This is a genomic window from Paenibacillus tarimensis, assembly GCF_021532315.1.
Classification (GTDB): domain Bacteria; phylum Bacillota; class Bacilli; order Paenibacillales; family Paenibacillaceae; genus Paenibacillus_I; species Paenibacillus_I tarimensis.
Map to the genome: position 1 here is coordinate 173015 of NZ_JAKGAO010000011.1, position 230686 is coordinate 403700.

At 52.7% G+C, this 230686-nt stretch carries 212 protein-coding genes and 5 pseudogenes (2 of these 217 cut by a window edge); 74 read left to right on the forward strand and 143 right to left on the reverse strand.

From position 1 onward, the window contains the following. A protein-coding gene (locus L1N82_RS11405) for a glutamine--tRNA ligase/YqeY domain fusion protein (RefSeq protein WP_235287513.1) crosses the window boundary here: on the reverse strand, window positions 1–247 show its 5' end (the start). The gene continues 1421 nt to the left of window position 1, outside the view; 247 of the gene's 1668 nt are visible here — the first part of the coding sequence; it begins with the start codon at window positions 245–247; its stop codon lies off the left edge, out of view. Between the two features lie 269 nt (window positions 248–516). Here L1N82_RS11405 and L1N82_RS11410 point away from each other — a divergent pair, with 269 nt between their 5' ends. Continuing rightward, window positions 517–849: a LapA family protein gene (locus L1N82_RS11410; protein ID WP_235287514.1), complete on the forward strand. Its 333-nt coding sequence runs from the start codon at window positions 517–519 to the stop codon at window positions 847–849. Between the two features lie 75 nt (window positions 850–924). Here L1N82_RS11410 and L1N82_RS11415 read toward each other — a convergent pair whose 3' ends face one another. Then, window positions 925–1989, reverse strand: coding sequence for an asparaginase (locus tag L1N82_RS11415; protein WP_235287515.1), 1065 nt, complete (start codon window positions 1987–1989; stop codon window positions 925–927). Between the two features lie 656 nt (window positions 1990–2645). On the opposite strand from L1N82_RS11415, the gene L1N82_RS11420 reads away from it, so the two are divergent. Next, the gene (locus L1N82_RS11420; protein WP_235287516.1) at window positions 2646–3092 is read left to right on the forward strand and encodes a hypothetical protein; all 447 of its coding nucleotides are present in this window, start codon (window positions 2646–2648) and stop codon (window positions 3090–3092) included. Window positions 3093–3339: 247 nt separating this feature from the next. Then, window positions 3340–3708 (forward strand): helix-turn-helix domain-containing protein, encoded by a 369-nt coding sequence (locus tag L1N82_RS11425; protein WP_235287517.1) that lies wholly within the window; start codon window positions 3340–3342, stop codon window positions 3706–3708. Window positions 3709–3987: 279 nt separating this feature from the next. Here L1N82_RS11425 and rfbB read toward each other — a convergent pair whose 3' ends face one another. From rfbB to L1N82_RS11530, 21 genes are all read right to left on the reverse strand, one after another. Then, window positions 3988–4998: a dTDP-glucose 4,6-dehydratase gene (rfbB, locus tag L1N82_RS11430; RefSeq protein WP_328284475.1), complete on the reverse strand. Its 1011-nt coding sequence runs from the start codon at window positions 4996–4998 to the stop codon at window positions 3988–3990. A 77-nt stretch (window positions 4999–5075) separates the two neighbouring features. After that, window positions 5076–7526, reverse strand: a complete 2451-nt coding sequence (locus L1N82_RS11435; protein WP_235287518.1) for an S-layer homology domain-containing protein — start codon at window positions 7524–7526, stop codon at window positions 5076–5078. A gap of 22 nt (window positions 7527–7548) precedes the next feature. Beyond that, the gene (locus L1N82_RS11440; RefSeq protein WP_235287519.1) at window positions 7549–8868 is read right to left on the reverse strand and encodes a UDP-glucose dehydrogenase family protein; all 1320 of its coding nucleotides are present in this window, start codon (window positions 8866–8868) and stop codon (window positions 7549–7551) included. A gap of 146 nt (window positions 8869–9014) precedes the next feature. Further along, window positions 9015–10769 carry a phosphohexomutase domain-containing protein gene (locus L1N82_RS11445; RefSeq protein WP_235287520.1) on the reverse strand — a complete coding sequence of 585 codons (1755 nt, stop codon included), beginning with the start codon at window positions 10767–10769 and terminating at the stop codon, window positions 9015–9017. Between the two features lie 14 nt (window positions 10770–10783). Further along, on the reverse strand, window positions 10784–12169 hold the full coding sequence (locus L1N82_RS11450) for a sugar phosphate nucleotidyltransferase (protein ID WP_235287521.1): 1386 nt from the start codon (window positions 12167–12169) through the stop codon (window positions 10784–10786). Then, window positions 12166–13422 carry a glycosyltransferase gene (locus L1N82_RS11455; RefSeq protein ID WP_235287522.1) on the reverse strand — a complete coding sequence of 419 codons (1257 nt, stop codon included), beginning with the start codon at window positions 13420–13422 and terminating at the stop codon, window positions 12166–12168. Before L1N82_RS11455 ends, L1N82_RS11450 begins: the two co-directional genes overlap by 4 nt. Before the next feature lie 15 nt (window positions 13423–13437). Beyond that, window positions 13438–14784, reverse strand: coding sequence for a flippase (locus L1N82_RS11460; RefSeq protein ID WP_235287523.1), 1347 nt, complete (start codon window positions 14782–14784; stop codon window positions 13438–13440). Between the two features lie 3 nt (window positions 14785–14787). Continuing rightward, window positions 14788–16119, reverse strand: coding sequence for a UDP-N-acetylglucosamine 1-carboxyvinyltransferase (locus L1N82_RS11465; RefSeq protein ID WP_235287524.1), 1332 nt, complete (start codon window positions 16117–16119; stop codon window positions 14788–14790). A gap of 41 nt (window positions 16120–16160) precedes the next feature. Then, a complete protein-coding gene (murB, locus tag L1N82_RS11470) occupies window positions 16161–17039 on the reverse strand; it encodes a UDP-N-acetylmuramate dehydrogenase (protein WP_235287525.1) in 879 nt (292 codons plus the stop codon). Window positions 17040–17121: 82 nt separating this feature from the next. Then, window positions 17122–17691: a DapH/DapD/GlmU-related protein gene (locus tag L1N82_RS11475; RefSeq protein WP_235287526.1), complete on the reverse strand. Its 570-nt coding sequence runs from the start codon at window positions 17689–17691 to the stop codon at window positions 17122–17124. 1 nt (window position 17692) lies between these two features. Beyond that, window positions 17693–18847, reverse strand: a complete 1155-nt coding sequence (locus L1N82_RS11480; RefSeq protein ID WP_235287527.1) for a glycosyltransferase family 4 protein — start codon at window positions 18845–18847, stop codon at window positions 17693–17695. A gap of 2 nt (window positions 18848–18849) precedes the next feature. After that, the gene (locus tag L1N82_RS11485) at window positions 18850–20028 is read right to left on the reverse strand and encodes a glycosyltransferase family 4 protein (protein WP_235287528.1); all 1179 of its coding nucleotides are present in this window, start codon (window positions 20026–20028) and stop codon (window positions 18850–18852) included. Next, on the reverse strand, window positions 20025–21401 hold the full coding sequence (locus L1N82_RS11490) for a hypothetical protein (protein ID WP_235287529.1): 1377 nt from the start codon (window positions 21399–21401) through the stop codon (window positions 20025–20027). The genes L1N82_RS11485 and L1N82_RS11490 overlap by 4 nt, the downstream gene beginning before the upstream one ends. After that, window positions 21391–22542 carry a glycosyltransferase gene (locus L1N82_RS11495; RefSeq protein WP_235287530.1) on the reverse strand — a complete coding sequence of 384 codons (1152 nt, stop codon included), beginning with the start codon at window positions 22540–22542 and terminating at the stop codon, window positions 21391–21393. The genes L1N82_RS11490 and L1N82_RS11495 overlap by 11 nt, the downstream gene beginning before the upstream one ends. A 35-nt stretch (window positions 22543–22577) precedes the next feature. Beyond that, window positions 22578–23273, reverse strand: a complete 696-nt coding sequence (locus L1N82_RS11500; protein WP_235287531.1) for a sugar transferase — start codon at window positions 23271–23273, stop codon at window positions 22578–22580. 2 nt (window positions 23274–23275) lie between these two features. Beyond that, window positions 23276–24178 (reverse strand): UTP--glucose-1-phosphate uridylyltransferase GalU, encoded by a 903-nt coding sequence (gene galU, locus L1N82_RS11505; protein ID WP_235287532.1) that lies wholly within the window; start codon window positions 24176–24178, stop codon window positions 23276–23278. A 273-nt stretch (window positions 24179–24451) separates the two neighbouring features. Then, window positions 24452–25126 carry a CpsD/CapB family tyrosine-protein kinase gene (locus tag L1N82_RS11510; protein ID WP_235287533.1) on the reverse strand — a complete coding sequence of 225 codons (675 nt, stop codon included), beginning with the start codon at window positions 25124–25126 and terminating at the stop codon, window positions 24452–24454. Then, the gene (locus tag L1N82_RS11515) at window positions 25107–25865 is read right to left on the reverse strand and encodes a YveK family protein (RefSeq protein ID WP_235287534.1); all 759 of its coding nucleotides are present in this window, start codon (window positions 25863–25865) and stop codon (window positions 25107–25109) included. Before L1N82_RS11515 ends, L1N82_RS11510 begins: the two co-directional genes overlap by 20 nt. Before the next feature lie 30 nt (window positions 25866–25895). Beyond that, window positions 25896–26666 carry a tyrosine-protein phosphatase gene (locus tag L1N82_RS11520; RefSeq protein WP_235287535.1) on the reverse strand — a complete coding sequence of 257 codons (771 nt, stop codon included), beginning with the start codon at window positions 26664–26666 and terminating at the stop codon, window positions 25896–25898. 340 nt (window positions 26667–27006) lie between these two features. Continuing rightward, window positions 27007–27438, reverse strand: a complete 432-nt coding sequence (locus L1N82_RS11525; protein ID WP_235287536.1) for a hypothetical protein — start codon at window positions 27436–27438, stop codon at window positions 27007–27009. A gap of 174 nt (window positions 27439–27612) precedes the next feature. Beyond that, window positions 27613–28377 carry a hypothetical protein gene (locus L1N82_RS11530; RefSeq protein WP_235287537.1) on the reverse strand — a complete coding sequence of 255 codons (765 nt, stop codon included), beginning with the start codon at window positions 28375–28377 and terminating at the stop codon, window positions 27613–27615. Between the two features lie 491 nt (window positions 28378–28868). On the opposite strand from L1N82_RS11530, the gene L1N82_RS11535 reads away from it, so the two are divergent. From L1N82_RS11535 to L1N82_RS11565, 7 genes are all read left to right on the forward strand, one after another. After that, window positions 28869–30797, forward strand: coding sequence for an asparagine synthase-related protein (locus L1N82_RS11535; RefSeq protein WP_235287538.1), 1929 nt, complete (start codon window positions 28869–28871; stop codon window positions 30795–30797). Window positions 30798–30823: 26 nt separating this feature from the next. Further along, the gene (locus tag L1N82_RS11540; RefSeq protein ID WP_235287539.1) at window positions 30824–31006 is read left to right on the forward strand and encodes a paeninodin family lasso peptide; all 183 of its coding nucleotides are present in this window, start codon (window positions 30824–30826) and stop codon (window positions 31004–31006) included. A 168-nt stretch (window positions 31007–31174) separates the two neighbouring features. Next, entirely contained in the window at window positions 31175–32119 is a 945-nt protein-coding gene (locus L1N82_RS11545; protein WP_235287540.1) for an aldolase, read from the forward strand. Further along, the gene (locus L1N82_RS11550; RefSeq protein ID WP_235287541.1) at window positions 32109–32414 is read left to right on the forward strand and encodes a lasso peptide biosynthesis PqqD family chaperone; all 306 of its coding nucleotides are present in this window, start codon (window positions 32109–32111) and stop codon (window positions 32412–32414) included. Before L1N82_RS11545 ends, L1N82_RS11550 begins: the two co-directional genes overlap by 11 nt. A gap of 28 nt (window positions 32415–32442) precedes the next feature. Beyond that, window positions 32443–32940 carry a lasso peptide biosynthesis B2 protein gene (locus L1N82_RS11555; RefSeq protein WP_235287542.1) on the forward strand — a complete coding sequence of 166 codons (498 nt, stop codon included), beginning with the start codon at window positions 32443–32445 and terminating at the stop codon, window positions 32938–32940. Further along, complete coding sequence (locus L1N82_RS11560) at window positions 32930–34135, forward strand: nucleotidyltransferase domain-containing protein (RefSeq protein ID WP_235287543.1); 1206 nt, start codon at window positions 32930–32932, stop codon at window positions 34133–34135. Before L1N82_RS11555 ends, L1N82_RS11560 begins: the two co-directional genes overlap by 11 nt. Window positions 34136–34148: 13 nt before the next feature. Next, complete coding sequence (locus L1N82_RS11565) at window positions 34149–35948, forward strand: ABC transporter ATP-binding protein (protein WP_235287544.1); 1800 nt, start codon at window positions 34149–34151, stop codon at window positions 35946–35948. Between the two features lie 57 nt (window positions 35949–36005). Here L1N82_RS11565 and L1N82_RS11570 read toward each other — a convergent pair whose 3' ends face one another. After that, entirely contained in the window at window positions 36006–36914 is a 909-nt protein-coding gene (locus L1N82_RS11570; RefSeq protein ID WP_328284476.1) for a diacylglycerol/lipid kinase family protein, read from the reverse strand. A gap of 151 nt (window positions 36915–37065) precedes the next feature. On the opposite strand from L1N82_RS11570, the gene L1N82_RS11575 reads away from it, so the two are divergent. After that, complete coding sequence (locus L1N82_RS11575; RefSeq protein ID WP_235287545.1) at window positions 37066–37635, forward strand: RNA polymerase sigma factor; 570 nt, start codon at window positions 37066–37068, stop codon at window positions 37633–37635. A 27-nt stretch (window positions 37636–37662) separates the two neighbouring features. Here L1N82_RS11575 and L1N82_RS11580 read toward each other — a convergent pair whose 3' ends face one another. Beyond that, on the reverse strand, window positions 37663–38163 hold the full coding sequence (locus tag L1N82_RS11580; RefSeq protein WP_235287546.1) for a GyrI-like domain-containing protein: 501 nt from the start codon (window positions 38161–38163) through the stop codon (window positions 37663–37665). A gap of 178 nt (window positions 38164–38341) precedes the next feature. Here L1N82_RS11580 and L1N82_RS11585 point away from each other — a divergent pair, with 178 nt between their 5' ends. Next, complete coding sequence (locus tag L1N82_RS11585; RefSeq protein ID WP_235287547.1) at window positions 38342–40732, forward strand: EAL domain-containing protein; 2391 nt, start codon at window positions 38342–38344, stop codon at window positions 40730–40732. 999 nt (window positions 40733–41731) lie between these two features. Here the strand turns inward: L1N82_RS11585 and L1N82_RS11590 are convergent. The 3 genes from L1N82_RS11590 to L1N82_RS11600 all read right to left on the reverse strand — a co-directional run bounded on the left by L1N82_RS11590 (window position 41732) and on the right by L1N82_RS11600 (window position 44907). Beyond that, complete coding sequence (locus L1N82_RS11590) at window positions 41732–41935, reverse strand: DUF2188 domain-containing protein (protein WP_235287548.1); 204 nt, start codon at window positions 41933–41935, stop codon at window positions 41732–41734. 57 nt (window positions 41936–41992) lie between these two features. Further along, the gene (locus L1N82_RS11595; RefSeq protein ID WP_235287549.1) at window positions 41993–42628 is read right to left on the reverse strand and encodes a general stress protein; all 636 of its coding nucleotides are present in this window, start codon (window positions 42626–42628) and stop codon (window positions 41993–41995) included. A 185-nt stretch (window positions 42629–42813) separates the two neighbouring features. Then, on the reverse strand, window positions 42814–44907 hold the full coding sequence (locus tag L1N82_RS11600) for an ATP-binding protein (protein ID WP_235287550.1): 2094 nt from the start codon (window positions 44905–44907) through the stop codon (window positions 42814–42816). A gap of 209 nt (window positions 44908–45116) precedes the next feature. Here L1N82_RS11600 and L1N82_RS11605 point away from each other — a divergent pair, with 209 nt between their 5' ends. Then, window positions 45117–45698, forward strand: coding sequence for a thioredoxin family protein (locus L1N82_RS11605; RefSeq protein ID WP_235287551.1), 582 nt, complete (start codon window positions 45117–45119; stop codon window positions 45696–45698). A 62-nt stretch (window positions 45699–45760) separates the two neighbouring features. Here the strand turns inward: L1N82_RS11605 and L1N82_RS11610 are convergent, their stop codons facing one another. Next, entirely contained in the window at window positions 45761–47287 is a 1527-nt protein-coding gene (locus L1N82_RS11610) for a phospholipase D family protein (RefSeq protein ID WP_235287552.1), read from the reverse strand. Between the two features lie 112 nt (window positions 47288–47399). Between L1N82_RS11610 and L1N82_RS23240 the strand changes: the two genes are divergently transcribed. Both L1N82_RS23240 and L1N82_RS11615 read left to right on the forward strand, forming a co-directional pair. Continuing rightward, window positions 47400–47522 carry a hypothetical protein gene (locus L1N82_RS23240; RefSeq protein WP_268821939.1) on the forward strand — a complete coding sequence of 41 codons (123 nt, stop codon included), beginning with the start codon at window positions 47400–47402 and terminating at the stop codon, window positions 47520–47522. A gap of 6 nt (window positions 47523–47528) precedes the next feature. Continuing rightward, window positions 47529–48776 (forward strand): MFS transporter, encoded by a 1248-nt coding sequence (locus L1N82_RS11615; protein ID WP_235287553.1) that lies wholly within the window; start codon window positions 47529–47531, stop codon window positions 48774–48776. A gap of 99 nt (window positions 48777–48875) precedes the next feature. Here the strand turns inward: L1N82_RS11615 and L1N82_RS11620 are convergent, their stop codons facing one another. Then, window positions 48876–49799 carry an NAD(P)/FAD-dependent oxidoreductase gene (locus L1N82_RS11620; protein WP_235287554.1) on the reverse strand — a complete coding sequence of 308 codons (924 nt, stop codon included), beginning with the start codon at window positions 49797–49799 and terminating at the stop codon, window positions 48876–48878. Between the two features lie 97 nt (window positions 49800–49896). Further along, window positions 49897–51459: a helix-turn-helix domain-containing protein gene (locus tag L1N82_RS11625; RefSeq protein ID WP_235287555.1), complete on the reverse strand. Its 1563-nt coding sequence runs from the start codon at window positions 51457–51459 to the stop codon at window positions 49897–49899. A gap of 219 nt (window positions 51460–51678) precedes the next feature. Between L1N82_RS11625 and L1N82_RS11630 the strand changes: the two genes are divergently transcribed. Further along, on the forward strand, window positions 51679–53499 hold the full coding sequence (locus tag L1N82_RS11630; RefSeq protein WP_235287556.1) for an ABC transporter ATP-binding protein: 1821 nt from the start codon (window positions 51679–51681) through the stop codon (window positions 53497–53499). 90 nt (window positions 53500–53589) lie between these two features. On the opposite strand, the gene L1N82_RS11635 is transcribed toward L1N82_RS11630, so the two are convergent. Further along, window positions 53590–54270 (reverse strand): queuosine precursor transporter, encoded by a 681-nt coding sequence (locus L1N82_RS11635; protein WP_235287557.1) that lies wholly within the window; start codon window positions 54268–54270, stop codon window positions 53590–53592. Between the two features lie 296 nt (window positions 54271–54566). Here L1N82_RS11635 and L1N82_RS11640 point away from each other — a divergent pair, with 296 nt between their 5' ends. Further along, the gene (locus L1N82_RS11640) at window positions 54567–56447 is read left to right on the forward strand and encodes an LTA synthase family protein (protein WP_235287558.1); all 1881 of its coding nucleotides are present in this window, start codon (window positions 54567–54569) and stop codon (window positions 56445–56447) included. Window positions 56448–56508: 61 nt separating this feature from the next. Here L1N82_RS11640 and L1N82_RS11645 read toward each other — a convergent pair whose 3' ends face one another. The 5 genes from L1N82_RS11645 to pdaA form a co-directional block, all read right to left on the reverse strand. Further along, complete coding sequence (locus tag L1N82_RS11645) at window positions 56509–57492, reverse strand: aldo/keto reductase (RefSeq protein WP_235287559.1); 984 nt, start codon at window positions 57490–57492, stop codon at window positions 56509–56511. Window positions 57493–57743: 251 nt separating this feature from the next. Further along, window positions 57744–57986 (reverse strand): HPr family phosphocarrier protein, encoded by a 243-nt coding sequence (locus L1N82_RS11650; RefSeq protein WP_235287560.1) that lies wholly within the window; start codon window positions 57984–57986, stop codon window positions 57744–57746. A 245-nt stretch (window positions 57987–58231) separates the two neighbouring features. Next, a complete protein-coding gene (locus L1N82_RS11655) occupies window positions 58232–59080 on the reverse strand; it encodes a hypothetical protein (RefSeq protein WP_235287561.1) in 849 nt (282 codons plus the stop codon). Window positions 59081–59346: 266 nt separating this feature from the next. Then, the gene (locus L1N82_RS11660) at window positions 59347–59802 is read right to left on the reverse strand and encodes a divergent PAP2 family protein (RefSeq protein WP_235287562.1); all 456 of its coding nucleotides are present in this window, start codon (window positions 59800–59802) and stop codon (window positions 59347–59349) included. Window positions 59803–59815: 13 nt separating this feature from the next. Next, window positions 59816–60565, reverse strand: coding sequence for a delta-lactam-biosynthetic de-N-acetylase (pdaA, locus tag L1N82_RS11665; RefSeq protein WP_235287835.1), 750 nt, complete (start codon window positions 60563–60565; stop codon window positions 59816–59818). Between the two features lie 227 nt (window positions 60566–60792). Here pdaA and L1N82_RS11670 point away from each other — a divergent pair, with 227 nt between their 5' ends. Beyond that, the gene (locus L1N82_RS11670) at window positions 60793–61632 is read left to right on the forward strand and encodes a manganese catalase family protein (protein ID WP_235287563.1); all 840 of its coding nucleotides are present in this window, start codon (window positions 60793–60795) and stop codon (window positions 61630–61632) included. Between the two features lie 87 nt (window positions 61633–61719). On the opposite strand, the gene L1N82_RS11675 is transcribed toward L1N82_RS11670, so the two are convergent. The 12 genes from L1N82_RS11675 to L1N82_RS11730 all read right to left on the reverse strand — a co-directional run bounded on the left by L1N82_RS11675 (window position 61720) and on the right by L1N82_RS11730 (window position 79769). Next, window positions 61720–64911, reverse strand: coding sequence for an MMPL family transporter (locus L1N82_RS11675; protein WP_235287564.1), 3192 nt, complete (start codon window positions 64909–64911; stop codon window positions 61720–61722). A 20-nt stretch (window positions 64912–64931) separates the two neighbouring features. After that, complete coding sequence (locus L1N82_RS11680; protein WP_235287565.1) at window positions 64932–65369, reverse strand: MarR family winged helix-turn-helix transcriptional regulator; 438 nt, start codon at window positions 65367–65369, stop codon at window positions 64932–64934. Window positions 65370–65558: 189 nt separating this feature from the next. Then, complete coding sequence (locus L1N82_RS11685) at window positions 65559–67757, reverse strand: PAS domain-containing protein (protein ID WP_235287566.1); 2199 nt, start codon at window positions 67755–67757, stop codon at window positions 65559–65561. Window positions 67758–67921: 164 nt separating this feature from the next. Further along, the gene (locus tag L1N82_RS11690; protein ID WP_235287567.1) at window positions 67922–69787 is read right to left on the reverse strand and encodes an ABC transporter ATP-binding protein; all 1866 of its coding nucleotides are present in this window, start codon (window positions 69785–69787) and stop codon (window positions 67922–67924) included. After that, on the reverse strand, window positions 69780–71504 hold the full coding sequence (locus L1N82_RS11695) for an ABC transporter ATP-binding protein (protein WP_235287568.1): 1725 nt from the start codon (window positions 71502–71504) through the stop codon (window positions 69780–69782). Before L1N82_RS11695 ends, L1N82_RS11690 begins: the two co-directional genes overlap by 8 nt. Window positions 71505–71659: 155 nt before the next feature. Next, on the reverse strand, window positions 71660–72349 hold the full coding sequence (locus tag L1N82_RS11700; protein ID WP_235287569.1) for a metal-dependent hydrolase: 690 nt from the start codon (window positions 72347–72349) through the stop codon (window positions 71660–71662). A gap of 198 nt (window positions 72350–72547) precedes the next feature. After that, entirely contained in the window at window positions 72548–73819 is a 1272-nt protein-coding gene (locus L1N82_RS11705; protein ID WP_235287570.1) for a methyl-accepting chemotaxis protein, read from the reverse strand. A 185-nt stretch (window positions 73820–74004) separates the two neighbouring features. Continuing rightward, a complete protein-coding gene (locus L1N82_RS11710; protein ID WP_235287571.1) occupies window positions 74005–74970 on the reverse strand; it encodes an ABC transporter permease in 966 nt (321 codons plus the stop codon). A gap of 3 nt (window positions 74971–74973) precedes the next feature. Further along, window positions 74974–76059: an ABC transporter permease gene (locus L1N82_RS11715; RefSeq protein WP_235287572.1), complete on the reverse strand. Its 1086-nt coding sequence runs from the start codon at window positions 76057–76059 to the stop codon at window positions 74974–74976. Window positions 76060–76061: 2 nt separating this feature from the next. Further along, on the reverse strand, window positions 76062–77597 hold the full coding sequence (locus L1N82_RS11720; RefSeq protein WP_235287573.1) for an ABC transporter ATP-binding protein: 1536 nt from the start codon (window positions 77595–77597) through the stop codon (window positions 76062–76064). 100 nt (window positions 77598–77697) lie between these two features. Next, a complete protein-coding gene (locus L1N82_RS11725) occupies window positions 77698–78762 on the reverse strand; it encodes a BMP family lipoprotein (RefSeq protein WP_235287574.1) in 1065 nt (354 codons plus the stop codon). Window positions 78763–78836: 74 nt separating this feature from the next. Next, window positions 78837–79769 (reverse strand): nucleoside hydrolase, encoded by a 933-nt coding sequence (locus tag L1N82_RS11730; RefSeq protein WP_235287575.1) that lies wholly within the window; start codon window positions 79767–79769, stop codon window positions 78837–78839. A 358-nt stretch (window positions 79770–80127) separates the two neighbouring features. Between L1N82_RS11730 and add the strand changes: the two genes are divergently transcribed. Further along, window positions 80128–81162: an adenosine deaminase gene (gene add, locus L1N82_RS11735; protein WP_235287576.1), complete on the forward strand. Its 1035-nt coding sequence runs from the start codon at window positions 80128–80130 to the stop codon at window positions 81160–81162. Window positions 81163–81333: 171 nt separating this feature from the next. On the opposite strand, the gene L1N82_RS11740 is transcribed toward add, so the two are convergent. The 8 genes from L1N82_RS11740 to L1N82_RS11775 form a co-directional block, all read right to left on the reverse strand. After that, window positions 81334–83454 carry an ABC transporter ATP-binding protein gene (locus L1N82_RS11740; RefSeq protein ID WP_235287836.1) on the reverse strand — a complete coding sequence of 707 codons (2121 nt, stop codon included), beginning with the start codon at window positions 83452–83454 and terminating at the stop codon, window positions 81334–81336. A 13-nt stretch (window positions 83455–83467) separates the two neighbouring features. Continuing rightward, a complete protein-coding gene (locus tag L1N82_RS11745; RefSeq protein ID WP_235287577.1) occupies window positions 83468–85225 on the reverse strand; it encodes an ABC transporter ATP-binding protein in 1758 nt (585 codons plus the stop codon). Between the two features lie 510 nt (window positions 85226–85735). Beyond that, window positions 85736–87397, reverse strand: coding sequence for a hypothetical protein (locus L1N82_RS11750; RefSeq protein ID WP_235287578.1), 1662 nt, complete (start codon window positions 87395–87397; stop codon window positions 85736–85738). A 1-nt stretch (window position 87398) separates the two neighbouring features. Further along, window positions 87399–88187, reverse strand: a complete 789-nt coding sequence (locus L1N82_RS11755; protein WP_235287579.1) for an ABC transporter ATP-binding protein — start codon at window positions 88185–88187, stop codon at window positions 87399–87401. 150 nt (window positions 88188–88337) lie between these two features. After that, complete coding sequence (locus L1N82_RS11760; protein ID WP_235287580.1) at window positions 88338–89591, reverse strand: MFS transporter; 1254 nt, start codon at window positions 89589–89591, stop codon at window positions 88338–88340. Window positions 89592–89648: 57 nt separating this feature from the next. Further along, on the reverse strand, window positions 89649–90323 hold the full coding sequence (locus tag L1N82_RS11765; RefSeq protein WP_235287581.1) for a ThuA domain-containing protein: 675 nt from the start codon (window positions 90321–90323) through the stop codon (window positions 89649–89651). A 17-nt stretch (window positions 90324–90340) separates the two neighbouring features. Continuing rightward, a complete protein-coding gene (locus L1N82_RS11770; RefSeq protein ID WP_235287582.1) occupies window positions 90341–91054 on the reverse strand; it encodes an SDR family oxidoreductase in 714 nt (237 codons plus the stop codon). 78 nt (window positions 91055–91132) lie between these two features. Beyond that, complete coding sequence (locus L1N82_RS11775) at window positions 91133–92113, reverse strand: helix-turn-helix transcriptional regulator (RefSeq protein WP_235287583.1); 981 nt, start codon at window positions 92111–92113, stop codon at window positions 91133–91135. 288 nt (window positions 92114–92401) lie between these two features. Between L1N82_RS11775 and L1N82_RS11780 the strand changes: the two genes are divergently transcribed. The 3 genes from L1N82_RS11780 to L1N82_RS11790 all read left to right on the forward strand — a co-directional run bounded on the left by L1N82_RS11780 (window position 92402) and on the right by L1N82_RS11790 (window position 94021). Beyond that, on the forward strand, window positions 92402–92557 hold the full coding sequence (locus tag L1N82_RS11780; RefSeq protein WP_235287584.1) for a DUF1540 domain-containing protein: 156 nt from the start codon (window positions 92402–92404) through the stop codon (window positions 92555–92557). 308 nt (window positions 92558–92865) lie between these two features. Further along, complete coding sequence (locus L1N82_RS11785; protein ID WP_235287585.1) at window positions 92866–93072, forward strand: YuzF family protein; 207 nt, start codon at window positions 92866–92868, stop codon at window positions 93070–93072. Window positions 93073–93130: 58 nt separating this feature from the next. Next, the gene (locus L1N82_RS11790; protein ID WP_235287586.1) at window positions 93131–94021 is read left to right on the forward strand and encodes a manganese catalase family protein; all 891 of its coding nucleotides are present in this window, start codon (window positions 93131–93133) and stop codon (window positions 94019–94021) included. On the opposite strand, the gene L1N82_RS11795 is transcribed toward L1N82_RS11790, so the two are convergent. Continuing rightward, window positions 94012–95028, reverse strand: a complete 1017-nt coding sequence (locus tag L1N82_RS11795) for a sodium-dependent bicarbonate transport family permease (RefSeq protein WP_235287587.1) — start codon at window positions 95026–95028, stop codon at window positions 94012–94014. The genes L1N82_RS11790 and L1N82_RS11795 overlap by 10 nt on opposite strands. Window positions 95029–95240: 212 nt before the next feature. Continuing rightward, complete coding sequence (locus L1N82_RS11800) at window positions 95241–95615, reverse strand: DUF2294 domain-containing protein (protein WP_235287588.1); 375 nt, start codon at window positions 95613–95615, stop codon at window positions 95241–95243. Window positions 95616–95732: 117 nt separating this feature from the next. Between L1N82_RS11800 and L1N82_RS11805 the strand changes: the two genes are divergently transcribed. Further along, window positions 95733–95957, forward strand: a complete 225-nt coding sequence (locus L1N82_RS11805) for a hypothetical protein (RefSeq protein ID WP_235287589.1) — start codon at window positions 95733–95735, stop codon at window positions 95955–95957. On the opposite strand, the gene L1N82_RS11810 is transcribed toward L1N82_RS11805, so the two are convergent. Beyond that, entirely contained in the window at window positions 95954–96802 is an 849-nt protein-coding gene (locus L1N82_RS11810) for a sugar phosphate isomerase/epimerase family protein (protein WP_235287590.1), read from the reverse strand. The two genes, L1N82_RS11805 and L1N82_RS11810, sit on opposite strands and share 4 nt — an antisense overlap. Continuing rightward, on the reverse strand, window positions 96799–97467 hold the full coding sequence (locus tag L1N82_RS11815) for a hypothetical protein (protein WP_235287591.1): 669 nt from the start codon (window positions 97465–97467) through the stop codon (window positions 96799–96801). Before L1N82_RS11815 ends, L1N82_RS11810 begins: the two co-directional genes overlap by 4 nt. A 236-nt stretch (window positions 97468–97703) precedes the next feature. On the opposite strand from L1N82_RS11815, the gene L1N82_RS11820 reads away from it, so the two are divergent. Beyond that, window positions 97704–98615 (forward strand): SDR family oxidoreductase, encoded by a 912-nt coding sequence (locus tag L1N82_RS11820; RefSeq protein ID WP_235287592.1) that lies wholly within the window; start codon window positions 97704–97706, stop codon window positions 98613–98615. A 138-nt stretch (window positions 98616–98753) separates the two neighbouring features. Next, window positions 98754–99473: a 3-ketoacyl-ACP reductase gene (locus tag L1N82_RS11825; protein WP_235287593.1), complete on the forward strand. Its 720-nt coding sequence runs from the start codon at window positions 98754–98756 to the stop codon at window positions 99471–99473. A gap of 60 nt (window positions 99474–99533) precedes the next feature. On the opposite strand, the gene L1N82_RS11830 is transcribed toward L1N82_RS11825, so the two are convergent. From L1N82_RS11830 to L1N82_RS11840, 3 genes are all read right to left on the reverse strand, one after another. Then, window positions 99534–100715 (reverse strand): S8 family peptidase, encoded by a 1182-nt coding sequence (locus L1N82_RS11830; protein WP_235287594.1) that lies wholly within the window; start codon window positions 100713–100715, stop codon window positions 99534–99536. 143 nt (window positions 100716–100858) lie between these two features. Beyond that, window positions 100859–101338 (reverse strand): MarR family winged helix-turn-helix transcriptional regulator, encoded by a 480-nt coding sequence (locus tag L1N82_RS11835; protein WP_235287595.1) that lies wholly within the window; start codon window positions 101336–101338, stop codon window positions 100859–100861. 208 nt (window positions 101339–101546) lie between these two features. Continuing rightward, window positions 101547–102560, reverse strand: coding sequence for a sensor histidine kinase (locus L1N82_RS11840; RefSeq protein ID WP_235287596.1), 1014 nt, complete (start codon window positions 102558–102560; stop codon window positions 101547–101549). A 515-nt stretch (window positions 102561–103075) separates the two neighbouring features. Here L1N82_RS11840 and L1N82_RS11845 point away from each other — a divergent pair. From L1N82_RS11845 to L1N82_RS11855, 3 genes are all read left to right on the forward strand, one after another. Then, a complete protein-coding gene (locus L1N82_RS11845; RefSeq protein WP_235287597.1) occupies window positions 103076–104119 on the forward strand; it encodes an ABC transporter substrate-binding protein in 1044 nt (347 codons plus the stop codon). Between the two features lie 69 nt (window positions 104120–104188). Continuing rightward, complete coding sequence (locus tag L1N82_RS11850) at window positions 104189–105118, forward strand: ABC transporter permease (RefSeq protein WP_235287598.1); 930 nt, start codon at window positions 104189–104191, stop codon at window positions 105116–105118. After that, window positions 105118–105912: an ABC transporter ATP-binding protein gene (locus L1N82_RS11855; protein ID WP_235287599.1), complete on the forward strand. Its 795-nt coding sequence runs from the start codon at window positions 105118–105120 to the stop codon at window positions 105910–105912. The genes L1N82_RS11850 and L1N82_RS11855 overlap by 1 nt, the downstream gene beginning before the upstream one ends. A 108-nt stretch (window positions 105913–106020) precedes the next feature. Here the strand turns inward: L1N82_RS11855 and L1N82_RS11860 are convergent, their stop codons facing one another. Further along, entirely contained in the window at window positions 106021–107463 is a 1443-nt protein-coding gene (locus L1N82_RS11860) for an alanine/glycine:cation symporter family protein (RefSeq protein ID WP_235287600.1), read from the reverse strand. Window positions 107464–107692: 229 nt separating this feature from the next. On the opposite strand from L1N82_RS11860, the gene L1N82_RS11865 reads away from it, so the two are divergent. Continuing rightward, a complete protein-coding gene (locus L1N82_RS11865; RefSeq protein WP_235287601.1) occupies window positions 107693–108655 on the forward strand; it encodes an L-lactate dehydrogenase in 963 nt (320 codons plus the stop codon). Between the two features lie 107 nt (window positions 108656–108762). Here the strand turns inward: L1N82_RS11865 and L1N82_RS11870 are convergent, their stop codons facing one another. From L1N82_RS11870 to L1N82_RS11900, 7 genes are all read right to left on the reverse strand, one after another. Further along, window positions 108763–109959 (reverse strand): response regulator transcription factor, encoded by a 1197-nt coding sequence (locus L1N82_RS11870; protein ID WP_235287602.1) that lies wholly within the window; start codon window positions 109957–109959, stop codon window positions 108763–108765. Further along, window positions 109937–111775 carry a cache domain-containing sensor histidine kinase gene (locus L1N82_RS11875; protein WP_235287603.1) on the reverse strand — a complete coding sequence of 613 codons (1839 nt, stop codon included), beginning with the start codon at window positions 111773–111775 and terminating at the stop codon, window positions 109937–109939. The genes L1N82_RS11870 and L1N82_RS11875 overlap by 23 nt, the downstream gene beginning before the upstream one ends. 77 nt (window positions 111776–111852) lie before the next feature. Further along, entirely contained in the window at window positions 111853–112740 is an 888-nt protein-coding gene (locus tag L1N82_RS11880; protein ID WP_235287604.1) for a carbohydrate ABC transporter permease, read from the reverse strand. 16 nt (window positions 112741–112756) lie between these two features. Then, a complete protein-coding gene (locus L1N82_RS11885) occupies window positions 112757–113647 on the reverse strand; it encodes a carbohydrate ABC transporter permease (protein ID WP_235287605.1) in 891 nt (296 codons plus the stop codon). Between the two features lie 128 nt (window positions 113648–113775). Further along, a complete protein-coding gene (locus L1N82_RS11890) occupies window positions 113776–115125 on the reverse strand; it encodes an extracellular solute-binding protein (RefSeq protein ID WP_235287606.1) in 1350 nt (449 codons plus the stop codon). 243 nt (window positions 115126–115368) lie between these two features. Continuing rightward, complete coding sequence (locus L1N82_RS11895; RefSeq protein WP_235287607.1) at window positions 115369–115650, reverse strand: small, acid-soluble spore protein, alpha/beta type; 282 nt, start codon at window positions 115648–115650, stop codon at window positions 115369–115371. Window positions 115651–115880: 230 nt separating this feature from the next. Next, window positions 115881–116336 (reverse strand): GNAT family N-acetyltransferase, encoded by a 456-nt coding sequence (locus tag L1N82_RS11900; RefSeq protein ID WP_235287837.1) that lies wholly within the window; start codon window positions 116334–116336, stop codon window positions 115881–115883. Between the two features lie 291 nt (window positions 116337–116627). Here L1N82_RS11900 and L1N82_RS11905 point away from each other — a divergent pair, with 291 nt between their 5' ends. The 10 genes from L1N82_RS11905 to L1N82_RS11950 all read left to right on the forward strand — a co-directional run bounded on the left by L1N82_RS11905 (window position 116628) and on the right by L1N82_RS11950 (window position 126909). Beyond that, a complete protein-coding gene (locus tag L1N82_RS11905) occupies window positions 116628–117095 on the forward strand; it encodes a hypothetical protein (RefSeq protein WP_235287608.1) in 468 nt (155 codons plus the stop codon). Then, window positions 117092–118120, forward strand: a complete 1029-nt coding sequence (locus tag L1N82_RS11910) for a CehA/McbA family metallohydrolase (protein ID WP_235287609.1) — start codon at window positions 117092–117094, stop codon at window positions 118118–118120. The genes L1N82_RS11905 and L1N82_RS11910 overlap by 4 nt, the downstream gene beginning before the upstream one ends. Continuing rightward, on the forward strand, window positions 118120–118821 hold the full coding sequence (locus tag L1N82_RS11915; RefSeq protein WP_235287610.1) for a glycerophosphodiester phosphodiesterase: 702 nt from the start codon (window positions 118120–118122) through the stop codon (window positions 118819–118821). The genes L1N82_RS11910 and L1N82_RS11915 overlap by 1 nt, the downstream gene beginning before the upstream one ends. Before the next feature lie 82 nt (window positions 118822–118903). Further along, entirely contained in the window at window positions 118904–119818 is a 915-nt protein-coding gene (locus L1N82_RS11920) for a carbohydrate ABC transporter permease (RefSeq protein WP_235287611.1), read from the forward strand. An 18-nt stretch (window positions 119819–119836) separates the two neighbouring features. Then, window positions 119837–120682, forward strand: coding sequence for a carbohydrate ABC transporter permease (locus L1N82_RS11925; RefSeq protein WP_235287612.1), 846 nt, complete (start codon window positions 119837–119839; stop codon window positions 120680–120682). Window positions 120683–120770: 88 nt separating this feature from the next. Further along, on the forward strand, window positions 120771–122204 hold the full coding sequence (locus L1N82_RS11930; RefSeq protein ID WP_235287613.1) for an extracellular solute-binding protein: 1434 nt from the start codon (window positions 120771–120773) through the stop codon (window positions 122202–122204). 233 nt (window positions 122205–122437) lie between these two features. Next, window positions 122438–123142: a response regulator transcription factor gene (locus L1N82_RS11935; protein WP_235287614.1), complete on the forward strand. Its 705-nt coding sequence runs from the start codon at window positions 122438–122440 to the stop codon at window positions 123140–123142. Further along, window positions 123139–124149, forward strand: a complete 1011-nt coding sequence (locus L1N82_RS11940) for a sensor histidine kinase (protein ID WP_235287615.1) — start codon at window positions 123139–123141, stop codon at window positions 124147–124149. Before L1N82_RS11935 ends, L1N82_RS11940 begins: the two co-directional genes overlap by 4 nt. A gap of 116 nt (window positions 124150–124265) precedes the next feature. Continuing rightward, the gene (locus L1N82_RS11945) at window positions 124266–125036 is read left to right on the forward strand and encodes an ABC transporter ATP-binding protein (RefSeq protein WP_235287616.1); all 771 of its coding nucleotides are present in this window, start codon (window positions 124266–124268) and stop codon (window positions 125034–125036) included. After that, entirely contained in the window at window positions 125011–126909 is a 1899-nt protein-coding gene (locus L1N82_RS11950) for an FtsX-like permease family protein (protein ID WP_235287617.1), read from the forward strand. Before L1N82_RS11945 ends, L1N82_RS11950 begins: the two co-directional genes overlap by 26 nt. A 116-nt stretch (window positions 126910–127025) precedes the next feature. Here the strand turns inward: L1N82_RS11950 and L1N82_RS11955 are convergent, their stop codons facing one another. After that, window positions 127026–127529: a hypothetical protein gene (locus L1N82_RS11955; protein ID WP_235287618.1), complete on the reverse strand. Its 504-nt coding sequence runs from the start codon at window positions 127527–127529 to the stop codon at window positions 127026–127028. A gap of 230 nt (window positions 127530–127759) precedes the next feature. Continuing rightward, on the reverse strand, window positions 127760–128737 hold the full coding sequence (locus L1N82_RS11960) for an ABC transporter substrate-binding protein (protein WP_235287619.1): 978 nt from the start codon (window positions 128735–128737) through the stop codon (window positions 127760–127762). A gap of 244 nt (window positions 128738–128981) precedes the next feature. Here L1N82_RS11960 and L1N82_RS11965 point away from each other — a divergent pair, with 244 nt between their 5' ends. Further along, window positions 128982–130700, forward strand: coding sequence for an alpha/beta fold hydrolase (locus L1N82_RS11965; RefSeq protein WP_235287620.1), 1719 nt, complete (start codon window positions 128982–128984; stop codon window positions 130698–130700). A gap of 150 nt (window positions 130701–130850) precedes the next feature. Here L1N82_RS11965 and L1N82_RS11970 read toward each other — a convergent pair whose 3' ends face one another. Beyond that, window positions 130851–131771 (reverse strand): LysR family transcriptional regulator, encoded by a 921-nt coding sequence (locus L1N82_RS11970; protein WP_235287621.1) that lies wholly within the window; start codon window positions 131769–131771, stop codon window positions 130851–130853. 181 nt (window positions 131772–131952) lie between these two features. On the opposite strand from L1N82_RS11970, the gene L1N82_RS11975 reads away from it, so the two are divergent. Beyond that, complete coding sequence (locus tag L1N82_RS11975; RefSeq protein ID WP_235287622.1) at window positions 131953–132150, forward strand: hypothetical protein; 198 nt, start codon at window positions 131953–131955, stop codon at window positions 132148–132150. A 203-nt stretch (window positions 132151–132353) separates the two neighbouring features. Next, the gene (locus L1N82_RS11980; RefSeq protein WP_268821943.1) at window positions 132354–132890 is read left to right on the forward strand and encodes a YfiT family bacillithiol transferase; all 537 of its coding nucleotides are present in this window, start codon (window positions 132354–132356) and stop codon (window positions 132888–132890) included. Window positions 132891–132946: 56 nt separating this feature from the next. Here the strand turns inward: L1N82_RS11980 and L1N82_RS11985 are convergent, their stop codons facing one another. From L1N82_RS11985 to L1N82_RS12000, 4 genes are all read right to left on the reverse strand, one after another. Further along, window positions 132947–133153, reverse strand: coding sequence for a helix-turn-helix transcriptional regulator (locus tag L1N82_RS11985; protein ID WP_235287623.1), 207 nt, complete (start codon window positions 133151–133153; stop codon window positions 132947–132949). Between the two features lie 247 nt (window positions 133154–133400). Then, the gene (locus tag L1N82_RS11990) at window positions 133401–134132 is read right to left on the reverse strand and encodes a DUF4956 domain-containing protein (protein ID WP_235287624.1); all 732 of its coding nucleotides are present in this window, start codon (window positions 134130–134132) and stop codon (window positions 133401–133403) included. A 1-nt stretch (window position 134133) separates the two neighbouring features. After that, on the reverse strand, window positions 134134–134847 hold the full coding sequence (locus L1N82_RS11995) for a polyphosphate polymerase domain-containing protein (RefSeq protein WP_235287625.1): 714 nt from the start codon (window positions 134845–134847) through the stop codon (window positions 134134–134136). Window positions 134848–135127: 280 nt separating this feature from the next. Next, window positions 135128–135763: a pentapeptide repeat-containing protein gene (locus L1N82_RS12000; protein WP_235287626.1), complete on the reverse strand. Its 636-nt coding sequence runs from the start codon at window positions 135761–135763 to the stop codon at window positions 135128–135130. A gap of 187 nt (window positions 135764–135950) precedes the next feature. Here L1N82_RS12000 and L1N82_RS12005 point away from each other — a divergent pair, with 187 nt between their 5' ends. The 8 genes and pseudogenes from L1N82_RS12005 (at window position 135951) to L1N82_RS12035 (ending at window position 141597) form a co-directional block, all read left to right on the forward strand. After that, window positions 135951–136391, forward strand: a complete 441-nt coding sequence (locus tag L1N82_RS12005; protein ID WP_235287627.1) for a ribonuclease domain-containing protein — start codon at window positions 135951–135953, stop codon at window positions 136389–136391. A gap of 24 nt (window positions 136392–136415) precedes the next feature. After that, the gene (locus tag L1N82_RS12010; protein WP_235287628.1) at window positions 136416–136694 is read left to right on the forward strand and encodes a barstar family protein; all 279 of its coding nucleotides are present in this window, start codon (window positions 136416–136418) and stop codon (window positions 136692–136694) included. Between the two features lie 507 nt (window positions 136695–137201). Further along, a complete protein-coding gene (locus L1N82_RS12015) occupies window positions 137202–137732 on the forward strand; it encodes a hypothetical protein (RefSeq protein ID WP_235287629.1) in 531 nt (176 codons plus the stop codon). Between the two features lie 183 nt (window positions 137733–137915). Continuing rightward, window positions 137916–138141: pseudogene (locus L1N82_RS23660) on the forward strand (transposase); the annotation flags it as partial. Window positions 138142–138420: 279 nt separating this feature from the next. Next, window positions 138421–138573, forward strand: a complete 153-nt coding sequence (locus tag L1N82_RS12020; RefSeq protein WP_235287630.1) for a hypothetical protein — start codon at window positions 138421–138423, stop codon at window positions 138571–138573. A 132-nt stretch (window positions 138574–138705) separates the two neighbouring features. Further along, a complete protein-coding gene (locus tag L1N82_RS12025) occupies window positions 138706–140349 on the forward strand; it encodes a sensor histidine kinase (protein WP_235287631.1) in 1644 nt (547 codons plus the stop codon). Continuing rightward, window positions 140349–141011, forward strand: a complete 663-nt coding sequence (locus tag L1N82_RS12030) for a response regulator (protein WP_235287632.1) — start codon at window positions 140349–140351, stop codon at window positions 141009–141011. The genes L1N82_RS12025 and L1N82_RS12030 overlap by 1 nt, the downstream gene beginning before the upstream one ends. Before the next feature lie 40 nt (window positions 141012–141051). Continuing rightward, window positions 141052–141597 carry an NADPH-dependent FMN reductase gene (locus L1N82_RS12035; protein ID WP_235287633.1) on the forward strand — a complete coding sequence of 182 codons (546 nt, stop codon included), beginning with the start codon at window positions 141052–141054 and terminating at the stop codon, window positions 141595–141597. Between the two features lie 133 nt (window positions 141598–141730). Here L1N82_RS12035 and ptsP read toward each other — a convergent pair whose 3' ends face one another. The 8 genes from ptsP to L1N82_RS12075 form a co-directional block, all read right to left on the reverse strand. After that, complete coding sequence (gene ptsP, locus L1N82_RS12040; RefSeq protein ID WP_235287634.1) at window positions 141731–143452, reverse strand: phosphoenolpyruvate--protein phosphotransferase; 1722 nt, start codon at window positions 143450–143452, stop codon at window positions 141731–141733. Then, window positions 143445–143720, reverse strand: a complete 276-nt coding sequence (locus tag L1N82_RS12045) for an HPr family phosphocarrier protein (RefSeq protein WP_111144965.1) — start codon at window positions 143718–143720, stop codon at window positions 143445–143447. The genes ptsP and L1N82_RS12045 overlap by 8 nt, the downstream gene beginning before the upstream one ends. A gap of 30 nt (window positions 143721–143750) precedes the next feature. Continuing rightward, window positions 143751–145793, reverse strand: coding sequence for a glucose-specific PTS transporter subunit IIBC (ptsG, locus tag L1N82_RS12050; RefSeq protein ID WP_235287635.1), 2043 nt, complete (start codon window positions 145791–145793; stop codon window positions 143751–143753). A 297-nt stretch (window positions 145794–146090) separates the two neighbouring features. Next, on the reverse strand, window positions 146091–146945 hold the full coding sequence (glcT, locus tag L1N82_RS12055) for a glucose PTS transporter transcription antiterminator GlcT (RefSeq protein WP_235287636.1): 855 nt from the start codon (window positions 146943–146945) through the stop codon (window positions 146091–146093). Window positions 146946–147087: 142 nt separating this feature from the next. Next, on the reverse strand, window positions 147088–149181 hold the full coding sequence (locus L1N82_RS12060; protein ID WP_235287637.1) for a glycoside hydrolase family 36 protein: 2094 nt from the start codon (window positions 149179–149181) through the stop codon (window positions 147088–147090). Between the two features lie 104 nt (window positions 149182–149285). Next, window positions 149286–150602, reverse strand: a complete 1317-nt coding sequence (locus L1N82_RS12065) for an ABC transporter substrate-binding protein (protein ID WP_235287638.1) — start codon at window positions 150600–150602, stop codon at window positions 149286–149288. A 129-nt stretch (window positions 150603–150731) separates the two neighbouring features. Next, window positions 150732–152366: a response regulator transcription factor gene (locus tag L1N82_RS12070; RefSeq protein ID WP_235287639.1), complete on the reverse strand. Its 1635-nt coding sequence runs from the start codon at window positions 152364–152366 to the stop codon at window positions 150732–150734. After that, window positions 152359–154194, reverse strand: coding sequence for a sensor histidine kinase (locus L1N82_RS12075; protein WP_235287640.1), 1836 nt, complete (start codon window positions 154192–154194; stop codon window positions 152359–152361). Before L1N82_RS12075 ends, L1N82_RS12070 begins: the two co-directional genes overlap by 8 nt. Window positions 154195–154355: 161 nt before the next feature. On the opposite strand from L1N82_RS12075, the gene L1N82_RS12080 reads away from it, so the two are divergent. Continuing rightward, complete coding sequence (locus L1N82_RS12080) at window positions 154356–155243, forward strand: carbohydrate ABC transporter permease (protein ID WP_235287641.1); 888 nt, start codon at window positions 154356–154358, stop codon at window positions 155241–155243. Next, entirely contained in the window at window positions 155243–156073 is an 831-nt protein-coding gene (locus L1N82_RS12085; protein WP_235287642.1) for a carbohydrate ABC transporter permease, read from the forward strand. Before L1N82_RS12080 ends, L1N82_RS12085 begins: the two co-directional genes overlap by 1 nt. Before the next feature lie 677 nt (window positions 156074–156750). Here L1N82_RS12085 and L1N82_RS12090 read toward each other — a convergent pair. Both L1N82_RS12090 and L1N82_RS12095 read right to left on the reverse strand, forming a co-directional pair. Continuing rightward, window positions 156751–157050 (reverse strand): hypothetical protein, encoded by a 300-nt coding sequence (locus tag L1N82_RS12090; protein WP_235287643.1) that lies wholly within the window; start codon window positions 157048–157050, stop codon window positions 156751–156753. Window positions 157051–157504: 454 nt separating this feature from the next. Beyond that, on the reverse strand, window positions 157505–157993 hold the full coding sequence (locus L1N82_RS12095; protein WP_235287644.1) for a hypothetical protein: 489 nt from the start codon (window positions 157991–157993) through the stop codon (window positions 157505–157507). 304 nt (window positions 157994–158297) lie between these two features. On the opposite strand from L1N82_RS12095, the gene L1N82_RS12100 reads away from it, so the two are divergent. Next, a complete protein-coding gene (locus L1N82_RS12100) occupies window positions 158298–158621 on the forward strand; it encodes a hypothetical protein (RefSeq protein WP_235287851.1) in 324 nt (107 codons plus the stop codon). A 694-nt stretch (window positions 158622–159315) separates the two neighbouring features. Here L1N82_RS12100 and L1N82_RS12105 read toward each other — a convergent pair. The 4 genes from L1N82_RS12105 to L1N82_RS12120 form a co-directional block, all read right to left on the reverse strand. Next, a complete protein-coding gene (locus L1N82_RS12105; RefSeq protein ID WP_235287645.1) occupies window positions 159316–160968 on the reverse strand; it encodes a methyl-accepting chemotaxis protein in 1653 nt (550 codons plus the stop codon). Between the two features lie 25 nt (window positions 160969–160993). Then, window positions 160994–161998 carry a BMP family lipoprotein gene (locus L1N82_RS12110; protein WP_235287646.1) on the reverse strand — a complete coding sequence of 335 codons (1005 nt, stop codon included), beginning with the start codon at window positions 161996–161998 and terminating at the stop codon, window positions 160994–160996. Window positions 161999–162355: 357 nt separating this feature from the next. Beyond that, entirely contained in the window at window positions 162356–162991 is a 636-nt protein-coding gene (locus tag L1N82_RS12115; RefSeq protein WP_235287647.1) for a TVP38/TMEM64 family protein, read from the reverse strand. Window positions 162992–163053: 62 nt separating this feature from the next. Continuing rightward, on the reverse strand, window positions 163054–163731 hold the full coding sequence (locus L1N82_RS12120; RefSeq protein WP_235287648.1) for a TIGR00266 family protein: 678 nt from the start codon (window positions 163729–163731) through the stop codon (window positions 163054–163056). Window positions 163732–163897: 166 nt separating this feature from the next. Here L1N82_RS12120 and L1N82_RS12125 point away from each other — a divergent pair, with 166 nt between their 5' ends. After that, the gene (locus L1N82_RS12125) at window positions 163898–164728 is read left to right on the forward strand and encodes an alpha/beta fold hydrolase (RefSeq protein WP_235287649.1); all 831 of its coding nucleotides are present in this window, start codon (window positions 163898–163900) and stop codon (window positions 164726–164728) included. Here the strand turns inward: L1N82_RS12125 and rlmN are convergent. Both rlmN and greA read right to left on the reverse strand, forming a co-directional pair. Continuing rightward, window positions 164725–165789, reverse strand: coding sequence for a 23S rRNA (adenine(2503)-C(2))-methyltransferase RlmN (gene rlmN / locus L1N82_RS12130; protein WP_235287650.1), 1065 nt, complete (start codon window positions 165787–165789; stop codon window positions 164725–164727). The genes L1N82_RS12125 and rlmN overlap by 4 nt on opposite strands. 54 nt (window positions 165790–165843) lie before the next feature. After that, entirely contained in the window at window positions 165844–166314 is a 471-nt protein-coding gene (gene greA, locus L1N82_RS12135) for a transcription elongation factor GreA (protein WP_235287651.1), read from the reverse strand. A 216-nt stretch (window positions 166315–166530) separates the two neighbouring features. On the opposite strand from greA, the gene L1N82_RS12140 reads away from it, so the two are divergent. Further along, window positions 166531–166914 carry a hypothetical protein gene (locus L1N82_RS12140; protein ID WP_235287652.1) on the forward strand — a complete coding sequence of 128 codons (384 nt, stop codon included), beginning with the start codon at window positions 166531–166533 and terminating at the stop codon, window positions 166912–166914. A gap of 63 nt (window positions 166915–166977) precedes the next feature. Here L1N82_RS12140 and L1N82_RS12145 read toward each other — a convergent pair whose 3' ends face one another. The 7 genes from L1N82_RS12145 to L1N82_RS12175 form a co-directional block, all read right to left on the reverse strand. Continuing rightward, window positions 166978–167337, reverse strand: a complete 360-nt coding sequence (locus tag L1N82_RS12145; protein ID WP_235287653.1) for a hypothetical protein — start codon at window positions 167335–167337, stop codon at window positions 166978–166980. After that, a complete protein-coding gene (locus L1N82_RS12150; RefSeq protein WP_235287654.1) occupies window positions 167315–167608 on the reverse strand; it encodes a hypothetical protein in 294 nt (97 codons plus the stop codon). The genes L1N82_RS12145 and L1N82_RS12150 overlap by 23 nt, the downstream gene beginning before the upstream one ends. Window positions 167609–167655: 47 nt before the next feature. Then, a complete protein-coding gene (locus tag L1N82_RS12155; protein WP_235287655.1) occupies window positions 167656–167904 on the reverse strand; it encodes a hypothetical protein in 249 nt (82 codons plus the stop codon). A 180-nt stretch (window positions 167905–168084) separates the two neighbouring features. Further along, window positions 168085–168846 carry a PHP domain-containing protein gene (locus tag L1N82_RS12160; RefSeq protein ID WP_235287656.1) on the reverse strand — a complete coding sequence of 254 codons (762 nt, stop codon included), beginning with the start codon at window positions 168844–168846 and terminating at the stop codon, window positions 168085–168087. Between the two features lie 73 nt (window positions 168847–168919). Then, window positions 168920–169729: an energy-coupling factor transporter transmembrane component T family protein gene (locus L1N82_RS12165; protein ID WP_235287657.1), complete on the reverse strand. Its 810-nt coding sequence runs from the start codon at window positions 169727–169729 to the stop codon at window positions 168920–168922. Beyond that, window positions 169701–171452 (reverse strand): ABC transporter ATP-binding protein, encoded by a 1752-nt coding sequence (locus tag L1N82_RS12170; RefSeq protein WP_235287658.1) that lies wholly within the window; start codon window positions 171450–171452, stop codon window positions 169701–169703. The genes L1N82_RS12165 and L1N82_RS12170 overlap by 29 nt, the downstream gene beginning before the upstream one ends. Then, a complete protein-coding gene (locus L1N82_RS12175) occupies window positions 171445–172320 on the reverse strand; it encodes a cell division protein FtsQ (protein WP_235287659.1) in 876 nt (291 codons plus the stop codon). Before L1N82_RS12175 ends, L1N82_RS12170 begins: the two co-directional genes overlap by 8 nt. Window positions 172321–172531: 211 nt before the next feature. Between L1N82_RS12175 and L1N82_RS12180 the strand changes: the two genes are divergently transcribed. Next, complete coding sequence (locus tag L1N82_RS12180) at window positions 172532–173362, forward strand: MurR/RpiR family transcriptional regulator (protein WP_235287660.1); 831 nt, start codon at window positions 172532–172534, stop codon at window positions 173360–173362. 99 nt (window positions 173363–173461) lie between these two features. On the opposite strand, the gene L1N82_RS12185 is transcribed toward L1N82_RS12180, so the two are convergent. Beyond that, window positions 173462–174271 (reverse strand): AAA family ATPase, encoded by an 810-nt coding sequence (locus tag L1N82_RS12185; RefSeq protein WP_235287661.1) that lies wholly within the window; start codon window positions 174269–174271, stop codon window positions 173462–173464. Window positions 174272–174284: 13 nt separating this feature from the next. Next, window positions 174285–174878: a TetR/AcrR family transcriptional regulator gene (locus tag L1N82_RS12190; protein WP_235287662.1), complete on the reverse strand. Its 594-nt coding sequence runs from the start codon at window positions 174876–174878 to the stop codon at window positions 174285–174287. Between the two features lie 147 nt (window positions 174879–175025). On the opposite strand from L1N82_RS12190, the gene L1N82_RS12195 reads away from it, so the two are divergent. Next, entirely contained in the window at window positions 175026–175913 is an 888-nt protein-coding gene (locus L1N82_RS12195) for an ABC transporter ATP-binding protein (RefSeq protein WP_235287663.1), read from the forward strand. Next, window positions 175910–176707, forward strand: coding sequence for an ABC transporter permease subunit (locus L1N82_RS12200; RefSeq protein WP_235287664.1), 798 nt, complete (start codon window positions 175910–175912; stop codon window positions 176705–176707). Before L1N82_RS12195 ends, L1N82_RS12200 begins: the two co-directional genes overlap by 4 nt. A 93-nt stretch (window positions 176708–176800) precedes the next feature. Here L1N82_RS12200 and L1N82_RS12205 read toward each other — a convergent pair whose 3' ends face one another. Then, window positions 176801–177382 (reverse strand): uracil-DNA glycosylase, encoded by a 582-nt coding sequence (locus L1N82_RS12205; RefSeq protein ID WP_235287665.1) that lies wholly within the window; start codon window positions 177380–177382, stop codon window positions 176801–176803. Window positions 177383–177585: 203 nt separating this feature from the next. Between L1N82_RS12205 and L1N82_RS12210 the strand changes: the two genes are divergently transcribed. Continuing rightward, entirely contained in the window at window positions 177586–178605 is a 1020-nt protein-coding gene (locus L1N82_RS12210) for a serine hydrolase domain-containing protein (RefSeq protein ID WP_235287666.1), read from the forward strand. Between the two features lie 24 nt (window positions 178606–178629). Here the strand turns inward: L1N82_RS12210 and L1N82_RS12215 are convergent, their stop codons facing one another. Continuing rightward, window positions 178630–179652, reverse strand: coding sequence for an AraC family transcriptional regulator (locus tag L1N82_RS12215; protein ID WP_235287667.1), 1023 nt, complete (start codon window positions 179650–179652; stop codon window positions 178630–178632). A gap of 129 nt (window positions 179653–179781) precedes the next feature. Here L1N82_RS12215 and L1N82_RS12220 point away from each other — a divergent pair, with 129 nt between their 5' ends. Next, window positions 179782–180375: an NAD(P)H-dependent oxidoreductase gene (locus tag L1N82_RS12220; protein WP_235287668.1), complete on the forward strand. Its 594-nt coding sequence runs from the start codon at window positions 179782–179784 to the stop codon at window positions 180373–180375. A 51-nt stretch (window positions 180376–180426) separates the two neighbouring features. Here L1N82_RS12220 and L1N82_RS12225 read toward each other — a convergent pair whose 3' ends face one another. From L1N82_RS12225 to L1N82_RS12235, 3 genes are all read right to left on the reverse strand, one after another. Beyond that, complete coding sequence (locus L1N82_RS12225) at window positions 180427–181992, reverse strand: BCCT family transporter (protein WP_235287669.1); 1566 nt, start codon at window positions 181990–181992, stop codon at window positions 180427–180429. 294 nt (window positions 181993–182286) lie between these two features. Next, entirely contained in the window at window positions 182287–183852 is a 1566-nt protein-coding gene (locus L1N82_RS12230) for a BCCT family transporter (protein WP_235287670.1), read from the reverse strand. Between the two features lie 268 nt (window positions 183853–184120). Beyond that, window positions 184121–184579, reverse strand: a complete 459-nt coding sequence (locus tag L1N82_RS12235) for a VOC family protein (protein WP_235287671.1) — start codon at window positions 184577–184579, stop codon at window positions 184121–184123. A gap of 271 nt (window positions 184580–184850) precedes the next feature. Between L1N82_RS12235 and L1N82_RS12240 the strand changes: the two genes are divergently transcribed. Beyond that, on the forward strand, window positions 184851–185702 hold the full coding sequence (locus L1N82_RS12240) for an AraC family transcriptional regulator (protein WP_235287672.1): 852 nt from the start codon (window positions 184851–184853) through the stop codon (window positions 185700–185702). On the opposite strand, the gene L1N82_RS23465 is transcribed toward L1N82_RS12240, so the two are convergent. Further along, a complete protein-coding gene (locus L1N82_RS23465; protein WP_328284477.1) occupies window positions 185689–185925 on the reverse strand; it encodes a MerR family transcriptional regulator in 237 nt (78 codons plus the stop codon). The two genes, L1N82_RS12240 and L1N82_RS23465, sit on opposite strands and share 14 nt — an antisense overlap. A gap of 159 nt (window positions 185926–186084) precedes the next feature. Between L1N82_RS23465 and L1N82_RS12250 the strand changes: the two genes are divergently transcribed. Next, window positions 186085–187329 (forward strand): GGDEF domain-containing protein, encoded by a 1245-nt coding sequence (locus tag L1N82_RS12250; protein WP_235287673.1) that lies wholly within the window; start codon window positions 186085–186087, stop codon window positions 187327–187329. Window positions 187330–187395: 66 nt separating this feature from the next. Here the strand turns inward: L1N82_RS12250 and L1N82_RS12255 are convergent, their stop codons facing one another. The 5 genes from L1N82_RS12255 to L1N82_RS12275 are packed head-to-tail and all read right to left on the reverse strand — an operon-like array spanning window position 187396 to window position 189716. Beyond that, on the reverse strand, window positions 187396–187695 hold the full coding sequence (locus L1N82_RS12255; RefSeq protein ID WP_235287674.1) for a spore coat protein: 300 nt from the start codon (window positions 187693–187695) through the stop codon (window positions 187396–187398). A 13-nt stretch (window positions 187696–187708) separates the two neighbouring features. Then, window positions 187709–187903 carry a hypothetical protein gene (locus L1N82_RS12260; protein ID WP_235287675.1) on the reverse strand — a complete coding sequence of 65 codons (195 nt, stop codon included), beginning with the start codon at window positions 187901–187903 and terminating at the stop codon, window positions 187709–187711. A 31-nt stretch (window positions 187904–187934) separates the two neighbouring features. Further along, window positions 187935–189071: a zinc-dependent alcohol dehydrogenase gene (locus tag L1N82_RS12265; RefSeq protein WP_235287676.1), complete on the reverse strand. Its 1137-nt coding sequence runs from the start codon at window positions 189069–189071 to the stop codon at window positions 187935–187937. Beyond that, window positions 189068–189454, reverse strand: a complete 387-nt coding sequence (locus L1N82_RS12270; protein WP_328284478.1) for a spore coat protein — start codon at window positions 189452–189454, stop codon at window positions 189068–189070. Before L1N82_RS12270 ends, L1N82_RS12265 begins: the two co-directional genes overlap by 4 nt. Then, window positions 189447–189716 carry a spore gernimation protein GerQ gene (locus tag L1N82_RS12275; RefSeq protein WP_235287678.1) on the reverse strand — a complete coding sequence of 90 codons (270 nt, stop codon included), beginning with the start codon at window positions 189714–189716 and terminating at the stop codon, window positions 189447–189449. Before L1N82_RS12275 ends, L1N82_RS12270 begins: the two co-directional genes overlap by 8 nt. A gap of 283 nt (window positions 189717–189999) precedes the next feature. Between L1N82_RS12275 and L1N82_RS12280 the strand changes: the two genes are divergently transcribed. Next, window positions 190000–190566, forward strand: coding sequence for a C40 family peptidase (locus L1N82_RS12280; protein WP_235287839.1), 567 nt, complete (start codon window positions 190000–190002; stop codon window positions 190564–190566). An 11-nt stretch (window positions 190567–190577) separates the two neighbouring features. Next, window positions 190578–191192: a YqaA family protein gene (locus L1N82_RS12285; protein WP_407946750.1), complete on the forward strand. Its 615-nt coding sequence runs from the start codon at window positions 190578–190580 to the stop codon at window positions 191190–191192. 75 nt (window positions 191193–191267) lie between these two features. On the opposite strand, the pseudogene L1N82_RS12290 reads toward L1N82_RS12285, so the two are convergent. Beyond that, a pseudogene (locus L1N82_RS12290) lies at window positions 191268–191881 on the reverse strand (neutral zinc metallopeptidase). 216 nt (window positions 191882–192097) lie between these two features. On the opposite strand from L1N82_RS12290, the gene L1N82_RS12295 reads away from it, so the two are divergent. After that, window positions 192098–194077 carry a methyl-accepting chemotaxis protein gene (locus tag L1N82_RS12295; RefSeq protein ID WP_235287680.1) on the forward strand — a complete coding sequence of 660 codons (1980 nt, stop codon included), beginning with the start codon at window positions 192098–192100 and terminating at the stop codon, window positions 194075–194077. 70 nt (window positions 194078–194147) lie between these two features. Here the strand turns inward: L1N82_RS12295 and L1N82_RS12300 are convergent, their stop codons facing one another. Next, on the reverse strand, window positions 194148–194876 hold the full coding sequence (locus L1N82_RS12300) for a hypothetical protein (protein WP_235287681.1): 729 nt from the start codon (window positions 194874–194876) through the stop codon (window positions 194148–194150). 143 nt (window positions 194877–195019) lie between these two features. On the opposite strand from L1N82_RS12300, the gene L1N82_RS12305 reads away from it, so the two are divergent. The 3 genes from L1N82_RS12305 (at window position 195020) to L1N82_RS12315 (ending at window position 196952) form a co-directional block, all read left to right on the forward strand. Continuing rightward, entirely contained in the window at window positions 195020–195313 is a 294-nt protein-coding gene (locus L1N82_RS12305) for a Dabb family protein (protein ID WP_235287682.1), read from the forward strand. Between the two features lie 152 nt (window positions 195314–195465). Beyond that, on the forward strand, window positions 195466–196398 hold the full coding sequence (locus tag L1N82_RS12310; RefSeq protein WP_235287683.1) for a sigma-70 family RNA polymerase sigma factor: 933 nt from the start codon (window positions 195466–195468) through the stop codon (window positions 196396–196398). An 89-nt stretch (window positions 196399–196487) separates the two neighbouring features. Beyond that, a complete protein-coding gene (locus L1N82_RS12315; protein ID WP_235287684.1) occupies window positions 196488–196952 on the forward strand; it encodes a VOC family protein in 465 nt (154 codons plus the stop codon). A gap of 83 nt (window positions 196953–197035) precedes the next feature. On the opposite strand, the gene gcvH is transcribed toward L1N82_RS12315, so the two are convergent. The 14 genes from gcvH to L1N82_RS12385 form a co-directional block, all read right to left on the reverse strand. Further along, complete coding sequence (gene gcvH, locus L1N82_RS12320; protein WP_235287685.1) at window positions 197036–197425, reverse strand: glycine cleavage system protein GcvH; 390 nt, start codon at window positions 197423–197425, stop codon at window positions 197036–197038. 44 nt (window positions 197426–197469) lie between these two features. Then, the gene (gcvPB, locus tag L1N82_RS12325; protein ID WP_328284479.1) at window positions 197470–198927 is read right to left on the reverse strand and encodes an aminomethyl-transferring glycine dehydrogenase subunit GcvPB; all 1458 of its coding nucleotides are present in this window, start codon (window positions 198925–198927) and stop codon (window positions 197470–197472) included. Continuing rightward, window positions 198927–200279, reverse strand: a complete 1353-nt coding sequence (gene gcvPA / locus L1N82_RS12330) for an aminomethyl-transferring glycine dehydrogenase subunit GcvPA (RefSeq protein ID WP_235287687.1) — start codon at window positions 200277–200279, stop codon at window positions 198927–198929. The genes gcvPB and gcvPA overlap by 1 nt, the downstream gene beginning before the upstream one ends. Next, a complete protein-coding gene (gcvT, locus tag L1N82_RS12335) occupies window positions 200279–201403 on the reverse strand; it encodes a glycine cleavage system aminomethyltransferase GcvT (protein ID WP_235287688.1) in 1125 nt (374 codons plus the stop codon). The genes gcvPA and gcvT overlap by 1 nt, the downstream gene beginning before the upstream one ends. Before the next feature lie 255 nt (window positions 201404–201658). Next, window positions 201659–202720: an LLM class flavin-dependent oxidoreductase gene (locus L1N82_RS12340; RefSeq protein WP_235287689.1), complete on the reverse strand. Its 1062-nt coding sequence runs from the start codon at window positions 202718–202720 to the stop codon at window positions 201659–201661. Window positions 202721–203121: 401 nt separating this feature from the next. Beyond that, the gene (locus L1N82_RS12345) at window positions 203122–204693 is read right to left on the reverse strand and encodes a histidine kinase N-terminal 7TM domain-containing diguanylate cyclase (RefSeq protein ID WP_235287690.1); all 1572 of its coding nucleotides are present in this window, start codon (window positions 204691–204693) and stop codon (window positions 203122–203124) included. A 237-nt stretch (window positions 204694–204930) separates the two neighbouring features. Continuing rightward, window positions 204931–205389, reverse strand: a complete 459-nt coding sequence (locus tag L1N82_RS12350; protein WP_235287691.1) for a carboxymuconolactone decarboxylase family protein — start codon at window positions 205387–205389, stop codon at window positions 204931–204933. Between the two features lie 6 nt (window positions 205390–205395). Then, a complete protein-coding gene (locus L1N82_RS12355) occupies window positions 205396–207039 on the reverse strand; it encodes a thiamine pyrophosphate-binding protein (protein WP_235287692.1) in 1644 nt (547 codons plus the stop codon). Window positions 207040–207062: 23 nt separating this feature from the next. Then, window positions 207063–209318, reverse strand: coding sequence for an EAL domain-containing protein (locus L1N82_RS12360; RefSeq protein ID WP_235287693.1), 2256 nt, complete (start codon window positions 209316–209318; stop codon window positions 207063–207065). A gap of 287 nt (window positions 209319–209605) precedes the next feature. Continuing rightward, entirely contained in the window at window positions 209606–210652 is a 1047-nt protein-coding gene (locus L1N82_RS12365) for a DUF3231 family protein (RefSeq protein WP_235287694.1), read from the reverse strand. Between the two features lie 197 nt (window positions 210653–210849). Further along, window positions 210850–211785: a sugar kinase gene (locus tag L1N82_RS12370; RefSeq protein ID WP_235287695.1), complete on the reverse strand. Its 936-nt coding sequence runs from the start codon at window positions 211783–211785 to the stop codon at window positions 210850–210852. 19 nt (window positions 211786–211804) lie between these two features. Then, window positions 211805–212809 carry a 2-keto-3-deoxygluconate transporter gene (gene kdgT, locus L1N82_RS12375; RefSeq protein ID WP_235287696.1) on the reverse strand — a complete coding sequence of 335 codons (1005 nt, stop codon included), beginning with the start codon at window positions 212807–212809 and terminating at the stop codon, window positions 211805–211807. Window positions 212810–212862: 53 nt separating this feature from the next. Continuing rightward, window positions 212863–213807 carry a tripartite tricarboxylate transporter substrate binding protein gene (locus tag L1N82_RS12380; RefSeq protein WP_235287840.1) on the reverse strand — a complete coding sequence of 315 codons (945 nt, stop codon included), beginning with the start codon at window positions 213805–213807 and terminating at the stop codon, window positions 212863–212865. 236 nt (window positions 213808–214043) lie between these two features. After that, window positions 214044–216371: a helix-turn-helix domain-containing protein gene (locus tag L1N82_RS12385; RefSeq protein ID WP_235287697.1), complete on the reverse strand. Its 2328-nt coding sequence runs from the start codon at window positions 216369–216371 to the stop codon at window positions 214044–214046. Window positions 216372–216796: 425 nt separating this feature from the next. Here L1N82_RS12385 and L1N82_RS12390 point away from each other — a divergent pair, with 425 nt between their 5' ends. The 4 genes and pseudogenes from L1N82_RS12390 to L1N82_RS12405 all read left to right on the forward strand — a co-directional run. Beyond that, window positions 216797–217516 carry a carbohydrate ABC transporter permease gene (locus L1N82_RS12390; RefSeq protein ID WP_235287698.1) on the forward strand — a complete coding sequence of 240 codons (720 nt, stop codon included), beginning with the start codon at window positions 216797–216799 and terminating at the stop codon, window positions 217514–217516. A 90-nt stretch (window positions 217517–217606) separates the two neighbouring features. Next, the gene (locus L1N82_RS12395; protein WP_235287699.1) at window positions 217607–217801 is read left to right on the forward strand and encodes a hypothetical protein; all 195 of its coding nucleotides are present in this window, start codon (window positions 217607–217609) and stop codon (window positions 217799–217801) included. A 448-nt stretch (window positions 217802–218249) separates the two neighbouring features. Next, window positions 218250–218774, forward strand: a pseudogene (locus L1N82_RS12400) (LamG domain-containing protein); the annotation flags it as partial. A gap of 99 nt (window positions 218775–218873) precedes the next feature. After that, a pseudogene (locus tag L1N82_RS12405) lies at window positions 218874–220043 on the forward strand (right-handed parallel beta-helix repeat-containing protein); the annotation flags it as partial. A gap of 155 nt (window positions 220044–220198) precedes the next feature. On the opposite strand, the gene L1N82_RS12410 reads toward L1N82_RS12405, so the two are convergent. The 4 genes from L1N82_RS12410 to L1N82_RS12425 form a co-directional block, all read right to left on the reverse strand. Further along, window positions 220199–222421: a histidine kinase dimerization/phospho-acceptor domain-containing protein gene (locus L1N82_RS12410; protein ID WP_235287700.1), complete on the reverse strand. Its 2223-nt coding sequence runs from the start codon at window positions 222419–222421 to the stop codon at window positions 220199–220201. Beyond that, window positions 222399–223091 carry a response regulator transcription factor gene (locus L1N82_RS12415; RefSeq protein ID WP_235287841.1) on the reverse strand — a complete coding sequence of 231 codons (693 nt, stop codon included), beginning with the start codon at window positions 223089–223091 and terminating at the stop codon, window positions 222399–222401. The genes L1N82_RS12410 and L1N82_RS12415 overlap by 23 nt, the downstream gene beginning before the upstream one ends. Window positions 223092–223600: 509 nt before the next feature. Next, window positions 223601–224161 carry a hypothetical protein gene (locus tag L1N82_RS12420; RefSeq protein WP_235287701.1) on the reverse strand — a complete coding sequence of 187 codons (561 nt, stop codon included), beginning with the start codon at window positions 224159–224161 and terminating at the stop codon, window positions 223601–223603. Between the two features lie 173 nt (window positions 224162–224334). Then, window positions 224335–224577 (reverse strand): hypothetical protein, encoded by a 243-nt coding sequence (locus tag L1N82_RS12425; RefSeq protein ID WP_235287702.1) that lies wholly within the window; start codon window positions 224575–224577, stop codon window positions 224335–224337. 158 nt (window positions 224578–224735) lie between these two features. On the opposite strand from L1N82_RS12425, the gene L1N82_RS12430 reads away from it, so the two are divergent. Beyond that, on the forward strand, window positions 224736–225158 hold the full coding sequence (locus L1N82_RS12430) for a MerR family transcriptional regulator (protein WP_235287703.1): 423 nt from the start codon (window positions 224736–224738) through the stop codon (window positions 225156–225158). Continuing rightward, complete coding sequence (locus L1N82_RS12435) at window positions 225151–225405, forward strand: hypothetical protein (protein ID WP_235287704.1); 255 nt, start codon at window positions 225151–225153, stop codon at window positions 225403–225405. The genes L1N82_RS12430 and L1N82_RS12435 overlap by 8 nt, the downstream gene beginning before the upstream one ends. An 81-nt stretch (window positions 225406–225486) precedes the next feature. Here L1N82_RS12435 and L1N82_RS23585 read toward each other — a convergent pair. From L1N82_RS23585 to L1N82_RS12470, 8 genes and pseudogenes are all read right to left on the reverse strand, one after another. Beyond that, window positions 225487–225594, reverse strand: a pseudogene (locus L1N82_RS23585) (thioredoxin reductase); the annotation flags it as partial. Between the two features lie 96 nt (window positions 225595–225690). Further along, on the reverse strand, window positions 225691–227190 hold the full coding sequence (locus L1N82_RS12445) for a malate:quinone oxidoreductase (RefSeq protein WP_235287705.1): 1500 nt from the start codon (window positions 227188–227190) through the stop codon (window positions 225691–225693). A gap of 432 nt (window positions 227191–227622) precedes the next feature. Next, window positions 227623–228021: a VOC family protein gene (locus L1N82_RS12450; RefSeq protein WP_235287706.1), complete on the reverse strand. Its 399-nt coding sequence runs from the start codon at window positions 228019–228021 to the stop codon at window positions 227623–227625. Window positions 228022–228091: 70 nt separating this feature from the next. Beyond that, window positions 228092–228814 carry a sigma-70 family RNA polymerase sigma factor gene (locus L1N82_RS12455; RefSeq protein WP_235287707.1) on the reverse strand — a complete coding sequence of 241 codons (723 nt, stop codon included), beginning with the start codon at window positions 228812–228814 and terminating at the stop codon, window positions 228092–228094. 17 nt (window positions 228815–228831) lie between these two features. Beyond that, a complete protein-coding gene (locus L1N82_RS12460; RefSeq protein WP_235287708.1) occupies window positions 228832–229548 on the reverse strand; it encodes an aspartate/glutamate racemase family protein in 717 nt (238 codons plus the stop codon). A gap of 94 nt (window positions 229549–229642) precedes the next feature. Beyond that, window positions 229643–230095, reverse strand: a complete 453-nt coding sequence (locus tag L1N82_RS23590; RefSeq protein WP_407946748.1) for a CBO0543 family protein — start codon at window positions 230093–230095, stop codon at window positions 229643–229645. A 26-nt stretch (window positions 230096–230121) separates the two neighbouring features. Continuing rightward, window positions 230122–230583 (reverse strand): hypothetical protein, encoded by a 462-nt coding sequence (locus L1N82_RS12465; RefSeq protein ID WP_235287709.1) that lies wholly within the window; start codon window positions 230581–230583, stop codon window positions 230122–230124. A 1-nt stretch (window position 230584) separates the two neighbouring features. Beyond that, window positions 230585–230686 carry the 3' portion of a hypothetical protein gene (locus L1N82_RS12470; RefSeq protein ID WP_235287842.1) on the reverse strand. It continues 681 nt past the right edge of the window, so 102 of the gene's 783 nt are visible here — the last part of the coding sequence; the start codon falls outside the window, past its right edge — the gene reads right to left on this strand; it ends in the stop codon at window positions 230585–230587.

Genomic DNA, 230686 nt, shown 5'->3' on the forward strand with positions numbered 1-230686 from the left:
ACTCCACATACTCCGTGTCTTCCTTCACCGGATTAGTATCATCGAAACGGAGATTGGTCTTTCCCTTGAACTCATCCGCCAGTTCAAAGTTCAGGCAGATCGATTTGGCATGTCCAATATGAAGATAACCATTCGGCTCTGGCGGGAACCGGGTAACAACCTCGTTAACCCTGCCTGTCTTGACGTCTTCTGCAACGATATGCTTGATAAAATTTGAGGACGATGTTTTGTTTTCCACAGTGACCAACCTTTCCCACGGTGAATTGCTATCCCTCTATCATACACCATTTCTCCCATGAATATAAGAAGCACGCGCTTGTTTTCAAAGACGAGCCCTGCCTGCGGTATACTTGCACTCTTCAAGCGATGGCATGCATCCACCGGCTCCGATTGGCACAAACTACTAACAGCCATTACCTCTATCAGGCAGCAAAACGGCCTTCGGCCACAAAATCATTGTTGCCGTACGAAAATTCGGGTAATATTCAGCACAAAGCTGTTAGAGGAGGATGAGTCATGAGAGTGCAATGGACCATTATAGCCGCCCTGCTGTTTGCCCTAATCACGGCTATTTTCGCGGTTATTAATATCGAACCCGTTGAAGTGAACTTCTGGTTTACCCGGACCAGCCTGCCGCTTATCCTGGTTATTCTTATTTCCACACTTCTTGGCGGATTGACCGTCGGACTATTCGGCATTATCCGGCAGTACCGCCTTCAGCGGCGAATCAGACAGCTCGAGCGTGAGCTGCAGAGCCGGGGCGAAGAGCTGCCCCCGCATTCCGGTTCTCCCGTGTCTGGACAGGAAGCCCACGGCCAGCACGATCCAACCGATATGGAGCCCAGATAACCACTGACCGCAAGAAGGAGCCTCCCCGCCGGACGTCTCCTTCTTACAGTCAGCTCTCAACATACCGCTGCAGCGTCACCAGCTTCCACCCTCATGATGCTCATAAAATATATTCCGTCCCAGAAATGCCGCACGTTCTTCAGCTGTATCATAGCCTCCGTAAGCCAGCATCAGCTTGACCAGGGCCGCTTCCATGCCGATCCTCGGAAGTCCTAGAATACCTGCCCTCATAAACTCATCCGCTGAACGGTACAAGGCAGACCCCTCTTTCTTGGCTGGCGCCACATACAGCGGTACCCCATGCTCCCGGCAGTACGACGCAAACCCGATTATCGAGCTGCTGTAACGTTCGGAAGCGAAGCTGCTCGCCGTAGCGGAATGATAGACGCCATGAAGAACGGCATCTGGTTTGACAGAACGGAAGTCATACAAGCTGTAATTCAAGCCTGGGAAAGGCCGAATATACAGAATGTTCGTCGAGAACCGGATACGCTGCAGATCTGCCGCCGGTGCTCTCGCTGCCCTTAGCCCAGCTACTTCAGGTTGGATCTCATGCTCATCGGGGACGAATATCCCGTCAACCATCTTGCCGAACGGCACGCCATAAGGGCTGTCAAATTGGTCGTTAAACGGCAGTGCCTCTGTCATTCTCGTGCCCAGATAGATAGCATGGTCGCCAAGCTCATTCTCAAACGATACAAATACGCCCGGAATATCGGCATCAGCAATAAAGTCTACAGCTGCCGCAAAATTCCGCAGTCCGTTGCTGCGGGGATGACCCAGCGGCTGATTGCTCGCCACCAGCACAATCGGCAACCCGTAGTGACTAGCCGTATAGCTAAGCATAGCCGCCGTATAGGGGACCGTATCAGACCCATGCGTAATGATAATACCTGCGTATGGCGCCCGGTCCATCTGCTCAAGAGCAGTCAGCAGCTCCAGCCAGTTATCCGGGGTCATATTCTCACTCAGCACCTGCAGCGGCTGCAGGGTATCCATCTCAAACGGCCTGCTGCCTTCAAGCTGGCTGTACTGCTTCAGGAGTTCATATGGGGTGTCCTGATGCACATCAATGACATTGCCGTTCACCCGGCTGCCGATTGTACCACCCGTAAAAATGACCATAATCCGGTCCTTCATGTCTGTTTCCTCCGTGTATGGGATTGTCATTCTTACTTTAGCCTTCGACAAATATGAAATCAACCTTCCCGTTCCGACGGCTTTCTACGGCAGGCTGTTATAAATCCCGAGAAGCCCATGTATAGATAAGCTGACATCGATGAGTGGGCAAATTTAAGGAAATGAAATATCCTTGCACGCTGTCAAATCAACATTCCGCTTCTGCAGACCTATCCAACAACTTTGGACGGGGGGTTCTTTAGTCGCCGGGAAGCGTGTCGAACCCCCAGTGAAAGACCTACCTCGAACAACCGGATACAAGGCTGAGCATATACTGGTAACAGCAATTATCCGCCGGCAAACCAGTAAAAACAAGAGGATCATGCAGAAGAAAACCGATATGTGTCGAACAATAATTGATTCTAATTGCCCCTGTGAAAGCAGGACTGTGCAGATATACTTTAGATGTAATTGTTGGGGATTTCTGGACGTAACGCTGTGGTCAACTTTCTTCACATAATGTATAATACCTGTATTTCACCACTGATTATCATCTGCGATAAATGTGCATCATGACAAGCTAATTCTCATCATCCAAAATTCCGGGGAATGGTATTCCAGTAACCTAACGGGCATACAACAGATAGAGCCTTTATTATAAACAAGGAGTGGAGTGTATGACTTATTTGAGCCGGTTGTTGAGCTGCGATTACGTGGAATGGAAACAACGCTTGACGGAGTGTGAGGAGGGCAATGTACGGAGTTTGCTTTCCGGTTATTTTTCAGAAGCCGAGCTGAACGAAATGACGGAAGTTCTGACACTCAACCACTGGCTGAAACAAATGCATTCGGAGGCCGCTCCCTCCAAATTGACTATTATTTTTGCCGGACGGGATATCATTGCAGCTAACCCGCCCAACCTGCCGGGTATTGATCGTCTGCCTTCCAGAGATGCCTGTGCCATTATCGAATATCTAAAAGGCAAATTCGCCACCTATGCCGCTATGCTGGGCGAGTCTCTTATCGGCTGCAGGCTCCACGAGATCTACCCCTCCTGCTACGCCATGACGGCTGAGATCACTTATTCCGCCTCCCGTTATAAGGACCAGCGAAGCTGCATATAACTTTTCTGATATTTCATCATTAACCAACCTCTATTCACCTGCCGATAATGGTGTTAGAGAGGTGTTTTGTGCTATAATCTAACACGATAAATACGATATTGCTCTTAATGTGAAGACGCATGGAAAGTTTTGTGACTTCATCATTTTTTTTGCAAAACGATACTTGAACGGCAACGTTCTTTCTTCAAATCTAATGCATAGCGGGGCGATATGGTGATAAGCGAGGATATGTAGGAGGAATGCAAGCATGTTTGCCAAGCGCCTGAAGCAACTTAGAAAAACACGCAAGTTCTCCATGCAAGAGGTAGCGGATACCGTAGGTGTAGCTAAGAGTACATATGCGGGCTACGAATCGGGTTACCGGCAGCCTACACTGGAAACGATTCAGCTGATCGCCAAGAAGCTTAACACATCAGCCGATTACCTGCTTGGACTTACCGATTACCCCGAAACCATGGAGCCTACCAGCAACGCCAAGGAACTTCTTAACCACCAGCAGCTGCATTGGGATGGCGTTCCGCTGGAAGAAGAAGACCTGGAGCTTGTACGAAGGCTGCTTGAGCGCGTCATCCTGAGCCGGACAGGCAAGGAGCCAGGCGACCAAGGAGCTAAGTAAAGGAACCGCTTCCCATACACACTCCACACTCATTACCTGGCCATAATCCGGCAACCCCTCTTCTCCCTCTTCAAATGGCGGAGCAGCAGAGCCGGTATTTCCGGCCGGACTCCCCAAGGACAAGCATTACCTCCCCGTGGCAGCCATGCCGCCTTCACATATCCCGATGAGCATCAATATCAACCGTTACTGTACAAACCTGCCATCGGCAAAGCCGTCCAGCGGCTTTGCCAGCATACAAGCTCTCGACCTTTATTCAAAGCTTCGTTATGTTAATTTCTATCCCGAAATCCGGGAAGATACAGGGAGTGAATCTTTAGTTAGAAGAGGAGACCACCACTGCCTGTTGCGGACATACCAATCAACGGTTAACATTAACCCTTCTTCAAACCGGCACACCGGATACCAGCCCAATTCCCGCCGGATTTTATCGAACTTGTTGGCATAGCGGTAGTCCTGGCTGGGACGGTCCTCTGTAAAGCAAATCAGACTGTGCGGCTTGCCTAATTGGTCAAGCACAGCCTTGGCGACATCAATAGTCCTCCTCTCCTGTTCTGCCCCAATATTGTATATCTCACCTGGCTCTCCCTTCTTCAGCACAAGGTCAATCGCGGCTGCATTATCTCCTATATACAGCCAGTCACGGATGCTTTGTCCTTCCCCGTGTATGATGACAGGACGATCCGCGATGGCATCCGTAATGGTTCTCGGAATGAGCTTCTCAGGATATTGCCGCGGGCCATATGTGTTCGAGCAGCGGACGTAATTCACATGAAGCCCATAGGTCTGATAATAAGCCCGTATGAACATATCCGCGGCTGCCTTACTCGCGGAATAAGGGTTATTGGGGGCATAGCCCGATTCCTCGGTGAACCAGCCTGTGTCGCCAAGCGATCCATAGACCTCATCTGTAGAAATCTGCACGAAGCGTCTTACTCCCGCACTCACCGCGGCATCCAGCAGAGTCTGTGTGCCCACCACATTCGTCATAGCAAATGCAGAAGGATCTGCTATACTCCGGTCCACATGGGACTCTGCTGCGAAATTCACAATTGCTTCTATTTCATAATGACGCAAAACCTTATCTACAGCCGCACGATCGCAAATATCGCCAAGCACAAACTGGTAATCGGACCGCCACGAATAGCCGGCCAGATTATCCAGATTTCCGGCATACGTCAGCTTATCGAAATTAATAATTCTGCAATCGGTATAGGTATCCAGCATATAGCCGATAAAGTTACTGCCGAGAAACCCGGCTCCGCCAGTCACCATAATGTTCATTTGCATTCACCCGGCCTTCGCCTAAAATTTAAATGGACCCGGGCTGAGGACCAGCCCCACCCCGGGTATACTCAGCAGAAAGCCTACTTCTTATAGTGCAAAGTACGATAAATAATTACTGCTGCTTCCGCACGGCTTGCATAGTCGTTCGGCCGGAATTTGCCGCCGCTTCCTGTTACAATTTCGTTCTCCACTGCGAAGGCCGACCCTTCCTTCAGCGTTGCATGAACCTTATTCCCATCGGCAAAGGCCGCCAAGGCAGCCGAAGCATCCTCCGCACCCTGGGCTTCCTTCGCATGCTTTAGCGCCCGGTGGATCATCGTCGCCATCTCGGCACGCGTTATCGGTGCGTTCGGCTCGAAATAACCCGGTCTGCGTCCAATAACAATACCAAGCTCTGCTGTCACACGTACAAAAGGATAGAACCATTCACCCGTGCCCACATCTGTGAACTGCTCAGCAGCATCGTTGGTCTCCAGGTTGAGAGAGCGAACCAGCATCTTGGAGAACTCCGCCCGGGTCACCCGATAATGCGGCGCAAAAATCTGCGGCGCCATACCGATGGTAATGCCCTTGGCTGCCCCAACCTCAATGGCACGGCCAGCCCAAGGATAAACATCCGCTATATCACGGAAGGTTACGTTATTTTCGATGACGGTATAGGTGGAATAACCCGCCAGCGATTCTTCCAGGTAGCCGTCTTCTTCATGCAGCACACCGCCTTCAGCCGTGTAGCTGCTCCCGCTGAGCCGTATAACCGTGACCTTCTCCGTATCCGTACCAGCCGGAAGCTCTACGGGGAAACGGACCTTGAACGGTGTTGTGAACTGGGACTCCGGCTTGCCGCCTACAGTCAGACCGAACTGATATACGGGAGACAACGGCTTAACGTTTACGGATGCAGGCAGTGTTACAAGACTCACACCGAGGTTAACCGACTGGCTGAACTGGCTGATCGGAAGCCGCTTCGTCAGTCCGTATACCATTATACCCACTGTCTTCACACCAGCATTGTTTATCCCCTTTACAATCGGCTCGGATAACTGCAGCTCGCTTGCATTTACAGACAGAGTGCCATATACAAAGGTGAAATAGATATCCGATATAACCGTCGTGCTGATCCCTGCTGCAGTCAGCTGTTCTTCCACGATTTTGCGTGCTTCAACATAAAGACCGACCGCCTCCAGCACATGATCCTGCACGATCACCGCTTCTGCCTTGCTGCCCGTCACCGTTGTAAACGGTGAAACGTCATACATCCAGTAATCGCGCAGTGTCTTCCTGGCCAGCTCCGTCGCTTCATTAATCAAGGCGTTCCGCTGGACATCGGTAATTCCCGGCGTCTTCAGCTGACGGATAATATCCGCCATCTTATCCTTGAAATCCTGGAGGAAACCCTTCTGCGGTGCCGTGACTCCCGGGCCCGGGCTTATAGGCCCTCCGCCGCCTCCACCGCCGCCTCCGCCGCCCGGATTCGGGCTTGCGGCCGTCAGGGTGACCTCTTTCGAGAAAATGACTTTATTAAGCAGCTTGGCAGCGACAACCGCCTTGCCCGATGTTCCGCTGGTCAGCTTGACGACACCGCCGGCTTCAACCACCACGCCAGCATCGCCGCTTTCCTTCGACCAGACAACCGGAACGGCCTTCGGCACATCTCTGCCCAAAATCTTAAGCTTATACGTGTGCGTCCTGCCGTCCTGGCTTATCTCCGCTGTACCTTCCGTCTCGGAGCGTATGTAAGCTACGAGGATCGCATTGACAGCCGGGCCTTCCTTAGTGAGGCCTTGGCGGACATTAGCGAAGGTCTTTATAACGTCTTCCGGCGTAATCTCCAGCCCCTTCAAGACTGAACTCAGCGGCTGCTGTTCATTGTTCATGACAGCTGCAATCGCTTTCCCGACAAAAGCATTGCGCTGCTGCACATCGGCCATCATGATAACAATGTCCTGCAGCGGCTTCTCCTTGAGCATCGCCATTACCTGCCCCTCCACTCCAGGGTAGGCGCCGCCCCCGAACAGGAAGGTCACAAGATCATCAATAGTAACCGAGTCTTTGCCCCCGGCCTGCGCAATCTCCTGCAGCAGTGCCGCGTATTCCGGCTTCTTCTGGATGGCCTGAAGCTCAGTTAGCTGCGGGTCAAAGTAAATCGTACCGATATCCTGCAGCATGGCCAAGAAAATCTTATGCTTCTCCGCTTTCTCCGCATCCGTCCCTGTCAGCTTCTCAGCGAGCTTGCTCCAGACCGGATCCAGCCACGGTGCCGCCTGCTCGAACGACAGGCCTGCGATTTCGGCGCGCAATCGGCGGACATCTTGGACGTCCGCCGGGTCGCCGGCATGCAGCGCTTGGTGAATCCTGTTCATCCGGTCAAGAAACTGTTGAGCTGGCGCTTTAGGATCAGCAGCGTAGGCGGATTGCACGAAACCGATTCTCCCGTGCGCATCCGTCCCGCTAGTTGGCGGCAGTGCCCCCAGTGTTGTCGCCACCAAGACGGCTGCCATGCCGGCTTTCAATGTGCGCTGCCTAACTTCCATTCCTCTACCTCCTCATAATAGGTTATACATACTGCTTCTCAATATATTGGACAGGCCTGCCTACCGGGTAATAGGCAAGTCCGGAGTCCCGAACCTGAGCCATATCAAACACATTCCGTCCATCAATCAGCACCGGCTCCGCTAGTGCAGCCTCTATCGCCATAAGGTCGGCTTCCGTAAACTCCTTCCACTCCGTAAGCAGACACAGCGCGTGTGAGCCCTGCACCGCCTCCATTGCCGTGGCGCACCATTCAATCGCCGGATGGTCATACATCTTGCGGAAATTCTCCATCGCGATCGGGTCGTATACCTTCGGTCTTGCGCCAAGCTCAATAATCCGTCCAATAATCTCCAGCGCCGGCGCCTCCCGGACATCATCCGTCTCCGGCTTGAAGGCCAGCCCCCACACCCCAATCTGCTTACCGCTCAGGCTTCCAAGCGATTGATAGAGCTTGTCGATGACGCTGTAACGCTGAGTCTGATTGACTTCAACGACGGACTTTAACAGTTTAAAATCGTATTCCACATTACCTGCTATCTGAATAAGCGCCTTCGTATCCTTCGGGAAGCAGGAACCGCCGTAACCAATGCCCGCTTTCAGGAATGAAGCCCCAATCCGCTTATCAAGGCCCATACCCTTCGCAACCTCTGTAACGTCGGCCCCAACCTTCTCGCAGATATTGGCAATCTCATTAATAAATGATATCTTGGTAGCCAGGAAGGCGTTGGATGCATATTTAATCATTTCCGCACTACGGATATCGGTGACGATGATCTGATCGGTCAATGGACGGTGCAGCTCCGTGAGCAGCTCCGATGCCTTTACGCTCTCGGCGCCGATAATAATCCGGTCAGGATTCATCGTATCCTGAACAGCCGTCCCTTCCCGGAGAAACTCCGGCAGGGAGGCAATATCAAAGTCTCCGGTATAGCGCGATGCGATGATGGCCTTTACCCGCTCATTCGTTCCCACCGGAACGGTGCTTTTGACACAGACAACCTTATAGCCGTTCATGGCATCGCCAATTTCTCGTGCCGCCGCTTCAATATACTGCATATCCGCCTCGCCGCCGGGAAGCGGCGGTGTGCCCACAGCTATGATGACAAGCTCAGCTTCTACGATGGCTTCGGATATATCCGTAGTGAAGGATAGTCTGCCGGCTTCCGCATTACGGACGGAGAGATCACCAAGCCCCGGCTCATAGATTGGAATCCCTCCCGCGCGAAGCGTATCCACCTTGGACGGATCCTTATCCACACAGTAAACCCGGTTGCCAAGCTCCGCGTAGCAAACACCCGAGACCAGACCAACATAACCTGTACCGATAACCGCAATATTCATATGGTTTCACTCCTTATGGTATTGCCCACTCTATAGACAAGGAGGTTCTGCTGTGCACCCGGTTCGTAAGAATAAGTTCGCTATTGGATGTTTATGGGGCATATGCCTCTCCCTAATCATGTGGGCTATCTTGTTTTGGCTCTTCCTTAGATAATACTCTCCACTGTGTACAGCACATCCGAGCGGATTGCCGCAAGCTTCCTGCGGCAGGCCTGCTCGCCCGATTCACGGCTCCCGAAGAACAGCCGGATTTCTGGCTCAGCCGAAGCGGCCTTAATTCCGTACCAGGAGCCGTCCTCCAATATGAATTTCAGGATGTCGGCATGAGGCAGGTTAACCGGCTTCATTCTGCTGCGCATAACATCCAGCTGCTCCCCCTTGCGGTAGTCATATAGATACTTAATTCTCAGTCCTGCCATCATCCGCGGACACTCACTGCGCATCCGTTCCATTACAATGCGAAGCTGCTGCCATCCCTCAAGACCGGCGAAGGTCAGCTTCACCTGATCCTCCCGAAACCACCCAAATGTCTCAAACAGCTGCAGCAGCTGCTGGTAGACCGATGTTCCAACTGATTTATAATAAGCACACATCTCTGCTATTAGAAGCGCCGTTTGAACAGCGTCCTTGTCCCGGACGAAGCCTCCTGACGTGTAACCGCCATCCTCCTCATAGCCGAACAGGAATGCCCTGCTGCCTGATATATCATAGGAGGCCATCTGTGCGGCAATCTGCCGAAAGCCCGATGTTACCTCAGCGGTAAGCAGACCGTAATGAGTAATAACCTCATCCGCCAGCCCCTGGGCCAGGACAGAGCGAAGTACAATACCGTTCGGCGGCAGATTATTCTGTCCGCTCTTGCGCAGGAACATATAACTGACTAGGAGGGCTGCTGTCTGGCTGGCTGTAAGCAGCTCATATTTACCCAGCTCAGTCTTAACCGAGAGGCTGAGCTCGCTTGCCTCGGGATTTACAGACAGGATCATGTCTGCATTGGTGCGCCTCGCTATAGTGAAAGCCGGCTTCAGGTTCTCCAGCAGATAAGGATCCGGCTGGTTCAGCGCCGAGAAGAACAGATCGAGCTGCTGCTGCTCGGGCACCGGGTAAAGCTCCGTAAAACCAGCTTGCTCTAGTGCATTCTTCACCATTTCCCCGGCTGCCGACTGCAGAGGCGTGAAGACAATTCGTACCGAAGCGCCCAATAGCTGATTGGTCTCCTTGGACAGCGGAACCTGCTGCATGTACTCCAGATATGCCTCATCAATCTCCGATCCGACCATAATAAGCCGGCCAGACTTCAATGCCTCCTCCGGGTTCAAGGTTTCCACCTTCAGGCCGTCGTGCCAGCGACTCATGAAATGGGTCAGCCTGCCAATGGCGTCATCCTGAATGGGGATGCCAATATCACTGTATATCCTGCAGCCGTTGTAGACGGCCGCATAATTCCCTGCTGCCAGCACGATCCCCGCTGCAGCATGAAGCCACCGGACAGCAAAGGCCAGCACCGATGTCGGCCTGGCCTGTTCGAACAAGTACGCTTTGATGTGATTGTGGGCCAGCACAAGAGCAGCCTGTTCAGCGAAGCCCCTGGAGAAGTAACGGGAATCATAGCCGATGACAACGCCACGCTGCTGGGCTGCGAACCCCCGGGCTTTGATTTCATCCGCAAGCCCCTGGGAGACTCTCCGCAGCGTAAAGATATTCATCCGGTTCGTCCCGACGCCGACCTTCCCCTGTATGCCATCGCTCCCATATTCAAGGTACTTGTAGAATCGATCGGTAATTTCTGCTGATTTGAGCTCAATTAGTTCCTTCTTCAGGTAAGGGGGCATTTCGGCCTGCTTCCACCGGTTGTACCTCCGCTGCACCACATTATCCAGCTGCTCAACAATTGCGTACATGTGAATTTCTCCTTCTAGGAGGCGCAGACTTGAATAATTTCCTCCCACTTCATTGCAATCCGCACAATATCTTCTTCAATGAGTTCACTTCCTGTCTGCACCTCGATGATTTCGATTTCCTGCAGGGCGCGCAGGCTGTGCAGCGTACCGACCGGAATAGCCACCACATCGCCGGCTGTAATGCGCCGCAGCTCGCCGCCGAGCACCATCTCGCCTTCCCCTGCTATGACTGTCCATACCTCACTCCGCTTGCTGTGGTACTGATAGCTCAGATTACATCCCTTCGAGACGCAAATCCGTTTGGTAAGCACCTCATAACCTTCGGGGTATTTCACATAATCCAGGACCCGGTAACGGCCCCAACGCCGCTCCTCGTACATCGGACGCTGGTCCTCAAGCTTCTTCATGACTTCCTTCACACGCGGGCTCGCCTCCTTGTCAGAGACAAGAATACCGTCCGGGCTTGCGGCCACAATCAGATTGGAAGCGCCCAGCACGGTAATCGGGATGTCCAGCTCGTTAATGACATGCGTATGAAGGGAATCCTCTGTCACAATTCCTTTGCCCACTAGCGGGGAACGGATCTCCTCCGTTAATGTGTTCCATGTGCCAAGATCCTTCCAGGTTCCCTGATAGGGTGTCACGACAATATGCTCCGCCTTCTCGACTACCGCATAATCGAAGCTGGTCTCCTCCAGCCGTTCGTACTGCTTCACCAGCTCATCGTACTGGATCGGCAGCCCCCGCCGGATCAGCTCGTTAATGACATAACCCAGCCGGAATGCAAAAACCCCGCAATTCCAGAGCGCCTGCTGACTAATCAGCTCACGCGCCTGCTCCTCGCGGGGTTTCTCCGTAAATCGGCTCACCCTTGCATATTCAGCTGAAGATTGAGCCGTCTTCCCGCTTCCCGGCTCCGGTACGATGTAGCCGTACTTCTCGGAAGGGTAGGTCGGCTGAACGCCGATCAGCCCGATCTCCGCTTCCGTTTCGCCCATAATCTGTTCAAGCTCTTGCAGCTTGCCGAAGAAATGATCCTCCACATAAGGGTCCACCGGCAGCACCACAATCGTCTCCTGCAGGGCTACACCCTTAATCGAATAGAGATACACTGCGGATAGTGCAATAGCAGGAAACGTATCCCGCCTTTGCGGCTCGACGATGATCTCCACCCCGGAACCGAGCTGGCTCTGCAGCATTTCCACCTGTGCACGGCTGGTCGCAAGACACGCCTCACGCTGCAGCCCCGCCCTGCCCAGCTGCTGCCATACGCGCTGTACCATCGACTGCCTTCCGCCTTCCCCGTCTTCAAGCACCTTCAGGAACTGCTTGGAGCGTGAATCATTGGACAGCGGCCACAGACGTTTGCCCGATCCGCCGGATAACAATATGAGTTTCATACCCCAACACTCCTCTCCGCTCCTGTTTCTTTGGCCTTCCCTTCCCCTGATGCCGCTGAACGCTGTGAGATTTTCTTGAATTTGCTGTATACAATGATGGCATAAATCCGGCAGTATTCCGCGAAGCCTTTAACCAACCGCCCCGTAGCTGTACGTTCCCTCTTGAACGAACCCAGCTTGTCACCGAGTATGCCCTCAATAATCGGTCCTGCCTTACGGATATCATAGGTCTGTTCCATATACGCGCTGTTGGCATGCAGGAATTCCGTCTGCAGGGTACGGGTTTGGATTGAGCGGATCAGATTCTCCAGCACATCTGGCGAATCGGGGTTTCCAACCCCGCGGCCTGTAAAATTGGTCTGCTGGAGGCTCGGAATTGTATCTGCTGTGCAGAGCCACATTTCATCCGATTCGCTGACCACGAAGGATATCCGGTGATAGTAGATCGGCTCGATGACGCTTCTCCCTTTGCCGAATACGATATGTGCTCGTCGGATGTAATCCTTCACATTGTTGCGGAAACCCGCAACATGAACCGCTTCCCGTCCGCTGTTCATCCGGGCAGCCTGTGCCTGTACCTGATCCATGCACTCGCCATCGCCCACGATCGTGAGCCTGATGCCAGGCACTCTCTCGAGCATGGCTTCCACGCAGCGCATGATATAGAGGACAGAGTTGATTTTCTCTTCATCGAGTCTGGAAATTACCAGCAGTTCAACCGGTTCGCCAGGCGTAAAAGCCGTGTAAATCTCATCCTCATGCCCGGACTTCGGCTCGAAGGTCAGCCGGTTGGTAATGAGCGAGACATCAGCCTCCCTGTAGCCATCCTGAATCAGCGCCTCTTTGTTCTCTTCACTGAAGACGATCAGCCGTTCATTCTTCATATATTTAGTGAACATATGCGGCACGATGCCGCCGGGTACGATATAGATGACCGGTATGCCGAACCACTTCTCAATCGCCCTGTGGAAGATGGCATTGCAGACGGATATCGACACAATGACATCCGGCCTGTGCTGCTTGACCAGCTTGTAGTAACGCCGTGCAGTGCGCAGGTTGCCAAGGGGCCTATCTTTTTCAAAGAAGGGAAGGTCATAGGTATCAATATCTTGCTCGCTGTACCTGGACTGCAGGTTGTTGTACAAGCCCACTGCAAAAACCTCATGGTTAGACGCCTTGAACAGCAGGCCGTATTCCAGCAGGGAAAGCGCGGCGCCGCCCGCAAATCTCCGGTTCTTTAATAGAATTTTCATGATACACTCCTTCTGTTACGCCGAACTGCTCCCGCCTACTTCCCTCTGCTTCCCCTTCTGTCTCCTGCGGCTCCATATACCGGACACCCGCTGCTTCAGATCCGCGGCATCCGCCTTGGTCATCACCAATATATGCCTAAGCTTCAGCTTCTCCCGGCGCGTGTACAAAATCAAAAACAGCAGACCGGCGAAGGTATAGGATGTAGCTGAGGAAATAGAGGCTCCGATCGCCCCGTATTTCGGAATCAGCAGCAGGTTCATGCCAACGTTAATCAGAAGCGATACGATAGACACATTGAGTGAAAATAACGGGTATCCTCTGCCCGAGATTTCAGAGTGGAGAAGTTTTACAATGACAAAGCTGAGAATACCCGGCATAATGTAACGAATTACGGTAGCGGAAGCGGCAAAAGCCTGACCGTAAAGGGCAGTGATAATAACGGGAGCGAATATCCAGAAGAGGGCCCCGCATACGATCAGCACCGGCACCAGCAGACGGATCAATCTGGTCGTCCGGTCGATGGAGTCCTGTTCCCTGCTTGCATTCGCCCCCTTGGAAAACAGGATCAAGCCAATAGCCGCCGGAACCTGCCAGATGACCTCAGCGATATTGGTTCCGACCGAATAAATACCGACCTCCGTGACATTGGTATATGCCTCCAGAATCAGGACGTCGAAGCGGTAGTTCAGCTGAAGAACGAATAAGGCGAGCGCGAAGGAAAAGCCTCTGGTTATCATGCTGCGGATGATCGGGCCGTTATAGTGAATGCCGAACGGTATTTCCTTCAAGGCCCGAATACTGTAGAGCAGCGTAAAGACCGCCATGAGAAGCTGCGTTACCGCAGCTCCCATCACGCCCCACTTCCACAAGCCCACCAGCAGCAGCAGGATACCAAAGTTCAGCCCCGTCTTCAGCAGCTCCGTAAAGTTAATGCTTCCGATCTTGAGCTTGCCCTGCATTACCCCGCGCAGGTACTGAATACCGAGATTTACCGGAATCGTCAGCAGCATAATGCCCATCAGCCACCAGCTGTAGCGGTCCCCGTACTGCAGCCAGTACAGGAGTCCGACGATCAGGGTGCACAGGATAGAGGACATCAGCCAGATAAAATTCAGTGAAGAGGTGACAGCCTTCAGCTCAAAGGTCTGTTTGCCGATAAAATAGGCGGTTGACTGCCGTATTCCAAGATCCGCTATCGTGACCACCAGGGTTGGAATGACAAGGAGCGCCGTTATAATTCCTTTCCCTTCGGGTCCAAGCAGCCGGGCTGTCAGTACGGATACAAAAAAAGCCCCGAACAGAACCGCAAAGCGGGTCCCCAGGGTCGTTATAATCTGAAAGCCAGTGCTCTTCTTGTTCATCGCTTACGGGCTGACGCGGGTAATCTGTGCTCCCAGACTGGAGAAGAGCTCAACAAAGTTACCGTATCCGCGCTCCAGCTGATACAAATTCATAATCCGCGTCTGGCCCTCGGCGCCAAGCGCGGCCACGGCAACTGCCGCACCTCCGCGGATATCAGTGGCTATCACATCAGCACCGGCCAGCCTCTCAACACCTGTTATATGAGCAATCTGGCCCTCAGCTCCGTTCACACATGTAAATCCGCCATCAGCTACCGTGATGCTGGCACCCATCTTGTTCAGCTCATAGCAGTAAGCAAACCTGCCGTCCAATATTGTTTCCTTCAGTGTTGAAGCTCCTTCAGCCGTTGCCATCAGCACCGTGTGAAGCGGCTGAATATCCGTATGGAAGCCCGGATAAGCTTCTGTGACGATACTGACAGCCTTCAGAGGCTTCACCCATTTCACATAGATGCCGTTATCCACCTCTTCAATCTGCAGGCCCGCCTCACGCCACACGGCAACCTCCGATTCCAGAACCTTTACGGTTGCATTACGAATGGTCACACTTCCTTTGGTTACGCCCACTGCAGAGATAACCGTGGAGGCGATAATCCGGTCGCTCATGACCGTATGGCTCGCCGCATTCAGCTTGCCGACACCGGTAATCTGCAGGGTGGCAGGACCAACCCATTTAATATCAGCCCCCATGGATGTGAGGAGATTGATTACATCAATGATCTCCGGGTTCCGGGCTGCGTTGCGTAAAGTAACCGTTGAATCCGAACGGACAGCGGCGAACAGGACGTTCAAGGTACCGCCGAATGTCGGGTAATGGAAGCTGACCTCAACTTCCTTCTTCGGGTTGCTTTCCTTCAGATGGAGACCGAGCTCACTCTCTTCCATCTCATAACCGAGATCCTGCAGGGCCTGCAAGTGAAGGTCATGCTTGCGGTTGCCGATACTGCATCCCCCCGGCAGCGGAAGGAACAGATTGGAGCGCCAGTTGGCCGACAGTCCGAGAAGAAGCAGCGAATGCCTGATTTTCCCAGCCAGCTCAGCATTCAGTGTGCCCCCGCTCCAATTCTTGCCCGAGCAGAGCAGCTTACTGCCGTCTACCTTCACATCAGCACCCGCTTCATTTAGCAGCCGTACCAGCTGCTTCACGTCATTCAGCTCGAGCGGCACATTATGCAGCGCCACTTCTTCATCGGACAAGCAGGCGGCCACAATGGAAGGCAGCGCAGAATTTTTGGCACCAGGCAGCTCTACTTCTCCCTGCAGCGGAATCCCCCCCTCGATCTGAAGGTAAGGCTCTGTTATCCCCGTAAAGTTTTTTCTGATTGCTAATTCCATTGATCTCTCTCCTTCTCTATCCCGTTCCCCGGGTTTATTATCTAGACAAACAGAACTTCGGGCTCCATCAGAATGCCCAGCTTCTGGGCGACTGTGTTCTGCATGACATCAATCAGCTTCTTGACATCGCTGGCCTTGGCTCCCCCGCGGTTAATAATCCAGTTCGCATGAACATGGCTGACCTCTGCACCGCCAATTTGATGGCCCTTCAGTCCCACCTCTTCAACCAGTCTTCCAGGATGCGGGCCTTCTGGGGGACTCTTGAAGGTACTGCCCACGGTGGCGACATTGACGGGGAACTTTCCTTTGCGAATATCCGCCGCCTTCTTCGTCATCTTCATGACTTCTTCCTGATCGCCCGGCAGGGCAGTAAACATCGCGCTGAGGATAATATGGGATTTGCCAATAAAAAAACTGGACCTAAAGGATAGATCCAGTTCACTGACAGGTCTGGTTATCACATTGCCTTCCTGATCCAAATACGTTACGGATTCAAGAATCATGGAAGTCTCCCGGCCAATACATCCGGCGTTCATCACGACAGCTCCCCCGACCGTTCCCGGAATACCAGCCATGAACTCATAGCCGGTTATCCCCTCCTTCGCCATGGAGAACGATATCTTGGGAACCATGACACCCGATTCCGCATACAGGGAATCGCCTCTGCGTTCGAAGCTTCTTAGACCCTTGCCGACATGCAGCACGGCACCGTCGAACCCTTCGTCATCAACCAGAATGTTTGACCCATTGCCCAGCACCAGCAATTTTATGCCTTGCTCACTGCAGATTTGCCTGGCGGCAAGCACATCGTCAATGGTTTGAGGAATGATATAATACCGGGCCGGTCCCCCGACACCCATAGTCGTCAGGCCGCTAAGCGAGTAATTCTCTGCGACCGGGCAGCTCAACTGTTCAAACATCAGATCACTCCTTATTCACGCATTCGCGTATGATTGCTTGTTCCTGCTCCCCATTCACGCGGCATCCAGCCGCTTGCACAGGTCAGTGATCTCTGCGAATCCAAGTATCCTCAATACGCAGCTGCCGGATTATTCTGGCCGGAACACCTGCTGCAAGAACATTATCAGGAATATCCTTATTCACAATGCTTCCTGCCGCAATGACGGAGTTGCGGCCAATCCGCACACCCGGAAGCACCACTGCACCGCGGCCAATCCATACATTCTCTTCAATTACAACGGCTTTGCTGTCATTACCGCTGTCCATGTCAACCGGATGCCAATTACTGTCCATAATATTAACCATCGGCCCGATTATCGTATTGCTGCCAATCGTAATGGATTTTACGCAGCCAATATCGAGTCCATAATTAAAAAAGCAGTTATCACCGATCGTGAGCTCGGCATGCCGGCCGACATCGATAGACGATGGGGTATGGAGCGTCCGGAACGAGACATTCCGCCCGACCACTAACGATCCCTTATTACGGAGGTGCAGCTTCCCCTTTACCCGGATTAACCGGCCGACTGAAGTTGATCTTGGCTTAAAGAGCATAACGCCCTTGGCCAGAGCCGCTACGGTGCCAAAATTGACTTGCCTCTGAACGCTCATCTCATCCCCGCCCGCCTTTGGATACTGCCTGTACGGCCAGACCTGCTTCTACTTCCGGCTGGTGGCCCAGCAGGGTTCCGTACAGCTGTTCAACCCTGGTTATGATCTCTTCCATGCTGAACTTCTCCAGCACATTCCGGTGTCCGCTGCGGACAAGCTCCTCGTAGTCGACCACTCGGCTGCCGATGTCATGGAGAGCATCCGCCAGCGCATGTATGTCTCCGTCCTTGACAATCATTCCGCCCGATGTCTCCCTGATGATCTCCGGCGCCCCGCCAGAATCGGCTACAATGACCGGAGTCTTCATCATCAGCGACTCAATCACCACTCTTCCGAACGGCTCATTCATAGAGAAATTGATGGTAACATCGCATTCGCCCATAAGCTGAAGCGGCTTGCTGGAGTAGCCGTAGAAGACAACCTGACGGCTCAGCCCGTATTCCGCCACCTTCCGCTTAAGCCCGTTATAATAATCATCCGTGTTATCCATGGAAGTATCGCCTACGATGAGCAGCCTCCAGTTCGTCATGCCCCGGTCGCTCAGCCTCTTGACCGCCTCAATCATCAGGTGGTATCTCTTCCACTCCACAATGCGGCCGAACGTTCCAATCAGCAGCTCGCCATCCTCCATCAGCTTCCGCATCTTGTCATTAGGACTCCTGCGGGCATCGACGCCATTGTAAATAACGGTCTTATTGGAACCCGCAATCGAATCCGCGACAAAATGGGAGATACAAATGACTTGATGGAAGAATCTTGGCAGGACGTAATTGTACATTTTCAAATGAGTATGGTCCCTGTGATGCCAGACCAGCTTCGCCCTGCTCATAAACTTCAGAGGGGCCACGTACCATGGTGCTCTCCAGCCATTGGCATGGATAATCTGAATGTTATGCTCCTTCACCAGCCGCTTGATAAAGCGGACAGCGCCAAGATACCCCAGCCCGAACCGCTGCTTGATACTGCCCAAGGTGAAGGGGATATGCTGATGCTCGTTGGTGATTTCATGCAGATAGGCCGCTTCTGCAGGGCATAAAAAAAACACCCTGTACCTGCGGGTGTCCATGTAGTTTATCAGATGGATCAGACTCTGCTCCGCTCCGCCCTTCTTATCCGCGTGTGTAACGAACAACACGTTGATTCTATCTCTACTCATGCTTATAACACCTGCTTTATTAGGGGTTCCCGCTGCGCATGAACGCCACCGCCGAACAAGCCGCTTAATATGGCCTTATGGTCATAATGCTTTCGTATATAGTTCTGCGACTGCGTGAGCAGCTTGCCGGCATACGCCCGGTCATCAAGCAGCGACTTGATAGCGCTGCAGAAGTCATCCGGCTGGTCAGCAATCATGATATGCTCCCTGTGAACAAGCCCCGTGCCTTCACAGCCGACTGATGTGGAGACGACAGGCAGGCCATTCTGAATGGCTTCGATCGTCTTAAGCTTGACTCCCGCCCCATTGCGCATCGGGTTGATGAAGAGATATCCCGACCGGTAGATGTCATCCAAACTTTTCGGTGTATCGTGGACTTCGATCCTGCTGAGGCCGTAATCGGTGATCCACTGCGTACCCTGTCCTCTGCTGTTGCCCGCAATGATCAGCTTGTAGCCTTCCTCATTCAACAGCCGGGGATGGACATGCTTCAGATACCACTCTACTGCCTCCCGGTTGTTCGGCATGAACAGGGAGCCAATGAAGACGACATTCTTGGCCGTAAAACTGCTCGTCTCGAAGGTTTCCCTCGTAATCGGCGGCGGCAGAAACAGGCTGCCCTTGTGAGGGTACTCGTTCTTGAATGCATCGTATTCCTTGCTCGATATGAACAGATATTTATCAACATGCTCCGCCAATTTCTTCTGCAGGCCGGCAAACTTGATACTCTCCATCAAGTAGTACAGCTTGTGGGCGGCCTTTCGGGCGCTCCGGCCAAGTGATTTGAAATAAGCCGATTCATTGTTGTGTACCCGCAGCACGATATTGGCACCGCTAATCTGAGAATTATGAAGGATTGGATATACGTAATCCCCTTCTAGCAGCACATGGTCGTACCCCGAGCCAACCTTCAGGCTTCTCAGACGCTTTCTGGATTGCACCTGCAAAGGCAGCGGCGAGAGCAGATCGGTGAACCCGGTCGAACGCCCGCACAGATATACCCCGTTCACAACCTGCTTAACGGCCTCCAGATCGGCAGGTGACGGTTCGTACTTGCCGCAGACGGCCAGGTCAATATCCCAGCCGAGCTCGCTCATGATCTTAATTCTGCCCCAAGTGTCCACCCGCCCGCCGTGATCCGCCGGATATGGAAAATCGCTGCAAACCACTAGTACTTTCATACAGACACCTCGGTTGACGTTGAGGCTGGTTTATGCTGCTGCTGATGCATGAAGAAGCTGATAAAGGCAAACAGCAGCCAGACCTCGTATTTGATTTCAAGTGATATGAAGAGCAGGGAGAACAAGACAAACAGCAGTGTAATATACATCCACATATCCCGCTTGGCTGAAGCAAGCATGTTCCTCGTCAGCGCAAAGAAAAACAAAACAGCTCCTATGCCGCCATACATGATCCATTGAAACACACCGGATTTAACGGCCACATTCTTGTCAGTATTGGCATACATCATCAGCTCGCCCGTGTTGATTTCGCTGATGCCAAACATCTGATAATAGAAATCAGAAAGGATCTGTATGCAGGTCTGCATATTTTTCTCAAAGTAAAGCAGAAATGCCCCTGTTCCGACACCAAACGGGTTGGTAGCGATCGTTACAAGCGAGATCAGGATGGTCCCGAACCTCGTATAGGACGAAGTGTAGTTCTCCATATCATTGTTAAGTGAGCTGATGACAGCCGGCATGAATGTAACCGCCACAATATAGATAGCCGCACAGCCGGCGGCGATCAGCAGGAAGTTCCTCTTCCTCCGAATATCCATAAACTTCAGCATGGCGAATGCCATCGTCGCCAAGAGCACCAGATAAAAGCCCTTGGAGGAAGTGGCAATCAGATAGTTCACGAAGAATGCCCCAATCAGTCCCCAGGTCAACAGCTTGAACAGCTGGGACTTTAGGGAGCTCGCCAGGTATAGGCATATGCCCACGAATACCATTACAATGGTGCCTGTCGTGCTGCTCTCCGAGGTTAAGAGACGCACACGCCAGTACGGCGCAGCCTTCGAATGCAGGAAGGGCAGGGCATATGGCGCGCTGATAAGCTCAATCAGCATGATACCGAAGAGAAGCATTGTCACAGAGAAGAAACTGGCAAACAGCAGTCTCCTGCTCGTGATTTGTGAGAATACAAAATACAAGTGCCTGATGTACAGCAGAATCAGAACCAGGTAAATAATAATCTTGACCGCTTTGGACAGCAGGTTCTCCGTTCCGTAGGTGTAGCTGCCTTGCAGAAAATGGATGTACACATAGAGCAGACTCACCACGGTGGTATAGACAACAAACAGGGTCATGTACTTCTGAAGCTTGGTCATGTAGAGCAGCCTCTTATGTCTGGACAGCAGCAGCAGCTCGCAGAACAAAAAGAAAGGCAGCATCAGGATAACGGGAGTCCGTCCGATCTCACCCACCATGTTAACGAGCGGGAAGTCCTGATATACGGTTATGACCAGCAAAAACATCAGGTAGACAGAGAAGAGCAGCTGCCTGCCCTTCGAAGCCGCCGCCCCGCTTTCGTTATGATGGTTAGCCTCCATGCTGATCTCCTACTTTACTATGAGCAACAGGCGCACTAATCACTGCCGTCCTGTTTCCTCTGTATTCAAGTGACTTCACATATACCTCCTCAATCTTCTCATTCATAACGGAGGCGTGAAACCGCTCGGCAAAGCTTGCCAGGCACCTGTCATGCATGCTGACCAGCTGCTCCTTGCTAAGCTCCTTCAATATCCGGTACAGCTCATCAGGCTGATCGAAGTCAAAGACAAACCCGTTCACACCCGGTTGAATAATCTCCTTAAGAGCACCCCGGTTGCTCACAATTACCGGCTTCCCGCTGCGCAGCGCCTCAATGGCTACAATGCCGAAGCCCTCCCATCTAGACGGAACAATAACCGCATCCGCGCTGTGAATATAGCGGTCAATCTCCTTGTTATCGACCCAGCCGTAATGAGTGGCGTTAGGGGGGAAGCTGTGAGAGTGTCCGTCCTGGAGCACCGACCCGCCCACGAGCATCAGATGGATATGCTGCAGATCGTGCTTATGGAAGGTATCCAGCAGCAGGTCAAAGCCCTTCTGGCGGTCAAATCTTCCAATGAACAGCAGGTTGACCTTATCATTCTTTACCTGTACCGGCTCCACTTGCTCTTTGCCTCTACGGTCAGACACACCGTTATAGATGACAACAGACTTGTGAGCTGGCAGCTTATACTTTAGGGAAGTCTCATACTCATTATTGGAAATATTGATTATGGCATCTGTTGCCGCACTGAGCATACGCTCAACGAAACCGTAGGCCCGTTTCTTCCAGGCCGATGTGTCCATTAGGAATGCCCAGCCGTGCGAGCAGTAGATGGTGACTGGACGCTTCCGCCAGCCAAGCATCGTCATTCTAGCGAATACACCGGCGAATGTGCCGTGAACATGCACAATATCCGGCTGCAGCTGCCTGATCGCTTTGCGGATCTTGAAAATCGCAGCGAGCATGTATTTGGGCTTTCGCCTGTAGGGGTACAAGGTTAGCCGCTCCCTGCTGATCTGCAGGGTATCCGGGTTTGAATTATGTTCTGATGCGATCAGGTAGATATCATGCCGGTCACGCTGGTAACTCAGCACTTCGTTCAGATGAGTTTCCACCCCGCCCTTGGTATACTCAACGACGTGAAGGATTTTGGCCATTTGCTCGTCCTCCTACTTCGGAAAAGCTTCGCTTGCTAAAAGGCGTCCTTGGAACCAAGCAGGACACGCACGGTGCGCAGCAGGATTTTCAAATCCATCCAAAAGCTCTTCCGCTGAATGTATTCCAGGTCAAGCTCAACCATCTCCTTGAAAGTGAGCTCGCTGCGCCCGCTAACCTGCCATAGACCCGTGCACCCTGGGGTCACAAGCAGCCTGAGCTTGTCATACTCGGAATATTGGTCAACCTCTCTCGGCAGCGGAGGCCTGGGTCCCACTAACGACATCTCGCCCTTAATGACATTGAGCAGCTGGGGAAGCTCGTCAATACTCGTCTTGCGAATCAGCTTGCCGACGCGTGTAACCCGGGGGTCGTCCTTCATCTTGAACATTGCGCCTTCCACTTCGTTCTTCTCCAGCAGCTGTCCGAGCAGCTCCTCCGCATTGGAAACCATAGAGCGGAATTTGTACATCCGGAAGGGCTTCTCATTCTTGCCGACCCGGATCTGGCTAAAAAAAACAGGACCCCTCGGGTCCTCCAGTTTAATAATGATGGCTAACAAAAGAAAAAGAGGGGCCAGTAAAATCAGCCCCACAGCAGATGCCGTGAAATCAAAGCATCGTTTCATAATAAAGTATGAGGTCTGGCTTTTTCCGGTCCCCAGCACTGTCTTAGCGTAATAAGCTCCGGATGTTACTGCAACTTCCGCTTCATTTTGCCGTGGCGGCGTCATGGTCACTCACCTCTCGGGACGGTATAAGCATTGACACGCTCTCTCTCCACGATTTCCTCCATAGCAGTCAGGAGCGGATGCTTCAGGTCATTACGGCGAAGTGCAAAATCCAACATCGTTAAAATAAAGCCGAGCTTCTCACCCACATCATAGCGCTGCCCTTCGAAATTATAAGCAAAGACGCCCTTATCCAGATTCAGCATCTGAATCGCATCGGTCAGCTGAATCTCGCCGCCGGCTCCAATCTCCTGCTTATCCAGGTAGTCGAAAATATCCGGAGTAAGCACGTAACGGCCCATAATAGCCAGGTTAGAAGGCGCATGCCCTTGCGGCGGCTTCTCTACAAAGCGGTTGACCTCATACAGCCGGCCCATTGAATCCCGCGGATCCACTATGCCGTAGCGGTGCGTTTGATCCACATCAACGGTTTGCACGCCGATCACTGATTTGCCCGTGCTTTCATATTGTTCAATAAGCTGCCGGGTGCATGGTACTTCACCCTGCACAATATCATCACCCAGAAGAACCGCGAAGGGCTCATCCCCGATGAAATTTCTGGCGCACCAGACAGCGTGCCCAAGACCCTTGGCCTCCTTCTGTCTGATGTAATGTATATCGACGTGAGAGGAACGGCGGACTTCTTCAAGCAGCTCAAACTTCCCTTTGTTTTCCAAGGTATGCTCCAGCTCGAACGCTACATCAAAATGATCCTCAATCGCCCGTTTACCTTTGCCGCTCACAATAATAATGTCCTCGATGCCCGACTCCATTGCTTCCTCCACGATGTACTGAATGGTCGGCTTGTCAACAATCGGAAGCATTTCCTTCGGCATGGCCTTCGTGGCCGGGAGGAATCGAGTCCCAAGACCTGCTGCCGGAATGATAGCCTTTCTTACCTTTTTCATCTCGATCACCTATCCTTTTCTCTTTTTATTTCTGCTTCCCTTGTTGTAAACGTGCAAACCATACGCTCTTAAGCACCATAAGAACGCATGGTTTGGCCGTTTACCGGCCAAATCAGGGCATCAAACCCCTCCTCACATCACACCCTTGACGATAAACGTCTAAGGCCGGCTGGCCCACAGCATGACCGAGTGCCTCCGTTGATAAAGGTGAAGGAGACATTACCTGGAATCTCCTGCGTTAGAGAAATCCGTTAGACCGTTTGTTCTTTCTTCCTAGTAGTAGTGATAGTAGCTTTCTCTGTCGCTGCGCTTAACGTTATTGAGAACAACGCCGAGAATCTTGGCGTGCACGCGATCCAGACAGGCCTTGGCCTTCACGGCGGAATCCCTCTTCACCCTGCCCGAATCGATTACAAGAAGCACCCCGTCACACTGGGTCGCTACAATCTGCGCATCCGTCACAGCCAGCAGCGGCGGTGTATCCAGAATGATCATGTCGTACATGCCTCTCAACTCTTCCAGCAAGGCCGTCATACGTTTGGATGTCAGCATCTCCGACGGGTTCGGTGCGATCGCGCCCGCCGGCAGAACATACAGGTTATCTACGTTTACCGGCAGAATGACATCGTTTAAATCAGCCTGGTGGCTGAGCAGCGCAGTCAGACCCACGCGGTTTGATAACCGGAAAATATGATGCTGGGTCGGCTTACGCATGTCTGCGTCAATCAGCAGCACCCTCTTGCCTGCCTGCGCATAAGCTATGGCAAGGTTCGCTGAGGTGGTGCTTTTGCCTTCACTGGTTTTCGTGGAGGTAATCATGATCGTCTGGGTTTTGCTGTCCAGATTGGAGAATTCAATGCTGGTGCGAAGAACTTTATATGCTTCTGAAACCGGTGAATTCTGATTGATCTCTGTGATCAGATGGATGTTACGTGTCGACCGAGACATTGCCTTCCCCCCTTAACGGTTGTGCTGCTGCAGTATGCTTGGTACGAGACGGGCTGCGGTCGGAATTCTTCACCCGCGGTATACTTGTCAAGGTGGATAAACCAAGCGCCTGTTCAACATCTGTGCTGGTTTTGATCGTGTCATCCAGGTAGTCAAGCAGGAAAGCCAGAGCCACCCCAAGCATCAAGGCGAGCATAATGCTCACCGCCATATTCATGGTCGGATTCGGCGAAACGGGACGGGCAGCAGCGCTTGGATCTGCCTCATTGAGAATGCTGACATTATCAACATTCATCAGCTTTGGAATCTCCCGCTGGAAGACTTCGGCGACTGCATTAACCATGTTGGCCGCCCTGGCATAAGAGGCATCGGCAGCTGCCAGTGTGATGATCATGGTATCGCTGACAGAGGCCACATTAATCTTTGATATCAACTCGTTAGCATTTGTTTTCAGATCGGGATATTCGCTTGCGACGACCCCCATAATACGGGAGGTGCGAATAATTTCTTTGTAGGTCTTTACCAGCTGAATGCTCGTGTTAATGGAACCAAGTTCAACATTCCCTGCAGCCTCAGCAGGCTTTTGACTCGGGTTTACAATCAGCTTCGTCGAGGCTTGATACTGGGGAACCACAAGCTTGTAAGAATAGAAGCCCGTTACCGCCCCCAGCACAATAACCAGCAATCCGATCAACCACAACCTCCTGCGGACAATAGCCCAGTACTGTTTCAGTTCCAATTTGTCTCCTCCGTTAATTCAAAGTTCCGCTCAGCGGTGGAAGCCGTACCACCGGCGTTTGCCCGGGAGCGGTTGTTGTCTTTCCAGGGGCATGTTCTCCACCACGCATCTCGCATTCCTGATCCACCAGTCAACCTGCTCAGTACCAAACAACTTGCCCAGTATCCAGTAGGTCTCCGTCAGACCAGGCATACGCACATGATGATCATGGCAATCAGATGCTATAAAATGAATCAGCTGACGGCGGCACAGCTGAATGGCTGTACGCCGCGCCCGATAGCCGTTCCGCCCCAACACAGAAGGCGCATTAATCTGTAAAAGCGCGCCGCTTCTCTCAAGTGCTGCGGCAAGCTCCAGATTGGCAACTATACTCGGGTTGCGCTCCGGATGCGCTATGATCGGCTGCAGCTCCAGCAGCTTGAGCTCATGAACAAGCTCCTGTGTGGCCTCAAGGTCAAACTTGGGCTGCAGCTCTATCAGCAGATAATTGCTGTCATGGAGCGTGAGCAGCTGTCCGCCGTTCAGGTCATCCAATACATCTGCCGGCTGGTTCACCCGTATCTCTTGACCGCTGTAGACCGTAAGCGGAATTCGGGAGTCAGCAAGTGCTTTATTGAATGCAGCAACAGCCTCTCTAACCTGACCCGGCCCGGAGCGATAACGGGATGTTCTGGCGTGCGGTGTAGCGACCATCCCGTATATACCTTCGCTTGCCGCGTATTCAGCCATCTTCAGCGCTTCCTCCAGCGATTGGGCGCCGTCATCCAGACAGGGCAGGATATGTGTATGAATATCAATCATAGCCCGCTCACTAAGTTATTCGTTACGCGACCCCTTATGCAAAAAAAATATTGGAATAGCTTTAATGGATGATTTCGCATAACTCATCTGCCTTTCATAGATTTTTCACATGACGGAACGCGAAAAGCCGGCTCGCTTACGATATAGCATGCCTGCTGACTCTGCCCAGGGAACCTCTGTGCCTGCAACTGTTTCAATTCACTTACATAGAACCCCCGTCTTTCGACATTCATTCCATTTGCCAAATTTTATTCAATTAGAGAATCTGTCGAGTTAATTATATTCAATATGAATAACTTTGTAAATAAAAAAATGACGTCCTCCGTTAGTTAGCCTGACATCAACCGCAATGCCGCTGCTGTTCCTTCAGAAAATCGTCCAGTTTCCCCCCATCTAGTACATGCTTCATGAGATCTTCAAACGTACAAGAAAGACCCTGTTCCTTGAAGAGCAGGTTGAGCAGTAAAGCCAGATCAATTACGGGCTTCTCAGGCGCAGGAGCATACTCCCGCTGGTCATAGCTGTAGACATACTCCTTCCTGAGCGGGTATTGCGTTTCATAAAGCAGCTCTGCTATTGTAAAGGTCTTTGCTGTGCGATCACCATCACTGCTTATTGCCGGATCATCTGCCAACCGCTGCAGGAACTCGTTCACAAGCATCTCCTTATGCTCATCCACCGTCTCTCCAGCGGTCCCGCCGGATCTCACATTTATCGTATTATGGTTCACTTTTGCTTCTTCGGGGGAATATGAGTTGCCGCGTTTTCCCACATTCAACACTCCTCTGCAGTATTCGATAAGAAAATATTATTCTATTTAGTTATTCGATATGAATAATTATAGAGTGTAAGAAGCAAAAAATGTGTCGAAATCTGCTGTTCTCCAAAACTTTTTTCTGAAAACGGTTAATCCGGCTACAATCTTCGCCAGATGAACACTTGATTCTTACTTGCTTATTTCCAATAATGCAAGCAGCTTTAACGCATGATATTCTTCTGAGCTCAGCTTGCTCTTCAAGCTGCTCTTCAACGTCTCCTTCTCCTCTTCAGTGATTCCGTCCTCCGCCATGGCCACAAATTCCCGCAGCTCACCAATTGAAAACCGCTTAAGCAGCAGCTGCAAGGCCTCCTCCTTCGTTATTAATGTGAGCTCCTGCTTTGCTTCTGCCGGCTTGGCGGCTACGGCCTTGTTGTCTTCGGAGCCCTTCTTATCGTTTGCCGCTCCATCAGCTCCTATTGCCATCGCAGGCCTATCCTCTTCACTGCCCGCCGCTTGATCCGCCCTGTCTCTGCCTCTATCGGTTGTTTTTCCCGCCTCCGGCTCAGTGCTGTCACCCGGTGTAACCGGCAACCCTCCTTTTTCACTTCCTTGCTCAAGCTCGGACTCAAGGAGAGCCATGACAGCGGGATCACTGCGCAGCGCTTCAATCTCTTCCTTGCTGATTACCTTCTCGGACAACTCTTTCATTAATCTGTCTGCAAGCATATTCAACCCAATCTGATAACCGGCTGTTCCAATACTGAGAACAATTACACCCGTTATCGTCCATTTCGCCCATCGCGGTATGCCTGGCCTCTTACCTTGACGCATCATATAACGGCGAGGCTTACTCCCGCGCGCAAGCCACTGCTCGCCGGCCGCGTTCTTGTACCTGCGGAAACCGAGCATCTTCCAATAGAAGGGCGTATGCATCCGCTTCTTCTGTTCCACAGCAGCAACTCCTTTTCAACCAGTACTTTCACAGCCGACAGATTATTCGATACGAATAACTTACACGTCTTTATTTTAGTTTGTTCTCTGCACGGCAACAAGCCCCCATTTACATCTTTATTCCAGCGGATATGCGGTTTCGTAAAGCGCCCAATCTGTGTTTGTGAATCATCTAATTATGAAAGCGATTACAAGAATATTCACCATTTTAACGCATATGGATATCTTCGGTGCTTCTTCTACCAGCCTGGCTTATGCCATTGGAGCAATAACTCTAGCGGCTCACCAACTCTCCATGCCTATCTGCCATGAGATAACAAGGACCTCGGGCCCATAATTTTCATTTTAGTTTGCGTTTTGAATAATATTATGTATAATATGAGCAAAAAGGTGCGCGTTTAGTATTACTATTCTAGTATAGAGTTAATTGTCAGAATACTTAACCTACTAAGTCAGAAAGCAACTTCAATTACCCGGGACAGGAGGAATCTATGAGCGCCATTGCAGGTATTCTTAAGCAGAACAGCCATCCGGTAACCGCTGAGGAAAGAAGTTCCTTATTGGAATCCCTGGCCGTTTACAAGCATGACCGTCTGGATAGTCTGCATGCCGGTTCCCTGTTTCTTGGCAGCGCCCTTCGGTGTATAACTCCGGAGTCTGTAGATGAGCAGCTCCCCCGCCGTCACCCGAGCCTTCGCCTGACTATTGTCTCGGATGCAATTCTTGATAACCGTGAAGAACTGGCCGTCCTGCTGCAGCTGGATACCGCTGAAGCAGGTAATCTGCCGGATAGTGAATATATTCTGCTTGCCTACAACAAATGGGGCTCACGCACACCTGAGTTCCTGCTGGGCGATTACGCCTTTGTCATCTGGGATGAAACGGAGCACCAGCTTTTTGCCGCCCGTGACCCGCTTGGCAATCGGACCCTGTACTACACATATGACAGCGGAGATTTTGCATTCTGCTCGGCAATCGCTCCGCTGCTGTCCCTTCCAGGCAGAGCCAAGCAGCTTAATCACTCCTGGTTCGCCGAGTTTTTGGCTATACCCATGATGCTGGATTCCACAGAAGTTGGCTCAACAGCCTATAAGGGCATCTTGCAGCTCCCCCCTTCCAGTACGCTTGTGTTAAAGAATAGCAAGCTAATTACACACGCTTATGACAGCAACCTGATTCCTCATGAACCGATACTCTATAAGTCAAATGCGGATTACGAGGAAGCATTCCGCCATGTATTTGATGATGCTGTTAAAACCCGCTTACGCACTCACCGCCGGGTTGCAGCTACACTTAGCGGCGGGCTCGACTCCGGTGCCGTAGTCGGATTTGCCGCAAATCCGCTCAGGGCAGCCGGTAAGAAGCTGTACACCTATAGTTATGTGCCCGCAACCGACTTTACACAGTGGAAATCACGCTCCCGGCTCGCTGACGAGTCGCCCTATATCCGTGCTACAGTCCAACATGTCGGCAACATTGAACCGGGCTACCATGCCTTTGATGCAATGAGCTCATACAGTGAGCTCGACGAATGGCTCTCCATCTTGGAGTCACCCTATAAATTTTTTGAGAATTCATTCTGGATTAAGGGTATCTACGAGGAAGCCGCCCGGCATGATACTGGGATCCTGTTAACAGGCGCAAGAGGAAACAATACGATTTCTTGCGGCTCGGCCCTTGATTACTACATACTGCTGGTCCGCAGAGCGCGATTGCTTACGTTTTACAGAGAACTAAGAAGCTATAGCAGGGTGATGGGCGTCGGCAGGAAAAAAATTCTTTCTATTATAAGCCGTAATGCCATCTCCACGCCCTATGCCAGCAAGCACAATGACTTCCCCCTTCTCATCCATCCGGATTTTGCAGAGCAGACGAATGTGATCGAGAAGCTGCGGGAGAAGGATGTCGGACTAACCGCCTCACGCCGGGACGGATTCGAGGAACGGCGATATTACTTCCGCAGTCCCGCCCTGCTCAACATGCAGGCAACCTCCAGTGCCAAGCTGCTCATGCGGTATGGCATCGCTGAGCGGGACCCGACCGCGGATGTCAGAGTCATACGTTTCTGTATGAGCATTCCGCTTGACCAGTATGTACAGAACGGCATGGATCGCGCTTTGGTACGCAGGATCACGAAGGGATATCTTCCCGACCAAGTGAGGCTGAACCAGCGCGTCCGCGGCGTGCAAGGGGCTGACTGGCTGCACCGGGTAGCCAGCTCTTGGGACCGGGTGCGAAGCGAACTGGAGCAATTATGCCAGGACTCTGCCGCATCTAGCCTGATGAATACTGAGCAGATCAAGATCTATCTTTCGCAAGCTAATGAGCCCGGCAAGGTAGAGAGTGCGTTCCGGGATGAGTACCGCTATTTAATGAAGTGTCTGATCGCTTACCGGTTTCTGAAGCAGTTTACAGCTTAATATCGCTTGAAAGGAGGTGAGAGAGAATGACTAAGAAAACTTGGAATCAACCAACACTTGAAAGTCTGGACGTTAGTGCAACAATGGCTGGTGTAGGTTCACAGTATATTGACTGGACTTATGTAGGCGGCCAGCTTGACCTCGACGTTACGGACGATCCTTCCAGCGGTATCCCGGTACCGCAAATCCCTGGTCTGCCAGTATCGTAGTTTGAACTTTTGCTTACTTAGTTATGAACTGCCGCCCTTATACAGCTACCAGGTGTATAAGGGCACCTTTTTTACATCCCGTTGATAACGTCCCGGAACGAACACTGCCGCAGCCTGACAGCGGACTGTCGCCCGGTCAATATATACAGGAATAAGGTGGGGCATAAGATGGCGCTATCTCAAGGGTTCACCTATAAGGCTTTTGGCCTGACGATCGCAAGTGACGTCCCCCTGCCAGAGCTCACTCCGTTTGGCGGGCTTGCTAAGCTGCCGGATGTCACTCTAACAATTGCGGAACTGGCTGACGAGTGGCACAGCCTGACACCGGTATTCGAGTACTACGGCTTCCCCCGCCCTTGCCGGTTTCTTTTTCATATTCCAGGCACTGCAATCATTAGCGTAACAGACGGTTGCGAAATTCAGATCTCGCCTATGCAAGGGGCAGACTGGGATCAGATCAGAGTCTATCTGCTTGGAACAGGCATTGGAGCCCTGCTGCTGCAGAGAAGGATTCTGCCACTTCACGGCAGCTCGGTGGTTATTGAGGGGAAGGCATACGCCTTTGTTGGGGATTCAGGAGCCGGAAAATCAACCTTGGCCGCCGCTTTCGTAAGTCAAGGCTGCCCAATTATTACCGATGATGTCATCGCCGTGCAGCTTGGAGAGGATGATGTCCCCGTGACAGCTCCGGCTTATCCCCAGCAGAAGCTGTGGGATGAGAGCCTCACCAATCTCGGCATGGAAAGCAGCTCTTATCGCCATCTGTCCAGCGAATTAAAAAAGTTCGCGGTACCGGTTCAAGCGAGCTTTGCCGAACGGCCCGTACCGCTGGGCGGGATCATCGAGCTTCGCCCCGACAGCGAGGCTTCAAGAATCCGGATCGAGCAGCTGCGCGGTCTCCATAGGCTGCCTCTGCTTCGCTACCATACCTTCCGGAATTTTCTCGTCCCTCATCTTGGCCTCAAGCAGTGGCATTTTGAGACTGCAGCCCGGCTTGCTTCCAATACGCCAGTCTATCGGCTATTCCGGCCTGTTGCGGGCTTCAGCGCGGTGCAAATAACCGATACCCTACGTTCTTTTATTAAGGAAGGAGAACTACAGTATGGCAGCTAATACGGCAATAACAGCTTTAGACAAAATTATGCAGGCGCACGGCGGGCTGGTTACCGATATGGACGGCGAGAAGGTTATGATGAGTATTGCCAATGGAAAGTATTACAGCCTGGGTGAAGTCGGAAGCCGGATTTGGGAGCTTGCTGCCACGCCGGTCAGCATGGAAGACATTATCTCCACACTTCTTGAAGAATACGAAGTCGATCCTGCTGCCTGCCGTACAGAGGTAGCCGCATTCCTAGAGCAGCTGCGCCGGGAAGGGCTTATTCAAATCACTCCCGCAGACAGCCTGTAGGAAGTAGGAATAACGAGGAGGCTTTGCCATGTGGCGCAGAGTACGTAAATTGGCCGCCGTCCCCTTTGCCATAAAGCTCTTAATGATCGAAGCGTTCTTCTACCTGGCATGGGCCCGGATCTTGAAGGCTGTCCCGTTTGCGAGGATCGCTCCGTCGCTGGGCATACAGATGGAGGAAACGCCCTGGGAGTCGGACCCCGCCGTACAGGACTTGCAGAGCCAAATTTCCTATGTTGTCCGCCTTGTCAGCCGTTATACCTGGTGGGAGTGCCAATGCCTAGTCATGGCTATTGCCGCCATGAAGATGATGCGGCGGCGCAGAATTGAAAGCACGCTGTATCTGGGTACGGGCAGAGATCGTAACGGAAGCATGATTGCCCACGCTTGGCTAAGAAGCGGCCCTTATTATATTACCGGATACGAAACCATGTCCAGATTCACCATAGTCGGCACCTTCGCCTGTTACCCGGGCCGCTCCGCAGCCGGCTACAAGAAGAGCCAAAGGAGCCTTGGAAATGAACACTGACCCTGTGCTTAACCGAAGCTCGCTCTCCCCGGAGCTGTCTCTGCTTCTCTTGCTATCAGCCGCGGAGGATCACGAGGATTCGGCCGCTGCCATAGCAGCAGCTTCAGAGAATAGGCATATGGACTGGAGACTATTCCTCCGGCTTGCAGAGCATCATCGGACTTATCCATCCGTCTACCTGCAGCTGAAACGGGCTGCTGCTCACAACAACCCGGCTATCCCGCAGGAGCTCATGCAAGCACTTCATGCCCTGTATACCCGCAATACCTTTCAGATGCTGCATCTGAGTGCTGAAATGACCAAGGTTTGCGGCAGGATGAGCAGTCAAGGCATACGTATGCTGGTCTTGAAGGGCCCCGCGCTTGCCAAACACCTATATGGTGATATCTCTCTTCGCACCTCGAAGGATCTGGATGTCCTTGTTGCACCAGCGGATGTTACAGCCGCTGCCCAGCAGCTTGTACAGATGGGCTATACAACAGATTACGCGTGCCACGAACTGTTCCATCTGTGGAAGCGCAAAACGCATCATATCTCTTACTATCACCCTGTGCATCGCACCATGGTAGAGGTCCACTGGCAGTTGGACCCTCACAAGGGCAGCGAGCCTTCCTTTGAATCCATCTGGGACCGGAGGCGGACGATGCTCTTCTCCGGTACTCCTGTTCATACACCGGGGGATCAGGAACTGCTGCTGTATCTGGCCATCCATGGCGCTCGGCATGGGTGGTTCCGCCTTCGCTGGCTTGCAGATGTCGACAGATTGCTGCGAAGCAGCCTTGTGCTTCACGAGCGGCTGCCAGCCGGCTGCGACTATGCCTACCAGGCTATAGTCGGGCAGGCGATGCTGCTGTCTGCAGGTCTATTTGGCACACCGCTGTCTAAGGATGATGAAGACTTGTACGCTAATGACAGGGCACACCGGCTGGCTCGGACAGCACTGCCTTTCATTCTCAGCGGGAAACGTTGTCCTGACGAGAGTAACAAACAGGCCGTACGTGAATTCAGACACTACCTCTTGGCTCAAATGTCGGTCCGACAGCGTCTGGATTACTATACCAAGCCTCTCTTCCCCAGCTCACGTGATGCCGTTCAGCTGCCGATGCCTAGACCGCTGCATTTTTTATACTTCCCACTGCGGCCGCTGTTGTGGCTGTGGCGACATTTCAGGCGGCAACCCCTGACAAGGGGATAAGGAGGACTTGATTATGAAATCTATCTGGATCTATGTGAAGCGTCTGCATCACTTTGCAGGAGCCAAGCTGTACTTGAATATGATCAGCATGACACTGATCAGTCTCTTTGAGGGCATCGGTATTCTGCTGCTAGTTCCACTGCTTAGCGTATCCGGGCTGTTTGCTGTCGGCTCGGCTAATTTCCCCCTGCTGGATCAGGCTACTGCCCCGCTTCGCAGCCTGCCGGAACATCTTATTCTGCCTGTCATACTGGGCCTTTACATGCTGCTCATTATTGTGCAGAGCTACCTTCAGAAGCAGCAGACCGTACTGAATATAGAAATTCAACAAAGCTTCGCCCGTCATCTGCGTCTGCAGGTATACCGTGATCTGCTCCAGTCTAACTGGTCATTTTTTTTGCGCAAGCGCAAGTCCGACTTTAATCACATCTTTACTTCGGAGCTGACCCGGGCGAGTCAAGGCACCCACCTTTTCTTGAGACTGGTAACGTCCCTTATATTCACCGTCATTCAGATTGGCCTGGCGTTCTGGCTGTCCTTCCAGCTGACCCTGTTCGTCCTCATCAGCGGTCTGCTCCTCGCCCTGTACGCCAGACGGTTTATCCGTCATGCCAAATCGCTTGGCACCCGGACAACCGAGCTATCCCAGAGCTATATGTCGGCCCTGAACGATCATTTCAACGGCATTAAGGACATTAAGAGCAACCTGCTGGAGCGGCAGCATATGGGCTGGTTCCGCGCGCTTTGCGACCGGATGGAGCAAAATATGGTCCAGTTCGCCAAGCTCCAGACTTCAAGCCAGTTCTTCTACAAATCCGCATCTGCGGTGCTGATCGCCCTGTTTATCTACTTCTCCTTCGAGGTTCTGCAGGTGCCGGTCGAACAACTGCTCTTGATCATTGTAATCTTCTCCCGTCTGTGGCCGAGGTTCTCCTCCATTCAATCCAGCTGGGAGCAGATTGTGCAATCGACCCCCGGCTTTGACAGTCTAATAGCGCTGGAAGCCGAGTGCGCGGCAGCCAGAGAACAGGAAATTCGTGAGGGCCAGCCCCAGCAAGAGCCGCTGCGCATTAAACACAGCATGGAATGCCATCAGGTTCACTACCGTTATAATGATGCATATGACACCTATGCCTTAAAGGATATTAACCTGCGTATCCCTGCCAACAGCATGACGGCTGTAGTCGGCAAGTCTGGAGCGGGTAAGAGCACGCTGATTGACCTGCTCATCGGGCTGATTGAACCCGAACAGGGCCGAATCACGGTTGATGGAGTACCATTAACCGGTGACCGGATCTTCGCACTGCGTGCCTCAGTCAGCTATGTCTCCCAGGAGCCCTTCTTGTTCAACAGCAGCATCCGTGACAACCTTCACCTTGTCGATCCAGATGCCAGTGACTCCAAAATATGGGAGGCGCTTGAATTCGCTTCGGCGGCGGCTTTTGTCAGGGACCTGCCTCAAGGCCTTGATACCGTTATCGGGGATCGCGGCGTGCGCTTGTCTGGCGGGGAGCGCCAGCGGATTGTACTTGCACGCGCCATTCTGCGCAAGCCGTCCATCCTGGTGCTGGATGAAGCGACCAGCGCGCTGGACACCGAGAATGAAGCGAAGATTAAAGAATCGCTCGACCGCTTGAAAGGATCGCTTACCATCATTGTAATCGCCCACCGGCTCTCTACGATCCGGAACGCCGATCAGGTTATTGTCCTTGAGGAAGGTCGTATTATTCAGCAGGGAGGCTTCCAGCAGTTGTCCGGCGAGAGCGGAACGTTTGGCAGGCTGCTGCGGTTTCAGGGCGAAATGAACGGCTAATATGACTGTCTATGCATAAAAGGGCCGCGGAACCTGTCTGGTTCCGCGGCCCGCAATTTATGGGGTAGTAACAGCCGGCTTGAATACACGCAGCCTGCGGCAATGTGTTCGCAGCACAGCGGGGGTATTCATATAGATCTCCCCGTCCATATCAGCCTTCATCGGCTGCTGGGTCGCCAGGGTTACCTTGGCGCACTGGAAGTAATCAACATTTCCGCCCTCCGGCTTCCAGGCTGAAGGATCCCTGCGGCTTAGCACCTCAAAAAGCAGAGAAAGTCCGGCTTCCCTTACAACAAATATATCCAGCAGCCCGTCCTGAAGCCCCGCTACCTCAAGCGGCAGCGTATTCGTTCCAATAGAGCGGCCGTTAAACGCAAGGATCATAACCGCTTCGCCTGTTCGCTCCTCCTCGTCCATCACCAGCCGGTAGGCAAAGGATTCCGCTGAATTCAGAACCTGCAAAGAACTCAAAAAATAACTCAGCTTGCCAAAGTGGCTCTTTAAGCCCTCATCAATGTTTTCCGAGGCCGCCGTAATAAGTCCCACACCGAAGAAATTACTGAAATACCGGCCGTTGGCCTCCCCTATATCGATGGGAACAGGTTCCGTATCCAGTACAAGCCTTGCTGCTTCCTCCAGATCGAGTGGAATACCCAAGCTTCTCGCGAAATCATTGCACGTGCCTCCAGGCAAAATTCCAAACGGCGGCGGTGACTGCAGCGCAGCAAGCCCATTTATACATTCGTGTACCGTACCGTCCCCGCCAAGAGATAACAGTAAGTCGAATTCCATCGCCCTCTCCCGGCAAAGGCGCTCTGCATCCCCCGGACATTCAGTTTGCAATAGGGCCAGCTCCCCAACGCCCGGCCCCAGGACACCGGCCGTTATACCCAGCCGTTCTTGAAGGGCAGACTGCCCTGCATGGCCGTTGTAAATTACAGCAGCCTTTCTGTATATCGCCTCCACCTCATTTCCCCCTAACTTCGTACTGGCAAGGCATGACACAACCCGACAGTAAACTCTAATTTTCTATTTATTCCAATCTATAGAATTTTATATAAAGTCAGGTATAATAGAATAATCAGAAGAATGCTCAAAAAAAGGGGTTAACCTTGCAATGGACTCTCTTCACTTACTAGCTAAAGGTAACTACGACACGCTCAGCCGCGCCCAGCAGCTTGCCATATTCCAGGAGTTTTACCGCTTCGTCTTTCCCCAAGCCCGCCGGATTGTACGTGACTATGCGGCTGCAGAGGATATTGTTCAGGAAGCCTTCCTTAAATCCGTCCGTAAAATGCCTCCGCACCTTAGAAACATGCTGCAGGTACAGGCCTGGATTCGAACCGTTGCCAAGAATCAGGCCATTACATACCTGCGCAAACACCCGGATATCTCCGGCGCTTATGACACCTGCAGCTCTGCCGCGGGTGCACATGTCCCCCTTCCGATGCAGTCGCCATCTCCGGAGAAGGAGGTGGAGTGCCGCCTCATGACCGAGACGGTAGCACGCTGCGTCCATTCCCTGAAGCCGGAATACAAATCCATCGTCCTGCTCCGCTGGCGTTATGGCTTATCCTACAAGGAAATTGCCACCCGGCTCAATATGACGGAGCAGAATGTGAAGACACGCTTATTCCGGGCCCGTGAAGCCGTTCGTCAGAAATTCATGCTGGAATGGGGCTCCTGACACAGGAGCCCGGCCCCTTACTGGCCTTTACGGCTCATCCGTTACCGAAATATAGATATCAACGATAGTCTCTCCCGGATTGGACGACTTCGCATCATACAATTCGAAATCGCCCGAATATCTGCGTCTATAGGCAGATGATTCGAAATAACGGTCGATGGCTGACCAGGTTTCAGCTGTCACTTCCAGCGCCGGGCCGGGCCGCGTGGTAAATACGGCATAGCGCGATGCAGGAAGCGTGACAATCTTGCAATCCGCACCCTCCTCGAATGCATCATCGCCGGAAACCTCCTGGCCGATCACAATCGTGCACGCGCCATTGTCACTACGGTTATACTCGGCATACAACGCATAGGTTACCGAGGGGTTACGAGCCTCAGCCTCCTTGGCAATACAGCGGTCGCTGCTGCGGAACTGCTCCCACAGCCGCTCGACAGCGCTGTCCTTTCCCCGCTCCGTCTCCATCGCACGGACGTGGAGACCCCCAATCTTCATTTCCCCCAGTTCAATAATTGTAGGTTCAATCATCGGAATCTCCTCCTCATCATATGTTCATACCTGACAGTAGTGTTGTATAGGTTCTTACCACTTCTTTACCCGTTTTTCCATGTTCCAAATAAAACATCTTCTAAAAGCCTCTCTTATGGTAGAATAGGACTATGCTGCTTCAATTGTCCTACCACCCCATTAATAGGAGCTTACATACATGACACTTCGTAAAAAATCAATCCTATTCATTGGTCTTATAACAGCTGCCAGTATGCTTGTCTGCTATGTCCTGTTGTACGCTATCCTTTACAGCCGCTTCAGTGAGCTGGAGAGCCAGGAAATGCAGGCCAAGATGGAGCATGTCTTCTTCCTTCTCGATGATGAGATGGAGCGTATTGAGAAATTAATGCTGAACTATTCCGCCTGGGATGACACCATCGCCTTCATCCAGCGCGCACCATCTGCCGCCAATATCCATGAGGATCCCTATATTGTAAGTAATTATCCTAATGCAACCTTCTCAGAAAACATGCTCTCTGCCATTGCCTTGCTTGACCGGGAAGGCACCGTCCTGTACGGCCGCTCTTACCATCCCGCATCGGACTCGCAGCTGGATCTTGAGCAAATTATTATTGACGAGTGGCTGAGCCATCACAATCAGCTACTGCATTTCAGCGGTCCTGAGGACAGCTACAAGGGCATTACCCAATCTCCCGAAGGGCCACTCATGACCGTATCGCTTCCCATTGTCAACAGTGAGGTAAGCGGTCCAATGCACGGGACACTTATTGCCGGAAGTATTATAACGCCCGAGATGGAAGAGCAGCTGTCGAAGCGGGCAAGGCTTACTGTCCGGATCAGCAAGCTGGATGAGAATTTCCAGATTCCTGAAAGCGATATGACTGTAGCCCAGCAAACCCGGGATGATCTGCACCACTACCCGGTATGGGTAGACAAACAGGACAGCCAGCTTGCGCTTGTACAGTCCGTCTACCCGGATATGTACGGCCATCCGTCTTATCTCGTAACCATTCATGTGCAGCGCGATATCCTCACCCGCGGAATGAATACAATCATCCAGATATCCGTCGCCATCTTCGTTATCATTGCCCTGCTGTTCGCCGGGCTGTTGATGTTTAATGACCGCTTCATTCACCGGCGGATTCAGCGTCTGGCCACGGATATCGACAGCATCTCCAGCAGGCAGGACTTCTCCCTTCGTGTTCAGTCTTCCGGCCACGATGAATTCAGCAAGCTTGAGCTGGCCTTTAATGATATGCTGTTCTCTCTCGAAGAGGCTTACCATGAGCTTCAGGAGCAGGTCCGTCATGATACACTGACCCGTCTGCCCAACCGGGCCAGCTTCTTTGAGCGGATGGAGTCCTTGCTCAAGGATGCGCGGACCGCCGGCACTCCACTGGCTGTCCTCTTCATTGACCTGGATAACTTCAAGTGGGTTAATGACACTTGGGGCCATGAGACCGGGGATACCCTGCTTATGGAAGTCGGCAGCCGGATCATCAAACAGCTCGCTCCCGGCGATGTTGTATCACGGCTTGGCGGTGATGAATTCACCGTGCTGCTAACCGGACTTGGTTCCAGAGAGTCCGCCTACCAGAAAGCTAAGGTCATCCACGATGCACTCGCATCGGATTATCATTTCCGCGGTCTCCAGCTGCATATCACAGCAAGCATCGGTGTCAGTCTGTTCCCGGAAGACGGAACCTCACCTGAGGCACTGGTCCAATATGCCGACATGGCGATGCATCAGGCCAAGCATACGGACAAGCAGCAGGCGATGACCTTCTCAGAAGACAGAAAAGCACGCATTGATCGCCAGCTGCTGCTGGAGAAGGATCTGCACACAGGCATCGCCAACATGCAGTTTGAGCTGCACTTCCAGCCGATTCTTGCCGCTGGCTCCCTTAAGGTTATCCGTCTCGAATCGCTTCTGCGCTGGAAGCATCCTGTACTGGGCAGCATACCTCCTGCGGAATTCATTCCGTTAGCGGAATCCTCGCAGGCCATTGTAGAGATTGGCTACTGGGTACTCTTCCAGGCCTGTAAGGCGGCCAAGGATCTGCATAATCAAGGCTTCACGGTCCAAGTGGCTGTTAATGTTTCCGTAATTCAGCTGGAGCAGGATCAATTCGCGGAGGATGTCATACAGATTCTTCACAAGACTGGACTTCCTCCGGAACAGCTGGAGCTTGAGATGACCGAGTCGGCTGTAATGTCGTTTGGACGGGCGCCTGACGCGGTTCAGAAGCTGACTGAGTATGGCGTTGCCATTGCGCTGGATGACTTTGGAACCGGCTATTCCTCACTGAGCTACCTGCGGAAGCTTCCGATCCAGTCAATAAAGATCGACAAGGCTTTTGTAACCGAGCTGACTGAGAGCACATCAGACAAGACAATATGTGCGGCAATTACGCAGCTTGGCCATCATCTAGGCCTCCGGGTTGTAGCTGAAGGCGTTGAGAATATCGAACAGGTTGCTATCCTTCGCAGGCTTGGATGCGATGAGCTGCAGGGCTATTACTTCAGCAAGCCGCTCTCCTGGCCCGACCTCCTTGCTTACTTGAACATACGGAGAGAGGAAGAATAAGCATACCTTTTATAGAACCGCCCTCCCGCTAGGCAGGCCTTCCGGAAGAGGCGGTTTTTCTATCGGCTGCTCCATAATTCGTCAAAATAAAGCCGAATTCTTCGATATCGGGAGATTTCGCCAGGAATTGCTGGGGAAACAGCCTATCATCAAGATATTTTAAATAATCTGAATATTTACAATCTTTAAATATTAATATAAAGTAAAGACACAACCACATAAACAAAGGGAAAGCAACGCATCATCTACCGTAATTGCCGTGTTATATCCTTGAATGCCGGACCTCAAGCCAAGCATGGAAGGCGCGAATCACTTATGATTCCTTAAGTCCAGCATTCATGTTGATATATAACAACGTCTGAGCTGGAGAGGGGATAGTCCATTGAAGCGTGTTAGCGAAGCATATCCATTACCTTTCGTATGGATGACATATGCGTAAGGCGCTCGCTCTAAGGCCGCAGCGGGATATGCTGGAAATCACCATGTCAGGTTAAGCTTAATAACAGCCGGTCAGAATCTGCTCCTGATCCGGCAGTATAGGACGATTAATGTTTCACAAAATCTGAAAAGCATGGTTGGCAAGAATGTTGATTCAGGCAAGCTGTGTGTGAAATGGAGTGCTAGGGTAAAATTGAATAGCTCTGTATACGAAACATAGGGATTCCGGTTATTTATCAATAAGCGGAATCCCTATTTGCGTATTGACAGTCTTACATATCCTATTAATGTGACGAGCGGATGGTTCACTTTGCAACAGCCAACTATGATCTTATCAATATCGGTTAAATTGCATATTCGGCTGCTTCCCTTGTCCACATTTACGGCATGCTAGAACGAAGTCTCCGCTGAATTATTAATCCGGGATCGCCGTGAGTAAAAGAAAGACGGGACTACAATAAACAGCGGTAGTCCAGGACTGCACTTCCAGTCCAAGGCTACCGCTGTTCTGTTTTGATCTTTAATATTTCGGCTAAGCAGGTCATGTCTAATACTCGGGCTTCAGCCGCCATCCGAATTGCGTTCATCCACTTCTTCCGGATGATTGGAGGCCCACTCCTTAGCCTGGGCCGTTGCGATCGGAATCGCCCTGCCTTCATCGTACCCTTCACGCAGCAGGGCATTGGCAATTTCCACGGCCTTGTCCCGGATAGCAGGATCAAAATTCTTCAATGATTCCGGGTAATCCCCGTTTCGCCAAGGCATCGCAATCCCTCCTTCATCAGCACCAAGCCATGTTCAGGATAAGCTTGCAGCTGCCTGCTAATAATTGCGGCGGTTATCGGTAAACGGCTCTTCCGCCCTTGTATTTACGCCATTGTCTGCTCCCGTGCTCAGGCCCGTTCCAAGCCCCGTTCCGTTAGCACCCATGTCGGCAGAACCTCGTGTGGAACGATCATACGTATCTTGGTTGAGTGAGCGGTTCAACCGGAACGTCTCGTACGCATATTCGTCGCGCTCGCTATCCGCGTCAACCAAGACAAGAATACGGCCCTCTTCCACGAAATTCTGGTACCGTTCTGCATCCTCTTCCGGAATACCCATACCGATCAGACCGCCTACCAGGCCACCAGCACCCGCACCGACCGCTGCCCCTGTTAAGGTAGCCGCAATCGGACCGGCTGCTATGATAGGACCAACCCCAGGAATAGCCAGTGCGCCCACGCCTGCGAGAAGGCCGGTGACACCGCCCAGCACACCGCCAGCCGTTGCTCCTGCTGCCAAGCCCTCCGGCGCCTTCGTTCCCGTCTCATCCGCAACGTAGGACAGCTCGTCCCGGTCTTTGGCGATGACAGAAATTTCCTCTGCGCGGTAACCCTGCTCCTTCAGCCCTTCTATCGCTTTTACCGCCTCATCTTCTTTGTCAAAAACCCCAACGATTTTCCGTTCTTTGGCCATTGTCCTTACCTCCCGTAATCCTGATTTGCAGTTAAGACCTCGCATAGTGCAAAATGGTTAAGATACAGGTCTAGGCATGTACCACTGCAGTTATTAATTACCCTCCCCTCTCTATACGAAACAAAAAGACGGCTCCCGGTCATGTTAAACCCGAAGCCGCCATGCCTTGTCTAACTGAACGAACATTAAGCGCAGCTGGATGAATTCAGCAGCTTGGCGAAGGCCGAGCAGGATAGATCATACAGCTGGCTCATCTGCGTTAGGAGCAAATCGTAGCCATCAACAGCACCCTCTTTAATACGCGCCTCAATCGCTGTTATCGTGCCTGCGAGCGGCGCCATACCAACGCTTAAGCTCGCTGATTTGATATTATGCGCGGTTTGCTCCGCATTATCGAGCAGTCCCCGCTTCAGCTCCTGACGAAGAAGCTCCAGCTTAGCCGGCGTATCCTGACGGTACATCTCGAACAGCTGGGCAAGAATATCCAGATCAACCTCATCCCAAGGAGGGGCTACAATATCCTCTATCGTCCCCAAATCCAGATACTCCGAATACTGCACTTCCTCCATGGGAGGCTGTATGGTCTGCGGGCGATCCGGCAGCCAGCGGATAATAACCTCCCGGAGCTTCTCCAGCTGAACGGGCTTCACAATATAGTCATCCATTCCGGCTTCCAGGCAGCGCTCCATATCACCCTGCATGGCATTCGCCGTAATCGATACTATCGGCGTTCGTCCAGCGGCTTCTATCTGTTCTTCAAGCCTGCGGATTTGACGCGCAGCTTCAAATCCGTCCATAACCGGCATCTGATTATCCATCAGAATTAGTGCCGGCTTTACAGTCTTCCACAGCTGTACCGCCTCATCGCCATGAGAGGCCACAATAATCTTCTCTACCCCAAGCTTCTTTAGCTGCAGGGTTGTGATACGCTGGTTAACCGCATTGTCTTCTACCAGCAGGATAGCAGAAGACAGCTCTTTCCCTTCAAGCTCGCACTTCAGCCTGCCCTCTGGGCATGATATAGCTTGCCGTATTACGCTGCCGTCTGTCTCGGCCGCCTTCTCAAGCTCCAACTCAAACCAGAACGTTGACCCGCTGCCAATCTTGCTGATCACACCGATCTCGCCGTCCATCATCTCTACCAGCCGTTTGCTGATGGACAGACCAAGACCGGTTGAGCTGAACTGCTGGGTATATGTGCTGCCAACCTGGTAGAAGGGCTGAAACAGCTTCCCAAGGTTATCCTCCTCAATGCCAATACCCGTATCCAATACCTCAAAGCGGAGCCGCTGACGGCTCTCATCATCCCGGATCATGAAGACCCGGACATCAATATCGCCATCGAATGTAAATTTGACCGCGTTCCCCAGCAGATTAAGCAAGATCTGGCGAATCCGGTTAAGGTCACCTTTGAGCTGCGGATGAATTTGCGGATCAAAATAAACCGTTACCCGGTTGCGCTGGCTAGCTGCATGAGACTGCAGCATCTGCACAACATGATCTACTACAGACCGCAGATGAAATCTAACAAGCTCCAGCTTCATCTCACCCGCTTCAATTTTTGACAGGTCAAGGATATCATTAATAATATCAAGCATCAGATTGCCGGAATCCAGAATAATTGAGATAGACTCCTTCTGCGAATCTGTCATAGGTGAGCGTGCAAGCAGCTCGGCCATCGCAATGATGGCGTTCATAGGAGTCCTGATCTCGTGGCTCATGGTGGCCAGAAGGGTGCTCTTCGTCTTATTCGCTGCCTCGGCCGCTTCCTTGGCCAGCTTCAATTCAATATTGGTCTTGGCAAGCTCCCTCTGAACAGACAGAAGCTTATTATTCAAGGCTGCGAACTCATCATAGATCTTAAGCTCCTGCTCCCGCTTGAGCATCAGCTCATGGGAAAGCTCCCTGATCGCCTCCCGCAGCGCCATCATCTGATGGTTGTTGATCTTCATCAGCTCATCATAAAAATACGTATAACCCGAATTGTACCTGGAGCCTACAATGAGAGCATGCTCCTCCATGATTCCTCCGCTTAAATAAAACAACGCCGGCTTATCGCCGGTATTCAGATACACTTCCCAGTTAAAAGCCGCCTTCTTAGTCTTAAGCTGCCCGAAGAAATCCCTGCACTTGAGTCCGCTCATATCATCCATCAGATCCATAACATTGTAGAGATTGCCGCGGCCTTCCGTCATCGCGATATCATCACGTATTACCCGAACAATCTGACCCCCGCTGTCGCACAAGAGCGATATAACCGATTCTTGATGCTTATTCACAGCTATAGGTCCCCCTAACCCTTACGAGTTCTTTACCGGCTGGCCTGCATATGGAGCCTGCGGTTACAGTTATACCTAAGAGTATACTATAAAAATTCTGGAACCACGTGATTAGGAGAAAAATCTCATACCAGCTCCTTCACAAGCATGCTGCACAATTTGAGATGTAACCGCTGCCCGGTTATAATGGGGCCAGGAGGCGATAAAATATGGCATTTACTTTGCAATTAGGGGATCAAGCCCCGGATTTCTCACTGCCGGCCACTGACGGCCGTACCTATTCCTTGAACGACTTCAGCGATGCGAAGGTGCTTGTCGTATTTTTCACCTGCAACCACTGCCCTTATGTTATTGGCTCGAATGAGGTAACCCGTGCTACCGCCGTAAAATATGAAGAGCAGGGCGTACGCTTCGTCGGTATTAACTCGAACAGCGTAAATACCTACCCTGAAGATTCCTTCGAGCATATGGTAGAGGTCATGAAGAAGGAGCAGTACCCTTGGACTTATCTGCGCGACGAGTCGCAGGATACGGCCCGGGCATACGGCGCGCTGCGCACGCCGCACTTTTATGTATTTGACGAGGATCGCAAGCTTGTCTACACCGGCCGCGGCGTTGACAGCCCACGTGACACATCGAAGATGACCGTTAATGACCTAGACCTTGCACTTTCAGAGCACCTGGCAGGTCAGCAGCTGTCAGTACCCGTTACTAACCCCATCGGATGCAATGTCAAATGGGAAGGCAAGGATGCTCACTGGATGCCTGCTGAGGCCTGCGATCTGATATAACCCTTGCACAGAGAAAGGCTGGCGGGCAGCCAGCCTCTCTCCTCTACTATTCAATACATCTCCTAGAAGGTTGTAAAGCCCAACAGCTTTTGTACCCCGTACAGGAGCTGCTTGCCAATTGGCAGCTTCTCCTCATACGCCTCGTAAGGGACTGTATAGACTCCCCCTTCGTTGAGCCATAGACGTTCAAAATACTGTACAGCCTGCACGGCAATCTTGGACTCTCTGGCCGCAGTAATCATCAGGTTGGCCTCCAGATTGAAATCATCCAGATTACGTCTTGTATAGTTTGCCGAACCGCCGATCATGACCACACCCGTCTTTCCCTGAACCACCATTAGCTTGGTATGGTACTGCTCCTCTCCGGTCTTATACCAGCGGATTTGGACAGCTCCTCCCGTACGCTTAATAAGCTCTGCAGCTACAGGAATATTCGGCAGCCCGATCTTCCCGTGACCGAAGGCCACACGGTTGGGGTCCAGGATCAGCCGGACATCCACCTTGCGGGCAGAGGCTTCTGCCAGAGCATTCACTATATCTCTGTCCGCCAGATAAAACATCCCGATCCAAATCCGTTCACCGGGTTTCGCCTGTTCAATTGTCCGCACCACCTGCTGCGCTATCTTGCCCTCTGTCAGCCATCTCAGTTCCGCCAAATCCGGACTGTTATAATCCAGATTTGCGGTAGTAATGCTCACCTCACCCCCTGCGAGTCCTGCCCCGTAGAGGTCAAGTTCAATATCCGGGCCGCCTGACATCGCAATTACAGCCTTCTCTGCTTCCCACACATCCTTCAGAATCGGACCGCCAAAGCGGAAAGCGATATTGCTGTTCATGGCACTCGCATCATGCATGTTTGCAGAGGTTACAATAGCCGTATGCTCGGTCATCAGGAGCTTGCGGTGATTCGCCTTCACGTTAAGCAGCTTCATGTATGAACGGGCCGTCACCTCGGGCGCCCCGCTTCCAAAAGGATTCGGGAGCCACCCCTCCCCCCCTTGGCCGAACCACTGGGCGAACATACGCCAGGCGCCGGAATACAGCGGATTGGAATCACGAAGTTTGTCTAGATTCGTATAGACTACCTCTGCGCCGGCGTCAGCAAGACTCTCCATCTCAGGGGAGGCATGAGAGCCGTATGTGGTGTTGACTTCATCTGTGATGATGATGATCTTCAAGTCAGGATGAAGCGCTTTCTGAAGTGTGATGGCATCAATGATCATATCACTGAGAGGGGGATGTTGCTTGCCGGTATCGGCAAAACCGTTAAACAAGAACATATCAATGACGATCCATTGCTCCGCCTGCCGGATGGCATCCAGCCAAGCTTGATAGATCTCGTCCTGGTATACACGTTGGCCATTTTGCTCATACGACAGGTTGACGAGCATCTCCACGTCACTAGTCCGGTAAATTTCACTCTCGTATGACAAGCCGTCGGGAAGAGGTTTATAGGCATGAACCATAATTGTTGTAAGGTAGGCAATAAGCAGAACGGCTCCCAGCAGCCATTTCCATGACAGACGCCGTAACATCCGCACATTACCATGCAAGTGCCGATCCAGGCGGCTCATATCATCAAGTTTCATTAGATCCCTCCTCCAGTTACAGCGTGTGCAGAATCCTTTTACCCGCTGCTAAGCTGTCCTGAACCAAGAGCTTAGAATGTCCGTTAGGCCTTTACAGCCGGTATCGGCGAGTATGAGCGATCGTATGAAATATCGTCTGCCTGCGCATTATAACAGCATGCGTGACCGGATTCCCGGACGCCGCTTAACGCCATATCCGAATACTCAGCCCGTAAAGAACCTGGAAATGGGGTAACCGGCTTTGAAACCAGAACAGAGAGGTGCGCTGATTGCGCTTAGTTCTATCCCGCTGATCATGACGCTTGGCAATTCGATGCTGATCCCTGTTCTGCCGGAAATCCGCAGGCAGCTGCAGATCAGCGCATTTCAGACAAGCCTGATTATCACAGTATTTTCTGTCATGGCAATTGTTCTTATTCCGCCGGCAGGGTACTTGTCTGACCGTTACGGCCGCAAGACAATCATTGTGCCAAGCCTGATTCTAGTAGGAATCGGGGGAGGGATATGTGCTACGGCAGCCATTTTTCTGGACCATGCCTATCCCTACATGATTGTTGGCCGAATTCTGCAGGGCATGGGAGCAGCTGGCGCTGCGCCGATTGTAATGCCGCTGGTCGGTGACATGTTTAAGAAAGAAGAACAGGTCAGCGCCGGGCTTGGTTTGATTGAAACCTCGAATACCTTCGGTAAAGTGCTAAGTCCCGTTCTTGGGTCGTTTCTTGCGAGCTTCGCATGGTTCTACCCTTTTCTTGGCATACCAATTCTTTCGGCGATATCCGTTCTGCTCGTGTTATTTCTTGTGAAATCACCCCGCCGCGGCGATCCGCCTCTCCCGCTGGGTGAATTCCTTCACACGCTTAAGAAGGTATTCCGGCGTGAAGGCAGATGGCTGTATGCTGTATTTATTATTGGGGGCACCGGAATGTTCGTGTTATTCGCATTCCTTGTCTACCTGTCCGATGCGCTTGAGAAGGACTTGCATCTGAAAGGCGTTGCCAAGGGGGCTGTGCTCGCCATACCACTTGCTATTTTATGTTCAGCTTCTTATATAACCGGCAAGATCATTGGGGAAAACAAAAAGCGGATGAAGCTCTTAATTACCTCCGGCTTCTTCCTGTGCGCTGCTGCTGCAACCGCCTGTGTATTTACACAGTCAATTGTTGTCCAAATGATCTTCCTCAGCGCAGCCGGACTGGGGATCGGTGTGGCTCTGCCATGTCTGGATGCTCTCATTACTGAGGGGATAGAGAAGGAAAAACGCGGAACGGTCACATCATTTTACAGCAGTATGCGATTTACCGGGGTTGCAATCGGTCCGCCTGTTGCATCACTGCTTGCCACAGGCTCCCTTAACGACTTATTCTGGACCCTGACCGCAACAAGCCTGATATCAGCTATACTAGCGTGGGCATTAATCCGTCCCGGAGAGAAAAAGAAATCGGTGGAGCCTGCGCGAATGCGCAAACTGATAAGACCGCCCTCACATTGAGGACGGTCTTGTTTCTCTTGGAGCTTCATCTGGCCTCGTAATACAGAAGACCGCCCCAGTCTCCCGGGCTGTACCTTTCTTCATGTTAACGGGATCAGCTTACCGTCCGAAGCGGCTGCCGGCCCCAATGTCCTCCCGAAGACTCTTGTGCATCCATATGGCCGCCTGAACGCCGTCGCCCATAGCGATCGCCACCTGCTCCGAATGAACGGCTATATCCCCAGCCGCCCATACATGCTGAACATTGGTCATCTTGGTTCTCGCATCCGTAATAATATGCTTGCTCGCTGACAGCTTAACGCCCAGCTGGGACGCGAGTTCGGAGCGGACCTCGTTGCCGCCGAATGCGACAAAAGCATGATTACCCGCTATAACCGACCCATCCCGTAAGAGAGCGCCCTTCAGATGATCTCCTTCGGTTACCAGCTGGCGGATCGGTTTTTCGATATACCGGATACCAAGCTGGAGCAGCCTGTCCAGCTGTTCCTCCGGCACCTGCTGCTGCTCATGGTTAATGTATACGATATCGTCAGTCCAGTGGGTCAGCTCCAGCGCCATGGACGCTCCAGCTCTTCCTGATCCCAGGACAAGTACCCTGCTGTCCCGGATCTCATAACCATCGCAGTCTGGGCAAATATAAATGCTAATGCCAAGGCACGGGTACAGCTCCGGGAAGTCGGGGAGCCTGTCCTTAACACCTGTAGCAAATAGCAGCCGCCTCGCATGCACGGTCTCCACGCCTTCGATATTCAATAGGAAGCCGCCCTGCTCCTTGGAAGCTCCCGTCACTTTCGCACTAATAAACGATACACCCAGCTGTTCAGCATGCCGGCGCCCGTTCAACAGCAGCTCCGACCCGCTTACGCCATCCGGAAAACCAAGCAGGTTGTGGTAATTCCTGCATTTGCGGGAGCGTCCATCCCCTGCGTCAATCACCACAACGGAGTGCTGGTACCGGCCGAGCTGTATAGCAGCCTGCATGCCTGCGATCCCGCCTCCGATTACTGCGCAATCAACCTGCATCGTCACCCTCCTCCCTGCCCTGCTGCGGGCAGAACACTCAGTTACATTATACCGCCGAAGGATGAGAACTAAACTTCACAGGCTGCCCGGGCCCGGTTTATGCACGCTGGGCGTGCAGAAGTTCGCGGACCGTCTGATCGATTAAACCATCATATACGGATGCGTTGTAATGCAGCGGAAACGGATGGCGGACAAACAAGCAGCGTCTTTCTCTGCGTGTCCTCTTCAGCTTGCGCCAGCGCTCCTCTAACTGCCGCTGCTCCTCATCGGCCATATTCTTGTCGATAAGAAACAGGATATTCTCACAGGACAGCTTGGCGACCTCATGAAGAGAATGCGTATCAAGCATTACCAGATCGCGGATGGAAGGCGGCGGGACGATGCCAAGATCATCGTAGAACAAGCTCTTCATCTTCGTCATCTGCAGGCCGTATACCCGGTAGCCGCCCTGACAAACATGGACGATCAGGTAAGGCTCCTCCCTTAAGCCTTGTCTGACATGCAGCCGGGCATTCTCAACCTTCTGGTCATAGTAGGAAAGCCAGCGCTCCGCCGGGCCCGTCAGGCCAAGCAGGCTGCCAAAGCGCAGCAAGCGTTCTTTCCACGGAACACCCTTCCATCTGACCACTTCTGTCCGGCTGATAGCAACAAAAGCATCAAGCAGCGGCTGCTCCATCGGTGCCGCCAGGATCAAGTCAGGCCGCGCCCGGCTCACCTCAAGCAGGGCCTGCTCCGGCTGATCGATCCAGCCTCTGGGCAGTGTCAGAACGGGTGTTAGCCCCAGGGCTGCAAGGTCTCCGTCAAATACCTCCACCAGACAGACAATACGGATATTAGCCTTCGCTGCATATTCCGTCGGTGTCATGCCCATATGCTTCTTGAAGTGGCGGCTAAAATAAAACTCGTCCGAATAGCCCGCAGCGTGAGCTACATGCGTCACAGAATGGCCCTGCTCTGCCAGCATCCGCAGTGACTCGCCCATGCGGAGCTTCGTAATATACTTATGCGGGCTAAGACCGGTGTACTGCCGGAAGGCCCTGTAGAAGCGGCTGACACTGACTCCCGAATCCCGCGCCAGCTCCTCCATATCCATCTGCTCGTTATAATGCTCAATCATAAACCGGACCGTATATTCCACATAGAGGGACAGGTTATTAACCGGTTCGGTAACCTTCGGCTTACTGGCAGCCTGCAGCCATCCGGCGCACATTGCGTACAGGTGCGACTGAAGCCAAAAATAAAATCCAGGCTCATGAGAGCCCGGGTCACTGAGAAAATCCTCCATCCATGTCCGAATCTGCGGAATCCGGACCGGCATAAGATCAAGTCTCTGAAGAAACGGTGACCAGTTATCTCCCCTGGCTTCTGAGTCTTGTCTTTCCCGGCAAATGAAATAGACAGCGATCCACTGTACAGCCCTGCCATCAGGAACGGTTAAGGTGTATGCTGTTCCTGGCGGCACGAGCAGCAGCTCTCCTTCAAGGATATACCCGAGACGCTGGTCCTCTCCTTGCTTAAGGCTCACCTTCAGCTTCCCATCAACCGGAAACAGGAAGGCATGCTCCCGTCCCACTGTATTACTGGTGCTCTCACTACCTTCCAGCCTAAACAACTCTGATCCGGCATATTCTATAGTAAGACTCGTCTCCAATGGCCTCATCTGCTCACATCCTTGCTGACTTTGAAACGTTATCTGTACGGTTATACCGCGTGTCTATCGCCTCCTCTATACTATTGGACAACGGCTTCTTACGTCAATGAGAGGGAGATAGGAGGCCAGCTGCGCTTCTTATCACCACCCGCTGCATTGACCGCTGTTTATTATAGTGGTTATAATCTAGATACGATATATCGTATTCTAATTATGGAGGGCACAAGCATGAATCCTAGCGGCATCCCTTCAGGCAGACACGCTCCTGTCCCGAAATTCAATCCGCGTTCAATCGGCAGTATGCTGCTAAGGCTGTTCAGCCTCACACGCTCCAACTGGAGGCTTCTGATCGCCGCTGTGGTCAGCATGACAGCCGTCTCCCTGCTGGAGTTCGTCATTCCGCAGCTTACCCGCCATGTGATCGATCATATTATCCCCGATGACAACTATGCAGCACTGCCATGGGTCGCCGGCGGCATCCTGGGCGCAGCCCTGCTGCTTGGCCTGTTTGGCTATATCGGCAGCACTGCCATGGCATCAGTTGGGCAGAAGGCCATCTATGAGCTGCGCAATATGCTCTACCGCCATCTGCAGACTTTGGATATGAGCTTCTATGACCGCAACCGGACCGGAGATCTAATGTCACGGGTGACAAGCGATGTCAATATGCTGCAGCAGCTGGTTTCCTCCAGTATGATTCAGCTCTTCACGGATGTATTTACCTTTACAGCGGTAGCGATCTATATGCTCTGGATCGACTGGCAGCTCACCCTCATGCTGCTTGCGACCTTTCCGGTTATGATTTACACGACACGGCGCTTCAGCACACGTATCCGGTCTTCATTTCGTACCGTGCAGCAATCGGTAGCCGATGTAAGCGATCATCTGCAGGACACGCTCTCCGGCATTCGGCTGATCAAGTCCTTCTCGACCGAGGATTACGAATCTGAACGCTTCGCCGACCGGAGCCGCGTCAATATGGAGGCCAACCTCAAGACAGTCCGGCTGCGGGCTATCTATGAGCCGACAATAGACTTCATTAATTATGCGGGGCTTGCTATCGTACTGGTGCTGGGTGCATGGCAGGTGATGAGCGGCCGCCTTACGGTCGGATCGGTTGTCGCCTTTATGGCTTATCTGCGCCTGCTTCAGAATCCGGTTCGTCATTTCAGCCGTATTCTAAACACCGTTCAGCAGTCCGCAGCCGCTTATGAGCGGGTAGTCGATATTCTGGAAACAAAACCCGAGGTCGCTGACCGTAAAGGAGCCTCTCCCCTCCCGCCTATACAGGGACAAGTCGTGTACCGGAATGTCGACTTCGGCTATTCGGGGCAGCCCGACGTACTCCGCGAGCTGAACCTGGAGATGGCCCCTGGCCAGGTCACCGCTCTTGTCGGCTCCTCAGGCTCGGGCAAGACGACGATAGCCCATCTGCTCACAAGGTTCTATGATGTACGGAACGGGTCAGTCAGCATTGACGGCTTCGATGTGAGGGATGTAACCATACAATCACTGCGGCAGCAGATCGGTCTGGTCTCGCAGGATATTATGCTCTTCAATGGTACGATCCGGGACAATATCCGCTATGGACGGCAGGACGCCTCCGAGGAGGAGATCATCGCCGCATCAGCAGCCGCTAATGCCCACGGCTTCATTACCGCCTTTCCAGGCGGATATGACGCCGAAATCGGTGAACGGGGTGTCAAGCTCTCAGGCGGACAGAAGCAGCGGATTTCCATCGCCAGGGCCCTGCTGAAGAATCCGCGTTTGATTATTCTGGATGAAGCAACCGCGGCACTTGATACTGAGTCCGAGACTCTGATTCAGGAGGCGCTGAACCGGCTGCTGCGCGGACGCACCTGCCTTGTTATCGCGCACCGGCTGTCCACCATCCGCCATGCCGATCAGATCATAGTGCTGGAGAAAGGCCGCATACTGGAGCGGGGGACTCACGATGAGCTGCTGCGGGCAGGCGGCCGTTACGCCCGGCTCTATGAGCTGCAATTTCCCCAGCACAACCCAATCGAACAGGAAGCGGGCAAGGGGTAAAATAACCGAATCAATACACGCAAAAAACCGCCGGGAAGCTGGGACTCCAGCCGCTCGGCGGTTCTTTGCGTAGTAAAACGGGTAAAAAAATCATTCATCGGAAACCTTCAGTCCCTTGGCGATATACAGTACCGGGGTTGAAGAGACCGACACGATAAACTTGAAAATGTACGTAGTCAGGAAGATCTGCAGCCACAGTTTAAATTCATACGCTCCAGCGAACGCAATCGAACAGAACACCAGCGTGTCGATCAGCTGGCTGATGCCGGTGCTGCCGTTGGTCCGAATCCACAGCTGCCCATCCGATGGAAACAGCCGCTTAAGCCAGTTGTACAGCCTGACGTCAAGGAACTGGCTGACCAGATAAGCACACAAGCTGCCAATAGCGATCTGTGGAAGCAAACCGAATATGACCTTCAGGTTTTCCTGAGCAAAATCGTCGGGATGCGGATCGAACGCAAGCACCATCTGCATGATAACCGTTGAAGCCAGCAGCGTGAAGAATCCGAACCAGACCGCCTTCCTGGCTTGCTTTGGCCCATGCTTCTCATTAAGCAGGTCAGTCGCCAGATAGATACTGGCATAGATCGTGTTGCCGAGCGTCATCATCAAGCCGCCGATCTCAACTGTCTTTACGACCTGGATATTAGCCAGAACCGTGGCAAATCCGATCCAGGCAAAAAGTCCCGTCCGCCCAAACAGCCTGTAGCAGGCCAGGAACAGCAGGAAGTTGGCGGCTATGAACAGCACGCCCCATAACTCATTAGACATACGTATGACTCCTTAGTTTTGATAACGCGGGATGGTTACGAACCGCGGCCGGCCGGCGGTTGTTCGCGGCAAGCTCCCCACAGTATACCATTCGGATCCGGAGCACGCCATCCATATTTCCAGCACAGAGTTTTCCTTCCTTTGACATTCTTCCGCCGCGGGAGCATAATAGATTTTGTTCCTAGAATCTTTACATCATATTCATATATACAGCCGTTCATCAATTACGGGATTAAGGCAGGCGCGGCATCGCCGTATCCGGCCTGTTTCCTCTGGTAAAGGAAGGTGCATGCAACGTGAGGACTCCTTGGCTCTCCAAGGTGTATACTACACTTGGCACAAAGCCCCAGCTGGTATTTACACTCATACTGTTAATAAAAAGTTATCTGGCCTGGTTTGTCATCTTCGAGCATTCACCTGGCATGGCGCCGCTTATTTCCGAAATCCCTTTCATTATTGCGCTCTTCTGCCTGATTGAATATTTTGCATCCAAGCGCAAGATGGTCATCTATCTGGTTGTTAATCTGCTGCTAACCGGTATATTCTTCGCAGTCATCATGTACTACAAATATTACGGTGTTATTGTCACCTATCACGCCTTGCAGCAGGTAAACCAGGTTACGGCCGTAAAGAACAGCGTCTTCTCGCTGCTTGACCCTTACTTCCTGTTCATCTTCACGGATATTTTACTGTTCGCCTACGTCTTCTTCCGCCAGCGCAAGGCAGAAGCCTGGAAGCAGCTTAACCGGCGCAGCAGCAGACGAGGCATGCTTCTGTCCGTATTCACGCTGATGGTCGTTATATGCCTGATGAACATTCTCCCGAACCGCGCCAGCATGAACGAGCGGGTAAAGGCCGGTGAGATGGGCATTCTGAACTACGAAGCGTATACGATTTTTTCAAGCGACAAGGTTGACCCCGTCGACCAATCGCTTATAACCCAGGAAGCCATTAACGAGCTGAAGGGAATAGAGCCGGTAGCCCCAGAGGACGCCAAATATCATGGAGCTGCGAAGGGCAAAAACCTGATCATCATTCAGATGGAGTCCTTCCAGAACTTCCTGATCGACCTTAAGGTGGAAGGACAGGAAGTGACGCCAACGATGAACAAGCTGGCACAAGAGGGCTTCTACTTCCCTCACTTCTATCAGCAGGTCGGTCAAGGCAACACCTCGGATGCCGAGTTTGTGGTCAATACATCCTACTACATCCCGCCGCGCGGTGCGGCTACAATGATGTACGTGGACAAGGCCCTGCCAAGTCTGCCAAAGCTGCTGAAGGCCGAGGGCTACGACACGGCAACCTTCCACACGAATGTGGTAGAGTTCTGGAACCGCGGTGAGCTGTACAGCTCACTTGGCTTTGACCGTTACTATGATGCTGAATTTTTCGGGGAAGAGGATGTTATTTTCTTCGGGGCTTCGGATGAAGTACTGTACAAGAAGACAGCCGAGGAACTGAAACGCATGCATGATGCAGGGCAGCCATTTTACAGTCAGGTCATCTCGATGACAGCTCATCATCCGTTTACCATTCCTTACGAGAAGGATCAAATCACGCTGCCTGAACGCTATCAGGAGACATTCGTCGGCGACTACATCCGTTCCCAGAATTATGCTGACCGGATGCTGGGTAAATTTATCGAGGACTTGAAGGAAAGCGGCATTTGGGAGGACAGCCTGATCGTGATCTATGGCGACCATCTCGGCCTACCGATTTATTCACTCGATAAGGAAGAAAAGGATCTGATGGCGGAAATCCACGGCCGTGAATACGGTTATACCGATATGATTAACATTCCGCTGATGATACTCGGCGAAGGGGTTACAGAACCGGCTGTATTCGACCAGCTGGGCGGACAATCCGACCTGCTGCCGACAATAGCCAACCTGGTGGGCATATCGCTGGATGATTATATTCACTTTGGCCAAGACATTCTTAACCATGAGAATAACATCCTTCCGCAGCGTTATTATCTGCCGTCCGGCTCACTCGTGAGCAGCCATTCGTTGTTCATGCCGGGTGAAGGGTATGAGGATGGTACGCAGTACTCCCTCTCCGGAGATGAAGAGAGTACCGGATCGGTTACCAAGGACGAGTACAATCGTGCTCTTAAGCTGCTTCACTTGTCTGACAGCTACGTACTCCAGCTGCCGGATAAGAAGCCGGCTGAATAATACAGAAGGAGCTGTACCAGGCGGGAATGCCTGATACAGCTCCTTTGTCTATTCCGGCCGTTTAGTATGGGCCTCGGATATATTGTTTTACCTCATTCTTGTAAAATTGCTTCAGCTTGTCCAGCTCCCCAGCTGTGAAGGACGGAACGTCAGTAGCCGCGAGATTAGCTTCTACCTGTGATGTGTTTTTGAAGCCTGGGATTACACAGGTGATATGCGGATTATCCAGAATCCAGCGCAGTGCTGCGCTCGCCATATTGGAACGGCCATCAACGATCCAGGACAGCTGCCTGCTGAGCGCGACTCCCTTCTCGAACGGAAGACCGGCGAAGGTCTCACCGACATTGAAGCTCTCCCCGTTACGGTTAAAGCTACGGTGGTCATCCGGCGCAAATGTCGTCTGCTCGGTAAATTTGCCCGTCAGAAGTCCGCTGGCAAGCGGCAGACGGACCAGAATGCCCACCCCCTGCTCATTAGCCTTCGGGAACAGCTCGTCCCCCGGCAGCTGGCGGAACAGGTTATAGATAACCTGGAGTGACCGGACATTCGGGTACTGAAGGCAGATAAGACCTTCCTCCACCGTCTCCACACTGACCCCGTATTCACGGATTTTCCCTTCCTGGCGTAGCCTATCCAGCACATGGAAGACTTCCCCGTCACGAAGAATAGCTGTCGGCGGACAGTGAATCTGGTACAGGTCAATCCTCTCCCTGCCCAGCCTTCGAAGACTGGCCTCACAGAACGCGCTGACTGCTTCATAGCGGTAGGCCTCCCGGCTGTGAATATCCGCAGCCCGGCAGAACTTGGTCGCGATATGTATCTGATCTTCCTTACCTTTAGTCGCCTTCGCAAGCAGCTCCTCGCTATGCCCGTCCCCATATACATCCGCCGTGTCGAAGAAGTTGACCCCTGCATCCATAGCTCGGGCGAGAGCTTCCAGGGACACTTCATCGCTTGTCCGCCCCCATGAGCCTCCGATTGCCCAAGTGCCAAAGCTGATCTCGCTAACGGACATATCGGTGCTGCCAAGCGGTCTGTATCTCATCTTCATCCGTCCTTTCACACGCAGATTGATGCGCATCTTCTGGTATAGGTTCTGATCCGGTTGTGAATGTGGGCCGCAGCCCCAGAACGCCGGCCGGCCCGCTCGTAAGGAACGGGCTGGCGCGGTCTGGCAAGATACCTTGAAGCTGGGCTGATCCAGCTTATTCTGTAGGCGTCTTCAGTTCGGCTTCCCGCCTGAAGACGCAGCTTCTATTCACCAATCCAGGTCTTGCCGTCCGTCGGGAAACAGGATTAGTTCATTTCGGCCTGCAGGCCATTCTTGGCGAACACCTCTGCCATTGCAGCCTTCGCTTCCTCTTCATCCGGACCATGAATGTCCAGCTTGTAGGCTTGCCCAGTTACAAGGGAGACGCTAAGGCCAAGAATACTCTTGACGTCTATGACCCGATCGCCTACGCGAAGAACGATACTGGAGCTGAACTGCGTTGCTGTACGGTTAATTTCTACGATTGTTTTGGTGTCGATGGCTCCCATACTTGCACCTCCCTTGATTTACTTCCCCCATTATAATTGAAACCGATTACAATGGAAAGTCTTACCCTTTTAATTTGATCTTTCTTCCGGGTCCTATCTTAACTTATCGTTTCCCCGAACGGTTTATGCATGAAGGCTTCACACCGTCCGCCAGCATTCTTCGCACACCAAAAGGGCTGGCTCCCGAGCAGCTGCTGCCCGGGGACCAACCCTTGATTTAGACGATAACTATCTTGTGCCAAGACTTACGTTTCCTGTCCGGCAGCTGCAGCTGCCTCGCTGCTCGTCGTACCCGACTTCACGGAACCCCGTCCGCCATGCTTACCCTTCCCGCCATGGCGACCGTGCGGCTTAAGCTCGCCGCTGATGATGGCAGCCGCCTGCTCGGCAAGCTCTGCCTTCCGCTCGTCATACTGCTCCTGTGTCAGTCTGCCGGCTGCCAGCTGTTCGTCCAGCTTGACGGTCAGCTCACTAACGATCAGGTCTGTCAATTTCTGTGTATCCACATTTTTCTCAGCTGCCAGATCAGCCAGTGTCTTGCCTGACTTCACGGCATCCTTCAGCTCTTCCTCAGTAAGGCCGAGCAGCCCGGCCAATTCCACGGAAGCACCGTAAAAGCCGCCCATCTTCCGACTTCCCTTCATGCTGATCTCGCCGTTCACGATTTGTCCCGCCGTCTCTGCAATTTCAGCTTTGCGGGAATCATACTCCTCCTGCGTAATGGAGCCGGCGCTCAACTTCTCATCCAGACGGGCTGTCAGCTTGGCCGCTACAGCATCGGTAAGCTTCTGAACTTCAATACCCTTGTCAGCCGCCAGCTCGGCCAGTGTTGATCCGGATTTTAGCGCCTCCTTCAGTTCATCGGCAGTCATGCCAAGCAGCGCAGCAATCTCTTCGGAGCCTGCAAACCAAGAGCCTCTATGAAACCCGCCTTTACCTGCCTTGTCAGCTTCAACCGCCGCTGCAGCAGCCCCCATCTGTGTTCCTGTCTGTCCTGCCGCTGCTGCGTATGCCTGCTGATTGAGCAGCACACCTCCGCCAACTGCGATCGCCAGTGCTAATGCGCCAGCTGCCCAGCGTTGTTTATTCTTCATGTATACACGCCTCACTCTCTCTTGAATATGATCTCTGGCAGCTCCGGCCGGCTGCATACCTATCTTATCCAAGGCACATTAACGAAGCTTTAAACGAAACTGAGCGTTTGCTTAATGTTGGCAAAAGCCTTCCTAACTATGCGCCTTAATTCCCAACCCGTAATCAGCCGGCCATTATACAAAAAAAAACGGCCCAACGCCGCTTGCTGCAGCGCCGGGCCGGTATATGTCATGCATTCTTCGTGCTGTTCATACCTGTGGCAGCGTCATGGAGCGGTTAAAGCACCTGCGCAGCCAATGGCTGCTCCCAGCAATGCACCGGCCAGCACTTCTTCCGGCTGATGACCGATGCTCTCTTCCAGCCTTTCCTTCCGGCGATCGTGATACAATTCAGAGTCGTGGCCGGTCAGCGTCTCCACATGCGCATCCAGATCATTGACTTGAATGGCGATTTCCCCCGTATGGCGGCGGAGGTTCATCGCGTCATACATCACAATGGTTCCCAGCATGGAAGCCAGAGCAAAAGCGGGTGATTTCAATCCATGACGAATGCCTATATAGGTGGCTAATGCCGTAACTCCGCTCGAATGCGAGCTTGGCATGCCGCCAGATCCAATCGATTTGCCCCAGTTCCACTGCCCGCTGGCTCTGTACTGCATAGGTACCTTCAGGACCTGCGCTGCCCCAATCGCTGTCAGGGCCGTTATCAATGCTCTATTCAAGCCTGTTCCCTCCTTATGAACCGATCTTCAAATCGTCGAGGCTCTTGAACACGTAGCCTTGGCGCCGGGCTTCATCAATAATTTTGCCGAGTGCCTCCGCATTATCCCGTGATACCGAATGCAGCAGAATAACGGCTCCCGGATGAAGCTGTGATGTGACACTTCTGTACGCATAATCCGCACCCTTCTGCTTCTTGGTGTCCCAATCCATATAGGCAATCGACCAGAACACATTCGTGTAGCCCTCCGCCTTGCTGACGCCAAGCGTTCTATCGCTGAAGATGCCACGCGGCGGGCGGACATACTTCATCTCTCGCTGCCCGGTTATCTCCCCAACCCGCTGCTTCACTCTTGCCAGCTCTTCCCGGATTTTTCCGTCGGGTACCTGCGTCATGTCCGGATGGCTCCAGGAATGGTTGCCGATGATATGGCCTTCTTGTACCATCCTCTTCAACAGCTCCTGCTGGTCGTTCACATAATGGCCGGTTACGAAAAATGCCGCTGGCACCTTTTTCGCCTTCAGCACATCCAGAATAGGGGGCGTATAACCGTTCTCGTAGCCGTTATCGAAGGTCAGGTAGAGCACCTTCTCCTCTCTGCCACCTGTAAATACCGCCCCATGGCGGTCCAGAATTTCCTTAAAGCCTTCCTGGTCGATGGAGGCCGGCTGGCCGTTTCGGCTTTTCTTGAATCCGAAATGAAAAGGCTTATCTGCCGCCTGGACATCTACAGGCATTAATTGAAGACCCAATACGATCAGCATGGCGGCCGCCGCCACAGCTGCCAGCCTCTTGTTTATATACATTCCCGCGTGCACCTCCAGTTTCAGTCGCATCACGGATAATTTGCCCGACAGGGTCAAAAGTATGCCATTCCTGCCAGGTCGCGGCCTGATGGATTTTATGGCCTTGCAGGAATAACTTCCTTGCCGGGGTGCATCTTACATTTGTAGATGAGGTGCTCTAAGGGCACATAAAGGAGGAGTATGAGATGTTTTACCATGTGAAGGAGCTGCAGCATACGGCCAAGCCTGACCGTCCCGATCCGGTATATGCCAAGAAGCTGCAGGAAATACTCGGCGGACAGTTTGGCGAAATGACGGTCATGCTACAGTATCTGTTTCAAGGCTGGAACTGCCGGGCAGAAGCCAAATACCGCGACATGCTGCTCGACATTGGAACCGAGGAAATCGGACATGTCGAAATGATTGCCACGATGATCGCCCAGCTGCTGGACGGCGCACCGGTTGACCAGGTTGAACAGGCAGCTGCCAACCCTGTGATCGGCGCCGTTCTTGGCGGCATGAATCCGCAGCATGTGATCGTATCAGGTCTTGGAGCTACCCCTACCGACAGTGTCGGCTACCCATGGAACGCACGGTATACAATTGCTAGCGGCAACCTGCTGGCAGACTTCCGTGCCAACCTGAATGCCGAATCCCAAGGGAGGCTTCAGGTCGTACGCCTCTATGAGGAAACGACAGACCGCGGGGTGCGGGACATGCTCTCCTTCCTGATCGCCCGAGATACCATGCATCAGAACCAGTGGATGGCAGCCATTGAAGAGATTGAGCAGCAGCAGAAGGCCATTGTGCCATCCTCCTTCCCGCAAAACCTTGAAGTCGAGGAGGTATCTTACCAGTTCATGAACTTCTCGGAAGGGGATGAGAGCAGCACAGGGCGCTGGGCCTCCGGTCCAAGCATGGACGGACAGGGGACCTTCCAGTATGTCGCACATCCGGTTGCCCGCGGACAAGCGCCGAAGCTGAATCCGGCTCCGCCGTTCGTCCATTCTACGCCGGGCATGCAGCCTGTCCTTGTGAACCATTAGAGGTCCTCCCATAGGCACGCGCTCAGTATATAAAAACAGAACGCCCGTCTAGCCATAATGACTAGACGGGCGTTACATTACATACTGTTATGAATGAATATCCCGGCGGTCGCTGTAGCTGCTGCCCTCCGGCTGATCAGGACGCTTCATGAAGGGCCACCAGTTAGCCTCGCCAAACGTCCGCACCATCACTGGAATGAACAGCGGCAGCATCACAAGCGCGTAGAGGAACAATCCGCATAGTACTATCGTCGCGATCTGCAGCAGCGACATGACGCCTGACGGCAGCATCGCTGCGAATGTGCCGCCCAGAATCAGTGCGGCGGACATGATGACCGTGCCCATGTTCTTCATAGCCAGCAGAATGCCTTCCTTAGGATCCAGATGGCGGTACTCCTTGAACCGGTCCATCAGGAAGATGCTGTAGTCAATACCGAGCGCCATCAGCATGACGAAGCCGAAGAACGGAACCGCCCAGCTGATGCCGGTAAGGCCCATAATCTGTACGAATATCACCTCAGCAATACCCATCGATGTGTAATACGTCAACAGCAGCGACAGCACCAGATAGATCGGCATAACCAGCGAACGGAACAGAATGATCAGAATCAGCGTTATGCCGATCAGCATCAGAACCATTGTACGCGAGTAATCCTCTGCCGAGATATTCCGCAGATCATTGTTCATGCTCGTTACGCCGCTGACAGCGTAAGCCGCATCCACATATTCCGTGCCCTTCAGCGCCCGTGCAACAGCCGCCTCCAGCTCAGGAATCTGCTTCAGAGTTTCCACTTCATACGGGTTGCCTTCGAAGATCACTTCGAATTTCACGGTCTGACGGTCCTCTGACATGTATACGTCAAGTGCCGTCTTGAAGTCTTCGCTGTTCAGTGCTTCCTCCGGCAGGTACCAGCCGGTGAGCTGCTTGTCAGGCGCAGCTGACAGATCGTTGAGGTAGCCCTGGGCGGATTTCAACCCGTCCGTTACCTGGTTTAATCCGTCAACACTCTGATTAAGCCCGCTGGTCAGCTCGCCGAGCTGGCCCGTCAAGTCGGAGAACCCGCTCTGAAGCTCCTTTTGTCCGGTAGCCAGCTGATCGAAGCCCTTGGTCAGCTCCGGCAGCTTGCCTACAATCTGGCTCTGGCCTCCAGCGGCTTGATCAATACCAGCCTGCAGGTCACCAATTCCCTTGACAATGGTTGCCAAGCCTTCTGCAAGCGCCGATTGACCGCCAGCTGCCTGCTCAAGGCCGTCATTCGCCTGCCCAAGGCCGCTAGCTACGCCTGCAAGCTGTGTGTTCAGCTGCGCCAGGCCTTCACCCAGCTGCTCGGCACCCGTCTGCAGCTGGGTCACTGCTCCCTGCGTCTGCAGGAAATCCGGGTCCTGCTGAAGCTCCGGATATTTCTGGGCAAGGCCGCTCAAGCCCTGGCCCACACCGGCAAGTCCCTCAACGAGCCCCTGCTGGTTGGCTGCCAAGTCGTTATAAGCTTTAGAGAGCTGGTTAAGTCCCTCTCCCATCTGCTTATAATTGGTCAGCAACTGCCGGCTCGCTGCACTCAGCTGCTCGGCGCTTGTCTTCGCCTGCCCGAGCCCTGCCTTCAGCTCTCCGGCTCCAGCCGAGCCGTCGCGCAGACCTTTCTCAATCTGTCTCAAGCCTTCGCCGAGCTGCTGAACCCCGCTCTTCAGCTGATTCGTGCCATCAACGAGCTGGCCTACACCGTCAACAGCTTCTTTCAGCTGCGGCGCATTCTCACTAAGCGCCTTGCTTGCTTCCGACAGCCCGCTGCTGATCTGGCCGAGGCCATCCTCTGTCTCGCCGATGCCGCTGCCAAGTGTACCGATCTGCTCGGTTACCTGCAGATCCTCAATTGGCTCCCCGGTCGGACGCGTTGCACTGCGGACAGACTTCACGCCATCAACCTGGGACAGCTCTCTTGTAATTTTTTCAACTGCAGCAAGTCCTTCTGCCGTATCCATCGGCTTCTCTGATTGAAGGGCAACCGTGGAAGGCATGGAATCACCAGGACCGAAGCCGTCGGCAATAAGATTAAAGCCTTTAACCGAATCATAACGCTCTCCGATTTCGTCCAGAGAGTTGAAAGACGGTGTTCCCTTGTAAGCTGCCAGGAAAGGCACTGTGACTACCGCCAGAATGAGCAGCGTCCATACCGGACGCTTCAGTGAGAAGCGGCCGACAGCCCCCCACAGGCCGCTCTGCTTGTGCTCAAGCGTTCCCTTGGCCGGCCAGAATATTGCCTTGCCCAGTATCGACATGAACACCGGGACGAGCGTCACCAGCGCAATCAGCATGACAGATACGCCGACAGCAACGGCCACCGCCGAGCGGTACAAGGCGAAGGTCGAGAATCCTATGGATATGAATCCCACCAGCACGGCCAGACCCGAGAAGAATACCGTTCTGCCCGCCGTTCTGTAGGTGTTTACGATAGCTTCTGTCTTGTCGCCCGTATGAGCCAGCTCTTCCTTAAAACGGCTGATCAGAAGAATACAATAATCTGTTCCGATACCGAACAGCACCGCCACCATGAAGATTTGGGTGAAGTTCGACAGCGGGAAGTCCGCATACTCTACCAAAAATGCCACGACTGATTGCGACGTGATATAGCTGAAGCCTACGGCCAGCAGCGGAATGAACGGCGCAATAACAGAGCGGAATACGACGAACAGAATAATGAGAATGAAGACCACGGTAATACCTTCCGTCTTCTTCAGCCCTTCCTGCGAGCTTTCCACTACATCCTCGCCGATCAGCCAATCACCTGTGAAATAATGCTCCATGCTGAACGCTGAGGTCGCCTCGTACAGGCTGTCTTTCATTTCGGAAGCTGAACGGTCACCGAAGTTCAGGTCAACTAGGGTCAATATCGTAGTGCCATCCTCGGAGACCATCTGCTTCTTTAGCTCCGCATTCTCAAAATGCGAAGTGATTCCCGTAATTCCTGTCTTCTCGCCCTGCGCTTCCAGAGCGGCAAGGCCTTGCTTGATCTCTTCCAGCTCGGCTGCCGAGAGACCCTCGTTATTATGGAACACCAGTACAGCCGAAGACGTGCTCCCGGTCTCGCTCTCGCCTTCTTCACCAGCGCTCTTCAATTCCTTCAGCATCTCGGAGGCTGTTGATGACGAATAACCGTCCGGAACGGATATCTGTCCTTTTGTTCTAACCAATTCCTCCATGTTAGGAGCAGCCAGAATTAACCCGACCGCAGCAGCCAGCCACAGAATCAGCACCAGCCAGCGCATTTTCAGTATGGTTCTCATCTCTCTCTTGCGATCCCCCTTTAATCCAGCAGCAATCTGCCCAGCTTCTCATATGTCTCGATAAAACGTATGGCTTCTTCATTGTCAAAATGACTGATATAATTTGTGAGCAGCTCTTGAATTCTCTCCTCGATTTCATCAGCGGTGCGTTCCCCTTCTTCCGTAAGTGAGAGGTAAGTCACCCTGCGGTCCTTGTCATCCTGAACGCGCTCAATCATCTTCTTGTCTGAAAGCCGGGTAATGATCGCTGTAATGGAGCTCTTGCCCACACAGAAAATATCCGCCAGCTCACTGGATGTACACCGGCCGCGTTTACGGATGTAGCGGATCGTTGAGTACTGATCCAATGTCAGCTCCTCACCCATGCCTCTTCGGATTAAGGCGTTAAGCCGCCGGTTAACTGTGAACGAGACTTCTTCATAACGGCCAATAATTGAGGCAAGCAGTTGTTTATCCACGCTGTACTCCTTTCCAGAATATGGTTTGTATATCATACAATTATACGGTAGAACTATTCACTAATAAAACTATATCAGAGACAGCATTTGTCCGTCAATATTGAAGTTGACTTCCCTGATCACTAAAGCTGCTGGCACATAAAAAAGCCGGACAAGGCATCCCTCACCTTGCTCGGCTATAAATGTTCATCATGACGTTTCAGCGTACGCAGCCCCTTCCTGATAGGCCGGCAGCTGAATGGAGACAGTCGTGCCTCTGCCCGGGCTGCTGTCGAACTCCATCCTGCCGTGATGCTCCTCAATAATCTTCAGACTTACCATAAGACCTAGCCCGGTCCCTTTTTCCTTGGTTGTGTAAAATGGTTCTCCTAACCGGGCCAGCTTGTCGGCCGGTATACCAGCTCCGCTGTCCGTCACATTGACCATAACATGCTCCGGCCCGGCGGTTGTTGCCACCAGCAGCATCCCGCCCCCAGGCATCGCTTCAATTGCATTCTTGATCACATTCATGAAGACCTGCTTCAGCTGGTTCTTGTCACAGTTCACCAGACAGGGGGCGTTACCCGTCTCCATCTGAATCACCACGTTGCTTAGAATGGCCTGACTGCTCAGCAGCTCGGCAACTTCACCCGCCAGCAGCCCTACATCCCACACTTTATAACAGGCCGCATTGGGCTTGGCCAGCACAAGCAGCTCATCCAGGATCATCTCAATACGTGTAAACTCGGTTTCCATGATTTGATAATAGCGGTCCGCCTGTTCCCCGGTCGCATGGCGCTGAAGCTTGGAGAAGCCCTTGAGTGAGGTCAGCGGGTTGCGAATTTCGTGCGCAATGCCGGCCGCCAGCTGCCCTGCCATTTTCAGCTTCTCGGATTTGCGCAGCAGCTCTTCCGTCTGCTTATGCCCGGTTACGTCGCGCACAGTGCCGAACAACCTTACAAAACGTCCGTCTTCATCATCGAGAAGCCGGGCAATTGCATAAATCGTGCGTGTCTCACCGCTGCCATGCCGGATTCGGAATTCGTATTCGAGCATTTCGGACTGCCTGCCGCCATCAGAAACCCCGCTTAGAAGCTGCCGCTCCATGTCTTGAATCATCTCCAGATCTTCGGGATGAATAATGAAGCGTGCGGCTTCCTCCGCGTCAGCAAACTGTTCGCGGGAATAGCCAAATATCCGGTAAGTCTCATCCGACCATTCACGGTGTCCGCTGACGAGATACCACTCATAATGGCCAAGCCCCGCAATCTGCTGGGCGAGCACAAAATTATCCTTGCTCCGCCGCAAATCCTCCTCCGCCTGTCTCCGCGCCGATATATCCCGGCATACCGCAACCGTCCGGACGAGCTCTCCCTGCTCATTCCATATTTTCTTATAGGTAATCTCGCACCAGATCGTATCGCCATTCCTGTGCCTGATCTGATAACTGGCGGCACCATGTGTGGAGGCGCCGCATTGGTCCGTTCTCCTTGGCCCTTCGGACACCGCAATATCCTTCACGATGTCCCCGGTATGACGGCCTACCCAATCCGACTGTTCATATCCGAGCAGCCTGCTCACGGAGGGGGATACGTATTCTACAATACCCTTAGGGCTCATGTACAGAATAACGTCTTGAGCATTTTCCGATAAGGATTTATACCGCTGCTCGCTCTCCTCCAGCCGCTTCTCCGTAATTATTCGGTCAGTGATGTCCTTGCAAATGCCGAAGTAAGCGACTATATCAGCTCCCACTATAACAGGAAGAAATGAGCATTCCAGATTGGCAGCGCTTCCGTCTTTCCTAATTATAGTCGAACAGTGCTGAATTCCTTCTCCTGCCGCCTTAAGCGCAAAATCGCCTGTCGGGTACCCGTCCTGAAGAGGCAGAAAACGGCTCAGCTTATGTCCGATAAGTTCGGGCGGCTCATAGCCGGTCATGTTCGCAAACGACTGATTGACCCGCTGCAGCTCCCATTCCGTATTCAGCGCACAGACACCATATGGATGCTGATCAAACAGCGTGCTGAAATACTGCTCCGCCCCCTGCGCCAAGCGCTTCATGACGGTTATATCATGGAAGAATACAGACAAGCCGTCCTGTCCCGGATAGAGGTGAAATTGATACCAATGCTCCATATAACGGTCTTTATACTCCAGGATCATCGCTGTCTGGTCCCGCATGGAACGATTGAACACCTCATAAAACTGAGAATGTAGATGAGAGGGAACCTCTTCCCAGACAACCCTGCCGATCAGCCCTGCCGGTTCACGCTCCAACAGCCTGCTTGCCGCCGAATTAATGTACACCAGCCTCCAGGACCGGTCCATCGCCATAAAGCCGTCAGACAGCCGGTCCATTGCGGCCTCCACAGGAAGATGACTCTGCTCTTGATCATAATCCGGCATCTGCTTTAAGCCTCCTACTTCCGCATTTAAAAACCATCACCGCCCCCATTATCCATCATTTACCTTTCCACCGTAAAGAGATTTTTTACTTATTTCTTACAAACTTATCCAAATTATGAATACTGGTTGTCGGAATAAGTCCGATCTGCTGCACAGTTCACGTATTACGACTGCACAGCATGTCTATGGGAACCCTTGTTCAACTCATAATAAAACCCCTCTTGCTCCATCAGCTCTTGATGGCTGCCCTGCTCGATTACCCGACCCTGATCAAGCACGATGATCCGGTCCGCTTGACGGATTGTATTCAAGCGGTGGGCAATAACGAAGCTCGTCCTTCCCTGCATCAAACGGGTGAGCGCTTCCTGAATCCGGACCTCCGTCACCGTATCAATACTGCTTGTTGCCTCATCCAGCAGCAGAATCGACGGATCGGCTAGCAGCGTACGGGCAATGGAGAGCAGCTGCTTCTGACCTTGGCTAATGCCTGCCCCGTCAGCCTGCAGCATCGTATCGTAGCCCTGCGGCAGCTTGGTAATGAAGCTGTGCGCATTGGCATCCCGTGCCGCACGCTCCACATCCCGGTCCGATGCATCCAGCCTGCCGTAACGGATGTTGTCCCGAATGGTGCCCTCGAATAAAAAGACATCCTGCAGCACAAAACCCATCTGACGGCGCAGGCTGGTCCTGGTGATGGTTACGGTCGGGCGTCCGTCAATGCGGATTTCGCCCTCATCCGGATCATAGAACCGGGAAAGCAGCTGGAAAATCGTCGTTTTTCCCGCCCCGGTTGGTCCGACCAGGGCTATCGTCTCACCGGGCCGGGCGCGGATCGTTACATCCTTGATCGTTTGCCCGCCCTTTTCATAGGCAAATGAGACATTTTTCAAAACCACCTCGCCCTGTATGTTCTTGACCTCCTCCGCCTTGCGTTCATCCTGCTCCTCCCCTTCCTCCTCCAGCACGGCGAATACACGCTCAGCGCCTGCAATTGCAGACAAGAAGGTGTTGAACTGATTGGCAAGGTCATTAAGCGGTCTGGTGAATTGGCGGGCATATTCAGCGAAGGTCACGAGTATGCCCACACTGACAATCCCATGGATGGCGAGCAGCCCGCCCGCCCCTGCGATAACGGCAAAGCTCACATTATTCAGCATATTCATCAGCTTCGGTATAAAGCCCGTATAGGTCTGGGCCCAATAACCCGAAACCTTCAGACGGCTGCTCCGCTCGACGAACGCCTCAATCATCCGCTCTTCCATTGAGAAGCTCTTCACAATGCGGTGGGCTGACAATGACTCCTCCACAAAACCGTTCAACTGCCCCAGGTCGCGCTGCTGCTCCTTGAAATATTTGCCCGTCCGGGCCGTTATCCACTTCATGCCGAGTACCATAACGGGAATGATTGTAAGCGTGATTAGAGTCATAAGCGGACTTAGCCAGAGCATTAGGCCGAGCATGCCCGTGAAGGTCAGCAGGCTTGACAGCAGCTGGATAACCGATGTGTTAAGAGTCTGGCTGACATTCTCGATATCGTGGGTTACACGGCTCATCATGTCTCCATGCTGACGCTTCACGTAATAACTGACCGGAAGCCGGTGCAGCTGACGGAAGAGATCTTTACGCATTCCCGAAACCGCTTCTTGCGCCACGCCAATCATCCAGTAATTCTGCAGCCAGGCGGCGAGACTCTGAAACAGGTAAAATGCGCCCAGCAGCACCATTAACCCAATCAAACCGGCGTAATCACCAGGGACAAAATAGTGATCAATGGCAAAGCCGAGCAGGTAAGGCCCCATTAAGCCAAGGATAGAACTGAATACGGTCATTACGATAATCATCACAAGCAGGGCGCGGTGCTTCCCAAGGTAGGCCCCTATCTTCACTATTGTTCTCCAGCCGTCTCTGGGACTGATCTTCTTCTTCCTGCCTGCCTCTTCGGACGGCTGCTTTCCTGCAGGGGCCGCAGCACTCGCCCTGTCAGCGGATATCGGGGCAGACCCCCGGCTGTGGTTCGCTGTCTTAGCCATGGCTTGCCTCCTCCTGCTGAGAGCTGACGATGCTGCGGTACAGCGCCGAACGCTCCATAAGCTCCCAATGACTGCCCTGGTCCTGTACACTGCCATCCTCCATGAGAATGATGGTGTCCGCCTTCATAGCAGCGCTGATCTTCTGCGTAACAATCATGATGGTACAGTCATAGCGCCCCAGCGCCTCGAGCAGTCTCGCCTCCGTCTTAACGTCAAGCGCGCTTGTACTGTCGTCCAGCAGCATAACTCTCGGCCTGCGCAGCAGCGCACGTGCGACCGACAGGCGCTGCTTCTGGCCCCCCGACAAGTTAACTCCCTTCTGTCCAATCACCGTATCGTACTGATCGGGCAGACGCATGAGCGTCTCGTGGATCTGGGCATCCTGCGCAGCCTGCATGATCTCCTCGGCAGCTGCGTCCTGTCTGCCCCAGAGCAGGTTCTCCCGCACGGTCCCCGAGATGAGCATTACCTCCTGAGGCACGTACCCGATTTGATTCCGCAGTTCCTCCGTACGCCACCCCCGGAGATCCGTGCCATCCAAGCGGACCGTGCCCGCTTCAGGCTCATAGAGCCGGGGCAGCATTTGAAACATGGTCGATTTACCGGAGCCTGTCGCACCCAGTATGGCCGCCATGCTTCCGGGCTTAATCCGGAAGGATACGTTGTGCAGCGCAGGTGCGGACATTCCGGGATAACGGAATGTCACCTGATCAAATTCAATCTCGGCCGCCCCGGTGGTTGAAGCGCTTACGTAATTGCCGCTGCCAGGCTCTTTATCCTCCGCCCGCAGCACCTCTTCGATCCGTCCGCCTGATGCACGGGCACGGGACAGGCCGCTCATAACGAAGGACACGACGGAGAATGCGCCAGTTATGCGGGTTGCATAGTTTATGATGGCTACAATCTCACCTACATTGGCGCCGCCTGCCGCTACCTCGAAGCTGCCCAGCCACAGAATCAGAAGAATACAGAGGTTCATGACAAGCAGCATAACCGGCACGACCAGCTCGATCAGCCGCAGCGCCCTGGAGGTCTGGTGCCGCAGATCATCGCTAACTTCCGTGAAGCGGGCTGTCTCATGACTTGAACGCACCAGTGTCCGGATTAGTCTCATGCCCAGAAGATTCTCCCGCAATATGCCGTTCGTCTTGTCCAGCCTGTCCTGGACCAGCCGGAACAGCTTGAAGCTCTTGTTCATCATCCAGATCAGAAGGCCGAACAGCACGGGCGTAACGATGACCAGTATGAGTCCCAGTCTCAAGTTGACCGACAGCGCCATTACAAGACCGCCGATCATCAGCAGCGGAGCCCGCATCATAATTCGGAGGCCCATGAAGACCACATTCTGTATCTGTGTAACATCGCCGGTCAGCCGGGTAATCAGAGACGATTCCGCAAACCGGTTATAGACCGCGTACGACATGCGCTGAACACGAACAAACATGGCTTTACGGATATCAAAACCAAGATTCTGACTGACATGGGCTGCCAGATAGGAATTGATGATTCCCGACACAAAGCCGATCAGTGCAATCGCCGCCATCACCCCGCCGATTTGGAGCACGGCTGCCGTGTCCCTCTCCAGAATCCCTTCATTGATGACACGAGCCATCAGCAGCGGGTGCCACAGCTCCACAACCAGCTCGACCAGCATCAGCAGCAGGGCAGCAGCCGCAGCAGCCCGATATGGTTTTAAGTATGTAAGTACATGCCGCATCCGATACCCTCCCTGTCCCACATAGTTATGATTTACCCCGGAACCAGCAGACGAACAGGCCCTTGCCTCTTTGCTGCAGCCAAGAAGCAAAGAGGCATCCCTCGTCCGGGATGCCCTTCGGGCCATTATAGAATTCGTTAAGCCGGATACTCCAGCTATAGCGTTATGCTGTCCCCCGGCACCATAGCAATACCCTCGATCTTGTGGCTGGAGAGCGCGCGGACAAAAGCCTGGCCGTCCTGCTCCACCAGCGGGAAGGTATTGTAGTGAACGGGTACCACACGCTTCGGTTTCAGCCACCCGGCCGCCACAAGCGCGTCCTCGGGTCCCATTGTAAAATTATCGCCAATCGGAAGGAAGGCCAGATCAATGGCATTCATCTCGCCAATCAGCTTCAGATCACTGAATAGTGCCGTATCGCCAGCATGATAGATCGTCAGTCCTTCAATATTCAGCAGAAAACCGGCCGGCATGCCCATGTACACAATCTCCTGCTTACCAGGCACTTCATATCCGGAGCCATGCAGCGCAGGCGTCAGCTTCACACGTCCGAAATCGAATACCCGTGCTCCGCCAATATGCATCGGGTGGGAACGGCAGCCCTGCCAGCCCGCATAGACCGCCAGCTCATTCGGTGCAATAATAAGCGCGTCCGAGCGCTTTGCAATATCAAACGCGTCACCGACATGGTCTCCGTGGCCATGTGTTAACAGAACGTAGTCGACCTTCAGCTCACTTGCCGATATGGTCGCCACCGGATTACCGGTGATGAAAGGATCGATAAGAATCTTGTGCTTCTCTGATTCCAGCAGAACGCAGCTGTGCCCGAGAAATGTAATCTTCATAATTCGGCTCCCTCCTGATCGGTATTCTTCACACCACCTATTATACACAATTTGGACACGAAAGCAGGAGACCTTGCCTGAGGCAGCCCTGTGGACCCTTTTGGAACAAGAAAAGTCCCGGCCGCGCTGCCAATCTAGGCAGAACCAGCCGGAACTCTTCTATCCGCTCTATTCTCGCTCAATTAATTTCTCTGCAGCTTACAGCCGGAAACGCTCCATCAGGCTGTTCAGCTTGCCGCTCATCCGGCTCAGCTGTTCACCCGACTCCGTAATCCGGTTCATGGCGCCGTTAACCTCGTCCGTCAGCTGCAGCACCTCCTTGACACTCTGGCTCGACTGGCCTGCCGAATGAGCCACCTCGTCCACCGTCGCCGCTACTTCTTCACTGCCGGCTGCCACATCCTCGCTGACAGAAGAGATTTCCTGCATTTGCTTATGAATCTGCTCCACATCATTCAGAATGCGGTGCATGGCTGCTTCCGTCCGGCTGAGCGCCTGCAGACCGCCCTCCACCTCTTGCTGGGATGCCTGTACGGCCGCCTGAGAATGGGCTGAATTCTCCTGAATGCTGGCAATCAGCTGCTGCATGCTGCTGGCTGCCTCCGTAGCTTGTCCTGCCAGCTTGCGCACCTCGCCTGCTACTACGGCAAAGCCTCTTCCCTGGTCACCCGCACGGGCCGCTTCAATGCCCGCATTAAGTGCCAGCATATTCGTCTGCTGCGAGATCGCAGTGATGGCACTAATGAACTGGTTCATCTCTTCACTGCGCTTGATGAACGAATCCGAGGTCTGTGCAAGGGCGCCAAAAGACCCTTTCACCTTCTGCATCTGTTCATTCATCGCAGCCATCTCCTCACGCGTGCGGCTGGCCTCCGTGGAGGTGCTGCTAAGCGATTCCCCTACCGCGCTGGAGGAATTGGAGATTCGCGTCACGCCAGCTGCCATCTCGTCCACTGCCTTGGCGCTTTCGGCAGCCGAGCGGGACTGCACCTCAGCCGACAGGGATATTTCTTGCATATGGGTTAAAATCGCCTCATAGTCCCTGCGCGTCTTCTCGTTATGCTCCTGCAGTTCAATAATCGAGCCGTTCACATGAACAGCGGCCTCTGTAACCTGGGATACAAGCCCATGCAGCGACCGGCGCATGTCATTCATAGGCTCACCGAAGCGGCGCAGAGAGCCCAGCTTCTCCAATTCAATATCCCGCGTCAGGTCACCGCCCGCAATTGTCGTTATGAAGGTATTAATTTCGGCGAACGGCTTTGCATATGCGATGAAGTTCATTAGTCCGAAGAACATAGTTCCCAACATCACAACAGATGTCATCCACATATTCGGCGTACTCAATACAGGGATCCCCCGGATCAACCATAGAACCAGTGCGGCCGCAGCGCCAATCACCAATCCCTGCAGGCACATACGAAGTAAATACAGCAGCAATTTCTTCAGAATCTCTTGTTTCTGATTCAAACCCAATTCCCCCGATCAAGTTCATGACACTGCGCCCAAATCGCCGGTTCTTCAACTAAACAGAACTGCATCGTTGTGTCCACAATATCCGTAATTCTTATATCGGCATTTTGCCTGCAAAAAATTAGAAGGCAGCACCCGATTGGGCACTGCCTTCTAATTTTTTATTCGAATGCTCTACAGCATTAACGTTTACCTGGATCGTAAGGCTCACCAGCTGCCGCCGGACCTTTAACCGCCTTGCCCGCTGCGCCCGCAAGCACAAGCAGGGTCAGCACATAAGGCAGCATATACAGGAACTCCGTGGGGATATCCCGTGACCAGTCGAACAGCGTGGCGAAGTTCCGGATCGCCTGCGCGAAGCCGAAGAAGATGGCTGCTGCCGCGGCGCCATAAGGATGCCATCTGCCGAAAATCACGGCCGCAAGCGCGATAAAGCCCTGGCCGGATATCGTGTTATGCGAGAAGTCGTCCGTAGTCGTCAGCGTGATTGTCGCGCCGCCAAGACCCGCCAGCACGCCGCTGATCAAGACGCCGATGTAACGGTACTTCTTCACGTTAATGCCTACGGTATCCGAGGCGCCGGGATGCTCACCCACTGAGCGCAGACGAAGTCCGAATGGCGTCTTGTACAGCACATAGGCGCTCAGCGGTACCAGGATATAAGCGATATACGTGGTGGGGTAGGCATTAAATAGCGCTTCCCCGAAGAACGGTATCTGTGAAAGTCCCGGAATCGGCACCTTGGAGAAGACCGCATTAAGCGTATCGGTCTTGCCTGCTCCGTCATACAGTACTTTGACCAGATAGACCGTGACCGCAAGCGCCAGAATATTGATAACCACACCTATAATCGCCTGGTTCGCCTTGAACGTGACCGTTGCAACGGCATGGAGTAGCGAGAAGACGAGACCAAACAGCATGGCTGCGATTACGCCAACCCATGGAGCGAGCCCATATGCTCCCGCTGCCTCAACATAAGCTGTTCCGATCGCTGCGGCGAAGGCTCCGGCAACCATCAAGCCTTCAAGTCCAATATTGATAACACCGGAACGCTCACTGAAAATACCGCCCAGCGCGGCAAAGATAAGCGCCGTTGAGAATACGAGCGTAATATTAGCGAGCTCGCTTAATATGCGTATCGTTTCCATATTCTACGCCGCCCCCTTCCGGTCCAGCTTCCGTCTTGAGGCCAAGAACGGCTTCACAATTCCCTGGATGATGCCATGAGAAGCGACGAAGAAGATTACTGCGCCAATGACAATCCTGACGATCTCTGTCGGAACATCCGCCGAGAAATTCATACCCGCCGAGCCATACGTCAAGGTTCCAAACAGAATGGAGGCAAATACAATGCCTACAGGATGGTTGCCGCCAAGCAGGGCCACAGCGATTCCGTCGAATCCATATCCTGATGAGGCAGCGGACAGGACTTGATAATGGAATACACCCAGCACTTCAAATACGCCGCCGAGACCGGCAAACACACCGCCGATGAACATTGATTTCACGATTGACGACTTGATATTAATACCCGCGTATCTCGCTGCGTCCGGGTTAAGGCCAACCGCCCGCAGCTCATAGCCCTGCTTCGTCCGCCAGAGCAGGAAGTAGAAGACAACCGCGCCGATTAGTCCGATGAAGATTCCCCAGTCCATCCGTGCGTTCTCAAGAGCCCGGGACAGCCAGCCAATAGATACAGAGGCCGACTCGTGAATGAAATACGAACGCTGCTGTCCCGGCTCAAGCAGCAGGGCCCGCAGCAGATAGTTGGACAGGTACAGCGCTATCCAGTTCAGCATGATACTGGAGATAACTTCGTTCACCCCGCGGCTGGCCTTGAGATAGCCGACAAGAGCAGCCCACAAGCCGCCGAAGAGCGCTCCAACCAGAACCGCAAGCGGCGCATGAATAAACCATGGCAGCTGCAGCTTGATGCCGACAATGGCAGCACCGGTCATCCCCATGATGTACTGCCCGTCCGCCCCGATGTTGAACAGGCCCGCGCGATAGGTGAAGCCTACCGCAAGGCCGGTGAAGAGGAGCGGGGTAATCGTCCGGATCGTTTCCCCAATATCGTAAGGGCTGCCGAACACCTTCTCAAACAACGCTTGATAAGCGTCTACCGGGTTATAGCCGCCGAGCAGCATGATGACCGCACCCGATATCAGGCCCAGAACAATCGCCCCTAATGGTACGAAGACAGATGAAGGGTTAAATATATTACGCCATTTGTCCATCTTTATCCCCTTCCTTCCGCATGCATCGTTTTGCCGGCCATCATTAGACCCAGCTTCTCGCCATCCGTTTCGGCCGGATTTGCTTCACCCATAATTTGTCCGTCAAAAATAACAACCAGCTTGTCCGACAGATTGAACAGCTCATCCAGCTCGAAGGAGATCAGCAGAATCGCCTTTCCTTCAGCCTTGGCCTGGAGCAGGCGCTCATGAACGAATGAGATGGCTCCTACGTCCAGCCCCCTCGTTGGCTGCATCGCAATCAACAAACGCGGGCCTCGCTCCAGCTCGCGCGCGATAATCGCCTTCTGCTGGTTACCGCCCGACAGAGAACGGGCCTTGTTCTGAACGGACGGCGTACGCACATCATATTCGCCAACCAGCTTTTCCGCATACTTCTCCACCGCTTTGGAATCAAGGAAAATCCCTTTGCCGAATGCGGCATCGCGGTAACTGCCGAGTACAATATTCTCGCTTACTGTAAAATCAAGCACAAGCCCGTGCTTATGTCTGTCCTCGGGGATGTGTGAGATGCCCGCATCCATCAGTGCGCGTGTCTGGCGGTTCGTTACATCCTGCCCATTCAGCAAGACGCGGCCTGACGTTGCTTTGCGTATACCGGTAAGCACCTCAATCAGCTCATGCTGTCCATTCCCGTCTACGCCCGCCAAACCAACGATCTCACCTTCCCGAATGGTCAGATTGATATTGTCGAGCAGCTTCTTCTCCTTGCCCGCTCCTACCGTTAGCCCTTCGACTGACAGTACGACCTCTCCCGGTGCCCGTTCTTTTTTGAGCGGTACGAACGAGACACTACGGCCGACCATTTTCTCAGCCAGTTCCTCTTCATTGGTTTCGGCCGTGCGAAGCGTATCCACCACCTTGCCTCTGCGGATAACGGTTACCGTATCAGAAACCTCCATGATCTCCGCCAGCTTATGGGTAATGAGAATGATTGATTTGCCCTCAGCCGTTAGATTCCGCAGAATTTGCATCAACTCCCGGATCTCCTGCACGGTCAGCACCGCTGTCGGCTCGTCAAAAATGAGGATATCCGCACCGCGGTACAGCGTCTTCAAAATTTCTACCCGCTGCTGCATGCCAACCGTGATATCTTCAATCTTCGCCTTGGGATCAACCTTTAATCCGTATTGATCGGATATTTGTCTGACCTTGTCATGCGCAGTCCGGTAATCCAGCGACACACCCTTCACCGGCTCTGCACCCAGCATAATATTCTCAGCTACAGTAAACGGCTGGACCAGCTTGAAATGCTGGTGGACCATCCCGATTCCGAGTGAGATCGCCTTGCCGGGCCCATCTATAACAGCCTTCTTGCCACGAATATGAATTTCACCTTCGTCCGGCTGATAAAGCCCGAACAATATGCTCATGAGGGTTGATTTGCCCGCACCGTTCTCCCCTAGCAGAGCATGGATTTCTCCCTTGCGCAGCTTCAGATCGATGCTGTCGTTGGCAACAATACCCGGAAATCGCTTGGTTATACCCTTCAGCTCAACGATGACTTCCGGCTCTCCCATCATCATTTCCCCTCTCATTGTTAGTAACAGGCCATTATATTCACCAAAACAGGGACAAGGCTGCAACGGCCTTGTCCCTGCTGGTAACCGGTCCTGATGATTATTTTGTCGGTACCGTAATTTCACCGTTTATAATCTTTTGTTTGAACTCTTCAACCTGCTGCAGCACTTCGTCCGTCAGGTTCTTGTTCGTCTCAGGCAGACCAACACCATCTTCTTTGAGACCCAGCACTGTTACCTCTCCGCCCTTAAATTCACCTGCAATCAGGTCATTGGATACACGAAGAACAGCTTGGTCAACCTTCTTAATCATCGATGTCAGCGTCACATCATCACCATGCTCAAGCGCCTGGTCCTTATCCACGCCGATTACCCACACCTTCTTGCCCGACTTAGCACGGTCCTTCGCTTCACTGAACACGCCATTGCCGCTGCCGCCAGCCGCGTGGAAGATAATGTCTGCACCATCGTTATAGAATGTGGACGCTGCTACCTTCGCCTGGTCCGGCTTATTGAAGTCACCCACATAGTTCACAAGAACCTTGGCATCCGGGTTGGCAGCTGCTACGCCCGCTCTGAATCCTGCTTCGAATTTCTTGATAACCGGCATTTCCATACCGCCGACGAAACCAACCTTGTTCGTCTCCGTTGTCAGGCCAGCCACAACACCCACCAGGAACGAGCCTTCATGCTCCGCGAACGTTACCGACTCAACGTTCGGCAGGTCAACCACTGTATCGATAACTGCAATTTTGGCATCCGGATTCTGTTCCGCTACCGTCTTAGCAGCATCCTCGAACAGGAAGCCGATACCCCAGGTCAGATCATAGCCGTCTTTAATGAACTGGTTCATGTTCGGAATCAGGTCCGCATCTGTCTTACTTTCCAGGTACTTCACCTTCGCACCAGTATCGCCTTCGAGCTGCTTCAGCGCTTCCCATGCTGTCTGGTTGAAGGACTTGTCATTAACGCCGCCGCGGTCGGTAACCATACCGATGCGGAAGTTTTCACCGGCTTTTGTGCCTCCCTGTGCATTTCCCGCACCGTTATTCGTGCCTGCGTTTCCGCCATTGCCTCCGGTGCTGCCTCCGCCGCAAGCTGACAATACCAGGATAACAGCCAGCAGTGCGGATACTACGAAACTGCTCTTCTTCATGTTTTTCATGATCTAATCTCTCCCCTTGGACATTAATGTGCCACTACGGTGCCACTATGTGAAGTTTCTAGGTGTACCAGGTATCAGGCTTGCTTCATTAAATCGGTAATATACGTATAGAATGCCTCAGCCTCGACATCGTATACAAGTCTTACAGGCCTTCCGTCCGGATTTTTTTCCGTTCGTCCCTGCTCGAAACCTTCTGTCCGCACTGTACAGTGAACGGTTTCGGTCTTCACAAGGTCCGGTCTGCCTACATACGCTGTTGTTAGGACATCCCACAAATAATACGTCGAATTGGTCTCTTTGAACATGAGCGGCGGAACCGTTGCATAGCACTGGCCCGCAAAGTCGATACCCTCGTAACGTCTCATCTCCGACCATTTCTGCCGGATAGCAGGCGTCAGGGGAACTTTATTCGTACTCTCGAGCGCGACCATATCGATGGCAATCCCGCTGTCCCATACCCGCTTAACAGCCTCAGGATCCCAGTAGGCATTCCATTCCGCCGTTCCATCGTGCTCCGGCTCTTCAACATTGCCATCCGGCAGGAAGGTTCCACCCATCCAGACGAGCTTCTCAATCTTCTCTTCAATAGACGGGTCTTCATCCAGCGCACGCGCCAGATCTGTCAGAGGGCCTGTAAACAGAAGCACCGTCTTCTCAGCGGTAGCACGAAGCGTTCGAATAATATGCTGATGAGCAGGGATATCGGCAAGCGGAGCCTTAATGACGCCCGATTCATTGAGAATCGGCAGGGCGTCCACATAATAGGAATTAATCCGCCAGGATGCCGGGAAAGGATTCTTGCCCCGGGAATTTGATTTGGCCACCTCCGGCGCGTTACGCCCGAACCGGTCAATAATCTTGCGGCTGGCTGATACGGAGGGCTCCAGATAGCCGTCCGCCGGCACAACGGATACACCCGTTACCTCAACGTTATCCATTTGCAGAAGCAGCAGCAGGGAGACGAGATCATCATTGTTGCCATCGTGGTTGAAGTACACCTTCATCATTTTGTCTGCATCCTTTGTTAGGTTCTTGTCACGCTGAAAATCCGAACTATACAGTACAGCAGCTGTTTTAATATAACGTAAATATTATAACTTTCCTGACATTTGTTCAAGTCTTCTTGAAAATTGTTTGTTTATTCACACAAGTTGCATAACTATTTTTAGGCTTGAGCCACAAACGAATCGTATCCCGATTCCTAGTCCATGTCAAGTATAGTAACACTATTATAGAATTCTGAAGGTTCAGCAAATTGACAGTCCCTAAAGCAATCGCTATATTGGGATAAAATATCCCGATTCCGCTTATTTTAATCGGAAACGTTAACGATTCATTCAAGCGGGCTTGAAAGGAGTTTCACTCATGGACTTGATCCGGGAAATGCCCAAGATCGATCTCCACCTGCATTTGGACGGCTGCGTAAAGCCCTCCACGCTGCTCGAGCTGGCAGAGGCCCAGCAACGGATTCTGCCCGCGCCCGATGCGTCTCGGCTGCTGCCTCATATGCAGGTGGAAGAAGAATGCCGCAGCCTGACCGAATACCTGCAAAAGTTTGATTTTGTACTTCCTTACCTGCAAAATGGCGAAGCGCTGGAGCGTGTCGCCTACGAAGTCGTAGAGCAGGCTTCGGCTGACAATGTCTGCTATGTGGAATGCCGCTTCGCTCCTATGCTGCACACCCTGGAGCGGCTTAGCGCAGCCGAAGCGGTTCGGCACGTGGTGCTTGGCTTGCAGCGTGGCGAGCGGGAATTTGGCGTAAAGGCAAGAGCCATTGTCATCTGCCTGCGCAGCCATGATGATACCGCCAACCGCGAAGCGATGGCCGCGGCTGTCCGTTATGCCGGAAACGGCGTTGCTGCTGTTGATCTCGCAGGCGACGAAGCTTCCTTCCCGCCAAGCCTGTTCCGCAGCCTGTTCGAGGAAGCCCGCCGGAGCGGCCTCCCTGTCACTATTCATGCCGGGGAAGCAGCCGGTCCGGAGAATGTAGAGGAAGCTGTTCTGCGGCTTGGCGCCGTCCGGATTGGACATGGCGTACGGGCCAGGGAGAACGAAGCCGTCATCGCCATGCTGAAGGATCGGCGTATCCCGCTCGAGATGTGCCCGGTCAGCAATTTGCAGACCAAGGCTGTCGCCAGCTGGGAAGACTACCCCATCCGGCAGTACATGGAGCAGGGGCTGCTTGTCACCGTCAATACTGACAATCCGACTGTCTCCGGTACGACGATGTCACGGGAATTCCATATGCTCGTCAAGCATTTCGGCTTTATCCCTGATGAGCTTGTCCAGCTGGTTGCTAACAGCATAGAGGCGGCCTTCCTGGATTCTTCGGAGAAAGAGGAGCTCCGTCAGACTGTTGCCAGGCGTATGGAGGAGCTTGGACTTTCGCTTCCTTATTAATTTCACCGCAGCTTCCAGAGTTCAAGAATTGCTTGTATTCAGTAACACTTAAGTGCATATATTCCATAATTACCCTTATACTTCTGAAGCTTAACATCCGTTTATAAACCGAAGAAGCCTCTGTTCCCGCCGGGAAAGAGGCTTCTTCTTGTTCCTATAGGATCTCTTTGATTATGGCATTACTGCCGCTGGAATTGTCGGAGATACATCTTGCGCCACGGCAATCTTCTCGCCCTGCTGCAGCTGATACATCTGGAAATACTTGCCCTTCTTCTGAATCAGCTCCTCATGATTGCCGCGCTCCACAATCTCGCCGCGGTCAAGCACCAGAATCAGATCCGCGTTCTTGATAGTTGACAGGCGGTGCGCGATGATGAAGGTGGTCCGCCCCTTCTTCACAACCTCGAGCGCATCCTGGATCAAGGCTTCCGTCTCTGTGTCAATATTGGACGTCGCTTCATCAAGGATCAGGATCGCCGGATCGAACGCAAGCGCCCGTGCGAAGGAGATCAGCTGTCGCTGACCGGCTGAGAGCGTGCTGCCCTTCTCCAGCACCGGCTCATCAATGCCCTTAGGCAGGTGGCGAAGCGCGCGGTCAGCACCAACATCGGCAAGCGCCTTCTCAATCCGCTCCCGCGTGATCGATGGATCATTCATGGAGACGTTCGTAGCGATGGTGCCCGTGAACAGGAACGGATCCTGCAGCACGATGCCCATATGCTCGCGCATTGATTGTCTTGGCATTGTGCGGGTATCTACACCGTCAATTGTAATCCGCCCCTGGTTCACATCATAAAAGCGGAACAGCAGGTTAATGATCGAGCTCTTGCCTGATCCTGTATGACCGATCAAGGCGACCGTCTGGCCCTGTTTCGCTTCAAAACTTATGCCCTTAAGCACATTCTCGTTATCCTTATACGCAAACCACACGTCCTCGAATGCTACATCGCCCTTATAGCGCGGCAGCTTCTTATCCGACACATCCTCGCCCTCTTCATCCAGCAGGACGAAGACCCGCTCCGCGGAGACCAGAGCCGTCTCCATGTTCGGCAGCTGATTGACGATGTTGACGATCGGGTTAAACAGCCGGTTCAGGTAATCGACGAAGGCATACAGAACACCCAGTGACACGACACCCTCCGGTCCCGTAATCGACGGTCCGCCAAAATACCAGATGAGGGCGACATAGGCAATGTTCCGGATCACGCCGACCAGGTTGTGGCCCGTCAGGGAATTGAGGCTTAACAGCTTGTTCCTGTATGTGAAGTTCCGCTCATTATAATCCTCGAATTCCCGCTCCATCTTCTTCTCTTTGCGGAAGGCGCGGATAATGGACATCCCCTGAATGGACTCGTTAATACGGCCGTTAATCTCACTCAGCGTCGACCGGATGATCCGGTTGTAGCGCTTCGCTATTTTACCGTATACGTAGATCCAGACTATAAGGACCGGAACAACGAACAGGCAGATCGCCGCCAGCTGTACATCCAGGAAGAACAAGGCGCCGAAAATACCCGCCATATAGATCGTACCGGTAAAGAAGTTCGCCAGCACCGTAACATACAGCTCACGGATGGCCTCTGTGTCGTTCGTGATCCGCGAGACAACCTTGCCCGCCGGCAAATTATCAAAATAACGGACCGGCAGCCGGTTGACCTGGCCGAATACATCCGTACGCATGCGGCGAATGATCCGGTTGGCCGTCGCCTGCAGCATATACCGCTGTCCGTATGCGAACACCGCCGACAGCAGGATAAGGGCAAAGTAAAACCAGCATAACTGCAGCAGGCCGCCAAGCTCGGGACGGAAGAAGCCGTACAGCTCACTTGTGGACAGCTTTACCGCCGGGTAGATCGCCTGCTCTTCCCCTCTTGTGATCAGCAGCGTTCCATTATCCTGCATGGTTCGGGTACCATCATAAGCAACGGCCTGGGGGACGAAGACATACTCGCGCCCGACCTGCATTACCCTAACCGCATCACCCTTAACTTCCTGAGGCTCAAAATGGTCTTCCCGCTTATAGAAGGCGCCCTCATATTCCACCGCGTACTTACCGCCTGCTTCGGTGCCGTACCACGGCTGTTCGATGCCCGAGATATGCACATCAATGATCCGCTTAGCAATCAGCGGGCCGGCCAGCTCGGTGCCTACCGAAACAGCAAGCATCAGCATCGCCACAATCAACGGTGCCTTGAACTGCAGCGCGTAGCGGAACAGCCGCCTAGCCGCGGCCGACTTGCCCCGGCTGCCGCGGTCGATATCCAGATCATATTGATCCAACTCATTTCCCATACTCACTTGCTATTCACCTGCCCTCGGTTACTTCTTCCGCCTCTTCAATCTGTTGGCGTTCATATTGCTCTCTATACCAGCCGCCGTGCGCCATCAGCGTTTCATGAGTACCCTGTTCGATAATCTCACCCTCATCAAGCACAATAATCCAGTCTGCATGCTGAACTGCCGACAGTCTGTGGGTCGTAATCAGCGTTGTCTTGCCCTGGCGCGTGCTGCGGATGTTCTCGATAATCTCCGCCTCTGTCCGCGCATCAACCGCGGACATAGCATCGTCCAGCAGCAGAATCTCAGGCTCGGCAATCAGTGCCCGTGCAATGGACACACGCTGCTTCTGACCGCCGGACAGTGCAACACCCTTCTCGCCGACCATCGTCTCGAGCCCGCCGGGAAGGAAGCGCAGGTCTTTCTTGAAGGCCGAAGCCTCCATCGCCTGATCCAGCACGGCGTCATCCGCTTCATCTCTGGCAAACCGTATATTATCGCGCACCGTACGGGAGAAAAGGAACTGCTCCTGCGGCACATACCCATACCAAGACTTCAGCTGATCCATACTGATCCGTTCAATTGGGACACCCGATACCGAGATCATTCCCTCGCCATGCGGATATTCGCGCAGCAGCTGCTTGATCAGCGTCGACTTCCCGCTGCCCGTACGGCCGACAATGCCGAGCGTCTGGCCGCCCTTCAATGTAAAGGTAACATTCTTCAGGTTATCAACTGACGAGGACGGATAACGGAATGTTACGTTCTCAAAGGTAATATCGGTAGGCCGCTCCACCTCTGTTGTATCCTCCGGGTCCGGCACATCCGGCTTGTAGCCCAGTGTCTCGTTAACCCGGTCGATGGAGGCATTCCCCCGCTGCATGACGTTAATCAGTTCGCCGATTGCAAACATGGGCCAGATGAGCATGCCCAAGTATACGTTAAAGGCAACCAGGCCGCCAATGGTCATCTCGTTGTGATACACCAGGTAAGCGCCGTACCCAAGACCAATCAGGTAGCTGGCTCCCACCAGTATCTTGATTGTCGGCTCGAACAGCGCGTCAATCTTTACAACCGCGATATTTTTGTCCAGCACATCCTGAGTGATTCGGTCGAACTGTTTCTCAACGGCCCGTTCCTGCACATAAGCCCTGGTAACGCGTACGCCGGACACCGTCTCCAGCACATCGTCATTCATAGCGCCGAACGCATCCTGGGCGGCGGTGAACCGCTTATGAATCCAGTCGCCGTATTTGCTGACGAGCAACGCCATGATCGGCAGCGGCAGAATCGCCGCCAGTGTCAGCTTCCATGATACGAACACGGTCATCGTAATGAGCAGCGTACCCATCCACAAGGTGGAGTCGATCAGCGTCATCATACCGAAGCCCGCTGTCATCGAGACCGCCTGCAAATCATTGGTCGCGCGGGCCATCAAGTCTCCTGTCCGGCTCCGTTCATAGAAGGTCGGCGTCATCTTCATGAAGTGACGCATCAGCTTCGAGCGCAGCATGCGCTCGACAACCATTGAGCCGCCGAACAGCTTATACATCCAGAAATAAGTCACAATATAAGCTCCCGCTGTAATAAGGGCGAGCTGTACCAGCGTCATGGTCAGACTGCTCCATGTCATTGTGCCGAGCTGAATGGCGTCAATTGAGCTGCCCACCATCATCGGCGGCAGAATTTCCAATATGCCGCTGAGTACCATAAGGATAACGGCTATTATGTATCGTTTCTTCTCCAGTTTAAAAAACCAGCCGAGCTTGCCCATAACCGACAGCATGAGATTTACTCCTCTCTTTTAACCAAATATCTATATGAATTGGCGGGAATGGCTGCCCTCACCTCCAGGAACAGCCCTTCCCGCAAAGAGATAACCGTTTAACTGATTTATGCGGTACTCCTCTAAAATAAAACAAGCACACCGCCCGAAAGCGGTGTGCTTATCATGCCCAGCCCGGCTGCAAGGAACGCCGAAGCCCGGGGCACTAAAAAAAGCGCACGCCACGAGGATTCGTGGCCTGCGCCTTGTATATGACAAGGTTAACGGTATTAACCGATCCGGTTATCCGTTGCTGCAAGGAGGCCACGAGAAGATATATGCGGTTGTGCCATACGGGGACGATTATTCATCATTGCTTCCATTCCGTTAGTAAAACGCATGTTCGGGTCGCTCCTTTCGATTGGTTTTGGTTACATAGGGTAAGTTACCATGATCTGCAAAATGAGTCAATCCTATTTTTTGTAAATGTTTATGAAAACCGGGTTCGTTCAGTTCCTTAAACTGGTATCCTCAGCTGCCAGCAGCCTTCTCCCAAGGCACCCGGAAAGCCCGTGCCCACTGCCAACCATTCAGCGCGAGCAGAAGGAGTGTATAGAGCAGCAGGCCATATGGAAGCAACGATGCACCGAAGTGTGCAGCTCCAAACACCGCGCTCACAAAGAAGAGCGGCACGGCAACCAAGCCGTCGCTTTGCTTCATGGCATCAAAAGGCTGCGTGAACGGCAGGACCTTAGGCAGCACCCGAAAGCATAACGTCATGTACAGCAGCAGGCTAAGCAGAATTATGATCAGGTGAAACGCAATTTTGAGTCCGAAGATCAAGAGGAAAAGAACGGACTCCAGCAGAAAGACCGGCAGGAACAAGTACACGGCAAAGGCCAGCATAGAGCCTCTGAATGCAGGCTCCGTGTTCCGCATCGGAACCGCCTTGTAGATCCAGGCCCCCTTGTATGCGCCCGAATATTTGAGCATCAGCAGCACGGACGGGATAATGATCCCGATCATATAGAGCGAATAAAACCAGCTTCCCTGGCTAATCTCAGCCAAACCACCCGAACGGAGTCCCGGCAGGAGCATGAGGAACGGCAGAATTAGCGAGAAGCCCAGAGACGGATACACCCTCAGCTTAAAATCCCGTTCACGGCGCATCATTCCTGCGGCAAACCGGTACCAGGCTCTCTCCACCCCGCTTCTGCACAGCAGCCGCCCAAGCCATTGTCCAAGCGGAATGCCTCGCATTTTGCTCCCCTTGCCCGCATCCTTCTGGGTGAGCTTGGCCAGATAGCGCTCGAACGATTCCTGAAGACGCAGATAGGCAAGAAAAGCGACCAGAGGAACCACGATAGACAGCACAGCGAGCAGTATCAGGGGACTCCCTCCGCCTGTCCCAGCCAGCAGCTCAAATGGGGCGGCAAACCACAGCGGAACAATCAGCACATGCCACCAGCGCACCTCAAACCCGCCGATAAAATCAAGGTAATTAAAGGAGTTGATTGTCACCTGGTAACCCAGCATGACACCCGCCGACATGATGATCTGCACGTAGTTTATAAGATCCTTCAGCTTCTCGCCATCCATGTATTTCAGCACCAGCAGGTACAGCAGGGTGGTGGCCACCACAACGAGCAGCATAAGAAGAATCGTCTCCAGAACGAACAGCAGCGCTGCTGCCGGGCCCATTCTGAATAAAATAACACCAAAAGAACCTGCACTGAGCGTTCCGGTCAGCAGGGTCAGATATATCATCACATGGACCGATTTGGCCATCTGAATCGTCTTGCGCGTCACAGGCTTCGGATGCAGGATATGATGATCCCGCACATCCAGCACGACGGATGAAAAGTCCGATATGACCGCTGTTACCAAGAAAAATGTAAGCAGTCCGTAAACGAGGCCCATCTGTATGACCGGAGAGCCGCCAATGAGCAGGAAAGGGATAAGCACCAGACCCAATAAACCGTACAGCCACAAGCTCTTGCCAAAATGATTAGACTCCTCTTCAGCCGCGCGGTCCCGGTTCTGGCTCATCTGGGACAGTACGGTCGGCACACGGCGGCGGTCCATCGTCAGCTTAACCTGCAGCATTCTGCGCATGACCGGGTAATCGACACCCCTGCGCACAAACCATCCGCTGAAGCGGTCCAGCAGCTTTAAGACCTTATATTCCCGCATCTTACGAATCCTCCCGCACAACAGAGACGAACTGCTCTGCAAGCTGCTTGTACTCCTTAAACCCGGTCAAACGGTTGAAGATTCCCTCCAGCGTGCCTTCCTCGCTTCTCTCCTTCAGCTCATCGAAGGTTCCGTCTGCCACGATCCGGCCCTCGTCAATCAGTATAATCCGGCTGCTGATCTTCTCGACCACCTCCATAATATGAGAGGAGTAGAAGATTGTCTTGCCCTGCAGTGCAAGCTGGCTCATAATCTCCTTCACAATCATGACACTGTTAGCATCCAGACCGCTGAGCGGCTCATCCAGAAACAGCACATCCGGGTCATGGAGCATGCTGGAGATCAGCAGCACCTTCTGGCGCATCCCCTTGGAGAACGAGGCAATACGCGCGTTATATACGCGATCGAGCCCCAACATATCCATCAGCCTGCGTGCCTTGTAATCGGCCTCATCGCCGTTTAGCCCGTACAGCTCGCCGATGAAGGTCAAGTATTCCGAAGCCGTCAGGTTATCATACAGCTCGGCGATTTCGGGTACATAGCCAATCCTGCTCTTATAGGCCGGATCGCCGTCCGCAATGTCACGACCGAACAGCCTCACCTCGCCGGTATAACCGGTGACGAGGCCGAGCATGATTTTCACCGTAGTACTCTTGCCCGCTCCGTTCGGTCCGATATAACCGATAATCTGTCCCGGGTATGCCTCCAGGTCAATGCCCTGCAGCACATACCGATCGTCATACTTCATTCGCAAATCCTGAATCTGTATGACAGCATCCTGTCTGTTCATTACAACAGTACACCTCACTTTGTACAGTCCATTCAACCAGACGCGCCTCTACTATACCATTATTTTACTTAACTGGTGAATGAAAATGAACAGCATGCACAACAAGACTGCCGGCGAATCGGCAGCCTCAGTAAATCCTGTTATATGTGTCTAGCTATCAATGCTCTGCCCCTCTGCGGCAAATTTCCTTACTTTTCTTGCCTGCACAAGCATCAGCCACATCGCTGCTGCGAACGCGACCGCTACCAGCACCATTGGTGCACGAGGATCGAGTCGGTAGCTCCAGCCGCCGATAATGCCGGTCGGTGAGATGATCAGCAGAATCAGCACCGAGAGAATGGAAAATACTTTGGCCCGCTGCTCGTCATCTATCGCATTGGCGACTTCCGCCTCCAGAATAGGCGAGCAGATCATCGTGCCGACGGCGGCCAGCACCGTGCTGAGGCCGATCCACACCAGCCCGTCTGCAGGCGCGGCGGCCAGCAGCACATTTGATACGAGCGATACGGCGAACCCCCAGAACATGGCCCTTGAGGCAAAGCGTTCGGGAATCCGCGGCATAATCAGCCACATCGTCAGCAGCATGAACACTGAGGATACGGCTGGCACCAGCGAGATCAGGCCGCTGTCCAGATGCAGATGATCCGCCAGATACAAGGACAGGTAGGTGCCCTTCAGGGTCATCTGGAAGTTGAACAGAATATAAACGCCGAATATGAGCATAAGGGCCGGATTAGCCAGCACGCCCCGAATGGCACTGCCGTAGTCGGCGAGATTCTCCTTCCATCCTATCTGGCTGGTCTCACTAATTTTGCGCAGGCCCATCTCGGTCTCATGCGTAGTCAGGTGCCGGCCGATAAACTGCAGCGTCATCAGTATACAAGCCAGAACATACATAATGCGCATGCCCGGCACAAGCGAGTAATGCAGCACAATCAGACCGCCGAGCGGCGCGAACAGTCCTCCGACCACACTAATAAACTGCAGGATAGTAAACACGTATGTACGATCCTTCGGATTCGTATCCTCCACGAGCAGACAGTAAAAGGCGGTATGAGGCACGCGCTGAAAGCCGTTAACGAGCGCAGCTGCCAGAAAGAACCAGAAATTCTGCGAAATTGCCCAAAGCAGGGTGCCAAACGACCAGCTCAGAATATCAAAGTAAAGCAGCGCCTTCTTGCGACCCATCCGATCCGTTAAATAACCGCTTAGGAAAGACGAGAACACCTGGACAATCAAGCTGATGGTCGTAATCCAGCCAATTGCCACCTCGCTAAGCCCAAGCTCATACATGTAAATCGTGGCATACACCGTAAACATGCTGTAGGGAATTAGAAACAGCGGCTCAAATGCCAGGCATCCCCTGCTGTTCCCCTGCAGCCGCGCAAACCATGGCCGGGCCATAATATGTTCCTCCGTCCGTCTGTCTGTCTATTTAAAAGAGCTTGTTTCTCTCCATTGTTATTCCTTCTTGTCTTCCAGCAGACCTGTGAGCTCGCCTGCCAGCAGAGATATAAAATCAGGGTCAGTCAGCGCTTCCCTGGAGTGTGCAGGAGTTAAACAGCTGACTCTGCCCTCACCGTAAGGATGCCGCCAGCCCGCTTCTGACCTGCCGTCGGCCGAGGTCGATATCAGCCATACATTCGTCGCTTCCACATTACAATGGACAAAATAATGCTCATCCCAGAACACGGCCGCCGCCTCTCCGGTATCCGCCTTCTGGCCTCGTCCTCCGGCTCTTGTATAGGTGACAGCCTGCATCTCCGGATGGTGCTCGAAATACCCGCTAAGCATCCGTATATAGTAACCCTCACGGTCATAGCCAGCCAGCCCGGAATGCCAGGCCAGCCAGCAGCCCCCCTCGCTGACATACCGGGTGATTTCACGGGCCGTCTCTGGCGTCATCCAGGTGCGGACCGTTTCATCCAGCGGATTAAGCCGGTCCTCCTTATACAGTACGACAGCGTCAGGCCGCTCACCCAAACGCCCTGCCAGGTCCTGCGCCGGGACGATCTCAACCGCAATCGAGACCCCTAACGCCGCCTCTGCTTCCTTCACGGCAAGGCGCAGCGCTTCCTCGCTCAGTGCCGGATCATGCCAATGATCCCCCAGAACGGCAAAAAGACGTTTATCCATCTTCATTCCTCCTCTTGCTACCAAGGCAGCTGATTACCCTTATAGTCCAGGTACACCGGGCCGTCCAGCGCATGCGGACGCAGAGTCTCCTGCAGGATGCCCGCCGCCGCATCATCGGCTTCCACCGTGGCGTCTTCATTAAGCTTCCCCAGCATATAGGAGCGCACATAGCCAGGGTGAAGAGCCAGCACCTTGATGCCGTACTCCCTTAGATGCTCCTGCAGCATAACCGACTGCATGTTAAGCGCTGCCTTGGACATCGAATAGCCGAACTCCTGCTTTCGCCAGTTATTTCCGATGCTTCCTGACTCCGATGAGATGTTCACAAGCCGTTTATCCCTGCCCTTGACCAACAGATCAATCACGGAATTGGTTACCCTAAGCGGCCCGAGGGCGTTCGTGTTATACAGCCTCAGCAGGTCCTCATCGTACAGCTCGCCAAAAATATCACCCGATCGGTCTGTAAAGATAGCCGCGTTGTTAATAAGCAGATCGAGCTTGTCTGTCTGTCCTCTTATAACAGCCGCCGCCCCCTCAACCGATTCCCTGCTTGTCACGTCTAGCGGCACGATATGCAGGCGCCCGGAAAAGCGGCCAAGCTCGCCAAGCTCCGGCCAAGCCTTCATATACTCTCCGGCAAAAACGATGTAGTTCCTCTCAAGGAGCTGCCTGGCAAGCGCCAGTCCCAGCCCTCTATCACACCCGGTAACATATGCTGTCTTATTCGCCATATCCCCGTCACCTCCGATAAGCTGAGCGTTATCCGCTCAAATGTTCAGGCATTGCTGCGGTTCAGGCATTACTGCGGTTCAGCCGTTCCTAGAATGTCCAAGCATGAACCGCTGCCGGTACTCGCGCGGCGTCATCCCTTCCCATCTTCCGAAGCAGGAGGTAAAATAAGCCGCCTGCTGAAAGCCCACATCCTGGGCAATCTGGCCCACCGGCAAATCAGTTTGCAGCAGCAGCTTCTTGGCCTGCTCCAGCCGGTACTTCATCAGATATTCCATCGGCGAGCACCCGAACTGCTTCTGCATGCAGCGTGCAATATAAACCGGATGAAAATTCAACGCATCGCCTACATCACTAATGCAGATCCGTTCTTTGTAATGACAGCGCAAATAGGAGGCCGCCTGGTCAGCGATATCCGATCCCGGCCGCTGTGCCCGGTCTGTCATCGAGTTACCAAGCTGCATCAGCACCTCCTGGAACAGCAGCTGCTGTCTCCATTTTACAGGACCCAGATGGGAATCCCTCTCCAGCTCGTTCAGCTGCCGGAGCAGTTCATACATTCTGCTTGCGTTATGCAGCCGGATAAACTGGGGGACCCGGATATCGAACACCGCCGTTCTATGCTGATCTTCCTCCGCATTCAGTACCCCGGCACCCTGCCCCGGAGCCGGCTGACCATTCTCCTCCTCGTTCACTGCCTCCCATACGCCAGCTGTCTGGAAGTGCAGATAGAAGCTGCCTGTCATTTCCCTGCAGCCCTGCGTGGGGTAATGATGCGAGTCCGGACGGAGTATAAGCGCATGCCCCTCCGCCAGCTCAAAGCTGCGGCCCTCTTCTCCGATATACAAACACCCCTTGTCTACCACCAGCAGGTCAAACTCCCCCAGTGCGTACCGGTCAGGATGCCCCCTTCCGGGCATAGTCAGACAGTGGCCGCTGCAGATGTAATAAGGCATGGGCAGAGCATGAAATTGTATCACTGACATGGACAGCGCCTCCGGTTTCTTCAGCTTATAGTTAAGGTTGGCGCCCGGCTCCCGCTTTCCCTTCCACGACCTCAACACAAGTTTGCATTCTGATAAAATTGGTTGCTCTTCTTATAGATCAGATTGAAGATCAGGCTCAGTATAACACCCCAGCTACAAGGCGAGTATACTTATCTCCAGGCCCTGCTGACTAAGCCGGGTAAAGTTTATGTTCTGACAATAACCGCATGCTAAACGAAGCGGCGGCCCATCCCGGGGAAGGGAGGGCCCGCCGCTTTATAATCGCCGATTAAGATCAGATGCGGAGGAGCGTATAAATATAGGCAAAAGTGCCCCATTCTAAGAGGATGGGAGGTGATAACAATGGCACAAGACGTACTCTGCGAGGTAAACTCCTGCAAGTACTGGGCGAACGGCAACAAGTGCAGCGCATCCTCAATCTATGTGGTGAGCCACCGCGGCAAGCAGGCCAGCCAGTCCGAGGAAACAGATTGCAAAACCTTCGAGCCCAAGATTTAATTTTACTGCAAGCTTCCAGACCCTATCTGGTTACTTGTACACAGGTATCTACACCGATATCCGCCAGCTTTACCGGGCAGCCTGCAAAGGCTGCCTTCTTCAATGTTACAGGAGTGCTGCTGCCCCGGATCATCTGTATTGCGCACGCCTGCCGCTATCACCCTCTGAACATTATACCCAATGCTGATAATGATTATCACCGATTCTAAGAGTGAAGCGAAGCTTTTTTAGGCACGCTCGTCATGAGTCCATAACGGTGAAGCATACAATTATAGGGTACAGTCCATTCCAAGAAAGGAGGTGGCCACATGCACACGCCCTCCATAACGCTGTCTGATCCTTACCTGTATGAGAGCCTGCAGCCGCTGTCCGGAAAATGGGTTGCCCTCGATACTCCCTGCGGTTCACTGCGCGGTGTATTAAAGTCTGTCATGCCCGACCACATCATTGTGCAGGTAGGTGAGATGCCATTCTATGTCCGTATCCAGCAGCTTATCTGGATTTATCCCTGCTGATACCGCATAATTGCTTCCCTTATTTCGCTAAGCTATGAAGAAGGAGTGAGAGAAACCGGTGTTCAAACGGATCAATAGGCTCCCCATCTATCTTCCTACGCCCGATCACGGAGATGCCAATGCTGCGGCTGCCGTACAGGAGCTGCTTGGCGGGAAATTCGGCGAAATGTCCACCCTGAATAACTACATGTATCAGTCCAACAATTTCCGTGCCAAGAAGAAGCTCAAGCCATTTTATGATCTTGTCGCCAGCATTACGGCTGAAGAATTCGGTCACGTCGAGCTCGTGACCAGCGCCATTAACCTGCTGACCCATGGCATAAGCGTTCCGTCTTCGCCCGATTTGACTCCGCTCAGGACCGGTCTGGATTCCCGCAACACCTACCATTTTATCGCCACCGCTCAAAATGCATTTGCCGGTGATTCCATGGGCCGGCCGTGGAGCGGTGACAATGTGTTTAACAGCGGCAACCTGGTACTGGATCTGATGCATAATCTGTTCCTGGAAATCGGGGCCCGCACGCACAAGATGCGTGTGTATGAAATGACCGATTCGCCGGTTGCCCGGGAGATGATCGGCTATCTGCTCGTGCGCGGCGGAACTCATATTGTCGCCTATGCCAAAGCATTGGAAATCGCTACAGGCGTCGACTTGACCAAGCTGCTTCCCGTACCTGATCTCAGCAACACCAAGTTCGACTATGCCCGTAAATTCGAGGAGCAGGGGCTTGGCAATGTGCTCTATACGTGGAGCGATACCGACTTTCAGGACATCTCACTGATTTGGAAGGGCAGCCATCCGGAGAACGGACAGCCGCTGCGTGTAATTAACGGCTCCCCGGAAGGCGCGCCTGTACCTGACCTCGAAGAGCTTCCGGAGGAATTCGCGCCCGGAATCTCCAAGGATGATTATACGATGATCGCGAAGCGCCTGCTCGCTCAGCTGTAAAGCCACTGCGCCATGGCCGTGTAAACCGGGATGCCCAGCGCAAGATTAAGCGGAAACGTGACCCCGAGCGCCAGTCCCAGATAAACGGTTGGGCTTGCTTCGGGAACGGAGGACTTCAGGGCTGCCGGAGCAGCGATATACGAGGCGCTGGCAGCAAGTACTCCCATCAGTGCGGCGCTGCCCATGGACAAGCCTGCCGCTTTGCCGATCAGAATACCCAGTAGCCCGTTGAACAGCGGCATGACAAGCGCAAAGCCGATCAGCTTCACGCCGATCCTCATCTTGTGCAGCTGCTGCCCGCAGACGATGCCCATGCTAAGCAGGAAGATCAGCAGGAATCCCCGGTACAGGTCAATGAAGAGCGGCTTCACTACCGGCAGGGCTTCCTGCCCGCCAATGAGTCCTACTGCCAGGCTGCCGAGGAGCAGAATGACACTCTTCCCGGTCAGGCATTCCTTAATTGGCTCCCAGCTGAACTTATTAGCAGGGATAGGCACAATTGTGGAGTACGCCGTAACGGCAGGCATACGCTTGTCCTCCCCCTTATCCTTCAAGACGCGCAGCATAATAATGGAGACCAGCAGCGCCGGAATTTCCATGACCGCCATAATCGCGCTCATATAGGTCGCATATTCAATTTCCGTCTTCTCCAGGAAATCAACCGCCGCCCCGAATGTGACTACGCTCACTGACCCATAGGTTGCGGCCAGTGCCGCCGAATGATAGATATCCAGCTTGAACGCTTTACGCAGCACGCCCAGCACAATTAACGGGATGGCGATTCCGAGCAGAACACCCGCCCAGAGGGGTTGAACAATAACGGACATCGGGTAATGGGATAGCTCGATCCCTCCCTTGAGCCCGATCGCAATTAGCAGATAGATGCTCAGTGTCTCGGTGAGCCCTTCCGGAATTTTCAAATCCGACTTGATCAGTACCGCCAGCATGCCTAACCCAAAGAATAAGACCGCTGGCGACCCCATGTTGCTGAGTACAATTTCCCACATCTTAAAACTCCTCCTCGTTATATCTGTTTAACGGTCATAAAGCCGCAGACTTAGCCCCTTAGCCCCTTGCAGCTTGCACTTGCACTAGGCATATCAGCACTTTTTGCGCATAAAAAACCGGCAAACGTCCGGCTGCGCTTCGATAAGCACTTGCCGAATATTTGCCGGTTATCTTCAAGCCCACCGTCTGCCGGTGTTCCGATGATCTCCGCCTACACTTTCTTCATAGCTAATTCATTCTCCAGATTGCCATCCAGTATGAACACCATGATCCGTTCGCCTGAACGAGTTGATATATCAGTGAAGAACGACACCACTTGCTTGCCCGTCAACTCTCCAATCAACTGATACAGCTGATCTGCCCCCGTCTCCACAAGCTCGGAGCGGTTACGCTTAACCGACAGCATGCCGTCCTTCTGTGCTGCGAGCAGCTTCTCTGCAGGAGTGAGCACTCCCTTCAGCATCACCACAATCATGTTGCGTACGATGTCTGTCTTGACATCCACTGAACCGCGGCCCAAGAAATCACGTTCCCATTGGGTCAATGCTCTGCTGACCTCGGCCTCCATCATGCCCTTAGTCCTCATCACATCTCCCCCATTTCTCATCCCATTATATCGTCCGTCGCTTAATTGTCAATTCCCAAGTCGTGAAAACAACTAGATTTATTTTCATGCTGCACTATAGAAGGAATTTGTCATCTTATGCCGGATGATGCCTTGTCTATTACAAGTATTGTCATTCAGACAGTCGCGGAGCTTAACGTACTGATCCGGATGAATAAAAAAATCGCCGGCGTGGACGGCAGCCTTCGGCTGACCGGCCTTACCGGCGAAATCCAAATTCTATCCGAGCTGGCGAGGCTTCATCAAATGCCAGGGACGGTAACCCCCGGACCCCGCCCGGCATCTGTCTGCTTATGCCTTTAGCGCAGCAGAGCCGCCTTTTCTGATGCCTCTCTTCTGATCGTCTCAATATAGCTCTTGGACTGCGGCATTATCTCGGGCTTCGCTTCCTCCATAATGATATGGACATGCGGCTTTATCTGTTCCAGCAGCTCCATATAGAGCTTATAATTCATCTCTCCAAAGCCGGGCGCTGCGGTAATAACCGAACCGTCCGGTTCTTGCTTGCGGTCCTTCGCGTGACAGGCGATAACCCTTTTGCCAAGCAGCCTGAAGGCCTCCTTAATAACCTCATCCTGGCTGCCAATGTTGCCTTCGTGAAGCAGATTCCCGGGATCGAGCACGACACCAATATTCGGCGAGGGAACCTCGTTCAGCAGCTGATCCAGTTCCTTGGCCGTGCCGACCAAATGACCGTTCGCAGCTTCCATGCCAACGAATACGCCCCATCTTTCCGCCTCTTCAGCTAGTTCCTCCAATGTGCTCCGCATGACTCTCCAATCCTCGTCCGTATAAGTACCGGGCGGATAGGTGCCCGTCTCTGCGGCAACAATCGGCGCCCCGAAGTAGCGGGCATAGCGAAGCAGCTCCTTGAACCGCTCAATATTTTCCCTGCGCTGCTCTTCACGTCTGTCGAAGAGATGCAGGTAGCAACCCAATACCGATATCGAAACGCCATGCTTATGAAAGGACTCCCCGATTGTCTGGGCCAGTCCTGGACTTAATCGGCCTGGCTTGCTGAAATCCAGGTCGCTGACAGCCTTCCACAGAGCCAACTGTACATGACGAAATCCGAAGGACGCCACCTTCGGCGCAATCTGCTCATACGGCATGGCACCGAACAAGTGGGCCAGTACACCAACTGTCATCCCGCATTCCCCTCTTCTTCGCTATAGTAGTCAAATAAGCACTCAATGGGTTTAAAATAAAGATGGCCATCCGGCCAAGGCTGAAAATGCAGATCCATCCTCGCATCCTGCCAGTTAGCCGGTGTCCCCTTCGTATGAAGCTTCGGCGGCAGTACCGGCTCCTCCACGACCTGGGGAAACTCCTGATACCCGAACAGCACATTCTCATGAATGCCGATGATCTCATACTTGCCGCCGGAAAATGCCCTCTCCTCCTGCAGCTGGTAATGGTAATAGATATAGCTCGCAATCATTTCCGGCTTCAAGTGGGCGATTCGCCCCGCCCGGCGCTCTACCGGCGTCCTGCGCCTCCAGTGCTCGGGTCCGGCCGGCTCGTTAAAATGAAAGACATCCGCCATTGGAGCCCACTTCCGGTCATGGCCGCCGCCCGGCCATACCGCCAGCCAGGGTGCCAGCTCCGGGAACAATTCGCCTGGCAGCACCCGTTCCTTCATACACTCATAGTAAAGAAATAACTGGTTATTCCACCGGTAGATTGCAGCGGTCATCAGGATGCCCCTATCCGCAAGCGGCTGCACCTGTTCCGCCCCTCCTTTAGTAACCGCTTCCATAACATGGACTTCATCTGCCGCTTCATAGGCCGCCCGATACATCAAACGCTTCACAGCATACCTCCCCGACCAGAGCCTTCCAAGCCCTTATTCAGCTTGCCGCCGTTACTACTGTCTGACTGATCCTATCTAGTAAAGGAAATTATAGCATACAGGCACGGGGTCCGTCATACGTTTAAGCCTCCCGCCATAATCTTATAACTGACCGGAACTCAGACAGCAGGCATGGCATCCGCTGTTCATGAATATAATTCAGGGGTTAAATCAACTAGTGGAGAGGTGTATGGCTTATGAAGGACGCGCAGTATCCCGTTTATCCTTATTACACCAGCGTAACCGAATGCGAGGAGAAGCCGATCGCCTTCCCGCCGCAGCACCAGCAGCAGCAGCCAGGGCTTGAATATGTAATGAATCCCCGGCCCATCTACGATAATCCCGCTTACACTGGCAGCGGCAAGCTCAAGGGTCTGACAGCTGTGATCAGCGGCGGTGACAGCGGAATCGGCCGGGCAGTAGCGGTCGCCTTTGCCAAGGAGGGGGCGAACGTCGTCATAGCTTACCTGTACGAGAGACCGGATGCTGAAGAGACCAGAGCTGCCATAGAACGGCTTGGCGGACGATGCCTCCCGATCTGCATCGATCTTCGCACCAAAGCGGCGTGTGCCACCGTAATATCAGCGGCAATCCAGACGTTCGGCCGGCTGGATATACTCGTCAATAACCTCGCGGTCCAGTACCCCCAGGAGCAGCTGACCGATATTACGGAAGAACAGCTGGAGCAGACTTTTCGAACGAATATTTACTCCTATATTTTCATGACGCAGGCCGCGCTGCCCCATTTGAAGGCCGGAAGCTCGATCATTAATACAAGCTCTATTACCGCCTACCGCGGCGAAAAGAATCTTATTGATTATTCCGCTACCAAGGGAGCCATTACCTCTTTCACCCGTTCCCTCGCCCTGTCCCTTGTGGATCAGGGTATCCGCGTTAATGCTGTTGCCCCCGGGCCCATATGGACTCCGCTGATTCCTGCCAGCTTTCGCGCCGAACGTGTGGCTGTCTTTGGCACCGATACGCCAATGCGTCGCGCCGGTCAGCCTTTTGAGCTTGCCCCTTCCTATGTCTACCTGGCAAGCGATGATTCCCGTTATGTTACCGGAGAGACTCTGCATGTCAACGGCGGTGACTATATTTCTTCCTAAAGCGCTGCCCCTGGCGGTAATTTGTCCCTGCCCCGCTTATCTTCTATAATAAAGAATGTTCCGGCACTGCAGCCGGACCTCATTAGACTGGGGTACATACTGTATGAAGCTTATCTATACCAGAAGGAGTGATTGAGAATGACACTGCAGGGGAAAACCGCCATTATTACGGGAGCGGGAAAAGGGATCGGCCGGGCTACTGCGTTTGCACTCGCGGCTGAAGGCGTAAATCTGGGCCTTATGGCCAGAAGTGAGTCCGATCTTACGCAATTAAAGGATGAGATTACCGGCAAGCATGATGTACAGGTTCATATTGCCATCGCCGACATTGCCAGCCAGGATGAAGCGGCAGCAGCTGTAGGACAACTGATTAATGCGCTCCAGTCCGTTGACATTCTGATCAACAATGCAGGCATTGCCGAGTTTGGCACTCTGCTTGATATGGACCCAGCCACCTGGGAACGCATCATTCAAGTTAATCTGATGGGAACGTATTATGTAACCCGCGCGGCCCTGCCGACGATGATCAGCCAGAATGAAGGCAGCATTATTAACATCGCTTCTACTGCGGGCGAGCGGGGCTTCGCAACCGGCTCGGCCTATTGTGCCTCCAAGTTCGCGGTTATGGGCCTCACCGAGTCCTTGATGCAGGAAGTGCGCAAGTCCAATATCCGCGTTACCGCCCTTACACCAAGCACGGTTAATACGCCTCTCGCCGTTAATGCGGGGCTGAAGATTGGTGAAGAGGACCGGATGATGCAGCCGGAGGACGTGGCTGAGCTAATCACGGCAGCACTGAAGCTGCCTCAGCGCGTATTTGTCAAGACAGCCGGTATTTGGACCACCAACCCGCAATAAATCCATAGCAAGAACCTCCCGCTCAGCGGGAGGTTCTTATTGTTCTGCAGTCTGTTATCGTTACCCCTGCTGCTCTTGAGCCGTCCGGTAACGAACGGCATGGGCTGCGTTCACCCTCCCGTATACCCACCATTCACCGGTTCCCGGAACCGGGTCGGCTGTCTGCTGTATTGCCGCTCGGGCCTCAGCCTGACTCCTTCCCTGTGAGACAAGCAGCGCGGCCACGCCCGATACATGGGGAGCTGCCATAGAGGTTCCGCTCAAATAAGCATAGTTACCGCCAAGATAGGTAGAAAGAATACGATCTCCCGGTGCCGCTACATCCACCCACATGCCATAGTTTGAGAAGGAAGACCGGACATCGTGCATTGTCGTTGATGCGACCGCGATCACTTCTGAATAAGCCGCCGGATAATTCGGGACGGATACACCATTATTGCCGGCGGCGCCAACCAGAATAACCCCACGGTCTGCAGCGAATCGAACAGCATTCTGCAGAGTTACAGCAGATGCCGCAGAGCCCAGACTCAAATTGATGATCTGTGCCCCGCTATTTACCGCATAGATAATGCCGTTTGCAACCTGATTCAGGTTCCCTGTTCCATTATCCCCCAGCACCTTAACGGGCAGCAGCCGGGTATTAGGGGCGATTCCCGCTATGCCAAGGCCATTATCTGTCGCTGCCGCAGCAATTCCCGCTACATGTGTACCATGACCATTACGATCGATTGGCATTTCGTTGTTTTCAACAAAATTGTAGCCCGCTGTCAGCTTAGTTGCCAGATCCGGATGGGAGGCATGCACCCCTGTATCGAGGATAGCTATCACAACATCGGGGCGGCTGACCGTCACATCCCAGGCTTCCGGCGCCTGTATAACCTGGGGGCCATACTGGTAATCGGGGAGGAATGGATCATCTGGAATGTAGGTAGCCTCATACAAGTAGTTAGGCTCCGCATAATGAATGCCCTGCATGCTGTTGAAATGCTCAAGCACCCTTCTCATCTTCCGGCTTGACCTTAGCGTGTAGGTACCAAGGTGAACATTAGAGTCCATTACAGTACAGCCTGCCGCCCGAATCATCCGTTTGCGTTCGTCATCGGTCACCCCATCCTCAAACGAGACGATAACCTGGTAGGGTTCATGCGGCGCCCAGCCCCGCTCCGCCTTCCAATCCAAATACCTGTACACCAGACCAACTGCCAGCGCGGCAAGCGCAATTCCGGCCGCCAACATCCACATCCTCTATCTCCTCCAGTGCTATAGAATTCTATCTACTCTATGAGCACGGTAAGAGAGCGGTCTGTTTGCTTGTCCCGGAAACTGTAATTAGGGCCCCTGCCTTAATAATAAAAACCACATCCCAGAAAAGGGACGTGGTTAAATCACGTTATACCACCCTTGTTGAAAAACTTCTTATTCGTTTTTTCAAAACCATTTCCCCGAATAATTACTCGAAGCTTATCGGACATCAATCTTCGATCGTCAGCATTAAGCATGGAGACCAGTCCGATTTCAGCTTGGTGGAACATCGGATATAGCTCTTCCATTACGCTTACACCCTGGTCGGTAATCGATACATAAGTTAGCCGTTTATCCTGACCGTCTTGCTTTCTGTAACACAGCCCCTTACGTTCAAGGGTATTGGTAATGTTACTGATTGTCGCTTTCGAAACACCGGCCGACTCCGCCAACTTTCTTGTCTCCATAGACTTCCATATCCACAGGTCATACAGCAGGGAAAAGGCTGTCCATGATAGCCCCTGACTGGCAAGCACTTCGCGTTCCATCTTGTTTCTAAGTCCTTGCGCTATTCTATATATACTGGTGGCAATAGAGATCGCATTGACATCAAGCTTCCCCATCGGTACTCGGGTTAATCTTTCGATCGTTTCCTTCTCTTCTGGCAGCAGGTCACCGCCGTCATTAATATGATGAATAAGATCACCTCCGGTACATCGTTAGCTATGAAACGATATCAACAAAAAAACTACAGACCGCAAGGAGACCTTCGATCCAGCATGGTGTAAACCGTGCATATTATAACAGCAGCGCGAGCTTCAGGGGCTCCGCTCATCCCCCGAAGCTTATATCTGGAAGGCAGTCCGCCTCTCCATCTTGAATGACCTGCTCGTTCTTCGCAAAGGCCACGGTAAATACCGTTTGTCCTTCACTCGCCGAGTAAGTCAGCCGGCCCCTGTTCTTCTCCGCAATCTGCTTGCATATGGACAATCCGAGCCCTGTTCCATTGGGCTTACCGCTCACAAACGGCTCAAACATGGAGGCTCTAAGCCCCACCGGAATACCGGGCCCGTTGTCGGCAACCGAAATATAATAATGACGGTCATCCTCACCGCAGGACAAACGGATTACCTTATCCGTGCCACATGTTCCCGCAGGGAAAGCTTCAATGCTGTTATAAACAAGATTGGCAATCAGCTGCTGCAGGGCTACCCGCTGTACAACTACCTTGAACCCGAGGCTGCCTTCTATAATCAGCTGGACCTCCTCGTCTTTCAGCCTGTCGCTGACCAGCCTTCCAACCCCCGTAAGCAGCTCCTCCGCCCGGCAGGGCTGGAACGGCTCCTCCAGCGCATTGTTCCTTGAGAAGCTCAATATCCCCGTTATTTGGCCGTACAGTCCTTTGAATTCGCTTTCCATTACATCGATATACCGTTCTATTTTGTTCAGCTCGCCGGGGGGCAGTGAAGAACGGATCAGCTTCAAAAAACCCTCAATCGCAAATAGCGGGTTGCGAATCTCGTGCGCCATACTGGCCGCCATCTTCCCCAGCATATCCATGCGGTCGCTGTACAGCTGGTTAATCGCTTTGTCCTTGCGCCGCAGCTGCTCCTCCACACTGTTCCAATACAGCCGTCCCATTATGCTCTGCAGCTCATCAATCCGTTCATGGAAGATCATGAGCGCTGACCACATCTCTTCCTTGGATACATTCCGCTCACAGCTTCCGAGCACCCACTGCTCCAGTGCAACGCCGAAGGAACGCCGCCAAATCAGACAGCTTCGCAGCAGACACTCAACAGGCGTGCCCCTCTCGGCATGATATTTGCACAGGTCAGGTAGCATTGAGTACCGCTTACAATTGCTAAGAGGCTTATAAATATCACAGATTAGCCCAAACATGATAAGTCCGTGAGTCCGCATACGGCCTGGATCAGACATACACGGATAAGCGTCACTTAACTGGGTCAACCAATTTTGAACGATCGTATTTCTACATTCAGAAGCAAAGGTTCTAAACCACATAGACCGTCTCACTTTCCGCCGCCTATAATTACCTCTAGCAGCAGCACTATCTATTAATTAGACTTTATCCCCAGAAAACCTGCAACCTACCTAATAAATCCCATCTCAAACTTGCTGAGGCCCCTCTCATTTCTCTCTTCATTTTACATATAAAACTATTTGACGAATAGATGAAGGCACCGTAATATGGATTACATATACCTTTGGCGCATATTGTATACAAATGAGGTCATGTAACCTAACATCACAGCGGGTATTACTTTATCGCACAAAAGCGTTAATTCGGATATCCGTTGTCGGAGTTACGTGTCTATTTAAAGAGAGGGGTAATACGAATGAAGAGGAAAACATGGCTTGCGTTAGCACTCTCTGCTGTTCTCTTGACGGCTGGTTGCGGCGGCGGGGGAACCAAGACAAATGAAGGAACCGGCGGAAACAGCGGCGGCGCCGATACAGAGGAGCAGAAGACGTACAAGATTGCTATCTCTCAGTATCTGGAGCACGCCTCGCTTGATGCAACACGTGAGGGCTTCCTGGCAGCACTGAAGGATAACGGTATCGAGGAGGGCAGCAACTTGAAGCTGGATTACAACGTTGCCCAGGCCGACTCCACCAACAACCTGTCCATTGCCCAGAAGCTTGCAACGACGGACAGCGATCTTGTCCTGGCTATTGCCACTCCTTCCGCACAAGCGGTCATGCAGCAGGTCAAGGACAAGCCCGTCTTGTTTGCCGCTGTAACCGATCCGCTGAACGCCAAGATTGTGACCAGCCTCGAGAAGCCGGAAGGCAACGTTACGGGCGCGTCCGATACGAATCCTGAAGCGATTAAGATGCTTATGGATTTTATCGCCAAGCACGTGCCTGATGTAAAATCCGTCGGGCTCGTCATTAACCAGGGTGAGCCAAATGCAATCGTGATGGCACAGACTGCCGAGGAAGCACTGAAAGCCCATGGCATCGAACTCGTCCGCGCACCAGTTACCAACACCTCCGAGGTCAAGCAAGCGGCTGAATCGCTTGTCGGCCGCGTAGATGCACTCTATATCACGCTCGATAATGTCGTCGTTAATGGTGTGGAATCGATTCTCCAGGTGGCGCGCGACAATGATATTCCGCTCTTCTCTAGTGACCGGGATACAGTAGAGAAAGGCGCAGTAGCCACCGTCGGCTTCAAATACTTTGATCATGGCTACCAGGTCGGCGAGATGGCTGTAGAAATACTGAAGAACGGCAAGCAGCCAGCCGAGCTCCCGATCACAATGCCGGACAAGCTCAACCTGATTTTGAATGTTAAGTCTGCGGAAGAGCAAGGGGTCAAAGTTACGGACGAAATGAAGAACAGCGTACAGGACCCTGAGACGAATCTAATTCAATAATTCGATTACATCCGGGGGTGAACGTCCCATCGTTCATCCCTTTTTATTCTCAATAGGAGGTTAACAGGCATGTTGAACTCAATACCCGGTGCGGTGGAACTGGGGCTGCTGTACGCACTTATGGCCTTAGGCGTTTTCATTACGTTCCGTATTCTTGATTTCCCCGATCTTACGGTGGACGGGAGCTTCACGACCGGAGGAGCCGTAGCAGCTATTATGCTCACTGGAGGACACTCCATTACCATCTCTCTCCTCGCGGCTTTCGGTGCCGGTTTGGCCGCAGGCCTCTGTACAGGCCTGCTGCATACGAAGGGCCGTGTTAACGGGCTTCTCTCCGGCATCCTGATGATGATCGCCCTGCATTCCATTAATCTGCGAATTATGGACGGCGCCCCCAATATCTCGGTATACGGTTCGGATCAGCTGTTCTCCGGCGTGTCACCCTACTGGGTAAAGCTGCTGGCTATATTCGGTATTATTCTGCTGATTAAGCTGCTTCTGGATGCGTTCCTGCATACGGAGCTTGGCCTGGCACTGCGGGCAACGGGTGATAATGCGCGCATGATCCGCAGCTTTGGCGCCAACACGGACCTGACGAAGATTCTCGGTATCAGTCTTTCCAACGGTCTGGTTGCCCTCTCCGGCGCCCTCATCGTCCAGCAGTCCTCATTCGCGGATATCTCGATGGGCGTTGGCATGATCGTTATCGGTCTGGCATCCGTCATTATTGGCGAAGCCATTCTGGGAGCAAGAACCGTCTTCATTGCAACGCTCGCTGTAATTGTCGGATCGGTCCTATACCGCATCATCGTCGCACTTGCCCTTCGCATTGAGTGGCTGGATGCTTCGGACCTGAAGCTGATAACCGCATTAATCGTTATTATTGCGCTTGTTCTGCCCGCGATTCAGCGCACCTGGAAGCAGAAGCTGCTGGCCAAGAAGCGGTCAGCCGAGCTTACCGGCCAGACGGGCAGCAAGCCGATCGGAGGTGGCTTCTGATGCTGCAGCTATCCCATGTTACCAAGCTGTTCTTTCCGGGCAGCCCGGATGAGAAGATTGCACTGGTCGATATTAACCTGAACCTGAAGCCTGGTGATTTCGTTACGGTAATCGGCAGCAACGGCGCCGGCAAGTCCACCTTGATGAATATTATTTCCGGCGTCATAACACCCGACAGCGGTACGGTATCCATTGAAGGCAGAGCCATTCAGAACCAGCCGGAGCATGCCAGAAGCCGCTGGATCGGCCGCGTCTTTCAGGATCCGATGGCCGGGACCGCTCCTCACATGACGATTGAGGAAAACCTCGCCATGGCACATGCCCGCGGCAGGTCGCGCGGTCTCAGCTTCGGCGTGACAGGCGCCAAGCGCAAGCTGTTCCGTGAGCAGCTGAGCCGGCTGGGCATTGGCCTTGAGAACCGGCTGCGGGCCAAGGTCGGCCAGCTGTCCGGCGGCGAGCGCCAGGCGCTCAGCCTGCTGATGGCTACCTTCACCAAGCCCCAGATCCTGCTGCTCGATGAGCATACAGCAGCACTGGACCCGGCACGAGCCGAGCTGATTACGAAGCTCACGGACAGCATCGTCCGCGAGATGAATCTGACCACGCTTATGGTTACCCATAACATGGAGCAAGCCATTCGCCTTGGCAACCGCCTGATTATGATGGATAAGGGACGTATCATTCTTGACATCAGCGAGGAGCGGAAGAAAGACTTGACCGTCGAATCTCTGCTCAAGGAATTTGAACAGATCAGCGGCCACAAGATGGCCGACGACCGGGTTGTCTTTGGCTAAGCCATGGCAGCTGGTATAAGTGAAGAGGCAGCGGCCGTCCACCGGGACAGCTGCTGCCTCTCTTTTTGTGCATGCCTTCAAGATCAAGCGCTATAGATCCGCGCAATGTTAGGACTTCTCCGCCTTATACTCGTGTTCCCAGTAATCAGCGTTCTTAATCCCAAGCTTGACCGGATCGAACACCGGGTCCTTCCCTTCCTTCTTCTGCTGCTCATAATCTCTGAGCAGCAGAAGGGCAGGCTTCGTCAGCAGCAGAATTGCAATCAGGTTGAGCCATACCATCAGACCCAGACCCACATCTCCCATATCCCACATCAGATCGGCTTCCTTGACTGCGCCGAAGTAAGTGATCGAAAGGATGACGACTTTCACAATCGCCATACCGATCTTGCCGCCTCCTTTACGCGTTAAGTAGGCGACATTCGTCTCAGCGATATAATAGTAGGCCATAATGGTGGTAAAAGCGAAGAACAGCAGCGCAATGGCCACAAAGCCGGCACCAAAGCCAGGCAGAATACTCTCAATTGCAGCCTGGGTAAAGGCTGGCCCTTCCTTTATCCCCGGAAGATTTTCTACAATGAAGCCGTTCGGCCCTGTCGTGTTGTACATGCCGGTGAACAGGATCATAAAGGCTGTTGCCGAGCATACGAAGAGGGTATCGATGTATATGGAGAACGCTTGTACCAGCCCCTGCTTCGCCGGATGAGACACCTCCGCTGCAGCCGCAGCATGCGGCGCCGTGCCCTGACCTGCCTCATTGGAGTATATGCCCCGTTTGACCCCCCACTGGATTGCAAGGCCAACAATCCCGCCGAAGGCAGAATCAAGCGCAAAAGCACTGCGGAAAATCAGGGAAATGACCGCAGGCAGCTCGGTGATATTAGCTATTATGATAATTACTGATACCAATATGTAACCAATAGCCATGAACGGAACGACCAGGGATGCTACCCTTGCAATCCGTTTCACGCCCCCAATGATAATGGCACCAAGCACTGCAACAAGGAAAACGCCTGTAATCTCAGGAGCAATGCCGAATGCATTGTGAAGTCCCGCAGCAATAGACTGCGACTGAGTACCCGGCATCAAGAGTGCCATTGCAAGCAGGGCAGCAACGGCAAACAGGACCGCAAACCACTTCCAGCCGATCCCCTTCTCGATGTAATAAGCAGGCCCGCCGCGGTATTGCCCATCCTGCTTGACCTTGTACACCTGTGCCAGTGCCGATTCGACGAAAGCGCTGCCTGCTCCAATAAAGGCAATCAGCCACATCCAGAACACGGCTCCCGGGCCGCCAAAAGCAATGGCTGTCGCCGTACCGGCTATGTTGCCCGTACCGACCCGCCCCGACAGGGCGAGCGCCAGTGCCTGGAAGGAGGAGACGCCTGCAGCGGAGCTCTTGCCCTGAAACATAAGCTTCACCATATCTTTAATCAGCCGAACCTGCAGAAAACGGGTTGCCACCGAGAAAAATAATCCTACACCCAAGCAGATATAAATGACAGGTGTACTCCACAGCACATTGTTCAATCCGTTAATAAAACTCTCCATACCATACCTCCCATAGTTAATCAGTCTCTTGTAAAACACTCATCTCACTTCTATATTATCGTATTAAAGTGATGAAGCAAGCCGGTAAACTTTTACAAGCTCTTCATCTATTCTCCAACTCCCCCTTGCTATATATATGTTATAATAGTTATCATTTATGTGACATTATAGCTACTTTTACACATATCGTATAGAGAAAATATTATAAGGCAAGGGAGTTTTGATTTAAATGGCGAGCAATGTGAGGAAAGTGGCCATTGTTGGAGTCGGATCTGTTGGTTCAAGCTGCGCTTATTCGCTCATTAATCAATCCGTATGCGACGAGATTATGCTCATTGGCCGGACTCCGGATAAAGCTTATGCACAAGCAATGGACCTGTCTCACTGCATGGACTTCATTCATTCCAGAACAAAGATATACACCGGAACCTATGAAGACTGCGGGGACATGGATATTATCATCTTATGTGCTGGCTCTTACCCTACGAACAGTCAGAACCGCATGGATGTACTTGGTACCGCCATGGAAATCCACAGCACCATGATCAGCCGTATAATGGCGAGCGGCTTCCGCGGGATATTCCTCGCTGCCTCCAATCCCGTTGACCTTGTTACCTACATGGTATGGAAGCTATCTGGCCTGCCGAGAAATCAGGTGCTTGGCACCGGGACATCTATCGATTCTTCCCGTCTCAAAACCCTGCTCTCCGATCACCTGCCGGTCGATCCCCGTAGCGTTCAGGGTTATGTGCTTGGCGAGCATGGCGAATCCCAGTTTCCGGCTTGGTCGCATGTAACCATAGGCGGCAAGCCTATATTGGAAATTGTAAAGCAGCACCCTGCCCGTTTCGGCCACATGGATCTGCAGGAGATTGCCCTGCAAACCCGCAATGCCGGGTGGGAGATCTTCTCACGCAAAGGCTCCACTCATTATGGAATCGGCAATGCCATTGCCTACATTGTCCGCTCCATCCTCAACAATGACCACAAGATTATTGCGGTCTCGGCCATCCTGCAAGGGGAATACGGACAATCGGACTTATGTATCGGTGTCCCGGCTATTATTACCCGCAGCGGTATAGAGGAGATTCTGGAGCTAAACCTTTCCCCCGCTGAGCATGAACAGTTCAACCATTCCTGCTCCGTCATTCGTAAAGCTATAAGTTATATAGCCCTTCAGCCAGAAGTCTAAACGGAAATGAACCCGCCACCCGTCAAAGCGATGCCGCAATAGCGCAAACAGCCGCTGGTCACTGGATCAGCGGCTGTTTATGTAGCGCGGGATGTCATAGTCAAGGTTCAGTGCTGGACAGAGTCCCTTCCTTTATCCCCGCAGGCTCCGGATTGTCTGTATTCGGATGGTGTCGCACCAAAGCGGCGGCGAAACTGCTGGGAGAAGTGGCGGATGTCCTGATAGCCTACGCGTCTGGCGACATCCGCCAGCTTCAGCTTCGGATTACCGAGCATTCTTCTGGCCTGCTCTAACCGCAGCTGGATGACATACTCCTTGAAGCCTGAGCCCGTCTTCTGCTTGAACAGCTGGCTGAAATAAACCGGGTTCAGGTAAACAACCGATGCCACCTTCTCAAGAGACAGATCCCCGTGATAATGTGTCTTCATATACTGCAGAGCGACCTCTACCGCCCTTTCCCCGCCTTCGGAATAATGCTCATAGACCTGCATGGATGCGGATTCCCTCATTCTGCGCACTTCATCCGGCACTGCCCGATAGTCTTCAATCCTTGGCGAGTGCATCACCTGGAACGGTACCTTGAGGCAGCGGACCAGATGGCGGCGCAGCTCATCCAGAAAGCCGTTAAGGCTAGCTCCATCACGCAGGGTTACGAGTCCGAGCAGGCTGCAGCTGTCATGGATAGCCACAAATCCGTTTCCATGGCGCTCAATAAGCTCTCCCATCACATTCTCAACCATAAAATGCTCCAGATTAAGCGGCTTGTCACTTTCCATCTTCACGAGCAGCAGATAGAAGACAGGATGGCTCTCCATGAAGGGCTTCATGTCAATCCCTCCGATGTCGAGCCCAGAGGCCCATCGCTGGAAGATGGCTTCCCGCCAGTATTTGCGGTTATTCTGCAGCTGCTCGGCTTCCTCCGTCATCTCCTGTTCCCGCTGAACCTCCTCAGACAGCTTCAGGGTCATGTCGATAATGGCATCCTTGCCGATTGGCTTAAGCAGATAATCCTTGGCGCCAAGCCGGACAGCTTCCTGGGCATAACTGAACTCGGAATAAGCGGATATAACCACCCATTTAATATGCGGATACCTGCTGCGGCTTTTCTGAATGAGCTGGAGGCCGTTCATACCAGGCATCAGGATATCTGTCAGCACGATGCTTATCGAATAACGGCTGAGCAGCTCCAACGCCTCTTCACCGCCAGAAGCCAGGTGTATCCCGCAGGCGGGGAAACGGTTTTGCAGCGTTCGCTTAATACCTTCACGAATGACCGTCTCATCATCCACGATAAGAATATCCATGCTCATTCCCACCCCTCTGTTGAATTGGCAGAACGATCGTAACTCTTGTTCCTTCTCCGGGCTTGCTGCACAATTGCAGGCCATAGGCGTTCCCGTACATGAGGGCTATTCGCCTGTGAACATTCGACAGCCCGATGCCTCTGCGTTTCGCTTGACCCTGCTGGCCGTCTCCGTCATTAAGAGAAGCGGCCAGCGCTTCCAGCGTTTCCCCCTCCATTCCCACGCCGTTATCCTCGATAATAATCTGCAGCTCGTTACCGGAGGCCTTTGCCCGGACACACAGCACCCCCGCCTTGCCTAAGGGTTCAAGACCATACTTGACCGCGTTCTCAATGATAGGCTGCAGGCTCATCTTCGGGAGAACAGCACAGCGCCACTTGTCATCGACTTCAACGGCAGTCGTCACGCGGCCCTCCAGCCGGCTTTCGATAATCGTCATGTAATGACGCATCTGCTCCAGCTCCTGGCCAAGCGTCGTCTTCGAAGCCTCCTCCCAGTCGCTGCTGTAGCGGAACATATGAGAGAGCGCCAGTATAACCCTGCCCAGCCGGTCGTTCTCCCGTTCATCCAGCATCCAATAGATCATATCTAGCGTGTTATAGAGAAAATGCGGATTAACCTGCGATTGCAGCGCCTGCAGCTGGGCATTCTTCTCGCTGATTGAGGAGAGCGTCATCCGTTCGATCAGCTCGTCAATGCGGTGTACCATCCGGTTGAAGGAGGAGACCAGGCTGTTGATCTCATCATAGGATTTGACATTGACCGAGCCCCGGAAATTCCCCATCTCCACCTGCTTCATCTCCCGGATCAGCAGCTTAAGCGGCGAGGAAAGATTCCGCGAAATGACAGAGGCCAGCACCGTCGCCAAAATGACCAGCGCCAGCACAACAAGCAGCAAATACCTGCGTGACTCAACGACCTCCGCAGCGATATCCGCCTTCGGCGTGAAGCCATACACGGTCCAGTCCGCAATGGCTGCATCCGCTGCCACAATAAGCTGTTCAGTACGGTTGTCCACAATAGTCCGGCCGCCTTCCGGCCGCGGCAGGCCGCTGAATGCAGGCAGATTAACAGCTGCTGCTTCATTCCCGTTCTTATAAGGCATCGCCTCTTCATCGGTCGAGGCAATAACCCGGTTATTATCGTCCATAATAAAGACTCTGCTGTTGGGACTGATTGTTACATTAGACAGGGCCGACAGAATCGGAGCCGGGTTCGTCTCAATGAAGATCAGGCCGATCGGTCTCTGATCCGTAAGATCATACAGCTGCCGGCCGAACACAAAGACCGGTTCCTGCTGCAGACTGTTCATGACTGAGCCTTGGAACAGACCCAGCCAGATCATCTCCCCTGTGGACCTGCTGAGCTTCTTGTACCATTCCGAAGAGGCGTAATCCATATCGATTACACCGGCGAACCGCTTCTCATAGCTGTACATCCTGCGGTCGTTGGTGATGACATGGATGGCCACAATATCATCCCGAGAATAATAGACCGCGCCGAGTATGTTGGTGATGGTCCGCTCGTTAATGACGCTCAGTGCCGGATCAGCTTCACGGTCCCGCTCCTGCAGAAGCCGGAGGAGCTCATAGTTACTGTTAAGCGACTTGGTAACGCTGTCATATCCCTCAAGCAGAAGGTCGAACAGACCGACGGTCTGGGCTATATTTTTCTCGGCCATCTCGCTGATCTTCGTATGAATAATTGCGGTTGTATAGCGGTCATACAGGAAGCTGACAAGAAGAAGCAGCGCCAGCATACAAGATAAGAACAAGAGGAAAACCCGGTTGTGAATGGAGTGCATGCCGCGTGTCACGTGTGTCTAACCCCTTTCCACATGCTGCCTGCCACCCCATCTTATCACAACCAAATGCCTGAGCGGGAGAGGGCTGATCAGCCCTTCACCGCACCGGCAACCATGCCCTTCGTAATCTTGTCGGCTAGGAGGAAGTAAATCAAGATGACTGGCAGTGCGCCGAGTACAAGGAATGCGCCGATGGCACCGTAATTAACCGAGTACTGGCTGACGAAGCTGTATACGCCGAACGGCAATGTCTTCAGCTTCTCTGAGGAGATGAATGTCGCGGCCATAATATACTCGTTCCAAATATTAATGAACGTCAAAATACAGACCGTCATCATTGGCGGAACCGATATCGGCAGAATAATGCTCCGGAAAATCCGGAAGATGCCCGCTCCGTCCACAACGGCAGATTCTTCAATCTCATGCGGGATGGCCTTCATGAAGCCGCTGAGAATGAATACGGAGATCGGAGTCTGAAAGGCGATGTACGGCAGAATAATCGATAAATGGGTATTCAGAATGCCCATGTTCTTAAAGATAATCATCAGCGGCAGAAGCGTTGCCTGCATCGGGATCATCATGCCGACCAGGAAGATGAGCAGCACAACCTGTCCATACCGCCAGCGGAAGCGGCTGATTGCGAAGGAGGCCAGTGAAGCCAGCAGCAGTACACCCACCATGGTGACCGAGGTGACGAAGAAGCTGTTGAACAGGTAGCGGAAGTAATTTCCGGACTCAATGGCATCGGTGAAATTTTGCCACTGGGGCGAAGCAGGCAGTGCGAAGAAGTTGCCGGATAGTATCTCTTCATTGTTCTTCAGCGAGTACAAGGCGAGCCACAGGAGCGGATACAGCTGCGTCACGAACAGGATGCCGAGCAGCACATAGACCAGCAGCCTGACGATCGAGAACCGCCTGGAGCTCTTTTCGGCTGCCGCCGGCTTACCCGGCGCCACACGAGTTGTTAATGCATTCATGTCGTATCCCTCCTTCTTACGAATATTTGCGTTCAAGACGATTGAACAGGAAGTTGATAATAACAGTCGCACACAGGCAAATTACGACCAGGAAAGCGGCGATTGCGCTGCCGTAGCCATATTTCATGGACAGGAATGACATATTATACATGTGGGTGGAGATCACGTCTGTTGCGTGAGCCGGACCGCCTCCGGTCATGACCATGACCATATCGAAGGCCTGCAGCGACCCGATGAACGCCAGCACGATGGATATTTTGATAATCGGTATATTCATAGGCAGCGTGATGTGCCAGTCAGCCTTCAAGCCTTCCGCACCGTCAATCCGGGCCGCCTCATAAATATCAGCCGGGATATTCTGAATGCCGGTGAACTGAATCAGCGTATGGTAGCCAAGGTACTGCCATAAGGCAACAAAATATAGAGAGTACATCGCCACACTCGGGTCTGTCAGCCATGAACGGGTGAGGCTCTCAAGGCCCACCATATCCAGCAGCTGGTTGAGCATGCCGCCCATGGAGGCGGGATTATAGATGGTCTTCCACAGCTGTCCGATGATAACAACCGACAGGATAACCGGGAGAAAATAGCTCGACACCAGAAAATTCGGTTTCTTCACGAACCGGTTGAGCAGAATCGCCACGAACAGCGCTACCGGGATTTCCGCCATGGAGAATACGGCAAACATCAGCGTTCTGCGGACAGAAGGCCAGAACACAGGATCATTGGTCAACAAGTTTATGAAATTCTGCAGCCCGACAAACTTGGACTCGCCGATTCCGTTCCAATCCAGCAATCCGCTGTAAAGCGAAACTATAATCGGGATAAAGACAATGCAGGTGTAGAGCAGCAGACACGGCAGGACGAACGCCGTAATCGTCAGCTTGGATACGCGCAGTACATTCATCGTAATTCGCCTCCTCGTTTGGCACCCTTCCCAACATGAGAAGGCGTGAGTGGACATGTTTACAGGACGCGAAACGGCTCTCCCCGGCCAGCAGCCGGCGATAACCGTTTCGCGTTTAATGTGATGGACTATTTATTGCTCTCGTAAGCGGTCTGATGCTCCTTGGCCACATCCGCCGCATCCTTCTTCTGGACAAACAGATTCTGGATGCTCGTCAGGTGGACCTGCGTTGTACCAGGGTTCATCGTGTTATCGAAGGCGAGGTCGCCGCCCTTCACATCCTTAAACATCGCCAGGACGTCCATCGCCATATCGGAGTAGCCGGCTGCCTCAAAATCACCCTCGACCTTCTGGGCGATACCTACCGCGCCTTTAACCTTGAATGCCTCCTGCGGGAAATTCAGCATGAAGTAATTCAGGAACTTCTTCGTCTCCTCCAGGTGGTCACTGTTCGCCGAGATGGCGAATGCGCTGCCCGGTGCCAGCATGAACTCGTTCGGATCGCCTTTGCCGTTCACCGTAGGGAACTTAAACACGCCAATCTTGCCGTTTACAGAGGAAGTCTCAATGCTGCCAGTCGCCCAGCTGCCCATGTAGTACATCGCTGCCTTGCCTGTGTTGAACAGGTTGCCGCCCGCATTGTAATCAAATGATGTCGCACCTTCCTGAAACGCTCCAGCCTGGATCAGACTCTGAAGACTGTCAACCGCTTCAAGGAAAGCCGGGTCCTCGAATGTCCTCTTGCCATCCATGACGTCCTGCAGGAAGCCGGGTCCGCCATTCGTACGGAGCAGCACGTTCATGAACAGGAACGAACCCGTCCATGTATCCTTCTCCCCGATCGCCATTGGCTGGATGCCCTTCGCCTTGAGCGTCTTGACAACCTCAACCATCTCCTCGAAGGTCGTCGGCACCTCTACGCCGCCCTGCTCGAACAGCTCCTTGTTATAGTAAACCAGGCCGATATTATTGCCGTCTGGAAGCGCATACAGATTGCCATCAAACGTGTACCAATCCAAGATGCCTTCCTGGAAGGTATCCTTCAGCCCATTCTCCTCGACCATATCGTTCAGCGGCGCAAATAACCCCGCATCAACGAACGGCTTCATCTGTGCGGACGGATTCACGACGGTGATGTCCGGCACTTCCTTCGAAGCAGCCTGTGTCTTCAGCTTCAGCTTCTGCTGGTCGGTATTCAGCGAATCGAGCTCAATCTTGACATGCGGATTCTCCGCTTCATAGTTGGCCACGATCGTCTTCATCATAATATGCTTGGGATCTGTCGGGTCTGGGAATATATTCTGGAAGGTAATGGTGACGTCCTTTGGTTTCTCCGGTGTGTTGGCTGTGCCTTCCACCCCAGGCTCATTCGTACCTTGGCTGTTGTTAGGCGTGTTACCGTTGCCGCCGCCGCAAGCAGCCAGGCTGAGTGCCAGCGTACCCGTTATAGCGAACTTGAAGATGTATGACCATTTCATCTTAAGATTGCCCCCCTATTGGTTTATAATCCCATTATGAGGCTAGCATCGCGGCCCTTACAATGCGAGAAATTCAAGATATGACGGTTGCTTTCTTCAGAAGTTGAACAAGATGTTCTGCTAGGAGCGGCTTTTGCTTCCAGGCAGCACGACAAATAAGCAGGACGGCCCGGATATGGTGCATATCCAAGCCATCCCGCTTTGTTACTAATACCTCTCACCCATTCCAGCCAGCGCGCTCTACTAAGGCTGCCTCGACAGCTGCTCCTGCGCCATGCGGATCATTTCACGGACCATTGAACCGCCGATCCGGCCGCCGACATGCCCGGCCATCTCGGTCGTGAGATGGCCGTTGTCACCCTGCTGCAGCGGCACGCCAAGCTCCCTAGCCACCTCGTATTTGACCTCATTCGGCCGTTCCGGGTTAACCTTGAAGCCCTGCTGCTGCATCACCCTCGCCTTGAACTGGTCAACACCGCTCCGCGAACCGTCAACCAGCAGTTTGCGTCTGCTACGTCTCGCCACCTGCAATCACCGCCTTCCATGGATAGAGTAGGTAACGCTTCCTTACTGTACCCGTTACCCCTAAAGCTCCATCCAAGCCTTACGGTTTAGCTATACCCTTAAGTAACGGAGTTTGCCAACCTGCCGCAACAAAAATAAGCAGGCAGTCGCCCGCCCGCAGAAATAGCCCTATACAATAACTCCCTATACTGCAGCTACTGTTGCTGCAGCCTATCGGTATAAACCCTACACTATAACTCCTTGGTCATAAAAACACTATACGGATCTTCTACATAATCGGCAAATGGCGGACAGTATTGGAAGCCGAAGCTTTCATACATGTTCCTTGCCGGTCGGAAGGCGTCCATTGATCCCGTTTCCAGACTGACACGCCGGTAACCGCGCCGGGATGCCTCCTCCAGAATATAAGCAAGGATCTGCCTCCCCACTCCCTTGCCGCGGTGAGCGTATGCTGTACGCATCGACTTAATCTCGCCATGTCCGCTGTCCAGCTCCTTTAGAGCGCCGCAGCCCATCAGCTCCCCCTGCTTCCACACGCTCCAGAATGTCACATCGTTTCTCTTCAGTCCCTGTAAATCCAGAGCGTGAATGCTTTCGGGAGGCGAGTGTTCGGCCATATCCCGCAGATGTTCATCGATTAACGCCTGGATCTCCGGTCCTGTTAAATCATCCACCTTAAATTCCACTTGAATCTCCCCTTCTACCCTGATCTGGACGGCATTATCCCGTATGTAAACTATCATAACGTACAGGCACCATAGCTAAAAAGGGGAAGGTTATACAGCCGCATTTCCACTTTTAACGGCCGGCTGCAGTGAGACATATACCACCTTCCCAGCCGGCTTTAACAAAAAGCAAATACCCCGTTGATGTTAAATAAACAACTTATTGTTAGTGTGTGTATGATCCATTATAAATTTTCCAACTTTTAAGTATGCCAAAGTATGCCAATGATAACTACAAGGGGAATCCAATCGATGAACGAGCTGCTGACCATAGAGGGCACCTTGACCCCATTAAGCTCCAAGACACATATCACCTATCAATTTCATATAGATGAGCCTCCCGCGCGTCTGGCAATTGAGTTTCAGTACAGCCCTAAGGTGCTTGAGGATTCCGAAATTTCACGCCCGCTCATCATGGAAGCGATCGGGAAGTATGTGGATCCATCGGCCGCGGATCTTCAGAAGCAGCAATGGGAGCGATTTACCCCGCTGCAGAATTTGTTGACGTTGTCGGTCGACGACCCAGAGGGCTTCCGGGGATCTGCTCACCGTCACCCGCCCGAGCAGCGCCACACGCTCGCTGTGGGCTCAGCATCGCCGGGTTTCATACCCGGCGTGCTGCCGGCTGGCATCTGGAGAATTACGATCAGCGTGCACTGCGTCGTAACGCCAGCCTGCACCTATCGTTTATCGGTCTATAAGGGACGGGATGCAGAATGAACTGGATACCATTTGAACTGCATACACACACGCCCCACAGCGATGGACGGCATTCGCTTCTGGAAATGTGCAGAGAAGCGAAGAAACTTGGATTAGGCGGCATAGCCCTGACCGACCACAATACGGTATCCGGTATGACAGAAGCTGAGGCTGCTCAAGAAGAGACCGGCGTGGCGATTGTACCGGGGATGGAATGGACCACCTTTTACGGTCATATGCTGACCCTTGGCGCGCCGTATTGTGAATGGAGAGATCTGGGGCCGGAAGACATTCATCGCGGCATCGAGCGGGTCCACCAAGCCGGCGGGATCGTCGGCATCGCGCATCCGTACAGCCTGGGCAGTCCGATATGTACAGGCTGTCACTGGGAGTACACAATCAAGGATTGGAGCGATATTGATTACATCGAGGTGTGGCATGAAGTGATGCCTTCCTATAAGAATCACAACGTCCCGGCTTGGAACCTCTGGACCTCACTCCTGAATGAAGGCTATCGCATTCCTGCGACCGCGGGACGGGACTGGCATCACTCCGGGCAGGACGACAGCTGGTCCGCCTTCACCTATATTGGCCTGCCGGAGCCAGACGACCGGTATTCGGCAGAGTCGGTTGTGCAGGCCATCCGCCGGGGACGGTCTGTGATCAGCATGGGGCCCATGCTGCATGTCGAGGCCCTCGCCGGCGATGCCCGTTATTTTATTGGGGACATCGTAGAGGACAGCGCTGGCCGTCTGTCTTCCATGAGGCTTCTTATACAGGTGCAGCCCTTCGCCGCAGCAGAGCGGTATGGCGACCGTATGCAGGTGACCAAGCTTGTCGTCGAATCCAATATTGGCGAGCTGGCTGATAGGCCGTGGAACGAACAAGAAGCTGGTATAGAGCTGTACGTCCCGCTGGAGGGAATCCGGTGGCTGCGGCTGAAGGCGATGGGCGTTCTGCTTGGCGGATGGACAACGATCGCGTTCACGAATCCCATCTATGTTAACAGGGAGCAGAAGAATGAAACAGAAGGAGAAACAGAATAATGAAGCCCTATCAGGTTATTGCCCATACGGGGTGCGAGAATACCCCTTACAATTCAATAGAATCCTGCCTGGCCGGCTATGATGCCGGGGCCGATGTGCTGGAGGTCGATGTGCGCGCAACAAAAGACGACATCGCCGTACTCTTCCATGACGATGAGCCGAACACCCTGCTGCACACAGCCGAAGAATGGACTGCTGCCGGGAACGAGCCGGTTGAGCAGCTGGAGACCGTGCTGCGCTTGTTCCTCGAAAAGCCCGTTGCCTTCAATCTCGATCTAAAAACAGCCGAAGCCTATGATGCGGCGGCAGCGGTAGTGGACAAGCTGAACGCCTGGCGCCAGGTATACTTCACAGGCGTCACAGATCATCTCGCCAAGAGCGACCGGGCCAGACATGTCATCTGGAATGTACCGTTCATGACGCCGGACATGCCGGGTGAAGCTTATGAAGCAAAGGTCAGCAGCTATTGCGAACAGGCCGTTCAAGCGGGCTTTGCCGGATTAAACCTGCACTATGAATCTGTTCGTCCGGTCTTGGTTGAGCAGGCGGCAAAGCATCAATTGGCCATCTGGATTTACACCCTTCCGGCTGACGAGGCATTGTTTCGCCGTTATGCCGGGATGGGAGTAGACGGAATCTCGGTATATGAACCATCAACCTGCATAAAGCTCCAGAAGCACTGGTCGCATGATGCTGTGTAAGTCGAGATCATTATCGTCTGTCACTATTATGGAATAGAAGGAATAGGAGGGAGGACAGCAGCACAGGCTGCTGTCCGGCGACATGTCACTCGTAAATATAAGCAAGCCAAGGAGCCAGCCAATCGGAAGGTGGCGTCTTGCTCCAAGGCGGGAATCACATGCAGTATGGTACCTATTTTTACTTCCGACATTGCTCGGCATCCTGCTCTTCACCCTCTATCCCCTGGCAGAGTCACTGCGCCTAAGCTTCACGCGCGGTGTGTCTGAGCAGTTTGTCGGAGTTCAGAACTATTCGGATGTGCTCGCCTCAGGAACCTTCTGGTATGCCGTATATAATACACTCTACATAACAGTCTTTCAGCTGTTCATCGCCATACCGCTTGGCTTCCTCATTGCCTGCCTGATCAACAGCCTGCGGCGAACTTCTAACTTCTTCAAGGTGCTCTTCTATATCCCAAACGCAACCTCCATGGTAGCGGCGGCCACCGTGTTTCTTGCCATTCTTCACCCCGATGGTCCGCTGAATTACGTGATGGAACTGCTTGGTTTGCAGAAGGTTGTATGGCTGTCACAGCCCGTCTCGGCCAAATGGGGCGCGGTCATCCTGTCGGTGTGGCATTGGCTTGGCTTTGTTATCATTATTAACCTCGCGAATTTGCAAGCGATCCCTGTGGAATATTACGAGGCCTCCTCAATCGATGGCGCTTCGCCAATTCAGCAGTGGTGGTGGATTACGGTACCTAACATGATCGGAAGTCTTACCATTCTATTCGTCCTCGGCTGGATCGGAGGGCTGCAGCGTTTTGCGGATGCGTATATGCTTGGCGGACTGCAGGGAAGTCCGGCCCGCTCGCTTCATACGGTGGTCGGCTTTATCTTCGAGCGCGGCTTCGGCGGCAGTGAATATGGCATTGCTTCAGCGGCCGCTTACATTCTATTCGTGTTCATTCTTATCTTCACCTACATCAATACGAAGCTGCTTCGGATGAAAATCTAGTTGGGCGGGTGATCAAATATGTCGGGCGTGTACAAAAATCGAAGCTTAATCAGCGCGGTGATCTTCGTTCTGCTGGCAGTGATCGGATTCACCATGATCTACCCGTTTATCTTTATGATCAGTGTCAGCCTGGAGCGCACCGCCAACCTAGCGATGCCGTTCCCGCCGCGGCTCATCCCCGAGTCGTCCTCATGGTTTAATTACCAGCTGGTGTTTGAGAATAAATCCCTGCTACTCGCTTATTGGAACTCGATCGTCATCGCACTGTTCAGTGTCGCATTAAGCGTGGGATCCGCGCTGTTCGGGGGATATGCCTTCTCCCGCGGCAGCTTTAGGGCCAAGCGCGCCCTATTCTTCATTGTGCTCGCCACGATGATGATTCCTTTTGAAACAAGGCTTATCCCGATGTTTACCATGTTCAATGACTTGGGTCTGGTTAACACCAAATATCCGCTTATCTTCCCCTCGATTATTAACGCACTCGGCATCGTCTTGGCCAAGCAGTATTTCGATCAGCTCCCTGAAGGGCTGAGGGAATCCGCCAAGATGGACGGCGCCGGCGAATTCAAGACGTTCTTCTACATCTTCGTTCCGCTAACCGGGCCTATTACGGCAACACTTGCCATTCTGTCCTTCCAGGACAGCTGGAACTCCTTCATTTGGCCCCTTGTCATCATCAACGATCAGCATCTGAAGACAGTGCCGCTGTTCTTATCGAGCTTCTCGTCAGAGAACGGAGGACGCCTCGCCGGAGTCACAATGGCTCTGGCCGCGATGAGCATCCTCCCCCTGCTGATGGTGTTCCTCTTCTTCCAAAAATATATTATTCGAAGCGTCGCCCTGAGCGGCTTGAAGGGAGAGTGATCGTCAGCAAGCAGAAGCCGCCTGGCATAATCGATTGGACAAGGTAAAGCATGTCATCTAATCTTTCTAGAAAACGGAGGAGTAAACCATGCTCAAAGCTAATTCCAGGTATTTGGTCGTCATCCTGCTCTTATCATTTCTACTCGTACTCAGCGCCTGCCAGAGCGGTACAGGGACAAGCTCTCAGAATGGAACAAACACGGCGGGCGCCGCAGCGGATACGGGCGGGCAGGAAACAGAGGCTGAGACAGCTTCGACTGAACAGACACCTGCTAAGGGTTTCTCGGGTACGCTGAAGGTACAGCTGGTCGGCGACTTTGCATTTGAGGACAAGACAGACCCGGTAACGGGCCAGACGGCAAAAGGCGTAAAAATACTGAAGGATGAATTTGAGAAGCGGTACCCTGGCGTTACGGTCGAATTCCTGTTGATGGGCTGGGACAACTATAACGAAAAGACACAGACGATGCTGCAATCCGGCGCGGCGGATGTTTACCAAGTACCCGGTATCGCGAACTTCGCTGAGCAGGGCCTGCTTGAACCCCTCCAGCCTTATATCGAAAGAGACAGCTTCGATCTGGGCATTTACCTGAACGGACAGGTAGATGGCTGGAGAGCAATGGGGCCGGACGACCAGCAGCCCGAAATCTACGGCCTCCCATTCATTGGTGATGCGCGCCTGATTGTGTACGATAAGCAGCTGTTCGACGAGTGGGGCGTCGAGTACCTGTCCGAATCGCCGTCGGTCGACGAGGTCATGGAAAAAGCGGCAAAGATGACGGGGAAAAACCCAAAAACCGGCGAACAGAACTATGGCTTGACGTTTAACGGAAACGATGCCGCAGACACGGTCATGAACATCAACGAGTCGTTGGGCGGTCAGTGGGGAACCGGCTTCCTGTGGAAGGATATGAAGCTGGAATTTGATTCCGCTACAATGATTAAGGCAGCGGAATGGCTGAAGGAAGCCAAGAAGCTTGCGCCGGAGGGCGTGCTGGTGAACCAGGGCTCCGAAAATTTCTATAAGGATAACAACAATGTCGCCATCCACCTTCGCTCCGCGCCCGGGTTTATTAACAGTCTTGAGACGTTCGGCACGCAGGACCGTTATCAAGCCGCACTTCTCTTCACACATCCGGATAAAGGCATGGGCGGCATGTTTGCAGGAAGCCCGTTTGCTATCGGCACCACCAGCCAGAACAAGGACCTCGCATGGGAATGGCTGAAGTTCAGCGGCAGCGAGTTCTTCCAGCAATACATGTGGGACGAGCAGCGCTCTCAGAGCATGCCTGTCGTTAAAGCAGCGGCGGAGTGGGAGAGCGTGAAGGCGACACCTCAGATGGATGTTATTCTTAAACAGATGAGCCAGCTGTGGGCACCGCGTTACCCGTATCGCTCCGGCCAGCCGCGCTATATCTTGTCCGAGAACATCGAGCGCATTCTGTTAGGCGAAGCGTCTGCCGCAGATGCGATGAAGAAGGCGCAGGAAGAGGCGACAAAGTGGCTGGAAAGCCAGAAGTAAGCTGTACGCAGCTCTTAAAAAAGCGGAGTCCCGAATCGGGGTTCCGCTTTCTTGCTGATCACAGCTAAAAGCAGATTCGTACGTCTTAGCATTAGAAGAGAGGACCGTAACGGAGTTAGCCCCCGCCCTTTGCATTGTCGCCTATAAATACGCTTGCTATAATGATTGTCACAACTGGCTGCTAAAACCAGGAGGAGATGCAGCCCTTCGCTGTGAAAGGAGACCCCTATTTCATGCACCGCATTATGATTTGTGAAGATGACCCGAAGCTGGCCGGGCTGCTCAAGGACGCAATTGAGAAATACGGCTTTCAGGCACATGTTGTTAAGGATTTCGACCGCGTGGCGGACTTCTTCCAGCAGTGCGAGCCGCACCTGGTCCTGCTTGACGTTAATCTGCCCCGCTATGACGGGTTTTACTGGTGCCGCCAGATCCGGTCCTTATCCACCTGCCCCATCATGTTCATCTCTGCCCGGGACGGAGAGATGGATCAGGTCATGGCGCTGGAGTATGGTGCCGATGATTACATCACCAAGCCCTTTCACTATGAAGTCGTGATGGCCAAAATCCGCAGCCACCTGCGCCGCGTCTATGGCGAATATGCCCCGCAGAGCGAGGAGAGGATCGTCCAGCTCGCCGGGCTGATTCTATACCCCGAACGGATGGAAATGCAGCTGCATCAATTCTCCGTCCAGCTGTCGAAGAACGAGACGATCCTGATCGAGGCCATGCTGAAGAGCCATCCCAAGCTTGCCCCGCGTGAAATGCTGCTGGAGAAGCTCTGGGACGACCAGACTTTCGTCGACGAGAACACGCTGAACGTTAACATGACACGTGTCCGCAAGAAGCTGCAGGAGCTGGGCATAGAGGATGCCATCGAGACAGTAAGGGGCGCGGGCTACCGACTGCAGACCACCTGGGATGCGAAACCGACATGAAGCTGTTCTTCCGTGAGCATCTGCCGCTCTTCGCCCTGCAGGTCGTCCAGCTCTTCATGGTACTGCTGGTATACTGGCTCGATGGCTACCGCAATCTGCCTACTGCCCTCTATTCTGTCTTCATCGGCCTTGTCATCCTGAGCGGCTACCTCGCTTACCGCTTCGTCACCCACCGCCGGCTGTACCGGCGGCTGACCGAGCCGCTTGAGACATTGGACGAGTCCTCGCGGCTGGATGCGGGCTACGCCCCCCTCGCTCGGGCTGTCGATGAGCTTCTGCAGGCGCAGTACCGCCATTACCAGCATAAGCTTAATGTCCGTGAGCGGCAGCGGAGTGACCACTTGACGTTCATGAATCAGTGGGTCCACCAGATGAAGACCCCGCTGTCCGTCATTCATCTGACTCTTCAGCAGGATGAGGACCAGGATCCCAAGTACAGCAGCATCCGCGAGGAGATTGAACGACTGGAGCATGGTCTGGAAACCGTGCTCCATGCCGCGCGCCTGGAAGCGTTCGAGCATGATTTTCAGGTCGAGCCTGTTAGTCTGCGCAGGGCCGTCGATCAGGTGATTCGCGATAATAAACGGATGTTCATCCGCAGCAGCGTCTATCCGGAGGTCAGTCTGGACCCCTCCCTCACCGTGGAATCGGATGCCAAGTGGCTGACCTTCATCCTGTTTCAACTGCTCACCAACGCCGTCAAATACAGCACGGGCAAAGCTAATAAGGTCTATATTACAGGCGGTATCCAGGGCAAACGTGTCATGCTGGAGATCCGCGATCAAGGCATCGGTATTCCAAAGTCGGACTTAAAGCGTGTCTTCCAGCCCTTCTTCACCGGAGAGAACGGCCGCTTATACCGCGAATCCACAGGCATGGGCCTGTACCTGGTACAGGAGATATGCCGGCGGCTTGACCACAAGGTCGAGCTTGAGTCGGCAGTAAATCAAGGCACAACCGTGCGCCTCCTCTTTACGGGCAGTCCCGCCAATCTTACAGAGTTGTAAGGAAGCTGAAAGGTTATTCGATAGCCCAGCCGCCGCAGCAGAGCTACACTTAAGACATAAGATTACTGCAGCTGCCAGCTGTGCAACTGCTTAAGAGGAGGCTTCAACATTTACACATGGATATGCTGCGAATTAATGGACTGAACAAGGTATATGGAGGCAAGGTCGCCTACCGTGCGCTCACCGACATTTCCTTTGCGGTTGAGAAAGGTGAGTTTGTCGGCATTATGGGCCCTTCCGGGAGCGGTAAGACCACCCTGCTCAATCTGGTGGCGACGATCGATAGTCCGACTACCGGTGAAATTCTGATCGACGGGCGCAATCCCCATCAGCTGAAGCGCAATGACCTGGCCCGCTTCCGGCGCAGAGAGCTTGGCTTCGTATTCCAGGATTTCAATCTGCTTAACACCTTGACCGTTGAGGAAAATATCGTCCTGCCGCTTACGCTCGATGGCGAGCGTGTGAAGGTGATGGAGCGCAAGGTCGGAGAAATTGCCCGCAAGCTGGGGATCGAAGGCATTCTGAACAAACGGACCTATGAAATATCGGGCGGGCAGGCGCAGCGTACAGCCATTGCACGGGCCATTATCCATACGCCCAAGCTGCTGTTTGCCGATGAGCCGACAGGCAACCTGGATTCGAAGTCAGCCAAGGATGTCATGGAGACACTCGCCACCATCAACCAGTCGGACGGCACCACAATGATGCTCGTTACCCATGATGCGGTAGCGGCGAGCTACTGTCATCGAGTGATTTTCATCAAGGACGGCCGCTTGTACAATGAGATTCACCGGGGGGACAGCCGACAGGCCTTCTTCCAGAAAATCATTGACGTGCTGTCGCTGCTGGGAGGGCATGCGCATGACCTTTCGTCAGTTCGCGTTTAATAACGTTCTCCGCAACAAGCGGACGTATGCGGCCTATTTTCTGAGCAGCGCCTTCTCGGTTATGGTATTCTTCGTCTATGCCGTGTTCGCCTTTCATCCCGACTTGGCGGCAGGCAACCTGTCCAATTCGGTTTCACAGGGCCTGCATTTCGCGGAATCGATCATTTATGTATTTTCCTTCTTCTTCGTGCTGTATTCCATGAGCGCGTTCCTGAAGACACGCAAGAAGGAGTTCGGGCTGCTCGTCATGCACGGGATGACTCAGCTGCAGCTGCGGACCATGGTTTTCCTGGAAAATGTCCTGATCGGCTTCTTCTCGACTTTAACCGGTATCGGGATTGGCCTGGTCTTTGCCAAGGTTATTCTGCTTGCAGCCGAGAGACTGCTGGACCTGGATAACCCGCTGCCCTTCTACATTCCTGTGGAGGCTCTGCTGCTTACTTTTGCCGCGTTCCTCATCCTGTTTGTCGTCATCTCGTTATTCACCGTTGCGGTCTTAAGAGGCAATTCGCTCGTCCACTTGATTCGCGGCAGTCAAGCACCGAAGACTGAGCCAAAAGCCTCCCCATGGCTGTCCCTGCTCGCAGCTATTCTGCTTGTCGGCGGGTACATCGCTGCCTTTTGGGTTGAGGGTTTAGTGGTTGTGGGTGCCATGATACCCGTTACACTTGTCGTAATAGCAGGTACGTACTTCCTGTTCACACAGCTCAGCGTGTACCTGATCCGCCGGGCAACCCGCAGCAAGGCCTTCTTCTGGCGCAAGACGAACATGCTGCTGATGTCTGACCTCACCTACCGGATGAAGGATAATGCGCGGACCTTCTTCATGGTCGCGATTCTGTCTACGGTTGCCTTCTCGGCGATTGGCTCCCTCGTCGGCTTCCGCGCGATGTCAGAGAGCACAATCGTCGATGAGTCGCCGTTTGCTTTTCAGTATAGTTACTGGTGGGAAGACCAGGATGCTGACAGGGCCAAACAGGATGTAGCATATATTGGTCAAGTACTGAAGGAAGAGAATGTGACTTACGAGCTCTACGAGGCTACAATCCGCTCCCAGCCGGTAAAAAACCCTAATAAAAGGGAGTATGTGGTTCGTGCCTCCGAATACAACGCAATCGCTAGTGCAGTAGGCGAGCAAACTCTTGATTTGAAGGGCCATGAGGCCGCCTTCGTATATTACAGCAACGCTTTATATGGAGGGGAACGCACGGGGAGTGACACTATCGAGCTCAGTGGTATCGAACAGCCCTTGAAGGTCACTGTCCAGGATTTTTCTAATTTGCTTCCATTGTTCACGGGCTACTATGTTATACCTGACCCGCTGATTGAACAGCTCGATGAGTCCAAGTCCACTGAGAGCGTATTCGGTTTTTATGTTGAGGACTGGGAAGACACTGTAGAGGTTGGCAGACAGCTGTCTGAGCATTTGCCAAATGGCAGCGGCGATTACTTCTTCAATGCCCTTGCCTATGATCTGCACACCTTCCTGCAGGGCTACAGTGCCATCATGTTCGTCGGCCTGTTCATGGGAGCTGTATTCTTCGTAGGCGCAGGCAGCTTCCTGTACTTCCGGCTATATACGGACCTGGATGATGACAAGCAGAAATTCAGGGCCATCGTGAAGCTGGGGCTGACAGATAAGGAGCTCTCGAAGGTCATCACCCGCCAGCTCATGCTGCTGTTCTTCGTGCCTATAGGTGTTGCCATTGTTCACGGCGCCGTTGCCCTGAACTCCCTGAGCAATCTGTTCCACTATCCGCTTGTCCGCGAGACGGCCTTGGTGCTGGGAAGCTTCCTGCTGGTTCAAATCGTTTACTTCCTGTTCATCCGGTCACGGTATCTTCAGCAGATCAGACGGGAAGTCTACCGCTAAAGCCATACACAATGTGCAAACGATAGCTGCTGTATAGACTGCACCGCCTTCTGCCAATAGGCTTCAAATAGACAGACAGGGCCAAGCATTCACTTGGTCCTGTCTGCATGTATGTTCTACTCCGCAACCCGAATATAGTGTACTCTGCCTTGGCAGCCCACCGGGACCAGCTCATCCACATAGCGGCTCACCAGCTCCTGCTCGTCGTCGGTCACGGGAGTCGCCGAGAAAATATTGAACTGTACGGTACCGCTGTAGGCATCATAGCTCCTGAAGGAAATCGTCTTACCAGGCAGCAGGCTGTTGAGCGTATCGACAATGTCCTTCGCCTGCAGCTCCGTGCGCAAAGCCGCCTGGCTCAGCAGCTCCGGCAGCGGTGCCGCCTTCGGCAGCCCGTCTTCCCGCAGTGAATCATAGGGCTTCACATCGTAGCAGACATGCTGCAGCAGATATCCCGAGGCAAACCGCTGCAGACTGGCGGCATCCTTAGCAGAGAGCTGCAGTTCTCCATCCCATGCATAAATGCTGGCCTTATGTTTACCGCATGTATGGACACGAACATACTGCAAATGTGGATACCGCTGCTTAATCCTGCTCTCCGACATTAACCGAGTACCCATAACCAATACCCCCTGCTCGCAGCTTGTAGTTGGTAACGCTTACACCATATTATATGTCTGTGATGTCCTGAAGTGACCTCATGACCTCCCCACTACCCGCTCTCCCGCATGCCCAGCCGCGTTAACGATCTGTCATTATCATTCTATGCTTAACCCGGGAGGCCGTGCGGGCTTGCCTATTTATCAAAAGAAAGCCTGAAGCAGTACTGTCTGCTCCAGGCCTAAACCGCTCAGTGATTGCCAAACATGGATTCCAAGTCTTCCAGGATCCACATCATTGCTGACGCGCTGTAATCATTCCATCTTCCAGTATCCACGAGATGCACCTGATCCTTCTGCACAGCCGGTATATCCTTCCAGGCCGTTTCCTTCAGCTCATTGTACCTGTCCTTGTTGGACGGGTCCTCAACCAGCAGGAATAACCGGTCGGCGTCCGCCGCATATTCAACCACCGCTTCTTCCGCAATCGCCTCAGTCTGCGTAACAGCTGCTGCCTGCTCAGGCGCTGCAAAGCCTGCATCATAGAGCGAAGAGAAGACGGTTGGCGAATGGCGGTAGATCGTCTTTTCCCAGAACTGGAGAACAACGGCCTTCTCACCAGCATGCTGGCCAAGCTTTTCTTTAACAGATGCCACTTTCGCCGCGTATGCGTCCAGCCATGCCTGCTTTTCCTCTTCCTTGCCCAGCAGATCTGCCAGCGCATCCAAATGCTCAGTCGGCGTCAGGCCCCACTTTGTGGCAACTACGGGCGCAATTTTCTCGAGACCAGTAATAACTTCCGGTGTAAAGTAGCTGCTGACAATAATCAAGTCGGGCTCAAGCTCAACAAGCTTCTCCATGTTAGGATCCGACTCGCCTACACTTTCCACCCCGGCTACCTTCTCGGGATCGTACTTGCTCAGGTGGTAATCCGTTGTACCCAGCGGTTTAACGCCAAGCGCCAGCAGCTCGCCCACATTATGCAGAGCTACGATCCGCTGCGGATTAACGGGCACTTCAACTTCCTTATCCAATCCATCCTTGTATACCTTCGTTGCTGCTTCCTGATTCGTTCCTTCATTGCCTCCTGCCGCCTGGTTACCTTCCGCAGGTGCGTTAGTGCCTGTGCCTGCATTGCCCGTATTGCTTCCGCCCCCGCCGCATGCTGCAAGCACACTGAACAGCAGAAAAAGACAAGCCAGCATGGTAAGTTTCAATGATCTGTTCAACTTGACCTCTCCTTTATCTACCCCAACTCGTTGGTGAGAATAGTTATCACTATCATTAGCTAGTGTAAGTTAATTCGACAATATTTTCAACCGCTTTCCTTGCGTTTTATCCAGGTCCATGTTTCGGATTGCTGATTGCAAGGTAATTGGTATAGGTATGCCCTAATTTCTAGAAACGGTATGCATCAGCTGCCGTATATAATAACAGTACTCTACAATTACCTATTAAGGAGGAATGAACAGCTTGAAGCAAAAGTTTGCAGCCTTTCTGGCCGTTATGATGCTATTCTCCGTTATTGCTGCAATGCCCGCAACAGCCGCCAAGACCAGTGTAGTAGATGTCATCGTCGATGGTAAAGCAATTCGTTACACCGGGGCCAAGCCCTACATAGAGAACAGCGCCGTCATGCTGCCAGTCCGGGCAACTGCAAGTGCGCTTGGCATGACTGTTAGCTTTAAACGGTCGACCCACGAGGTTGTTTTAACCAGCCCAGACTGCACGGTGATCTTCCATGCCGGAAGCGGCGAGGCGGCTGTGAATGGCACACGGGTATCACTTAACAGCCCCACCTCAATTCACAAAGGCCGTGTCTATGCCCCTAATGCTCTCTTTGAATCATTACCCGGTCTTAAGGTGCAGTATGATCCCGCCAAACAGCAAATCCTTATCAATCATGTTGAACAAGGACCTGAAGCAACAGCTGCAGCGGTAGTTGGGCTGCTGACCAAAGGGGGCTACGGAGAGCTGGCCGCCCGGTACTTCGACCTGGCTCTCGCCGAGGCGCTTCCCGCTGCGGATCTGGAGGCCGTGTGGAACCAGGTAATCGGTGCAGCCGGCGCTTATTTGAGCACAGAATCTATTACCACCCAACCGTCCGACTCGGGCAAGGTCATCGTGACGGCGAAGCTGGTCTTCGAGCGGATGAAGGCCAATGTCATCCTTACAATGAATGACCAGCAGAAGCTTGCCGGCCTGTTCATTCAGCCTGCCGCCTCCGATGACATGGAAATACCGGAGGGTATCACCGAAGAGAAGGTGGTAGTCGGCCAAGGCGGCAAGTACCCGCTTGAAGGTACTCTTACCCTGCCGGAACAAGGCACTGGCCCTTACCCGGCTGTCGTGCTGGTGCAGGGCTCTGGCCCAAGCGACCGTGACGAGTCCATTGGGGCCTACAAGCCGTTCCGCGATATTGCCTGGGGTCTCGCTCAGCAGGGGATAGCTGTTCTCCGCTATGACAAGCGGACCTTCGCACATGCTGCTTCCTTTACGAAGGAAGAGGCCGCACGCCTCACCGTCAAGGAAGAGACGGTTGATGATGCGATCGCCGCAGCCAGCCTGCTTAAGTCCGATGGAAGAATTGACAGCAGCCGTGTCTTTATTGTAGGTCACAGCCTGGGCGGGATGCTCGCCCCTCGAATTGATGCGGAGGGCGGGAATTTTGCCGGATTAATTCTGCTCGCCGGTTCACCTCGACCACTGTGGGATATCATATATGACCAGAACGCCGCATTCATCGCGAAGATGAGTGATTCCGATCCGAAGAAGGCTGCCAATCTAGCCTGGCTGGAAGCGGAGTATAAGAAGGCGAAGCAGATATCGGACTGGTCACCGGAAAAGGCGGCCAGCGAGACCGTGTTCGGCATTCCCGCGAGCTACTTCAAGGAAATGGACAGCCACAGTGCCGACGGATACGCCAAGGAATTAACGAAGCCTGTGCTTGTACTGCAGGGAGAGGATGACTTCCAGGTCTTTGCAAACAAAGACTATCTGCTGTGGCAGGAGCATCTGCGCCATAACCCGAACACTGCATTCAAGCTCTATCCCGGCCTGAATCACTTCTTCGTTGATTACAGCGGACCTGATGAAGGGACGGCTAAGGAATATCAGCACCCTGGAACAGTCTCCGAGGAGGTTATTCTGGATATAGCTAAGTGGGTACAATCCGGACAGCTGGAAAAATAAAATATACAACACAATATGAACAACATAATTATTTGTAAAATAAAAACTGGTCAGATTTCCGGATTGGAAATCTGACCAGTTTTTTTGCATGTGGTTTTACATAATAATCAACACATTCACTCATACAGTCTCAAGCCCTGCTCTCTCTGATTAACCAGCGCCATCTACAGCCAGTTCCGCTTCCTGCTCATGTCCTCCCCCTGCCTGCAGCAGCTCCAGCAGGCGTCGCAGCGGGAGCGCAGGCTTCTTCTTGCGGCTGATTACCAGCTGGGTATAGAAGGGCGGCAGCCACTGCGGATCCGGCTTGCTGATATGAAGCTCTCCCCGCTTCACCTCGGCCTCAACTGTCACATAAGGAAGCAGAGCGGCTCCCAGTCCGGCACGCACACACTGCTTAATAGCCTCTATACTCCCGAGCTCGCTCACAATATTAACCTTCACCTTATGGTCCGCAATGGCATGCTCCATTGCTGCGCGGTATGTGCAAGTACGCTCCGTCAGAATCATGGACTGCTTCTCGAAATCACGGATACTGATGACATCCTTGCCAGCAAAGGGATGCGCATCCCCCGATATAATGACGAGCCTCTCCTCGCGCAGCATGACGGTTTCAAGCTCAGGATCATACAGAAGCGGATCGAGAATAAGGCCTACATCCCACTCCCCCTGCTTGACACGCGAGAGTACCTCGCGTTCATTGGTTGGATATACTGCAAGCGCTATGCCAGGATAGTCATTCCTGAAGCGTTGAAGGTAGGCCGGCAGGAAGAATGCGGCAAGTGTCTCGATAGTCCCCACCATTAAGGTTCCGAAATTCGGACTTTGCATAACGGCGAGGGACTCATTATACGCGTCCGTAATTTGCTCTGCATAACGGCTTAGTGCCACTCCCGCTTCTGTAAGCCGCAGCGTTCGCCCGTAACGCTCGAACAAGGGGGCGCCGTATGCCTTTTCCAGCTTCTGAATTTGTACGGTTACCGTGGACTGGGCATAGCCCAGCCGCTCTCCCGCCCTGGTGAAACTGCCGCACGCAGCTACTTCGCGGAATGTGAGGTAATACTGGATATCCATGATCGGCTAACCCCCAACTCATTAAAGTTCGTAATAGTAGTGATGATAATGTATCGATAACTGGTATGTAAATAGTCATGTTATATTTTGGATGTGAGCAGCAGGCGAACCGCGGCGCCTCTGACCATGACGCTATTATGCTTAGGGCCTGGCAGGCCTTAAGCCAACAGGAGGAATATTCATGCTGCATCCGTATTTTGCAGACAAGGAACATGAGCGCCATATCGAAACTGCTGAGAAGGCCTGTCTTTACGAGGACGGTCCCTATACGGAGAAGTCCGTGTATGATCATATGCAAAACTGGCTTGCCAGCCTCTTCAAATCTGGCAAGAGCAGTGCTGTCCAGAATAGGAATAAAGCTGCGAAGAAGAGCGTCTGACAATCAACCGCAGCAGCCAGTCACCCATCAAGCACGTACGATATGGGAAGTTTATATATAGAATATCATGGAATATAGAAATATTATATTTAACTATTATAAATTATTCGTATTTTATAATTGGTAAAAGACTGGTGTCCATATCACGGTGACTCAGAAGGAAAACAGGTATGAGATACTGTAGTAGAAGGGAGATCATTTCGATGATAACGGAAGAGCAATTGAAGTACCCAATCGGAGAATACAGCCATGAAGGCAAAATTACGCCGGAACAATTGCAAGTATGGCTGGGGCAGCTGGATGAACTGCCTGGCAAGCTGCGCAAGGCGGTGGCCGGTCTGGAGGATTGGCAGCTGGATACACCGTATCGCGAGGGCGGGTGGACGGTCCGCCAGGTCGTGCACCATCTGGCGGACAGCCACATGAACAGCTTTACCCGCTTCAAGCTAGCTATAACAGAGAACGGACCCACGATCCGTCCCTATGATGAGAAAAAATGGGCCGAGCTCGTCGACTCCCGCACTGCCCCGGTTGAGTGGTCCTTGGATTGGCTCGAAATTCTTCACCAGCGCTGGTGTATGCTGCTGCGCAGCCTGACAACAGAGCAGCTGCACCGGACCTTCTTCCATCCCGATTCCGTAGAGTGGATCAGGCTCGACTGGAACATCGGCATGTATGCCTGGCACGGAAACCACCATACTGCTCATATCACGGAGCTGCGCAAGCGCATGAACTGGTGAACGAACCAGTCCGGCTTTAATGATCTATCAATCCTGGACTCTAACCTGGTGTCTGTTCATGCCGAATCCTGCTCTACCCAGAAGAGATCATCCAGTGTCTTGGATAATGCCCGGCAGATACCCAGACATAAGCTTAAGCTGGGATTATATTTACCGAGCTCGATCAGCCCGATCGTCTGTCTTGATACCCCGACAAGGAGGGCCAGCTGCTCCTGTGACAGGTCCTTCTCCACTCTGGCAAGCTTCAGCTTCAAATTCTTCATGTTGTCAGCATCCTTTCATCCTGCATTTCAGCCGCTGTATCAAGGGTTTAGCAGGCTTCATCAATATGTAGAAACCACAAAAAAGTGTAGCACGGTTATAGCAAAAAGACAACTATATAAGACATCGTCCGACAGCAAAAAACGCCGGCACCCCACAGGATACGCCATATTGGGTGCCGGCTGTTCATGCGCGTTATATACCTGCTGTCTCATTAGGGGAGGTAATTACGCCCTGGAGGACTGCCCCTCACGAGACATAATCTCCGCTATAGCTGATCAAGACAGCGCTTCTCACACCCTGCAGTGCAGTCAAGCGGTTTACAAACTCCCCTTCGCGCTCCTTCAGTCTGATCTCCAAGGTGGTCTCAATACTTTCGCTTGCGACGGTCTTCTGCTTGACGTTATAACGCTTGGCCAGCTGTCCGACCAGCTTCTGCACCTCCTGTTCACTCTGATCATCTTTACAGTTAACGACCAGCAGATAAGGTGTCTCAAAGGTGGTTTTCTTGATGAAGAAGAACATCACGAGGCCGATGGCAGCTGATCCGATCATTGCAAGAACGTAGAACCCTGCTCCTGCAACAATACCTGCTGCGGCCGCCCAGAACAGGAAGATTAAATCAGTCGGGTCCTTAATCGGTGTACGGAAGCGGACAATGGACAGTGCGCCGACCATACCAAGCGACAGCACGAGATTAGAGTTGACCGCTATAATGACGAGTGCCGTCACCATGGTCATGCCAATCAACGAGACGTTGAAGCTCTTGGAGTACAGAACCCCGCTAAAGACCCGTTTATACAGCAGATAGATGAAGAATCCAATGAGGAAAGCGAAAGACAGGGACAGCAATATTCTTATGAGATCAATGTCTGCTGTAAAATTATTCAGGACAGAGTTTTTGATCATATCCGTGAAGGTTGTTGCGGTATCCGCTGCAGCCGTCTGAGCTGCCGGTAAGCTGGAAATACTGGTTTGCATGCTAGTAGTCCTCCCAAGTGTTGAATTTCAAATGTTTGCGGCAGATAACATATTTGGAGGCGCTCTGCCGGTTCAGTCCCTCCAGCTGCAAGGCGCTTCTAATCGCTCCCGGCAGGTATTCATCATATTTAACCTCAAGAATGATCAGATTGTCATCCAGAGCACGTACCGGCTTCAGGTCAGGATCAAAGACATCCACGGCATGAAGTCCTGTACGGAGCTCCTTATCGAAGGTAATTCTTACATTGCCAAACCGGCTGACATAAGGCTCTCGGATGTAATCCACGATTACCTTTGGCCTGAGAAGCTTGTGCTTCATTTCAAGATACAGCTCCATCAAGAACGGATTGTCGGGCTGATTCAGTACCTCGTAATCCCCTGCCAGAATGGCATCGTACATAGGCCTCGTCAGCGGCTCTTTTAACTTGGCTATGAAGTCATTCTTCTTGATCTTCTTCTCAAAATGAATGACATGATCCTGAACGTTATAAACCCGGATCCTGTATTTCACCCGGTCATGGATGCCGCCAAGCTTCTCATGCAGAGCCTTGTTGTCCACATCGTCGAAGTAGAGGCTGCGGATATGATACTCGCCTGTCGGACCTGCGTGTGAATCCAGTTCAGCAAGGCTGCGGAGCCGGGCTCGAATGATATGGAACTGGTGATGGTTAATAAAGAACTTATGCTCATGCCGGTATTTCAGCTTGACACTCATCGCCTCTTGCACCTTCCCTCATCTGCTATGCTTGTATTGTAAGACGGCTGCCTGAGTTGATCCTTAGAACTAGCTGAACAGCTGCTGAATGTTTTACAATTCCTCCATATAAGCCGGGTCGGCACAGACGGGACAGTGCAGCATTCCGTATTTGAACGGCAGCAAGGGGAAGAAAAAAGAGATATCTACAGATACCTCTTTCGATGCATGGCTTAAGATCAAGGAAATGATTTAAAGAAGCTAGGGTGCATAGGGGATGAATATCGAATTAGGGACTGGTTTACTCTCGGATCACAAGGCCCAAGTACTGGGCAAAAATAGCGGCCTGCTCCTGAGATATGATGCAGCCCTTCAAGTTCTCCAGCGGAATGGAAATGCCTTCAATCTCACAGGTGCTCAGGTCTATCCCCGTCATATTGGTTCGCAGAAATTCGGCCTGCTGCAGCTTGCAGCCGTTAAGGTGCAGCTTGGTCAGCTTGGATTCCGTGAAGTCAGCGCTTGCCAGCATCGTATCCTCCAGCACAGCCTCCTTCCAGTTGGTGAACCTGAACTGAGCGTAGCCGCAGTTGCAGCCCTGAAATCTTGTATTGCGAAAGGTCGAATCGGTAAAAATCGCGCCAACCATTTTACTATCGATAAACTCGACCCGGTGCAGCAGCGCTCCGCTGAAATCCACATTGGACAGGTCACAGCCTTCGAAGCGTACATCGGTCAGCTCAACCTTCGGCCAGGTCACTTGATGCAATACCGTACGGCGGAATATAAATCTGGAGAAAGATACACTAACCGCCTCCTGGTCACGAATCGTCTCATCCTCACATAAGCCGCTGCTAAATCGCTCTTCCTCGCCAAATAAATAATCGCCTAGCGTTACAGCTTCCATACTTCCGGCAAACGCCGGTTTTGCAATTTTCATCCTTAGTCCCCCGTTTCATCGCAATAGTTATATCAGCATACACAACTTTCACGGCTTTGTCCCGCTCTGTACATCTACATCGTTTTTACATAAGACAAACATAAACTTTACATTTACTGGAATCTATAATGTGTATAATGGTCTTGTGATTACGATCACAGTCCAAATATCGAGGAGGCTCTATGTAATGAAAAAATGGTTCAGGCTGGTCCTGTCAGCCGCAATTGTCCTGTCGTTGGTTCTTGGAAGTGCCGGGTCCGTCATTCATCAGGGAACCCCCGTTGCTGAAGCGGCTGTCAGCGGCCCAACCGATTTTGCCGGCATCATCAACTATCTAAAGACGTACGGCCGTCTGCCAGCCAATTTTCTGACGAAGAGTCAAGCCAGGCAGAGAGGCTGGGTATCCAGCCAGTGCAACTTGGCTGAAGTCGCTCCGGGCTACAGTATCGGCGGTGATGTCTTCTACAACCGCGAGGGTAAACTGCCATCTGCGTCGGGGCGTACCTGGTACGAAGCGGATGCCTACTATACTTCCGGATGCAGAGGCGCTTCCCGTGTCGTATACTCGAATGACGGACTCTACTACACGACCACCGACCATTATAAGACCTTCAGAAGATGGTACTAAAGCAAGTGAGGTGAATAGCAGCCAGTGACAGAAGAATTGGTGCTTAACGGGCAAGAGCTGCGGACGACCGATGACTTTCATAATCTATTCAGAGACCGTCTGCATTTTCCGGCCCACTATGGCCGAAATCTTGATGCCCTCTATGACAGCTTGATGGATTACGTGATTCCCCCGCTGACAATCCGCTGGACGCACTATGACAAGAGCGAACAGCTGCTGGGCAACCGCGCTCAGGCACTGGTGCAGGTGCTGCAGGATGCCTCATCTGAGATTGAGGGGTTAAAGCTTGTCATCGAGCCTTAGGCATTTTAGCAAAACGGTTATGACTAAACTAGGGGGTGTCCCATAAGTCATTCAAGATGACGTGGGGCACCCCCTGTTATTAAGTCGGGTTAAACAAAAGCAACTGCGCATTTCGAATATTCTTAAGGGCCGCTATCGCTTCTCCGGAAACATTCGACGCTCTAGTTATTGGGCAAGTAACCCCGCAGCGGTGCGTACCGGCTCTTAGATGGCCGCTCCTACCGCGCATCAGCCCCGTACTGTCTATGAATCTTCAGCCTTTGACTTCCTACATCCTGATCAAACCGTTGTGCCACTAATATCTTCCTCGAAAAATCTTTTTATATTTTGGGTTGTATAATGCACCCCTAAATTTCCTTCATAGTGAAGGGGAAATGATCCACTACAAAAAAATAATAGAGCGGATGTATTGTTTAAGATCCTTACAAGCTCTTGATCCTTTTTTGTCCTTTATATAATATTTTAACAGTTAGAAAAAGGAGGAACATAATGAAAAAATGTCTTCTAATGTTTTTTTTAGTATTTGTCTTGGCCGGATGTACGAATGATCAAAATTCCAATGAATCTTCCAATTTAAGTAGTAGCAGTTCTAAGGATACAAAGATTGAGGAATTACAGAACGTAAATACTCGTCTCAAAGAACAACTAGAAAATAGCCAGGAAAAGACTAACGACGAGGCACTAAGAGAGACGCTAAATTTAACATTCAAACTTATTTCAGCCATGGCTTCTAAGGACTATGAGTTTATTGAATCAATCTCTTCTCCCAATGTTGAAGTATCTCGAGAGAAAAACGCTATTTCCATAAAGTCCATAAAAGACGTGAATGACGACTTCGCCGAAGTTGCATTCCTTAATAGCATTAAATTGGAAAACTTAGAGTTTAGAGGATTTGATTTAACCGATGAAACTCATGCTCGGTTATTTATGGCTGAAATACGCACTACAAAAGGTTCAGAAGGAAACAGTGCATTATACTTTGATTTTGTTCGTTCAGAAGATGGTCGTTGGCTTTTAGAAAGTTTCCTAACGAATTAAAAACTCGGCGATAATTTCGGAAGCGATATCTTCAGGCGGCAATTAGATACACCTCAATAGTTTCTCTATATCCGGTTGATACAATTGTATGTGTTGCAATTATCGCATTCTCATCCTTATGTTTAGCAGCAGCCAGTAACCGATGTTTTCTGATCTTCCATTCAACACCATCCAAGGCTAATGCAAACAAGAGAGCGATTGAAGAGTGAAGAAGGCTATGCGCTTTCCGTTCGGCGCATGCATGCCGGAGAGTGTGTTCGGCCAAATCAAAAATAACCGGAGTTTCCGACGCTTCCTGCTTCAGAACTTACAAAAAGTAAGTTCAGAGATCGGGTAGCTTTCGCTTGCCCATAATTTGCTCAAGAAAGCCGCAATTGACCGAAAACAGAGAATGGCGCCTCGGGGATAAGGACCCTGTGACGCCATTTCTGTTGTTAAACGTGATTAGGAGGCTCAAAAGTCAAATTTTATGACCCTTTTGAGTCAGCCTCTTTGTTTATCTTCAGCTGCTTAGACAGCTGCTGACTGGTCTGCAGGTTTCCAGCCGGCCGCTAGGTGGATAAATTCGGTTCATCCACTGGGGCCTAAGACCAAAGATGTAGACCTGGCTGCGTCCATCTCCCGACGCCAGCAGCTATCGCGATGACTTATACTGATGGCAAACGTAATGAAGAGAGGGAGATCACTCATGTTGAACGTATACGCGGCTGAGATGCGCATGAGACAGCAAAAGCAGCAGCTGGATTCCGTTACAAGACTCGCCTGGAGGTGGTTTGGCAAACAATCCTTCTGTGTACGCTGCCTCTTCGGGGAACGGAATAAGGAAATCAGCGTGGACTAGATCATCCCACACAGCGGTATAGACGACTAAATACTCCGCCGCTTGCGATTCCACGATAATTGAGGCTTCTCAGGCACTTCCGCAATAGAGTATGCTAAGTCTAATGAGCAACAGCAGGAAGAGGTGGATTAGATGCAGGAAGACGTCAAGCTTCATGAGGCGGAGCTCTTGCGCGAGATCGCCGAGACGATCAATGGCACGTACGATATGACGCAGATGCTGGACCTTGTGCTGGCAAAGCTGCTCGAATTAACCGGCCTTCAAACGGGATGGGTGTTCCTGCTCCGCAACCAAACAGCGATGTCCTTCAGCTGTGCTGCGGATGCATGTCTGCCGCCAGCTCTCACCGTTAACGACAAAGAACCTCTTAGAGAAGGCGACTGCTGGTGTATAGACCGGTTTAAGGACGGACGACTCAAGCGGGCGGTAAATATTCTCAATTGTAAAAGAATCGAAGATGCCATACTCCTCAAACGCGGCGATACCGGGAATCTGACGCATCATGCCACGATCCCGCTTCGTTCCGGCGATAAGCTGTTCGGGATACTAAATGTCGCTTCCCCAGGCAAGACAGTGTTCAGCGAGGAAGAGCTGGCGCTGCTGCAATCCGTGTCGTATCAGGTTGGTACGGCGGCTCACCGTATTCAGCTCTTCGGCCAGGAACGGAAGCGAGCGGCTCTGTTCGAGAAGCTTGGAACAGCAACCCGGGAACTGCGCGCCATAACGGAGCCCGAGCGGATAGCGGCAGAAATCGTCCGTATTGCAGGCACGACCTTCGGTTGGTCGAATGCAGCGCTGTGGATGCGTGAGAACCAGGGACTCTTCCTGCATGCCTCTTATGAAGAGGGAGAGGTGACCATACCCGCAACTGGCAGTCCCAAGCATTCCTGCGAACTGCTGGAGATGGTTCTGAATCAACAGGAGCCTCTTAACCTGCAGGAGCCCGTGGAGCCCCAGCTGCTGCCTTCCTCCAAGCCCGTCCGCAGCGCGGCTGTCGTCCCTCTGCTCCTGCAGGGAAAACCAATCGGCGCCCTGGCCGCAGGACATGCAAGCGATGAGCCGTTCGATGCAGCCGACACGGAAGTGTTGGCGGCGTTATCCGCACATGCGGCCCAGACCTATGACAGCGCCAGACTGCAGGAACAAGGCCGGGCGCTCGCCCGATGGGAGGAGCGAAACCGTATTGCCCGGGATCTTCATGACTCGGTATCCCAGATGCTGTTCTCGCTTCAGCTGCATGCCCGGGGTCTGGAGAATGTGCTCCAGGAAAGCCCGGAAGGCACCCGGCAAGCTGTTCGCGAGGTCGGCCGGCTCTCCCGTGAAGCGCTGGCAGAGATGAGGGCCATGATCCGGCAGCTTCGGCCGCCCGGCCTTGAAGAAGGTCTGCTGACCGGTCTATCGCGATATGGGACGTCGATTGGGCTGCAGATCTCATGCAGTGCCTCCTCACAGCTGGCACATATGCCAGAAAGCACCGAAGTCACCTTATGGCGTATTGGGCAGGAAGCGTTGAATAACGTCAGCAAGCACGCCGGTGTTGACCGCGCCTCTATTTCGCTCGTTATTGATTCCGCCAGCGTTGTCATGACCGTCTCCGATGATGGGGCCGGAATTGAATCCGGAGCGGGCAGTCCCGGCTTCGGCTTATCCATCATGCGAGAACGTGCAGAAGCTGCCGGAGGAACAGTCACATGGATAAGCTCACCCCGCGAAGGCACAAGCGTGCTGGTCCGACTGCCGCTCACGGAGCAGATTCGACAGGGAGGAAACCTGTAATGACAACCATACGTGTGCTCCTTGCAGATGATCATGCGATTGTCCGTCAAGGGTTGCTCTTCTATCTGGGGATGCAGAAGGATCTGCAGATGGTAGGTGAAGCCGCGAACGGCCAAGAAGCCGTGGAGCTGGCCGGCAGACTACAGCCTGATGTCGTGCTGATGGACTTATTCATGCCAGTCATGAACGGCGTTGAAGCGACGAGGGATATCCGGTTACAGCATCCCGATATGATGATTATCGTGCTTACCTCATCTTCGGATCAGGATCACGTTCTCTCTGCAATTAAGGCCGGCGCGAACGGGTACATCCTGAAGGATGCTGATCCTGCCGAAATTGCGGATGCCATCCGCGGAGCCTACGCCGGTCTGCCGCAGCTGCATCCTGCAGCAGCGGCTCAACTGATGCAGCATGTGGCTGCCGATACCCGGCAAGCGCCAATATCGTCTGGTCATGCGCTTGTCGAAGTGCTGACCGTCCGGGAGAAGGAAATTCTCCAATACATTGCACAAGGCAACAGCAATAAGGAAATCGCCGCCACCTGCGGGATTGCAGAGAAGACCGTTAAAACCCATGTAAGCAACCTGCTCAGCAAGCTTGGTCTTGCCGACCGAACTCAAGCCGCATTGTACGCAGTCAAATACGGCCTTGTTGAGATTTAAATTGAAATACCACAACCTTACCGTAAAGGACGGATGACCGATGAAGATAACCCTTCTCGCAGGCAGCAACCGGAAGGATGCCACAAGTACGAAATTACTGCACTACATGCGCACACGGTTGCGGGCCGAGGGCATTGAAGGCTTATTAATCGATTTGTATGAGACTCCGCTGCCCTTCTATTCGGCAGATGAAACGAGCAGCCATCCTCATGTGAAGCAGCTGCTTGAAGCCGTCAGCCAGGCCGATGGACTTGTTCTCGCAACACCGGAATACCACGGCTCCATATCGGGCGTGCTGAAGAACGCACTTGATTATGTGAGCGGCAGTATCGTCAGCGGCAAGCCCGTCCTGTCCGTAAGCTCAGCAGGCGGAGCTGTTGGCGTCAGCTCCCTTACGCAGCTGCAGGCCATTGTGCGCAATCTGCACGGCATCAACAGCCCGGAGTGGATCTCGATCGGCAGCAGCCAACGATTTTTTGACGAGGACGGAGCCCCATTGGATGAGCCGACACGTGTCCGGGTAGAGCATGCGCTGAATCAATTTATCCGGCTTACAGCTGCCTTAAAGCCCAGTGCAGAGCTGTAAACGAAATGAAAAGTAATAAAGCTCGTCTGCCAGCATACAGCAACACGCAAAGGACCGCCCTGCTGAGGGCGGTCCTTGTACGTTCTAGCCATCTATATAAATGTATGCGCAAACTGCTTCAGACTAACGCTTATTACTGCTTCGTACCTGCAAACTGCTCCACCAGCTGGACGACTTCCTCGGCTGTGCTCTTCTGTAGCGCCTGCTCGGCCAGCTTCTGCATCTCGGCATGCGACAGCTTGGAAATCTGCGTACGTGCCGGCAGAATCGACGTGGCGCTCATACTGAATTCATCCAGGCCCAGACCCAGCAGAATCGGAATCGCTGTTGAATCGCCCGCCATCTCGCCGCACATGCCGACCCAGCGGCCTTCCTTATGGGCTGCGTCGATCACGAGCTTAATGAGCCGGATAATTGCCGGATTATAGGGCTGGTACAGATAAGAGACGCGCTCATTCATGCGGTCGGCCGCCATCGTGTACTGGATCAGGTCATTGGTTCCGATACTGAAGAAGTCCACTTCCTTCGCGAATTGGTCCGCCAGTACCGCTGTAGAAGGGATTTCTACCATAATGCCGAGCTGGATTTCATCCGATACCGGAATGTCTTCCTGCTTCAGCTTCTCCTTCTCCTCCAGCAAAATCGCTTTCGCCTGACGGAATTCATCCAGCGTGGCAATCATCGGGAACATAATCCGCAGGTTGCCGTATACACTCGCGCGGAGCAGCGCTCTCAGCTGGGTGCGGAAGATATCCTGCTGGTCCAGGCACAGACGTACAGCACGGTAACCGAGGAACGGGTTCATCTCCTTCGGCAGCTGCAGATAGGAAAGCTCCTTGTCCCCGCCGATATCGAGCGTACGAACGACAACCGGCTTACCTTCCATTTTCTCCAGCACAGTCCGGTAGGCATTGAACTGATCCTTCTCGCTCGGAAGCTTGTCACGGCCCATATACAGAAACTCCGTCCGGTACAGGCCAACCGCTTCACCGCCGTTATCCAGCACACCCGTCACATCGTTAGGCGTCCCGATATTGGCAGCCAGCTCTACATGATGTCCATCAGCCGACACCGTCGGCTTATCCTTCAGCTTAGCCCATTCAATCTTCTGCTCTTCATAGCGCCGCTGCTTCTCGCGGTATGAAGCAACCGTCTCCTCATCCGGGTTGATGAGCACTACGCCATCAAGCCCGTCAAGAATCAGCAGGTCGCCGTCCTTAACTTCATCCAGAATATTCTTCGTGCCGACAACTGCCGGTATTTCGAGCGAACGGGCCATGATCGCTGAATGCGAGGTCCGCCCTCCAATATTCGTGGCAAAGCCCTTCACATAGTTGCGGTCCAGCTGCGCTGTCTCCGATGGAGTGAGGTCAACCGCAACCAGCACAACCTCTTCCTGGATGGCGCTCAGATCGGTAATCTTCACACCCTGAATATGTGCCAGCACGCGCTTCGTTACATCCCGCATATCGGCAGCACGCTCACGCAGGTACGCGCTTTTGTTGTTCTCGAACATCGAGATGAACATATCGGCTACTTCCTTAAGCGCATAATCCGCGTTCACTTTCTCGCTGCTGATTTTGTCACGGACAGGTCCAATTAGTTCAGGGTCCTGCAGGATGAGCAGATGCGATTCGAAAATCTCCGCTTTCTTCTCGCCCATCTGCTGCAGCGTGCGCTCCTTCAGGAGCTGGACCTCGGCCATGGATTGCTCCAGGGCCTGGTCCAGTTTGGCGAGCTCCGCTTCCGGCTGCTCGACCGTCCGCTTCTCGACAGTGAGGTGAACCTCTTCCATGCGGAAGGCTTTAGCAACCGCAATGCCGGCCGCTGCTGCGATCCCTTGAACGTTACTCATACACTTCCCCAAGCCCTTCTTTAACGAACACCTCTTCAAGCGCTGGGATAACCTGTGCTTCGTCTTCGCCTTCCGCGATGAACGTAATTTCGTCACCTGGCTCCAGTCCGAAGGAAAGAACGCCCAGAATCGATTTCATCGTTACCTTCTTGCCCAGTGCTTCTGCAAATACTTCAGACTTGAATTTATTGGCTGTATTCACCAGGGCAGTAGCAGGACGTGCGTGGATACCGTCTTCGTCTGTTACTCTGAATTTCTTCTGTTGCATGGGTAATCAGCTCCTTAACTTAAGTTTTTATTATGGTTTGCGAATCGTGATGATGTTCTTCGTGCCCGCTGTAACCGGGCCTGTCTTGTTCAGGACAACCGATGCGCCTTCAGGCAGGTTCGTGAAAATAATCGGTGTCATAATGGACGGCGCATTCGCTTTGATGAATTCCAGGTCGGCCTCCATGATCGGCTGGCCAGCCTTCACTTCGTCTCCCTCTTTCACCAGGATGTTAAAGCCCTGTCCCTTTAATTTAACCGTATTGATCCCGAAATGTACCAGCACTTCCTTGCCTGCCTTCGAACGGATGCCAATGGCATGCTTTCTCGGGAATACGTTATACACCGTTCCGTTAACCGGCGACACAACATTTCCGTCCTGCGGAAGCACTGCAAAGCCATCGCCTGTCATCCGGTTCGAGAATACTTCGTCCGGCACTTCGGATATATCCTTAATCTCGCCATTGACCGGCGCAACAATCTCTTCATCCATCATCAGGTCACAGGCTTCCCCGGCTGGTTCCGCTGCTGCTTCCGCCGGCGTTACCGGCTCTGGTGTTTTACCCGCGATGACATCCTGAATCTGTGTCTTCAGCGTATCGGAGCGTGTGCCGAAGATGGCCTGGATGTTGTTGCCGACCTCGAGAACCCCGGCAGCACCAAGCTGCTTCAGACGCTCCTTATCCACTTCCGCAGGTGTCTTCACTTGTACCCGCAGACGTGTTATACAAGCATCCAGGCTTGCGATGTTAGCCGCTCCGCCCAGTGCGGCAAGAACGTTGCGAGGCAGCTCTCCTGCTTCACCCTTGGCTTCGCCGCCTTCCGATTCAACCGCGTCTTCCCGGCCCGGCGTCTTGAGGTTGAACTTGCGAATTGCAAACCGGAAGCCGAAGTAGTAGATGACAGCAAAGGCCAGACCGACCGGAATAACCAGCCACCAGGCGGTACGATTCTGAATGACACCATAGAGCAGGAAGTCAATGACACCGCCCGAAAATGTCATCCCGATCTTCACGTTCAGAATTTCCATGATCATGAAGGAGAGACCCGCGAAGATCGCGTGAATACCAAACAGGACAGGCGCTACGAACAGGAACGTAAATTCGAGCGGTTCTGTAATACCTGTCAGGAAAGAAGTCAGAGCGGCCGAGCCCATGATACCGGCCACAATCTTCTTGCGCTCCGGTCTTGCTTCATGGTACATAGCCAGCGCTGCCGCAGGCAGACCGAACATCATGAAGGCAAACTTACCAACCATGAAGGTACCGGCAGTAAGCTCAACGCCATCCTTCAGCTGAGCGAAGAATATCTTCTGGTCACCGCGCACGATCTCACCCGCGCTGTTGACATATTCACCGAATTCGAACCAGAACGGGGAATAGAAGATATGGTGCAGACCAAACGGTATTAAGCTTCGTTCGATAACACCGAAAATAAACGCGGACAGCGTCAGATTGGTGCTGACCAAACTTTCCGAGAAATAGTTCAGACCGTTTTGAATCGGCGGCCACACGAAGATCATGACAATACCGAGAAGCAGCGCTGAACCCGCCGTAACGATTGGAACGAACCGCTTACCTGCGAAGAAGCCGAGATAAGACGGCAGCTCGATCTTGAAGAACCGGTTATACATAGCAGCAGCCAGTATACCAATGATAATACCGCCGAAAACCCCGGTCTGCATCGTACTAATGCCCAGAATATTCGCGTAACCGGCATCGTTGGCCACCATATCCGGTGTAACTTCCATAAGAACGCCCATCGTGACGTTCAAGATCAAATAACCGACTATCGCCGCAAGCGCAGCAACACCTTCTCCCCCTGCCAAACCGACGGCTACACCGACGGCAAAGAGCAAGGACAGGTTGGCGAAGACAATATCCCCCGCTTCTTCCATAACGTGTGCAATCATCTGAACCCAGTTGGCTTCCAGTGCTGGTGCCATAGCCAGGAGATCCGGATTGCTCAAGACGTTACCGAGTGCCAGCAGGATACCTGCGGCAGGAAGGATTGCCACCGGCAGCATGACTGCCCGTCCAACCTTTTGGAGAACTCCAAAAAACTTCTTGAACATTGGATTTCTTCCCCCTAATATCGTAATTTCCCTCGGCATTCACGACAACAACACAAAAAGGCATGAGAGTACAAGGGATTCATAACGAAACAACATGTTCGTAGGTATAATACCCCGATTAAGGGCTTTTTACCTGTTTGTTGTTCCTAAGAATCCTTGGACTTCTCATGCCTGATCGAATCAGTTACACGATTTTATGAAATTGTAGTGACTGCAAAGGATAAGTGCAATAGTGATTATAGCATCGTTAAACTTTTATAGACAACCTTCGTCATAAAACGTTCACATTTTACATAATCACTGTCTATATTCGGCACTATTTTGCACAATACGCTGCAGATGCAGCGTCAGAAAAACAGCTTCTGCATCATAGACCGGCTTATGCAGCCGCTGCTGGATTACCTTGATCAGTGTCCAGGCAAGCGAGTACATCTCCGGATACTCTGTCTTAATCAGCTCCGTTATCTTATCAGGCTCGTCCACCTGCTCTCCGCGCCTAACCCGTTCAAGCGCAATCATCAGATGGCGGAGCAGCCGCGAGTAGTTCAAGCTGTCCCGCTGCACCTTTATGCCTATGCTGCGCTCAATGAGCTCGACAAGATCTGAAATTAACTGAGAATTCTCCTTAACTTCACCTATTGGCCGGTCGGCAATCGCACTGTGAATATGCAGAGCTACGAAACCGATCTCATCATCGGGAAGCTCAATGCCAAGCTTGCTGTTAATTTCCGCAACAGCATACTCAGCCAGCTTATATTCTCTCGGGTAAAATTCCCGGGTTTCGTAATTGAATGGATTGTGCACGGTAATCCCTTGACGATAACGCATGACCGCGAAGGCAATGTGATCTGTCAGAGCAATATGAATATGCTCATTAAGCGGCGCACCGGCATGCTGAGCAATATAATAGATGACGTCATTCATCACGCCGATGAGCTTCTCGTCCACCTGCTCCAGCAGACGCTTGTACAGCTCCTTCTCCTTCTGATTGCGTAGGATGAACATCTTCTCGCCTGCGTCAGCCTGAATCAGGTCTTTCGCCTTCTTGCCAAAACCCACGCCTCTGCCGATGACGACGACTTCCCCGTAGTGCCCATGAGACGCGATGACTACATTGTTATTTAATACTTTTAGCACTTGCAGGCTTTCCACGGGCGTCCTCCTCTAATCACATTCCCCATTAGTGTACTAAATAAGTTAAGCGCCATCAAGGAAGACGGAAAGCTGCGCAGACTTCCACCCGGAAGGCAAACCTTCGCCTTGATCAGTTAAGAAGGCATCATTACCTTCCGCCTTACAGGCGCGCTTCAATTAGTCTTGCCGCCGGGGCACCGGGAAGTTCAATTTTGAGAATACCCTCAGCAGCATCCCACTGCAGCCCGCAGATCCCGCCTTCCGGGTATGCACAGCGTACATTCAGCTCTCGGCCACTCAGCTGCGGGAGCGGCAGGCTTACTTCGGATGCACTTCCGCCTGTACGCCACACGGCGATGTACATCCGGTCAGCCCTGCGTAGACCAAGACTGATCCAGTCATCCTGCGGCTTCGGCATGCCGAGCGGCCAGAATGGCAGTGCTTCGCGGATATCTCCGCGAATCGTCTTGTAATAGTCCAGCGCTTCCTTAACAAGCGCACGGCGGCGGGGGCTGAGCTCCGCCAGATGACCGCTCTGGTGAATGCGCAGGAGCAGAGCATTAACCATATTGAAGATAACCTCCTCATCATCGCCCTCACGCAGCGGATAAGACCATATAGCAGACTGCTCAGGTGTTAATGCGCCAGGGGAGCCTGCAGCTATTGAGGCATACCGGACATAGTTCTCCTGGTCACTGGTCGATTGGATGCTGTGCCTGCTCAGCATGGCATAGTCCATTCGCATGCCGCCGCTGGAGCAGTTCTCGATGACAAGCTCCGGATACCGGGCAAAAACGCTGTCCAGCCAGCCCAGGTATGCACGATTATGCTGCAGCAGACCGTCTCCTGTGCTGTCCGAGGCCGCTTCCGTGCCCACCCCTGCGTTGATATTGTAGTCCATCTTGATATAACCGACCCCATAATCCTCTACCAGCCTGCGGATTACTTCATCCGCATGAGCAGTAACCTTCGGGTTACGAAAATCCAGCTGGTAGCGGCTGCGGTCCATCACCCGCCGCCCATGCCGCATGAAGAACCAGCTGTCATCCGTATCCGCAAGCTTCGGACAGTTAATGCCCATAACCTCAAGCTCCAGCCACAGCCCTGGAATCATCCCCTTGCTGCGGATATAATCCAGTACATACTTGATGCCTTCGGGAAAGCGTTCTTCGGAGGGCAGCCACTCGCCAACTCCATCCCACCATTCGCCCGGCGCATACCAGCCCGCATCAATACAGAAGTATTCACAGCCTACGTCTGCGGCCGCATCAATCAGCGGAATCAGCTTCTCCGTCGTCGGGTTGCCCCACAGACAGTTCATATAATCGTTGAAAATAATACGCAGCAGCCGGTTATCCTCATTCGGGCGGCGGATCAGACGCCGGTAACGCGTCAGCTCCCCAATGGCTTCTTCTAGCCCTCCGCTGACCACGCCTACAGCAGCAGGCACAGAAACGAAGGACTGGCCCGGCTGCAGCTCAATCCACCAGTGGTTATCATGCTCGGTGGGACCGCTAACCTGCAGAGTGAGCCGGTCAACCTGGTCGATAATCTCCCAGTGCCAGGAACCATTATGCTCGATCTGCCAGAACAGGGCCGTTCCCGCTTCCGTGTTCTCCAGCACAGCCATCGGTATATGCTCGGCGGCTGACCAGGAGCCCGTGTTGCTGCAGGAGATCCGCTTCGAGCTCCTGTCAGTCATATGGGAGAACCCGAGCTCCGGCAGGGTGTACGTCCGCCACTGCAGCTCGCTCTGCCAGCCATTGTGGGCGAGCGTCAGCTTCATTTTGTCATCACGGTCAAGGCTGCCCTCCTTGTCCAGACCCGTCAGAACAAAGGTGGATACATACTCCACGCCAACCGGGCTCTCGCCTTCATGAACAAGCTCCGTCCAGCTGGTCGCGATCTTTAATTCGTCGAAGAACTGGTAGTGCTGCACAGCGCGCAGCCCGCTGTCCGGGTCTCTCAGTACGACCTCCAGCTTGCGTCCGGCCGGGCTGCGTGTATCAAGATGGGAATCGTACTGCATCCGCAAACCGGGATAAGTGGCCCGGTGTGTCCGACCGTGATATTCCGCCCGGTCTTCCCCGCTAAGCTGCAGCTCCAGCAGCCTATAGCCCGGCTTTTGCTTGTCCGTAACAGCTCCGGGATCCAATGGCTCTACCCCGTAATGCAGCAGCAGCACATCCAGCTTGTCTGTCACTTCAATTACAAGATGCAGACCATTCTCCTCGATTACGATCAGCTGTTCCATGAAAGGCACCCTCTCCGGTTTCGTTATTGGTGGTCCAAAAATAGACATAGGCCCGCACCATCCTTAGATGCCGAGCCTACGCCTTCTGTCCTCATTATACGTATTTACTGGGCCGAGCCCAATTGTACCCAAGCTTTCTCGATCTCGCCAATTGCCTGCTCTCTCGGCTTGTTACCTCCGATATAAGCCTGCATGATTTCTCCAAATCGCTGGTGGAACATATCGAGAGAGTAGTTGATAGACAGATCGCCCGATTCACTCGTCTTCAGAATCTCTCCCATCTGCTTCGGCATATCCAGATCAGGTAGCGGCGCATCCTTGATCGGCGGAATGACCTTGGCGACACCGGAGAACCAATTCTTGCCGTAGTCGGACGTATACAGCCAGTTGAAGAAGGCAATCGTCTCATCCACCGTCTCTGAATCCTTGTTAATCCGCAGCGCCTGGTCGGCACCGGTAATAATCTGCGTATGCTCCGGATTGTCATCCACCGGGTAGCCCATGATGCCGAGCTGGAAGTCCGGCGTAATCTTCTTGATCGCTTCTTCGTCCCATGCCCCCTTGCCTGTCATGAAGGCAGCCTTGCCGAGTGCGAAGTCACTTACCTGCGCATTACTGTCACGCTCAAGCGGCTTCGGAGTGCCATGCTGAACGGTCAGGTCGATGAAGTTGAAGAAATTCTCCGCAAGAATGGGATGATCTGCGATCTTCGCCTTGCCCGCGATAAAATCATTCACCAGCTGCTGCGGGCTTACTCCCGCCTCTGCTGCTGCTGCGTCAACATAGTGCTGGAAGATATGCTTCCAAACCCACCACTCCTTGTAAGCGTTGGCAAAAGGAGTGATGCCTTTGGCCTCCAGCTTCGCAATCGCATCCTCCAGCTCGGCCATTGTCTTCGGCGCTTCGGCAATGCCCGCTTCATCCAGTAGCTTCTGGTTGTAAATCAGCGCGAAGAGATTGCCCTTGACCGGCAGCCCAAGCACCCTGCCTTCAGTCGATGACATATTAGCGCGAACGGCATCGGTCATGGCTGCCGCGAGCGGCTCATCCGTCAGGTCCGCACTGTATTCCGCGAATGTGTCAATATCTCCGCCAGCTGTCGTCTGGAATACATCCGGCGTGCTGCCAGCTGCGATTCTGGACTTTAACACTGTGTTATAGTCGGCCTGCATAATTTCCAGGTTAATTGTAACGTTCGGCTTAACCTTCTTGTATTCGGCGATATACGCGTTGAACGCATCCGTATATTCCGGCGAAGCGGTAAACATGTTGATTGTGACCGGCTTCTCCCCCGCATTGCCGCCAGCAGCGCCGCCATTCTCTGAACTTGTATTGCCGCCGCCGTTATTGCCGCCGCAGGCTGCAAGAATTCCTACCACGAGCATCAGACTAACCGATAATGACACCAAGCGTTTGACCATCTTTACGCCCCCATTTTCCTATAAGTTGTGTTCGTCCTTGAAGTCTATATTAAAGAAAAGAAGGCGGCTGCAAAATGTAGATAAGTAAGATATTAAGGGTAAAAAAGTGAAGTCATCTGACTGTTCACATTATTTCAGTTGTACGGCAGTACGGTATTCGGATGGTGAGCGGCCAAAGTAATTCCGGAAAGCTTTGCTAAAATAGTTCTTGTCCTTGTATCCCAGCATCTCGGATATTTCCTGGATCTTCAGCTCGGGATTGCCGAGCAGCTCTGTCGCCTTATCCATCCTGACCTTCTGCACATATTCATGTATACCAAAGCCATATTCCTGCTTGAACAGCTTCATCAGATACTCTCTGCTGAGGAAATACTTCTCGGTAAATACTGATATCTTGATATCCTCGTAATAATAATCGTCGATATAAGCCTTGATATCCGTTATATCAAACGGCTTGTTCACAGACGCAGACTTGCGGATTAGTGCTGAATAATGGTCGAGCATCCGGTGCAGAAGGGCAGCGAAGCCCTCGAAATTTTCAAAGTCCTGTCCAGGGAACTCCCTGCCCGTCCCGTTATTATTCGGGAGCAGCCCGGGCGCTACCCCCAGCTCCATCGCCGCATCATTCATCAGCAGGATGAACTCATTCATAACGCGGTCCGCGTCACTGAAGGTGAAGCGCCCGCTCCCTTCCAGCTTCCGCAGGAGTTCACCGAGTATACCGGAGGCCTGATTCTGATTCCCGCCTTCCAGTGCATTACGGATGAGTGAGATACGGCTGGCTAAAGGCTGGGCCTCCCGGACGGCCGGGCCCGGCTCATAAGGACCGGCCACCAGTGCTGTCTCCTGCTTCAAGAGATCCAGGTTCTGCAATCTTCCCTTAGCCGCCTCGTAGGAATCTGCGAGCCCCAGAATGTCGGGGGATGTGCTCCCGATCCCCGCTGCCACGCGGATCTGAAACAGATCACTCAGCGTTGCGGCAAGCTTCTTGACCAGCAGCGTGGCACGAAACGCCGTATCCTCATTCAAGCCTCCGAGCCGGGTATAGACCGCAATCATCTCCCGCTCCTGCTTCGGATTCGGGAAGCTGAAACAGGAGAAATCTCTTCCTGCGAGCTCGCTGACGACATTCGCCACCGCAAAATGCAGCAGCTCTGTGTCCCCGTTAAATCTCGTTGTCCTCACTTGATCCGCATTCAGTATCCGCAGCACCACAGCACCGAAATGGTTGTCCGGCTCATCTGCCCCGATCAGCGGCAGGAAGGCTTCGTTGGTCTGCTTCTTGAAGCTGCGGTCAATGATCGACAGATACATCTTCTCCTTCAGCTTCGGGATGGACATGTTAAGCGTCATATTCTTCGTAATAAAATCGCTCGCGCTCTGCCGCTTGGCCTCCAGGATATCCACCGCCTTGCGCAGCGCCTGGTTCAAGTCTTGCCTGTTAACGGGCTTTAATAGATAATCGACGACCTTGGAGCGGATGGCCTGCCGGGTATATTCAAAGTCATTATAGCCGCTGATGACGATCGTCATCAGCTCGGGATAAGCTTCTTCAACCCTCTGAAGGAATTCGGTCCCGCTGATCTCCGGCATCTTCATATCCACCATCACAAGATCAATCTTGTGCGCCTCTAGCATCTGGAGTCCGGCCTGACCGTCCGCGGCTTCTAGCACCTCTGTCACGCCAAGTCCTTCCCAATCGCCCAATATTCGTATCGCTTCGCGCAGCGGCTCTTCGTCGTCGATGATTAATACGTTATACATGGCTGCCGCCCCCTTGTGGAATGATCATGCACAGTTCTGTTCCGTCCGCGCTTGTACGGATCTCTAGCCCCGCTTCTTCGCCATACAGCAGCTTTAGACGGGTGCTGAGGTTCGTCAGGCCAATGCTCTCTCCGCTCTCCCGTTCTTCCCACCCCGACGCGAGCGAACGCAGCACCTCGTCAAGCCGCGCAGGCGGAATCCCCGGCCCGTTGTCCCGGACCGATATAATGGCCTTCCCGCTGTATAAGCGGGCCTTGATGGCAATGTTCACCGTTGTTGACACCTTCTCCAGCGCATGCTTGACTGCATTCTCCGCCAGCGTCTGTACCGACAGCTTGGGGAGCTCCAGCCCCATCAATGCCTCGTCCCAATCTGTTGTCACTTGGAGGCGTGATCCGAATCTCGCCTTCTGGAGCGACATGTACCGCTCGATATGCTTCAGCTCATCCCGTGCCTGCACGACATCCCGGCCGCTGATGCAGTAACGGAGCGTCTGTGCCAATGCATCCACCATATCGGCAATATCGAAGCGCTCATGCCTCAGCGCCTTGGTGGAGATGGCCTGCAGAGCATTATACAGAAAATGCGGATTGATCTCCGCTTCGAGCGCTTTCAAGATCGCATTCTTCTCGCTCAGCTTCATCTTGTACCGTTCATTAATCAGCTCATTCGTGTTACGCACCATCTGATTAAAATGCCTTGTCAGATAAGCAATCTCATCCCTGCCCGTAACGGCCGCCTCCGCATCGAAGGAGCCTGTACTGAAGCGGCTCATCTGCTGGGACAGACGCTTCAGCGGTTGAGTAATCGCATTCGAGGTGTACGTGACCAGAATAATGGAAAGCACGATAAAACCCAGTCCGATCAGGATGCTCCAGTCGCGTGTCGCCGTGGCAGCCGCGTAGAGCTCCTTATGCGGGATCGGCTTCACCAGCTTCCAGCCGTTCTGGCTGCCGACATCATACATGACGAGGTACCGTTCCTCCCCGTCCCTCCAGGTCAGCCTCCCGGCTGAATCCCCTGTAATGCCGTCTAACAAGCCGGCCTGCTTAATCCGGTTGTAATAGTCCATGTCTGCTGCATAGAACAAACGGTTATCCTTGTCCAGGAACAGCAGCTGCTCTCCCTTGCCGAGCGGCACATCCGCCAGCATGCCGTCCAGCACCGATGAATTCAAGTAGAAGGAAATGAGAGCCTGCGGCTCCCGGGTTGGAATCGACCTCAGCACCCTATGATAAGCCATGAAGCTGTTCTTGATATTGATTTCGTAACCGATTTCATTTTGTCCCTGGGCGAAGGACTGGAACTCACGGCTGCCACCCTGGCTGATCATGTCGCGGAACCAGCTCTGATGCGTAACCTCGTCGCCCTCTGCCGTAAGGACCCGAAGGTTATAATTCTCCCTCGTAATATAGTAATACTTCTGCTGCTCCACTAGGTAGAAGCAGATGACCTCCATGTCCGTACGCGAATAATAAAGCTCTCTCAAGTAGCTCTCTAAGTAAAGCCTTGCCGCATAGTCATGCTGTTCATTCTCGATCGAGCTGACAATCTGATCATAGCGGATCTGCGGCAGCGACAGCTGCTCCACACCGCCAATGAAATCCTCGAGGTTCTGGTTCACCAGCTTCAGCGTATTCGTCGTACCGGCGATGCTGTGTTCCACGGATTCCCGCTGCAGCATCTGGTACGAGATCACGGTCAGCGAGACTACAACCAGCGAGATAATTGAGGTGAACAGCAGGATAAGCTTGTTGACAAGCCTTCTTGACAAGCGTTCACCGGCTGACTGCACCCTGCTTCTGATCCACTTTCCTACCGCTCCCATTGCTCCCCCCTCATGGCGAACAGTTCACCTTTTTACCCCTAACTGTTTTCTATCTTCCATTTTGACGGTTCAGGGCCTGACTTATAATCATTATAGCCAAAAGCGGTTTGCCCGCTAGGGTAAATTGCAATTCCAATGACTGGATAAAGAAGAGGTGCACTATGCTGAAACTGGGGAGAAAATGGTCTGAGAAGCTCGAATTTGGCATCTTCACGCTGCCGGTTCTGATCTGTATCGCCGTCGCATTCTATATTCCATTCGCGATGACCATTCGCTATTCACTAACCAAATGGAATGGTATTTCCAAGGACCCGGCCTTCATCGGGCTGGATAATTTCAAGCAGATTTTCATGGGCGATCCGAACTTCAGCAGCTCCGCCTGGTTCACCATCAAATATGCGGTTCTGTATATCGTGCTGGTCAATGTGCTGGCGATCCTGCTGGCGCTCGTGCTCGACATGAAGCTGCGGACAACGACCTGGCTGCGGGCGGCGTTCTTCGTGCCCTATATTCTCAGCCTCGTTATTGTCGGCTTCATCTGGAAGTTTATCTTCATGCAGGGGTTTGAATCACTCGGGGCGAGTACAGGCTGGGGCATCTTCGGGTGGAGCTGGCTCGGCGAACCGGGTCTTGCCTTCTTATCGGTGCTCTTCGTCTCGATCTGGCAGTCGATCGGCTTCTATCTGGTGATCTACATTGCCGGTCTGCAGTCCGTGCCCGATGACCTGAAGGAAGCAGCTACTGTTGACGGCGCCGGGCCGATCCGCCGGTTCTTCAGTGTCACGCTGCCGCTGCTGGCGCCTTCGATCACGATCTCCGTCTTCATGGCGCTGACGAACTCCATTAAGGTGTTCGATGTGATCCTGTCGCTGACAGGCGGCGGACCCGGGGGAACGACCTACAGCATTGCGTATGACATCTACCGGGATACGTTCCAGAACAATCTGTACGGGTATGGCACGGCCAAGGCGCTGATCCTGTTCGTTGCCGTCCTGATCATTACCGTCATTCAACTGACGATCTTCAAGCGCAGGGAGGTTGAAGCCTGATGAAACGCAGCCGTGCGGGACGACTTGTCCTAGAAATATCGATGATTTTGCTCTCGCTTCTGTTCCTGTACCCGCTGTTCCTGGCGGTCAACAATTCCTTGAAGAGCTTCGGCGAGGTCATGACCGATGTGATTGCTCTGCCGAAGCAGCTGGCATTCGAGAACTATTCGTATGTATGGAGCTTCATCAACTATCCGCAGCTGTTCTGGAACAACACCGTCATCACCGGACTTGGCCTGATCGGCATCGTTCTGTTCTCGTCGATCGCTGCTTATAAGCTTGCACGGACGAAATCGCGGATGAGCCTGCTGCTCTACTTCCTGTGCATTATGCCGATGCTGATCCCGTTCCAGTCGATCATGCTGACGGTGCTGCAGCTGGCCAAGGGCATGCAGCTATCCGACAGCACCTGGGGGCTTGGCATGCTGTATTGGGGCTTCGGCGCACCGCTTGCCGTCTTCATCTATCACGGCTTCGTGAAGGGCATTCCGAAGGAGATTGACGAGAGCGCCACGATTGACGGAGCCTCCGGCTTCCGCCTGTTCTTCATGGTGATCTTCCCGCTGCTGAAGTCAGTGACGACCACCATTATCATCATCGACGTGATGTGGATCTGGAACGACTTCCTGCTGCCGCTCCTGATGGTCAACGGCTCGCCGGATACGAAGACGCTGACGCTCGCCGCCTACACCTTCGTCGGCCAGTATACCTCCGACTGGCAGTACGCGATGACCGCCATGGTTATGGCCGTCCTACCGTCCATCATCGTCTTCATCTTCCTGCAGAAGTACATCGTAAAAGGCGTCGTTGCCGGGGCTGTGAAGGGGTAATGGGGTGACAGCAAAGGGGCTGAATATAAGTCGTGATGCCGAAGGGGCTGACCCTAAGTCGTCGTGATGACTTGTGGTCAGCCCCTTCTTCAATTTGGTGAACTACGTATGCTGGACAAACTGGCGTTGCGGCATCCCAACTGGCCGTGCGGCAGCCAAACTGGCGGTGTAGCACCCCACTGGCCGTGCGACCCAACTAACTGGCAGAGTGGCAACCAACTGGTCGTTCGGCCCTCAAATATTATAACGAATCTCACACACCCTATTAGCCTCGAAAAGGCCGATTCTAATCTGTAACGAATCTGAGCAACGCTAATGTCCCAGTAATCCAGGAGATTCGGGCGTAAATCACCTAATAAGGCTGCTCAGTTTCGTTACAGCTGAGAAGGCTGCGAATAAGCAGGTTTAGCGTGTGTGAGTTTCGCTAGCCGTCCCGGGGCAGCTTTCGCCTGTCAACAATTTGTCGGAGCAAGCGGTAACCAACCATAAGATAGGGAATGGCCGCGCAGGGATACCCCCCCAAGCTCTGCCATATCTATCTTTCCGCATATACCTCACCTTGTGTGTCTATGCATATCCTTGGGATCTGGCCTAAGCTTCTGGTATTTTTCCGTTTCAATGATTTTAATTCAACCCTGTAACCACCCAAAGCTTCTCATAATAACATACTGGCTGATTCATTCAATAGTTTTAGTAAATGGACTTATTTTTATCATTCTTTTTGACTTACCATCATCATGTACATACTCCACGAAGTACTGATTCCCCTCTTGTATCAAGGCAGATATTCCTTTCGGAATTCCAATTTCAGTTCCATCTCCAAAGGTCTCACTTACCACCACTATGCTGTCATCGGTGACCTCTGTTACTGTAATTAGCTCCGCAGTCTTGTCTTTCAAAGCTTCTGCACACCCTGAAGCAACAATTAAACTCACCACTACTATCAAGCTTAAAGAAATCTTTTTAAAAAGATCCAAAAAATCCCTCCTTGTCTATTTATACCAATTAGTGTAAAGTATCTCTTGTATCACTATTATACCATTTGGTTACCGTGAAGCATAATAAAACGGACGGACCTGATTGAACAGGTCCGTCCGTTTTATTATCAGGAAATCTCAACAACCTTGCCCATATACTCAATGTGGAAAATATTATTTGAGCCCTAGAAGACGGAAGAGATGATAAGCTACTGCTATATATATTGAGTTATGTCCCAGAAACATTTATATTCATGTTGCGTCGACATACATAGAACTAAGAAATTTTTTACAAACAGTTAACTTCCATTGAAGGTGCTATGTGTTCTTATATCGTACCATATGCACTTGTAAAAGGTGGGGGTTCGGTTACAGATTGGGTATGCAGGGATTTCTTCTAGGGATCAAATCTATCGCCGGGTAAGCGGGCAAACAGCTTCTTAATCGGTTATCCTCAGTATTGATAATTGCCGCTGAATAAATATTTATAATACGACGAAGATTTGATCGTATTACGATCAGAAACAGGATTAGCCTCCAAGTCTTGACCCACTATAACCTTCCATGCCCCATTCTCTCGCCAAACCGGCATTTCTACTGTTACTTCTTCATCCATTTTTAACGATTGATGAGTGACAGTGGCCTTATATAAGCCATTATCAATTTTCACCAAATTAGTGGCTTCAAACCTTACAAGCCGGTCATCCATTTGTTCCATGCTCTCCCTCTGATCCTTAGGATTAGGCCATCTCAGGTCTCTCGTTAATTTCAACACCGTTTCAATATCACGTTCCTTCGAGGCTCTAGCGAGGTCTTGCAGCACTGAGCGTATGATGGCTTCTTCATCTTGGGTTCCGTTTGCCTCCATACCGAACGACAACTGCGTCGACACAAACACAGCCAAAGTAATCAGCAATAGCCTCTGCCACTTAACTTTATTCATCATCTTAGCCCTCCAGCATAATTCAATACGTTAATCCGTACATTCCCGTCAAATTTAAATACAATTTCATTTCGCTGCAAAAGCTGAAGCCCAGCCCTGATCCCACTCAAAGCAGGTGCTGGTCCATGTGCGTATCACAGATCAGTAAACATAAAAGATTACGAAAAACAAGCCAATAAAGGGGAGTAGAATGAAGGCGTTAATAAAAATAGACAAGAGAGCATAGATTCTATTTTGTTGGTCGGATTGCTTAAATAATGCTGCTAAAGATGCCGCGAAGTTAATAATAGATACAACCCCTATAATGGACATCAATATCGCGAATGCGATTCCGAACCTTATATCCAAATTCAACAGCAGGGGAAGGGAAAAGGAAACGAATGCGATTGATGCAATGACAACACTTGAAACAAACAAGACCAGGGCTAACGACCTGTTAACTCGTATCACAATTTGCCCCTCTCTCACAATCACAAATAATAGGGAAACAACAAGTGAAAAAGGGTTCTCACTGACCTACAAAGGGACGTTCGGCTATGCACCGGTCTTCGCCTACCTGGCTCAGGAGGGATTCGGCGTAAATGCGCAGCAGCCATCTTCATTTTTAACTTCGGGCGTTGAATTATGAATTGCGATTTCTGAGTATTCCTACAATGAATATGATTAGTAAAACTAAAACTATTGTAAGAAAGATGTAGAACCAAACTGCAGATAGATCTCCAATGAAAATGAGAATGCTCGCTGAAACGATAAGTCCGATATTTTCTTTGTTGTATTTCTTGAATTTGTCCTTAAATAATCTAAATATTAGTAAGAGTATAATGAAAACAATTATTGTATATACGATTGTTATCAACAACTGGTTAACCTCCCCTACAGATCTCCCTATTACCGTGATGAATTACTCCTTCGAAAACCAAGTAGCATAAGAATTATACCTAGTAGAACAGCTGCTCCTCCGTAGAGAAGCAATGCGGTCTCTGTCGCCGGGAGGAAAAAACCTAATATATATTCTCCCATACTACCATCTGGACTTCTTCCACTGAAGATATATGTACTAACACCCTCGTAAATGAGATATAAACCACACAACATACACAGAATTTTTACGAGCATTTTCATTCTATTTATACCTCCTAGGTCCGTAACTTAAAGACGATCATATGAACCATAAAGTTTAAAAATTTACACATTTATCCTATGTACATGAGAGCAGCATCCAAGAAAAACAGCGATCCCAGCCGAACATCATCGGCCAGAATCGCTGTTTTTTTATAAGCTATGGTGTTATTGCCCTGCCGGCTCCGCCTACAGCCTAAAGCCTACAGCCGGAACCGCTGCAGCTCCTGCTGCAGCTCGCCTGCGATCTGGCGCAGCTGCTTGACCTTCTCCGCCGCGAGTGCGAATGAGCGTCTCTGCTCCGTGGTGGAGGCGGCGATCTCCTCGCTTCCGCCCGCGGATTGCTCGGTGATCGCGCTCATGTTGGCGACCGCCTCCTGCACTTGGCTGCACATATGCTGCGAGCGGTTCATATCAGCTGTCAGCGTGTCCAGATGTTCGGCAATCTGCTGAACCTGTGAGCTGACCATGGCGAACGATTGGCCGGTCAGTGCTGCAGCCTCTTCCTGCTCGCGCGACAGCTCCATGCTCTTCGCAACGGAGCCCTTCACATTCCTCATCGCCGCCGTAATGCCTTCTACCGCGCTGAAGATCTGCTTAGCGGTAACAGCGGACTGGTCCGCCAGCTTCTTCACCTCATCCGCAACAACCGCGAAGCCCTTGCCTGCCTCACCGGCACGCGCCGCCTCGATAGAGGCATTCAGGGACAGCATGGTCGTCTGCTTCGCGATCTCGGAGACGTAGCCGGTCATCTGCGTAATTTCCTGTGCATTGACCTCGAGCGTCTGCACGGTCTGCTCGACCTCAGACATCGCCTGGCGGTTGGCCGCGACAACACGGAGCTGCTCCTCCATCTCGCGGCTGCCCTTGTCCATGATCCGGACGGCTTCACTGCTGTATGCAGCAGACTGCGCCGTTCCGGCCAGATTAGCTTCGAACAGCTGGCTCATCTCATCAACAAGCTCAACCGTAACCGACAGGTCCTCCGCAGTCTTCTGGCTGCCGACAGCCAGCTCCTCTGTAGCCGCCGCCACCTGATTGACGATCTCCTGCATCGTATCATTATGCTGATCAATATCCTGAGCCAAGCTGTCCACGCTGCGGCCTGCCTGGTCGACAGAATGCACGATGCCATACAGGTTGTTCTTCATCAGACGGAAGGAGCGGCTCAGCTCGTCCAGCTCATCCTTGCCCTTCGGCTCCGCAATCTCGACCATCAGATTGCCCTCGGCTATCTGTCCGGCCGCTTCGTTCAAGCGGCGAATCCGCCCTGCAAGCTGGCGGGATACGAACACATTGTAGGCCCCTACAGCCACAACCAGCACAATCGCGCCAGCCAGAGCGATCTGCCAGGTCAACTGGATGCTGTTCTCCAGCTCACGGGTCGACGCTTCGTAGCGTGATTCAGCAAGCAGATTGAGCATGTAGAGATCATTCTGAATTCCCTGTGCCCGGATGGCCTGGCGCTTCGCTTCCGGACTGTCCTGCCCGTTTACCGCCTGCTCGGTCTCGCCCTTAAGCTTCCCAAACTTGGTCTGTAAACTGGAGACCCATTCCTGCTCCTCTCCCGATGGCAATACACCGGACGCAACCTGCGCAACCAGTTCCTCTGCCTCCTGAAGCTCACTCAAAATGCTGGCTTTGTTGCTTTCGGTCATCGTAGCCGAGTAGTTGTTCAAGCCCTGGCTGATCTGCATCAGGGTGCCGTTCAGCTTCTGAATGTTAAGAAGTGTAGGTACCAGCTCTTTGTTCTGGGCATTCATATTGAGCAGCTGGAAGATAATATAAGCGACCAGCACTAGGGACGCTAGAAGTGAAATCAGCGCATTGAGCACCATTTTACCCTGTAGTTTCATCGAGTTCTGCCTCCTTCTCCAGATCTTATGGGAGTGTGATAACGGTGCTGCCCGCTGCCAGCTTCTCCGCGAATTCATCGTACAGCTGCTGATCATCCGGCCCAAATGGAACAACCCGGATCGGGGCAACCCCGATTGCGTTATCCTTTAAGCCAAAGACGATCTGCCTCTCGGGGAATCGTCCTTCATTCTTCAGGAAGGTCTCGACCGTTGTCCGAATCGCCACATCGACATTCTTCATCATCGAGGTAACGACCGCCTTCTCCGCGACGAAGAACTGGTCCGTGTCCACGCCAATAGCCAGCTTATGCTGCTTCTCTGCTTCCTGGAGCGCACCAACGCCTGTAAAACCAGCCGCCGCATACACAATGTCTACACTATCTTCACGGAACATTCTGCCGGCGATCTCCCCGCCAAGATCAGCGTCTCCAAATGTTCCCGCATATTCAACCACCAGCTCTGCTTCCGGATTAACAGCCTTCACACCCTGCTCGAATCCCGCCTGGAATTTATGAATCAGCGGCGCATCCACACCGCCAAGGAAACCAATCTTATCCGAACGGGTCTTTAGACCGGCTATCAATCCCACTAGATAACTGCCTTCCTCCTCCTTGAACGTAATGGAGGTCACATTCGGCAGCTCGGACGTCTCATCCACGATAACGAATGGAAAATCAGGATGCTTCTTCGCAATCGCCTCAAGGCTATCCTTCACCTGAAAGCCCAGCCCGATTACCATATCACTGTCTTGAACGAGTTCTTCAAATCCTTGGTCGAATGTTCCTACCTGCTCCAGCTCCCGGTAGTCGAATACAATTCCGAGCTCTTCTCTGGCAGCCACCAGCCCGGCAAAAGCCGCGTCACTGTAAGACTGGTCCCCAAGCCCCACATCAGACAGCATAACGCCTACCCGTACCCGCTTGTCTTCCGAAGTGCCTGCGTTACTGCCGCAGCCCGCCAGCGTAGTAATTACCATCACTGCTATAAGCCACAGCGAAGCCATTCGCCTGTTTACCGGCTTTCTCTCCATGCTTGTTCACCCCTATAATAATTTGTGTCTGTATTGCTGAAGCTGCATGAGTTATATATCGGTTCTTAAGTCCTACTAGTAGAGGTTTATTGCATACAAAATATAATTAATTAATAATCCGCAAAAACCCCGGCATTATCCGCAATTTAGAACAGTGCATTCATTTACAAATAGGTATAATAGAGGTAAAAAATCCCTGAGTTTCCGTCTTCCCCCGGATCACCATCATACATGTGCCATGGTTCCTGTATCTGATCATTAAGGCCTGCCACAAGGTCTGTGGTGCCAGAACAGTAGAAAGAGCCGGTCCAATCGTGACATGCACGACTGGACCGGCTCTTCATGTTCTGCTTTGTATTAGTCAGGACTGGATTTCACCAGTCCCTGCCTCCTTCTCCACAGCCGGTGAAGCCACCAGGTCAGCGCGAAGAAAGCCCCATACCCGGCAATAATGGCTGCTATCTGCGCAGGCTCGTTGGCAATACTGTCGCCTACTACTGCGAACAACACCATAGGCGGAATCTTGCCTAGTGAGGATGCAGTCGCATAGACTGCAAACGGCACCCGGCTGAGCGCCGCATATATATTTATCACAATCGATGGTATGAACGGGACAAGGCGGGCGAATACGATCGTCAGGAACGCGCTCCTCTCGAACATCTCCGTCAGCTTGTCCAGGCTTCTGTAGCGCCGCAGCAGCCTGCCTCCCCACTCCTGATACCCATACCGGACGAACAGGAACATGAGTATGGAAGCTGCCGCAGAGCCAATCCAAGTGATCAATCCGCCGATTACCGGACCGAAGGCAGCGCCGATAGCACCGCCTACGATCGGGTAAGGTATGGCCGGGAACAAGGCAAGCATCGTGGCCAAAACCGTAACCAGCGGAAAGCTGTCCGCTTCGTTCAGCCAAGCCATAATCGAAGCGCCATACCGGAAGATCAGATAGGCGGCGCCCGCATACAAAAGGGCAATACCTGTCTTTTTATACATGATGTACGCTCCTGTTCGTTAGTGGTTGCTGGCCTGGCTGCCTCGCATTCGCAGCCAATCTGCTATCTTGCCGGGATAAACTGCTTGATCCAGCTGCCAAAGCCTGCCGGGTTGCGACTCTGCACAAGCACGACGCCCTCGCCCCGGAAACGGCAGACCAGCGCCTCGCCGCTGGTGAAGCTGGACAGCCACCCGGCTGAAGCCTTCTCTATCTTGTAGTCCATATAGCTCGGCCAGGCAACCAGATGGGAGTTATCGATAATAACCTCTTCGCCCGGTGCCAGATTAATGGCATGGATCGCGCCGTAAGAGGACAGAAATACCGTTCCCCTGCCGCCAATCTCAATAATAAAGAAGCCTTCTCCCGAGAACAGGCCCTTCACGAGATTCTGCATCTTGGTGTTAATTTCTATTCCTGCTGTACCGGCAAGGAAGCCATCCTTCTGGACATACAGCTTATAGGACCCGTCCAGCTCAATCGCCTGCACATCGCCAAGTGTCGCTGGAGCAAGCAGGACCTCAGCCGGTCCTCTGGCTGCCTTCAACTCCTGAAAGAAGAACTTCTCGCCGCTCAGCACGCGGCCAATTCCCCGCATGATCCCGCCTTCCATCGTACCCTTCAGATCAACTGTTGGCGACATGGCTACCATTGCGCCCATCTCGGCTTTAACCGATTCGCCGCGCTCCAGATTAACCTGCAGCATCGCAAACGCGCCCTCCTGCACAACCTTGTAATTCATCGCTTCTCCCCCAGCCTTCATGAGATACCGTACATTTACCTTATTATACAGGTCGGTGTCAGCCCTGGAAACGCAAAATCGATGATGGCATTTAGCTGCAGTCTTATGAATATGCATAACAGATGTGTCCATAATCCGGAGATCGCATCTAACGGGGAGGAAAATCATGTATATCGAAGTAGAGCAAGGGGTGCGCATCTTCGTACGCGACTTAAATCCCGGTGAAGGCAGCCGCCCGGTCGTGTTTGTTCACGGATGGCCGGTTAATCACCGAATGTTCGAGTACCAGTTCAACGTGCTGCCCCATTACGGGTACCGCTGCATCGGACTGGACCTGCGCGGCTTCGGCAAGTCGGATAAGCCTTGGCACGGCTACTCCTATAACCGGATGGCCGATGATATCCGCGGGGTTATCGAAGCGCTGAATCTGGAAGACGCTGTGCTTATCGGCTTCTCCATTGGAGGTGCCATATCCGTCCGCTACATGGCACGCCACGGCGGAGCACATATCACGCGGCTCGCGCTGATTAATGCCGCCGCCCCATTATTTACCCAGCGGCCCGACTATTCATACGGCCTTCCCGTCCGGCAGGTCGATGAGCTAATCAGCCAAACGAGCAATAACCGGCCAGCTATGCTGACCGGTCTGTGGGATCAGTTCTTTAACCGCAACATCGGGGAACCTCTTGTTCACTGGTTCCATCACCTTGCGCTGGAAGCGGACTCCCATGCCACAATTGAATGCCTGCTCTCGCTGCGGAATGAGGATCTCCGCCCTGATCTGCGCAGTGTCCGGGTGCCTTGCACAGTCTTCTACGGCGTGCATGACCGGATTGTACCCTACCCAAGCGCCGGGGTTCTGCAGCAGGGCATCGCCGGCTCGCGGATTCATCCGTTTCACAACAGCGGCCATGGGCTTGTCGTCGAAGAGAAGGAGGCGTTCAATACCGCCCTCCTCGACTTCCTGCATGAGGACCGCCCGCCGGTATCCGGCTAGTTGGCCGTCTGCTTGATCTGCTTGCTCCGCAGCTGGCCGCAGGCCGCATCAATATCTGCTCCATGCTCCAGACGGACGCTGACATTGATGCCCTGCTTCTTCAAGACATCATAGAACGCACGAACCGCTTCCTGCTCGCTCCGCTGATATTGGCTGTGCTCATCTACCGGATTGTAGGGGATCAGGTTAACGGCTGCCAGCTGCTTCCGGTCCCCGATCAGCCCAGCGAGCTCAAGCGCATGCTCCGGCTTGTCGTTGACATCCTTAAGCAGGATATATTCCAGCACGATCCGCCTGTTCGTCTTCTCCAGATAATAATCAATGGCTTCCATGAGCTTGGCAATTGGTATCGCCTTGTTGATCTTCATAATCCGGGTGCGCAGCTCATCATTGGGCGCATGCAGGGAAACGGCGAGATTCACATTCAGATCGCTGTCGGCGAACTCACGGATTTTCCCCGCCAGGCCGCTCGTCGACACCGTAATATGTCTGGGACCGATTGCAAGTCCCTTGTGATCCTTAATGATTCGCAGGAAATTCCCCATGTTCTCATAGTTGTCGAACGGTTCTCCGATTCCCATCACGACAACGTTGCTCACACGCTCATCCTTGCCCGCACGGTCCAGATGAAGCTGGACCTTCATGATTTGCCCAACAATCTCGCCTGCCGTCAGATCACGGCTCTTGGCCAGCAGACCGCTGGCGCAGAAGCTGCAGCCAATATTGCACCCCACCTGTGTCGTGACACAGACGGACAGCCCGAACTTATGGCGCATCATAACCGTTTCAATTAGATTCCCGTCCTGCAGCCTGAACAGGAACTTGACGGTTCCATCCGCCGATTCCTGCTTAATATGCTGTTCCAGCGTCTCAATGGCAAAATGTCCGGCAAGCAGTTCCCTGCAAGCCGGATTCATCTCTGTCATCGCTGCAAACTCCGTCACGCGCTGGCGGTACAGGGCATCCCACACCTGGGCGGCACGGGATCTCTTCTGCCCATGTTCCTCCAGCCAATCTCCCATCTGCTCCAGTGTTAACCCATATATCGAATCGTTCTTCATTATATCCTCTCTTCTGTCCGGTTCAATCTCCTGAGGAAAGTGTCCGGGGTTCTGCTAGCCCTTGATCTCCAGCAGCTTGTATTCAATGACGCCGACCGGCGCATTAACGCTAACCTTGTCCCCGACCTTCTTGCCACGCAGTTCCTTGCCGAGCGGACTCTCGTAGGAGATGCGGTTATCCGCCACATTCGCTTCCGCCGGGCCTACCAGAGTATATTCAATCTTCTCGTCGAACTCGATGTCATGAAGAACGACTACCGACCCTACTCCGACGACTTCCTTGCCAGTACTCTCCACAACCTTGGCTGTACGAAGCATGCGCTCCAGCGTAAGAATTCGCGTCTCCATGAACGCCTGATCATCCTTGGCTGAGTGGTATTCACTGTTCTCCTTCAGATCACCGTAGCTGATCGCCGTCTTCAGACGTTCGGCCAGCTCTTTGCGCCTGGGGCCCTTGAGCTCTTCGAGCTCCTCTTCAATCTTGGCAAGCCCCTCCGGGGTTAATATCGTCTCATTGCCTTCCATCTGTTCCCACTCCTGTCTTATTACTGTACTTGTAGTATAACCGATTTAAAGGGCGGAACTATTCATTTATACCACGGAATTGTAATAAAATGCACACCCCCGGCAAAATAAGTCCAACCATATCTGTCGGGATTGAATTGACGCTCACCAGAATGCGTAGTATCATTTCTTGGATGGCCTTACCATCATACTATATTAAAGGCGGTGTGACATCCTGTGAACACCAAGATATCGGTCATCAGCCTTTACTTGGTCATCATTTATTGGCTGTCCATGCACGTGCCGATGCTAAAACCACTATTCTATCCGACGCTCGGAACCTTAAGCTATGTACTCGCTACGCGCCAGCTAACCATCCGGGAGTCGGCGTCGATTATGACAGGCGCGGTCGCAGCATCGCTGCTCGGGACCGGCTTTCACTACTGGCTGCCGGAGACGGTTGCTATACTTGCAACGTTCCTGCTCAGCGTGCTCATGATTCAGCGCTTCCGCCTTAACGCGCCGCCGATTCTGGCTATAGCCTTGATTTCGTATTTTGCACCGCCGACTCTGCGTGCCCCCTTTTCCCTTACCATTAACCTCCCGTCATCCAACCCTTAACTGAATTTACAATTAAGTCATAAAAAAAGGCGTCATCCCTCTTCGGAATAACGCCTCGTCGTCTTATTCATACTTCTGCAGCTCTTCCTGCAGCTGCTTGGAACGCTTCGCATTCCCCTCCGCAAAGTTGTACAGCCGGGTCTTCAGCTCATCATCATGGTGAACCCGCTCAGCCAGTATGGTATAGGAACGCAGCATTTCTGTCTCATCCTCCAGGTACTGCTCCAAAAGAGCCTTCGTCTCTTGAGGCGTCACGCCGCATTCCTGTCCGTTCTGATCACAATCCATATAGCCTCCTGTCCGGGATTTCCCTGTGTGTACGATATCATCCCCTGCTTTACCTATATTGGTCAACGTCTCCATGTTGTATACCGCAGGTACAGGCTTGAAGGCTGCTTCATTACACCAGGACACCTGGATCATGATAAACAGCATAGTTAACGCTCTCTGTGCATAAATCGTCTAGGCGTATTAGAGCTTGTTCCAGTAGAGCCCCATCTTCTTCCCTTATATCCCGTTCTATTAAAATCATATGAAAGTACTGAATTAGCAGCTCAGCGATCTTTGTCAGGTGCCTTGTTCCTTTTACCAGCTCGGTTATTTCCGCCAGGAAGAATTGTAGTTGGGTATTATCACCCTCACCATTAAACCTGTCCTTAAACACTCTCAAAAAGAAATCAAAGCCAAATCCCATGAATCCACTCCTCTTATACGTTAGGCCAGTGTCCTCTGTTAGGGGATCTAACCCAGATACAGAACCTCACCACTATCCTTCTTTGCGCGAATGGTGATTTTCCCAAGGCATTGCTCTGGATGAGCGTAGCCACCTTCTGCTTCATTGAATAAAGCAGCTAGTATGGACTCCATCTCGGCTAATGTAGTGTCTTTGGGAAGGTTGTGCACACGCATTAATTCCGTGCTGTTATAAGCATCTTCCGTTCCATCGACTTCAACTTTACCAAATGCTCTGACTTCAAATTCTATCTTCATTATTCCATCTCCTCACCTACTAAAATATTCGCTGTTAACGGAAGCAGAATGCCCAATTATTCCAGTTTATGTTAACATAAACCCTAGCACATATGCACCGGTGAAGCCATACCAATGTCAAAAGGACAGCCCTTGATGGACTGTCCTAGTTAACTCTTAACTACCTCCACATGTAACGTCCTACTCCGCCACCTGCATCTCTTTCTTCAGCAGCTTCTTCAGCTGAGCCGCGGACTTGACCTTCACATCCAGGCACGGGGAAATGCTGATCTTATAGTGGCCGCCCAATATCGCCTGCCTCAGGTCATCTACGGTATGGCACGCTTCGGTCAGCTCATTCACAATGCAGCCGTACTGCAGATGCTGGTGGGTGTCGCTGCCGCCCACCACAGGCTTGCCGAGCCTCGCCGCAAAATCATAGACCCGCTTGCTGTATGCTTCCACGCCCTGCGCATGCAGATCCTTGCCGTTCAGATCGAAGGCATCCAGCCTGCGCAGCTCTTCCTCAGGGAGATGATGCAGCGGCGTACCCTCACGAAACGGATGCGCTCCGATTTTCAGCACATTATACTGCTCTGCCAAGTCCAGAAGCCCCCGGAACGGGATAAAAGCGCCCTCCTCCGTATGGCCGCTCAGCCTTGAGCGCATCGCAGCGATATCCGCCCGGTCCCCGATGATCAGAATATGGCCAGTCTCCTGAATATCGACCTCGATACCGGGAAACAGCCGCACGCCTTCGACCTCGTAATAACCGTAACGATAGGGATAATGCCGGTCCAGCGTCTCGTAAATCTCTTCAAATACCAGCGTATTGAAATGCTCGGTTATCGCCAGGGCGTCCAACCCGTTCGCCTTCGCCTCACAAATCATTTCCTCGAAATAGTTCCGGTCAAACCGTGTTTTCTTCGACAGCTTAATATGGGTGTGAAAATCAATAATCATGGCAGTCTCCTTGTTCTCTAAGTGAAGTAAACTCAAATCCGATCAGTTTCAGAGGCATGCTATGCTCCCGTTATCAGGTCAGGCTGAACAGCAGCACAACATATAAGGCCGATATGGCCAGAAACAGATAATCCCTTCCCTGCATGCGCAGATGAGCCAGCTTGATCCTGCGGACCTCCGCATCGTAACCGGCATACGAGAAGCCCTTGGTCTCCAGTGCCTCTACCGTTGTACGGGCCCGCTTAGCCATGCTGAGCAGCAGCGGGTAGAACGAGAGCACCGCGATTTTGACAAAGTAGATGACACTCCGCCAGTACAAGATGCCATGCTTCTCCGGCGCCTTGCCCCTCAGACGGAACGATAAGAAGATATGATGATATTCATCCAGCAGGTTCGGCAGCATCCGGTAGCCGTAGGCGATGCCGAAGGACACCTTGGCCGGAGCGCCAATCTTGAGGAGGCCGTCGCTCAGCTTCTCGGGGTCCATCGCGCAGAAGGCCGTCACACTCGCCAGTGAAATAACGGACAGCTTGAGCGTCAGCACAGCGAGCGGCATGATCGTGTCCCAGTTGCCGCCGAAGAACCACGATGCCACCAGCATGTAACCCGCTTGGCTGAGCAGGCCCATACAGAGGATGGCGATAATAAGCGGGCTGATCCGCGACATGACCGTCGTGATGACCATGAAGACGAACATGCCGAGCAGGACCGGCTCCTGATGAATGAACCACGGCGCAATGCCGAAGAACAGATACCAGATGAACAGCGTCCGGGGATCCAGTCTGGCAAGCAGCGTGTCCGCGTTGCCATAAGCGGTGTTCAGCAGCTCAATCTTGATCTGCTCCACCGAGATTTTATCCAATAGCTTGCGCACCTGCTCCATTCACGGCCACCCCCTCTTCCTGGCCCGCTCTGCAGCGGGCTGCAAATTCCTCTACCGTATAACAGAGCGGCTGCATGCCCATCCGCCTGCTGAGCTCCACGATCTGCGGGGCGGTCAGGCCCGCCTGCGCAAGCAGATACGGGTCTCCGAATACGCTCTCGCGCGTCCCGTCATGGATGACCTGCCCCTCATGCATCACGATGATCCGGCTCGCCCACTCGGCCACCAGCTGCATGTCATGCGTAGCAATGATAACCGTGTCCACATGCCGTCTTACTTCCGTCAGCATGCTGACGATGTCCTTGCGGGTGGCAATATCCAGGCTGGCGGTTGGCTCATCCAGCAGAATAATCGACGGGTCCATCGCCACCCCGATCGCAAGCGACGCCCTCCTCTGCTGCCCGCCGCTCAGCAGCCGCCCGTCCCGCTCCTGCAGCCCTGTCAGGTTGAAGCTCGCCAGAATACGGTCCACCTTCTCCTGATAGTTCTCTACCTTCCGGGCCTTCAGGAAAAATTCCACATCCTTGCGGATCGAGTCCTCAATGAACATATCTTCCGGGTTCTGATAAATGTAGGTGACCAGATCTGCCAGACTCTCTGGCGATGTCCTGAGCGTGTCAATCCCTTTCACGTGGACAGAGCCGCTCTCCGGCTTCGTCACACCGGTGATCAGCCGCAGCAGCGAGGATTTGCCCGCACCGTTGTTGCCAACAAGCGCCACCTGCTCACCGGGGTAGAAGGACAGCGTAACCTCGCGCAGCACCGGCTTCTTGCCACGCTCTACCGTCTTATACGAGAAAGACGCGGCCTCTGCGGTGACAACCGGCTGGTCTCTGCGAATCAGCTCAGGAACTGCAAGAACGTCCCCCGCTGCGGGGGCCTTACCCTCTACTGGGCTAAAATACAGCTCCGCCTCCTCCAGCGTGACCGGAAGCTTGCCGTGACTGCCGTGCATCCTATGAGCGGCCTGCGTCACCTGCGGCGGGAACACATCATGACGCAGCAGCTCGCCCACCTGATTCAGCGCCTCGTGCACCGGCTTCTTCCAGACGAGACGCCCGCCAGCCATCAGGACCACATGCTTACAGTAATCCGCAACAAACTCGGTATGATGCTCGATAACAATAATGGTCATCCCGTGCTGCTCGTTGAAGCGCTGGAGCAGCTCATAGATCTCTCTGGCATGGCAGGGGTCAAGCTGTGCGATAGGCTCGTCTACAATAAGAATGTCCGGTCCGAGTGATACGGCTCCCGCCAAGGCGAGCAGATGCTTCTGGCCGCCGCTCAGCTGCCAGATGAACTCCCGGGGACTCGCATCCAGTCCTACCATCGCCAGTGCCTGCATGCCGCGTTCCTTGTAATCGCGCATCCCGTAATTAAGCGGGACGAAGCTTGCATCATCCAGCACAGTCGGACGAACCAGCTGGTTCTCGAAGTCCTGGTAGACATATCCCACATGACGCGATAGCTCGGATACGGAATGCTCGCCGGTACGAAGGCCGGCTATCGTCACCTCGCCAGCGTAATCCCCGGTATAAAAGTGCGGAATCAAGCCGTTCATTGTCTTGCAGAGGGTCGATTTGGCACTGCCGTTGCCGCCAATGATGGCCACGAAATCTCCCTTGTCGATCGACAGCGACACATTGCGGAGTGCAGGCTCCTCTGCACCCGGATAGGTGAATGTCAGATCATTGATGCGGATGACAGCCTGCTGTTCATCCATGGCTGACGCCTTTCCCGCCTGCGTTTCGTCTGCGGCTTACCATTACCAGGATAGTGACCAGAGCCACCAGTGCTGCGGCCCCGATGCTGATCCAGATGAACCAATCGCCATAAGTGTCAACGAAGTCGGCATCCCATTCAATGAGAGCCATATCCGACTCGGCCATAAATTCCGCGATCAAGGCTGCGCAGGCCGCCACGATGGACAGCACAATAACGCGCGGGCCAAGAATCTGGCCGAGGGAGTACCGGATCTTATTGTCGCGAGGCTTCATGCCGAGCAGGGGTTCGATTTTCCCGTAGAGTCTTGGAACCAGATACATGGTCGGCAGGAGCGCGAACAGAATGCCGGAGAACAGGACATCGTTCAGGAACGACACGCCCTCAATGACAACCACACTTTCCGCAAGTCCAGGTACAGCCTCCAGCTCCTCGATTCCGACCCATACCTTGCCGATATCGACCATGGAGCTGATCATCTGATGAATGGCTACACCGGTTATGGCGGCTATTCCGACCTGGCGTCTGTTCTTCGGGTCCCGCACAAGCGAGCCTGCGATGAACATCGCGAGTGAGAATGCGAGGAATTTCTCCAATTCACCCAGCCCGCCGAACTGTCCCAGCATGATTTCGCCGAAGATCACCTCACCCAGCGAAGCTCCGATTGCCGCGTACAGCGGATGGAACAGAATGCACAGAGTCAGCGGGATAAAGGCGAAGTACTCCACCGAAAGTTCAATGGAGCCGAACCGGAACGCGGGGATCAGCTCGGTTATCATGTTCGACAACCCGTATAGTGACATGGATAAAATAAAAACCATCATCTTCTGTGATTGGGTAAGCACATACCTCTGCTTCATGAGCGACATTTCTTCCATTCCCCCCTGGGCTAATTTAACCTCAGTATAGGAACCGTTTATTAACGGGGGATATGCGTGATGTTAGTGTTTTGTTAATATTTTTACATATACTATTACTATGTAATTTTATTTACACACTTTGCTGCAGCCGGTTTGCCCTTGCTGTTTAGCCCGTGATAGACTAGCCGTATATACGATCCTGACAGGAGACTTTAATACGATGACAGCGTTCAACTGGGACACCGGCAACCTATCACCGAACCAATACAAGATTGCGGACTATATTCAGAAGAATACCCAGCTGGTGCTCTTATCCACCGAGCAGGAGATAGCCGATGCGCTTGGGCTTAGCATTGCATCGGTTTCCCGCTTCTGGCGGTCAGTTGGCTATACCAACCTGAAGGACTTCAAGGCCAAGGCCAGGGAGCAGCTGGAGATTACGCCTGCGGCGAAGATGAAATCCATCATGCACAAGGTTCAAGGAGACCGTCAGCAGCATGAGCTCCTGGACATGGCTGTCTCCAATCTGGAGGAGACGATGGCGCATTTTGACTCTGGGCAGTTTGATCAGGCTGTTCATGCCTTAACCGGAGCGGAGCGGGTGTTCATCTATGGGCAGGGCCCTTCGCAGGGACTGGTTGAGCTATTGGATTACCGCATGACCCGTCTCGGGCTGGAGATGAAGCGCATGCGCAATGGCAGCGAGCTGTTCGAGGATCTGATTCATGTAACGGAACGGGACCTTGTCGTGCTGTTCTGCTTTATCCGCATGCTGCCCGAATCGAAGGTCATCTTGGAGCAGGCGAAGCAGGCCGGGTACCGGACTCTGCTGATCACCGACCGGCTGGTGTCTGATTTCACCGATCTGGCTGACTATACCCTGTTCGCAAGCCGCGGGGAAATGTGGGAGTTCCACTCTATGGTTGCGCCAACCTTCCTGATCGAGAATCTGATCATTGCCGTCGGGATGCGCAATCAGGAAGCCAGCCTGCGCAAGCTTGAGGAGCTGAGCCGGCTGCGAAAGCAGTATGCCGCCGATCTGCCGCGCTAGAAAAAGAGGGAGAAGATTGGCGAATTGCAAAAAGAAAGAGCAGGCAAGCGGTAGCTTGTCTGCCCTTGTTCCTATCAGCTATGGCATGGCCTGCGGCCTTCATTCGAACAATTGCTTATGCTTATTGAAAAACCGATAAAAAAACCGTACATTGTCCAGCTCGAACCATTCTGCGGTCTGCAGGGGCCTGGCATCCAGATTATAAATCTTGGCCTGCAACGTCCCTAAAACAAAGGGAGAATGAGTGGCGATAATAAATTGACTGTCCAAATATCGTGCCAGCTCATTGATTTGTTCAGCCAGCCTGATCTGATTGGCAGGAGAAAGTGATGTTTCCGGCTCGTCCAACAGATACAATTGCCCAGGCAGCAGATACTCCTCGAAAAACTGCATGGACGTTTCCCCATTCGAGTATTTTTCTTGGGAGAATTGAATGATCTCCATCTTCTTCTTGTACTCATACGTTGTTTCATACTCAGCCGCCTGCGCCTTGCTCATCCCTTTGTTCATCTGCTGATATAGGATATCCTCACGCAGCACGGAGTCTTGCTGTATTTTCTTGATTTCATATAAGATATCCTCTGATTTCATATACCGGCTTCCTTCCGGAAGCTGCCTGATTTCCTTATCCTGCTCATCCGCCCCAAGCTGATAGCTGCTCAAATCGAGGAAACGCCGAGCATACATATCGTCCCTGCTGCTTGTCATTCTTTCCGCCCCGGAGATTCCCAGCTTGTTCGCGATCACATTGAGCAGCGTGGATTTTCCGCTGCCATTATTGCCATACAGCACCGTAATCCGGTCAAACAAAAGCACCTCTCCAGCCACATGCTTGAATACATAATCAGGGTAGATGTTGGGGTTTCGATCCGTATAATCAGACAGCTTGAAGCTCCTCAAATAAATCATTGCCGTGCTCCTTTTACCCGTCTCGCCTGTTCAGCAGGCCGTAAAAGAACATTTTGGACAAATCCTCAGCCAGCTTCGAATTCTTCTCTTTGTCCGGGGAAAACTCAAACTGGTTCATCGCATTCTGCAAAATGTTTAAATACGCCATAATGGACTCGTTCGAGATCGACGGATCGATATACCCCTCCCGCTTGCCTTCCTCCAGCAGGCCGACCATGAAAGGAATGTATTCGCGGTACAGCTCCTCAATCACCCCTCTGATTCCATCATCCTGCATCAATGCATTCAGGAAGTCGGGGCTTAGCTTGCGGGATACATCCGTCGTTTCGAAAATTAACCGTTCAATCTTAGCCGGATAGCTGATTCCAGGCTGGCTCGTTGTCGCAACCCGATCCTCCCACTCCTGCTGCAGATAAGAACGGATCACCTCTTTGACCAGCTCATCCTTCGTGCCAAAATGATTATATATCGTCACCGGCGATACATTCGCCTTCTTGGCTATTTCCGCAAGACTTACCTTCTCTATACCGTAACTCGTAAATAAATTAATCGCCGCCTGGCGAACCTTCTCCTTCTTCTTCTCCGTTCGCAGCTGATAACCGTCCAACTTACTCACCTCTTCTAATAGCTTAAAGGATGTTTTGAACGGATTCAACATATCTTATTCAAAACGTGTTGACACCTGCTCTATATGAATCATATTATGAATAATATATACTGTAATTATTCATTTCATTTGGGAAGAAGGGATTAAATGAGCATACAGCTGAACCGTCTAAGCAAGGCCTTCGGTCCCGGCAAGGGTATCTTCGATCTGTCACTGGAAGTCAGGGAAGGCGAGGTGTTCGGGTATCTGGGCCCTAACGGGGCGGGAAAATCGACGACCATTCGCCATCTGATGGGCTTCATGAAGCCCTCCGGCGGCTCTGCCAGCATCCGCAAGCTGGACTGCTGGAGCAAGAGCGCGGAGATTCAGCAATTCGTCGGCTATCTGCCGGGCGAGATCGCTTTTGTCGAGGGGCTGAACGGGAGTGAGATGCTTGACCTGCTGGGCGGCATGCGGAAGATGAGAAGCACGTCGAAGCGCAAACAGCTTATTGACCGCTTCCAGTTCGATGTGAAGACGCCGATCAAGAAGATGTCCAAGGGCATGAAGCAGAAGGTTGGCATCGTGGCAGCCTTCATGCATGACCCAGACATTCTAATTCTCGACGAACCCACCTCCGGCCTCGACCCGCTTATGCAGAGTGAATTCATCCGGCTCATTCTGGAAGAGAAGGCCCGCGGCAAAACCATCTTCATGTCCTCCCATCTATTCGAGGAAATTGAACGTACCTGCGACACGGTCGGGATTATCAAGGACGGACGCCTGGTTGCAATCGAGAATATACACAGTCTTCAATCTTCCAGGCAGAAAATGTTCTCGGTAACGGTGAAGAGCCAGGATGATGTCCAGCAGCTGCAGCAGTCTGGTCTGCATATTACCGCCGTGCAGGAACTCACCGTCACCATTGAGGTTCAAGGCGACTATGAAGCGCTCGTGCAGGCTCTTGCCCGCTGCGGCATTGCCAATATCAGCATCCGGCAGCAGAGCCTTGAAGAGATGTTCATGGATTACTACGATCGGGGGATGACAAAATGATCAGCTTACCCTTGTTCAAGGCTTCGATGAAGAAGACACTCAAGCTGCTGCTCGGCTTTTCCCTCGTTATGGTCTTCTACCTGCTTACTACAGCCTATATGTACGACCCAAGCGGTGAATCCGACCCATTCAGCGCGCTTCCAGAGGGCATGCGTGAAGCGCTCGGCCTGCTGGACGGACCGCAAACCATCGAAGGCTTCCTGTCCACCGGCTTCTATGGCGTTACCTTCCTGGTATTCATGGCCATCTTCTGCCTGATTGTCGCCAATCAGCTGATGGCAAGTCTCGTCGACCGCGGTCCTATGGCGTATCTGCTGGCTACCCCGGTATCAAGGGGAAGAGTCGCACGGACGCAGGCTGCTGTGCTGCTCGTTTCCCTGCTGGTGATTGCCATCGTCCTAACGGCCGCAGGCCTGCTGGGCATTCCTGGTGTAACTGGCGGTGCAGCGGTGGATGTATCTGTATTTGTCCAAGTTAACCTAATCGCTTTCCTAATGTTCTTCGTTGTCAGCGGCTATGCGTTCCTGTTCTCATCGCTCTTCAACGAGTCGAAGCAGGCCTTAACCGCATCGGGCGGGCTGACGCTGTTCATGTACCTCTGTGGCATTCTCGCCAACTCCTCGGCTGAGCTTAACTGGCTCAAGAATCTTTCCCTGTTCAGCGTGTTCCAGCCCTTATCCATTGTACAGGGAGAGACTCCGGTCGGACTGCTGTCTGCCTTATTGGTTGTAACGGGTGCAGCGCTCTATGCGATAAGCTTCACTGCATTCAGAAGGCGGGATCTGCCGCTGTAAGATTTCGCTCACCAAAAATACACTAGTTAAAGGAGACCAGTCCAATACAGTTGGATTGGTCTCTCGCTAAGTTGACCAATTGTAATCTATCTGTCATTGGGACAACTCCGTCAGCTTCTCGCGTACAAGCGCCAGATCCTCCAGCAGATATCTCATAAGCACCGGCCGTCTGCGCACAGCAAGCGGATGATAGGAGAACACCGCCGGGATGCCTTCATAGTCATGCCATGCTCCGCGCAAACCCTTAACATCCATCTCCTCAGTCTGATACAGCTCCTGCACAACGGTATTGCCGAGCCCCAGCAGGATGCGGGGCTTTTGCCGCTCCAGCTGAAAGGCCAGATGGGGAGAGCAGGCCGCTCTTGCAGCCGGCTTGTCATAAGCGCGGATCGGCCTGCACTTCAGCAGGTAGCTCACATAGATTTGATCCAGCGCAATTCCGGTCTCGAGCAGCCCCTGCTGCAGCGTGTCTCGCGTACCGCAGACGAATGCCTGTCCATCCTTGTCTTCACGCGCTCCCGGATTGTCCAGCAGAATGAAGACAAGAGCTTCGGGATTTCCCTCCCCCCATACCATGCGGCGCCGCTGCCCCGCCAGCTCGCATTTCATGCAGCCTGCCGCATACAGAGGAACCTCCTCCTCTGGCAAAATAACAGAACCTGTGCCGCCCGGCATACTTAAAAGCCTCCTCTGTCGACCTGCCTCCGCTAAAGAACAGCAGATTATCCGGGAATAATGCCCTTATTATCCCAACAGCAACCCTGAAATAAACGCTTATGCCGTGATTCGGCTGGCTGGGTCATTTGGTGCTTGTCCGCTTCCAGATCTGGATATAACATGTGAATGACAGCCAACCAAATGAAGGGAACGATGTCCGAATGTCTACAGCTGCCATTGCTGAAGCCCTGCACGCTTATCTTGAGCCGCTTGCAGAGGAGCACAAATTCAGCGGAGCGATTCTGTCATCCATGAATGGCCGTATCTTGTTCTCGCAAGGATACGGGGAGGCCAACCTTGAGCTGGGGGTTCCCAATACCCCGCAGACCAGATTCCGTATCGGCTCGATTACCAAGACCTTCACCTCCACAGCTGTCATGCAGCTGATGGGCCAAGGCCTGATCAAGCTCGAAGACACGATTGACCGCTATTTTCCCGATCAGCAGGGCGGCACCGGCATCACGATTCACCATCTGCTGACTCATACATCCGGCATTCCCAGCTATACGGCAGATCCCTCCATGGCGCAGTGGTGTGCTCAGAGCTGTACCCCCCGGGAGCTCGCAGAACGCTTCATGGATCGGCAGCTCGAATTCGCACCTGGTGAACGCTACGCCTATTCCAACTCCGGGTATGCCCTGCTGGGTCTGCTGATTGAACAGGTGTCTGGGTTATCCTACGGCGATTACCTGAAGAAGCATATCTTCGCGCCCGCAGGCATGACGAAGACCCAGGTCGATGACCCGGGTATGCTTGTGCCCATGCGGGCAGCAGGCTACCATACGGCAGAGGACGGCGCGCTGCTTAATGCCCCATATTTTGATATCTCGAACGCCTTCGCTGCCGGTTCTATCCTCTCGACTGTGGAAGATATGCATCTGTGGGACCTGGCTCTAGCCTCAGATGCCCTGCTGGACGCCTCTCTCAAGGAGCAAATGTTCACCCCGTATGCGGCGGATTCCGAGCAGGGATATTCGTATGGCTATGGATGGATTATTCAGGAGTCACCCTACGGCAGGATAGCTGCTCACAGCGGCGGCATTCCAGGCTTCACCTCGCTGCTGATGCGTTTTCTGGAAACGGGTGTGACCCTGCACGTGTTGAGCAACATATTGCAGGATATTAATCCGATCAGCCAGGCTACAGCCGACATCATCCATAAGCAGCTTAATCCGGCATAGAGACTTGGCGGGACTGTCCCCGGTCTATATCGCGCTCGCTCTGTCCTGCTGGGAAGCCAGCCTGTACTGCTTTGGCGTTAGTCCAGTCCACCTCTTGAAGGCGTTCTGGAAGGCACTCGGCTCTGAGAAATGCAGCAGGTATGCAATCTCGGCAATCGTATACTCGGGCTTCGCGAGGTAACCGGATGCAAGCTCCCGCCGGACCTGGTTTAACAGATCCTGATAGGTGGTCTGCTCCTGCTGCAGCCTCGCCTGCAGGCTGCGGGCACTCATCTGGAAGGCCTGTGCAGCCTCCTTCAGCCCCGGCAGCGATGCAGGCGCCAGCTTCAGCAGCCAATTATACAGCTCATCGGTGAATGTGCGTCCCTGCAGCAGCCGCTGCCTTGCTCCCTCCGCAATCGCTTCGAACGTCCGCAGCAGCTTGGCGTCACCAAACACAATCGGGTATTCGAGCACTTCCTTCGGCACCCGCATGCGGCTGGCCGGCCTATCGAACAGCGGCTGAACACCCATCACGTTCATATAATCAGCTAGCGGGACTCCCGCTTCGGCAGAATGGGCAAAATGGAGCTCCTTAAGCGCTATGGTCCGGCAGCTGAGCTTCATCATCAGATGATACACGGAGCTGACCATGTCCTCCATGCAGTGCCTGCCCGGCTTCTTGAGCGGGCTGGACTGGAAGGAGGTCGTAATCAGGAGGTCGTCCCCCTGTACCTCTGTATCAATATTAAAGCCGCTGCACACGATCACATTATAGGTCTGGTATGCCTTTAAAGCCTGACCAACCGTGCCGGAATGAAGCATAACGTAACCCAGTATTCCGAGATCGGCCACCTCCACTCGCTGCCCCTGATGCAGACCGAACAGCGGATCTCCCGTCACGGCAGCAGCCAGCTCGGTAACCCGCTCGAAATCCTGCTCCGGAAGCCGGGCCTCGGCATCCTCCAGCAGCTCTCCGCTGATCCGGGCCTGCCCTAGAAATTCCTCTTTATCAAAGCCGCTTCGCAGAATCGTCTTCATGATCGGATACAGCAAAGCTACCGACACGCCAAAGTCCCTCATAAATACCCCCCGCCTGCATGTTTGGTCAGTAATCGTGCACCATTCATCATATTCGTTCCGCTCCCGGTTATTGTACGCTTAGTCTATCTTATCACAGCGACAAGGAGATGGAATATGAGCACACAGAGGCGAAACAATATAGCCGTCATCAACGGGCATCCCGATGCGGAAAGCTATTGTACAGCGTTAGCAGCTTCATATGTAAAAGGGGCAGCGGGCAGCGGCGCTTCCGTAAGAGAAATTTCTCTTGGGTCGCTGCAGTTTAACCCGAACCTGCAGTATGGATACCGTCAGCGGACCGAGCTGGAGCCTGACCTGCTAGCTGCACAGGACATCATTCGCTGGGCGGATCACCTGGTATTCATTTATCCGTTATGGTGGGGCACGGTTCCCGGAATTCTGAAAGGGTTTATTGACCGCGTGTTCCTCCCCGGCTTTGCCTTCCAGACTAGGCCGAACTCCCAGCTGTGGGATAAGCTGCTGACCGGCAAATCCGCCCGAATGGTCGTCACCATGGATTCGCCGCCATGGTACTTCAAGCTGGTGCATCGTTCAGCCGGGCACACGGTTATGAAGCGGGGCATTCTACAGTTCTGCGGTGTTAATCCCGTTAAGATTACGGATATCGGCCCTGTTAAGCCATCTACGGCAGAGCAGCGGGATAGATGGCTGCAGACTGTGCATGACTTAGGGGCCCGGCGCTTATAGAGTGTCAACCGCATTGCCCGAGACCAACGCCTGGCCGCTTACCCGGCCGCTTTATTTCTGCTCATGTGGGGCAGAACGATCATCCGACTTCTCCTGCAGACGCCGGAACCGCTCGATATCCTCCTTATGGATAGGAAGCGGCTCCTTGCGAATGAGCTTCACCGTGCCATAGCCGAGCAGCAGGAGCAGCACCGCGAATGGCAGAGCCGCGACCAGCGAAGCCGTCTGCAGTGCCTTTAGTCCGCCGGCATTTAAAAGAACGCCCGCTATAGCGGCTATGAGCACGCCCCATGTGATCTTGACGAACTTCTTCGGATGCAGGCTGCCGTAGGTTGTCATACTCCCCAGAATGAATGTCGCCGAGTCTGCTGATGTCACGAGGAAGACGAAGATCAGCAGAATCGCCAGTACCGACAGAATAGTCGTGAACGGCAGCTGTTCAAACAGCTTGAAGAGCGCATCCGCCTTATTCTGGTCGACTACAGAAGCAATATCCGTATCCCGGTACAGATCCTGCCATAATGCGGTTCCGCCCAGCACGGATATCCAGACACAGGCAATAGCCGGCGGTATAAACATGACACCGATGATGAATTCACGGACGGTGCGCCCCTTGGAAACCCTGGCGATGAAGGCACCAACGTAAGGCGACCAGGCGATGGCCCATGCCCAGTAGAAGAGGGTCCATTCACGCAGCCAGCTGCCGCTGCCATACGGCTCCATCCGCAGGCTGTACCGGACAAAGTTGCCTATGTAATCGCCAAGCGCCAAGGTGAAGGATTTCAGAATGAAGACGGTTGGCCCCGCGAAGAATACGAACAGCATCAACCCGAGTGCAAGACCCAGATTAACATTGCTTAAATACCGGATTCCCTTGTTAAGCCCGGTTGTCGAGGATACCGTATAAGCGGCAAATACGGCCAGAATGATTCCGACCTTCACATAGAACTGTTCGCCCAGGCCAAACACCGTATTGAGGCCGCTGTTCATCTGGAGTACACCGAGACCAATCGAGGTGGCAATACCCATTACCGTTGCAATAACAGCGAAGGAGTCGACGGTATGCTTGACGGCCGGCTTACTCCCGGTCACCGGCTCAAGAGCCGTAGACACCAATCCATCCTTCTGCTTGCGAAACCACAGCAGCGCAATGATAAGGCCCACAAGGGCAAAGACCGCCCACTGGCTGATGCCCCAATGGAAGAAGGCGTACCCCAGGGCGATTCTCGCCGCTTCCTCCGAATTGGCCTCTGCACTTCCGAAGGGCGTCTCGGCAAAATGACTCATCGGCTCCGCTACTCCCCAGAACACAAGGCCCACGCCAAACCCTGCCGAGAAGAGCATGCCAACCCACGTGAAAAAGGGGAATTCCGGTCTCTGATCCTCGCCGCCGAGCCGGATTCCTCCATACTTGCTAATTGCCAGTCCGATCAGCAGCAGAATAATCATACCTACCACGAGCAGGTAGAACCATCCGAACTTCTCCGTTGTAAATGTAAACAGCTGATTAGCTGTATCTCCGAATTGCCCCGCCATAACGGCACCCAGTATGACCAGTATAATTACGATCGATGTCGATACCAGGAATACCGGGTTCTTGAATATCCGTCTCTTCATGATTAAGGTCCCTCCATATCACCGTAAAGGGCCAAGCGAACAAGCCCGTCTCTCACCTCCTGTGGGGCAGCAGTCCGTTATTCCCAATCCATGGCCTAACGGTCAATTCTCTTACAGGGTCTAATACCACTTCCTGTTTCCAGCGAAGCAGTATGGGTTCCATTAACTGTCACCCGTTGAATTCACTAGATAAGAGTTACTGGCTTCTACTCTCACGACAAAGAAGGAAGCGCCGTGATGCAGGCGCTTCCTTCTTCTATATGACTATAATAGATCTTATTTCTGAATGCCTGCTTATCTCGCCTTGCCTTTACGCTCCGCCGCATCTGCAGCCTTCTCTTGTTCATGAATAAACTTCGCGTCTACCTTACGAAGCGGCAGCGGTTCCTTGCTTAAATATTTGACGGTTGCCAGCACCAGTAAGAGCAGCAGAATGGTAAACGGAAGGGCCGCAATCAGCGAGGCGGTTTGCAAGGCTTCCAGGCCGCCTGCATACAGCAGAACAGCGGCAATCGCGGACATTAGCACACCCCAGACGATCTTCGCATACTGCCCCGGATTCAGGCTTCCGTATGTCGTCATACTGGCAAGAATATAGGTTGCCGAGTCTGCGGAAGTGACCAAGAAGGTGAAGATCAGCAGAATGGACATAATAGATAGAATATCGGTAAACGGCAGGAATTCATACAGCTGGAACAACGCGGTCGCCAAATCGCTGTGAACCGCTCCTGCAATATCTGTCCCTTGGTTCAGGTCATTCCACAATGCCGTGCCCCCGAAGGTCGCGATCCATACACAGGCAATCGCCGGCGGGATAATCATGACACCGAGTATAAACTCCCGGATCGTCCGTCCCTTGGATACGCGCGCAATGAAGGCTCCCACGAAAGGTGACCAGGCGATAGCCCATGCCCAATAGAAGATCGTCCAGTCACGAACCCAGGTACCTCCAGTGTAAGGCTGCAACCGGAGACTGTACTGAATGAAGTTGGCAAAGTAATCACCAACAGCCAGGGTCAATGTCTCCATAATAAAGACAGACGGTCCTGCTATGAAGACGAAGAGCAGCAGGCCGAGCGCCAGTCCGAGGTTCAGGTTACTGAGATACCGGATGCCTCTCTCCAAACCTGTAGAAGATGAGATCATGTAAGCAACGAAAATCACCGCGATGATCGCAAGCTGAATGCCAACCGAGCTGCCGGTGCCGAACACCGCGCCGAGGCCGCTGTTCATCTGCAGCACCCCAAGTCCTACCGAGGTTGCAATCCCCATCACCGTCGCGATGACAGCGAGCGAATCGACTGTATGGCGGACCACTGGCTTCCGGCCGACAACCTGCTCCAGAGCGGTTGAGATCAGCCCCTTTTGCTGCCTCCTAAACCACAACAGGCCGATGACAAGTCCTACGATCGCGAATACCGACCACTGGCTAACACCCCAATGGAAGAAGGCATAGCCCATCGCCACCCGAGCCGCTTCCTGCGTCTGCCCTTCAATCCGTGCGAACGGCGCTGTGAAGTAGTGACTCATCGGCTCCGCTACCCCCCAGAAGACAAGACCGGCCCCAAAGCCGGCCGAGAAAAGCATGCCAATCCACGAGAAGAACGAGAATTGAGGCCGTTCATTTTGCCCGCCGAGACGGATGCCGCCATACTTGCTTATAGCCAGCCCGATTAGAAAGATCGTGATGACAAACACCGCAAGCAGGTAGAACCAGCCGAACTTACTAGTCGTTAATAGAAATAATCGGCTCGCCGTCTCACCGAATACTTCCGGCATGAGAGCCCCAATTAGCACGAATAGCACAATGATAGCTGCCGATACAGAAAAGACAGGGTTCTTCCAAACCTTGTGATTCATATTTTGACCACCTTATTTCATTTCAGATTTTGTTGTTCTGGCATCCAGCAAAGTATTTATTCTTGTTCATCCCTTACAACCCGCTGAGAGTCATATCCAACGGTTGGAAATATACACAAGTTACTACCACATCCGGCTGCAATTTAAGCAAGCTAGCAATGGAAAATTCATACCATGGCAGCTGCTCTCACTGCCCATAATGCAAAAAGCCCGGCGCCCAACAAGGCTTACCGGACTTTGCAGCTGCCGACTAGCAGCTGAATATCTTTTACTTCTTATCGTTCTCAAGCAGCTCAACCAAGACCTTCAGCTCCTTGAATGTATCCATATAAGCATAGCGTCCTCCCGGATACTCGCCCTTCTGCTGCAGCGGGAAGCCCTTGCTCTCCATCAGCGTAATTTTCTCCTGCATGCCCTCAATGACCAAAGCGATATGATGCGGCCCCTCGCCATGCTCCTCCAGGTGGCTGCGCCAGGTGCTCGGATGCTCATCAGGTTCAATAAGCTCTATTTGGATTGCGCCCATCTTCATAAAAGCCAGCTTTGCGCGGGCCGGAGTCGGCTCGCCATTGTATTGCGTCTGCGCCTGTTCAAGCGGGCCAGTCCAGCTGGCCTCCGGCTTCTCGATTCCGAAGAAATCGGCATAAGCCTGCGAAACCTTGTCAATATCGTTCACCAATATGCCGATGTGAACAACTGCATTGTTGCCGAGCAATCCTTGTGTCATGTTATTCGGGTCTCCTCTGCTATATAATATGAGATTTCTTGCACATGGCCCTACCTATTTATCATTAACCAGAACAGCAGCCGACCCTCCATCAAGTAATTCGTTATTTTCACCCGCTAATATTAATATAGATGCCATGACCGCTCTCATCTATAATTTTGTTATAAAGCTTGTACTCGTAAGCATGCAATCTGTCCGATAAACGCATTTATGAGCAGGATTCCTTAAGCGGCTCCTGATACACTGATTTCCAGGAAGGAGAGACGGCAACATGGAATGGTTATCCCGCATGCAGAACGCACTTGACTTAATAGAGGTTAAACTGGGGGAGCGTCTGGAGATTGATGAGCTTGCGCAGGCCGCCTACTCATCGACCTTTCACTTTCAACGGATGTTCTACATGGCGACCGGCATGACGGTAGCCGAATATATCCGGAGACGAAGGCTTACTCTGGCCGCGCAGGAGTTAGCCACATCACCCGCCAGAGTGCTAGATGTCGCTCTAAAGTACGGCTATGACTCGCCCGAATCATTCGCCAAGGCGTTCCGCAAAATTCACGGCATGACACCTACGGAAGCCCGGAACGCGGGCGTGCAGCTGAAAGCCTTTCCCCGTATCTCCTTCCAACTCATTTTGAAAGGGGACAAAGACATGGATTACCGTATTGTAGAGAAGGAAGCGTTCCGGATTGTCGGCAAGCCGCTGTATACCACCTATGAGCAGCTTCGGGAGGTGCCGCTGTTTTGGAACCGCTGCAACATGGATGGCACATCCGACCGGCTCGTGGCAATGAGCAGCAGTAACCGGATGTATGGCATCTGCATGGACATGAAGCCCGGTACGGAAGATATCACCTACGTGATTGGGGTGGAAAGCGACCAAGATGCTGATGACAGCGAGTTCCTGAGCCGTACCATCCCTGCCTCCACTTGGGCAGTATTTTATGCGGACGGCCCCGTTCCCCATGCCATTCAGCAAACGTATTCGCGCATTTTTCAAGAATGGTTCCCCTCAACGGGCTACGAGCACTCCGGCGCTCCTGAGATGGAGGTCTACCCGGCAGGAGATACTGCCTCCGAGAGCTACCGCACCGAGATATGGATCCCGGTCAAGAAGCAGTAGAATAGTTGTCCTGATGAAAGAGCCGGCATCGCCGGCTCTTTTTTGATTTTCCACGCATGAAGCGCTTCCGAATTGGGAAGATCAGCTTCAGATCCTCCTGGCACCGCTCGTCAAACACATACTGGCCGCCCTTCTTCTCCGGGAAAATCAGCCCCAAATCTATATAGTGCCTGACGGCATCGATGCTCAGCCTGTTGGTCTCCGCGAATCTTCCGACCTTCATCTGCCGACCACCCTTCATCAAGCTTCAATACTATAACGGAATAACAATTTCTAAATATTCTATCAAAAGCGAAATTTGAAACTCACTTTCTATTCATTTTTGTAATATAATAGCTATAGCCTCACTGTAGTTCTGAACAACAAGGAGACCTTAAAAAGCATGACAAAAGCCCGAATATTTGACCTAACATTATTTACGACTTCTGTGCTTGTTGCTTTAAGTTCAGGACACCTCTTGTCAGATCATTCCGCCTACTTAAAGGCCTTGATTATATATTGGCTGTTCTCCTGCTTATATTACAACCTCCGCGTCATTAACAAAAGCGGAAGTACAAGCGTTGACTATGGGATCAGCTATACGTCATCTCTCACCTTGTTTGCGGGGCCGGTTGGCGTACTGATATTTGAAACCATATTCCGTTTCACCATATATTTTCATAAGAAATGGTCCAATACGGCCGATCCCGGCGAGTTTCTGGACACATTCTTCAATATCGGGTCCTTCGTGCTGGCTAACTCAATCGGCTATTATATGTACCAATGGCTTTACCCCGTGTTTGCGTCCATACCTTACGGCTTCTGGCTGCTGATGATACTGCTGATTATCGTCATTTCATCGCTCACGACGCTGTTTTTGGTCATTGTCCTATTCATCATGGGCGAGCTGCGGACATTGCGGGAAGCCTATGATTATTCGGTTACGAGCCGAAGCTTCTTGGATATGGGGAAAATCGCGCTGACAAACGGCCTGCTGCTGATCTTCCTGCAGGAGCAGCGCTGGGATATTATCTTCAGCTTGTTTTTGCTTAACTATGTCGTAAGCCGGTCCTTTCATTCCAAATCACAGAGCATCCAGAACAAATATGAGCGAGATAAATTCGAACAGATGGCGTATAAGGATTTCCTGACGGGGATGTATAACCGCGCTTATATGGATAAACAGATGGCTGAGCTTAACCAGCCCGGGGATACAATCGGCATCGTCGTAACCGATATCGATAACTTCAAGAGAGTGAATGACAGCTATAACCATGCCGTCGGCGATCAGGTTATCCGGCATTTTGCCCGCACCCTTCAGTCCTATCTGGATGGAGACGATTTTCTATTCCGAAGCGGCGGCGAGGAATTCACGTTTTTCTTACGGAATAAAGGCTATGCTGACTGCTGCTTACTGCTGGAGGAGATGCGCCGGGGTGTAGAAGACAGTCTTGTGCAAGCAGAATATGGAGATCAGGCAATTCAGCTTTCTTATACCGCCTCCTTCGGCCTCTATTACTTTGAAGTAGGCTCACAGGCGTCTATGGAGAAGGGCTATATCCAGGCGGATCAGCTGCTGCTCCAGGCCAAGCATCTTGGCAGAAACCGGGTGCTTGTAAAGAATAATTCACCGGAAGAGGATGTATAACGTAATACGGTTATAATGAAGGGGCTGTTCCGAAAGTCATAATGACTCAGGGACACCCCTTCTGCCCTACAGCTTGGCCAGCTGCAAGGCTGCGTCTATATGCTGCCGGTCGACCTGAACCTGCTCCTTCACATTCCACGGGTGGTACAGACCTCTATCCATCATATAAGCCGTCACCCGCTCATGCATGGTGATCAGCTCCTCCAAATGCTCTGCCAGCGTATCTCTGATCTCCGGCGAAATCGCCTCTGTGACGGCCATCGCGTAATTGCGGACACCGCTTTTGACAGCAATGAGCATTTCCATCGCAATTACATCATCCGTTAAGTCTGCCATGCCGGCCAGTCGTTCGATTATCGTGTTCATGCGGCACCTGCCTTTACTGATTTATCTTTGCCAAAATAGCGTCAAGCTCCTGCAGCTGACGGGTTGAGAGCTGGACATCCTCAAGCATCAGCCGCTTGAGCTCCCCATCCGACACGAGGGCGGACATCGTCTTCGACTTGGTCAGGCACACGGCTTTAAACACAGCTATCTCATGAACCTCAAGTGATTCGTGCAGGGCATAATTCACCTCGATCACCACCTATCCTTATCTTCCACAGCTATGGTTTCAGAACTACCTTGATGCAGTTATCCGTCTTCGTATCGAAAATCTGGTAGCCGCGCTTGGCATCTGCGAGCGGAATCACATGAGTAATAATGTCGGCCGGGTCTACCTTGCCTGTCGTAATGAGCTCATACATATACGGCATGTAGTGAATGACCGGCGCCTGACCGGAACGGATATTGACATTGCGCTGCATAATATCGCCTAGCGGGAATCCATTGTAGCGGCCGCCATATACACCCGTCACCTGGATGGTTCCGCCCTTGCGGACAGCCTGAGAGGCTATAATAATTGCGCTCAGTGTGCCGCCTTGAAGCTTCATCCCGGAGGCGAGAAACTCAAGGTCGTTCATCTTCCCGCTCATGCCGACCGCATCGATGACGACATCCGCTCCACCGCCTGTTATCTCCTTGAGGTAGCTGCCGACTTCCTGCTCCTGCTCGATGTTTACAATTTCCACGTGATTGGTTCGTTTTGCGTGCTGGAGGCGGTAGTCCACATAGTCGGCTGCAATAACGCGCTTCGCGCCCTTCAGCCAGCAGAATTTCTGGATAAGCAGGCCAACCGGGCCACAGCCAAGAACGACAACGGTATCGCCATCCTTTACGCCCGCGTTATCTACACTCCAGAAGGCTGTGGACATGACGTCCGCCATCATAATCAGCTTCTCATCCGGCACTTCGCAGCTGTCGGGAACACGGAAGTGTGTAAAATTCGCGAACGGCACACGCAAATACTCCGCCTGTCCCCCTGTATAACCTCCGGTAGTTCCGCTGTAGCCGAAGAACCCGCCCATCTCCCCATGCTCATTCGAATTGTCGCATTGGCTTTCGAGCTGATTCCGGCAATAAATACATTCTCCGCAGGCGATGTTGAAGGGAATGACTACACGATCACCTTTCTTGAGCTTTGTAACCTCAGGGCCCACTTCCTCTACAACTCCCATTGGTTCATGGCCGATGACATAATCCTCCTGCAGATTGGGGATCATCCCGTGCATCAGATGCAGGTCCGAACCACAGATTGCCGTAGCCGTAATTCTCACAATCATATCATCCGGCTTCTGAATGCGGGCATCCGGCACTTCCTTCACCGCTACATTCTTGATTCCCTGAAACGTAACAGCTTTCATGCCTGTTCTCCTCCGATATGCTGGTCTGGCGTGTCGTAGAACATGCCCTTGCGGGAGCTGTCCTCCCGGTACAGGTTCATCCCGCTGATCTTCACCGTATTGTTTGCTGCCAGCATGTCGAGCTTGTACTGTTCGCTAAGCTCATAGGGGTGAAACCATCTCTTGCGAACCATAAGCTCCGTAACCTCCTTATGCATCGCAAGCTCTTGACGCAGTTGGTTTCGCAGCGCGAGGCGCAGCTCAGGCGTGGCGGCTTCTGTAATGGCTATTGCGGTATTGCGAACAGCCTCCTTTGCCCTCATCAGCAGGTCCATAGCCAGAGTAGTGTCCGCAAGCTCCGGCATATGCAGTGAATTAATCGGGTCCAGATAATCGTTATTCATCCTTCCCGCCTCCCTGAAGTATGGGCGTTGGACGGTTAGGCGGCACCGGTGCCTGGAACGGGGCTTTGGCATACAAGCGCTGCAGGTTCGCAATCGATTGGGCAGACAGCTCGGCATCCTTCTGCAGCAGCGCTTTCAGCTCCACATCAAACACGAGGCCCTGCAGCAGCTTCGACTTGGCAAGCCCCAGGGTTTTCATATTAAGCATTTCATGCAGATCAACCGATTCATGGGCAGCGAGCGTTTGAGACCTCGTGGTCATGGCCAGGTTCCCTCCTGTATCGTTTAGTAGGTATCATCCCCTCGAATTGGGTATCTATACAGAAAACTGAAATGAATACTTAACTTGTAAACCAAGACTTAAGTCGGGGCCCCAACTATCCCCCGGTCTGTTACGGCTTCTCAAGTTATTTGCTAAGCTTGTAAAAAACCTACCTTTGTATACATAAAATTTGTTATAGTGAGGGGAACACACATTGATTGAAGCTGCAGAAGGTAAGAGCCCGAGGGACAGTATCTACGTGTTATTAACAGATACCGGTACCATGTTCACCAGGCTGATTAAGCGGTTTACCTCCGCACCTTATAATCATGCTTCGCTGGCACTCGATGTGGAGCTTAACGATCTGTACAGCTTCGGCCGCAAGCATGCTGCGAAGCCATGGGCAGGGGGCTTTGTTAAAGAGGATATATATGAGGGTACTTACAGCTACTTCCCCGGCACACAATGTGCTCTTCTGCGGTTAAGGGTGACAAAGGAACAGCGGGCGCAAACCATTCGGGTCATCCGCTCGTTTCAGAGAGAGAAGGAGCTGTATCGTTATAATCTTGTCGGCCTGCTCGGCGTGGTTATGAAACGGGGAATTGAACCGAAGAAGGCCTATTTCTGCTCACAGTTTGTATCGGAAACCCTGCGAAGCAGCGGAGTTTCCTTATGGGATCAGCCGTCAACGCTGGTTACCCCCGATGATTTCTACAGTCATTCTGCTTTTGAGCTTGTGTATGAGGGATTTCTCTATGATTATCCGCTGCTTGACGGAACCAGACTGGTATTTGAGCGTAGTAAGACTGTCACCAATACTTCTTTTCAATTAGGAGGCAAAGTGGTTTGATTGATGCAGTAATGGAATTTCTGCGCAGCTTCGGGTCGTTGGGGCTTTTTATACATGCCATGATCGACGCGATTATCTTCCCCGTCCCTGCCTTCTTCCTACAAGTGTCACTAAGTGCACTCAACCCCGAAAATGCCATATGGCTGGCTACATTCGGGTACATTGGCTGCCTGGTCGGAACACCTGTCGGCTACGCCTTGGGCCGAACCTCGGGCAATCTGATTCTCAGCAGAATGATGAAGAAGAAGTGGCTGGATTCCGCCTCCGAGATGTTCCGCAAGCACGGGGAGTCTGCTATTCTGATCGGTTCGTTCACACCTATCCCATTCAAGCTGTTCACCATTATGTCTGGCGTTATGAACTACCCATTCTGGAAACTGCTCGGCTATGCCGCCATCGGCCGCGCCGTCAAATTCTATATCGTCGGCATTCTGTTCTATATGTACGGCCGTGCCGCCGAGCATATGATTGACAAGGTTCTCGGCATTACGCTGCTTATTGTCGGTGCTGTAATCTTCGGCGTATGGCTGCTCGTCCGCAAGCTCCGCAGCCGGAAGAAGCCGGTTGTTACGCAGGACGATGCAGCCAAGCAGGATAGTCCTCCGGCAGCTGAAGGCAGCTTGTAAACGGGTAAATAACAAAAAATCATTGAGCCGGCAAGAGCTTGTTATCCAATCTCACCTGCCGGCTCGTCATCTTTTTTAAAGCCGGTCTGCCTTGAACGTATCGCCGCCTTCTATCGTTCCTGACTCGTACCCCTGATAGAACCAGCGCTTGCGCTGTTCAGAAGTCCCGTGTGTGAAGGTCTCCGGCACAACCTCTCCCTGATACTTCTTCTGAAGCGTATTTGCGAAATCTCCGGGTGCATCGTACTTCTGCCGCAGGTCCTTATAGAAACTTAGATCGATATACAGCTTATGGTCACCAGGGCAATAGAAGGGACCTACAGCCGAACCAGCGGACCCGCATCCGATTGCACACTGCCCGTGTACAGCACAAGGACGGGTTCCTCATATTCCATTCCCTGCTCATGAAACAGCTCCGTCCACACTTCCTCTGTATCAGCCAAAACAACAGACACGAACTCCGCAAGCTCCTTCTCCTCTTGAGTCTCTTGATAAAGTGCTCTGGTCGTGCCCGTATCCGTGCCCGCAAAGGAGTTTAGCAATTCCCCCGGATTACCGCCAAGCAGCAGCACAACGAGTAGGATAATGGTCCCTGCAGCCCCGCCCCCGATGAATGTTCTGCCGCCTCCGCCGCCCCGGCCTCTCCTGTCTTCCACATTCGAACTTCCCCTTCTGCCCTTCCACTTCATCATGTTCACCTCCGCCATAAATGCGAGCAGCCTTATGATTGATCTGCTTCTGCTTATCCATCTATACACCCCGATATATCCTCAATGCTTCACATCTAAGAGAATGGCGGAAATAACCGAATATTACCATTTAAACTGTAACGTCAGACTATTAACTTTTTGTCGTAAAATGTCGATAAAAATCATATTTACAGATTCACTACTAGGAGGGTCTCCATGTTTTTCACGAAAGGACGATTGCAAACCAAGCTTATCCTTATCTTGCTCTTCCTCGGCATTATTCCTGTGTTAATCTGTTCGTTCATTCTGTTCCGTGTTGCAGCGTCCAATGTGGAACAATTTATGCAGGAGGATCTTGAGCATGTCATTTCTATTACACAGCAGCAGTTTGAAGAAAAACAGGCTCAAGCTTTACGTCTGGCTGAGCGCTACGGTAAGAACGAGGACCTGATCGGGCTCCTGCGCAGCAATGACCGGGAACAGCTTTTGAGGGTCGTGGCACCCCTTTATCTTACCCTGCAGGAGGAACAGGATATCGCTGTATTTGAGTTTGGGGATGCGCAGGGCAACGTCATTCTTCGCGCCCACAACCCCGGTAAATTCGGAGACAATAAGGGAGATAACGCTTCAATTCAAGCCGCTTTAGACGGGCAGCCGGTTAAAGGCTTTGAGGTGGGCAGCAGCGGACTTGCAGTTAGAGCTGTTGTTCCTGTTATGGATAATGGAACGATTATCGCCACCTTACAAACAGGCTTCAGCGATGAATTCCTGGCTCATGTCAGCCAGTTAATCGCTGGTGATTTGACCATTTACCAGGATGGCATGCCGGTGATGAGCTCTAACTCCGAGACCAATTTTGAGAGTTCAGGACAGCAGGCTGATCCGGCCATCTATGAACAAGTCTCTGCAGGCTCTCGTGTCGAACGGCAAGAGGGCGGCTTCATACATATTTACATGCCCCTTATGTCACCGACCGGCAAAGAGGTTGTTGGCATGTATCATATTACACAGGATATCTCGGCCAGCGAGCATATGAAGGCATCCTTCCTGTACATTTCATCCGTCTTGATTCTGGTCTCTTCACTGCTTGCAGCAGCTCTGGCCATCATCCTTGCACGAGGATTGATTCGTCCTATCCAATCCACTATCGCACTGATGAGACAGGTGGCCAAAGGAAACCTGAGAGTTCAAGCCGAGATTAAGGACCCCCGGAATGAACTGAGTCAATTATCCTCAGAGACGCTGCAGATGGCGGATCACCTTCGCCACCTGGTATCGGATATTACGGAAGCTTCATCCAGGAGTGAAGCAACGGCAAATGAAGTCAATGAGATAACGCTGCATAACCGTACATTAACGAGTGACATTAATGACTCCATGCAGCAGGTATCGGCTGCAGCCATGAATCAGGCTGAAAGCGTTGATGAGGGCATGAGGGGGATTCAGGAACTGGCATCGGTACTCTCCGCTTCCAAATCCAATACACAATTGATCTATGAGCATAATACACGGGTCATGAAAAAGCAGGAGGACGGTGCCAAGGCGGTCGAAGGGCTGCTTCAGACGATGAAGCAGAACGTGCAGATTACGGAGACCGTACATCACAATATAACCACACTGCTCGGGGATATTGAATCCATTGCCGCAATGACCGACTTAATTCGGGGTATTGCCGAGCAGACCAACCTGCTTGCCTTGAATGCAGCCATTGAAGCGGCCAGAGCCGGTGAACAAGGTAGGGGCTTTGCCGTCGTAGCTGGTGAAGTACGGAAGCTCGCAGAAGAATCTAACGTTTCCGCTAGCAATATTCAGTCCATGATCAGGAGCATTCAACTATCTGCCCAAAGCACGACAGATGCTATGGCAGAGGCAATGGCCATTGTGCAAAGACAGGAGGAGGCTGTGAATTCTACCTCCCTTTCCTTCCAGGATATCGAGGCGACAATCACTTCTGTACACACTCTTATTGACAGACTCACTCAGGATATGGACGTCTTGGATAAGAAGAAAGACACCATCATGAATCTGATCGAAGATACATCTGCGCTCTCCGAGCAAACGGCCGCTAGTTCCCAGCAGGTATTGGCCAGCATAGACACGCAGGTTCATCTGTATGACAATGTCAACAGCCGCATGGAACAGCTGAATCAGATCATTAAAGAGCTTCAGCAGACGGTCCGGAAGTTCAGCACCTAATCGCGTACCACAGCGTAAGCGAAACAGCCGCAGACACCCACCCGGGTGCTGCGGCTGTTCACGTTTGCCGTTACGGTGTCCACTCGTCATGAATAACGCCTACAAGCGCGTAGTCGCTGCCGATCTCTTCAAAGACAAGGCGCAGACTGCCCCAGTCCATCCCTTCATACTCCGGATTCACGCCGTCGATATAGTACGAGACATAGTCATGATTTTCCGGCGGATAAACCTCATCCAGGTTGTTGACTGTCGTGCCTTCACCCAGCACTTCATTCACAGCAACCTCCGCCTTCTCGATATAATCCATATCATAGACAAATTCCTTATGGTAGTCGGCATACGTCAGCTCAATCTTATCGCCGCTGCCTGCGTAAGTACGCCATACCCGCTTCTCTAGATCATCCATAATTCCCTCCAGCTCTTCCCTGGATAAGATGATATCCTTTTCCTTATCTACATAAGCATACGGTGAGAATCGTACACCCTTCTCTGGATGGGTCCACTGCGCCACTGTCTCCATATCACCTGCCTTAAGCGCCCGAATCACAGTAGTCGCAGCTTCCTTGACGGTAGGCGGCTGCCCTTCCACCGGCTCTTCCTCATTCTGCGGCTTATCTTCTGGTGCCTGCTCCTCTAGAGTTTGTTTTTCAGCGGGCTGCCGGCCCTCGTTTGGCTGCTCCTGATTCTTATTCTGGCTGGCCGGTTCCGGCGCCTGCTCCGATGTATTCGCACATGCTGTAACCAGTAATAGGATAGCGGCTATGGCAGCGGTCAGGAAGCTTCTCTGAATCTGGTGCATAGGTTCAATCCTCTCCCTTCCTTTACAACTGACGAACCGCCCCTTGGGAAAGTTGCGGAAAATTGGATAGATGATTCCGGAATGATTTGAATTTATCCCTATGCGCTTGTACAATGTAAGCAAACATAAGGGGGATTTTAACAATGATTCAACGTACCGTTCTAATCAAATTCGCGGAGACGACTCCCCGGGAACAGCTGCTCGAGGTCGTCGATCGTTTCAAGGCTCTCCAGCACAAAATCGATGGCATTGTGGAGATCCAGGCCGGCCTGAATATGTCCGAGAAGAGCAAGGAATTTCAGGTTGTGCTCATGGTCCGCTTTGAGAACCAGCAGGCTGTGGATGCCTATACCGTACACGCTGAGCATCAAGCCGTTGTGGCCTTTATCGGCGAGGCTGGCCGGATCGACAGCATTGGTGCCGATATCGATATTTAACCAAGTTCTGCAAGAGGGAGCTCTAGCCGTTAAGGCTATGGCTCTTTTTTACTAGGGCAAGCTCCCCTCCAGATCGAAAATCCTTCCCGCCACCAATCAGCGTGCTGTAAAATAAAACCAGGCCGTCTGTAGCCGACACGGGGGATGATAGCTTGTCAGACCAGACTTACTTATCCGACCCGCAGCTTGCGGCACGAGCGGAAAGCGGAGATTTCGAGGCCTTTCGGGCTATCGTTCATCGGTATTCCAACGCTTTGCTGTCCGTTGCCTACAGTGTACTTGGGGATTACCATGAAGCGCAGGACGCTGTACAGGAAGCATTCGCCAAAAGCTACAGCAGGCTGCACACCCTGAAGGATAAGAAGAGGCTGGGCAGCTGGCTCTACACTATTGTCCATCGGACAAGCATCGATATGAAGAGGGCACAACGCACCTCGCTGCCTCTAGATGAAGCGCTTACTCCCACTTCCGATCTAATTCACAGCTGGCTTGAACGGCATGCGCTGCAGGAGGCCGTCTGGACGGCTATGCATAGTCTCGAGGAGAAGAGCAAGACAGCGGTTATTCTCTATTATGTCAGTGACTGGCCCATGAAGGAGATCGGCCGCTTCCTGAACCTCTCCCTCTCCGCTGTAGAGAGCAGGATCAGGCGTGCCAGAGAGTCGCTGAAGCGGCAATTGGCCGGCGATTATGAATCCTACTTTCGCTCCTGCCGCCTGGGTCTTCCGTTCGAGGAACGCGTCAGTCAGCATGTATTGAAACGCATGGGCCATTTCTATATACCAGCTACGAACAAGGAACGGACAACGGAATGGTTCATCATCCATTTCCAGCTGCAGAGAGCCCCGCATGGCAGCCTTTGGCTCGGTACGGGTCAGCAGCTGTTTGTGCTGGAGTGTTCGAATCACACGCCCCCGGCACAGCCCCTTCTTACATTCGCCGTGGATGATGTTGAGGCGTGCTGGGCTCAGCTGAATACCAGCGGTGTGGTTACCGGACCGATTGCTGAGGATGAATGGTGGGGAAGCCACTTTGTTTTCTATGATTTTGACGGGAACAAATACATCGCGGTGACGCCCAAATAACTTTTTTCTGCGGGGGAGCGACGGATTTAGATGCTTGATGTCGTCTATATAGGGAATGCGTAATCATTTTAGGAGAGGTGGACGAATATATGGCTGAGAAGGCTATAAACCAAGGGATAAAGGAGCAGCAAGAACAGACAGCTGCTAAGCCTCTGCTTACGAAAGTGCTGTGCAATTATTTGCCCGTATCCAATCTGGAACGCTCCGTGAAGTGGTATGAGGAGACATTTGGACTGACGGTTCGCAAGCGTGAGCCGGGCGGCGCCATTCTTGTACTCGGCAATGGTCAATGGCTGTTCCTGCTGGAGACCACCGGACCCCGAACCGCCAATTTTACGACGGACCAGTGGAACGGCGCAGGCTTCGAGATGTTCTCCCTGACCTTCGAGGTTGAGAATATCGTCGAGCTGCACAAGAGACTTCGTGAACAGGGGGCGGAAGTGGAACCGCTCGCAGATTATGACAGCTGCGGACTGCAGTTTACATTTAAGGACCCGGACGGCAACAAATTTAATGTTTGGCAGGACCCCGGTAAACAGGTCGCGGAGCGATGATGAAGCTATCGGGTGTATAAATGCGGTTAAGGGACGAAGGATAACCAAACAGTTGTCCTTCGCCCTTTTCTGCGGCTAACGTGCTATTCCACAAGCTCCCGGTACTGCTCAGCTGTCAGCAGCGCTGCGAGCGCCTCGCCCACTTGGCCTTCGACTTCCACCTCGGCAATCCAGCCGCCCTCATACGGCTGTTCGTTAATCAGCTCCGGCTGCTCAAGCAGCGTCTCATTAACCCGCCTAACCGTTCCGCTGACCGGGCTGTACAGCTCGGATACCGTCTTCACCGACTCGATCGAACCGATGCTGTCACCGGCATCAACCTTCGCTCCCAGCTGCGGGAGCTCTACGAAGACAATATCGCCAAGCTGGCTCTGTGCATGATCGGATATGCCAATGCGTACAATCTGACCCTCTGCCTTTGCCGCCCACTCATGCTCTCTGCTGTATACGTAATTTTCCTTAATATCACTCATCACGCAATCTCCTTTTCCCTCACTTGATATTGGCGGTCCGGCTGTCAGCCGCAAGTGCAATTTAAAACAGGCTTGCGAGCCGCTTGTGTCTCATTCAGCCGTTTCACGATTGTGGTATGGGGGGCCTCCAGCAGCAGCTGCGGGTTCGTCTCCGCTTCACGGATTATCTGAATCATTGTATCAATGAAGGCATCCATGGTCTCCTTGCTCTCGGTTTCCGTCGGCTCGATCATCAGGCATTCCTCTACATTCAGCGGGAAATATATCGTCGGCGGATGGTAGCCGAAATCCAACAGCCGCTTCGCTACATCCAGCGTCCGCACGCCGTACGCCTTCAGCCTTTTGCCGGACAGAACAAATTCATGCTTGCAGATGCCCGGGTAGGGAACATCGAAGTAAGGGGCCAGCCGCATCCGCATGTAGTTGGCATTCAGCACGGCGCATTCCGACACCCGTCTGAGTCCCTCTGGGCCATAGCTGCGGATATATGCATAAGCCCGCACCAGGATGCCGAAGTTTCCGTAATAGGCCTTCACTCTGCCGATGGATTGCGGACGGTCATAGTCCCAGTAATAGGTTCCATCCGCCCGGCGGCTGACGACAGGCTTCGGAAGGAAGGGAATCAGCCTGCTCTTCACACCGACCGGGCCGGCCCCAGGTCCTCCGCCTCCATGGGGGGTGCTCATCGTCTTGTGCAGGTTCAAATGCACCACGTCAAAGCCCATATCGCCCGGCCTTGCTATGCCCATAATGGCATTCGAATTGGCACCGTCATAGTACAGCAAGCCCCCGGCCTCATGGACAATGGCCGCTATCTCCACAATCTGCTCCTCGAACAGCCCCAGTGTGTTCGGATTCGTCAGCATCAGGGCGGCTGTATCCGGCCCTGCAGCAGCACGAAGCTTGTCGAGATCAACCAGCCCCTTGCTGTTCGATGGAATCGTTACCGTCTCGAAGCCCGCAGCCGTGGCGCTTGCCGGATTCGTTCCGTGCGAAGAATCCGGCACAATCACCTTGGTCCGCTTCTCGCCGCGGCTTTCATGATAGGCCCGGATCAGCATAAGGCCGGTCCATTCCCCGTGCGCGCCGGCCGCAGGCTGCAGCGTCATCTGATCCATACCCGTCAGCTCGGCCAGATCCTGCTGCAGCGTATAGAGGAGCTCCAGCGCTCCCTGAATGCTCTCTTCCGGCTGGTAAGGATGAATCCGCGCAAACCCCGCCAGGCGGGCAGCCTCCTCGTTAAGCTTCGGATTATATTTCATCGTGCAGGAGCCTAGGGGATAGAAGCCGTTATCCACGCCAAAATTGCGGCGGGACAACTCCGTGTAGTGCCGAATGACATCAACTTCATAAACCTCCGGCAGCCCGGCAGGCTTGCTTCGCAGTAAATGCACAGGGATATCCTCTGACGCATCGCACTCCGGCACATCACATTCCGGCAGCGAATAAGCAACCCGTCCAGGCCTGCTCATCTCAAAGATCAATGCTTTGTCCGGCTTCATCATCCAGCCCCCATTTCGCTAATAAAGCCATCAATTTCCGCCTTCGATCTGCGCTCGGTTACCGCGACCAGCATATGGCCCGCCAGCTCGGGATATTCCCGCCCAAGCTCCAGGCCGCCTATGTAGCCAGCCTGCAGAAGCTTGGCGGAGAGGTCATCCGGTGATGTGCCTTCCGGCAGTTTAATGACAAATTCATTAAAGAAAGGCGCCTCAAATGCCAGCGACAAACCCGGCTCGGTAGCCGCCCGGCCAGCGGCATAGCGGGCCTTGCAATAGTTTTGTTTAGCTACCTCCTGCAAGCCCGCTTTTCCCATGACAGACAAATAAACAGATGCACAGAGAGCGAGCAGTGCTTGATTAGAGCATATGTTAGAGGTCGCCTTCTCCCGCCGGATATGCTGCTCCCGCGCCTGCAGCGTCAGCACATACCCCCTCTTCCCTTCCTTATCAACCGTCTGTCCGACAATACGTCCGGGCATTCGGCGCATAAGCGCTTCGGATACGGCGAAGAAGCCGCAGGTCGGACCGCCCAGCGATGCCGGGATGCCCAGCGGCTGTGCGTCGCCTACAGCAACATCCGCCCCCAGATTCCCCGGCGCTTCCAGCAGTCCAAGTGATAACGGATTACAGCTGGTTACTAACAGTCCGCCGCGGGCATGAACAATCCGGCCGCAGGCTTGGATATCTTCAATACAGCCGAAGAAGTTTGGCGACTGAACCAGAACAGCCGCTATCTCGTCGCTAGCCATGTTCTCCAGCTCGTTCAGATCGGTTACCCCGCCGCAGTATCCGATCTCCACTATTTCCAGCCCCAGACCCCTGGCAGCGGTCTTCACGACAGCCCTCGCCTCCGGATGAACCGTGCTGGATAGCAGAACCCGGCTGCGCCCTGTGGCTGCACTGGCTAGTGCAGCTGCCTCCGCCAACGCTGTCGCCCCGTCGTACATGCTGGCATTGGCTACCTTCATACCCGTCAGCTCGCACATATAGGACTGGAACTCGAATATAGCCTGCAGCTCGCCCTGGCTAATCTCCGGCTGGTAAGGTGTATAAGCGGTATAGAACTCTGACCTTGATAAAATATGCGGTATGACGACCGGGATATGATGATCGTATAGTCCTGCCCCAAGAAAGCTGGTATACCGCTCCGCATCCCTATTGCGGCCTGCCAGTTCCTTCATATGCTGCAGCAGCTCCGGCTCACTCATGGCCCCAGACATGCGGAGAGTACCTTGGTACCTCACCTTGGGCGGAATATCCGCAAATAAATCTTCAATCTCGCTTGCGCCAATGGCGGCCAGCATTTCAGCCTGATCCTCATCCGTCATAGGCAGATAACGATGCTTATTCATCACTTAACTCCTTTGCCAGACAGTGGCCTGCGATAAAATGGCGTCTTCACTACTTCGGCCTTAAGCCGTTTGCCCCGGATATCCACTTCAACTTCTGTTCCAACCGCTGTATAACCAATCTCCAGAAGAGCAAGCCCCAAGTTACGCTTCAACGTCGGCGACTGCGTTCCTGATGTCACTTCGCCTATAGGCCTGCCCATTGCATAGACCTGATAATGGGAGCGGGGAATACCCCTTTCCCGCATTTCAATGCCGACGAGCTTCCGCTTGAGGCCTGCTTCCTTCTGCCTCACCAAGGCTTCCCGCCCGATAAAGCCGCCATCCTTATCCAGCTTCACGAACAAGCCGAGCCCGGCTTCCAGCGGTGAAATCGCTGGGGAGAGCTCCTGCCCGTACAGCGGAAGCCCAGCCTCAAACCGGAGTGTATCCCTAGCACCGAGGCCGGCCGGCACCAATCCTGCAGGCTCGCCTGCCTGCATTATTGCCCGCCAGATCACCGGGGCATCTGCGGCATTCGCATAGATTTCAAAGCCGTTCTCCCCTGTGTACCCGGTCCGCGACAACAGCACCTTGCAGCCGCTAATCACTGCCTCCGGAAGGAAGTGGAATGGCGCCAAACCGTGTACAGCGGGGGCGTCCGTAAGCCGGGATAACACCGTACCGGCCAAGGGACCCTGCAGGGCAAGCAACGCAGTCGCTTCAGAGCGGTTATCGAGTGCAGCGCCTGGCAGCAGATGCTGCTGAAGCCATTCATAATCCTTATCAATGTTGGCGGCATTCACCACCAGCATGTACCGCTCCGCTGATACCCGGTAGACGAGGAGATCATCCACCGTACCGCCTTCCGCATTGCACATTAATGTGTATTGTGCAGCACCGTCGGTTAAGCGGGTTACATCATTGGTTGTCATCTGCTGCACATAAGCTTCCGCCTGACGGCCTGTGACCCAAATCTCGCCCATATGGGAAACGTCGAATAACGCTGCCCGCTCGCGCACTGCAGCGTGCTCTGCTCCGATGCCGCTGAACTGTACCGGCAGCTCCCAACCGCCAAAGTCGATACACCTTATTCCCGGGTGTTCCGCATAGAGCGAAAATAGCGGCGTATGCTTTAAAATAGTCAACTCCTCACCTCACACTTCGATTCAATCACACAGAACAGACTAAAGTTCTCTATGCCTGACAAGATGTGGGCACTCATGTACGCAATTGGTGCGGCCTTCTAAGCCGTCTTCACCTATTCATAATATGAAACAAATTAGACCTTATGTCAATTAATATAACATAAGGTCTAATTTTACCTGCGTATGTTAGATACAGTAACTCAAATGTGACCAAGCACCCGGAAGTTATACCCCCTGGAGTACATTCCCGCCATCCTACACGTTACCACCCGACTCCGCTTCCCATTGTGCAACTGCCTCCCGCACTCTCGGTGCAACCTCAGTTCCCAGCAGCTCGATTGCCCGCATGACATCCTCATGCGGCATGGTACCCAGCGGCACATGCAGGAAGAACCTCGTAATACCTACATGCTTGCGAAGATTGATGATCTTCCGGGCGACCGTCTCCGAATCCCCTACGTACAAAGCTCCTTCAACGCTGCGCGCCGCATCATATGAACCACGGTCATAATGACCCCAGCCCCGTTCGCGTCCAAGCAGGTTCATAACCTGCTGTGTGGAGGGAAAGAACTTGTCAGCAGCCAGTTCCGTGGTCTCCGCTATGAAGCCATGGGAATGGGAAGCTACCGGAAGCTTCGATACATCATGGCCGGCTTGCGCTGCTGCCCTCTTGTACAGCTGTACGAGCGGCGCAAACTGCAGCGGGCTTCCGCCGATAATAGCCAGTACCAAGGGCAGACCAAGCAGACCGGCGCGCACGACTGACTCCGCGTTGCCTCCGCTTCCAATCCACACCGGGAGAGGGTCCTGTACAGGCCGTGGATACACCCCAAGGTTCTGTATAGCCGGCCGGTGACCGCCCCGCCAGGATACCTTCTCGGAAGCGCGCAGCTTAAGCAGCAGCTCCAGCTTCTCATCGAATAATTCGTTATAGTCCTCCAGGTCATAGCCGAACAGCGGGAATGACTCAATGAACGATCCCCGCCCTGCCATGATCTCTGCACGCCCATTCGATAACCCATCCAGCGTAGCGAAGTCCTGAAACACGCGTACCGGGTCAGCTGATGAGAGCACGGTAACCGCGCTTGTCAAACGGATACGAGTCGTCTGGGAGGCTGCAGCTGCCAGTACTACTGCCGGGGAGGATGCCGCGTAATCCTTGCGATGATGCTCGCCTACACCGTACACGTCAAGACCTACCTTATCCGCCAATACGATCTCTTCAACAACTTCACGCAGCCGCTGCGCGTGACTCATGACCTGGCCCGTCTGAACATCCGGTGAAGTCTCAACAAATGTGCTTATTCCAATCTCCATTCTCGCATCCCTCCTGATAGTTCGACCCTATGGTCGCAATGCTGGATCCGCTAAGCCTGCGGCGCAGCGATAGACCCCCATAACTAACTTTTACTTTGTTTCTAACTCTATTATAGCACTGTTCCCCCTATTCAACACGCCATTCTACGGTTACCCGGCTGAACGGCCCAACAGCAAAAAGAAGCCCCGGCTACCGGAGGCTTCTTCCTCGTAATCATTAATCCAATCTCTACAGCTTCAACCCTGCAATTAAGCCTTCCGGAATACTTGGACCCAATAGGTGCCGTAAATGGATCTTCTGGTCCAACCTTCGTCTGTGCTTCTCTATCATAGGGAGCTTTCCGGACAGAGTAAACCCTCGAACATTTCTACCACAGGGGCTGCCTTCCACCTCTAATAGGTCAGAGGACCTCGGCGCCAGTCTTATCCTCATATACCTGTACACAATTCCTGCCCATCTTCTTCGCTGTGTATAAGGCGGTATCCGCCTGCTGGATCAGAGCATGCATTAACTGGCTGTCATCTCCCCTGCCGACCCGGGCGCTCGCCACCCCAAAACTGGAAGTAATGTGAATCTGCCGGCTTCCCAGGGTTGGCCTCGCTTCGGCAACCTTCCTGCGGATCTGCTCCGCCAGCTCTGCTGCCTCTCTCTTGCAGGCATTAGGTATACATAGAATAAACTCATCACCGCCATAACGCCCGGCAATCCCCCTGCCCCCTATCACATCCCGCGCAGCCGCTGCCGCCAATTGTAATGCCGTATCACCAGCACCATGCCCATACGTATCATTCACTTGTTTGAAGGTGTCAATATCGAACATGATGACCGCCAGCTCGCCGTTCTGACCGGACAGTTCCTGAATCGCATGCTCCGACTGATCCAGCAGCGCTGCGCGGTTAAGAAGCTGGGTTAAATTATCGGTGCTCGCCAGATACTTTAGGCGCGCTTCTATCTGTATGCGGTCTGTCATATTTACGAAGGAAACAATCGTACCCGATCTACCACTCTTCTGCTGTATCGGGTAAAACCGGATATGATAATGCAGCTTAGCGCCTTCTCGAATTACCTCATAATCTGACTCCCGGGACTGCCGGAAAATCTCAGCCAACTGTTCTTCTCCGGCCGAAAGCCGATGAATGGACTGCCCCACCGCAAGTGGCGTTAATGCTGGAATAACATCCGGCATGGCCGCATTATAGTCGGTAACTTCCCCCCGTTCATTCAGAACCAGGACACCCTCTCTCATATTCTCAAATACCAAATCCCGGGCGATCGGAACGGCATTGAACATCTGGTACCGTAGAAGTGCGATACTCTGCAGTACAAAGGACACACTCAAATATACAGGACCCAGATCAATCCCGTAGGGACTGCTGCCCCCGATGTAAAAGAAAGCTGCGAACACCGGTATCGTAAGCCCCGCAACCATAAGGAGGAGCTCTACGCGAAACCGGGAAGAAACTTTGCGAAGCTCCAGCAGCAGCACAATGACACTAGCAGCCATACATCCGTAGAGAAAGACAGAATGCACATGGAAATAGGGGCCATGCTCCAGCTGGACAATCGGGAAAGGCGCATCAGCCCGCAGCTTCATCGATGTATAATAAAGGTGATGCTCATCGTTGGTTATCTGGATAATTGTTGTTGACATCGGAATCAGCAATAGAACACAGTTGACCCAACCTTTAAGCTTGCGGCCGGCATAAGCCAGGGACATCAGCAGGGCGAACACGGGGATGAAGGGCAGCGGTATATATTCAATGCGCAGCCAGAAAGCGATTTGCTCAAGTGTTGGACTGGTCAGCTCGAACAGGTAAGCCAGACCGAACGCTGACGCCATGAAGGTCATGAGAATGTAATAGATGCCCCCAGGAGCGTATCTTAACCGGACCCCTGCATAAATGCATAATCCCAGACTTAACAGCGCACCTGTGAGGATCAATAGGATATAAATTATTAGTTCTTGCTCCATCTTCACCTGCTCCATCAGCTTCAAGGCCTAATTTGTCGAATTATGCAGACACTCGATTTATATTACCATAAACATCCACCCTTCTATAGTGGGAACTTACTAATCTCCATGTAAAAATTGTTAGGGAAAGATAATATCCCAAAACAAAAAGGGCTTTCCCTCATGACCTTAAAGAATCATGCCGAAAAACCCATTCACACAGCTAAGATGTTCCATAGAGGGCTGCCGTACTGCCGGTTAGTCGGCCGCTCTGCCCTCGCCGCCCGGAACCGTAATACCGCGCTCCTCGAATACCCTCCGGACGACATTGAGCCCTCCGCATGCCTTCGGGAATCCCGCATAGCCGCCGCAGTGAAGGACGATTTCCAGGATCTCTTCCGGCTTCAATCCAACGTTAAGCGCCGCATGGACATGGAATGACAGCTGCTCCATAGCGCCTTGTGTGATCAGCGAAGTGATCGTAATAATTTCGCGCTGCTTTAGATCCAGAACCCCCCGTGAATACAGGTCCCCGAAACCGAAGGCCACCAAGGTACGACCAAAGTCCGGGTAGAATGCTCCGATTTCCTTAATCATGCTTACACCTTGATCTCCAACCATCGTCTGCAGCGTATCTATTCCGGTCTGATAGCGCTCCTGATTCGTCTGCTGCGGATTGATCTGGTCAAGCTTCGCTTGCTCCGATTGTTTGGTCATATTCCCCTAGCCCCTCTTCATCGTCGGCGGAATTTCATCCGGATCCATTATAATATCGATAACGCTTGTCCGGTTCTGCTGCAGCGCATCACGGATGGCGTGCCGCAGCTCCTCCACCGTCTCACATCGGTAACCGGCTGCGCCCATGGCCTCACCAAACTTTGCAGCGTCAAGCGGCACCTGATACTTCGTACCGACCGCTCTGCCCAAATGCCGGCCCATTCCCTTATCCACCATATCCAGCCGCTGGTTATTGGCAACGAAGAACAGGACAGGCGCATCATGGTTCACCGCTGTGGATACCTCCGTACCGTTCATGAACATGCAGCCGTCACCCGACAGGCAGGCAACAACACGGTTAGGCATTCCCAGCTTGGCCCCGACCGCATAGCCGATTGCACGGCCCATCGTCGCGTATACTTCCTCAAAGTAAAACGTTCCGGGTACCTGAATATCCAGATACCTGATCGCGTAGAAGGAATGGCTTCCCGCATCGCCATAGATCAGGGTATCTGCCGGCAGCTCCTCCCGCAGCGTCTCCATAACCTGCTTGCCCTGCAGCAGACCAGCTGCCTCATCATCAGAAGCCGCAGCTTCACTGGCAGCCGCAGCAGTCAAGACTGCCGGCAGTTCTCTGGAATGCGCCGTGCTCTCTGCTCTGGCAAGCAGCGCCTGCAGATTGCCGCGAATACTGCCAAGCACCGGCGTAACAGCAACCGGCAGCGCTTTTCCGATGAACCTGGCTTCATAATCGAAGTGGATGATATGCTTGGGGTACTGAGCAGGCTGCAGTCCCGGAATTTCCAGGTCACTCAACTGGCTTCCAACCACCACCATGAGATCGACACCCTGTTGCAGATAAGCATCTGCCATCTCACTGCCCCCGAGACCATAAGGCCCAAGAGACAGCGGATGATTCGAACGGATTGCGCCCTTACCGCCCGGAGTGGTCGCGACCGGGATGGACCACCGGGTAGCGAATGCCTCGATTTCCTCATAGGCGTGCTGTGCGTGCAGCGCTCCCCCTACAAGCAGCAGGGGTCTTCTTGAAGAGGCAAGGAGGGAGGCGACATGTTCAAGATTCGAAGCGATCACCTGCGGATAAGCATCCGGAAGACGGATATCGAAGTCTTCCACCTGCTCGGTCAGCACATCTAGCGGAATGCAGAGATGAACGGGTCCCCTAACACCTGTATATGCTTGTTCGATTGCATGCTCAAGATAGCTTCTAAATACCTCTGCGCGGTCTACCCGCGCGCTAAACTTCGTAACCGGCTCGAACATCTTAACCAGATCGGTGCCAAACATCGTGCTGTCCTGACCCAGAACCTTCCCGGCCTCTCGAATCGGCGGCGACCCTGTTATGAACAGAACCGGTACTTGGGAGAAGAGTGCTTGCCCTGCCGCTGTCAGCATATTAATACCCCCCGGACCCGCCGTTCCAACCGCCGCTCCGAGAGAACCACGGGCCAGCGCATAGCCTGCCGCCTGCAGTCCGGCCCCCTCCTCATGCTTGCTCAGCACAAATGTAATACCCGCGTTGTCCATGTCAAGCACAAGGGGAGTCACTGGCTTGCCGGGTATGCCAAATACATGGGTAACACCCCAGCTTATTAGATGCTTAACCAGCATATTGCTAACAGTTGGCATAAGATTTTCCCCCTAGATAGTCTTCAGTACAGCTTCTTGATTTTGGAGATAAGCTCAGAATACGATTGTTCAAAATCCTCGCCGGGTATGGGCCGGCTAAAATAATAGCCCTGAACCTCATCGCACTTGCGGACCTGCAGGTAACGAAGCTGTTCCTTCTCCTCTACCCCTTCAGCGACGACTTCCAGGTTCATGCTGTGGGCCATAGCAATAATGATACTTACAATATTAGTGCCATTGGTTTCCTTCGAGATATCCCGGACAAAGCTCTGATCGATCTTCAACCGGTTGATTGAGAAATTCTTCAGATAACTGAGCGAGCTGTACCCTGTCCCAAAATCGTCCATGCTGATCTGAACGCCAAGCGCATGAAGCTTTCGGAGCATCGGGATAGCATGGTTGACATTCATCGTCATTGTCTCGGTAATTTCCAGGTCGAGATACTTTGGCTGCAGACCTGTCTCTTCGAGGATCATATGAACAGCATCAACAAAGCTCTCATCAAGGAACTCCTGTGAAGACAGGTTCACCGACACCCGGAACGATGGCAGTCCCTGCTCCTGCCACTTCTTATTTTGTATGCAGGCTGTGCGCAGCACCCATTTGTCGATCTGGCTAATAATTCCTGTTTCCTCTGCAATGGGGATAAATTGATCCGGCGTCAGCAGTCCCTTGGTGGGATGCTGCCAACGGATTAGCGCTTCCACCCCTTTAAGCTCCCCGCTTTGTATATCCACCTGAGGCTGGTAAAACAGCCTGAATTCGTTCTGCTCGATGGCCTTGCGGAGTGAGCTCTCCAGTATCATTTTTTCGCGGGTGCTCGTATTCATGTCCGGCGAATAGAGCGCATAGGAATTCAGTCCCCGGCTCTTCGCACTGTACATGGCGGTATCCGCTGCCTTCATCAGGCTCTCCAGGTCCTGACCATCCTCAGGATAGATGGAAATGCCCGCGCTTGCAGACAAGTGAAACTCATACCCGTTCAAGCTGAACGGTTGATCGAAAATCTTCAATATGGCGCGGACCCGCCCCAACGCTTCCTCCTTGTCCACAATAGAAGGGAATGCGAACATGAACTCGTCGCCGCCCATTCTGGCGACAAACTCCCCGGGGACAAGAACCTTAAGCATCCGCTCAGCCACAACTGTCAACAGCATGTCTCCGCTTGAGTGGCCCAGCGAATCGTTAATGATCTTGAAGCGGTCCAGATCAAGACATACTATAGCCACCTGGCTGCCTGTCGCGCTCGCCCGCTGGATATATAGGGTCGCGTTATTCTTGTAATAACGCCGGTTCGGCAGCGTTGTTAAATCATCGTGGTTGGCGAGATAGTTATAGCGCTCCTCTGCCTTCACCCGCTCTGTAATGCTCCTGAACTGCCCGAAGGCGCCTAGGAGCTGCTTCTTCTCATCGTATAACGGGTAGGCATCAAACAGGCATACCTGCTTGTCCAGAGAAGAACCCGGCTCAAAGGTCATCTGCACATCCTCGAAGATTCTCCCGTTATGCATGACTTCGTGAATATATTCGCCCATAGAGCCCAGCTCCTCGACCCTGGTACCGAGCATATCTTCTCTCGATTTACCCGTAAAAAGCTCCGCGTATTGGTTAAACGTGGTGATCTCCCCGTTGCGGTTCGTCAGGATAATACCATTACGGGTATTGTCCGTAATAATCTGGTTTAATATATTCAGCTTACGGTTCTGCTTGCGGAGCAGCAGCTCCCGCTCAATAGAATCCGCTGTGGTCGCTAGCATGGTAACCATCATCGGGTTCTGAAATTCCTTGGCTGTCATGATAATGACGCTTCCCAGCAGGTCATTAACATCCGAATAGTGAAAGGCCACTGCATAACAGGCGGTGCCATGCAAGTATTCGTGAAAATGATCGTCGCCGATCAGCTGGATTGGAGACTCATTATATTTTAGCGACAAATTGACAACGTTCGTCCCCATACTGGTTTCCGTGAATTGGACGCCAGGCTTGATGCCCAGGTCATGGATGGTCTTCTTAATCGTCTCGTCGCCCATCATATGAAGAATAAAGCCTTCATCATTGGCAACAGATATGAGAAGGGGCGTGCCTGCCAGGTAGTGGAGAATTTTCTCGCCGAAGAAGCTTACGACAGACAATATTTCATCGTATTCTTCACGCTTGCCGTCTAGTTCAGCGGGCGATAATATATGCTGAGGATGAGGAATCTCTTTCGGATTAAGACCGATGTGCTTACAAAACAGATTCGCTTGTTGGATGAATTCGGGTTTTTCCGTTGTAGCCACAGTTGAGCCCCCATTTTGAATAAAGCACCTAAGTAGATAATCCAATTATATATTGACTTTCTGTCACAAATATTGTAATCGACTTTACGTGTTTTGTCGATAAGGGTAACTTTACCACAGCACTCGCGGAAATATAGAACACCCGTCATTCTACCCGCGGCGGGCAGTTCTTCGCTGACGGGACGGGGTTACTCTTGGCGGAAACAGTGAACTGGGCAAAGTACCTAGCAGCATGAATAGAGCCCGCAGTTTGTGCCGGCTCTATTCATGCTGCCTCTGGTCGACTTCTATCTTTGCTTGAGCAAGCCTTCCCGGTCACTGGCCCCAGGCGGTTCTTCCAGCCAGCCTCTGTTAATTAACAAGTTCACGCCGTCCTCAGCATACAATCCCATATCTGCGATCAGCTTCGTATATTTAACGCCCAGGTCCCGTCTTTGTGAAACCGATAACCCGGCTCCATAGAAGGCAGCCGAAGCTGAAATTAAGGCAACAATGTGGAACAGCATCAGTTTGTCAGAGAAAGGAGGTGACGTGGAATCGGTGATCTCCGACTCCCATTTACGCGGCTGTGGCAGGTCGTTCTCTGATAACTCTTTACTCAAACTCATGAAGTGCTGCTGGCACAATTCTATGCCCCTGCTCAGATACTTCCGGATGTCCGGGGATTGGGCAACCTGGCTGAAGGCCATCTCCAGTACAATTTTTACATCTATTTTGATCATATTGAAGAATATACTGCTGATTTCGATGGCGTTTAACGGCCTTTGCTTTCCCAGCCAGCCTGCTAAATATCCCTGTTTTTCAACAAAATCCACTTGGTCGGAACCAGGGATATGCGGAGGTCTGACGTACAGCCCCTTCTCCAGCATGGCGTCAATAATCTTATTGAACAGCTCCATCGTTTCTGTACTGCACGCCGTAAAATAACGCCGTTGATCCGAACGGGTGGATGTACTTAGAGCACCTGCGTAGCTGGTCAAACCCAGGAGTGTCATGACATAAAAATAATTCAACAGAAATTCGTCTGAAAACAGTGGAGGTGCCTCGGGGTTAATGATATCCTCCTCTGTGAATCCCACGGGCAACGCAAAGCCTTCCTCTACCATAAATGCTCTGACTTTATCGACATGCGTTCTGGCTAAGCCGAGTGCATACTCAAGTACCGAACGGATTTCCTGGTCCTGCACCCGCTCCACCGAATGGGTAATGAAGCAGATGGCCATGCTGTCATTTATGTACTGGGTCCAGAGGTTGGCAATCTCCGCTGACGTCAGCCTGACGGTTACGTTCCGTGGTCCATCTGTATGCTGCTCTGTCTCAAGCTTAGTTGACATCAGATTCACATCCCTCATCTATTCATTCCAATGCCCTTAAAGCCGCTATCTGTAGATTGTTACGTTTCCATGGAAAATATTCTTACTGTCCCATATAAACGGCCATCGTCCAACTGACATTTCATGCTGCCCGGGACAATAAAACAAGGCAGCAGCGGTCACTGCCGCTGCTGCCTTCCCCGTCTCTTGTCCAGCTCTTACCGTGTCATAAATGCTTCAAGTCCTGCTCTGTCCGGGAGGCCGTCATTGTCTCCCGGCGACATGACCGCCAAGGCGCCAATTGCTGCGCCCCGCCGTACCGCTTCCTCCAGCGGAAGCCCCTCCAGCATACCGCTTACGACACCTGCAGCAAATCCATCACCGGCTCCTACGGTATCCATCACACGCTCAACCTGGAAGCCCTCTGTATAGAACTGCTGCCCTTTCGAGCTAGTGTAAGCGCCTCTTGCTCCAAGCTTGATGACCACCGTTTTCACACCTGCTGCATGATAGATGTCCGCCACACTTTGCTCCCCTTCCGCCCTCGTCAGCAGCGCACCCTCCTCTATACCAGGAAGGACGATATCTGCACGGCACGCCAAATCCTGAACAACCCGTAACATCTCATCCTTATCCGGCCATAAGCCCGGACGCAGGTTAGGATCGAAGGAGATTTGTACACCCCTTGCCCGCGCCTCAGCCATCAGCTCATATACAAGCTCCCGGCAGCTGTCCGAGAGCGCTGGAGGAATGCCGGTCAGATGAAGATGGTCAAAGCCTTCCCAGTCAAGACGGTCAATGGTATGCAGCCCCATTCGGGAGGCTGCGGAATTCCGCCGCAGCGAGTATACCTCCGGATCACCTTTCTCCACCTTCTGCTTCCACTGCATCCCTGTGAAGTTGTCCCCGCTGAAGGTCACGTAAGTGGTGTCCAGGCCGCTCTTCTTCAGGAAGCGTGCTATGCTGCGGCCAAAGGGGTCATCCCCAAGCTGACTGATATAGGTCATCTGGTGGCCGAGTCTCGCCATTCCAATGGAGAAGTTGACTTCTGCGCCTGCTACGTAACGCTCAAACTGTTCGGCTTCCTCAAGAGAGCCCTGCTGCCGGGCTACGAATAATGCCATTGGCTCGCCGATTGTCAGCACTTTCGCCATATTTGTCTTCCCCCTTTACTTAAGCCGTCTCGGAAGCTGGCGGAATAACCCGGTTGTCTGTCGGCTTAGCTGGTTTTCTGCCTTTCATTCGGTTCGCCCACCAGGCTGTCAGGATCGGCACCATAATAGAGGTCACGATAACGGCCGCCGCCACCAGGGCTGTTGCGGACTGTGCCGCCGGCTGCAGCTCGGGCACCAGACTGCCGATTATGACCGGATTGGCCACGGCCGCCCCCGCTGTACTCGATGCCGCTAGACCGGCTGTGCCATTGCCGCCGCCGATATATTTATCCGCCAGCATAAGCGGGATACCCGTGATGATAATAACCGCGACTCCCAGCAAAATACCCAGAACGCCTGTCTTCAGAATAACCGCCAAGTCGATCGTATTGCCGAGCGCAAAGCCGAAGAACGGAATCATCGTCTGCGTCGCCCTGCTGAAGAAGTCCCGCAGATCGCTGTCCAGGTTACCCAGAACAAAGCCAATCAGGAACGGCAAAACAGCACCTACAAACAAATGGGGTTCAAATGACGCAATTCCTGCCGTACCCAGGATCATCATGGTAACAAGCGGACCGGACTCAAGCGACATCAGCACGAAAGCTCCCGCTTCCTCCTTGGTCCCGTACTGCTGCATTATGGAGGCATACAACCCGCCATTGGTCATATCCATAGCCGACACGATGGCGAGCACAGATAACCCCGCGAACAAGCCGGACTGAATGCCGTTTTCCGGAAGCAGCTGGGAGGCTATAATAGCAACCACCCAGGCGACTGCAATCTTGGTAATGACGAGCGTCCCTGACTTCCTCAGTACGACGCCTGTCGCCTTAATATTAATGGCCGCTCCCATGCAGAAGAACCATACGGCCAATATAGGTACCGTACCTGTCATTAAGCCATTCGTAAATGAGCCGAAATACTGTCCCGATCCCGGGGCGAACGTATGGACAAGCGCCCCTATAAACAAGGGAACCAGCATTAATCCGCCAGGGATTCTATCAATGGTTTGTTTGATCTTCATTGTCTCTCACCGTTCCTTTCAAGCTAGTCTTGATGAGAGGGCGGGCAGTACGATTATTGCCTGCTGAGGCCTAGCTCAGGTATTAAATCAGAGAATAGGTCGTGGCTCTCCTTCATCTGCCTGCGAAAGCCCTGGCCGTTCTCAACATGCAACCCTAATCCGTTCGCCTCCATATAATCGCGGAATCCCTTCTCCTCCGTCCCCTTAATGAACGCTTCGGCAAGCCGGTCCGTAATGTCATCAGGGGTATCCTTCGGCACACCCAGCCCTCTCCAGGTGCCAATAAAGTTACCGTCAATACCTGTCTCTTCCTTCAGCGTCCCCACACCTGGAAGCGCTTCCGATTTTGTGTCTGCATTAATGGCCAAGGTCCGAAGCTGCCCTTGGTCCACATAGGCCTTAACTTCTGCAGGGCTTACCGGCACAGCATCCACAAATCCGCTGATGAGTGCCTGTACGGCTGGTCCTGCTCCTTCAAACGGGATATGGCTGAAGGTTGCGTCAGCCTCCCTCTCCAAGGTTGCCGCAGCCAGATGCCAGATGCTTCCCGTTCCGGCATTACCCATTCTGACTTTCCCGGGATTCTCCTTAGCATAAGCAATAAATTCCTCTGCTGTCTGCCAGGGCGCTTCCCTTCTGACCGTTATGGCGGAGGGATCAAGATTCGTCTGGGCGATGGGCTTAAAGCTTTCATACGTGATCGGCAGCAAGCCGAGATGCGGGAGCGTCGTCAGCTCTGCGACAAGGTAGGTTACGGTATAGCCGTCCCCCTTGGCATTTGCGCCCTCCATCAGTCCGATGGAACCGCCGCCGCCCGTTCGGTTCACGACAACGATTGGCTGTGACATATGCTTCTCTGCTGCCTTCGCCAATGCTCTCGCCGTGGCATCCGTTCCTCCACCGGCCGCGTAAGGAACAATTAAGGTTATGGGCTTGTTGGGGAAATCCGCCGCTCCGCTTCGACTGGTATCCCTGGCTACCGGGTTCCATATGAAGATTGCAAGAACAACTGCAGCCAAGGCTGCAATCCACCATCCTGTTAGTTTGGACCAACGTTTTCCTCTCAACTGCCATCCCTCTCTTACTTATAAAATGGTTCCCGCGCCGCCAGTTGGGGAAATCCCCCTCACGCTCGCCATTCCACCTCCAGACATCATCCAAGTAATGGTGTTTGTGCTGCTTGACTGGAGTGTAGCGCAGGCCCGGCTGCACGGGCAATCGTATAATCCTTCGATTAATCTGCAGATACGCCGGAATCACGCGGTTTTGGCGGATCTGCATACCCGCTGGAGGATTTGAAGCTCTCGCGGTACTTGCCCGGCGTGATCGACTTATTCTTGCGAAAGGTGCGGATGAAGCTGTTCTCATTATGGTAGCCTACAAGCTGTGAGATTTCGGATACCTTCAACTGGCTGTCTCTGAGCAGCCCGCATGCCTTCTCAATCCGCAGCGCAGTCAGATAATCATATACCGTGCTGCCCGTCTCTTCCTTGAATATTGCACTGACCGAAGAGACTCCGAGACGGACATGGCTGGCAATATCCTGAAGACCGATATTCTGGTGCAGATTATCCTCCATATAGCGAATCATCGACTGCACTAGATGGTATTCCTTCGAATGCTTACGCTGCTCCAGCTCGCCGCACAGCTGGTCAGTGACCCGGCTGAGCAGTTCCGCTATATCATCCAAATCCATTGTCGCTAGTTGAAGCCATGTGTAGTCCGCGAGCTCAGCAGGCGTGGACAATCCCTGCTGTGACACAATCCGCTGAACCTCAGACAGCAGACCGTCGGCATCCCGATAAACAGCATAGGGTTCCGTCCTTCTTCTGCGCGCCTCATCCGCCATCTTGCGGATCCATTCCCGGCACAAGCCGGAATCGGCGGCCAGCAGGCTGCTGATGACTTCGTTCTTCCAGGCTGTGTCGATCGGCTGGGTGCCTGCTTTTGCAGCAGTCTCATGTCCAGCATAGCCGTGCACCTGTCCATATCCCGCATACAGCCGATAGGACAGTGCCTCGCCAGCCTCTGTGCTGGACAGCCCCAGATGAAGAATGCCGGGTACAGCGGAGCCGATTCCGATCGAGATGGACATGCTGAGGTATTGTCCGGCGGCTTCAATCAGTCTGGACGCTTCCTGCTGAAGCTCTTCCATCCAGGTGTCTGATCCGGCAGACTTAGGCTGGAGCATAACCGTCAGCCCCTCCTGACGGACGGTCGTGCTTACCGCTCTCCAGGAGGGCTCCAGCAGCTCGAGTACAATATTATTCAGCGCGTATCGTAAGAGCATCCGGTCTTCATCCTGCAGCTCTGCCGTCCATTTGCCATACCGGTCAACCGACACAACCATAACAGCGAGGGGCCCTTCCTCCCAATCCTGAAAATGCTGACCCCACTTGGTCCTGATCTCCCGGGAGCCGATACTCCCATTCAAGACATCTGATATAAACTTGGACCGCAGCTCCGGCAGGCTCCGCTCGGCCGCTAATGTCTTGCTGCGGAAATCCCCGACCAACTTCCCAAGCACCTGCTCTAGTTCAAACAGATCCCCCTGGCTGACCGGCCTCTGTCCTTGGCTCAGAAGCGTATTGATTCTCTTAAGCGGCCTAAATGCCGCGTAGTTGTAATAAATCATCGCTGAGCATCCCACGAGTATGGATATCAGCGACAGGATCAGCATCGTATTGCGCACCATCTTCACATTCTTAAGCAGCTGATCCATCGGGACAAGCGAGACCAGCCGCCAGCCCGTTACATCAGAGAAGGTCTGATTGGCCATGAAATCCTGGCCGTTTACCTCTACATAAGCGAAGGGCCGCACATCAATTGCTGCAATCACCTTCTGCATCTCCTCTGGCGGAACGGGCAGATTCAGTTTTGGATAGATAAGCTCCCCGTCCAGATTGTACACATATTGATAGCTGGTCAGATGGGTGTACATCTTGGAGAACAAGCGGTCATAGCTCAGGTTAACCATTACTGCCCCCATGATCCGTCCGTCCACCGTGACGGGTCTGACCAGTGACAGCAGCTCGGTCTGCTCAATATCTTCACCAGTCCCTGCATGAAGCGATCTGCGCTTCACCAGAAGCGGCTTCGATCGGATATCGTGAATCCAGGAGCTCCAGGAGGCATCTGGCGCGTCGCTCCAATTCTCTTGAAATCCGTGAAGACTGGAGACAAGCGAACGGTTATCCAGACGGATCACCGCAATGGAGTGAATATCCGGTTCCGTCGAAAGGGCTTTCAAATAAGACTGCAGCTCAGCCGTCTTCGCATCGCTGCCGGCCGGTTCAGAGCGAATGTAATCGAGTGTTCCTTCATGGAAGGATGCTTCCACTGCCTTTCCGTCAGATTCACGGAATGCACGATTGGTCACATCCAGATTAATCTGGAGAAGCTCAACATTAGGAATATTCAGCTCGGTGTCGAGCGCTTCCCTGTACTGGTTATAGGAAACAAGCCCGAAGATGGCAATGCTGAATGATACCACCATCGTCAAGAGCAGAATCAGCCTCGTTTGTTTATTCGCAAGCACATATTTCAATTTGAGACGAAGCATGGCATCCAGTCATCCTTCCCTTGCAGGGCTAAATCCCCCGTCAGCCTGTTTTATCCTTATGGACCATATCCTTCCGGTATCATACTATACGGTGTTTGCGGCTTACAAGTTTGGTCAGCCCTGTTCGCAGGGATTTTGGCGTTCCCTTATTTCGTAAGAAAATGGTATACAAGTGGAGGGATAGATTGGTAATGCATATAACATTGGTTTTACATAGGGGATGACGTTATGGGCGGCCGCCTGCTAATTATTGAAGATGATTCGGAGATTAGTCAGATGGCGGATGTGGAATGACCGCAGCACGAAGACAGGCCATCCCGCTGGGATAGCCTGTCTTCCGAGGAGTTGCCGGCTTATCAACACGCCAACAAATCAATATTCATGCTTCAGCCGTCAAGATGCTGATGATGGTGTTCTTCTCCTTCATGACGAGCACAGAGGTATTGCGGTTCACACTGGATCTGCCGGATAAGTGGATGGTCTCCAACTACCTGCGTGTGTTCGAGGAAGGCGGGCTTGGACGCGCGTTTCTGAACGGTCTGCTGATTACGGGCGTCTCTTCAGTTCTCAACATCATACTCTCTTCCTCTGCTTCCTTCATTCTGGTCAGAAGAGAGACGAAGCTGACGAATACGCTGTATCTCTATTTCTTCATGGGACTGATTGCCCCGATGTCTACCATCACAACGATCCGGGTTGTTCAATGGATGGGCTTCTACGGCAGCATTACCAGTGTCATCTTCATTTATGCTGCCCTGAATACAGCCTTCAGCGTCTTCCTGTACAGCGGGTTTATCAAATCGATTCCGAAAGCACTGGATGAAGTAGCCTTTATCGAAGGGGCCTCCATGTTCGACGTGTTCTTCCGGATTGTGACGCCGCTCATTCTGCCCGTTAATGCAACAGTCGCCATTATGGTATTCATGGCCGTATGGAATGATATCACGATTCCGCTCTACTTCCTGACAGACAGCTCGGACTGGACGATGCCGCTGTCTGTCTATAACTTCTACGGCAAGTACAGCCGGGACTGGAACCTGATCTTCGCCAACCTTGTTCTGACCTCTCTGCCCGTGCTCATCCTATATATCTTCGCCCAGAAGTATATTGTCAGCGGGCTTACGGCCGGGGCTGTTAAGGGGTAGGTGGAAAATCTCCACTCCAAGACCTTTACCGCCCAATGACTAATTCTTATAATGGACTATAAGAATTGGTTTCTTTAGGATGAGAAGGTGATGAACGGTATGAAAAAAGAAGAGATTGCAAAGCTGGTCTGGCAGCTTCGGCCGTTTATTTTTCTGCTGGCAATCATTGTTATGACGAAGTTGGGCACACTGCTCATTAACGGTGCTGTGAGTTTGGCTGAGACAGCCCACCAGCTGGGTTACCAATTCGGCTCGCTGCTGGAGCGGCATTGGCAGTTGAAGTGAAGGAAGTCTGACATGAGGAGGGCACCCCGGCGGTGCCCTTCTTCTATTTTACGTTAGGGGCATTTCGCTAGACATCGGATTTTTGAACGGAATTTATCGACTATTTCACTATTTGGGCACAATTGTATGCGCTATCATAAAATTTAGGAGCTGTTGCAGAATACGAACTGCGCTCGTTGGGTGGGCGAGGGCCCAGAACGTCACCGCCATCCAACGGCTCCCGAAGTACAGTCGCAGCTTGGCTTCAATCATACTGAAAGGAGGAGGTTGCAGACCGGTAATCCCTACTGCTAAGATTCATCGCTTTGAACGTTGAACATCTACAGTGGAGCTAGTCTATTTAAACCAAGGAGGATGAATAATGGAGAAGACTTGGATGAACAAGAAGAAGAAGACATTCCGGACAGCCGCTTCCGTGCTGTGCCTGACACTGGCTGTTCCTTTCGTAATGGCGGGTTCGGCAGCGGCCGGAACACCGTTCAGCGACGATTTTAACGATGGCAATGCCGCCGGGTGGAATGCTACAACTGGAAGCTGGTCTGTTGTGCAGGACAGCGGCTCCTATGTGTATTACCAGTCAAGCACCAGCGAAGGGCGCACGCAGGCTGGCGACCAGTCATGGACCGATTACAGTGTTCAGGCAAGGGTCAAGGTAGAGGATTTCAACGGGACGAATCGCGCGTATGTCGCTGGACGCTATAAGGACGGCAACAACTATTATGCAGCTTCGCTCTACAACAGCAGCGGCGGCAAGCTGGAGATCCGGCGGAAGGCCGGGGGCTCCTCTTCCACGCTCGTCTCCAAGGCATACCCGCTGTCGGCTGGCGTCTGGTATACCGTTAAGCTGGAGATGACCGGCTCGACAATCAAGCTGTATGTCAACGATGTACTGGAGCTTACGGCAACCGATTCCACATTGAGCTCGGGCGGAGTGGGGCTCGTCTCCTACAAGACCAAGACCAAATTCGATGATGTGGTCGTAACGGACAGCGGCTCTACGCCAACCGATCCGGGTCCAGGGCCTGATCCTGGAACAGACCCCGGTACCGATCCTGATCCTGACCCGGATCCGACTCCTGCTGACGGCGACCTCTTCGTGGCGCCGAACGGATCGGCGGGCAGCGCCGGTACCATAAGCAGCCCGACAACACTGGAATCAGCCCTCTCCCGGATCGCACCAGGCAAAACGATCTACATGCGCGGCGGCACCTACCGCTTCTCCTCTACCATTACGATTGAACGCGGAAACAATGGCAGCGCATCTGCTCGCAAAGCAATCGTCGCTTACGGCAGTGAGAAGCCCGTGCTGGATTTCTCTGCCCAAGCATTCGGCTCGGCCAACCGCGGGCTCCAGATGTTCGGCCACTACTGGACCGTTAAGGGCATTGAAGTGACCGGTGCGGGTGACAACGGTATCTTCATCGGCGGCAACTACAACCGGATTGAGAACGTTGAAGCGCACCACAACCGGGATACCGGCATTCAGATGGGACGTTACGCCTCAACGGCCGCCAAAAGCGAGTGGCCGCAGTACAATGAAGTGATCAACTCCTATTCCCATAACAATTTCGATCCCGACAACGGTGAGGACGCCGACGGCTTCGCAGCGAAGCTTACGGTCGGACCAGGCAATGTGTTCGACGGCTGTATTGCCGCTTACAATGTGGATGACGGCTGGGATCTGTACACGAAGTCCGAGACGGGCGCTATCGGAGCAGTAACGATTCGCAACAGCATCGCCCATCATAACGGCCAAACCTCTGATGGAACATCGACGTCCGACAGTGACGGCAACGGCTTCAAGCTGGGCGGGGAGAAAATCGCAGTCGACCACATCGTGGAGAACAGCATCGCCTTCCAGAACAAGAAGCATGGGTTCACGTACAACAGCAACCCGGGAACGATCCGGATGAAGAACAATACCTCCTGGGACAATGGCCAAAGCAACTTCGCCTTTGATATCGGAACCCATCAATTCATTAATAACCTGTCGCTCGGCGGCGGCTCAAGTGACAAGACGAGCGGCACTGATGTAGACGGCAGTAATGTCTGGTGGAAGAATAACAAGAGCGTCAATGCCAAGGGTCTTCTGGCAAGCAGTGAGGACTTTGTCAGCCTGACACCAACTGTGGGCCGCAGCAGTGACGGCTCCCCTAGTCTGGGCAGCTTCCTGAGCCTGACAAGCGGAAGCGATCTGAAGGGTGCTGGCACGCCTGCCGGCACGAATATCGGAGCACGATAAGGCACGGACAGAACATAACAAGTACACAATAAAGCCGGGACAGCTGCCATTCAAGGCGGCGTCCCGGCTTTTTCATATGAAGCTTACCTCTGCGTATAACACTCCTTGGTCTTCCTGCCCCACTGCAGCCAGCCTTACTGGTCTAGAGGCACGACCTATCTGCCCTCCAAGTCCACTGTCACGGTAACCTTGAACAGATCGCCATCCACGTCAATATCCATCTGGGCGTCATGCAGGTCCATAATCGATTTGGCAATGGCAAGCCCGAGACCCGAGCCTTCCGTATGCCGGGATGCATCGCCGCGCTTGAACCGCTCGAATAACTCGTCGATATTCTCACTCAGCTCATATTTCGCTACGTTCTTGAAGGTGATAACGGCTTGGCCGCCCATATTCTTCATCGAAATATACACCCGCGTGTTGTCCAGCGAATACTTCAGACAGTTACCGATCAGATTGTCGAAGACACGCCACAGCTTCTGGCCATCCACAATTGCCATGACCGGTGTATCCGGCACGGAGGTCCGGAACTGCAGGGCAGAAGCATTGATCGCTTCTTCATACTCCGCCAGCGCCTGCTCCAGCAGCTGCACGAGATCCACCCTTTCCCTGACAAGCTCAATATGCCCGCTGGCCATCTTGGTCGCCTCGAACAGGTCATCAATTAGCACCTTCAGGCGCTGTGATTTCCGGTCCAGAATCTCCACGAACGCGGTCCGGTCCTCCTCGGACAGGTCGCCTTTTTTGAGCAGCTTCGTATACGTAATGATTGAGGTAAGCGGTGTCCGCAGGTCATGGCTGACATTCGTAATAAGCTCCGTCTTCAGCCGCTCGCTCTTGGCCTGTTCCTTCTGCGATAATCGAATTCCACCCTTCAGTATGTTAATATTTCCGGCAAGCTTCGCCAGCGCCGACCTTCCCTTGACCGGCAGGTCCTGTTGGTAATCGCCAGCAGCCATAAGAGATGACTGATGGACAATCTCGTTAAAGTAACCAATGCGCCTCACCATTGCCACCAAGATGGGAAGACCAATGGACAGGAGCATCAGTATGTAGATTATGAAGACCTCTGGCTCCGGCTCTATCATCAACACGGCAAATCCCAGCCCCATGATAAAGACAACCGCCATCATAATAATCCATTGCAGCGCGATCGATCTGACCAAGAAGACTTCCTTGAGCTTCTGGTACACCTTATGGGAGAATGCCCTACGCCAAGCGCTGCTCACCTCTGGCCAGCTGCTAAATTCCCGCTTCAGCCAGATCCCCTGCACAAGAATGAGCGATACGAATACCGTGCATACCACCAGATGGGTAAGCGATTCGGTTAGGATGCCATAGGCATCATCGCGGTAGAAATTACTGTCTGCCGACAACAGCAGCGTGCCTGTCAGCAGGCCCAGAAGAACGAGCACAATCGCTCTTATATCAACCGGAATCTGCCGGTAGAAGGGCTCCAGCTTCTCTAATCCAGCCGCCTCAACATACGAGTACTTCCTTCTCCGGTATACAATGATGCTGTACGCAAAAGCGGCAGCCCCCATGATGGTGTAAATATAGAAGGCCGTCTGCTTAGTCTGGTAAGCATAATAGTTTTGCAGGACATAACCGGTTTCTGACCCTGCCTTCGGCACTCCGACCTCACCGGCGAACACTCTGCCTTTCCTGGAAGCACTAATGAGCTCAGCCAGCTCGCTGGAGACACCGTACCAGAATGACCGGCCCTCGATACGAAGCGATTGATACCGCTGGACAAACAACATATGCTTCGGTTCTAGGCCCTTATCCGCCCGCTCTTCAACGGTTGTATTGGTAAAGACTTTGCCAGTTTCAGTCTCTGTGAAGTAATAAGTAAGGGCCGCCAGATCTTGAGCAAACTCGGATTTCATGCTTTCAAACTCCCGGTACTGCTGATCGATCCGCTGCTCCTTCTCCTTGACGATCTTCGCCCTCACATGGTCATCACTCTGAAAATTCTTGGTAATATCCTGTATCTTCCGGTCGCGCTCCGCCTTATAAAAAGCCGCCACCTCATCATCACCTGATGCCCGGGCTTCCTCTATCTGACCCGCATACTGCTGCTTAATACTCGCAACCTGCTCGGATAAGTCTCCATAGCGGTAGCGGTGCTCTTCAATCTCCTCTTGAGATACCGTGATCTGCTGCTTCAATTCCTCCTTGGAGAGTGTACTCAGCTCATACAAGCTCAGATAGTCAATGAATCGGTCCAATTCTGCCTGGAACTCCGGCGTGTCAAAATAGCTTTTCCGGATATACGTGCTTCCGTCCGAGAATAAGGTCAAAACTCCACTCATCCCAAAAGTAAACAGCAGCAGCCAGGCCGCGAGGAGCGCTTTATTTTTCCATCTTGTATCCAATTCCCCATACCACCTTCAAAAATCTCGGATTCTTCGGGTCAATCTCAATCTTCTCCCTGATCTTGCGGATATGGACGGCTACCGTATTCTCGGCATTAAAGCCCGGCTCCTTCCACACCCGTTCATAGATCTCGCTGATGGAGAATACCCTCCCTGCATGAAGCATGAGCAGCTCTACAATCTTGTATTCGATTGGCGTCAGCTTCACGACCTCGCCATTAACTGCAACCTCCTTGGCCGTCTGGTCCAATGTCAGCCCGTTCAGGTTCACCAGCTTCTGCGCACCGTCATAATGACCCAGTGTCACATACCTTCTAAGCTGAGATTTGACCCGGGCAAGCAGCTCAAGCGGATTGAACGGCTTCGTAACGTAGTCGTCCGCGCCAACCTGTAGGCCCCACACCTTGTCCATATCCTCACTCTTGGCACTCAGCATGATGATGGGAATGTTCTTGCTCTCTCTGATTTTGAACGTCGTTGTGATCCCATCCTGCCTTGGCATCATGACATCGAGGATAATGAGGTGAATATCCTGCTCGTTCAGCACCTCAATCGCTTCGATCCCGTCCTGCGCCTTCACGACCGTAATGCCTTCATTCCTCAAATAAATCTCTATAGCGTCCCTTATCTCCTTATCATCATCCACGACCAGTACACGATAGCTGTCCACCATGTCTGCGCCCCCTCTCTTATCCCCTTGCTGCCTCAACTGTTCGATATTTTCATTGTAAAGACCGTTTCCTAATAGTTAGCGAGGATAAATCTTAAGATTGTTTTAACATTCGGTGCCAAGCAAGTCGGAAGCACAGTAAAGGTATATACCGCCAACGACTTCAAGAACTTCAAGAAGGGCCACCATGAGTCGTTTGAAGTCACCGGCAAGCTTAGAGGCCTACTCCTATTTGACTGCTGCCCTTATGTGGTTATTGAGAATGCGGATTGCATGCTCGGGGTTTACCAAGCCGGTGCGAATGGTCCCGAGCAAGTTAGTACAATCTCGTTGTAACAGCTTCACCACGGAACAACGAACAAGGCCATTAGCTGAACACAGCTAACGGCCTCTTCGCATGCCGGTGGACGGCACCTGTCTTTTCCATAAGTTTACCACCACATCCAGCATCCCGTAAAGGAACCCGGAGGGTCGCGCACGAAGCTGAATCATAATTTTCCGGATCGTTGCTATCCGTAGGTTTTACTGCTTTCAATACGTCCCAGCAGCCGAGGATAAAACTCATCGAACGGGCGGTAATCCTCCACCTGGTAGAAGCCAAAAGCCATTGCCTTCAGCTCATTGCTATCACGATAATTGAGCAGCAGGAAGCTTGAGGCTTTCCTGAAAATCCTTGGTCCCGCCTTCGGGTCCATCAGCTCCATCATAGGTCCAAGCAGCAGGCCATCAGGAGAATCCGGGTATAGAAGACCGTACTCTCTCATATAATCCAGCTTCTCCTTGCTTCTTGCCATATCCTTGGCCGCTGTAATAGATTTTACGGAGATAACATGCGTCTGCTGCTTATATTTGATCATAAGCCGGTCGGCCCCAATATAGAGCTTCACCTTGGCGCGTGCAGGCACGCCCGGCACTCCGCCCACATGATAAGCACTGCAGGAGGCAATAGCCCCCATCTCAATTAACTTATTTCTGCTGAACCGTTGATCCCAGTAGCCTAGCAGAAGCACTGCCAGAGAAACAATAATCACTGCGCAAACAGCTGTTATGATATATCCGATCGTCTTCACCAGCTTTCCCTCATATAAAGCGTGGAGGTAATCTTTTGCCTTACGTCATTGCCTGTTCTCCCCAGTATAACTCCACTCTGTTAATTCTGTATGAAGACCCAGCCTATATATCTGCATTTCAGCCAGTTTTTCCCCGGATCAGTCCTCATCGTGAGAAGTCTTGATTGTTAGCTTCACCGGTAAGCCCCTGCTTGAGGCTCCGGTATAAACGCCTCATTATACAACGGTTCTAAGTATAGAGCAGGAGCAGATTGGGGAACCGAGCAGATGGCAAAATCAATATCCTCCTTCTGCATTTGCTCCGTTAGCGCTGGAGTGCTGGCCATTACCACGGATACACAGACCTTCGGGTCGAAGATATTGCCCGTATGATTTGCGCTGCCCTGGAACAGGAAAGCCATGACTGGACAAATCATCACAGTGGACAGCGGTCAGACACTTTAGTTACCGCGCTTTGCCTCACCATGACCCTCCCATTGTATAGTAATATATCCTTATGTTTCGCTTATTTACGATAACCCCTTGACCCGATACTATACTACCGGGTTTACGATATCTTCGGGAGGAGAGAGTCATGATGAGCTTAACCATCAGCCAGGTAGCTAGAGCAGCTAACGTGAATATTGAGACGGTTAAATATTATGAGAAACGGGGGCTTCTTCCCCCGCCGGAAAGAAGCCGTTCAGGGTACCGGATGTTCTCCAAAGCTGCAGTAGAGGATATAAACCTTATTAAGAAAGCCCAGGAGATCGGCTTCACCCTGAACGAGATCAAACATATCTTAGCGCTAGTCAAACAGAACCATTATTTCCCGGTGGATGAGATGCAGGCATTCGCCTCTGCCAAAATCAATGAAATCAACGAGCAAATTAGCCGGCTGGAAAGCTTCAAAGCACTACTGCAGCAGGCTGTCTCACAGCCGGCTCTGTCCTCGCAACGCCGTAAACAGGACTGTCCGTTACTAAATAAAATAAGAAAGGGCGATATACATGGGTAAAACCATTGAAGTTTTCACAGATAGTGCCCGCTTCCCGGACCTGGAGAAACAAGTAAGAGCATATGCCTGCCCAAGATGCTCCATTACCGTCTATGATGCGAGCAGACCAGATGCCGACGGCCTAATGAATATCAAGACATCTGAATACGGAATCGCGGAACTTCCCGCGGTTATGATGAACGGCCGGCTTATGCCGTTAGAGAAGTTAAACAAGGCAAGCGTGTTATCCAAGCTTTTCCACCGGTAGTCCCTGGAGATTTACATGTGATACAGCTTAGCGTATCATCTGCTTAATGAGCTCATGGTTGCGGGACTGGAACAGTTCATTATGGAAGTTCGTCAACTCGTAACGTTCCGCCCCTTCTATCTCAAGCTTCTGGGGATTTAGAATGCCCCCGCCTACTGCAAGAATCCCGGTCTTGGAGAAGTGCTGCCGGTCCTGTGAATGGATTATCTTCCTGCACACAAAAAAAAGCAGCAGAGCAGGACTAACAAGTCCTGTTCCGCTGCTCCTATTCTATTCTATGCAGCATTAATTATAGGCAGGCATCTTTCCGCTTAAGCCTAGCGTCTGTGCTGTTGACCGGTCAATTTCCCGGAACAGCTCAGGATTCTTGGATAGAGAGATACCGTAAGAAGGAATCATCTCTCTTATCTTCGGCTCCCACCCTGCCATATGCTGAGGGAAGCATCTTTCCAATACCTCGAGCATAACGTGGACGGCTGTAGAAGCGCCTGGTGACGCGCCGAGCAATGCGGCTACCGATCCGTCTGCTGCGCTTACTACTTCTGTTCCAAACTGAAGGGTTCCTTTGCCTGCTTCCGTATCCTTGATAACCTGCACGCGCTGGCCTGCTACGACGATACTCCAATCCTCGCTCTTCGCGCTTGGAATGAATTCGCGCAGCTCTTCCATCCGTTTTTCATTGGATAACATGACCTGCTGAATCAGATACTTCGTGAGCGCCATTTCCTTCATGCCCGCTGCCAGCATCGTCAGGAGATTATTCGGTTTGACGGAGCCGATCAGATCAAAGTTGGAGCCGGTCTTCAAGAACTTGGGCGAGAAGCCCGCGAACGGACCAAACAGCAGTGATTTCTTCTTATCGATATATCTGGTATCCAGATGAGGCACCGACATTGGCGGTGCGCCAACCTTGGCTTTGCCGTAAACCTTCGCATGATGCTGTGCGATAACCTTGGGGTTATTGCAGACCAGGAACAGCCCGCTTACCGGGAAGCCGCCGATTCTCTTGGACTCCGGTATGCCAGTCTTCTGCAGCAGCGGCAGACTGCCGCCGCCACCTCCGATAAAGACAAACTTCGCTTGATGGTGTTCGATCCTGCCACTGGCTATATTATGCACCTTCACATCCCACGATCCGTCACTGGCACGCTTGATATCCTTCACGCTATGTCTGTAGTTGATCTCAACCTTTTGATTCTTGAGATGATCGAACAGCATGCGGGACAATGCCCCAAAGTTAACGTCCGTGCCAGAGTCGATTTTGGTCGCTGCAATCGGTTCGTTCGAAGTGCGGCCTTCCATGACAAGCGGAATCCACTCCTTCAGCTTTGCCGGGTCATCAGAAAATTCCATTCCTTGAAACAGCGGATTGTTTGATAGCGCTTCAAAACGTTTTTTCAGAAAGGCTACATTCTTGTCCCCTTGTACCAAGCTCATATGCGGAATCGGCATAATAAAATCCTGCGGGTTACGGATGAGTCTGCGGTCTACAAGATAAGACCAGAACTGCCTGGAGAGCTGAAACTGCTCGTTGACCTTAATCGCTTTGCTAACCTCTATAGATCCGTCAGGATTCTCGGATGTATAGTTAAGTTCGCACAGTGCCGCATGGCCTGTACCTGCATTATTCCACTCGTTAGAGCTTTCTTCTCCCGGGCCTTCAAGCTTCTCAAAGACTTTGATCGTCCAATCCGGTGCCAGCTCTTTCAGTATGGATCCCAACGTTGCGCTCATGACACCGGCGCCAATTAAGATAACGTCTGTTTTATTGTGTACGCTGCTCACTATAACCTTCCTTATCCTCTTATTTTGTAAAAAAAGAGTAGGCACTCCTGCTCCGTTCTCACCAAAGCAAAGCGCCGCCTAGGATTACGTCATTTCTGTTCCGATTATAGCCATACTATTCTCTATTATAATGATAGTCCGATTAAAATATCTACTATTATCTGATAATTATAAACCAAATAAGACCGGTAAAAAAGTGGAAATCACACCCGCAGCTAAGTCAAAGCAGGAGTTTCGGGTTTCGTTTACCTTCGCCAGAACACTGTCACCCTTAATTTATGTCTTTACTGATTATCTGGTTACCACGCTCTCTGGTAGGCAAGGATCATGAATTTGTATGTATCGTTTGTTTATCAACACCGAAGGGGTGCCTCCTGTCATGTTCACATGACCGGAGACCCCCTTCTTTGGTTTCCCTGCTATGCCTGAAACTCAGCTTTCCTCTTGCGGCCAGCCGCCCCACAAATGCCCCAGATGTCCATCCGGGTCGCGGAAGGTAAAGCTGTATCCGCCCTGCGGCTTGTACACCATCTCGCTGACTTCCGCTCCCTTGCTCTTCAGCTCTTCATACGCATCATGGATATTGTCCACCTGCAGCGATATTATCGGCTGGAGCTCACCGCGGCTGTTCGCGAATTCCAGCCTTGGGACCTCCGGACAGCGGATAAGCCCGAGACCGACTCCGCCAACATTAAGCCAGGCCTCTTCGTCCCCAGGTGTGTATTCGAATGTGAACGGAATGCCGAGCACATCCTTGTACCACCTGATCGAAGCATCCACATCGCGGACCGGTAACTGAACAACCGCATAATTTTTTACGATAATTGTCATTCCTAATTCCTCCTAGCAATCGGTACTCACCACTTATAACGTAAGCGAATCCCGAAAAGAAACGGGTAAGCTAAATATGTTGGAAAAGTCCGATCAAATGGCCATTTGGATCTCTTAAGGTGAAAAAATAGCGGCCCTGCTCTGTGGTTGCTTTCTCAATCCTTACTCCTTGAGCGGCTAAGCTCAGGTATGCACGGCAAATCATCCAAGCATCACCGCTCCGCAAGCCGGTTACGAAGGACTCGAACAATGCGACGGGCATTTCCCCGCCGGCTTGCCTCTTTGGCTTGATGCTGCGTGCTGTATCATACCCGTTAATACCGGCTATGGCATGCAGGCGCCGGCGCGCCCGCCGCAGTCCTTCCTTGACTGCCCCTTCTGTCATATGCAGCAGCTCTGCTGACTCTAAAGCAGTGAAGGCGAACCCATCAATCAGAATGACGAGCACCATCTGCCTGGGGTTCAATGACTCAGCAAGCTGCTCAAGCAGCTCCCGTGCCAGCCATTCATTCATTGTAAACGGTGCAGTCTGGTAATATTCCTCAGTGAAGACTGTATCGTCCTGACGCTTCCGCTCAGACCGATAGCGGTCAATCCAGGCATTCTTCGCAATCCGGAAGAGATACGCCCGGCTCACCGGACGTTCGGGAGCCCTGCGAACCGCATGCAGAACCTTGGCCAGCACCTCCTGCACCAAGTCCTCCGCATCCCACTCATTAGCCGCAAGAGACCCGCAGTAACGTTTCAGATCCGGCAGATAAGGCTCTACTTTTGTTAACTCGTCCAAGTCCACCAGTCTCAACTCCCCAGTCATACCACTCCATTTTCAGCCCGGTCGCTGAAAGCCAATTCTACTGCACGCCGGGCATGGAGGGCAGTCGTATCAAATACCGGCACCACACTGTCCTCTGGTCTCACCAGCAGCGCAATTTCTGTACATCCGAGTATGATGCCCTCCGCCCCGCGTTCGGTTAATCCCGCAATGATTTCATTGAACCTTGCTCTGGAATCGTCCTTCATAACCCCGAGGCACAGCTCCTCAAAAATAATGCGATGGATTTCATTTCTCTCTCCCTGATCAGGCACAATCGCCTCGATGCCGAAACCTTCCTGCAGCCGGTCCACATAGAAGGATTCTTCCATTGTAAATCGCGTGCCGAGCAGACCGATCTTGTGGAGCTTCGCCTGCTGAATTATTGTCCCGGCAGCATCCGCGATATGAAGCAGGGGAAGGCCGCTCTTCACTTCAATGTCGTCCGCCACCTTGTGCATCGTATTCGTACAGATCAGGAGAAAATCCGCGCCTGCTGCGGCGAGCCTGGCTCCGGCTTCCCCGAGAATGTCCGCTGTCTTTTTCCATTCGTTCGTATGCTGCAGCCTTTGAATCTCATCAAAATCGACCGAGTACAGGACGCACTTGGCAGAATGCAGGCCTCCAAGCCGTTCCTTGACCGTTTCGTTGATTATCTTGTAGTACAGTGCCGTAGATTCCCAGCTCATGCCGCCAATAAGTCCGATTGTCTTCATGTAAGGTTACTCCGTCCTATGTAAAATAAAACCACCCCCTTAATTCGCGGAGTGGTGACATACGTTGGCTCTATTATTAACTTAACATATTTTGTTAACCGTGTCGTTTCAGTTTACGAAGGAATGCAAAATTTGCGGCAAGCACACATAAGATTAACGGGTACAGCAGTGCAGAGTAGCCCAGCTTCCAACCGCTATAATAGAAATATCCTGCTTTCACAGATGCCCACTCAAAAAGAGTGATGAAAGCGGACCAAGCCAGGATATATATAATCTTGGAGGTTTTTCTCCCGCTAACCGGAAAGAAGTTCAGATAAATCGTATTTGCAGCCGGAAATATTCCGAAAAATACAAGCAGCTCCTTAAATTCCGGCCCTTTAACGAAATAGCCGTATAATTGATATTTCTCCACAAGATAATAGTCTGTAATTAACTGAAATACCGAAGCAAACAGAAGGGTGCTGTATATCTCTGCCCTTGTCATTCTTTTGGGTATTAAGAACGCAATCGTATTAAATACGATTATGGAAGCGATAAGAAAGGCCATGTCGTTTCCCCTTTTATGTAATAGAGTTAACCCGTTGTACTGTATCCAATAACCTTATTCTCTCTAAGAATGATTTCAACACCCTTTACAGCCTCTCTATCACATTCAACAATGACCATAATCAAGGGCAGGACTCTCTTCTCCTTTCTGTACCCGTTCCTCGTGAATTTAATGATACAGATATTCCACACAAGGCCGCATAAGAAGCCAATAAATGCCGCTATAAGTCCCCATATAATAGGTCCCCACTCCAGCTTGAATCCAATGCTTGTTCCTACAACCCCAAAAGCTGTCGCCAGTGCCATCGCTTTATCTATAAAGGAAATTCCGTCTGAATCATGAAGCGAGTCAAACACCTTCAGGTTTTCGCTGGTTTCGTCAATAGGAACAACCAGGATATGCTCCTTGTCTACCCCCTCCTGCTCCAGCTTCGTCAGCGCTAACTCAACCGAAGGGGAATGTTCAAATAAGGCAAAGACCTGCATCATATCAGTAGCGGCTCCTCTTGATTGCAAACTTGTACTGCTGATAAGCGCTCCTCAGATAATTTCGCTGCTCCCGGATGTACAGCTTGTTGTTCTCAACCGCATT

Coding starts and splice junctions, on each gene's coding strand:
- L1N82_RS11935 (WP_235287614.1), top strand. CDS start 122,438: ATGCACCGCATTATGATTTGTGAAGATGACCCGAAGCTGGCCGGGCTG.
- L1N82_RS11860 (WP_235287600.1), bottom strand. CDS start 107,463: ATGGAGAGTTTTATTAACGGATTGAACAATGTGCTGTGGAGTACACCT.
- murB (WP_235287525.1), bottom strand. CDS start 17,039: ATGTTTGAACAGTTGAGCTGCCCGGTCGCAGAGAATTACTCGCTTAGC.
- gcvH (WP_235287685.1), bottom strand. CDS start 197,425: ATGAGTGATATTAAGGAAAATTACGTATACAGCAGAGAGCATGAGTGG.
- L1N82_RS11910 (WP_235287609.1), top strand. CDS start 117,092: ATGAACTGGATACCATTTGAACTGCATACACACACGCCCCACAGCGAT.
- L1N82_RS12300 (WP_235287681.1), bottom strand. CDS start 194,876: ATGCACCAGATTCAGAGAAGCTTCCTGACCGCTGCCATAGCCGCTATC.
- L1N82_RS12345 (WP_235287690.1), bottom strand. CDS start 204,693: ATGGAGCAAGAACTAATAATTTATATCCTATTGATCCTCACAGGTGCG.
- L1N82_RS12395 (WP_235287699.1), top strand. CDS start 217,607: ATGAACGGTATGAAAAAAGAAGAGATTGCAAAGCTGGTCTGGCAGCTT.
- L1N82_RS11420 (WP_235287516.1), top strand. CDS start 2,646: ATGACTTATTTGAGCCGGTTGTTGAGCTGCGATTACGTGGAATGGAAA.
- L1N82_RS12350 (WP_235287691.1), bottom strand. CDS start 205,389: ATGACCAAACAATCGGAGCAAGCGAAGCTTGACCAGATCAATCCGCAG.
- L1N82_RS12255 (WP_235287674.1), bottom strand. CDS start 187,695: ATGAACACGATAATCGAACGACTGGCCGGCATGGCAGACTTAACGGAT.
- L1N82_RS12070 (WP_235287639.1), bottom strand. CDS start 152,366: ATGTATAACGTATTAATCATCGACGACGAAGAGCCGCTGCGCGAAGCG.
- L1N82_RS11985 (WP_235287623.1), bottom strand. CDS start 133,153: ATGAAGAATTTGAAGCTGAAGCTTGCCAGAGTGGAGAAGGACCTGTCA.
- ptsG (WP_235287635.1), bottom strand. CDS start 145,793: ATGTTCAAGAAGTTTTTTGGAGTTCTCCAAAAGGTTGGACGGGCAGTC.
- L1N82_RS11415 (WP_235287515.1), bottom strand. CDS start 1,989: ATGAAGGACCGGATTATGGTCATTTTTACGGGTGGTACAATCGGCAGC.
- L1N82_RS11610 (WP_235287552.1), bottom strand. CDS start 47,287: ATGAAACTTGATGATATGAGCCGCCTGGATCGGCACTTGCATGGTAAT.
- L1N82_RS11605 (WP_235287551.1), top strand. CDS start 45,117: ATGGCATTTACTTTGCAATTAGGGGATCAAGCCCCGGATTTCTCACTG.
- L1N82_RS11880 (WP_235287604.1), bottom strand. CDS start 112,740: ATGAATGCATTAACAACTCGTGTGGCGCCGGGTAAGCCGGCGGCAGCC.
- L1N82_RS11720 (WP_235287573.1), bottom strand. CDS start 77,597: ATGGGAGAGCCGGAAGTCATCGTTGAGCTGAAGGGTATAACCAAGCGA.
- L1N82_RS12075 (WP_235287640.1), bottom strand. CDS start 154,194: ATGGGAGCGGTAGGAAAGTGGATCAGAAGCAGGGTGCAGTCAGCCGGT.
- L1N82_RS11890 (WP_235287606.1), bottom strand. CDS start 115,125: ATGAAATGGTCATACATCTTCAAGTTCGCTATAACGGGTACGCTGGCA.
- L1N82_RS11870 (WP_235287602.1), bottom strand. CDS start 109,959: ATGGATATTCTTATCGTGGATGATGAGACGGTCATTCGTGAAGGTATT.
- L1N82_RS11695 (WP_235287568.1), bottom strand. CDS start 71,504: ATGCGGCATGTACTTACATACTTAAAACCATATCGGGCTGCTGCGGCT.
- L1N82_RS12060 (WP_235287637.1), bottom strand. CDS start 149,181: ATGGAACAGCTGATCGTAATCGAGGAGAATGGTCTGCATCTTGTAATT.
- L1N82_RS11580 (WP_235287546.1), bottom strand. CDS start 38,163: ATGATTGAACCTACAATTATTGAACTGGGGGAAATGAAGATTGGGGGT.
- L1N82_RS11700 (WP_235287569.1), bottom strand. CDS start 72,349: ATGAAGATTACATTTCTCGGGCACAGCTGCGTTCTGCTGGAATCAGAG.
- L1N82_RS12115 (WP_235287647.1), bottom strand. CDS start 162,991: ATGTATAAAAAGACAGGTATTGCCCTTTTGTATGCGGGCGCCGCCTAT.
- L1N82_RS12225 (WP_235287669.1), bottom strand. CDS start 181,992: ATGAAGAGACGGATATTCAAGAACCCGGTATTCCTGGTATCGACATCG.
- L1N82_RS11855 (WP_235287599.1), top strand. CDS start 105,118: ATGCTGCAGCTATCCCATGTTACCAAGCTGTTCTTTCCGGGCAGCCCG.
- L1N82_RS12230 (WP_235287670.1), bottom strand. CDS start 183,852: ATGAATCACAAGGTTTGGAAGAACCCTGTCTTTTCTGTATCGGCAGCT.
- L1N82_RS11480 (WP_235287527.1), bottom strand. CDS start 18,847: ATGAGTAGAGATAGAATCAACGTGTTGTTCGTTACACACGCGGATAAG.
- L1N82_RS11465 (WP_235287524.1), bottom strand. CDS start 16,119: ATGGAATTAGCAATCAGAAAAAACTTTACGGGGATAACAGAGCCTTAC.
- L1N82_RS11845 (WP_235287597.1), top strand. CDS start 103,076: ATGAAGAGGAAAACATGGCTTGCGTTAGCACTCTCTGCTGTTCTCTTG.
- L1N82_RS11545 (WP_235287540.1), top strand. CDS start 31,175: ATGGCGCTATCTCAAGGGTTCACCTATAAGGCTTTTGGCCTGACGATC.
- L1N82_RS12110 (WP_235287646.1), bottom strand. CDS start 161,998: ATGGAGAGAAAGCCGGTAAACAGGCGAATGGCTTCGCTGTGGCTTATA.
- L1N82_RS12105 (WP_235287645.1), bottom strand. CDS start 160,968: ATGAAACTACAGGGTAAAATGGTGCTCAATGCGCTGATTTCACTTCTA.
- L1N82_RS11980 (WP_268821943.1), top strand. CDS start 132,354: ATGATAACGGAAGAGCAATTGAAGTACCCAATCGGAGAATACAGCCAT.
- L1N82_RS11995 (WP_235287625.1), bottom strand. CDS start 134,847: ATGAGTGTCAAGCTGAAATACCGGCATGAGCATAAGTTCTTTATTAAC.
- L1N82_RS11655 (WP_235287561.1), bottom strand. CDS start 59,080: ATGAAGAATAAACAACGCTGGGCAGCTGGCGCATTAGCACTGGCGATC.
- L1N82_RS12460 (WP_235287708.1), bottom strand. CDS start 229,548: ATGAAGACAATCGGACTTATTGGCGGCATGAGCTGGGAATCTACGGCA.
- L1N82_RS12365 (WP_235287694.1), bottom strand. CDS start 210,652: ATGTCAACTAAGCTTGAGACAGAGCAGCATACAGATGGACCACGGAAC.
- L1N82_RS11445 (WP_235287520.1), bottom strand. CDS start 10,769: ATGTACGCAATTGTTGAGCAGCTGGATAATGTGGTGCAGCGGAGGTAC.
- L1N82_RS11485 (WP_235287528.1), bottom strand. CDS start 20,028: ATGAAAGTACTAGTGGTTTGCAGCGATTTTCCATATCCGGCGGATCAC.
- L1N82_RS12080 (WP_235287641.1), top strand. CDS start 154,356: ATGCTGAAACTGGGGAGAAAATGGTCTGAGAAGCTCGAATTTGGCATC.
- L1N82_RS12125 (WP_235287649.1), top strand. CDS start 163,898: ATGTATATCGAAGTAGAGCAAGGGGTGCGCATCTTCGTACGCGACTTA.
- L1N82_RS12000 (WP_235287626.1), bottom strand. CDS start 135,763: ATGAAAATTGCAAAACCGGCGTTTGCCGGAAGTATGGAAGCTGTAACG.
- L1N82_RS12085 (WP_235287642.1), top strand. CDS start 155,243: ATGAAACGCAGCCGTGCGGGACGACTTGTCCTAGAAATATCGATGATT.
- L1N82_RS11885 (WP_235287605.1), bottom strand. CDS start 113,647: ATGAATGTACTGCGCGTATCCAAGCTGACGATTACGGCGTTCGTCCTG.
- L1N82_RS12175 (WP_235287659.1), bottom strand. CDS start 172,320: ATGTCGCTCATGAAGCAGAGGTATGTGCTTACCCAATCACAGAAGATG.
- L1N82_RS12095 (WP_235287644.1), bottom strand. CDS start 157,993: ATGAATAAAGTTAAGTGGCAGAGGCTATTGCTGATTACTTTGGCTGTG.
- L1N82_RS23465 (WP_328284477.1), bottom strand. CDS start 185,925: ATGAAGGTCGGAAGATTCGCGGAGACCAACAGGCTGAGCATCGATGCC.
- L1N82_RS11490 (WP_235287529.1), bottom strand. CDS start 21,401: ATGGAGGCTAACCATCATAACGAAAGCGGGGCGGCGGCTTCGAAGGGC.
- L1N82_RS11715 (WP_235287572.1), bottom strand. CDS start 76,059: ATGGACAAATGGCGTAATATATTTAACCCTTCATCTGTCTTCGTACCA.
- L1N82_RS11625 (WP_235287555.1), bottom strand. CDS start 51,459: ATGAGGCCATTGGAGACGAGTCTTACTATAGAATATGCCGGATCAGAG.
- L1N82_RS11940 (WP_235287615.1), top strand. CDS start 123,139: ATGAAGCTGTTCTTCCGTGAGCATCTGCCGCTCTTCGCCCTGCAGGTC.
- L1N82_RS11800 (WP_235287588.1), bottom strand. CDS start 95,615: ATGAGGACTAAGGGCATGATGGAGGCCGAGGTCAGCAGAGCATTGACC.
- L1N82_RS12265 (WP_235287676.1), bottom strand. CDS start 189,071: ATGAAAGCTGTTACGTTTCAGGGAATCAAGAATGTAGCGGTGAAGGAA.
- L1N82_RS11645 (WP_235287559.1), bottom strand. CDS start 57,492: ATGAGATACAGACCGCTTGGCAGCACCGATATGTCCGTTAGCGAGATC.
- L1N82_RS11550 (WP_235287541.1), top strand. CDS start 32,109: ATGGCAGCTAATACGGCAATAACAGCTTTAGACAAAATTATGCAGGCG.
- L1N82_RS11450 (WP_235287521.1), bottom strand. CDS start 12,169: ATGAAACTCATATTGTTATCCGGCGGATCGGGCAAACGTCTGTGGCCG.
- L1N82_RS11630 (WP_235287556.1), top strand. CDS start 51,679: ATGAATCCTAGCGGCATCCCTTCAGGCAGACACGCTCCTGTCCCGAAA.
- gcvPA (WP_235287687.1), bottom strand. CDS start 200,279: ATGAATAAGCATCGTTATCTGCCTATGACGGATGAGGATCAGGCTGAA.
- L1N82_RS11755 (WP_235287579.1), bottom strand. CDS start 88,187: ATGAACAGACAGGATGCTGTCATACAGATTCAGGATTTGCGAATGAAG.
- L1N82_RS12240 (WP_235287672.1), top strand. CDS start 184,851: ATGGAATGGTTATCCCGCATGCAGAACGCACTTGACTTAATAGAGGTT.
- L1N82_RS11425 (WP_235287517.1), top strand. CDS start 3,340: ATGTTTGCCAAGCGCCTGAAGCAACTTAGAAAAACACGCAAGTTCTCC.
- pdaA (WP_235287835.1), bottom strand. CDS start 60,565: ATGCTGATCGTATTGGGTCTTCAATTAATGCCTGTAGATGTCCAGGCG.
- L1N82_RS11920 (WP_235287611.1), top strand. CDS start 118,904: ATGTCACTCGTAAATATAAGCAAGCCAAGGAGCCAGCCAATCGGAAGG.
- L1N82_RS11970 (WP_235287621.1), bottom strand. CDS start 131,771: ATGGATATCCAGTATTACCTCACATTCCGCGAAGTAGCTGCGTGCGGC.
- L1N82_RS11460 (WP_235287523.1), bottom strand. CDS start 14,784: ATGAACAAGAAGAGCACTGGCTTTCAGATTATAACGACCCTGGGGACC.
- L1N82_RS12160 (WP_235287656.1), bottom strand. CDS start 168,846: ATGATTATTGATTTTCACACCCATATTAAGCTGTCGAAGAAAACACGG.
- L1N82_RS11810 (WP_235287590.1), bottom strand. CDS start 96,802: ATGACAGTTGGTGTACTGGCCCACTTGTTCGGTGCCATGCCGTATGAG.
- L1N82_RS12165 (WP_235287657.1), bottom strand. CDS start 169,729: ATGGAGCAGGTGCGCAAGCTATTGGATAAAATCTCGGTGGAGCAGATC.
- L1N82_RS12425 (WP_235287702.1), bottom strand. CDS start 224,577: ATGATTTGTCCAGTCATGGCTTTCCTGTTCCAGGGCAGCGCAAATCAT.
- L1N82_RS12195 (WP_235287663.1), top strand. CDS start 175,026: ATGAGCATACAGCTGAACCGTCTAAGCAAGGCCTTCGGTCCCGGCAAG.
- L1N82_RS23590 (WP_407946748.1), bottom strand. CDS start 230,095: ATGGCCTTTCTTATCGCTTCCATAATCGTATTTAATACGATTGCGTTC.
- L1N82_RS11560 (WP_235287543.1), top strand. CDS start 32,930: ATGAACACTGACCCTGTGCTTAACCGAAGCTCGCTCTCCCCGGAGCTG.
- L1N82_RS11865 (WP_235287601.1), top strand. CDS start 107,693: ATGGCGAGCAATGTGAGGAAAGTGGCCATTGTTGGAGTCGGATCTGTT.
- L1N82_RS11850 (WP_235287598.1), top strand. CDS start 104,189: ATGTTGAACTCAATACCCGGTGCGGTGGAACTGGGGCTGCTGTACGCA.
- L1N82_RS11840 (WP_235287596.1), bottom strand. CDS start 102,560: ATGCTACCTGACCTGTGCAAATATCATGCCGAGAGGGGCACGCCTGTT.
- L1N82_RS11975 (WP_235287622.1), top strand. CDS start 131,953: ATGCTGCATCCGTATTTTGCAGACAAGGAACATGAGCGCCATATCGAA.
- L1N82_RS11730 (WP_235287575.1), bottom strand. CDS start 79,769: ATGATGAAGGTGTACTTCAACCACGATGGCAACAATGATGATCTCGTC.
- L1N82_RS12270 (WP_328284478.1), bottom strand. CDS start 189,454: ATGAATAACGATTATCTGGACCCGATTAATTCACTGCATATGCCGGAG.
- L1N82_RS12235 (WP_235287671.1), bottom strand. CDS start 184,579: ATGACACAAGGATTGCTCGGCAACAATGCAGTTGTTCACATCGGCATA.
- L1N82_RS11915 (WP_235287610.1), top strand. CDS start 118,120: ATGAAGCCCTATCAGGTTATTGCCCATACGGGGTGCGAGAATACCCCT.
- L1N82_RS12120 (WP_235287648.1), bottom strand. CDS start 163,731: ATGAATTACAAGGTTGTGCAGGAGGGCGCGTTTGCGATGCTGCAGGTT.
- L1N82_RS11520 (WP_235287535.1), bottom strand. CDS start 26,666: ATGATTGATATTCATACACATATCCTGCCCTGTCTGGATGACGGCGCC.
- L1N82_RS11650 (WP_235287560.1), bottom strand. CDS start 57,986: ATGGGAGCCATCGACACCAAAACAATCGTAGAAATTAACCGTACAGCA.
- L1N82_RS11685 (WP_235287566.1), bottom strand. CDS start 67,757: ATGCCGGATTATGATCAAGAGCAGAGTCATCTTCCTGTGGAGGCCGCA.
- L1N82_RS11675 (WP_235287564.1), bottom strand. CDS start 64,911: ATGAGAACCATACTGAAAATGCGCTGGCTGGTGCTGATTCTGTGGCTG.
- L1N82_RS11795 (WP_235287587.1), bottom strand. CDS start 95,028: ATGTGGGAAATTGTACTCAGCAACATGGGGTCGCCAGCGGTCTTATTC.
- L1N82_RS11435 (WP_235287518.1), bottom strand. CDS start 7,526: ATGGAAGTTAGGCAGCGCACATTGAAAGCCGGCATGGCAGCCGTCTTG.
- L1N82_RS11740 (WP_235287836.1), bottom strand. CDS start 83,454: ATGGGAAATGAGTTGGATCAATATGATCTGGATATCGACCGCGGCAGC.
- L1N82_RS11925 (WP_235287612.1), top strand. CDS start 119,837: ATGTCGGGCGTGTACAAAAATCGAAGCTTAATCAGCGCGGTGATCTTC.
- L1N82_RS12390 (WP_235287698.1), top strand. CDS start 216,797: ATGACGAGCACAGAGGTATTGCGGTTCACACTGGATCTGCCGGATAAG.
- L1N82_RS12385 (WP_235287697.1), bottom strand. CDS start 216,371: ATGCTTCGTCTCAAATTGAAATATGTGCTTGCGAATAAACAAACGAGG.
- L1N82_RS11500 (WP_235287531.1), bottom strand. CDS start 23,273: ATGACGCCGCCACGGCAAAATGAAGCGGAAGTTGCAGTAACATCCGGA.
- L1N82_RS12355 (WP_235287692.1), bottom strand. CDS start 207,039: ATGCCAACTGTTAGCAATATGCTGGTTAAGCATCTAATAAGCTGGGGT.
- L1N82_RS11710 (WP_235287571.1), bottom strand. CDS start 74,970: ATGGAAACGATACGCATATTAAGCGAGCTCGCTAATATTACGCTCGTA.
- L1N82_RS11805 (WP_235287589.1), top strand. CDS start 95,733: ATGCCGGATGATGCCTTGTCTATTACAAGTATTGTCATTCAGACAGTC.
- L1N82_RS11590 (WP_235287548.1), bottom strand. CDS start 41,935: ATGCCTTGGCGAAACGGGGATTACCCGGAATCATTGAAGAATTTTGAT.
- L1N82_RS11990 (WP_235287624.1), bottom strand. CDS start 134,132: ATGCAAACCAGTATTTCCAGCTTACCGGCAGCTCAGACGGCTGCAGCG.
- L1N82_RS12180 (WP_235287660.1), top strand. CDS start 172,532: ATGACAGCGTTCAACTGGGACACCGGCAACCTATCACCGAACCAATAC.
- add (WP_235287576.1), top strand. CDS start 80,128: ATGGACTTGATCCGGGAAATGCCCAAGATCGATCTCCACCTGCATTTG.
- L1N82_RS11410 (WP_235287514.1), top strand. CDS start 517: ATGAGAGTGCAATGGACCATTATAGCCGCCCTGCTGTTTGCCCTAATC.
- L1N82_RS11620 (WP_235287554.1), bottom strand. CDS start 49,799: ATGCAGGTTGATTGCGCAGTAATCGGAGGCGGGATCGCAGGCATGCAG.
- L1N82_RS11455 (WP_235287522.1), bottom strand. CDS start 13,422: ATGAAAATTCTATTAAAGAACCGGAGATTTGCGGGCGGCGCCGCGCTT.
- greA (WP_235287651.1), bottom strand. CDS start 166,314: ATGGAAGGCAATGAGACGATATTAACCCCGGAGGGGCTTGCCAAGATT.
- L1N82_RS11535 (WP_235287538.1), top strand. CDS start 28,869: ATGAGCGCCATTGCAGGTATTCTTAAGCAGAACAGCCATCCGGTAACC.
- L1N82_RS12430 (WP_235287703.1), top strand. CDS start 224,736: ATGATGAGCTTAACCATCAGCCAGGTAGCTAGAGCAGCTAACGTGAAT.
- L1N82_RS11905 (WP_235287608.1), top strand. CDS start 116,628: ATGAACGAGCTGCTGACCATAGAGGGCACCTTGACCCCATTAAGCTCC.
- L1N82_RS11950 (WP_235287617.1), top strand. CDS start 125,011: ATGACCTTTCGTCAGTTCGCGTTTAATAACGTTCTCCGCAACAAGCGG.
- L1N82_RS12205 (WP_235287665.1), bottom strand. CDS start 177,382: ATGCCGGGCGGCACAGGTTCTGTTATTTTGCCAGAGGAGGAGGTTCCT.
- L1N82_RS12210 (WP_235287666.1), top strand. CDS start 177,586: ATGTCTACAGCTGCCATTGCTGAAGCCCTGCACGCTTATCTTGAGCCG.
- L1N82_RS11830 (WP_235287594.1), bottom strand. CDS start 100,715: ATGTGGATGTTGGCGGCCGGAATTGCGCTTGCCGCGCTGGCAGTTGGT.
- gcvPB (WP_328284479.1), bottom strand. CDS start 198,927: ATGAAGCCGGACAAAGCATTGATCTTTGAGATGAGCAGGCCTGGACGG.
- L1N82_RS11945 (WP_235287616.1), top strand. CDS start 124,266: ATGGATATGCTGCGAATTAATGGACTGAACAAGGTATATGGAGGCAAG.
- L1N82_RS12305 (WP_235287682.1), top strand. CDS start 195,020: ATGATTCAACGTACCGTTCTAATCAAATTCGCGGAGACGACTCCCCGG.
- L1N82_RS12015 (WP_235287629.1), top strand. CDS start 137,202: ATGTTTTTTTTAGTATTTGTCTTGGCCGGATGTACGAATGATCAAAAT.
- L1N82_RS12340 (WP_235287689.1), bottom strand. CDS start 202,720: ATGGAGATTGGAATAAGCACATTTGTTGAGACTTCACCGGATGTTCAG.
- L1N82_RS11725 (WP_235287574.1), bottom strand. CDS start 78,762: ATGAAAAACATGAAGAAGAGCAGTTTCGTAGTATCCGCACTGCTGGCT.
- L1N82_RS11770 (WP_235287582.1), bottom strand. CDS start 91,054: ATGGCGAATAAGACAGCATATGTTACCGGGTGTGATAGAGGGCTGGGA.
- rfbB (WP_328284475.1), bottom strand. CDS start 4,998: ATGCAAATGAACATTATGGTGACTGGCGGAGCCGGGTTTCTCGGCAGT.
- L1N82_RS11930 (WP_235287613.1), top strand. CDS start 120,771: ATGCTCAAAGCTAATTCCAGGTATTTGGTCGTCATCCTGCTCTTATCA.
- L1N82_RS11750 (WP_235287578.1), bottom strand. CDS start 87,397: ATGCGGGAATATAAGGTCTTAAAGCTGCTGGACCGCTTCAGCGGATGG.
- L1N82_RS12370 (WP_235287695.1), bottom strand. CDS start 211,785: ATGGCGAAAGTGCTGACAATCGGCGAGCCAATGGCATTATTCGTAGCC.
- L1N82_RS11955 (WP_235287618.1), bottom strand. CDS start 127,529: ATGGGTACTCGGTTAATGTCGGAGAGCAGGATTAAGCAGCGGTATCCA.
- L1N82_RS11825 (WP_235287593.1), top strand. CDS start 98,754: ATGACACTGCAGGGGAAAACCGCCATTATTACGGGAGCGGGAAAAGGG.
- L1N82_RS23240 (WP_268821939.1), top strand. CDS start 47,400: ATGAGCGATCGTATGAAATATCGTCTGCCTGCGCATTATAACAGCATG.
- L1N82_RS11635 (WP_235287557.1), bottom strand. CDS start 54,270: ATGTCTAATGAGTTATGGGGCGTGCTGTTCATAGCCGCCAACTTCCTG.
- L1N82_RS11575 (WP_235287545.1), top strand. CDS start 37,066: ATGGACTCTCTTCACTTACTAGCTAAAGGTAACTACGACACGCTCAGC.
- L1N82_RS12275 (WP_235287678.1), bottom strand. CDS start 189,716: ATGACCACGAGGTCTCAAACGCTCGCTGCCCATGAATCGGTTGATCTG.
- rlmN (WP_235287650.1), bottom strand. CDS start 165,789: ATGAAGAACGATTCGATATATGGGTTAACACTGGAGCAGATGGGAGAT.
- L1N82_RS12185 (WP_235287661.1), bottom strand. CDS start 174,271: ATGATTTATTTGAGGAGCTTCAAGCTGTCTGATTATACGGATCGAAAC.
- L1N82_RS11835 (WP_235287595.1), bottom strand. CDS start 101,338: ATGGGGAAGCTTGATGTCAATGCGATCTCTATTGCCACCAGTATATAT.
- L1N82_RS11670 (WP_235287563.1), top strand. CDS start 60,793: ATGTTTTACCATGTGAAGGAGCTGCAGCATACGGCCAAGCCTGACCGT.
- L1N82_RS12145 (WP_235287653.1), bottom strand. CDS start 167,337: ATGATCCAGGTGTCCTGGTGTAATGAAGCAGCCTTCAAGCCTGTACCT.
- L1N82_RS11820 (WP_235287592.1), top strand. CDS start 97,704: ATGAAGGACGCGCAGTATCCCGTTTATCCTTATTACACCAGCGTAACC.
- L1N82_RS11555 (WP_235287542.1), top strand. CDS start 32,443: ATGTGGCGCAGAGTACGTAAATTGGCCGCCGTCCCCTTTGCCATAAAG.
- L1N82_RS12035 (WP_235287633.1), top strand. CDS start 141,052: ATGAAGATAACCCTTCTCGCAGGCAGCAACCGGAAGGATGCCACAAGT.
- L1N82_RS12465 (WP_235287709.1), bottom strand. CDS start 230,583: ATGATGCAGGTCTTTGCCTTATTTGAACATTCCCCTTCGGTTGAGTTA.
- L1N82_RS12005 (WP_235287627.1), top strand. CDS start 135,951: ATGAAAAAATGGTTCAGGCTGGTCCTGTCAGCCGCAATTGTCCTGTCG.
- L1N82_RS11585 (WP_235287547.1), top strand. CDS start 38,342: ATGACACTTCGTAAAAAATCAATCCTATTCATTGGTCTTATAACAGCT.
- L1N82_RS11780 (WP_235287584.1), top strand. CDS start 92,402: ATGGCACAAGACGTACTCTGCGAGGTAAACTCCTGCAAGTACTGGGCG.
- kdgT (WP_235287696.1), bottom strand. CDS start 212,809: ATGAAGATCAAACAAACCATTGATAGAATCCCTGGCGGATTAATGCTG.
- L1N82_RS12100 (WP_235287851.1), top strand. CDS start 158,298: ATGGACATCAATATCGCGAATGCGATTCCGAACCTTATATCCAAATTC.
- L1N82_RS12025 (WP_235287631.1), top strand. CDS start 138,706: ATGCAGGAAGACGTCAAGCTTCATGAGGCGGAGCTCTTGCGCGAGATC.
- L1N82_RS12295 (WP_235287680.1), top strand. CDS start 192,098: ATGTTTTTCACGAAAGGACGATTGCAAACCAAGCTTATCCTTATCTTG.
- L1N82_RS11785 (WP_235287585.1), top strand. CDS start 92,866: ATGCACACGCCCTCCATAACGCTGTCTGATCCTTACCTGTATGAGAGC.
- L1N82_RS11595 (WP_235287549.1), bottom strand. CDS start 42,628: ATGGCCAAAGAACGGAAAATCGTTGGGGTTTTTGACAAAGAAGATGAG.
- L1N82_RS11765 (WP_235287581.1), bottom strand. CDS start 90,323: ATGGATAAACGTCTTTTTGCCGTTCTGGGGGATCATTGGCATGATCCG.
- L1N82_RS12250 (WP_235287673.1), top strand. CDS start 186,085: ATGACAAAAGCCCGAATATTTGACCTAACATTATTTACGACTTCTGTG.
- L1N82_RS12045 (WP_111144965.1), bottom strand. CDS start 143,720: ATGCAACAGAAGAAATTCAGAGTAACAGACGAAGACGGTATCCACGCA.
- L1N82_RS11565 (WP_235287544.1), top strand. CDS start 34,149: ATGAAATCTATCTGGATCTATGTGAAGCGTCTGCATCACTTTGCAGGA.
- galU (WP_235287532.1), bottom strand. CDS start 24,178: ATGAAAAAGGTAAGAAAGGCTATCATTCCGGCAGCAGGTCTTGGGACT.
- ptsP (WP_235287634.1), bottom strand. CDS start 143,452: ATGAGTAACGTTCAAGGGATCGCAGCAGCGGCCGGCATTGCGGTTGCT.
- L1N82_RS12280 (WP_235287839.1), top strand. CDS start 190,000: ATGTTCACCAGGCTGATTAAGCGGTTTACCTCCGCACCTTATAATCAT.
- L1N82_RS11440 (WP_235287519.1), bottom strand. CDS start 8,868: ATGAATATTGCGGTTATCGGTACAGGTTATGTTGGTCTGGTCTCGGGT.
- L1N82_RS11510 (WP_235287533.1), bottom strand. CDS start 25,126: ATGTCTCGGTCGACACGTAACATCCATCTGATCACAGAGATCAATCAG.
- L1N82_RS11475 (WP_235287526.1), bottom strand. CDS start 17,691: ATGAGCGTTCAGAGGCAAGTCAATTTTGGCACCGTAGCGGCTCTGGCC.
- L1N82_RS12170 (WP_235287658.1), bottom strand. CDS start 171,452: ATGGATGAACAGCAGGCTGTCATCCGCATCAATGATCTGACATTCACC.
- L1N82_RS12155 (WP_235287655.1), bottom strand. CDS start 167,904: ATGAAGATAGAATTTGAAGTCAGAGCATTTGGTAAAGTTGAAGTCGAT.
- L1N82_RS12200 (WP_235287664.1), top strand. CDS start 175,910: ATGATCAGCTTACCCTTGTTCAAGGCTTCGATGAAGAAGACACTCAAG.
- L1N82_RS12020 (WP_235287630.1), top strand. CDS start 138,421: ATGTTGAACGTATACGCGGCTGAGATGCGCATGAGACAGCAAAAGCAG.
- L1N82_RS11540 (WP_235287539.1), top strand. CDS start 30,824: ATGACTAAGAAAACTTGGAATCAACCAACACTTGAAAGTCTGGACGTT.
- L1N82_RS12220 (WP_235287668.1), top strand. CDS start 179,782: ATGAGCACACAGAGGCGAAACAATATAGCCGTCATCAACGGGCATCCC.
- L1N82_RS12285 (WP_407946750.1), top strand. CDS start 190,578: ATGGAATTTCTGCGCAGCTTCGGGTCGTTGGGGCTTTTTATACATGCC.
- L1N82_RS12065 (WP_235287638.1), bottom strand. CDS start 150,602: ATGGTCAAACGCTTGGTGTCATTATCGGTTAGTCTGATGCTCGTGGTA.
- L1N82_RS11690 (WP_235287567.1), bottom strand. CDS start 69,787: ATGGCTAAGACAGCGAACCACAGCCGGGGGTCTGCCCCGATATCCGCT.
- L1N82_RS11745 (WP_235287577.1), bottom strand. CDS start 85,225: ATGCTGTCGGTTATGGGCAAGCTCGGCTGGTTTTTTAAACTGGAGAAG.
- L1N82_RS12435 (WP_235287704.1), top strand. CDS start 225,151: ATGGGTAAAACCATTGAAGTTTTCACAGATAGTGCCCGCTTCCCGGAC.
- L1N82_RS12030 (WP_235287632.1), top strand. CDS start 140,349: ATGACAACCATACGTGTGCTCCTTGCAGATGATCATGCGATTGTCCGT.
- L1N82_RS11495 (WP_235287530.1), bottom strand. CDS start 22,542: ATGGCCAAAATCCTTCACGTCGTTGAGTATACCAAGGGCGGGGTGGAA.
- L1N82_RS12450 (WP_235287706.1), bottom strand. CDS start 228,021: ATGACAATTATCGTAAAAAATTATGCGGTTGTTCAGTTACCGGTCCGC.
- L1N82_RS12150 (WP_235287654.1), bottom strand. CDS start 167,608: ATGGGATTTGGCTTTGATTTCTTTTTGAGAGTGTTTAAGGACAGGTTT.
- L1N82_RS11760 (WP_235287580.1), bottom strand. CDS start 89,591: ATGGCCCGGCCATGGTTTGCGCGGCTGCAGGGGAACAGCAGGGGATGC.
- L1N82_RS12315 (WP_235287684.1), top strand. CDS start 196,488: ATGGCTGAGAAGGCTATAAACCAAGGGATAAAGGAGCAGCAAGAACAG.